Origin of the sequence: Streptomyces vastus (assembly GCF_039532825.1) — a bacterium.
Lineage (GTDB): Bacteria > Actinomycetota > Actinomycetes > Streptomycetales > Streptomycetaceae > Streptomyces > Streptomyces vastus.
Genome location: NZ_BAAASJ010000115.1, coordinates 8506 through 239191, shown reverse-complemented (window position 1 = coordinate 239191; position 230686 = coordinate 8506). Strand labels below are relative to the sequence as shown.

The following is a 230686-nucleotide window of genomic DNA, read 5'->3' as shown; positions in this document are numbered from 1 at the left end:
CGGTGACCGCCTCAGTGAGGGCGCTGCCCAACTGGAGTACGCGGTAGAGGTCACCCAGCCGGGGGGCCGCGGGTGACAGGGAGAGGGGCGGTCCCTCCTCCGCGACGGCCGTCCCGGGCCCGGCCCCGGCCGGAACCGGCTGCCTCACGGGTGCCGCCCATCCCGTCATGCCCTGCGCGCCCGGGTGGAGGGAGAACACGAGCCACTCGTCGGGCGGTCGGCGGACCAGGAAGGAGACCGGTTGCTGGGAGACCACGGCGGCCCGGTAGCGGTCCTCGTAGACGGGATCGGCCAGCCAGGGCAGGACATCCCACGGGCGTCGGCCGAGCAGTTCGTCCTGGCGGGCCCGCAGCAGCTCCTCCAGGCTGTGGTTGGCATAGGTGAGACGCCCGTCCGGAGAGAGCGCGAAGAAGCCGTCTGCGAGTCGCTCGATCGCCGCCACGGCGGCCATACCGCTACCGGAGTCGAGCACGGCGCCGACCAGATGGGACGACGCCTGCGAATTGCCCGGGTTCTCGGGCACCCGCCCCCACAGCTCGACCGTGCGGTCACCCCCGCCGCCGTCGCGGATGCGCAGGCAGTGCGCGAGCACGCGCCCCTCCTGGAGCGCGGCACGGGCGGCGGACCGAAGGCCGGGCAGATCCGCGGGCTCGATCCTGGTCGCCAGGGTGGCCGCACGTCCGTCGAACTCGCGGGGAGGGATCCCGAAGATCGCGCACAGCTCGTCGTCGGCTGTAAGGGCGCCGGTGTCGAGGTTCCAGTCGAACAGGCCCACGCGTGTCACCGGAGCGGACGGTGGGGGAACCACCACCGGCTCGGTCCGCTCGTCGCACTCGCCGAGCGCCTGGCGGCCGCCCAGCCCGGCGAGTGCGGTGCCCAGACGGTCGGCCGCGGAGCGCAGCTGCCGACGCTGCGCTCTCGACAGCCCGGCCCTGTCCGGCTCGGGCGTCCACAGCACGGCCATCGCTCCGAAAGTCCGCTCGCCCGCTCGCACGGGTACTGAGGCGGAGCCGAAGGGGTAGGGCATGGCGACCGAGAGCTGGGGGAAGCGCCGCATCGTCTCCTCGGCGTCGGCCAGGTGGACGATGTGCCCGGAGCGGTATGCCTCCGCCACCGGGATACGGCTGTTCACCGGGATCCGGCGCCACCCGCCCAGCAGGGACGGCGGTGTCCCGCACGCCGCCGTCAGTACGAGCGAGCGATGGTCGCCGGACAGCAGGAACACACTTCCGGCATGCGCTCCGGTCACCTTCATGGCACTGATGAGGGCAGTGACCAGGGCGTCGTCGCGTTCGAGCGCTTCGCCGGCACTCGCGGCGCCGAACGGGTACGAACTCGATGCCTCACCGCTGGCCGACACGCTACCTCGATCATTTTTAGAGCATTTGTTCCAGTTTAGGGCGAGTTTCAGCTTTTGATGGCCATAGAGCTGGGCCGGAAGCCCCCTCCGGCTGCTGCGGTTCTGTTTCTCGCAGGGGGAGCCGGGCACTCGAATCTGGCTTCGTCCGAACCGGATGGGGACGTGAGTACCGTGCCGGGACAGCAGGAACTGCCGTCTACTCTGGACCGGTCGTCCAAGGACGCGCAGCGCACCTGGGTCAAGGCCCATGACTCCGCCGTCGAGCAGTACGGTGAGGGCGAACGGGCGCACCGGGTGGCCTATTCAGCGCTCAAGCACAAGTACGAGAAGGTCGGCGATCACTGGGAGCGCAAGGAGCACCGGCGTAAAGCGAGTGTGGTTCAGTTGCGCGCTTTGCGGGTCTCGGAACGATTTGCCTTGCGTACCGCATCCAGCAACTCGGACTTCGTCATACGGGACCGTCCCTCCACCCCGAGTCGCTTGGCCACGTCGTACAGATGCTGCTTGGAGGCCTGCTCGTCCACGCCTTCGCCGCTGCGTCCGCCCTGCTGCCGTGGCCGTGCCGCATGGGGGTCCCCCCGCTCGAGCGAAGCCGAGAGTGGGGGAGGATCGGACGGAGCACAGCTCGACGCTGATCACGTCTGCTCACCGCGCGGCAGCGTCAGCCGAACCGGGCCGCGAGACGCCGGTACAGGGCCGGTGCCGCGCCGTGCAGCCGGCTGGGCATGTGGAGCCAGCCAGGTACGTACACCTCGTCGCGGTTGCGGGTGATGGCCTGCCAGACGGCTTCGGCGACTCGTTCGGCCGGTACCGGTCTGGGGCGCGAGCGCAGGTACGGAGCGCCGCGTCGTTCGAAGAACGGGGTGTCCACGACCCCTGGCATGACATGGCTGATGCCCACGCCCGTGCCGCGCAACTCGTAGCGGAGCGCCTCGGCGAAGGTGCCGAGGGCGGCCTTGGCGGCGGAGTAGACGGCCTCGTCACGGACCCCGAGGCTGCCGGCGACGGAGCCGATGAGCACCACCCGGCCGGTGCCCTGGCTGACCATGCCCGGCAGCAGGAGCCGTACCAGATGCACCGGCGCCAGTACGTCGACGGAGAACACCTCGTCGATGGCCCCCGGAGGCATGGTGTCGAACGGCCCCGCCCAGCCGATGCCGGCCCCGGCCACCAGCAGATCGACCCGGCCGGCGGAGTCCAGGACGTACTCGGCGAGCCGTCGGTCCGCTCCCGGCTCGGCCAGATCCGTGGGGAAGGCGTCGGCCGAGGTGTCGTTGGCGCTCTGGTCGAGGTCCTGGGCGACTCGCTCGAGCCGCGTCCGGTCGCGCCCGTTGAGTACGAGGTGCCAGTTGCCCTCCGCCGCCAGGCGCCGTGCGACGGCGGCGCCGATTCCCGAGGAGGCGCCCGTCACCAGGGCCACGCTCGTTCTGGGTGCCGACGCATCGGCCGGGTGTGGGTGGGTGCCCGTGTCCGTCCCGGCCGCGGTGCCGACGGGCGCGGTGGCTTCGGAGCCGGTGGGGGAAGCGTTGTGGGGCACGGTAGTCGTCCTCTGCAACCGGTGAAGCCACATGTCGGTTGGTGACGGGGTACTCCGGGCCCAGTGTACGAAGAGACTGCCCTGTCCGCCCGGCCCGTGCGCGGGCAGTCGTACGTCGCCGCTCGCGCCCACCTGCCCCAATCCCTGGTAGGAAGCGCAGGCCGACGGGTACTACGAGTGCCATGGGCGATTCACTTTCCGGGCTTTCGGAACCTTCCGGACTTTCCCTCGCCGAGGCGTACGACCTTCCGGGTACCGGCCGGGCGCACCACCCTGTCCCGTCCGTCGCTGTCCTCGTGGAACTGCTCAGGAACGGTGCGTCCGGCGGTCACGTCAAGTGCTGGGAGCACTTCGCCCAAGCCGCGGCCCGGCACACCGGGCCCGGCGCCGGTATCGACCTGACCGTGTACGTCCTCGGCGAGCGGGAGAGCGTGGAGCCGCTGTCGCCCCGCGTGCGGTTCGTCAGCCTGCGGCCGGTGCTCAGCACGGCGGCCCTGATGCCCGCGGTCGGCGGAGTCGACATCGTCGATCTGGCGCCCTTCCACCCCGGGCTGTCCAGGCTGCTTCCGCGTCACGACGTCTGGCACCTCACGCACACCTTCGCCTTCGCCTCCACGGCGGCCCTTCTGGTCCGACGCGCGGACCGGGGCAGGACAGCCGAACGACCGGGTGTGGTGGGTTCGCTCCACACGGACGTCCCGGCCCTGGCGTCCGTGTACCTGAAGCAGATGCTCGGCAGGACCCCGGCCCTGGCCTGGATGGACGGGCGGTTCCCCGGCGGGGGCGCGCCGGGCGCGGTCGCCCGGCTGGCCCGGCGGCGGCGCGACCGGCTGATCCGGATGTGCGACCGGGTGCTCGTCGCCTCGCCGAACGATCGCGCCGAGATCACCGCGCTGACGGACCCCGACCGGGTCTCGCAGCTGCGGCGAGGCATCGACCGTGAGCGGTTCCGGCCCGATCCCTGGGCCCGCGGCGCCCTCGCCCGGGCCCACGGCGTGCCCGTGGACCGGCCGCTCATCCTGTTCGTGGGCCGCGTGGACGCCTCCAAGCGTGCCCTGCTGCTCGCCGAGGCGGTGGACCGGATGAGGCGGCAGGGGCATGCCGTACATCTGCTGATGGTCGGCACGGGTGCCGACCGGGGCCGGGTCGCGGAACTGCTCGGCCCCGACGTGACGCTGCTCGGGCCGCAGCCCCAGGAGTGGCTGGCCCGGGTGTACGCCGGATGCGATGTGTTCGCCTTCCCGTCCCGGACGGAGACCGTCGGCAACGTCGTCGCCGAGGCGATGGCCTGCCGCCTCCCCGTGGTGCTGCCCGCGGGTGCCCGGACCACGCAGTGGCTGGCCGGGCCGGAGCGGGACGGCCTGGTCGTACGGCACGACGACGCGGCGGGGTGGGCGCAGGTGCTGACCGAACTGGTGACGCGACCGGAGCTGCGCCGTGTGGTGGGGGAGCGGGCGGTCGCCACGGCCCGGCACCGGCACCCCACCTGGGCTCAGGTGTTCGCCGACGACCTGTTGCCGGTCTGGCAGGAAGCGGCGGCGGTCGCATCGGCCTCCGGCGGATCCGCCACACGCCGCATGTGAGCGCGACCTGAGGCTGCCGATGGGCACTACGACCAGAAGTCCGTCGTGCGCTCGGCAGCCGCTCGTCTGCCGCCGGGACCGTCAGCAACCGAGGAATGGTGCGTCTCGCGCGGGTGCAGCGCGGCGATCAAGGGCGACGAGTTCAGCCGTACGATCCCGAAGACCGTGAGGCACACACCCAGGACCGTAAAAGCTGAGGTGGGCCAGCCGTGGTGCAGTGACTCCCCGAACAACGTCGTGCCGGTCGCGATGGCCACGGCCGGTTCCGTCGCGTCCATCACCGTCATCGTGGCGGCCAGCGGCCCCGCCTGGAACGCGCTCTGGATCAGCAGCAGCCCGGCGAAACTGGCGATGACCAGCAGATACGTCTGCCAGGCCGTGAACAGCGCGAGCAGGCCCCGTTCCACGTGCGCGACGGTGATGGTCAGCAGCACGGACTGGAAACCCATCACCGCTCCGCCGGCCAGGGCCACGAGAGACGCCCGCCACGTACCGCTCACGAACCGGCGCGCCACCAGCGCGCCGAGCGTCACCCCGCAGACCGAGCCCAGCGTCATCAGCCAGGGCCCGAGATCCGCGTCCGTCGAGCTGCCGCCGTGCGGCCGTGCGGTGGACAGGGCGAGCGCCAGACCGGCCGCCACCGCGAAGGTGCCGATCCACTCCCGAACACCCAGCCGCTTGCGGCTGAGCCGCGCGGACAGCGGCACCGCGAAGATCAGCTCGCAGACGATCAGCGGCTGCACCAGGCTGAGCGGTGCGGAAGCAAGGGCCAGGGCCTGGAACCCGTAGGCGATGAAGGCGAAGGCGATCCCGGACAGCCACAGCGGCATCCGGACCAGATGGCTGAGCAGGGTCCAGGAGAGCGCTTCCTCGGCGGGCCGGGCGCTGGCCGCCCGCTGCTGGAGCACTCCTGCCAGGGCGAAGCAGGCGCCCGCGGCGAGTGAGGCGAGGACGGCGACCGGCATACCGGGCCCTGTTCCGGGGCTCGCGGCCGGTCAGTGCTGCGGCCCGGGCGGCTTGGCGTGGGCGGCAGGCCGGGTGTGGACGTACAGCTCGCGGCGGTCGCCGAGGTCGGTGTGCGGGGGCAGGGGCAGTTCGTAGCGGACCGGGCGGGCGTGGTCGGCGAGTTGTCGCTGCGGGTTGTACACACGGTTGAACTTCCACAGCATGCGGGCGAAGTTCGTCTGACCGTGGGCGAGATTGCGGCCGAGGACGCGTGCCGCGCCGAAGGCGGTGCGCAGACCGAGGTGCTTCTTGTGCAGGACGGCCTGGGTGCGGACCAGCTCCCGGTAGAAGACGTCGAGCGGCAGGGCCGTGGGCACGACGGCGTGCTGGATGTCGAAGAGCCGGTAGTCGCGGGTGGTCAGCCGGCGCGACTCGGTGTGCCAGATCTCCGTACCCGGATACGGCGTCATCACGGTGAGGTGGACGATCTCCGGTACGGACAGCGCGAACTCGCGGACGACCCGGAAGCGTTCCTCGTCCCAGGCCGGGTCCACGATCAGGTTGATGGCGACGTTGATGCCGAGCTTGCGGGCCGTCTCCAGGGCGTGAAAATTTTCGTCCGGGCTGACCCGTTTGCGGTACAGCTCGAGGCCCTCCTCGTCGAGCGCCTCCATGCCGAGGAACATGTAGCTCAGCCCCAGCCTGGCCCAGCGCTCGAAGACCTCCGTGTGGCGCAGCAGTACGTCGCTGCGGGTCTCCAGGTAGTAGCGCTTGCGGATCCCCCGGCGTTCCACCTGCGCGGCGATGGCGTCGCCGTGCTCCGGGCGGATGAACGCGACGTCGTCGACGATGAACACGTTCGGCTCCTGGATGGAGGCGAGCTCGTCGGCCGCCGCTTCCGGGGACGCCTTGCGGTAGCTGCGGCCGTAGAAGGTCCACGCCGAGCAGAACGAGCAGTCCCAGGGGCAGCCGCGGGTGAACTCGATGGAGGCGCACGGGTCGAGTTCCCCGATGAAGTACCGGCGGCGGTGACGCATGAGGTCGCGGGCCGGTCGCGGCGAGTCGATGCCGTGCAGCAGCCGCGGGGCGGGCCCGTGGCCGTCCGCGGTGACCACGCCCGGGACGCCGTCCACACCACCGTCACGGACCGCTTCGAGCAGCGGGCCCACGGCCGGTTCGCCCTCGCCGCGGACCACCGCGTCGACAGCTCCCTCCGCCTGGGCGAGCACGTCCTCGGCGACGAAGGAGACGCTGTGGCCGCCGAAGAAGACGAAACAGCCGGGCACGGTCCGTTTCGTCCACTCGGCGATCTCGATGGCCTCCGGAATGTTGGCGAGGTAGTTCAGCGAGATGCCGAGCGCTTCCGGCTGGAAGGACGCGAGTTCCGAACGCAGATCCGCGTGGTCGAGCACCTGGAGGTCCACCACTCGTACCTGATGACCTGCGTCGCGGGCGGCGCCGGCCACTCGTTCAAGACCGAGTGGTTCCAGCCTCAGGAAGATCTCCGAGTACAGCAGGGCGCTGGGGTGGACGAGCAGTAGGCGCATGGATCACCTCGGGACGGAGACGGCTGCCGCTGTTCAAACAATGCCAGCGCCTCCGGCTTTCGGCTCCTTGGGCGGGTTGCCTCCGGCGGTTGAGCGGGGTGCCTACAGGGGCGGTGGATTGCGGTTCGTTTGCGGGTGCGGGTTCGTCGTGGCTTGTCGCGCAGTTCCCCGCGCCCCTAAAAACCTGCGCCTTGCCCACAACCCCGCCCACGACGCACCTAAGGGGCGCGGGGCGTGACGCTATGCGGCTCCGCCGCGTGGGCGCGAGTAACCACAATGCACCCGCACCCGACAACGAACCCACCCGCTCAACCGCCGGAGGCAGGGAGTACGAGGCCGGACTGGTAGGCGATGACGACCAGTTGGGCGCGGTCGCGGGCATCGAGCTTCGTCATGGCGCGCTGCACGTGGGTGCGGACGGTCAGCGGGCTGAGGAAAAGGACGTCGGCGATCTCCGCGTTCGACTTGCCCTCGGCGGCCAGGGCCATCACCTCGCGTTCGCGGGCGGTCAGCGCGGCGAGGCGTTCGGCCGGGGCCAGATGGGGGCCGGCCTCCGGAGAACACCGCGATCGTGATCAGCGCGGCGGCCACGACCACACGGGCGCTGTAGCGGAATCCGGAGACGACCGCCTGCGCGGGCCGGTCCCCGTGGACGTACGCCTCACGCATCCGGGAGACCAGGAAGACCTCGTAGTCCATGGCGAGACCGAAGACGATGCCCACCAGGAAGATCGGCATGAGGCTCATGATCGGACCCCTCTCGGTGACCCCGAGGAGCTCGGCACCCCAGCCCCACTGGAAGACGGCGACGACCGCGCCGAGGGCCGCGAGCACCGACAGCAGGAAGCCCACGGCCGCCTTGAGGGGCACCAGGATGGACCGGAAGACCACCAGCAGCAGCACGATCGCCAGGCCCACCACGACCACGAGGTACGCGATCAGCGCGTCCTGCACCTTCTGGGCGACGTCGATGTTCACCGCGGTGGTGCCGGTGACCTGGAAGGAAGCCCCGTTCGTCGCGGCCTCGACACCGGGGCGCCCGTCGCGCAGCGACTGGACGAGATCCTTGGTCGCCTCGTCGCTGGGCCCGGTGCCCGGGACGGCGGAGAACACCGCGGTGTCGCCCGCGGGGTTGAACTGGGCCGGCGAGACGGAGACGACCCCCTTTGTGGCACCGACCTGCTCGGAGATCGTCGTCACCGCGGCCTTGGGGTCGTCGGCCTCATCGGCGTCCACGACGAAGGTCAGCGGCCCGTTGAAGCCGGGACCGAAGCCGTCGGCGAGGGCGTCATAGGCGCGGCGCTCGGTGGTCGACGTGGACTTGACCTCGGCTCCGGGCATACCCAGCTGCAGCGGCGCCGGCCCCAGCTACATGTCGCATTCTCGCCAGCCACCGCCATGACCATGGCCGATGCTGGAGGCATGCAGAACGGGACGTACAAGCAGAACGGGACGTACAACGGGACACGGAACGCCATGCACACCGACACCGAACGCTGCGTTCGGGCCGTCCAGTCGAAGGACGCCCGCTTCGACGGCTGGTTCTACACCGCGGTGCTGACGACCCGGATCTACTGCCGGCCCAGCTGCCCGGTCGTGCCGCCGAAGCCGGAGAACATGACGTTCTACCCGAGCGCGGCAGCCTGCCAGCAGGCAGGATTCCGGGCCTGCAAGCGCTGCCGCCCCGACACCAGCCCCGGCTCGCCCGAATGGAACCAGCGCGCCGACCTGGTCGCCCGCGCGATGCGGCTGATCGGCGACGGAGTCGTGGACCGCGAGGGCGTCACCGGTCTCGCGACACGGCTCGGCTACAGCACCCGGCAGATCGAACGCCAGCTCTTGGCCGAACTGGGCGCAGGCCCGCTCGCCCTCGCCCGAGCCCAGCGCGCCCACACCGCCCGCCTCCTCATCGAGACGACCCCGGTCCCGATGGCCGAGATCGCCTTCGCGGCGGGCTTCTCCTCCATCCGCACCTTCAACGACACGGTCCGCGAGGTCTTCGCCCTCGCCCCGAGCGAACTACGCGCCCGGGTACCCAAGAACCGCGCCAACTCGCCCGGTACGCCAGGGGTATTGGCGCTACGCCTCCCCTTCCGGGCCCCGCTCAACCCCGACAACCTCTTCGGTCATCTCGCCGCCACGGCCGTACCCGGCGTCGAGGAATGGCGCGACGGCGCATACCGCCGCACCCTGCGCCTGCCCTACGGTCACGGCGTCGTCGCACTCACCCCGAAGTCCGACCACATCGGCTGCCGGCTCAGCCTCAGCGACATGCGCGACCTGACCGTCGCCATCAGCCGCTGCCGCCGCATGCTCGACCTCGACGCCGACCCGGTCGCGGTCGACGACCAGTTGCGTACGGATCCACTGCTCGCCCCGCTCGTCGACAAGGCGCCGGGCCGCCGGGTGCCGCGTACCGTCGACGAGGCCGAGTTCGCGATGCGCGCGGTGCTCGGCCAGCAGGTGTCCACGGCCGCCGCCCGTACGCACACCGCACGCCTGGTCACGGCGCACGGCGAGACGGTCGACGACCCCGAAGGCGGCCTCACCCACCTCTTCCCCTCCGCCCAGGCGCTGGCCGCGCTCGACCCCGCCTCGCTCGCGATGCCGGCCACACGACGCACCACCTTCACCACGCTCGTACGCCAACTCGCTGACGAATCCCTCCATTTGGGTGTCGAGAGCGACTGGGAGGAGACCCGCGCCCGGCTGCTCACACTGCCCGGCTTCGGCCCGTGGACCGTCGACGTCATCGCGATGCGCGCCCTCGGCGATCCCGACGCCTTCCTGCCCACCGACCTCGGGGTCCGGCGCGCCGCCGGGGAGTTGGGCCTGCCGTCCACGCCCGCCGCGCTCACGGCCCGTGCCGCGGCCTGGCAGCCCTGGCGGGCGTACGCCGTCCAGTATCTCTGGGCGACCGGCGACCATCCCGTCAACTTCCTTCCCGTATAAGCCAGTACAGACCAGCAGAAGCCACTGCAAGCCTGCACAAGTCACCGAAGGACATTCAGTGAAACAGCACACCGTGATCGACAGCCCCTACGGCCCCCTCACCCTCGTCGCCACCGACGGCGTCCTGTCCGGCCTCTATATGACCGACCAGCGCCACCGCCCACCGGAGGAGACCTTCGGCGCACCCGACGACACGCCCTTCGGCGAGACGATCGACCAGCTGAAGGCCTACTTCGCGGGCGAGTTGAAGGAGTTCGACCTGCCCCTGCGCCTCGACGGCACACCGTTCCAGCGCACGGTCTGGGAACAGCTCCGCCGCATCCCCTACGGCGAGACCCGCTCGTACGGCGAACTCGCCGACGCTCTCGGCAACCCCAAGGCCTCCCGCGCCGTGGGCCTCGCCAACGGCAGGAACCCTGTCGGCATCATCGTGCCCTGCCACCGGGTCGTGGGCGCGAACGGCAGCCTCACAGGCTACGGCGGCGGCCTGGACCGCAAGAAGCGACTGCTGGACTTCGAACGGGGCGCCGGGCTCTTCTAGTCGGCCGGCCGCTTCGGGAGCTTCGTCAGGTTCGTCAATGGCAGCGGGGTGACGTTCCGTTTGCGCGTGACGTGACCTGGGTCGCCCAACTGTCCACCTGTTGTGGGCTCTTACGGCGGATCCCGGACTGGGACCAAGTGGCGTGAGCTGGCCTCCAGTTGAAGCAGCAGGAGCTGTACGCCGCGGACCGCGCGCCGGCGCCGGAAACGGAACCGGAGCTGCCGCGAACAGCTCCCCATGGAGCAAGGAACCCTGGACCTGCGATCCTTGCCCGCCATGACAGAGCTGGAATCGCGGGACTACCGCCGCATGCGCCGGCAACCGGCTCACCACCGTGCTGGTCGCCCGCGAAGCGGCATTGGTCTGACGGGCGATCAACCGGCCGTCACGCGGCGATCTTGCGCAGCAGTTCCGGCAGGGCCGTCCCGATCGGCTCCCGTACGACCTCGTCGGCCTGGTCGTCGTACGGAGTCGGCTCGGCGTTCACGATGATCAGTCGCGCCCCGTGCTCGGCGGCGAGCCCCGCGAGCCCCGCCGCGGGCTGCACCTGGAGGCTGGTGCCGACAGCGATGAACACCTGGCAGGCCTTGGTGATGGCGACGGCCTCACCGAGGACCGAGGGGTCGAGCCGCTCGCCGAACATCACCGTCGCCGACTTCAGGATTCCCCCGCACTCCAGGCACGGCGGATCCTCCTCACCCGCCGCGATCCGGGCCAGGGCATCCTCCATCGGGGCCTTCGCCTGACAGCCCGTGCACACCACGGTCCGCGCCGTCCCGTGCAGCTCGAGCACCTTCCGGGCCGGCATCCCGGCGAGCTGATGCAACCCGTCCACGTTCTGCGTGATCACCCGCACCGGCACCCCGGCCCGCTCCAGCTCGGCCACCGCCCGGTGTGCGGCGTTCGGCTCGGCCTGGAGTGTCCGGTTCTTCCGCCGCATCTGCCACGACCGCCGCCGGATCTCCGGATCCCCCATGTAGTACTCGTACGTCACGAGCTTCTGAGCCTCCGGGTCCCGCTGCCACAGCCCGTTCGGGCCGCGGTAGTCGGGGATGCCGGAGTCGGTGGAGATACCGGCCCCGCTGAGAATCGCGACGAGAGGTTTGTCCATGAGCCGAGGGTAGGCAGCCCCGTCCGAGCGGAGCCAACGGATATCGCCGTGGCGCCGTCAGGCAGTCGGCACGCCGTACGTCCGGTCGTAATGGTGGGCAACCAGGAGCCCGGCGCCGTCGCAGGCGAGCTGCCAGTCGTGGACGCCGGTCTCCACGCCGTCGGTGAAGTTCCACAGGAGCGTGCCCCGAGCGGCGTCGATCGCGTAGAAGCCGTTGCCGTTGCGGAAAGCCGGGACGTAGACCTCCCGGGGGCCCGCGACGACCGGATGGTCGGTGTTGAGGCGCGGGGTCGGGCAGAACCAGCGCTTGGAGCCGTTCGCCGCGTTGAAGGCGTACACCCCGGAGGGAGCCGTACCGGTGGCGTAGACCGTGTTGCCGGCGACGCCGAGGGAGGCGAACTGGCCACGTTCCGCCCGCACATTCCAGCGGGTCCGCCCGGTGGCGAGGTGCAGCGCCATGAGTTCCCGGCCGACGGCGAAGACCGTTTTGCCCAGCACCGCCAGACCCGGCCGGAGTTCGTAGCCGACGGGATGCCTCCACCGAACACCGCTGTCGTCGGTGTTCCGGGCCGTCACATTGCGAAATCCGTCGGCGTAGATGAAATTGCCGGGGAAGACGACCGGTTCCAGCGGGATACCGACGTCCTCGGGGCTGATGGGCGTGATGTCGGCCCGGCCGGCCTTGAGGTCGATGCCGAAGACCGTGTTCGTGGACGTCGCGACGCCCTGCCCACCGGACTGGCGCTGGAGTCGCAGACCGATGACGGTGACGACACGGTCACTGACCTTGTCGAACATCGTGTCGAACCGGAAATCCGCTCCGAAGTCGTACGTGAAACGCTCCGTGCCCTTGTCCGGATCGACACCGATCACCGTCGCACCCTCGCCCAGCGCGACCGCGGCGCCGAGGACCTTGACGACCGGAGTGGGTGACTGGCTGATGCCCCGGTAGACCCACTTGGGCCGCGTTCCGTCCTTGAGATCGAGGGCGACCAGGTTGCCCGGGCGGGTCTTCACCAGGGCCGTCCCGCCCTGGAACACGGCCGGTGCCTGAAGCAGCGGATCGCTGCGATACGTCCAGAGCGGCCGCGGCGCCGGGCCGAGCGGTTCAGCGGTCTGCTTGTCCGCCTTGTCTCCCCGGGTGAGCAGCAGAGCGGTGCTGACGACGGCGGCGGTGGTGCCCGCCGACGCGGCGAGAATCGCGCGCCGGGAGAGGCGGCGTCGCGCAGGGGTCTGGCGATGGGCGGGGTAGGCGGCGGGCTCTGGTTCCCGGGGCCGGGGGATGGCGGGAGCCTCGGCCACGTGGCCGGAGCCGTAGGAGTGGTGTGGAGGCGGGGTGGAGGACGCCCCATACCGGTCGTACGCGCGCGGCGCATGGCCGTTGTGGTGGGCGGAGACCGGGATCCGGTTGCGCGATGGAGTGCGCGACGGGGTGTCGAGAGCCCTCAAGGCTGCCGTACGCCGGGCGATCGACGACGCCACCGGCGAGGGCAGCCACCCGCGCCCCACTGTCTGCTCCACTCCGCCGGGCGCACAGGCCGCGTACAGCTGGTCGGCAGTGATCCGGTGACGTGGATCTTTGGCGAGACACAGGCTGATGATCTCGTCCAGTGGCTTGGGTACGCCCGTCAGGTCGGGCGCGTCGTGCACCACCTGGTAGAGAAGGGTGGCCGCCGCGGAGCCGATGAACGGGGCGTGACCGGACGCGGCGTACGTGAGCACCGATCCGAGGGAGAAGATGTCCCCGGCCGGCCCGGTCGGAGCACCGGTGGCCTGCTCGGGACACATGTACTCGAGGGACCCGAAAATGGTTCCGGCGCTGGTGAGGTCATAGCCGTCGTTCGCCCGGACGATGCCGAAGTCGATGACGCGCGGACCGTCGGCAGCAAGCAGCACGTTGGACGGCTTGAGGTCGCGGTGCACAAGTCCCGCCGAGTGCACGTCGAGCAGTGCCTCCGCGGCGCAGGCTCCCAGCGCGAGCACCGATGGCACCGGCAACGGCCCGTGCTCGGCGACCGCCTCTTCGAGGGTCGGCCCGGGTATGTAGGGGGTGGCCAGCCAGGGAGTCGCGGCATCCGGATCGGCGTCCACCAAGGGCACCGTGTATCTGCCGCCGACTGCCTGCGCGGCCGCCACCTCACGACGGAAACGGATACGGAAGGTCCGGTCCGCAAGCTTCTCGGGGCGGATGACCTTGACCGCGACCGCGCGCCCGTACGAAGACGTGGCCAGATAGACCTGTCCCATGCCCCCCGCGCCGAGCCGCGCCAGAAGGCGGTAGGGGCCTAGCTCCTCGGGATCGTCTGGGCCCAGTGGATCCATCGGTCTCCTCGTGTGGCGGAATCGCTACCCTGGGTTGTGGTATTTTCCTTTCGTCCCGCAAGGGATCGGTTCGGGCTGGACCGCAACCTTTGGGTTGGAAGCCCCCCTCCTTCAGGTGGGGGAGCGGAGTCACGACCTCAGCTGCCTGTTGGCAATGCGCTGAGGTGCCCCAGTTCTGGGACGAGGTGTGTGGCGGGCAGGATCGCCCGCACACACTTGAAAGTTAGAATAGGTGCCTGAGTGACAACTGGGGACCATTTTCAGGAAGTTGTTTGGCCGAAACGGTCAACACCCGTCGTCAGGCCACCCGGTGGCCGTTCTCCAGCTCGGCCGTCCCCGATCCGTCCGCGAGTGCGTCGAGGGCGGCCAGTACCCGCCGCCCCGTGGCGCTCGGCAGGAACTCGGCGACTTGGTCGCGCGCCACGAGACGCCAGGACAGCAGCTCCTCCTCCTGCAGGCGGATCGCCTTGAACTGGTCCTCGCGCAGAACACCGCCGTCATACAGATACGCGACGATCGGCGGACGCCCGGCACCCGGCACCCAGTCCACCGCGAGCAGCCGGCCGATCTCCAGATCCAGGCCGATCTCCTCCGCGGTCTCCCGGCGGGCGCCCTGCCGAGGGGTCTCCCCGTCGTCGGACTCGACGGTTCCGCCGGGCAGCGCCCACCCCTCGCGGTAGTTGGGCTCCACGAGCAGCACACGGCCCTCGGCGTCGCGGATGAGTGCGGCGGCACCGGCGAGGACACGGGGGAGACCGGCGATGTACGTGGCGTAGTCAGGAGGAAGGGTCATTGGGGCAGCGTAACGAGGTGTTCACGTGCCCAGCTCCGCCAACCGCACCGTCCGCTCGGCCAGTTCACTGATCCGTACGCCGTCGAAGCCGAACACCGCGCTGCGGACCCTGTTCTCGAGGGGGTCCTTCCACTGCGGGGGGATCGCGGTGGCGCCGTTGAGGACACCCGCGACGGAACCCGCCGTGGCGCCGGTCGAGTCGGTGTCGAGGCCGCCTCGCACGGTCAGGGTGATCGTGCGGGTGAAGTCGCCGTCTCCGTACAGGAGTCCGGCGGTCAGCACCGCGGCGTTCGGGATGGTGTGGATCCAGCCGAGGCCGGAGGTCTCCTCGGCGAGGGTGGTGAGCGTGTCCTCCCAGGGCAGCCGGGACTCGTGGAGCGAGAGCACGCGGCGTACGGTCCGGGACAGGCGGCTGCTCGCCGGGATCACCGCCAGCGCGGTGTCCAGGGCCGACCGTGCGGTCGGCGCGGTGAACGCGGCGGCCACCAGCGCCGCCGCCCACATTGCGCCGTACACACCGTTGGCGGTGTGCGACAGGACGGCGTCCCGGCGGGCGAGGGAGGCCGCGCGTCGAGGGTCGCCCGGGCTGGTCCAGCCGTAGATGTCGGCGCGGATGAGGGCGCCGATCCACTCCTGGTAGGGGTTGTCGTGCGTCGCCGTCAGCGGCGGTTTCAGACCGTCGGCGAGGTTCCGGTACGCGACGCGCTCCGCCGTGAACGTCTGCAGATACGGCAGCCGCAGCAGCCACAGCTCGCCGACCTGCTCCGTGCTGAAGCCGAAGCCGTACGTCTCGAGGAGATCGAGGCCGAGGATCGCGTAGTCGATGTCGTCGTCCCGGCAGCTGCCATGGATCCGGCCGCGTACGCACTCACGCCACTCGGGGCGCAGCTCCAGTTCGACGCCCGGCTCGACGGGCTCGGGCAGATAGTCGGTGAGCGGCAGGGCGGCGGCCTGCCGCAGATAGCGGTCGATGCGGTCCCGCGTCCAGTGGTCGCCCTGCTCGACCGGTTTGCCGAGCATGTTGCCCGCGATCCGGCCCAGCCAGCCCCCGAGAACGCGGTCCGCGACGTCAACACCGACAGGGGTCATACGTCCGGTGTACCGAATTCCCGCCCGTCCTGCCTGGTTTATGCCGATCCCGTCTCGCGCCACATGAGGGTCTCGTCGGGTTTTATTCGTATTGCGGGTTTGGAGATCCATGCGTTCCGTGCGTTCCGTTCAGTCCCTGCGTTCCGCGCAGGCGAAGAGCCGTACGACCGTCCTGGCGGTCGCTGCCGCTGTCGCCGCCCTGTCCGCCACCGCGGCGGCCCCTGCCCATGCCGCGCCCGGCGATCCGCTGGTCACGACGGGGAACGTCGGCAACGTCCGGATGGGCGACACCGACACCCTGGAGGACGTGCTGGAGCACATCAGCGAGCCGTTCGGCGGCAGCGGGACGCTGACGCACCAGATGTACGACTCCCCGGGCGCCGCGACGGCCGAGTGACCTGTGTTCACCAAGGCGCTGTCCGGGGTGCGGGATTCGGCCTGGGCAGCGCCGCCTGAGCCGGTTAGGGTCACAGCGGCGCGACTGCCTTGACATGTCTCAAGGCCCGGAGAACAAGGGGAGTACAAGGTGGCGGACGCTGCAGTGAACCGGACCCGGGGGCGTACCCAGCGGGTGCTGATCGCCGCGGACAAGTTCAAGGGCTCGCTTACGGCCGTGGAGGTCGCGCAGCGGGTGACGGCGGGGCTGCACCGGGTCGCGCCGCGTGTCGAGGTCGAGGCCCTGCCGGTGGCCGACGGTGGCGACGGCACGGTCGACGCCGCGGTCGCGGCCGGGTTCGAGCGGCGTGAGGTACGGGTCGCCGGGCCGCTCGGGGACGAGGTCACCGCCGCGTACGCCCTGCGCGGCGACACGGCGGTCGTGGAGATGGCCGAGGCCAGCGGCTTGCAGCGGCTGCCTCTCGGCGTCCTCGCTCCGCTCACCGCGTCCACGTACGGGTCCGGAGAGCTGCTCCGGGCCGCCCTGGACGCCGGGGCACGGACGATCGTCTTCGGGGTCGGCGGCAGCGCCACGACGGACGGGGGCGCGGGGATGCTGGCCGCGCTCGGAGCTCGCTTCCTGGACGAGAACGGGGAGCCGCTGCCTCCCGGCGGCGGGCCCCTGCGGGAGCTCGCCACGGCAGATCTGTCCGGTCTTGATCCCCGTCTCGCCTCGGTCGACGTGGTGCTCGCGAGCGACGTGGACAATCCGCTGACCGGGCCCAAGGGGGCGCCCGCGGTGTACGGCCCGCAGAAGGGGGCCTCTCCGGATGACGTGGCGGCCCTCGATGCCTCCCTCGCGCATTTCGCCGCGGTTCTGGAGAAGGCGATCGGGGACAGGGCCGCGGAGTACGCTGTCGCGCCCGGTGCGGGGGCCGCCGGCGGTATCGGATACGGGGCTCTTGTGGGCCTCGGGGCGAGCTTCCGGCCCGGGATCGAAGTGATGCTCGACGTTCTCGGCTTCGCGCCCGCGCTGGAACGGGCCACGCTCGTCATCACCGGCGAGGGTTCCCTCGACGAGCAGACCCTCCACGGCAAGGCTCCCGCCGGGGTCGCCGCTGCCGCTCGCGCCGCCGGCAAGGAGGTCATCGCGGTCTGCGGCCGGCTCGCCCTTCCTCCGGAGGCCCTCGGCCGGGCGGGCATCCGCCGGGCGTACCCCCTGACGGACGTGGAGCCCGACGTGGCGCGCTGCATCGCCGAGGCGGGGCCGCTTCTGGAGGACGTGGGGGAGCAGATCGCGCGGGACTTCTTGGTCTGAGGGTTTCTTCGCCCCCGCCTGAAGTCTGGCACGTCGCCTTCGCCTGACGCCCGGCACGCCGTCCCGGGCCTGACGTTCGGCACGCCGTCCCGGCACCTGTAGAGGGCCCGAACCGTTTGGTCCGGGCCCTCCACGGCATCGCTCCCATGGATCACTTGGTCGCGGTGATTACCAGGTTGAAGCCGGTGTCGGCGGCCAGCACCGGGTTGCGGAAGCCCGCCTCGGAGAGCAGCTCGATGCGCTTCGAGGGCCCGCCCTGGGTGCCCAGCCCGTACCCGCCGGGCTGCGCCAGCGACGTCGGCGTGCACACCGATGTGGAGGCGGAGTAGTCGATCCGCACCGACGGGTTGCCGATGCCTTCCTCCAGCCGGTCAAGTGACCACGGTTCGACGGCGACCACGACGCCGCCCTCGGAGAGCACCTCACGGGCGCGGCGCAGGGCCGCGGGGGGATCCCCGAGGTCGTGCAGAGCGTCGAAGAAGACCACCACGTCGTACGGGCCGGGGCCGAAACCGGCGGCATCGCTCATGCGGAACGAGACATTGCCGGGACTGCCCGCCTCGATCGCCTTCGCACGGGCCTTGGTGATCGACGGCTCGTGGGCGTCGAAGCCGGTGACCGTGGACGCGGGCCAGGTCCGGCCGATGAGCAGGCTCGCCACACCGTGCCCGCAGCCCACGTCGGCCACCCGGGCGCCGCGCTCCAGCCGCTTGACGAGCCCTGGCACGGCAGGGAACCAGCTCGAGGTGAGCTCGTGCACGTACGCGGTGCGGAAGAACCGCTCTATGCCGCTGAACACACACGTGGGCAGCGCGCTGTAGTGCCGACGGCACCCCGCGGGGGCTCTTCACCCCAGAGCGCGTCGATCAGGTCGGCCACCGGCACGACCTTCTGCGGGGAGAGGGCGAGTCGGGCCAGCAGTACCCTCTGGGGCAGGCTCGACAGCGGCAGCACCTCACCGCCGACGCTCACCTGAATCGGGCCCAGCAGCCCGATCTCGACCGGCGGTACGCCCACGGCAGCCATTGTGGCCGAACACCGGGCCACCGGCTCCTCGGGTACGTGACAGAGGGCCCGAACCTTCCGGTTCGGGCCCTCTGTCACGTACGTAGGACAACGAGCTAAGGCAACTGCGCCGCCCGCGCCTCACGTCGGTTGTCGCGGAAGTTGTTCACCCTGCGCGCCGTGGCGAAGAGGGGGATCACCGCGCCCGTGACCAGCTGGAGTGCGCAGCCCGTCTGGAGGAGGAGCTGGCCGCCGGGGGCGTCGAAGGCCCACGACGTCAGCAGGCCCATGCTGAGGACGATCCAGGAGAGCATCGCCACCGCGAGGCGGCCCCGCGGCTTCGGGTACTCGACGCGGCTCACCATCAGCCAGGCCGTGCCCAGGATCGCCATGAGCGTGGCGACGAAGGGCAGCTCAAGGAGCACGATGGACACCACGGTCAGCGCGCCGAAGGGTGACGGCATGCCCTGGAAGGTGCCGTCCTTCACTGTCACGCACGAGAATCTGGCGAGCCGCAGTACGACCGCCAGCAGGACCACGATGGCCCCCACCGCCGCCACTCGCTGCTGTGCGTCGTCCGCGACCATGCCGTAGACGAGGACGAAGTACGCGGGTGCCAGACCGAAGCTGATCAGGTCCGAGAGGTTGTCGAGCTCCGCGCCCATGGGGGAGGAGCGCAGTTTGCGGGCCACCAGGCCGTCGAAGAGGTCGAAGACCGCCGCGCACAGCATCAGGATCACGGCCGTGGCCGCGCTGTTCCGGGCCATACCCGACTCCTGGCTGCCCGTGAGGTGCGGGATCAGGATGCCGGTGGTGGTGAAGTACACGGCCATGAAGCCGCAGGTGGCGTTGCCGAGGGTCAGGGTGTCCGCTATTGAGAGGCGGAGTGACAGCGGCATCTCCTCCGCGTCGTCCACCTCGTCGGCATCCGGCACCCAGCCGGTGCCGGGCTGAGTCTCCGGATCAATCACGGTCAACGCGAGTCACCCCAGCCACCGTCTTCTGACCGACCTCCACCGCGACCTCGACGCCCTCGGGGAGGTAGATGTCGACGCGCGAGCCGAAGCGGATCAGACCGATGCGGTCCCCCTGCTCGACCTTGGTGCCCTGCGGAACGTACGGCACGATGCGTCGCGCGACCGCACCGGCGATCTGGATCATCTCGATGTCGCCGAGCTCGGTGTCGAAGTGCCAGACGACGCGCTCGTTGTTCTCGCTCTCCTTGTTGAACGCCGGAACGAAGCCGCCGGGGATGTGCTCGACCGACGTGACCGTGCCGGAGAGCGGGGCGCGGTTCACATGGACGTTCAGCGGGCTCATGAAGATCGCGACGCGGGTGCGGCCGTCCTTCCACGGCATGATGCTCTGCACCACTCCGTCGGCGGGCGAGATGACCCGGCCCGAGGTGATCTCGCGCTCGGGGTCGCGGAAGAACCACAGCATGCCCGCCGCGAGCGCGGTGGCGGGTACGGCCACTGCCTTGGCGGCGCCGGACTTGCGCGCGCGTACCAGGCTGAGGGCTGCGGTGGCGACGGTCGGGAGGAGCCACGGCGATGCTCCGCGCGCGAGGCGTGCGCCGACCAGGCTGTCGCGAGGTGCAGAGATTGGGCTGTGGGGCATGGATGACCTTCGTAGCGGATGATGCCGCGCTGCAGGAGGGGGACGGCGGCTTCCTGGGATCGTACCGGTCGCGGGCCACAACTGGGCAAGCCAGGAAGCCGAGTCAACGGCCGAAGAGTCTTGACGGGGTGTGATGTTCACCTCGAGCAAAACACCCCAATCGGCACGTCTAACCCTGGAATCGATACTCTTCGAGCAGCCGGCGCCCGATGATCATTTTCTGGATCTCGGCCGTACCTTCGCCGATCAGCAGCATCGGAGCCTCACGGTAGAGGCGCTCGATCTCGTACTCCTTCGAGAAGCCGTAGCCGCCATGGATTCGGAACGCGTCCTCCACGACTTCCTTGCAGTATTCGGAGGCGAGGTACTTCGCCATCCCTGCCTCGAGGTCGTTTCGCTCCCCTGAGTCCTTTTTGCGAGCTGCGTTCACCATCATCGCATGGGCGGCCTCGACCTTGGTGGCCATCTCGGCCAGCTTGAACTGAATGGCCTGGTGCTGGGCGATCGCCTTGCCGAAAGTGTGACGCTGCTGGGCATAGGAGACGCCGAGCTCAAACGCGCGCTGAGCGACGCCACAGCCACGCGCCGCCACATTGACTCGGCCGACCTCGACACCGTCCATCATTTGGTAAAAGCCGCGGCCGGTGACTCCGCCGAGCACGCGATTGGCCGGAATGCGCAGGCCATCCATGATCAGCTCAGTGGTGTCCACGCCCTTGTAGCCCATCTTGTCGATCTTCCCGGGGATGGTGAGGCCGGGCCGGACCTCGCCGAAGCCGGGCTCCTTCTCGACCAGGAAGGTCGTCATCGACTTGTGGGGCGCGGTGCCCTCAGGGTGTCCTTCGTCACTTTTCACGAGGACGGCCACGAGCGTCGACGTACCGCCGTTGGTCAGCCACATCTTCTGACCGTTCAGGACGTACTCCTCGCCGTCCTTGACCGCCTTCGAGGTGATCGCCGACACGTCCGAGCCGAGCGCCGGCTCCGACATGGAGAACGCACCGCGCACCTCGCCCGCCGCCATACGCGGCAGGAAGTACTCCTTCTGCTCCTCCGTGCCGTGCTGCTTGAGCATGTACGCCACGATGAAGTGCGTGTTGATGATGCCGGACACCGACATCCAGCCGCGCGCGATCTCCTCGACGCAGAGGGCGTACGTCAGGAGCGACTCGCCCAGGCCCCCGTACTCCTCGGGGATCATCAGCCCGAAGAGGCCCAACTCCTTGAGGCCGTCGACGATCTGCTGCGGGTACTCGTCGCGGTGCTCCAGCTCGGTCGCGACCGGGATGATCTCCTTGTCCACGAAGTCCCGGACGGTGGACAGGATCTCCTGCTGGATGTCGGTCAGACCGGCGGTCTGGGCGAGTCGGGCCATGGCTACTTCTCCTGCTCCTTGAGCTGGGGCCGGCCGGGCTGCTCGCCGCCGCGCTCCTTGATGTACGTCTCGGTGGGAACCATCACCTTGCGGCGGAACACGCAGACCAGTGTGCCGTCCTGCTTGTAACCCTTTGTCTCGACGTAAACGATTCCGCGGTCGTTCTTCGACTTGGAGGGCGTCTTGTCGAGGACAGTCGTCTCGCCGTAGATCGTGTCGCCGTGGAAGGTCGGCGCGACGTGACGGAGGGACTCGATCTCCAGGTTCGCGATCGCCTTCCCGGACACGTCCGGCACGGACATGCCGAGCAGCAGGGAGTAGATGTAGTTCCCCACGACGACGTTCTTCCCGAAGTCCGTCGTGTTCTCCGCATAGTTGGTGTCCATGTGGAGGGGGTGGTGATTCATCGTCAGGAGACAGAAGAGGTGGTCGTCGTACTCCGTGACCGTCTTCCCGGGCCAGTGCTTGTAGACGTCCCCGACGGTGAACTCTTCGTAGGTGCGGCCGAACTGCATGGTGTCTTACGCCTCCGGGGCCTCGAACTTGGACGTACGGGTCATGCCGGCCGCCCGGCCCTTGCCCGAGATGACGAGCGCCATCTTGCGGCTGGCCTCGTCGATCATCTCGTCGCCGAGCATCGCGGAGCCCTTCTTGCCGCCCGCCTCTGACGTGTAGTAGTCGTACGCGTCCAGGATCAGCTCGGCGTGGTCGAAGTCCTCCTGGGAGGGCGAGAAGATCTCGTTGGACGCCTCGACCTGACCCGGGTGCAGGACCCACTTGCCGTCGAAACCGAGGGCGGCGGCCCGCCCGGCGACCTCGCGGTAGCCGTCGATGTTGCGGATCTGCAGGTAGGGGCCGTCGATCGCCTGGAGGTTGTTGGCGCGGGCGGCCATCAGGATCTTCATCAGGATGTAGTGGTAGGCGTCCGCCGGGTAGCCGGGCGGCTGCTCACCGACGACGAGCGACTTCATGTTGATCGACGCCATGAAGTCGGCCGGGCCGAAGATGATCGTCTCGACACGCGGGGAGGCCTGCGCGATCTCGTTGACGTTGTTCAGGCCCTGGGCGTTCTCGATCTGCGCCTCGATACCGATCTTGCCGACCTCGAAGCCCATCGTCTTCTCGATCTGCGTCAGCAGGAGGTCCAGCGCCACGATCTGCTGGGCGTCCTGAACCTTCGGCAGCATGATGCAGTCGAGGTTCGGTCCCGCGCCCTCGACCACCGTGACGACATCGCGGTACGTCCACTCCGTCGTCCAGTCGTTGACGCGCACGACCCGCGTCTTGCCCGTCCAGTCGCCCTCGTTGAGGAACTTGACGATGGTGTGCCGCGCCTCGGGCTTGGCGAGCGGCGCACACGCGTCCTCCAGGTCCAGGAAGACCTGATCGGCCGGGAGGCCCTGTGCCTTCTCCAGGAAGCGGGGGTTGCTTCCCGGCACCGCGAGGCAGGAGCGCCGCGGGCGAAGGCGGTTGACCTGGGGAACAGGGCTGGTCATGCGGGGACCTCCAGGGGGTCGAGCTTGTTCGCGGTCCGGATCTCGTCGACGATGCGGCCGATGATTCCGGTGATGTCGAAGTCCTTCGGGGTGAAGACCGCGGCCACTCCGGCGGCACGCAGTTGATCGGCGTCACCGTTCGGGATGATGCCACCTGCGATCACCGGGATGTCTGTGGCTCCTGCCACACGCAGCCGCTCCAGCACGTCCGGCACGAGCTGCGCGTGCGAGCCGGACAGGATGGACAGACCGACCGCGTGCACGTCTTCGGCGAGGGCCGCGGCCACGATCTCCTCGGGCGTGAGCCGGATGCCCTGGTAGACCACCTCGAACCCGGCGTCGCGGGCCCGTACGGCGATCTGCTCGGCACCGTTGGAATGCCCGTCCAGGCCCGGCTTGCCCACCAGGAAGCGCAGCTTTCCGACGCCCATTTCACGGGCGGTCACGTCGACCTTGCGGCGCACCTGAGCCAGCGCCGTGCCCTCCTGCGCGGCGACCGCGACGGGCGCCGACGAGACGCCGGTGGGCGCCCGGAACTCGCCGAACACCTCCCGCAGGGCTCCTGCCCACTCGCCGGTGGTGACCCCCGCACGGGCGCACTCCAGCGTGGCCTCCATCAGGTTGCCCGTCCCGGCGGCTGTCTCCTTCAGCCGCTCCAGCGCCGCTCCCGCGCGCGCGTGATCGCGTGCGTCACGCCATTCACCGAGGGCCCGTACGACGCGCTCCTCGACCGTCGGGTCGGCCGTGTGGATCGCCGTGTCCAGGTCGGCCGTCAGCGGGTTCGGCTCGGTCGTCTCGAAGACATTGACGCCCACGATCTTCTCTCGACCGGACTCGATACGGGCCCTGCGCTCGGCATGCGAGGAGACGAGCTGCGACTTCAGGTAACCGGACTCGACGGCCGCCATCGCGCCGCCCAGCTCCTGGATGTGGTCGATCTCGGCGAGCGACTCCTCGACGAGCTTGCTGACCTTCGCCTCGATGACGTGCGAGCCCTCGAAGATGTCCTCGTACTCGAGCAGGTCGCTCTCGTAGGCGAGTACCTGCTGCATGCGCAGCGACCACTGCTGGTCCCAGGGGCGGGGGAGGCCCAGGGCCTCGTTCCAGGCGGGGAGCTGCACGGCACGCGCGCGTGCGTCCTTCGAGAGCGTCACGGCCAGCATCTCGAGCACGATCCGCTGGACGTTGTTCTCCGGCTGGGCCTCGGTCAGACCGAGGGAATTGACCTGGACCCCGTACCGGAAGCGCCGGTGCTTGGGGTTCTCGATCCCGTACCGCTCGCGTGTGATCCGGTCCCAGATGCGGCCGAACGCCCGCATCTTGCACATCTCCTCGATGAAGCGGACGCCCGCGTTCACGAAGAAGGAGATGCGCGCGACGACGTCACCCATGCGCTCCTGCGGCACCTGGCCGGAGTCGCGCACCGCGTCCAGTACCGCGATGGCCGTCGACATCGCGTACGCGATCTCCTGAACCGGAGTGGCTCCGGCCTCCTGGAGGTGGTAGCTGCAGATGTTGATGGGGTTCCACTTGGGGATGTGGGAGACCGTGTACGCGATCATGTCCGTCGTCAGACGGAGCGAGGGCACCGGCGGGAACACATGCGTGCCCCGCGACAGGTACTCCTTCACGATGTCGTTCTGCGTCGTCCCCTGGAGCTTGGTGATGGCCTCCTTGTCGAGGCCTTGCTCCTCGGCGACGACCTGGTAGAGCGCCAGCAGCCACATGGCCGTGGCGTTGATCGTCATCGAGGTGTTCATCTGCTCCAGCGGGATGTCCTGGAACAGCCGGCGCATGTCACCGACGTGCGAGACGGGGACCCCGACCCGGCCGACCTCGCCGCGGGCGAGGATGTGGTCGGGGTCGTAGCCGGTCTGCGTCGGCAGGTCGAACGCCACCGAAAGGCCGGTCTGGCCCTTGGCGAGGTTGCGCCGGTACAGCTCGTTGGACGCCTCGGCCGTGGAGTGACCGGCGTAGGTCCGCATCAACCACGGCCGGTCCCGTTCCTTTTGCGCCTGCGGCGCGGGCGGCGCGCCCTGTGCCGCAGGTGCGGTCTGACGCTCACTCATGTACGGACCTCAGATGTTCCGGAAGCGGTTGATGGCGTCGATGTGCTTGGCGCGCTTCTCCTCGTCGCGCACGCCCAGGCCCTCGCGGGGTGCCAGTGCCAGCACGCCCACCTTGCCCTGGTGGAGGTTGCGGTGCACGTCGTACGCGGCCTGCCCGGTCTCCTCCAGTGGGTACACCCTGGAGAGCGTCGGGTGGATCTTGCCCTTCGCGATGAGCCGGTTGGCCTCCCAGGCCTCGCGGTAGTTGGCGAAGTGCGATCCGATGATGCGCTTCAGGGACATCCACAGGTAGCGGTTGTCGTACTCGTGGTTGTAGCCCGAGGTCGAGGCGCAGGTGACGATCGTGCCGCCCTTGCGCGTGACGTAAACGCTTGCGCCGAAGGTCTCGCGGCCGGGGTGCTCGAAGACGATGTCCACGTCCTCGCCGCCGGTGAGCTCCCGGATGCGCTTGCCGAAGCGCTTCCACTCGCGCGGGTCCTGGTTGTGCTCGTCCTTCCAGAACTTGTAGTCCTCGGCGGTGCGGTCGATGATCGCCTCGGCGCCCATCGAACGGCAGATCTCCGCCTTCTGGGGCGAGGACACGACACAGATGGGGTTGGCGCCGCCCGCGAGCGCGAACTGCGTGGCGTACGAGCCGAGTCCACCGCTCGCGCCCCAGATCAGGACGTTGTCGCCCTGCTTCATGTCGGCGCCGTTGCGGGACACCAGCTGCCGGTACGCGGTGGAGTTGACCAGTCCGGGAGCGGCGGCCTCCTCCCAGCTGAGGTGATCCGGCTTCGGCATCAGCTGGTTGGACTTGACGAGGGCGATCTCGGCGAGACCGCCGAAGTTCGTCTCGAAGCCCCAGATGCGCTGCTCGGGGTCGAGCATCGTGTCGTTGTGGCCGTCGGATGACTCCAGCTCGACCGACAGGCAGTGCGCGACGACCTCGTCACCGGGCCGCCAGGCGTTCACGCCAGGGCCGGTGCGCAGGACGACGCCCGCGAGGTCGGAGCCGATGATGTGGTACGGCAGGTCGTGGCGCTTGGTGAGCTCGCTGAGCTTGCCGTAGCGCTCCAGGAACCCGAAGGTCGCCATCGGTTCGAAGATCGAGGTCCACACCGAGTTGTAGTTGACCGAGGAGGCCATCACGGCCACCAGGGCCTCGCCGGGTCCGAGTTCGGGCACCGGCACCTCGTCCAGGTGCAGCGACTTGCGGGGGTCCTTGTCGCGGGTGGTGAGGTCCGCGAACATCTCCGTCTCGTCCTTGTGCACGGTGACCGCGCGGTACGAGTCGGGCAGCGGCAGTGCGGCGAAGTCGGCGGAGGTGGACTCCGGCGACTGAATCGCGTCCAGGATTTCCTTCACGGTGTTGCCTCCGGCGAAGCGAGCGCCCGGGGGAGCGCTTGAGGGTTACGTCGGGGTGGTTGCTGCTGATGTGAGGCGTGCCGTCGGTTCGGCGAAGGTGGAGCTGGCAGCGCTTTGTGGCGCGGAAGGTTGCCTGTGACGCAGGCGTCCGGGCGCGCAGGCCATACAGCTTGCGGGGACAGCCGGCGTACGAAGGTGCTCTGCACGCCGGCCGCCCGGACTACTCCAACGTATGGCACCGCGTGTCACGTCGCAAGGCACGCAGTGCCAACAATTTCTCTCAGATGCAATCTCGCCGTAACAGATGAGCGATGATCGATCAAAGGCCCCGCTGCGGGGGCGTTCGGCGGGCCGAGCCGGCCACTCGGTCAGCGGTTCTTCAGGGCCTGCTCGATCGTCTTCATGACCTCGTCGAGCGGTGCGTCCGTCCTGGCCACCGTCACCAGCACCTCGCCCTGCGAGGCGACCGAGGCCGCCGCTGAGCGAGGCGCGGTCTCACGCCCCACGCCGATTCCCGTACCGAAGGTCTTCTGGACTATGGCGAACGCGTGGTCCAGCTGCGCCTCCACGTCGCCCTGCCCGCCGGCCCGCAGCCATCGCCGCAGTACGTGGTTGTGCGCCGTGACCACGGCCGAGGCGGCGACCTCCGCGAGCAGCGGATCGTCGTTCGCGTCGTCGTCGTGCGCGTGCTCGTCGAAGTGCCCCAGCAGATAGCGCGTGAACAGCCGCTCGTACCGCGCCACGGAGGCGATCTCCGCCTCCCGCAGCGTCGGCACCTCGCGCGTGAGCTTGTAGCGCGACACCGAGATCTCCGGCCGGGCCGCGTACATCTTCATGACTTCCTTGATGCCGCGGCACACGGTGTCGAGCGGATGCTCGTGCGCCGGCGCGGCATTGAGTACTGCCTCGGCCCGGATCAGGGTGTCGTCGTGATCGGGGAAGATCGCCTCTTCCTTGGAGCGGAAATGCCGGAAGAAGGTCCGCCGGGCGACTCCGGCCGCCGCGGCGATCTCGTCGACGGTCGTCGCCTCGTAGCCCTTGGTCGCGAACAATTCCATGGCCGCGGCCGCCAGCTCCCGGCGCATCTTGAGCCGTTGGGCGGCGGCGCGACTGCCCGCGGCACTCTCCGGAGCGTCGGGCGTGGCTGGTGTACGAGAGGACTTGACCGGCTGGGACATGCCCCGAACGTACTGCATTCGTGGAGCGGGACGCTCAAGATCCGGTCTCCCCCCGCCCTGGGCGGGGGGAGAGGCACCGGCCGGGTCGAGCAGTCCGCCCCAGTCCGCGCGGTCCGTGAACCAGTCGCCGGGCCGTCGCTCAGCGCCGTGCATATTCGCGGAAGCCGCGGCCGGTCTTACGGCCGAGGCAGCCCGCGGCCACCAGGTGCTCGAGCAGCGGCGCCGGGGCAAGGCCCGGGTCGCGGAACTCGCGGTGCAGGACCTTCTCGATGGCCAGCGAGACATCGAGACCGACCACGTCGAGGAGCTCGAAGGGGCCCATCGGGTAGCCGCCGCCGAGCTTCATCGCGGCGTCGATGTCGTCGAGCGAGGCGTAGTGCTCCTGGACCATCTTGATCGCGTTGTTCAGATACGGGAACAGCAGCGCGTTCACGATGAAGCCCGCTCGGTCGCCGCAGTCCACCGGGTGCTTCTTGATCTTCGTGCACAGCTCGCGGACCGTGGCATGCACATCGTCCGCGGTCAGAACGGTCCGGACGACCTCGACCAGCTTCATCGCCGGGGCCGGGTTGAAGAAGTGCATGCCGATCACGTCCTGCGGGCGCGAGGTGGCGCGGGCGCAGGCGACCACGGGCAGCGAGGAGGTCGTGGTGGCCAGGATCGCGCCCGGCTTGCAGACCTTGTCGAACACGGCGAACAACTGCTGCTTGATCTCCAGGTCCTCGGCGACGGCCTCCAGCGCCAGATCGACCTCGGCGAAGGCGTCGTACGAACCCGCCGGCGTGATCCGCTCCAGAGTCTCGGCGGCGGCCTCGGCGGTCATCCGCCCCTTGTCGACAGAGCGCGAAAGCGACTTGCCGATACGGGCCTTCGCGGACTGCGCCTTCTCCTCGCTGCGCGCGGCGAGCACGACCTCGTACCCGGCCTTCGCGAAGACCTCGGCTATACCGGACGCCATGGTGCCGGAGCCCGCGACACCGACCGAACGGATGTGACGGCCAGGGGTTCCGGGGCCCGAGGAGAGCGGCGTCAGCGCGTCCCGCACGACGGTCCCGCTGCCCGGAGCGTCGTACGTGTAGAAGCCGCGGCCCGACTTGCGGCCGGTCAGGCCCGCCTCGCTGAGCTGCCTGAGGATGGGCGCGGGCGCGTGCAGCCGGTCGTGCGAGGCGGCGTACATGGCTTCCAGGACCGTACGCGCGGTGTCGACGCCGATGAGGTCGAGCAGTTCGAGCGGGCCCATGGGCAGTCCGCAGCCCAGCCTCATCGCGGCGTCGATGTCCTCGCGGCTCGCGTACTTCGCCTCGTACATCGCGGCCGCCTGGTTGAGGTAGCCGAACAGCAGACCGTCGGCGACGAAGCCGGGGCGGTCGCCGACGGCGACGGGCTCCTTGCCGAGTTCGAGGGCGAGATCCGTGACGGCGGTGACGGCGCCGGGCGCGGTCAGCACGGACGAGACGACCTCGACCAGCTTCATCGCGGGCGCCGGGTTGAAGAAGTGCAGCCCGAGAACACGCTCGGGACGGGCCGAGTCGGCGGCGAGCCGGGTGACCGAGAGGGCGTTGGTGCCGGTCGCCAGGACCGTCTCCGGGCGCACGATGCCGTCGAGCTCGCGGAAGATCTGCCGCTTGATCTCGTACGACTCCGGGGCCACCTCGATCACCAGGTCGGCGTCGGCCGCCGCGCGCAGATCGGTGGAGGTGCGGAAGCGGCCGAGGAGCTCCTCGCGCTCCTGCTCGGTGAGCCGCTCGCGCCGAACGGCACGGGCGGTCGCGGCCTCGAGCACGGTGTGGGCCCGGGCGACGGCGGACTCGCTGATGTCGATGCCGATGACCTCGCGGCCGGCCCGGGCGAGGACCTCGGCGATGCCGGTGCCCATCGTGCCGAGGCCGACCACGGCGACGGTCCTGAGCGGGGACAGAGGGGTGTCGGACAGGGGAGTGGCCATCGCGGGACTCCAGGGATGAGTGACGACTGAGGGACGCATCCGGATACGCCGACAGGCGCACACAGTGCGGAAGTTTGTGCGGGTGTGGGGCCGGGCTACGAAGCGCACACGCCCGGTGCCGTCCGCGGGCGAGACACGCAGGCCCGCGAGGCGGTGAAGACCGACCGGCCCTGTCCCGGAGCCGAGTCGTACTGAGGTACTTGAAGTACCGAACCGACCGACACTCACGGTGGCTGCGTCACCAGGCCACCGCAAGCAGGTGTGCGAGTGGGTAACTCGCTCGATTGAGCTTAACTCGCGGGTAACGAGCGCGCCAGTGTGCGGAAGAGTCGAGGTTATGTGACGTACGTCGCGGATAGGCTCGCGCCATGGACGAAGAGTTGCGGTCGCTCACTGGGCGCTTACGGCTTGAGGCGGGTGCTGGGGAGGCATTCGCGTACGAACGCCTGGTCTCCACCGGTGATCTCGATGAGCTGGCCGGTGTGCTAACCGCGCCCCAGCAGCCGCTGTGGGCGCGGGAGTTGGCGGCATTTCGGCTCGGGCTTGCGGGGGATCGGCGGGCTTTTGAGACGCTGGTTCTGTTGCTCAATCATCGGGATCCGCAGCGGTGCGCTTCCGCTGCGTATGCGCTGGCGCGGCTGGGGGATCCGCGTACCGCCCGGGCGGCGGCTGCGCTTGCCACCAATGAGTTGCGGGTTGCTTATGCGCTACATCCGGTGCGGTTGTTGGTGGAGCTGCGGGCTCCTGAGGCTGTGCCTGCGCTGATTACTACGCTGGCGCGGCGGTTTCGGGCGCATGATCCGTATCGGCGGGTGGCGCTTGCGTGTGTGGAGGGGCTGGGGGTGTTGGGGGACGAGCGGGCGCGCGCCATCTTGAACGAGGCGCTTGCGCATCCTTCGCTGGCGCAGGCTGCGGCGGGGGCGCTCAAGCGGTTGCCCGCTCAGCGGGCTCCTCGGTAGCGCGGTAGCGCTGGGTGGGGTTTTCGCCCCCGCCGCCCCTACCCATTCCCATCCACGCTGGGGCTCCGCCCAAGCCCCGGCGCGCCCGGGGTGGGTGGGCGGATTGTGTGCACTGGGGGTGCGTCGTGGCTGGGCGCGCAGTTCCCCGCGCCCCTTCGGGGGCGCTGGTCGAGCCGCACAGTGGTATAGCCCCGGGTCACTTACGGGGCTGCCGCCAGCGGGCCGGAGTAGCGCACCTCGGGTACCGCGACCCCTGCCACGTCCCAGGACTCCTCGGTGCCGTCCGGAGTGAAGCCGGCCCGTTCGTAGAAGCGGCGGGCCTGTGCGTTCTCCTTGAGTACCCACAGCAGCATCCGGGCGTTGCCTGCTGTGGCGCAGCGGGCCGTGGACTCCCTTAGCAGGGCTTGGCCCACGCCTTGGGAGAGGTGGTCCGGGTGGACGTAGATCGCGTACAACTCCGCGTCCTTCGTGGGGAGTTCGCCGCCTCGGTAAGGGCCGTGGCAGGACCAGCCGACTACCTTGCCGGACGACTCCGCTACCAGGTTCAGCACGCCCTCGCCTGCCTGCTCGAAGTGGGCCCGGCGGCGCGATATCTCGTCCGCGAGGTCGAGGCCGTCGAGGTAGGACTGGGGGATCAGGCCCGCGTAGGCGCTCTGCCAGCCGCGTATCCGGATCTCGGCCACGCGCTCGCAGTCGGCGAAGGTCATTTCACGGATGTGGATCACTCGGGCAGTATCGCGTACGCCTCGATCTCCATCAGGAACTCCGGGCGTACCAGGCCGGCGACCTGTACGGCTGTGGACGCCGGGAGGCGGTCGGGGGATATGCAGGCGTCGCGGGCCGCGCGGACGGCTGGGATGTGGGCCATGTCCGTGACGTAGTAGGTCAGTTTGATCACGTCGTCGAACGTTGCCCCGGCGGCGGCCAGGCAGCGGCGGAGGTTCTCGAAGGTCTGGCGGGCCTGGGCCGCGGGGTCGTTCTCGCCGACCAGCTTGCCGTCTTCGTCCAGTGCCACCTGGCCCGAGATCGCCACGAAGCGGCCGGTGCCCATGACGACATGGGTGTATCCGGTGGCGGGGGCGACCCCGTCGGGGGCGGGAATGCGGGTCAGTTCGGTCATGGGTCCATCGTGGACCATGGCACTGACAACGCCCCCGACGGGCAGCCGCAGCTCACTGATCACATACCGAGCTCAGCCTCGGAATCCCAGCAGGCCGTGCAGTGTCGCGCCGCGCGAGGCGGAGGCGTCCTGTGCGGTCAGCGGCTCGGGATCCGGCAGTGTCTCGCACACCGCGTCGGCCTCTCCGTCGCTGCGCGGGACCTTGCCGGTGGACAGGTACGTCGCCAGGTGCTCGTCCAGGCAGGTGTTCCCGGCCAGAGTGATGCCGTGGTTCCCGCCGTCCTGCTCGACTACCAGGCTTGAGCCGCGCAGCAGGTGATGGACCGTGACACCGCCCTCGTACGGGGTGGCCGCGTCGTCGGTCGCCTGGAACAGCAGCGCCGGCGGCAGCGAGTCGTTGGCGACGTCGACCGGGTCGAGTGAATCCGTCGGCCAGAACGCGCACGGCGCGTTGTACCAGGCGTTGCTCCAGGTCATGAACGGCGCCTTCTTGTGCACCTTCCAGTTGTCGTGGCGCCACTGGTTCCAGTCCCGCGGCCAGGACGCGTCACGGCACTCCACCGCGGTGTAGATGCTGTAGCCGTTGTCACCCGCCGCGTCGACTGCGGCGAAGTTCTCGTACGCCTCGACCAGCGGGTCGTCGTTCTTGTCGTTCACGTAGGCCGCGAACGCCTCGGCGAGATAGGGCCAGTAGCCGTTGTAGTAGCCGCCGGGGACGAACGTGTCCTCCAGTTCGGAGGCGCCCACCGTGTCGTCCGCGGGCTTCTTCGCCAGCGCGGCCCGCATCGCATACCACTTGGCCTCGATCTTCGCCGGATCGGTGCCGAGCTCGTAGGTCGCGTCGTACTTGGCGACCCATGCCATGAAGGCCTTGTGGCGGCTGTCGAAGGCGTAGTCCTGATCGATGTTGTCGTCGTACCAGACACCGGTGGGGTCGACGATGGAGTCGAGCACCAGGCGCCGTACGCGCTCCGGGTAGAGCTTCGCGTACACGGCGCCCAGGTAGGTGCCGTACGAGTAACCGAAGTAGTTGATCTTCTTGGCGCCGAGTGCCTGCCGGATGACGTCCATGTCATGGACCGCGCTCACCGTGTCGATGTACGGCAGCACGTCCGCGTACTTCTTGCCGCACTCCTCGGCGAAGGCCTGTACCCGGGCGAGGTTGGCCTTCTCCAGGGCAGGGGTGCTCGGCACGGAGTCGGGGCGTACCGGGGCGAAGTGCCCAGGCCGGCAGTCCAGTGCGGGCTTGCCGGCGCCGACGCCGCGCGGGTCGAAGCCGATGACGTCGTACTGCGCCGCCACCTCCTTCGGCAGCGAGGACGCGACGAACCCGGCGAGCGTGAGACCGCTGCCGCCCGGACCGCCCGGGTTGACGAGAAGTGGTCCCTGGTACGTCTTCGAGGTGTGGGGGATCCGCGACAGCGCGAGCGTGATGCGCTCGCTGTACGGGTTCGAGTGATCGAGCGGCACTTTGAGGGACGCGCACTGGAGCGTCGGATAGTCCTCGGTGCCGCACTTCTTCCAGGTGAGCTTTGCCGCGGGGGCGGATTGGCTGGTGCGCGGTGTGGTCGCGGCGCCCGCGTTCGCGTCGGCCGGAACCGCGGTCATCAACCCGGCCAGCACGGCGGCGGCACCGCACAGAGCGGTTGCTCTTTTCTTCATCAAGGCCTCCCAGGACGGAGGAATTTGAACCGTGCACATCACGGCCCGCCCCGCATCGTCTCGGAAATGACCCTCAGGAAGGACAGGTTCTGCGAAGAGTTGACACTATTGGGCAGCGCGATGCCGCCGGATGCCTGGCAAAGGCGCTGGCCGGAGCAGGGAAACGTTCGTCAGAGCAGAGTGAGTTGAGTGGGCCCCGGTACGGCCGGCTCCGGCTCCGGTTGGGGGATCCGGCGAGGCATCCCCGCGTGCGTGGGACCGATGCCGTACTCCTGGGCCAGTTCGTGCACCTGACGGGTGATCCGGCGCTGGTACCACTTCGGGGCGTACGCGCCTTCCGCGTACAGCCGCTCGTAACGGCGTACCAGATGCGGGTGATGGTGCTCGAGCCAGCTCATGAACCACTCGCGCGCGCCCGGCCGCAGATGCAGCACGAGCGGGGTGACCGAGGTCGCTCCGGAAGCCGCGATCGCCCGTACGGTCGCGCGCAGTTGGGAGGGGTGATCGCTCAGGAAGGGGATCACCGGGGCCATCAGTACGCCACAGCCGATGCCGTTCTCGTTGAGCGTCCGCACGACGTCCAGGCGGCGCTCCGGGGCGGGTGTGCCCGGTTCGACGGTCCGCCACAGCTCGTGGTCGGTGAAGCCCACGGAGACGGATATCCCGACCTCGGTGACGGCGGCGGCCTGCTTCAGGAGGTCCAGGTCGCGCAGGATCAGGGTGCCCTTCGTCAGGATCGAGAAGGGGTTCGCGTGGTCGTGCAGGGCGGCGATGATGCCGGGCATCAACTGGTAGCGCCCCTCGGCGCGTTGGTAGCAGTCGACGTTCGTGCCCATCGCGATGTGCTCCCCCTGCCAGCGCCGTGAGCCCAGCTGACGGCGCAACAGCTCCGGTGCGTTCACCTTCACCACGATCTGGCTGTCGAAGCCGAGGCCCGTGTCGAGGTCCAGGTAGCTGTGGCTCTTGCGGGCGAAACAGTAGACACACGCGTGTGAGCAGCCGCGGTACGGGTTGACCGTCCACTCGAAGGGCATGCGTGAGGCTCCCGGCACCCGGTTCACGATCGAGCGGGCCCGGATCTCGTGGAAGGTGATCCCGCGGAACTCCGGCGTGTCGAAGGTACGGGTGGTCACCGCGTCCGCGCCGAACAGCGCGGGGTTCTCCGGCGGATTGCCGCCGGACTCCACTGTGAGGTTCTCCCAGCGCATGAGGCCTCCTCGGTAGCACTGACCAGAGAATAGAACATTTGTTCCCTTGATCGTGCGAGACGCGCGTCAAACTTTCTGACAGGGGGTTAGCGTGTGGCCTTTGGCGGAGCCGCTACGTGACCGGGAGGTCCTGACATGGCCAGTAAGTTCACCGAGTTTGCGATCGACTGTGCCGATCCCCGCGGTCTCGCCAGGTTCTGGTGCTCGGTCCTTGACTACGAGGTGCAGGACGAAGACGAAGGCGACGGAATCGTCATCATCGGCTCCCCTGCGGTTCCTGAAGGCAAGGACCGCCTGGGCCCGGTGCCACCCGCGTTGACCTTCGCGCGCGTGCCCGAGGGCAAGACCGTCAAGAACAGGCTCCACATCGACGTCAACCCGACCGACCGCGAGCAGGACGAAGAGGTCCGCCGCCTGCTCGACTTGGGGGCCCGGCACGCCGACGTCGGCCAAACCGGCGATGAGAGCTGGGTGACACTCGCCGACCCCGAGGGGAACGAGTTCTGCGTCCTCGCGGGCCGCCGCCCCTGATTGGAGGCCGCACACCGCACCGGTTCCACCGCCCCTTTCTGCACCCCTTGGGGGACCCCGATTTGGGCGGCTCGGCCGCCTGGTGGTTGGCTGACCGTGAACCCCCGAGTTTCCAAGTGCTGGAGGAACCAATGGCGCAGGTCGAGGCCACCACGGAGCGAGTCGTAGCGGCTCAGCCGGACGACGTTTTCGACGCCCTGGCCGACTACAGCGGCACGCGCGGGAAGATCCTGTCCGAGCACTTCAGCGAGTACGAGGTCCGCGAGGGCGGTGACGGCGAAGGCACCCTCGTCCACTGGAAGCTCCAGGCCACCAGCAAGCGCATCCGTGACTGCCTGCTCGAGGTGAGCGAGCCCACCGACGGCGAACTCGTCGAGAAGGACCGCAACTCCTCGATGGTCACCACCTGGCGGGTCACCCCGGCCGGCGAAGGCGCGGCACGCGTCGTCGTGACCACCGTGTGGAACGGCGCCGGCGGCATCGGCGGCTTCTTCGAGAAGACCTTCGCGCCCAAGGGCCTCGCTCGGATCTACGACACAGTGCTCGCGAAGCTCGCCGCCGAGGTCGAGAAGTAGCCCAAGAAGCCCAACAAGAAGCCCAAGAGGTCTCTGTGCAGGGCGCGTTGAACGCGCCCTGCGCTGACGCGCTCTGTCGCGTGTTCCCGATGTTTCCGCCGGTGGCGCTCCGTCGCGTACGCCGGAGCAATTCCCGGATTGCCACACATGGCAACCGTACGCACCCGTACCGTGGTGGGTGCGGCACAGATCTTGCGGGACCGTGGGAGAAGGGGCCTTGGCCATGGACCGTGGCACCGATGGGGGCGCGGCTTCAGGCGGCGGAGCCGGGAACGGCACTGTGGTGGAGAGCGTCGCGGCCGCCCGCATTCCGCTGGCCGTGGTCGTCGTCGACCGCGAAGGACTGGTCTCCCACTGGAGCCGGGGCGCCCGGCGGCTGTTCGGGACCCCCAAGGAGGAGGCGGTGGGCCGCCCCGCCGTCGATCTTCTCCCCGTGTCCGGCGCTCTGACCGAGGACGACGAGATCACGCCGTACGGAGCGTATGCCGCCTACGACGGACTCGGCCCCGACCTCGAATCGTCCCTCGACGGGCGGCTGTCCTACCCGGCGGCGGGCCGCGCCCGGCTCTCGGTGCCGGCCTCCGACCGGGTCGACGTCCTGTGGTGGGCGTATCCCCTGGTGGGCCCCGGCCGGGAACGGCTGCTCGTGCTGGCCGCCGACGCGGACGGGGCGCGCCGCGACGACGCAGGCGCTGTCGTTGACACAGGGGCGAGCGAGCCCGTCGAGCGCATCGCGCCCGGCTTCGCGCTGCACACCGACTTCCCCGGCGCCGAAGACCTCGCCCGCCGACTGCCCGAGATCCTGCCCAGCATGAGTGTCGGCGAGAGCGCCCGCATCGTCGGGCAGGTTCTCGAGCTGGGCTATCCCGTCCTGGAGTTCAGCCAGAACGAACGGGTGCCCGTCACCCCGGACTGGGGTGTGCCGCGGCGTATCGAGCGGAAGGCACGCCAGGAGCGTGCGGCCCGGGCGGCGGCGTCCGGTGAGCCCCTGCCCGCGGAACACGAGGACGACACGGAGGACCTCGAGTACGCCGCGGTGCGCGAGCGTCTGGAGTTCCTGAACGAGGTCAGCGGGCGCATCGGCAGCTCGCTCGACCTGTCCCGCACCATCATCGAGGTCAGCAAGGCCGTGGTGCCGCGGTTCACCGACGTCGCCGGGACGTACCTGCGCGAACAGGTCGTCGCCGGTGAGGGCTTCCCCGACGGTGTGCCCGACACGACCACCATGTGGCACCGCGTCGCCGTGGAGCACACCGACGAGCCGGGCCGCTGGGACGACGTCGTACCGGTCGGCGAAGCCATGCCGTTCCCGGTGCACACGCCGTTCTTCCAGTGCATGACCACCGGCGAACCCGTTCTCGTGCCGCGCATCAGCGAGCAGATGGGCCACATGATCGCCGCGCAGTTCGAGAAGCGCGACATCCGGCCCCTGATCACCGGCCGCTCCATGCTGGTCGTACCGCTCAAGGCCCGCAATGTGGTCCTAGGGTTCATGATCCTGCTGCGCCACCCGGAGCGCGTCGAGTTCAACGACATGGACCGGGTGACGGGTGCCGAACTCGCCGCCCGCGCCGGGCTCGTGCTCGACAACGCCCGCATGTACACGTACCAGGAGAGCGTCGCCGAGACCCTCCAGGACAGCATGCTGCCGCACATCGCACCCCGTATGTCGGGCTGCGACATCGCCACCCGCTATCTGCCGGGTACGTTGCTGGGGCGGGTCGGCGGCGACTGGTTCGACTCGGTGAAGCTGCCCGGCTCACGGACCGCGCTCGTCGTCGGCGATGTGATGGGACACGGGCTCAACTCGGCCGCGATGATGGGCCAGTTGCGCACCGCCGTACAGACCATGGCGGGCCTCGACCTGCCGCCCGCCCAACTCCTGCGAAACCTCGACGACTTGGCGCAGCGGCTCGGTGAGCACTATCTCGCGACCAGTCTGTACGCGGTGTACGACCCGATCGCGAGCGAGCTCCAGATCGCCAACGCGGGCCATATTCCGCCGGTGTTGGTCCGAGCCGAGGACGGCCGCAGTGAACTGCTCGACCTGCCGACGGGGGCGCCCATCGGGGTCGGCGGAGTGCCCTTCGAGACCGTACGGGTGCGGGTGTCGCCCGGCGACCGGCTGGTGATGTGCACGGATGGACTGGTGGAGGTGCGCGGCGAGGACATCGGCGTCGGGCTCGCCACGCTGTGCGAGTCCGCCGCGCATCCGGCGGCGTCCATGGACGACGCCTGCGACACCATCATCCGGTCCCTCGCCGAGACGTTTTCGAAAGCGGGGCGCGGCGGGCGCAAGGACGATGTGGCGTTGCTGATGGCTCGGCTCGGGGGCATCGAGCCTGAGGATGTCGCCACGTGGGGCCTCGCGGCTGAGCCGATCGAGGTGAGCCGTGCGCGGGACGTGGTTCGTGAGCAGTTGTACGAATGGGGGCTCGACTCGCTTTCCGGCCAGGCTGAGTTGATGGTTGGTGAGCTCGTCACCAATGCCGTACGGCATGCCCGGAGCCGGCGGATCGAGCTGCGGGTTGTTCGTGGGGACACGCTGCTGTGCGAGGTGGATGACGACGATCCCACGTTGCCGACGATGCTCAGTACGGGGCCGTATGACGAGTTCGGTCGCGGCTTGCGTGTGGTCAGCAGGCTGGCCCGCGAGTGGGGCACCAGCCGTACGGCTTCCGGCAAGACCGTGTGGTTCGAGATGACGCTGCCTCGTCGGTAGAGCCTGTCCGCCGGGGGCGCGCCGCGGCGTACGTGTGTCGAATGAGTCGTGAAACCTATGAAAGGTGTGCGCCGTGCGCTTGTCGCCGCACTCCGGGCGCGGTAGACCGATCTGGCCCGCCCGTTTTGGCGGGCGCCGTCGCATCCTGGGGAGCGGGCATGAGCGTGACTACTCGGTACAGGGACGCGTGGGAGGGGTTCTGGCGGGAGGCTTCCGATGAACCGGGGGCCGTCCTCTGGGACGCGGAGCCCGGGCTCACCGTGGGGGTTCATCTACCGCTGCTCGAACTGCACTTGGCCGCTCCGGGGCTGCCGTTTGTGGATCTCGGGTGTGGTAACGGGACCCAGACGCGGTTTCTTGCCGATCGGTACCCGCACGTTGTCGGGGCCGATCTCTCGGCTGCTGCCCTTGATCATGCTCGGCGGGCGGATCGGGCGGGGCAGGCGTCGTACCGCCTGATCGATGCCGCAGAGAAGAGCGAGGCGGAGACGCTGCACGCCGAACTTGGCGACGCCAACGTCTACATGCGGGGAGTGCTTCACCAGTGTGAGCCCGACGATCGGCAGCCGCTTGTGGATGGCGTTGCCGCGCTGGTGGGGGAGCGGGGGCGTGCCTTTCTCGTCGAGCTTGCCGAGGCTGCCGGGGTTGTGCTGCGTGGGCTCGCCCAGCGCCCGGAGGGGCCGCCGGCCAAGCTTGCGCCTGTCTTTCGGCATGGCATCGCGCCTGGTGAAGTGAGCGATGATGCGGTGCTGGAGTATCTGCGGGCTGCCGGCCTCGCCGTCTTTGCCAGTGGTGAGCTGCCTCTCGTCACCACGGAGTACCAGGGGGACGGTACGCGGATTGAGTTGCCGTCCAAGTGGGTGGTGGCGGGGCGGGGTTGAGGGTGGGGGCGGGTGGGGGTTTTCCGTTTCGTACCTCGCTGCGGATTCGTTGTGGCTGGTCGCGCAGTTCCCCGCGCCCCTGATGGGGCGCTCCCCCGCCCCCGGACGAGAGCTGCACCCTTGGCTTAGATAGAGACATGTGACATTGTACTGATGTGAATGCGCTGCTGACCTGCGATGTTGTTGTCGTTGGGGCCGGGATGGTGGGGGCCGCCTGTGCTCTGTATGCGGCTCGGGCGGGACTTGATGTCGTTCTCGTGGACCGTGGGGCGGTGGCCGGGGGGACTACCGGGGCGGGTGAGGGGAATCTGCTCGTGTCCGACAAGGAGCCCGGGCCTGAGCTTGAACTTGCTCTGTTGTCCGGCAGGTTGTGGGCCGACATCGCCGCCGAGCCCGGCATCGCAAAGGCGGTCGAGTACGACCTCAAGGGCGGTCTTGTCGTCGCCTCCGGGACGGACGGGCTTGCGGGTCTGGAGGTGCTTGCCGGCGGGCAGCGGGCGGCCGGAGTTGAGGCTGTGGCGGTCGGTGCTGACCAACTTCGGGAGTTGGAACCGAAGTTGGCGGAAGGGCTCGCGGGTGGGGTGCTGTATCCGCAGGACGCCCAGGTCATGCCTACCCTCGCCGCTGCGCATGTCGTACGGCTTGCCAGGGCTGTGGGGGCCTCATTGAGGACGGGGTGGACGGTCATGGAAGTGCTGCGTACGGGGGCGGGGGCCGTGCGGGGAGTGCGTACCTCTGGGGGTGAGATTCATGCTCCGGCCGTCGTGAACGCTGCCGGTACCTGGGGCGGGGAGCTGGCCGCGCTCGCCGGTGCATCCCTGCCCGTGCTGCCTCGGCGCGGTTTCGTCCTCGTCACCGAGCCGTTGCCGCCGCGTACGGTGCGGCACAAGGTGTACGCCGCGGACTATGTGGCCGACGTGGCCAGTGACTCGGCGGCGTTGCAGACCTCGCCGGTGGTGGAGGGGACGGCCGCCGGGCCGGTGCTGATCGGGGCCAGCCGGGAACGGGTCGGGTTCGACCGGGCCTTCTCGCTGCCGGTCGCGCGGGCGCTGGCGGCGGGGGCCACGCGGTTGTTTCCGTTCCTGGAGGGGGTGCGGGCGATGCGCGCGTACCTCGGCTTCCGTCCGTACATGCCCGACCATCTGCCCGCGATCGGGCCGGACGCACGGGTGCCCGGGCTCTTCCACGCGTGCGGCCACGAGGGGGCGGGGATCGGACTCGCCACGGGTACGGGGCACTTGATCGCCCAGGTGCTGAGCGAGAAGAGCCCGGATCTCGACCTCACCCCGTTCCGTCCTGATCGATTCCTCGAGGAGGGCCTGTGAGGGGTAGGAGATCTCCAGTGGAGCTGGTGGGGGCCCGGCCCGCCCCCGCCTTCACTGTCACCTTCGACGGCCGTTCCATCGCCGTCCTGCCGGGACAGACGATCGCCGCCGCGCTCTGGGCGGCGGGCATCACGTCGTGGCGTACGACGCGCGGGAGCGGTGAACCGCGCGGTGTCTTCTGCGGGATCGGGGTCTGCTTCGACTGTCTGGTGACCGTCAACGGGCGGGCGAACCAACGCGCTTGTCTGGTGCGGGCGGAGGCCGGCGATGTGATCCGTACGCAGGAAGGGACGGGGAGCGATGGGCAGCAGCATGGCTGAGGGGGCGCCGCACGTCGCGGTGGTCGGTGCGGGCCCCGCCGGGCTTGCGGCCGCGGTTGCCGCTGCCGCGCGTGGTGTACGCGTGACCCTGATCGACTCCGCGGCGGAGGCGGGCGGTCAGTTCTACCGTCAGCCCGCCGCAGGGCTCGGCGCCCGCCGCCCTCAGGCCTTGCACCACCAGTGGCGTACCTGGGAACGGCTGCGTGATGGGCTTGCGGCGCACAGCGCGGGGGGCCGCATCACGCATCTGACGGACCACCATGTGTGGTTCGTGGAGCGCGGGCTGCAGTCCGACGGTTTCACCGTGCACGCCCTCCTCGGCCCCGAGCAGGAGCAGCCCGTCGCCGTTCATGCCGATGCCGTGCTGCTTGCCACCGGGGGGTACGAGAAGGTCCTGCCGTTCCCCGGGTGGACGCTTCCGGGAGTGGTCACCGCGGGCGGGGCGCAGGCCATGCTCAAGAGTGGGCTGGTGTTGCCCGGGCGGGTGGTTGTGGTGGCCGGGACCGGACCGTTGCTCATGCCGGTGGCGGTCGGGCTCGCGGCGGCCGGGGCGGAGGTTGCCGCGCTCGTCGAGGCCGCGGATCCCAAGGTCTTCGTGCGGCACGCGAGAGCGCTGGCCGGCCATCCCGCCAAGCTTGCCGAAGGCGCCCGGTACGCCGCCGAGTTGGCCCGGCACCGGGTGCGGGTCAGGGTCCACCACACCGTCGTCGCGGCGCACGGCAGCGACCGGGTCGAGGCCGTGACCGTCGCCGCTCTCGACGGCGACGGGTGCGTCCGGCCCGGCAGCGAGCGGCGCATTCCGTGCGACACCCTCGCCGTCGGGCACGGCATGCTGCCGCACACCGACCTCGCCGAGGCGCTCGGCTGCCGGCTGGATGGGCCGGGCGTCGCCGTCGACGACGAGCAGCGCACCGATGTGCCCGGTGTCTGGGCGGCGGGGGAGACCACCGGGATCGGCGGCGCAGTACTGTCGCTCGCCGAGGGGAGAATCGCCGGGCTTTCGATCGCGGCCCGGCTCAACTCCCGTACGCCCGACGCGCGTTCGTACGAGGCCGCCGCCAAGGCCCGTACCGGACTGCGGGAGTTCTTCGCCGTCCTCGGCACCGTCTACGACCCGCCGGCCCACTGGACCGAGCAGGTAACCGACGACACCGTCGTCTGCCGCTGCGAGGAGGTGCCCGCCTCCGCGATCCGGCAGGCCGCGGGCGAGCTCGGCGCCGGTGACGTACGCACCGTGAAGCTGCTGACCCGGGCCGGGATGGGCTGGTGCCAGGGCCGGATGTGCGGACCGGCGGTGGCAGGGCTCGCGGGGTGCGAGTTCCAGCCCTCGCGACGGCCGTTCGCCCGGCCCGTACCGCTCGGCGTGCTCGCCGGGACCAACTTCGACCGGCACCACACGGACTCCACCGACTCCACGGACCCCACCGAGGAAGGATCCTCATGACCGACCACCGCCCCTGGCGCGGCGTCCTCGTCGCCACCGCCCTCCCGCTGCGCGACGATCTCTCCGTCGACTACGACCAGTTCGCCGAGCACTGCGCCTGGCTCGTCGAGAACGGCTGCGACGGCGTCGTTCCGAACGGCTCCCTCGGCGAGTACCAGGTGCTCACTCCCGAGGAGCGCGCCAGGGTCGTCGAGACGGCCGTCGCCGCGATCGGCGGGGAGCGCGTGATGCCCGGGGTCGCCGCCTACGGGTCCGCCGAGTCCCGCCGCTGGGCCGAGCAGGCGCGCGACGCCGGCTGCCGTGCGGTGATGCTGCTGCCGCCCAACGCCTACCGCGCCGACGAACGCTCGGTCCTCGCCCACTACGCCGAAGTCGCGAGGGCGGGGCTGCCCGTCGTGGCGTACAACAACCCCGTCGACACCAAGGTGGACCTCGTACCCGAACTGCTCGCGAGGCTGCACGGCGAGGGGTACATCCAGGGTGTCAAGGAGTTCTCGGGCGATGTCCGGCGCGCCTACCGGCTGGCCGAACTCGTCCCGGAACTCGACCTGTTGATCGGCGCCGACGACGTGCTGCTCGAGCTGGCGATCGCGGGCGCCAAGGGCTGGGTGGCGGGCTATCCGAACGCGCTGCCCAAAGCCTCCGTCGAGCTCTACCAGGCTGCGGTCGAGGGCGACCTCACCACCGCGCTGCCGCTGTACCGGCAGCTGCATCCGCTGCTGCGCTGGGACTCGAAGGTCGAGTTCGTGCAGGCCATCAAGCTGTCCATGGACATCGCCGGGCGGCACGGCGGACCCGTACGCCCGCCGCGCGTCCCGCTCCTGCCGGAGCAGGAGGCCGCCGTGCGCGCGGCCACCGAGAAGGCCCTAGGGGGCTTCTGATGGACCTCGCGGCGTCGCGGCGCCCAGCACGCACGCTCGCCGCACGCACCGGACGCCGCTCCTTCTTCCACGGAGATCCATCAGAAGCCCCCTACCCGCCGGACTCGCGTAACGGAGGATCGACACACATGCGCAGCAAACTCGTCCTGCACGCCGTCGACTCGCACACCGAGGGCATGCCGACCCGGGTGATCACCGGCGGCATCGGCACCATCCCGGGCTCCACCATGAACGAGCGGCGCCTGTACTTCCGCGAACACCGCGACCACATCAGGCAGTTGCTGATGAACGAGCCGCGCGGGCACTCGGCGATGAGCGGTGCCATCCTGCAGCCGCCCACTCGCCCCGACTGCGACTACGGGGTCGTCTACATCGAGGTCTCCGGCTATCTGCCCATGTGCGGGCACGGCACGATCGGCGTGGCGACCGTGCTCGTGGAGACGGGCATGGTGGAGGTCGTCGAGCCGGTCACCACCATCCGGCTCGACACCCCGGCCGGACTCGTCGTCGCCGAAGTCGCAGTGGAGGGCGGGGCCGCCGAGGCCGTCACCCTCCAGAACGTGCCGTCGTACTCCGTCGGCCTCGACCGCAAGGTCACCCTCGCCGACGGGCGGACAGTGACCTACGACCTCGCGTACGGCGGGAACTTCTACGCGATCCTGCCGATCGACCAGCTCGGGCTGCCCTTCGACCGGGCAAGCAAGGACGACATCCTCGCCGCCGGTCTCTCCCTGATGGACGCCATCAACGCGGAAGCAGAGCCCGTCCACCCCGAGGACCCCTCCATCCGCGGCTGTCACCATGTGCACTTCGTCGCCGTGGGCTCCGACGCCCGGCACTCGCGGCACGCGATGGCGATCCACCCCGGCTGGTTCGACCGCTCCCCCTGCGGTACGGGGACCAGCGCGCGCATGGCGCAGTTGCACGCGCGTGGTGAACTCCCGCTGCACACCGAGTTCGTGAACGAGTCCTTCATCGGGACACGGTTCACCGGTCGGCTCCTCGGGACCACCGAGGTCGCCGGGATCCCGGCCGTGCTGCCCAGCTTCACCGGGCGTGCCTGGGTGACCGGGACCGCCCAGTACCTGCTCGATCCGTCCGATCCGTTCCCGGCCGGGTTCGTCCTGTGAGTCCTGCCGCTGAGCCCGTACGTCGTAAGCCGCAAGGAGACATCCGATGCCCGCCCAGCGCACCAGCGCCCCCGCCCTGCCCACCCTGGGGGGACAGAAGCGCAACTACCGCGAGCGCGTCGCCGACGCCCTGCGCGCCGCGCTGATCGCGGGCGAGCTGCGCCCCGGCGAGGTGTACTCCGCGCCGACCCTCGCCGCCCGTTTCGGTGTCTCGGCGACGCCGGTACGGGAGGCCATGCTCGACCTCGTCAAGGAGGGCCTGGTCGACACCGTGCCGAACAAGGGCTTCCGGGTCACCGCAGTCTCCGAGAGACAGCTCGACGAGTACACCCACATCCGCTCGCTCATAGAGATCCCCACGACCGCCGGGCTTGCCACCACGGCCGACCCCGTCGCCCTGGAGGCGCTGCGCCCCGCCGCCGAGGAGATCGTCACGGCCGCCGCGGCGGGCGACCTCATCGCGCACGTCGAGGCGGACACCCGCTTCCACCTCGGCCTGCTCGCGCTCGCCGGCAACGAGCATCTGGTCGAGGTGGTGCGCGACCTCCGCAAGCGCTCCCGGCTCTACGGCCTGCAGGCGCTGGTCGAGGCGGGGCGCCTGGAGGACTCCGCGCAGGAGCACCTGGAGATCCTCGACGCGCTCGTCGCCCGCGACGAGGAAGCGGTACGCGCCGTGATGACACGGCATCTCGGGCACGTACGGGGCCAGTGGGCAGCCGGATGATCGCGGGATCAGCGGGATCAGCGGGATCAGCGGGATCACTGGGATCAGCGGGATGAGAGAGATGAGCGGGATGAGACCGCACCGGGCAGAGGCGTCCGCGGAAGCCTGCCCGAGGCACCGCTCTGGCCTGCGCTTACACTGAGTCACAAGGGATGTCCGTAACATACCGGAACCGTCGTGCGCTATCAGCGGATGCTCGCACCGGCCTTCGCCCTGGTCCTCGTGATGGTGTCCGCGATCTCCGCGCGGGCCCAGGGTGAGGCAGTCCCGCGCGGCCCCACGTTCGGCGCACGCGCCCTGCAGGCGCTGATCGACGGTATCCAGTTCGGGGTCATCATCGCGATCACGTCGGTCGGACTCTCGCTGATCTTCGGCGCCATCCACTTGATCAACTTCGCACACGGCGAGTTCGTCACGATCGGAGCCACCTCCGCGTTCTTCCTCAACGTCTCCGCGGCCGGTCCGGGCTGGCACCTGATCCCCGCCGCCATCGCCGCGGTGGTCTTCGGCACCCTGCTGGGCGGAGCCGTCGAGCGTGGCATCTGGCGCCCGCTGCGGGCCCGGGGCACCGGGCTGATCAACCTGTTCATCGTCACCATCGGGCTCTCCCTGCTGCTGCGGCACGTCGTGCTCGTGCTGTACGGGACCAGGCCCGCCTCCTACGCGCAGTACGACATCCAGAGCACGATCGACCTGGGGCCGGCCGGCATCACCCCACGGGACCTCACGGTCACCCTGCTCGCCGTGCTGGTGCTGCTCGGCATTGCCGCGCTCCTGCAGAAGACCCGGATCGGTACGGCCGTACGAGCCGTCTCCGCCAACCGGGACCTCGCGGAGGCGTCGGGCATCGACGTGCAGCGGGTGGTGCTGTTCGTGTGGATGCTCGCCGGCGGACTGGCCGCACTCGGCGGGGTCTTCTTCGGCCTGGTCGAGATAGTCACCTGGGACATGGGCTTCAAGCTCCTGCTGCTCATGTTCGCGGGGGTCATCCTGGGTGGCCTCGGCTCCGCCTACGGTGCGATGGTCGGCAGCCTCGTCGTCGGCATCGTCGCCCAGATGTCCACCCTGTGGTTCCCGGTCGACCTGCAGTACGCGTGGGCGCTGCTCGTCCTCATCGTCGTCCTCCTCGTCCGGCCGCAGGGCATCCTCGGCCGGGCGGAACGCGTCGGGTGAGGGGTGCGCCATGGACTTCTCGGCCATCGTCTCCGACGCCCTGCGCTCCGGCATCGGCCCCATCGCGGCCATCTACGCGCTCGCCGCGATGGGCCTGAACCTGCACTTCGGTTACACGGGGCTGCTGAACTTCGGCCAGGTCGGATTCATGCTGGTCGGCGGCTACGGGCTCGCCATCACGGTGGCGACGTACAACGGCCCCATGTGGCTCGGTGTCCTGGGCGGCATCGCCTGCGCGATCGTGCTGGCCCTGCTGCTCGGCCTGCCCACTCTGCGGCTGCGCGCCGACTACCTCGCGATCACCACGATCGCGGCGGGGGAGACGCTGCGGCTCTTCTACCGGTCCAGCTGGGCCGAGCCGGTCACCGGTGGGGTGTTCGGGCTGCAGAGGTTCGCGAACGACTTCTACGCGCTCAACCCGATAGGGCCCGGCACCTACGGCCTGTGGCTGGTGAAGTTCAGCTCCCGCGACCTCTGGGTGATGATCATCGGATGGGCGCTGGTGCTCGTGGTCGGACTGTTGCTCGCCCTGCTGATCCACAGCCCATGGGGCCGTGTCATCCGGTCGATCCGTGAGGACGAGGTCGCCGCGCGGAGCCTCGGCAAGAACGTCTACGCGTACAAGATGCAGAGCCTCGTGCTGGGCGGCGTCATTGGCGCGGTCGCGGGCATGATGCAGGCGATCCAGGTCCAGTCCGTGAACCCGGACAACTACGATCCGGTCGTCACGTTCTTCCTGTACACGCTGCTCGTCCTCGGAGGCGCCGGGCGGATCCTCGGGCCGGTCGTCGGCTCGATCCTGTTCTGGTTCGTCCTCAGCTTCCTCGACAGCGCGCTGCGCCAGGCCATCAGCGCCGAGTACATCTCGCCGGACCTCATCAGCACGTCGGAGGTCGGCGCGGTGCGCTTCGCCCTGGTCGGGGTCGCCCTGATCCTGCTGGTCGCATTCCGGCCGCAGGGCATTCTCGGCAGCCGGAAGGAGATGCTGCTCAGTGGCCGCTGACCCAGTCGTGTCCCACGCCGGCCGGCTCTCCGCGACCGATCCCGAGCCGGGGGTACGCAAGCCCGATCCTCTGCTGGTCATGGACCAGGTGACCCGCGCCTTCGGCGGCCTCGTCGCCGTGCGGGTCGAGCATCTGGAGGTGCAGCGCGGGGCCATCACGGCGCTCATCGGGCCCAACGGCGCCGGCAAGACCACGTTGTTCAACGTGGTGAGCGGGTTCGACCGGGCCGACGGCGGCCGGTGGTCGTTCGACGGACGGCCGCTCACCGGCGCCCCGGCGCACCGGGTGGCGCGGCGAGGACTGGTCCGTACGTTCCAGCTCACCAGGACGCTCGCCCGGCTCACCGTGCTGGAGAACATGCTGCTCGCCGCGCCCGGGCAACGCGGCGAGCGGGCGCTGCCCGCGCTGCTGCGACCGCTTTGGCACGGGCAGGAGCGGGAGTTCGAGCGACGGGCCGACGAACTGCTGGACCGGTTCCGGCTCGGGCCCCTGCGCGACGACCATGCCGGCACGCTCTCCGGCGGTCAGCGCAAGCTGCTGGAACTGGCCCGCGCGCTGATGGCCCGGCCGGTCATGCTCCTGCTCGACGAACCGATGGCCGGGGTGAACCCCGCACTGGCCCAGTCGCTGCTCGGACACATCACCCAGCTGCGCGACGAGGGACTGACCGTGTGCTTCGTCGAGCACGACATGGACGTGGTGATGGGCATCAGCGACTGGGTGGCCGTCATGGCCGACGGCCGCCTTGTGGCCGAGGGCCCACCGCACACGATCAGCCGGAACGCCGCCGTCGTGGACGCCTACCTGGGCAAACGGCACGACGAACCGCAGGCGACCGAAGAGAAGGAGAGCGGGAAGGAGAAGGGGAGCGGGAACGACAAGGCGAAAGGGGAGGACAAGGAGGAGTAGCGATGTCCGCCGAAGAGCAGACACCAGTGCTGGCGGCCGACGACATCGTCGCCGGCTATGTCCCCGGTGTCGACGTGCTGCGCGGATGCAGCATCGAGGTGCGGCCGGGCGAGGTGGTCGGAGTGATCGGCCCCAACGGCGCCGGCAAGTCGACGCTCGTCAAGGCCGTCTTCGGGCTGTTGCGGGCGCGCGGCGGGACCGTGCGACTGCGCGGCGAGGACGTCACCAACCGGCCCGCGCACGAACTGGTCCGGCGGGGCGTGGGCTACGTCCCGCAGCTGCAGAACGTGTTCCCCACGCTGACCGTCGAGGAGAATCTGCGGATGGGCGTCTATCTGCGGCCCAGGAACTTCGCGCGCCGGACCGAGGCGGTGGAGGAGCTCTTCCCCGTGCTGGCCGACCGCCGGAAGCAGAAGGCCGGGGCGATGTCCGGCGGCGAACGGCAGATGCTCGCGATGGCGCGCGCGCTGATGATGGAGCCGCGTCTGCTGCTGCTCGACGAGCCGTCGGCCGGCCTGTCACCGCTCCATCAGGACCACGTCTTCGACCGGTGCAGAATGATCAACAATGCGGGCGTCGCCGTCCTCATGGTCGAGCAGAACGCCCGCAGGTGCCTGCAGCTCTGCGACCGCGGCTACGTCCTCGACCAGGGCCGCAACGCGTACACCGGTGCCGGTGCAGCGCTGCTGCACGACGAGAGGGTGATCGAGCTCTACCTCGGCACGCTCGCCCGCGCCCGTTGACTCCTGTCCCCGTTCCCTGTCGGTCCTGCCTGTCGCTCCTGTCGCTCTTCTTCCCGGTCAGTCCTGTGCCCTGCTGGTCTCGGTACGCAGGGTCTGCAGCTTTCCTTCGTCGTCGTAGCCGTACACCTCGATCGTCGCCTGGCCGGGCTCACCCTTGTCGGTGAAGTTGAGCGGACCGCTCACACCCTGGTAGTCGATGTCCTTGCCGTCGGCGATCAGCTCCTTGCAGGCGGCGAACGAGCTGCACTTCTCGCCGCCCTTGGTGACTCCGTTCATCTCCTTCACGTACTCGCCCGGATCGTCGGATCCCGCCTTCTCGGCGGCGAGCGCGATCGTCGTCACGCAGTCGAACGCCTGCGGTGCGAACTGAAGCTCCTTCAGCTCGGGCGCGAACTTCTTCAGGTCGTTCACGTACTGCTCGTTCTCCGCCGATGCCGGCGCGGTCCCCTTCATCCCGGAGAGCCGCTCCGGCCGGCCCGGGGAGACCAGTGAGGCCAGCTCCTCGCTGCGCAGTCCGTCGGCGCCGTAGACACCGATCCGGTCGGGCCCGAGTCCGGTCTCGATCATGCCTTGCAGGATCTGGGTGCCTTCCTCGAACGCGATCACCACGGCGGCGTCCGGCCTGGAGTTCTCCATCTGCTGGACGACCTGGTCGAAGTTGGTCGCCTTCGGGTCGTACGTCTCGGCCACCGTCACCGTCACACCGCGGTCCTCGAGCCTCTGCCGTGTGGCCTCCATCAGGCCGCGCCCGTAGTCGTCCGCCCGTGCGACCATGGCCACCCGGTCGTGGCCGTCCTCGCGGACGACGTCCGCCAGGATGGGCCCCTGCAAGACGTCGCTCGGGGCGGTACGGAAGTAGAACCCGTCGTCCTCGTAGTCGGTGAAGGTGGGCGCGGTGTTCGACGCGGAACACTGCACGACGCCCGCTCCGGTCACCCGGTCGATGAACGCCAGCGACATGCCGGAAGCCGCGGCGCCGACGATCGCGTCCACGCCTGCCGCGAGGACCCGGTCCGCCGACTGCGCGGCAACGGCCTCCTGGCCCGCCTCGTCACTGGAGACCACAGCCGGCACGGGTTTGCCCAGTACCCCGCCGGCGTCGTTGATCGTCTGTATCGCGAACTTCAACGATTCGATCTGCGGCGGGCCGAGGTAGGCCAGCTGTCCCGTCTCCGGCAGGACGTAGCCGAACTGGAGCTCACCATCGCCCGGGTCGGCCTGGGCGGTACCCGTCGTACCGCAGACGGCTATCACAAGAGCAGCCGCGCTTGCGAAGATCGCGGACCGCCGTATCGACGCTTTCATCTCCGCCTCCGCTCGTTACAGGCGGCGGTGGTCGGCAGGCCGGCCATCGCCCGCCAGCTGTACACGAGAGTAGAACTCATTACTGAGGTCTGATAAGTGCAAATTGTCAGGGTTTGCGAGTGGGTCGGCAACTGGAGCTGAGCGCCTCCTCATTCCTGGCCGGTTTCCTGTCCGACGCGTAACGTGACGCAGCATGAAGATCCTCATCAGCGCCGACATGGAGGGAGCCACCGGCGTGACCTGGCCGGCCGATGTGCTGCCGGGAACACCGGAGTGGGAGCGCTGCCGGTCGATGTTCACCTCGGACGTGAACGCCGCCGTGCTCGGCTTTTTCGACGGGGGCGCCGACGACGTCCTCATCAATGAGGCGCACTGGACCATGCGCAATCTGCTGCTCGAGCGGCTCGACGAGCGAGCGCAGATGCTGACCGGGCGGCACAAGTCGCTGTCCATGGTGGAAGGCGTACAGCACGGGGACGTCGACGGCATCGCGTTCGTCGGCTATCACGCCGGGGCGGGCATGGAGGGGGTGCTCGCCCACACCTACCTCGCCAACTCGATCACCGGCGTGTGGGTCAATGACGTGCGCGCCAGTGAGGGCCTGCTCAACGCGCATGTCGTCGCCGAGTACGGCGTCCCCGTCGTCCTCGTCACCGGCGACGACGTGGCCTGCGAGGACGCGCTCGGCTATGCGCCCGAGGCACTGAAGGTCGCCGTCAAGGACCATGTCTCGCGCTACGCGGCGGTGTGCCGGACGCCCGCGCGGACCGCGTCCGACATCCGCGCGGCGGCGAAGGAGGCGGTCGCACTCGCCGTGCGGCACGAGCCGGTGCGGGGCGATCCGTTCACAGTGGCGATCGAGTTCGATGCCGAGCACCTGGCCCTGGCGGCCACGGTCGTGCCGGGTGTGGACCGGATCGGGGAGCGGAAGGTCGCGTACACGAGCGCGACCATGTACGAGGGCATCCGTACCTTCAAGGCGGTCACCACGATCGTCTCGGCCGCCGTGGAGGAGCAGTATGGCTGACCAGCAGGCTCTGGACGAGGTCGTGGAGTTCACCTCCGACCTGATCCGTATCGACACGACCAACCGCGGGGGCGGGGACTGTCAGGAGCGGCCCGCCGCCGAGTACGCCGCCGCGCGGCTCGCCGAGGCGGGCCTGGAGCCGACGCTGCTGGAGCGCACGAAGGGGCGTACGAACGTCGTCGCACGCCTCGAAGGCAGCGACCCGCTGGCCGACGCGCTGCTCGTCCACGGTCATCTGGACGTGGTCCCCGCGCAGGCCGAGGACTGGAGCGTGCACCCGTTCTCCGGGGAGATCCGTGACGGGGTCGTCTGGGGCCGGGGCGCGGTCGACATGAAAAACATGGACGCGATGATCCTCGCGGTCGTACGCCAGTGGGCGCGCGACGGCGTACGCCCACGCCGTGACCTCGTCATCGCCTTCACCGCCGACGAGGAGGCGAGCGCCGAGGACGGCTCGGGCTTCCTCGCGGACCGGCATCGCGAGCTTTTCGACGGCTGCACCGAGGGCATCAGCGAGTCCGGGGCGTTCACCTTCCACGACGGCACCGGGCGGGAGCTGTATCCCCTCGCGGCCGGTGAGCGCGGCACCGGCTGGCTGAAGCTCACCGCGCGGGGCCGGGCCGGGCACGGCTCCAAGGTCAACCGGGAGAACGCGGTCACCCGTCTCGCCGCCGCCATCACACGGATCGGCGCGTACGAGTGGCCGCCGCGGCTGACGCCGACCGTCCGCGCGGCCCTCGTCGAACTCGCCGCGCTGTACGGCATCGAGCCTGAACCGGACTACCTCAACGATGTCGACGGGCTGCTGGACAAGATCGGCCCGGCGGCGAAGCTGGTGGAGGCCACCGTCCGCAACAGCGCCAACCCGACCATGCTGAACGCCGGTTACAAGGTCAACGTGATCCCCGGGGAGGCCGTCGCGTACGTCGACGGACGCTATCTCCCCGGCCACGAGGACGAGTTCCGCGCGACGCTCGACGAACTCACCGGGCCGGACGTGGAATGGGAGTTCCATCACCACGAGGTGGCCCTCCAGGCGCCGCTGGACTCACCGACGTACGCGAGGATGCGCGCCGCCGTCGAGGAGTTCGCACCCGAGGGACACGTCGTGCCGTACTGCATGTCGGGCGGCACGGACGCCAAGCAGTTCTCGCGTCTGGGCATCACCGGATACGGGTTCTCTCCGCTGAAGCTCCCCGCGGGCTTCGACTACCAGGCCATGTTCCACGGCGTCGACGAGCGCGTACCGATCGAGGCGCTCCACTTCGGCGTCCGCGTACTCGACCGCTTTCTGCGCGCGGCCTGAACAGGAAAATGGGGGACATCGTGCAGACCCTGGCCTACGGTTCCTGGCCCTCGCCCATCGACGCGTCGCTCGCCGCGGCGCACGACGGGCACCCCGAGTACGTCGGCTTCGTCGGCGATGAGGCGTGGTGGACGGAGCCCCGGCCCAACGAGGCGGGCCGCCGCACGCTGGTGCGCCGTCGTGCCGACGGCACCGAGGAGTCGCTGCTGCCCGCTCCGTGGAACGTGCGCAGCCGTGTCATCGAGTACGGCGGACACCCCTGGACCGGCACGATGCTCGACACCGGCCCGCTGGCCGTCTTCGTCAACTTCGCCGACCAGCGGCTGTACGCGTACGAGCCCGCCGCCCCCGGCAGCGAGCCGCGTCCCCTCACGCCCGTGTCGCTCGTGGGCGGCGGACTGCGCTGGGTCGACCCGCAGTTGGACCTGGAGCGGGGCGAAGTCTGGTGCGTACTGGAAGAGTTCACCGGCGACGGGCCCACCGACGTACGCCGCGTCGTGGCCGCCGTGCCGCTGGACGGCTCGGCGGAGCAGGACCGGGACGCCGTACGCGAACTCACCGGCGACCGGCACCAGTTCGTCACCGGCCCACGGGTCTCGCCCGACGGACAGCGGGCCGCCTGGCTCGCCTGGGACCACCCGCGGATGCCGTGGGACGGTACGGAACTGATGCTCGCCGACCTGGCCGGCGACGGGACCCTCCAGGGCGCCCGGCGGGCCGCGGGCGGGCCCGACGAGTCGATCGCCCAGGTCGACTGGGCCGCCGACGGGTCCCTGCTGTACTCCAGCGACCGCACCGGCTGGTGGAACCTCTACCGCGACGGCGAGCCCCTCTGCCCGCGCGAGGAGGAGTTCGGCGGACCGCTGTGGAAGATCGGCCGGAGCTGGTTCGCGCCCCTCGCGGACGGGCTGATCGCCGTCGTACACGGGCGCGGCGCCACCGCGCTCGGCATCCTCGACCCGGAGACCGGCGAGGTCGTCGACACGGCCGGACCCTGGACCGAATTCGCGTCGAATCTCGCGGCGAACGGCAGCCGCGTCCTCGGCATCGCGGCCAGCCCGCGCAGCGCGTACGAGGTCGTCGAACTCGACGCCGGCACCCGCCAGGCCCACGTCATCGGCGACGCCCACGACGACCCCGTGGACCCCACCTACTACCCCGAGCCGCAGATCCGCACCTTCACCGGACCCGCCGGACGCGAGATCCACGCCCACATCTACCCGCCACACCACCCCGCCTGCGTCGCCCCCGGCGACGAACTCCCGCCCTACGTCGTCTGGGCCCACGGCGGCCCCACCGACCGGGCCCCGCTCGTCCTCGACCTGCAGATCGCCTACTTCACCTCGCGCGGCATCGGTGTGGCCGAGGTCAACTACGGCGGCTCCACCGGCCATGGCCGCGCGTACCGCAACCGGCTGCGCGAGCAGTGGGGTGTGGTCGACGTCGAGGACTGCGCGGCCGTCGCGCTCGCACTCGCTGACGAGGGCACCGCGGACCCCGACCGGCTCGCCATCCGGGGCGGCAGCGCGGGCGGCTGGACCACGGCCGCGTCCCTGACGAGCACCGACGTCTACGCCTGCGGAACCGTCCTCTACCCGATCCTCGACCTCGCGGGCTGGAGCGCCGACGAGACGCACGACTTCGAGTCCCAGTACCTGGAAACCCTCGTCGGACCGTACGCCGACGTACCGGGCCGGTACGCCGAGCGGTCGCCCACCGAGCACGCCGACCGCATCACCGCACCCTTCCTCCTGCTACAGGGCCTCGACGACGTCGTCTGCCCTCCCGCACAGTGCGAACGGTTCCTGGCCCGGATGGAGGGACGGAACGTGCCGCACGCGTACATCGCCTTCGAGGGCGAGGGCCACGGCTTCCGGCGCGCGGACACGATGGTGCGCGTCCTGGAGTCCGAACTCTCCCTGTACGCCCAGGTCTTCGGCCTCAACCCACCCGGCATCCCCACCCTGGAGCTGACCAAGTGAAGCCCCTAGTACGCCCGCGCCGACTGACCCCCGGCGCCCGCGTCGCCGTCGTGGCGCCCAGCGGTCCGGTGCCCGAGGAGCGGCTTGAGGCAGGCCTGGACATCCTGCGCGGCTGGGACCTGGACCCGGTCGTGGCACCCCATGTCCTCGACCGCCACCCGGAGTTCGCCTACCTCGCCGGCACGGACGCCGACCGCGCCGCCGATCTCCAGGCCGCCTGGTGCGATCCGGCCGTGGACGCCGTGCTGTGCGCCCGCGGCGGCTACGGCGCCCAACGCATGGTCGACCTCCTGGACTGGGACGCGCTGCGCGCCGCCGGCCCCAAGGTGTTCCTCGGCTACAGCGACATCACCGCACTGCACGAGGCGTTCGCGACCCGCATGGGCCTCGTGACGCTGCACGGCCCGATGGTCGCGTCCGTCGACTTCCTGAAGAACGCGCGGGCACAGGAACACTTGCGGTCGACGCTGTTCGACCCGGAGTCGGTGCGGACGATCACCTCGTCGGGCCGGTCCCTGACGCCGGGCCGAGCACGGGGCGTCCTCCTCGGCGGCTGCCTCTCGCTCCTCGCGGCCGACCTGGGCACGCCGTGGGCCCGCCCTTCGGCGCGAGGCGGCCTGCTCTGCCTGGAGGACGTGGGCGAGGAGACGTACCGCCTGGACCGCTACCTCACCCAACTCCTGCGCGCGGGTTGGTTCGACGGGGTAGCTGGGGTGCTGCTCGGCTCCTGGGAGGAGTGCTCCCCGTACGACGAGGTACGAGGCCTGCTCCGCGACCGGCTCGGCGGGCTGGGGGTCCCGATCACGGAGGAGTTCGGCTTCGGCCACGGCGAGGGATCGCTGACGATTCCGTTCGGGGTGGGGGCGGAACTGGACGCCGAGGCGACGAGCCTGACACTGGACGTACCCGCGCTTCGATAGCACTCGGACTTACCTGCGCCGGCGCTTGACGTCCCTGCACATCTACAGCGCGCGCTCAGCACAAGTAGGGGCGCGGGGAACTGCGCGATCAACCACGACGAACCCGCAGCCGCAAAATCCCAGAACCCCCCGAGCTCTACGAACCGCACAACCAGCGGAGCGTTACCGTGGAGAAGTGCCAGAACCGAACCGCTTTCTAGCCGAAGGCACCCGCGTAGGCATACGTCACTACAGCTACGACGACGCCACCGAGTTCACCGCCCGCGCGCGCGAAAGCAAAGACCTGCACCACCCCTGGCTGTTCCCACCCACCGGCCCTGCCGCCTACAACGCGTACGCGAAACGCCTCCTCGAAGATCCCACGAAGACCGGCTTCCTGGTCTGCGAAAAGAGCGGCAGCGAAATCGGCGGCAGCGACATCGCAGGGTTCATCAACATCAACAACATCGTCGAGGGCGCGTTCCTCAACGGAGCCCTGGGATACGGCGCCTTCGCCCACGCCGCAGGCCGCGGCCTGATGACCGAGGGCCTCGACCTGGTCGTACGGTACGCGTTCGGCAGACTCGGCCTGCACCGGCTGGAGATCAACGTCCAGCCGGACAACGCCGCCTCGATCGCCCTCGCCCGCCGCTGCGGCTTCCGCCTCGAGGGCTTCTCGCCGGACTTCCTCTTCATAGACGGCGACTGGCGGGACCACGAACGCTGGGCCCTCACCGCGGATATGGTGCGAAGGTGAGCCCGCTACGCAACCTCGTCGTCCTGGACGCCCCCTCCAACCTGGGCCTGCGCCCACCGGCCCCGGGAACGGTCCCCGGCTGCTACAAGCTCGCCGGCGCCCTGCGCGAGCAGCGGATCGTGCAGCGGCTGGGAGCGCTGGAGGGCGGGGTCGTCGTACCGCCGCGTTACGACCGGGGTGGCTGGCAGGAGGGCGACGGTGTCTTCAACGCCGCCGCGCTCGCCGCGTACACCCGTAAGCTCGCCGATCGCATCGAGCACCATGTCCGCGCCGGGGACCTGCCGGTCGTCCTCGGCGGTGACTGCTCGATCCAGCTCGGCGCCTCGCTCGCGCTGCGCCGCGTCGGACGGTTCGGGCTCGCGGCCGTTGACGCTTCCGCGGACTTCCGGCACCCCGGCAACTCCGAGCGGGTGGGTGCCGCCGGGGGAGAGGAACTCGCGCTCGCCACCGGGCGCGGCCAGAAGAACCTGACCGACCTGGAGGGCCTCAAGCCCTACCTCAAGGACGAGGACGTACGGCTCTTCGGTATCCGCGACTACGACGAGGAGCGTGCCGAACTCGCCGCGCTGAAGATCCCCACGGTGACCGTCGGTGATCTGCGCGAGTGGGGTGCCGATGCCCTGGCGCGGGCCGCGGTCCAGTCGTTCGAAGCGCCGGACGTGGGCGGATTCTGGGTGCACCTCGATGCCGACGTACTCGATCCATCCGTCATGCCCGCCGTCGACAGTCCCGATCCCGACGGGCTGCTGCCCGACGAACTCGTCGCGCTGCTGCGCCCGTTGGTGAACTCGCCGCACTGCGTCGGCTTCAACGTCACCATCTACGACCCCGACCTGGACCCCGAGGGCACGGCGGGCGCGCTGCTGGCCGACATCGTGGCCGCCGCCTTCACGGACACTCCGCTCTGACTCCCGTGTGAACCCCGCGGCCCATGGGAACCCGGTGATCCCGCACATCGGGAAGGAGGCGGATCCCATGAACACCAGGCCGCACGATCCCGGGGCCGACCCCGAGGACGAGGGCATGCCGGATCTGCAGGACGGTACGCCCGAGCAGCAGGAGGCGAGTGATCCGCAGCAGCTGCCCGTGGCCGGTGACGAGCCGACGATCGCCGAGGAGCGGGACACCACCGTGAACGAGGTGATCGAACGGGAAACGCTCGACGAGCGGATCGCAGACGAGGAGCCCGAGGTCGACGCCGAGGGCGAACCGGGTCCGCCCGAGGAGCAGGCGGGGTTGCTCTACGACGAGCCGGACCCCGATCTGCCGCGCAACCAGGACGTGTACGCGCAGGAGGGCGCGACCCGCGGGCTTTCGGCCGAGGAGGACGCGGTGCGGATCAGGGACGAGGAGGACTTCGGGGAGGACGAGCTGACCTGAGAGCAGCCTGCTACGCCGTTGCGCGCCGGTCCGCGTACTCGTACACCGTGCCGTCCGGGTGCAACGCGATCAGGTTGCGGCCCGCCGGGGTGGCCACGGGCCCTGCGAGGACCTGTGCGCCCGAGTCGGTGAGGACCTGACGGGCTTCGTCGACGTCCTTCACGGCGATCGTCGCCGAGACCTTCCGGAGGACCTCCAGCTCGGCCTCCGGTCCGCTCATCAGCAGGAAGCAGCCGATCGCGGCGACCGAGACACCGCCGCGCTCGAAGCGCATCGCTCTGCCGCCCGCCAGCTTCTCGTAGAAGGGGACCGTAGCGTCCAGGTCTTCGACGCAGATGCGCAGCGTGGCTCCCAGAATCTCCATGCCGACGAGCCTAGTTGCGGCACGCCGGGAACGAGATCGTTTCGGCCGGATCCCGGCCGGCGTGCCGGATCCCGGACGGCGTTACGGGTGCGGGGGCGCGGGTACCCGGCCGCCATGGACCGCATCGATCACCTGGAACACCTGGACAAGAACCTGGTCGACGAACTGGCGCAGGTGGCCCGGGACGCCGTACGCGACGAACTGCGGGAGCAGACCCGCAAACAGCGCCGCGCGGCCGCCCTGTACGCCGCGTCCGGCGCCGTCGCCCTCTATGCGGGCGCCGCCCTGGCCCTGACGCTCGGGCTGCTGCTCGCGCTCGGCCTGCCCGACTGGGCGGCCGCCCTGATCACCGCCGCCGTGCTCGGGGTGGTGGCGTATCTGCTGCGGGGCGCGGCCCGGCCCTCGGCCTCCCGGCCCTCCGCCGCTCAGCCCATCCCGGAGCAGGCCACCGCCGCCCACGACGAGCGTGGGGTCGTCGGCGGTACGCCGTCGGCTGGGCCCGGCTCGTCCGCGTACCCGCCGATGCCGCCCGTCGCGCCCGGCGGCGTGGGCGGAGCGACCGGCGCACCCGGTGCGGGAGCGCCGCCGCCCACGCCCACGCAGGGCGGGCCCGCGGATCCCGAAGCACCGCACCACCGGGCCCGGTGAGCCGTGGCGCGCCGCAGAGCAGTCGTGGTGACCGGGGCCAGCGGCGGCGTGGGCCGGGCCACGGCCCGGGCCTTCGCCGCCCGCGGCGACCGGGTGGCGCTGCTCGCCCGGGGCCGCGAAGGGCTGGCTGCCGCCGCGGACGAGGTGACGCAGGCCGGCGGTGAGGCGCTCGTCGTCTCCGTCGACGTCGCCGACGCCAAGGCTGTGGAGGACGCCGCCCAGCAGGTCGTCGACGCCTTCGGGAAGATCGACGTCTGGGTCAACAACGCCTTCGCCGGGGTCTACGCGCCGTTCACCGGGATCACGCCCGACGAGTTCCGCCGGGTCACCGAAGTGACGTACCTGGGCTATGTGTTCGGTACCCGGGCCGCTCTGCGGCACATGCTGCCGCACGACCGGGGCGCGATCGTGCAGGTCGGTTCGGCGCTCGCGTATCGCGGGATTCCGCTGCAGTCGGCGTACTGCGGGGCCAAGCACGCCATCCAGGGCTTCAACGAGTCGGTGCGCTGCGAGCTGCTGCACGAGGGCTCGCGGGTGCGTACGACCATGGTGCAGCTGCCCGCGGTCAACACCCCTCAGTTCGACTGGGTGTTGAGCCGTATGCAGAGCCGGGTCCGTCCTGTCGCGCCCATCTACCAGCCGGAGGTCGCCGCCCGGGCCATCGTGCACGCGGCTGCGCATCCGCGGCGCCGCGAGTACTGGGTGGGCGGCTCCACGGTCGCCACGCTGGTGGCCAACGCCGTGGCCCCCGGGCTCCTCGACCGCTATCTGGCCCGCACGGGGTTCGACGCCCAGCAGGAAGCAGGACGAGAACGAGAAGAGGCGGCCCGTTACGCCCGTTACGACGGTCACGGCAACCTGTGGTCCCCGGCCGACGGGCCGCACGGTCACGACTACGGGGCGCACGGGCGCTTCGACGGTGAGTCGTTGCCGCGGAGTCCGCAGGAGTGGGTTTCGCGGAACCGGGGGCGGATGGGGGCGGGGTTGGCGGTGGGAACTGCTCTCGCGCTTGCCGCGCGGCTCAGGCGTAAACACTGAGTCGAGCACTGAGAGGTCACGGTCACGCCACCCGGTACTCCTCCGCTTCCTCCGTCCGCAGTGTCAGCCCGTGGCCGACGCCTCCGTCCGGATCCGGGTGGACCTCGCCGCCCGTGGGATCCAGGGCGCCGTCGAAGAACATGGACTCGATGCGGGCGTGGTCGTGGAACCACTCGATGTGGCGGAGGTTGGGGATGGCGGCGGCGGCCGCCGCGTGCGCGTGCGGGGCGCAGTGCGCGGAGATCTCCAGGCCGTGGGACTGGGCGAGGGCGGCGGCGCGGAGGAACTCGGTGAGGCCGCCGATGGGGGTACCCCCACGCCGTTTTAGGCAGTGGGGGAGGGTGGCGTCGACCTGGAGGCAGTCGACCGCGCCGGCGGCGATCATGCGGGCGAAGTACGGCAGGTCGTAGCCGTACTCGCCCGCCGCGACGTCGCACAGCAGCGCGTCCCGCACGAGCCGCAGACCCGTCAGGTCGTCCGAGGACACCGGTTCCTCGAACCAGCCCACGCCGTACTCGGCGAGCGCGCCCCCGATGCGTACGGCCTGCTTGCGCGTGTAGGCGCCGTTCGCGTCGACGTACAACTCGGTCTCCGGGCCGATGACTTGACGCGCGGTGCGCACCCGGTGCAGATCCCGGGCGACCTCCCGCCCCCAGCTCTCACCGATCTTGATCTTGACGCGAGGGATGTGCTGACCGTGCACCCAGTGGTTCAACTGGGCCGCCAGACGCGTGTCGTGGTACGTCGTGAAGCCCCCGCTGCCGTACACGGGAACGGACTCGCGGGCGGCGCCGAGGAGGCGAGTGAGGGGCAGCTCGAGAAGGCGGGCCTTCAGGTCCCACAGGGCGATGTCGAGCGCGGAGATCGCACAGGCCGCGACGCCGGGCCTGCCCGCGGTGCGCACCGTGCGGCACAGCACGTCGTGGACGGCCGGGATGTCGAACGCGTCGAGTCCGGTGACGACCGGAGCGAGCTGTTCACGCAGCAGATCCCCGACGGCGGCCGGGCCGTAGGTCCAGCCGGTACCGGTCGCGTCGCCCGCGGCCACCTCGACGATCACCATGGTCGTGCTGTCCCAGGCGAATGTTCCGTCCGCCTCCGGCGCGTCGGTAGGCACGGTGTACGTGGAAACGACGGGAGCCCGAAGCTCCACGTGAACGTTCACGGCAAACCGCGCCCCGTCAGGGGTGCGGGGAACTGCGCGACCAGCCACGACGCACCCGCAGTGTAGAACTGCCCTTCCCGCGGAGCGCCCGGCTCGGTCCGGACGGCCGGGAGAGGAGACGCCGTCCGGACCGAGAACCCGCGGGGCATCAACGAACCCCTTGCTGCAGCTGCGGCAGCACCTTCGTGCGGTAGAAGTCGAAGAAGGCGCGCTGGTCGGGGCCGATCTGATTGACGTAGACGCGGTCGAAGCCGGCGTCCGCGAACGCGGCGAGCGCGGCGACGTGTTCGTCCACGTCGTCCCCGCACACCACGTTCTGGCTCACCATGTCCTCGGTGATCAGCGGCTCGAGCTGCTCGAAATGGCGCGGCGAGGGCAGGACCTGGCCCATCTCGCCGGGCAGCAGCTGGTTGGACCAGAGCCGGTGGACGGTGCGTACGCACTCGTCGCGGTCCTGGCCGTAACAGACCTTCGTGCCGCCGCTGACCGGTTTGCCGCCACCGCCGCCCTTGCGGAACTGCTCCACCATCGACTCGTCGGGCATCATCGTGATGTAGCCGTCGCCGACGCGGGCCGCGAGGGCCGTCGCCTGGGGGCCGAAGCCGGAGATGTCGATCGGGATGGGCTCTTCGGGGACGGTGTAGAGGCGGGCGTTCTGGACCGTGTAGTGGGGTCCGGAGTGGTTGATCTCCTTGCCGGTGAAGAGCTGGCGCATCACCTGGATCGACTCCTCCAGCATCTCCAGGCGGACATGCGCGGGCGGCCAGGCGTCACCGAAGATGTGCTCGTTCAGGGCCTCGCCGCTGCCGACGCCGAGGCGGAAGTGGCCGTTGGTCATCACCGCGCTGGTCGCCGCGGCCTGTGCGACCACCGCCGGGTGCATCCGTACGGTCGGGCAGGTGACCGCCGTGCCGATCGGGAGGGACACGGCCTCGGACAGGGCGCCGATCACGGACCACACGAAGGGGCTCTGGCCCTGCTCGTCGTTCCACGGGTGGAAGTGGTCCGAGATCCACAGTGACTGGAAACCGGCCTGTTCGGCCATCCTCGCCTGCTCGACCAGATCGGTGGGACCGAATTCCTCGGTGGACAGGAAACAGCCGTACTCGACCATGGGGGCACCTCCGCGGCGGGGCGGGTCGTGGTCCTCGTCCGGGTATCCCCGGGGTGCGGCGCGAAACGCCGCTGCCCAGGGCAGGAGACGTTTGGGTGCCCGGGCCGGGGGGACGCGGAAAGCCCGTACGAGCGACCCCTGTGAGCGACCCCTATGAACGACCCGCCGGAGGCGAACATGAGTCGACCCCGCGTCGTGATCGTCGGAGCCGGCTTCGCCGGGTACCAGACGGCACGCACCCTGTCCCGGATCACCCGGGGCAAGGCCGAGATCACTCTCCTGAACCCGACGGACTACTTTCTGTATCTGCCCCTGCTGCCCCAGGTCGCCGCCGGGGTGCTCGAACCGCGCCGGGTCACCGTCTCGCTCGCCGGCACCCTGCCGCGCGTACGGCTGGTGCTCGGGGAGGCCGACGGGATCGACCTCGATGGGCACTCCGTGCACTACACGGATCCCGAGGGCGACGGCGGCACGCTCGCGTACGACCGTCTTGTGCTGGCCGTCGGCAGCGTCAACAAGCTGCTGCCCGTGCCCGGTGTCGCCGAGCACGCGCACGGGTTCCGGGGGCTGCCGGAGGCGTTGTATCTGCGCGATCACGTGACGCGGCAGGTGGAGCTCGCGGCGGCCTCCGACGATCCCAAGAGCTGTGCGTCCCGGTGCACCTTCGTGGTGGTCGGCGCCGGCTATACGGGGACCGAAGTCGCCGCGCAGGGACAGATGTTCACCGACGCGCTGGTGCGCAAGCAGCCGCTGCGGCAGGGCATACGGCCGCGCTGGCTGCTGCTCGACATCGCTCCGCGTGTGCTGCCGGAGCTCGACGAACGCCTCTCGCGTACCGCCGACCGTGTGCTGCGGGGACGCGGGGTCGAGGTCCGCACGGGGACCTCGGTGGAGGAGGCCACCCCCACCGGTGTGCGGCTCAGCGACGGGGAGTTCATCGACACGCGCACCCTTGTGTGGTGTGTCGGGGTACGGCCCGATCCGCTGGTCGAGGGGCTCGGGCGACCGCTGGAGCGCGGCCGGCTGCTCGTCGACCCGTACCTCCAAGTGCCGGGCCACCCCGAGGTGTTCGCGTGCGGGGACGCTGCCGCTGTGCCGGATCTGGAGAAGCCCGGCCAGTACACGCCGATGACCGCCCAGCACGCCTGGCGGCACGGCAAGGTCGCGGGCCGCAACGTCGCCGCCTCGCTCGGCGTCGGCGACCGCCGCGTCTACCGTCACCGCGACATTGGCTTCACCGTCGACCTGGGCGGCGCGAAGGCCGCCGCGAATCCGCTGGGCGTGCCGTTGTCGGGTCCGCTCGCCGGAGCCGTCACCCGCGGCTACCATCTCGCCGCCATGCCCGGCAACCGCATCCGCGTGGCCGCCGACTGGTTCCTGGACGCCGTACTCCCGCGCCAGGCCGTCCAGTTGGGCCTGGTCCGCTCCTGGTCGGTCCCCCTGGAATCGGCCTCCCCCGAACTGGCCCGAGTGGCCGGCGGCCCACCACCGCAGAGCCGCCCCGCTCCAGTCGCACACGGGGCGCCCGCCGCGACGCAGGGCCCCGACACCCACGCGGTCCCGGACCCCGGCAGGCCGGGGGCGACGGCGCCGAGAAAGTCGGCGGTGCTGGACCCCGGGAGGCCCGGGTCGCCCGGTGACGATCAGCCCGGCCATGCTGACGCGACGAAAACGGGCCGCGGCGGCACCGGAGCCGACGGTTCCGGTCCTGCTGACTCCGCCACCCCAGGCGGGCCCACGACGCCGGACGCCGAGGAGCCTGCCTCCGGCAGGTCTGCGGCGTCTGGTCCGGGTGAGTCCACCGCGTACAAGCCCATGGCGTCCGGTTCCGGCGGGCAGGCGGCGTCCGGTTCCGACGGGTCTGCCTCTGCCGCGCGGGAGGCATTCGGTCCCGGCGGACCCGGTTCCGGCGAGCCGGAGGCGTCCGGTCCCGGTAGGCCCGGCTCCGCCGCGCCGGAAGCTTCCGGTTCCGGCGAGCCGGAGGCGTCCGGTCCCGACAAGCCTGCCCCCGCCGCGCCGGAGGCGTCTGGCGCCGGCAACCCCCGTCCCGCCCGGCCGGCAGGACCCCGCACAGAGGGAGAGTCATGAAGAGCCGTCAACTTGTCGATCTTGGGCAGCAGTTGCGGGTGGACAGTGTGCGGGCTGCGGCTGCGGCCGGGTCCGGGCATCCGACGTCCTCGATGTCTGCTGCTGATTTGATGGCGGTGCTGCTTGCCCGTCATCTGCGGTATGACTTCGAGAGGCCCGCTCATCCCGCGAACGACCGGTTCGTCCTGTCCAAGGGACATGCCTCGCCTCTGCTGTACGCCGCGTACAAGGCGGCCGGGGCCATCAACGAGACCGAGTTGATGACCTTCCGGCGGCTGGGGAGCCGGCTCGAGGGGCATCCGACGCCGCGGCGGCTGCCGTGGGTGGAGACGGCCACCGGCTCGCTCGGGCAGGGACTGCCCGTCGGCGTCGGCATCGCGCTGTCCGGGAAGCGGCTCGACAGGGTCGGCTACCGGGTCTGGGTGCTGTGCGGCGACAGCGAACTGGCCGAGGGCTCCATATGGGAGGCGGCCGAGCACGCCGCGTACGAGCATCTCGACAACCTCACCGCCATCGTCGACGTCAACCGGCTCGGCCAGCGCGGCCCAACGCGGCACGGCCACGACCTCGACGCGTACGCCCGCCGCTTCCAGGCCTTCGGCTGGCACACCATCGAGGTCGACGGACATGACGTGGACGCCGTCGACCGCGCGTACGGCGAGGCCCTCTCCACCGTCGGACAGCCGACCGTGATCCTCGCCCGCACCCTCAAGGGCAAGGGCGTCGAAGCCGCCCAGGACCGCGAGGGACTGCACGGCAAGCCGCTCAAGGACGCCGACGAGGCGATCGAGGAACTCGGCGGTGTGCACGACGTCCGCGTCGAGGTCCAGCCCCCGCCCGCCGCCCGGATGCTGCACGCCGTACGCACCGGACACCTGGACCTGCCGCGCTACGAACTCGGCGACCAGGTCGCCACCCGCGACGCCTTCGGCCAGGCGCTCGCCGCGCTCGGCACGGCACGCGGCGACATCGTCGCCCTCGACGGCGAGGTGAGCGACTCCACGCGCTCCGAGTACTTCGCGAAGGAACACCCCGACCGGTTCTTCGAGTGCTACATCGCCGAGCAGCAGCTCGTCGCCGCCGCCGTGGGACTCGCCGCGCGAGGCTGGGTGCCGTACGTGTCGACCTTCGCCGCGTTCCTCACCCGGGCCCACGATTTCGTCCGCATGGCGTCGATCAGCGGCAGCGGCATCAACCTGATCGGCTCGCACGCAGGCGTCGCGATCGGCCAGGACGGACCCTCGCAGATGGGCCTGGAGGACCTGGCGATGTTCCGCGCGCTGCACGACTCGACCGTCCTCTACCCGTGCGACGCCAACCAGGCGGCGAAGCTCGTCGCCGCGATGGCGGGCTGTGAGGGCATCCGCTATCTGCGGACCTCGCGCGGCGCCTCGCCCGTCCTCTACGGACCGAACGAGGACTTCCCGATCGGCGGCAGCAAGGTGCTGCGCGTCTCCGCCCAGGACCGGCTCACCCTCGTCGCCGCCGGAGCGACGGTGCACGAGGCCCTGACCGCCGCGGACCAGCTCGCGGCGGACGGCATTCCCGTCCAGGTCATCGACCTCTACTCCGTCAAGCCCGTCGACCGCCGCACCCTGCGCGAGGCCGCCGAACACACCGGCTGCCTGATCACCGTCGAGGACCACCGCGAGGAGGGCGGCCTCGGCGACGCGATCCTCGACGCCTTCCTCGACGGCCGTCCGATGCCCCGCCTGGTCCGCCTCGCCGTGCGCAGCATGCCCGGCTCGGCCTCGCCCGCCGAGCAGCTGCACGCCGCGGGCATCGACGCCGAGGCGATCGCGGCTTCGGCAAAGCTGCTGGTCGAGCATGCGGTCGTGCGATGAGAGGCCATGCCTCGAGAGCCGGATGACAGCCATCGCTGTACGCGTACGGAGGGAATGACCATGGGCGGCACACGGACCGTACGGGCCGGTCGGCGCACCGTGGAGGTGCACCGGCCCGACAAAGTGCTGTTCCCTGGCGAGGGGCGGGCCGAGGAGTACACCAAGGACGACCTCGTCTCCTACTACCGGGAGGTCGCGCCCTTCATGCTGCCGCATCTGCGCGGCCGGCCACTGATGCTGGAGCGGCACCCGGACGGTCTCGACGGCCCCCGGTTCATGCAGAAGAACCTCCAGCCACACGATCCGGACTGGATCAACCGCATCGAGGTGCCCAAGGAGGGCGGCACCGTCTGCCACCCCGTGTGCGACGACACCGCCACCCTGCTCTACCTCGCCGACCAGGCGTGTCTGACCCTGCACCGCTGGCTGGCCCGCGTCGACGGGATCGACCGTCCCGACCTGCTGGTCTTCGACCTCGACCCGGCAGGCGACGACTTCGGCTCCGTACGCCGGGCGGCCCGGCAGCTCGGCGAACTCCTCGACCGGATCGAGCTGCCGTCCGCGCTGATGACCACCGGCTCACGCGGCCTGCACGTCGTCGTGCCGCTCAACGGACACCACGACTTCGACGAAGCGCGCGGGTTCGCCAGGGCTGTCGCCGGCACACTCGCCGGGGCGCACCCCGACGACCTCACGACGGCCGCCCGCAAGCAGGACCGCGGGGACCGGCTCTACGTCGACATACAGCGCAATGCGTACGCCCAGACCGCGGTCGTCCCCTTCACGGTGCGCGCCCGGGCCGGCGCTCCGGTGGCCACCCCCATCAGCTGGGACCAGCTGGACGATCCGGACCTGGGCCCCCGCCGCTGGACCATCGACAACGCCGTCGACCAGGCCCGTACCGACCCCTGGTCCGCCCTGCCGCGCCGCGGGCGGGCGCTGGGGCCCGCGCGGCGCAAGCTCGACGCCCTGCGCTAGAGGCCCTGGACAAGATGTTTGGCCAATGGCCCAGGGGCACTCGGAGGACGAGGTGACCATGTCGAACAGATCGAACACATCCAAGACGTCCAGTAAGCCAAGTTCACAAGATTCTGCGCAATCACGGAAAGGCCGGCAGAGCGGCCCGGCGGACGCGATGCCGAGCCGCATGGGGGTGCTGCGCCACGCGCGCGACCAGCTCGCGGAGCTCACCGGCATGGCGGTCGAGTCGGTGTCGTCCTTCGAGCGCACCGAGGACGGCTGGAGGCTGGAGATCGAGGTCCTGGAACTCACCAGGGTCCCCGACACGATGAGCCTGCTCGCGAGCTACGAGGTGACCCTCGACCCTCATGGCGAGCTCACCGGCTACCGGCGCGTTCGCCGTTACGAACGCGGAAGGGCGCCTGGCGGCCGGTAGGCCGCCGACCCGCGCACACGGACACACTCGCAACCAACAAGGAGGAACCGTCGGTATGACCGTCGTCCCAGCCCAGACCGGCGGCGGAGGCGGCTCCAGTGGTCTCTACGACGTGCTGGAGCTCGTCCTCGACCGAGGGCTCGTCATCGACGCCTTCGTCCGGGTGTCCCTCGTCGGTATCGAGATACTGAAGATCGACATCCGTGTCGTCGTCGCCAGCGTCGACACCTATCTGCGCTTCGCTGAGGCGTGCAACCGGCTCGACCTGGAGGCGGGCCCGCGCAAGAGTCCCGGTCTGCCCGACATCGTCGGCGAGATCACCGAGTCCGGCGCGCGCGGCAAGTCCAAGGGAGCGCTGTCGGGCGCTGCCGAGACCATCTCCGACGCCTTCAAGCAGGCCCGTGAGGAGGGTCAGGGCGAACGCCAGGGTGAACGCCAGGCCGAGTCCAGGCCGCGCGCCCGCAAGTCAACGGCGACGCGGGCGACGCGCAAGAGGGAGGAGGAGCAGGAGTGAGCACGTACGTCTACGGCATCACCGCTGACTCGCATCCTTCGCTTCCCGAAGGCATGGACGGCGTCGGCGAGCCGGCGTGCCCGGTGCGCGTCATCAAGGAGAGCGGTCTCGCCGCCGTCGTCAGCGACGCCCCCGAAGGGCTGCGGCCCAAGCGCAAGGACCTGCTGGCCCACCAGAACGTGCTGGCCGAGGTCGGCGCGGGCGGCCCGGTGCTGCCCATGCGGTTCGGCAGCATCGCGACGGACGACGCGACCGTCGCCGGGGTGCTGGCCGAACGCGCGGACCACTACAAGGAACGCCTCGACGCGCTGGACGGCAAGGTCGAGTACAACGTCAAGGCCAGCCACGAGGAAGAGGCCGTACTGCACCGCGTGATGTCCGAGAACCCGGAGGTCCGTGCGCTCACCGAGGCCAACCGGCAGGCGGGAGGCGGCGATTACCAGCAGAAGCTGCGGCTCGGCGAGATGGTGGTGGCCGCGGTGAAGTCCCGTGAGGCGGAGGATGCCGCCGAGCTCCAGCACGCACTGGAGCCGGTCGCCGACGCCGTGAGCGCGGGCCCCGAGTCCAGCGGATGGCTGGCCAACCTGTCGTTCCTGGTGGCCCGCGACTCGGCGGAGATGTTCCTCACCGCCGTCGAGCAGGTCCGCAAGAGCCATCCGCACCTTGATGTGCGGGTCAACGGACCGCTTCCGCCGTACAGCTTCGTCGAGCCGGGCCCCTCCGAGCCGGCGGACACCACGATCGGCTCGGACGCTGGAACGGACGCCGAAGCGGAGCGAATTCAGGAACGGATGCAAGAGCGGATCCAGGAGTGAACCCATGGGACTGATCGGTGAAGTGCTGCTGCTGCCGTTCGCCCCGGTGCGAGGCAGCGCATGGGTCATCAGACAGGCGCTGAACGAAGCGGAACGGATCTACTACGACCCGGCCACTGTCCGAGCCGAACTCGCCCAACTCGAGGAGCGGCTCGAGTCGGGCGAGATCGATGAGGAGGAGTTCGACCGACAGGAGGACGAGCTTCTCGACCGGCTGGAGATCGGCATGCGCGGCAGCGCAGGAACAGATGAGTGGACGACAAGATGAACCGAATGGGACTGGGCCTCGCGGTAGGGGCCGGATACGTCCTCGGACGTACGAAGAAGATGAAGGCGGCGGTCGCAGTCGGCACCCTGGTGGCCGGCAAGCGGATGCATCTGAGCCCGCGGGCGCTCGCGAATCTGGTGAATCAGCAGCTGCAGAACAACCCGCAGTTCAAGGAGATCGGCGACCAGCTGCGCGAGGACCTGCATGGAGTCGGAAAGGCGGCGTCCGGTGCGCTGGTCGAGCGGCGGATCGAGGCGCTGGCGGACCGGCTGCACGGCCGGACCGAGCAGGTCCGCGGACAGCTCGCGGGGGTCACACCGGACGTGCCGGGGCTCCGGGACGAGGAGGAGCCCGAGGACGAACGCGAGGAATCCGAAGAACCGGAATCCGAAGAACCGGATGAGGCTGCTGAGGGCGAGGCCGAGGCGGAGGACGAGTCCGAAGAGCCGGAGGCGGAGGAACGCGAGCAGGCCGAGCCCGAGGAGCCGCAGAAGGGCGCCGCCAAGAAGGCGGCGAAGAAGGCACCGGGCAAGAAGTCTGCTTCGAGGGGGCCGGCGAAGAAGGCCCCCGCCAAGAACACGGCGGGCAAGAAGACGGCGGCGAAGTCCACCAAGAAGGCGCCCGCGAAGAAGACGGCGGCACCCGGCCGAGCTGCCGAGGGGAGGCAGGAACGATGACGGACACCCTCGGGACGGCGACGGGCCGGGCCAAGAACGGCCTCGGCACGGCGACGGAACAGACGAAGGAGACGACGGGCGGCGGACTCGGCGGTCTGGGAGGCGTCGCAGGCGTCGCGCAGAGCGAGGCCGCCGACCGGCTCAAGGCGGAGCTCCAGGAATACCTCGCGGCTCAGGTCCAGCGCCTGCTGATGGGCTTCGGCCGCAAACTCGGCGAGACGACCGGCAAGCTCAACGACATCGCCGAGGGCAACAGCCCCGGCTTCGCCCGCCTCGCCCTGGCCACCGGCCGCAAACTCGCCAAGGGCAAGCGGCCGTTGCGCACCGCTGTCGAAGTCGGGGCCTCCCGCGCCAAGGAGAAGGTGCTCGAGCCGCTCAAGAACCTGGGCGGCGGCGAGAGCAAGAGCAAGGGCCGCTCGGGGCAGAAGCCCACCGCCATCATGGAGTACGTCGACGTCGGGGTGCCGTTGCGCACCGCGTACGACCAGTGGACCCAGTACCAGGAGTTCAGCACTTTCGCGCAGGGCGTGCAGAGCGCGAACCGCGACGACGAAGACGACACGACCTCCGACTGGCAGCTCAAGATCCTCTGGTTCAGCCGCAGTTGGAAGGCCCACATCACCGAACAGCGGCCCGACGACCGGATCTCCTGGACGTCGGAGGGTACGAAGGGCACCACGAAGGGCGTCGTCTCCTTCCACCGGCTCGACGAGAACCTCACCCGGGTCCTGCTGGTCATGGAGTACTACCCCACGGGCCTGTTCGAGCACACGGGCAACATCTGTCGCGCCCAGGGCCGCAGGGCACGACTCGACCTCAAGCACTTCGCGCGCTACGTCACTCTGCGCGGCGAGGCCACCGACGGCTGGCGCGGCGAGATCAGCGACGGCGAGGTGGTCCGCAGCCACGAGGACGCGCTCGCCGAGGAGGGCGAGGAGCCCGAGGAAGCTGAGGAGGAAGAGGGCGCGTACGAGGAGGAGGAAGAGGAGGCGGAAGAAGAGCCTGAGGCCGAGTACGAGGACGAAGAGGTGCCTGAGGGCGAGGAGGAAGAAGAGGAGCCTGAGGGCGAGTACGAGGAAGAGGACGAGTACGAGACCGCAGAGGGCGGGAGCCGCCGATGACCACCCCCAGCCGGCTCCCCGAACCGTACGGGCGCGACAGCAGCGCCAATCTCGCCGACATCCTTGAGCGCGTGCTCGACAAGGGCATCGTGATCGCGGGCGACATCCGGATCAATCTGCTCGACATCGAACTGCTCACGATCAAGCTGCGGCTGATTGTCGCCTCCGTCGACAAGGCGAAGGAGATGGGGATCGACTGGTGGGAGGACGACCCGGCGCTGTCCACGCGTGCGCGCCGCGACGGACTGGCCCGTGAGAACGCCGAGTTGCGTGCACACGTCGCCGAACTGGAGCGCGGGAAAGTCGAGCGCGGGAAAGTCGAGCGCCGGCGTGCCCGTACGGAGGAGGAGGCCCCATGAGCGGTCTGCGTTATGTCTATGCCATCTGCCGCCCTTATGGCTCCACCCTTCCCTCCCAGCTGACGGGCGTCGCGGGCGTGCCGCCCAAGCAGCTGACCCATCACGGACTGGTCGCCATCGTCAGTGCCGTACCGGAGGAGGACTTCTCCGAGGAGCCGCTGAAGGCCCACCTGGAGGACCTGGACTGGCTCAGTGCGACCGCGCGGGCCCACCAGAGCGTGATCGACGCGCTCACCGTGGTCACCTCGCCCCTGCCGCTGCGGCTCGCCACCGTCTTCCGGGACGACAGCGGCGTACGCACGATGATGGAGGCCGAGGAGGAGACCTTCCGGCGCACGCTCGACCGGATCGAAGGGCGCGTGGAATGGGGGGTAAAGGTCTACGCGGAATTCGCGGAGTCCTCCCAGCCCTCCCAGTCTTCCCCGTCCTCTCATCCCTCCCCCTCCACCCAAGTTTCTGAGGAGCCTGGCGCGAAAATCGCGAAAGGCGGCTCGGGGCGCGACTATCTGCGGCAGCGGCGACAGCAGCGCAGAGCTCACGAAGAGAAATGGGAGCAGGCCGAGGAATTCGCGCGCAGGCTGCACGACACTCTTTCCCGGTTCGCTGAGGACGCCCGTATCCACGCGCCGCAGAACCCGGCGCTGTCCCGCGCCTCCGGCCGCAATGTGCTCAACGCCGCCTATCTCGTACCGCGTGCGGAATCCGAGGAATTCGTGGAACTTGTGGACCGCACGAAAGGCGAGGAGCAGCCGGGCCTTCGGGTGGAACTCACCGGCCCCTGGGCCGCGTACTCCTTCAGCGGCCCGGCGGGACAGGAGGGCGCATGACCGTCGTCGAACGCCGGGAGATCGCCCTCGTCGACCTGCTCGACCGGCTGCTCGCGGGCGGGGTCGTCATCACCGGTGACCTGACCCTGCGGATCGCGGACGTCGATCTCGTACGCATCGACCTGAACGCGCTCATCAGCTCGGTGAACGAACAGGTCCCCTCGCCCTGGCAGGAGCCGCTGTGACTGACCGTGTGACCGACCGGAGGAACCGTCTCGACCTCGATCCGGACACCGTGGAACGGGATCTGGTCAAGCTCGTGCTGACCGTCGTCGAGCTGCTGCGGCAGCTGATGGAGCGGCAGGCGATCCGGCGTTTCGACACCGGGGAGCTGACGGAGGACCAGGAGGAGCGGATCGGGCTGACGCTGATGCTCCTCGAGGACCGGATGGCCGAACTGCGCGATCGCTACGGACTGCGGCCCGAGGACCTCAATCTGGACCTCGGGCCGCTCGGACCACTGCTCCCGAAGGAATAGCGGAACAGCGCACTTCCGCAGGGAAGTGGCCTACCAGCGATACCAACGGGACCTGGTGCCGGTCGTGGTGGTGCTGCGCATCAGGAATCCGAGCAGCCACACGACAAGAACCGCCACGGCAATCCACCAGAGCACCTTCACCGCGAATCCGGCACCGAACAGAACCAGCGCCAGAAGCAGTACCAGCAGGATGGGAACCATAATCTTCAACCTCCTCCTGCTGTCCGGGTTTCCCGAACCGGGGGAATCAGGCCGACTCAGACCGGCTTTCGGCAGAGAATTTCTCCGTGCAGGCAGGAGAACCACGCGTCCTCCTGTCGCCCCCATTCCCGCCACGCCTCGGACACCGCCCGCAGTTGACCCTCCGTCGCATGGCCGCCCTGCGTGGCGCGTTCCGCGTACGCCGAGGCGAGGGTGCGGTCCGCCCACAGGCCGCTCCACCAGGCACGCTCCTCGGCGGTGGCGAAGCACCAATTGCTGGAGGAGGCGGTGATGTCGCTGAAACCGGCCTGCAGCGCCCAGGACTTGAGGCGGCGCCCGGCGTCCGGCTCACCGCCGTTGGCGCGGGCCACGCGCAGATACAGGTCGAGCCAGTCGTCCATGCCGGGCGTACGCGGGTACCAGACCATCCCCGAGTAGTCCCCGTCGCGCGCCGCGACGAGGCCGCCGGGCTTGGCGACCCGGTACATCTCGCGCAGCGCCTGCACCGGATCCCCCACGTGTTGCAGCACTTGATGCGCGTGGACGACATCGAAGGTGTGGTCGGGGTAGTCGAGCGCGTGGACGTCCGCAACCGCGAACTCGACATTCTTCAGGCCCCGTTCGGCAGCCGTGGCCCGCGCCTGGTCCAGGATGCCCGGCGCCTGGTCGACGCCGGTGACCCGGCCGTCCGGGACCAGTTGCGCCAGGTCGGCGGTGATGGTGCCCGGCCCGCAGCCGATGTCCAGGATCGTCATACGGGGTTTCAGCGAACCGAGGAGGTACGCCGCCGAGTTGGCGGCGGTGCGCCAGGTGTGCGAGCGCAGCACGGACTCGTGGTGCCCGTGGGTGTAGACGGCGGTCTCCTTCGACATGGCGTCCCCTTCCGTGACGGTACCCGTGAGGTCACCGTACGCCGCCATGTCGAATAATGAGACCAACGTCTTGCGATACGGACAATCTTCCCCCTCCGGAGGCCGCCGCCCGGGGATCAGTGGCGGGCCAGCGGCCGGTAGACCGTCAGCGCCTCGGGCAGCTTCTCCAGCGTCAACTCGCCCTCCACTTCGGTCACTTCACCGTCGTACGCCAGGAGCGTGCCGGGTGCCACGCCGTCCACGTGGAGTCCGCCGACCCGTACCGCCGCATGGACGGGGGAGCGGGTCAGCGGTCCCGCGACGGCCGCGGCGAGCAGCCGGACGGCGGGTTTGCGGCCCCCGTGCACGACCCGTACGTCCAGCCGGCCGTCCGCGAGGTCGTAGCGGCGGCCGGGGATCGGGCCCATGCGGTGGTACATGCCGTTGCCGGCGAACAGCAGCCACAACGGCCGTTCCGTACCGCCGATCTCGGCCCGCAGTGGATGCCGGTCGGCCCGCAGCACACGAAGCGCCGCGAGCACCCCGGCGGGCCAGCCGCCGATCCGCCGCGACCAGCGGTCCCGCTCCCGCACCAGCTCGGGATAGACGCCCAGGCTGCAGGTGTTGAGGAAGCAGCCGTCGACGTCGCCGGCCTTGAAGTAGCCCACGTCCACGCGTACCGCGTCGCCGTGCCGGACGGCCTGGCACAGATCGCGTACGTCCTCCACGCCCAGGTCGTGCGCGAAGTGGTTGAGCGTTCCGCCGGGCAGCACCGCGAGCGGCAGGCCATGGCGCACGGCCACCTCCGCTGCCGCGTTCACGGTGCCGTCGCCGCCGCACACGCCGAGCACCACGGCCCGCTCCGCCGCCTTCTCCAACTCCGCCCGCAGGTCGGCCGCCTCGCACTCGACGACCTCGGCACGCGGCAGCACGTCGCGCAGCACACGTACGCGGTCCGGGGTGCCCGCCCCCTGATTGGCGACGAACACCAGGCCCTCGCCCTCGGGGAGCGCGGGCGCGTCCACGCGCGGGCGGCCCGGCGGCGGCAGCTGGTCACGGGTCGGCACGAGGCCGCGTACGGCGTAGGCGGCGCCCGCGCCGAGTGCCGCGCCCGCGAGGACGTCGCTCGGGAAGTGGACGCCCGTGTAGACCCGGGAGAGGGCCACCGCGGCGGCGGCCGGGGCGACGGCCGCGCCCAGCGGCCGGGACTCCAGGGCGACGCCCGTCGCGAAGGCCGCCGCCGACGCCGAGTGCCCCGAGGGGAACGAGGTGGTGATCGGCTGCCGCTCCAGCTGACGGATCAGCGGTACCGCGTGCAGCAGCGGGCGCGGTCGGCGCACGGTGCGCTTGCCGAGCGTGTTGATGGTCGCCGAGGCCAGGGCCAGCGAGGCGACACCCCGGGCGGCGGCGCGACGAGCCTTCGGCGAGCGAGTCGCGGCGAGGGCGGTCGCCGTGGCGAACCACAGCACGCCGTGGTCGGCGCTGCGGCTGAGCCTCGGCAGGACGCGGTCGGCGCCCGGCCAGTGCCGGGCCGCCACGGCGTCGAAGAGCCGGCAGTCCAGGGCCAACAGCCGGTCACGCAGGCCGTGGCCGGGTTCCGGGACGGTGAGGTCTACATCTGCGCTCATGAGCTGCGGGTACCCCGCAGACGCCGGACCGCGCATAACCGTTTGCCGCCCGCTCCCGCCGCCCGGACAATGCCAGACCATGGGACATCTGGAAGCGGCGCACCTGGAGTACTACCTGCCCGACGGGAGGGCGCTCCTCGGCGATGTGTCCTTCCGGGTGGGCGAAGGGGCCGCGGTCGCGCTGGTCGGCCCCAACGGCGCCGGGAAGACGACCCTGTTGCGGCTGATCTCGGGGGAGCTGAAGCCGCACGGCGGCACCGTCACCGTCAGCGGCGGGCTCGGGGTGATGCGCCAGTTCGTGGGGTCCGTACGCGACGAGACCACCGTGCGCGAACTGCTCGTCTCCGTCGCGCCGCCCCGGATCCGCGAGGCGGCGCAGGCCGTCGACGCGGCCGAGCACGCCATCATGACCGTCGACGACGAGGCCGCCCAGCTCCAGTACGCGCAGGCGCTCGCCGACTGGGCGGAGGTCCAGGGGTACGAGGCCGAGACGCTGTGGGACATCTGCACGATGGCCGCGCTCGGCGTGCCGTACGAGAAGGCGCAGTTCCGCGAGGTGCGCACGCTCTCCGGCGGCGAGCAGAAGCGGCTCGTGCTGGAGGCGCTGCTGCGCGGCGGTGACGAGGTACTGCTCCTCGACGAGCCGGACAACTACCTCGACGTGCCCGGCAAGCGCTGGCTGGAGGAGCGGCTGCGGGAGACACGCAAGACCGTCCTGTTCGTCTCCCACGACCGGGAACTGCTGGCCCGCGCCGCCGAGAAGATCGTGAGCGTGGAGCCGGGCCCCGCGGGTGCCGACGCCTGGGTGCACGGCGGCGGCTTCGCCACGTACCACGAGGCGCGGCGTGAACGCTTCGCTCGCTTCGAGGAGTTGCGCAGGCGTTGGGACGAGAAGCACGCCCAGCTGAAGAAGCTGGTGCTGAATCTGCGCCAGGCCGCCTCGATCAGCCATGAGCTGGCCTCGCGCTATCAGGCCGCGCAGACCAGGCTGCGCAAGTTCGAGGAGGCGGGCCCGCCGCCGGAGCCGCCGCGCGAGCAGGACATCACGATGCGCCTGCACGGCGGGCGTACCGGCGTAAGGGCCGTCACTTGCAAGGGACTTGAGCTCTCCGGCCTGATGAAGCCCTTCGACCTGGAGGTCTTCTACGGCGAGCGGGTCGCCGTGCTGGGCTCGAACGGCTCCGGCAAGTCGCACTTCCTGCGGCTGCTCGCGGGCGGCGACGTCGCGCACTCGGGGGAGTGGAAGCTCGGCGCGCGCGTCGTCCCCGGCCACTTCGCGCAGACCCACGCCCACCCCGAACTGGAAGGGCGCACGCTCCTCGACATTCTGTGGACCGAGCATGCCCAGGACCGCGGCGCCGCCATGTCCCGGCTGCGGCGCTACGAGCTGACCGCCCAGGCCGAGCAGCGCTTCGACCGGCTGTCCGGCGGTCAGCAGGCACGCTTCCAGATCCTCCTGCTGGAGCTGGAGGGGTCCACGGCCCTGCTCCTCGACGAGCCCACCGACAACCTCGACCTCGAGTCGGCCGAGGCCCTGCAGGAAGGGCTGGAGGCGTACCAGGGCACGGTCCTGGCCGTCACCCACGACCGCTGGTTCGCCCGTTCCTTCGACCGCTACCTGGTGTTCGGCAGCGACGGGAAGGTGCGCGAGACGACGGAGCCGGTGTGGGACGAGCGGCGCGTGGAGCGCGCCCGGTAGCCGACCGGGGCGTACCTGCTGGGCCGTATCTACCGGGCCGTATCTATCGAGGCTACGACCTTGTCTGCGGGGGCTCGGTCCAGCGGAGCAGCGCGCCCAGGCCGCCCACCGGAGCCGTCTGGGGCCCGGCCTCGGGCACGGCGGGCGTCAGCGACAGCGCCGCGGCGCCCGACGCGATGACGGACCGCAGCAGTGCGTCGTCCGCGCGCGCCGACCAGGGGCGCGGTTCGCCCAGCGTCTTCGTGTCCGTGCGCCGCACCGCCAGCTGGTCGGGGGCCTCGCCGACCCACACCTCGCGGTGGGTGTCGGGCCCCTCCGGGATGATCAGCAACTCGTCGATCCGGTGTTCCCGGGCGGCCTCGATCACCGCCGGTACGCCCTCGACGGCGCCGACGTTGCCGTCCGCGTCCGGTGCACGGGCCGCCATGAACCGCTCGAGGTCCTCGGCCGCCCTGCGCCGTACATGCTCCGCTCGGATCCGCTCCACGTCCTCGTCGAGCAGCCTGCTGCCGGCGCCGTGCGACGCCTCCATCGTGCGGTCGTGCAGCCGCTGCGGCAGCCGCTCGTGCACGGCCCGCCGCTCGCGGTCGTCGCCGACGAGAATCAGCAGGTCGGCCTGGGTCTCCTCCTGGCACACGGCGAGCGCGTCGGCGATCTCCGCGGCGTTGTGCTCCCAGGTGTTCTCCACCCTGAGCTGGAAGTGCCGCTCCGACCAGTCGACGGTGCTCGTACGGTGCAGGGGCCACCGCCGCCCGGTCACCGAGCCCGCGTCCCGGCTGCCCAGCGCGGAGCGCAGCTCGAAGTCGGCGCCACGCCGGTCGACGTAGGCCACCACACAGACCGGGTCCTCACCGAGCAGATCGAGCAGCGGGGCGGTGTGCGGGAGCGCCGACCAGGTGACGGACAGTCCGCCCTGCGGGGGCGCGGCCAGCGCGGGGTCGAGGACGACCTCGCCGCCGGTGGCGAACAGGGCCCGGCCGTGCGGTTCGGTGGAGTGCCGCAGCTCCTCGAGTGCGGACTCCACCGCCTGGCACGTGCGCTCGTCCGCGCCTTGGTCCGCGAGCTGCCTGGATGCCGCCTGTGCCGTCAGTGACCGCTCGTGAGGGGTGCTCTCCGTGTGCTGGGAGGTGCCGACGTACACGGAGGCCCAGGGTCCCGGATGTTCGTACAGTGGACGCAGAAAGGCGAGATCCATGGCTTCCTCCCGGATGCCGTTCGGGATATTGCTTGCCGGGCGGGTACCCGGACGCTTCGAAGGAACACGACGATCGGGGTGCCACCATGACCGGAGTCGACCCGGGTCTTCTGGACGACCAGCAGCTGATGAAAGAGCTGGAGACGATTCACCGCACACGCCACGACACGCTGTTGCACGGTTCGAACGACGCGCTGCGCATTCACAACGAGCGGATGGCGCAGCTGGAGGGCGAGTATCTGCGCCGGAATCCGCGCCGCCCTGTGGCCCCGGGCCGGACACGGGAAGGCGCGCGGGAACGGGAACGGCAGCCGGGCGGGGCGTGAGCAGCGCCCCGCGCTCGGCTGCCAGGTCGGTAGGTCGGTAGGTTAGCGGCGCTTGGCGAACTCCTCCAGGAACGCCTCGCAGAACACCTTCAGGTCGTCCGGCTTGCGGCTGGTGACCAGCGTGGACGGCGCGGCCTCACAGACCTGGACCTGCTCGTCGACCCAGGTGGCGCCCGCGTTGCGGATGTCGGTGCGCAGACTCGGCCACGAGGTCAGGGTGCGACCGCGGACCACGTCCGCCTCGACGAGCGTCCACGGGGCATGGCAGATCGCGGCGACCGGACGGCCCTGCTCGAAGAAGTCCCGTACGAACGACACGGCCTGCCCGTCCATGCGCAGCGCGTCCGGGTTTGCCACGCCGCCCGGCAGCACCAGGCCGTCGAAGGAGCCCGCGGACGTCTCGGACACGACCTCCTGCACGGGGAACACATCGGCCTTGTCGAGATGGTGGAACGCCTGGATCTGACCGGGCTTCGTGGACACCAGGACGGGTTCGTGACCCGAGTCGATCACGGCCTGCCAGGGGTCGGTGAGTTCGATCTGCTCGACGCCCTCCGGCGCCATCAGAAACGCGATACGCATCAGTTCTCCACGTCCTCTCCAGACAGGTCCTCTGGAGACAGGCCCACTCTCGACCCCGTCCTCGACCCGTCCTCTCGGCACGTCCTTTCCTAGCGGCTCGCCCTTCCCGGCACGGGCCGCCGTTCCTCCCGCTGGTTCAGCGGATCATGCTGCCCGGTGAGTCGTCCGGCGCGGCGCGGCTGATCTCCGCCAGAGCCGAGCCGGGGTCCTCGGACACCGCGAGGTCGCCCAGGCTGACCATGCCGACCGGGTGGCCGTCCTCGACGACGGGCAGACGGCGTATGGCGTGCTCGCGCATCAGCTCGACCGCGGCCGAGACCGCGTCGTCCGGACCGATCACCACAGGGTGCGGCGTGCACACGGCCTGGGCGCTCACCGTCAGCGGGTCGACGCCGTCCGCGACCGCGCGCAGCGCGATGTCACGGTCCGTCAGAACGCCGAGGAGGCTGCGATCCCCGGCCACCAGGACATCGCCGATGTCCTGGGCGCGCATCAGTTGCGCCGCTTCGACGAGCGAGGCATCCGGACGCACCGCGACGACGCCTGGCGTCATGACTTCCCTCACGAACTGGGCCATGGCTGTGGGCCTTCCTGCATTCCCCGGTACGGGGGTGGGGCACTGCTACTGGTACGACGGCGTGATGTCGCCCGCAGTACCCCTGCGGGGGCGGCCTATGCCTCCGTCGCAGATTCGCCGCGGTTTCCTCAAGCGCTGCTCACCTCTCACCGGTTCTCGCCGGACTCGCCGCTCGCGGCCCGTACGACCGCTTCGGCCAGCTCCTGGGCGTTGTGGTAGACCGCCTTCCTCGGCAGCCGCTCCAGCGGTTCGATGAGCCCGTCGGGTGCGTACCTGCTCCGCAGGAGACGGATCAGTTCACGAGGGGCCGCGGGGAAGGCCGTACGGCCCAGCAGTCGCGCCAGTTCGTAACGCACCGCCTCCTCGGAGCTCCGGCCGGCGTCCGGCCTGACCGGTCCGCCCGCGACCCACAGGTCGTCGTCGGCGGTCGGCTCCGGGTCGTGCCACTCCTCGGTCCTGGTCGGATGGCCCGACCGGAGCAGGCCCTGCAGTTCATGCTTCATCTCGTCGTCCTTGTGGACGTTGAGCCGGTCGCTGCCTCGCTGCATGTCTCCCTCCAGACACTCGGGGGTGGACCCCCGTGTACCCGCGCCCCCGATATCGACACGAAGGGTTTGTCCACCCGTGGCCTGGAGACCCGATTTGCGCCCCTCATCGCAATTCTCCCGGGGAAGGACAAGGCCATGGCGGTATTCGCTGTGATCATGCCGGTCCTGATGCTCGGCGTCGTCCTGGCGCTCGGCCGATACGAGGAGTGGCTCCTCCCGCCGGCCCGGCACCCCGACGAACCCGAAAGGCGCGCACTGCCCCACTGATCAGTGACCGAGCCGGACGGCATCGGCCCCCGGCGCCGGCCGCACCTCCTTCGCCATCGGCTTGGGGTGCGGCACTTCTTTGGGGAAGTGCCGCACCCAGCCCCGCCCCGGCCCAAGTCGGCCTGTAGTGCGTAGGCACCAGGACACGTGACTAGCTGGTCCGGGGGCACCAGGGGGAGACGGCGGCTGGGGACGATGCCCGGCGGGGCGCCGGAGGCAAGTGTTGGAGGCGCGTGAATCTCACGCATTCCCCTTGCCTAGCGGTGTCTGGAGTGATCAGAAGGTGGCGACATTTCTTTACCGGATCGGACGGTGGGCCTTCCGGCGGCGCCGGCTTGTAGGCGGTCTGTGGCTGGCTGTCCTGGTGCTGGCCCTCGCCGCCGCGGCCATGGCGCCGGCCGGGGAGGAAGAGGACCTCTCCATGCCCGGCACGGAGTCGCAGAAGGCGTTCGATCTGCTGGACGAGCGCTTCCCCCAGAGCAACTCCCAGGGTGCCGAGGCCCGTTTGGTGTTCCAGGCCCCGGACGGGCAGCGGGTGACGGCCCGGGAGCACAAGGCGGCCGTCGAGGACACGCTCGGCTCGCTGGACGGCGGAGATCAGGTCGCGTCGACCACCGACCCCTATGAGACCGGCGCTGTCAGCGAGGACGGCACCATCGCCTACTCCACGGTCACCTACAGCGCGGACGCCGTCGACCTGACCGAGCCGACGAAGAGCGCCCTCGAGGACGCCGCGAGCCGTGCCCGGGACGCGGGGCTGACCGTGGAGATCGGCGGCTCGGCCCTGGACTCGGAAGAGGAACCGGGCGGTACGACGGAGATCATCGGCGTGGCGGTGGCGGCGGTGGTGCTGGTCCTCGCCCTCGGGTCGCTGGTCGCGGCCGGATTGTCGCTGCTGACCGCCATCGTGGGCGTGGCCATCGCCTTCGGCCTGGTCTCCGCGCTGGCCGTCCCGCTGGGCCTGACGTCCACCGTCGCCATCCTGGCGCTGATGCTGGGGCTGGCGGTCGGCATCGACTACGCACTCTTCATCACCTCCCGCTTCCGCGACGAGCACGCCCGGGGCAGCGAGCCTGAGGAGGCCGCCGGCCGGGCGGTGGGCACGGCCGGATCCGCCGTCGTCTTCGCCGGCGCGACCGTCTTCATCGCCCTGGTCGGGCTGGGGGTCGTCGGAATCCCCGAACTCACCAAGATGGGCATGGGCGGCGCGGGCGCCGTGGCCCTTGCCGTACTCGTCGCACTGACCCTGGTCCCCGCGCTGTTCGGCTTCTTCGGCCGGCGGGTGCTGTCCCGCCGTGTCCGCAAGGCCACCCGGCCGGGAAACGAGCGCCCGCACCCGGTGCCCACCGAGGCCGGCCGGCCCGGGCTCGGCACCCGCTGGGCGCGGTTCGTGCTGCGCCGGCCGGTGGCCGTGCTGTTGGTCTCCGTACTCGGTCTCGGGGCCGTCGCCCTACCGGCGCTGAGCCTCGAACTCGGGCTGCCCGGAGACGAGTCCAAGTCGGTGGATACCACCCAGCGCCGTGCCTACGACCTGCTGTCGGAAGGCTTCGGCCCCGGCTTCAACGGCCCGTTGACCGTGGTCGTGGACATGCCGGAGTCCGCGGACACCCGGGCCACCACGGACCTGGTCGTCAAGACCGTACGGGGAGTGGACGGGGTCGCGTCGGTCGGTGATCCGGTTCTCAGCCGGACCAAGGACACGGCCGTCCTCACCGCCGTCCCGCAGACCGCGCCGAACAGCGGCGAGACCAAGGACCTGGTGCACGCGATCCGGGGCGCGGTCTCCGGCGTCGAGGCCGGCACGGGCGCCGCCGTCCTGGTGACCGGCACCACCGCGATGAACATCGACATTTCCGAAGCCATGTCCGACGCCCTCATCCCCTATCTGACCGTGGTCATCGGCCTGGCGGTGCTCCTGCTGATGGTGGTCTTCCGCTCGGTCCTGGTCCCGGTCAAGGCCGCGCTCGGCTTCCTGCTGTCGGTGGGTGCCGCCTTCGGCGTCCTCGTCGCCGTCTTCCAGTGGGGCTGGGCGGCAGACCTGCTCGGCATCGAACAGACCGGACCGGTCATGTCGCTGATGCCGATTCTCATCATCGGCATAGTGTTCGGCCTCGCCATGGACTACGAGGTCTTCCTCCTCACGCGGATGCGGGAGGCCTACGTCCATGGCGCGTCCCCCGGCGAGGCAATCGTCAACGGGTTCCGGCACAGCGGACGTGTGGTGGCCGCGGCGGCGATCATCATGATCAGCGTGTTCGCGGGATTCATCGGGATGAGCAGCCCGACCATCCAGACGATGGGCGTCGGTCTGGCCGCCGCCGTCGCCTTCGACGCCTTCGTGGTCCGGATGGCGATCGCACCCGCGGTCCTGGCACTGCTCGGCCACCGGGCCTGGTGGCTGCCTCGTATCCTGAACCGCGTGCTGCCGAATGTCGATATCGAGGGTGAGGCACTGAGCAGGCATGCCCCGGCCTCCGCGACCGGGCCCGACGCAGCGGTGCGGCGGCTCCCCGTCGGACGGTACTGAGCCGGCCATGACGAACACGGGTGGCGGTGGCCCGCGACAACGCGGCACGTGGTGGCGGGAGTTGGCGATCACGGCGACGGCGTTCGCGCTCTGTCTGCTCGGCGGCGTGGTGCAGGTCGACGACACGCTGTCCCCGCCGCCCGCCGCCGCCTACTTCATCGCCGTGGTGTCCTGTGCCGTGCTGCCGGTGCGGCACCGGGCGCCCCTGGCCGCCCTGGCGGCCACGACCGCGGTCGGCGTGCTGGTGCAGCCCTTGGGCCTCCTGCTGAGCCCGCTCATCGTGGCGCCCGTTGTGATCAGCGCCTACTCCTACTCGCTCGTCGCGCGCACCGAACGGCGCGCGGCGAGCGCGGTGTCAGTCACTTCCGCAGCGCTGGTCGCGGCCATCCCTTTGTTCGGGGACTTCTCGTGGAAGGACGCGAGCAGGATGGGAGCGGTGGCGGCGTTCCCGCTGGTGGCCGGCGTACTCGGTCACTCGGTGCGGAACCGACGGGCCTACCTGGCGGCCGTGGAGGAGCGGGCCCGGCGGGCCGAGGAGAGCCGGGACAGGGAGGCTCGCCGGAGAGTGGCCGAGGAACGGGTGCGCATCGCCCGGGAACTGCACGACCTGGTGGCCCATCAGATCACCCTGGCCAACGCGCAGGCCACAGTCGCCGCCCACCTCTTCGACGCCCGCCCGGAGCAGACTCGCAAGAGCCTCAAGGAGCTCGTCGAGACCACCGGCCACGCGCTCGACGAACTGCGGGCCACGGTCGGTCTGCTGCGTCAGTCCGGGGACGCGGGCGGGCCAGTTGAACCGGCGCCCGGCCTTTCCCGGCTTCCCACGCTCCTCGAGTCCTTCCGCCGCGCGGGTCTGGAGGTGTCGGTGCACCAGGAGGGCACGGCCAGGCCGCTGCCGCCGGGAGTGGACCTCACCGCCTACCGCATCGTCCAGGAGGCCCTGACCAACGTGACCAAGCACGCCGGTACTGGCAGCGCCCGGGTGCGCCTCGCCTTCAACCGCGATCGCGTGACCATCACCGTCGCCGACGACGGAGGAGGCGCCCGTACGGTGTCGACCGCATCCACGGGACCGAGTGGGTCCACGGCGTTGGACCGTCCGCCCGGTTACGGTCTGATCGGGATGCGTGAACGTGCCACCGCGGTCGGGGGACGCCTCTGGGCGGGCAGGCGCCCGGAGGGCGGCTTCCTCGTCTCCACCCAACTGCCCCTCCCGCCCGCCAAGGACACGACACGGAGCACTGACGGAGCAACAACCACCTTGGAGGGGCGGATGGCCGACGGAGCGTCAGGCGACGGACCGACGGGCGACGGAGAGGCCGGGGATGCGCCGTGACGCTCAGGGTGCTGCTCGCCGACGATCAGGCCCTGCTGCGCGGTGCCTTCCGGATGCTTCTCGACAGCGCCGACGACATCACCGTGGTCGGCGAGGCCGGCGACGGCAGGGAGGCGGTGAGACTCACCCGGGAGCTGCGCCCGGACGTGGTGATCATGGACATCCGTATGCCCGAGGTGGACGGTCTCACCGCCACATCGCAGATCTGCGCGGACCCGGAACTGCGTGCCAGCCGCATCCTGATCCTCACCACGTACGAGACGGACGAATACGTCGCTCAGGCGCTGCGCGCGGGGGCCGGCGGCTTCATCGGCAAGGGCATCGGAGCCGAGGACCTGGCGGACGCCGTCCGTACGATCGCCGACGGCGACACTCTTCTGTCCCCCGCCGCGACCCGCTCCCTGGTCGCCCGTTTCCTGGCCACACCGGACAACGCCCCGCCGCGCCACGCCGAACAGCTCGCCGTGCTCACCCCGCGCGAACGCGAGATGGTGGCCCAGGTCGCGACCGGCCTGTCCAACCAGGAGATCGCCGAGCGGATGTTCCTCAGCCCCTTCACCGTCCGCGCCCACGTGCAGCGCGCCATGACCAAGCTGCAGGCCCGCGACCGGGCACAACTCGTCGTCATCGCCTACCGGACGGGCCTGGCCCACGCCGCCCCCGAAGGCGGCTAGTCAGGGCCATCAGTGGCGGTCGCGCCCCGGCAGGAACTCCTGGATCTTGGCCTTGAACCCCTGCCGGACCATGGACGTGCGGTCGAAGTCGCCCTTCAGGATGGCGGCGGCGGTGGCCTCCATCTGCTCCCAGGTGGCGTGCGGCGGGACCGGCGGTACGGCAGGGTCCGTCAGGAATTCGATCACCGCGGGACCGTCCGCCTCCAGGCCCGCACGCCAGCCCGCCTCGACATCCTCCGGCTTCTCCACGCGGATACCGGTCAGCCCGAGGGAGCGTGCGAAGGCGGCGTACTGCACGTCCGGGATCTCCTGCGAGGGCAGGAACGACGGGGCGCCCTCCATCGCGCGCATCTCCCAGGTCACCTGGTTGAGGTCATGGTTGTTCCAGACACCCACGACGAGCCGCGGATCCTCCCAGCGGTCGCGGTACTTCGCGGCCGTGATCAGCTCTGCGAGCCCGTTCATCTGCATCGCCCCGTCCCCGACGAGCGCGATCGCGGGCCGGTCCGGATGCGCGAACTTCGCACCGATCGCGTACGGCACCCCGCAGCCCATCGTGGCGAGGGTCCCCGACAGCGAGGAGCGCATCCCGGACCGGTGCGTCAGGTGGCGCGCGTACCAGTTCGCAGGCGATCCCGAGTCGGACGTGACGATCGCGTTGCCGGGCAGCAGCGGATCCAGCGCCCGGGCCACGTACTCCGGGTTGATCGGATCCGCGGACAGCTGGGCCCGGCGCTCCATCACCTCGCGCCAGCGCGTCACGTTCGCGCACACCGTGTCGTACCACTCGCGCCCGCGGTCCGCGTCCAGCAGCGGGATCAGCCGCTCCAGGGTCGCCTTCGCGTCTCCCACGAGATTCACCTCGTACGGATAGCGCATCCCGACCATGTGCGGATCGATGTCGATCTGCACGCCCCTCGCCTTGCCGAACTCCGGCATGAACTGGGTGTACGGGAAGGAGGAGCCGATGGTCAGCAGGGTGTCGCAGTCGCGCATCAGCTCGTACGAGGGCCGGGTGCCGAGCAGACCGATCGCGCCCGTGACGTAAGGGAGTTCGTCGCTCAGCGCGTCCTTGCCGAGCAGCGCCTTGGCGACGCCCGCGCCGAGCAGTTCGGCGATCCGCTCCACCTCGGGCTGGGCCCCGGCAGCGCCCTGGCCGATCAGAATGGCCACCTTGTCACCGGAGTTGAGGACTTCGGCCGCCCGCTCCAGCGACTCCTGCGAAGGAATCGCGGTCCACTCGCTGCGGCCCAGGCTGGAGGGGACCATCTTGAACTCGTGGGTGGGGGCGGAGTAGTCGAGGTCCTGGACGTCTCCGGGGATGATCACGGCGGTCGGGGCGCGGCGCGCGTAGGCGGTGCGGATCGCCCGGTCCAGGACGTTCGGCAGCTGCTCGGGCACCATCACCGTCTCGACGAAGTCGGAGGCCACGTCCTTGAACAGCGTGTGCAGATCGACCTCCTGCTGGTACGAGCCGCCCATCGCCGTACGGTGCGTCTGGCCGACGATCGCCAGCACCGGCACATGGTCGAGCTTGGCGTCGTACAGGCCGTTGAGCAGATGAATCGCGCCGGGTCCCGAGGTCGCCGTGCACACTCCGAGCCGGCCCCCGAACTTCGCGTAGCCGACCGCTTCGAACGCGGACATCTCCTCGTGCCGCGACTGGATGAACGTGGGGTGGTCCTCGGCCCGGCCCCAGGCGGCGAGGAGACCGTTGATGCCATCCCCTGGATAACCAAACACGTGTTCTACGCCCCATTCGCGCAGGCGCTGCAGGACATGGTCGGCGACCTTGGTGCTCATGCGGGACCTCCCGGAGGTGACGGCTGTACCGCCCCGAGTCACCCGCGCGCCGCCGGAAAAACCTGCGGGTGTTTGCCGCCCGCGCAGTGGGGCAAGCGAATGTCAGTGCTTCGGACAGGAGGCACATTCCGTGGGAGCGGCGAAGTCCTGCCACGGGTGTGCCTGTCGGCTCTAGGCGCGCTCCCACGGTGACTGTCCAATCCAAGGCATCACTCAAGGGAGTTGCGACGCACCATGCAGACTCACGCGAGCGCCAAGCACCACCCGCACGACGACGCCCCCGACACCTCGGAGGCGTTCCGCGCCCTCGCCAAGCTTCCTCCCGGACAGCAGCGCGACACCCTGCGGGCGGAGATCGTCGAAGCCTGGCTTCCTATGGCGGAGCGGCTCGCGGGACGATTCCGCAGCCGCGGCGAGAGCTTCGAGGACCTGCGCCAGGTCGCGGCGCTCGGTCTCGTCAAGGCCGTCGACCGGTACGACCCCGAGCGCGGCAACGCCTTCGAGAGTTACGCCGTGCCGACCGTCACCGGTGAGATCAAGCGGCACTTCCGCGACCACATGTGGACTCTGCACGTGCCCCGTCGGGTCCAGGACCTGCGCAACCGGGTCCGTTTCGCGAGCCAGGACCTGTCCCAGACGATCTCCGGCCGGCAACCCACGGTCGCCGAGATCGCCGAGCACGCGCAGATGAGCGAGGAGGACGTACGCGTCGGACTTGAGGCGCTGGAGAGTTTCACCGCCCTCTCGCTCGACGCCGAACTCCCGGGCAGCGAGGACGGATACTCCCTGAGTGACGCGCTCGGCTCCTCCGACCCGTCCCTGGACGTCGTCGTCGACCGCGAGGCGGTCAAGCCCCGGCTGCAGGCGCTGCCCGAACGCGAACGGGCCATTCTCTACATGCGGTTCTTCGGCGACATGACGCAGAGCCGGATCGCCGAACAGCTCGGCATCTCCCAGATGCACGTGTCCCGGCTGATCAGCCGCTGTTGCGGCAAGCTGCGGGACCAGGTCATGCAGGACGCGGCGTAGCTCCGCTGGTTGGGCCGGTTTGAAGCTGCGGGTTTGCTGTGGCTGTTCGCTCTCCCACTCCCGGCTCCTCCCCCCCTCTCGGCTTGGCGCGAGAGGGGGGACCCCCATCGCGGCGGAGCCGCAAATTGATACAGCCCCGCGCCCCTGAAAAGGAAGGCCTGCGGCCTCCTTCAGGGGTGCGGGACCGCACTTAGCGGCGGTCCAAGTTCCTCACTGCCAGGGCTATATGACGGGACATCATGTCCAGTATCTGTGCCTCGGCCATCGAGAACGCGAGCCGGGCGCCGCAGCGGAACAGGGTGAGGACGGCCTGCACGGCGCCGTTCACGGTCAGCGGGACGCACAGCAGCGATGTGACGTTCGCGCTGACCAGGACGGGGGCGCCCGAGGCGTCCTTGCCGAAGGCGCCGGGGTCCTCCGGGCGGACCTGGAGTGCCGTGGACCCGCCGCGTGCCGCCTCGACGACGAGCGGGCACGAGGCGGGATCCTGCGCCTGGAGGTCCTCGACCTGCGTGCCGGGCCGGTCCGTCGGCCCGAGGACGGTCATACGGCACAGCCGCGCGGCCCCCTCGTCGGCGATCACCCAGTCCGCGAACCGTCCGTGCAGCACTCGGGCCGCCTGCTCCAGCACGGCGGCCCGGGTCTTCGCGGGCTCGGCCAGCAAGGCCGTGGACATGGCGTCCACCAGGTCCAGCTGGGCCGCGTGCCGAGTCGTCTCGGCGAGGTCCGGCAGCGGACCGGGGACGCCATCGCCCGCAGGCATCCGCGTCCCCGAGGGCTGCAGCACCATGAGTACGGAGCTACGCGGCTCGCCGCTCGTCCGCACCGCGGTGAGCGTCGCGCGCACGGAAGCGGAAGGGCGTTGCTGAAGGTGAACGGTGAGACTGCGGTCGCCCTCACCCCGCGCCACCGCCGCGACCTGGGAACGGAACGCGGCCCGGTCCGCGTGCGCGAGGAAACCGGTCAGCGGCCGGCCCGTCGCATAGCCCGACCGTATCCCGGTGAACTCGGCCGCTGCGTGGTTGAGTCTGCGGACCACCGTCTCGCGGTCCATCAGTGCGACGGGCAGGGGGAGGCGCTGGAAAATCGCCCGCAACAGCTGCTGCTCCTGGCGGTCGGTGGAGGGCCCATTGGGTGTGCCGCCCGAGCTCAGCCGCTCGTACCACGGCCACAACTGGCCGGCCACATGGTCAAGTTCAAAAAGTGCCGCGTCGAGCACTGTCTGAAGGTCGCCGCTCGGTACCGACCGCGCCGCCTTCAACTCCGCGACACGGCGCACGAAATCCTCAAGTTCTTCGCCGAACTCATCCGTCTGCGCCATGCACCGAACGTATCCCGTCCCCGGTCACTGCGGGGCGGCCAGAGTGGAACCTCTCATTTTCGTTTTCCCCGAGAGTGTGTGGGCAGGCCACAAGGCAAGGAGGTGAAACCATGCCGGACACCGAGCACAACGGCCATCTGGGCACGGAGTCCCCGGAGTCCGCACTTCCTGCTCGTCGGCTGTCGGAACTCGCCGAGCAGGCCGTGCGCTGCACCAGCGACTGCTGCGGCGCGAGCACCACGTTTTCCAACGGTGGTACGGAGCGGCCGGCCGCTGTGACCCACCCCGATCTGGCGGGCCTCGTCTCGGTCCAGCTCCGCTCCGGCGAGGGGCCGATCCCCGTCGCCGTGGACGGCGGTGAAACCGTCGAGACGGGTGACCTCCTGCGTGCGGAGCGCTGGCCGCAGTACCGGGCCGTGGCGCTCGACGCGGGCGTACGCTCCTGCGTCACGATGCCCTTCCGGCGCGCGGGACTGACAGTGACCCTCAGCCTGTACAGCTTCCGCCCGGACGCCCTCGAGGACGCCTCGCACGGTCCCGCCCGGGCCCTCGGCGACCTCGCCGCGAGCAGTCTCGTACGCGACCGCTCCTACCGCGCCGCGCTGACCGAACTCGACCAGCTGGGCGCCGCGTTGCGTACCCGGCCGGTCGTCGACCAGGCCTGCGGCATCATCATGCACGTACTGGCCTGCGACGCGGACGAGGCCTTCGCGGTCCTGCGCCGCGTCTCACAGGGCACCAACCGCAAACTGTCCGACGTCGCCTCGTCCCTGGTCGAGACCAGGGGGCGCGGCTTGGAGCAGGAACTGGTGTCGCTGGCGTAAGCGCTCCGCTTGGGGTGCGGTTTGAAGGTGCGGGTGTGTGGGTGGCTGGTCGCGCCCCGCGGCGGAGCCGCTGATGTCACAGCCCCGCGCCCCTGGGGTGGGTGGTGGGTGCGGGGCCGTGGGCCGGTGGGAAGCTGCGGATAGTTGGGGGTACGGGCTTGCTCGGGGCGCCGGGAGTCGCAGGCTTTGGTTTTTCAGGGGCGCGGGGAACTGCGCGACCAGCCACGACGCCCCCGCAGCCGCGACACGCAGTGTCACACCCCACCCCCTGGTGGGGGGCCTGGGGGCACAGCCCCCAGTTTCGGGAAGGGGCGGGGCTGGGGAAAGAAAAACCCCAACCCGCACCCGCCCAGGGACGGCATCGCGCCGCACGCCGTCACCCACTCGGCCGCCCCCGTGGCACGAATGGTGCCCGGCCGCGCGCGCCCCGGCGACGGCCGGGCTCTGATGGGCTACGGGGCACGAAGGCTGTGCCCCTCCTCCGCCGCCCCTCGGGGGGCGCGGAAGGCCCCCGCCTTCGGCCGAAGGAGCCCAGTCCATGCGCCGCACAGTCCGCGCTCTGTCCACCGCAGTCGCCACCACCACCGCCGTCGTCGCCGTCGGCCTGGGCACCGCCGCGTCGGCTGCAGTCCCGGTCGAGGAACGGGCCAGGGTTCCGGGCCAGGAGCAGGCCACCGGTCCGGCCGACGAGTCGGCGGGCGTTCCCGCCGATGAGTCGGCCACAGGCCCGGCCTGGGTTCCGGAGGAGGAGCCGACGGACGCGCCCCCGATTCCGGACGAAGAGCCGTCCGACGAGTTGGCGGAGGATTCGGCCGACCTGTGGGCCGATGAATCGGGCGGTGTGCCGGCGGAGGATGCGGCCGGGCAGCCGACCGAGGATTCGGCCGGTGCGTCGCCCGGGATGCCGGCCGACGACTGGGCCGGGACACCGCCCGATTCATCGGCCGGGGTGTCGCCCGGGGTGTCGGCCGGAGCCTCGGCAACGCACCCGGTCGCCGAGGTCAGCCCTCGCACCGTCGCCCCCGGCGGCACCGTCACCGTCTCCGTGTCCTGCGGAGTGCTCGGCGGGACCGCGCCCAAGAGCATCGACGCCCACTCGCAGGCCTTCGAGCACGGCACCGCCAAGCTGCACCTGGCCAAGGGCAAGGGCAAGGGCGAGGCGGCGGGCCCCGCCTACAGCGGCACCGCCCGGATCGCGCCCGCCGCGAACTTCGAGAAGGGCGGAGCCCACAAGGCCGGCACCTCCGAGTGGAGCGTCGACGGTGCCTGCCCGGCGCCGCCCGGCGGCAAGGAGGCGGAGTGGAGCGCGACGTTCACGGTGTCGCGAGACGGTTCCCACCACCCGCACGGGGTGCGCGCGGGCGCGGGCGGCGCGTTCACCGACTCCCCGGCCGCCCTAGCCGCCGGCGGCGTCCTCGTCGCGGGCGCGCTCGGCGCCGCCGTACACAAGCTGCTGCGCAGGGAGTCATCCGCGAACCGTTGAGTTGATGACGCGTGACGGTGGGTACTCACTGCTCAGAGACACAACCGGCACCGTAGGAACCACGGATCACTGCGCGGAGGCGACCATGCGGCGGACGGATCCGGAAGGGCACGGCCCCGTCCGCTACGGCCCACCGCTTCCCGGCCAGGGGCTGCCGGTCCCACCGGGACTCACCGCCGCCGCGGCCGGTGCGCACACCGAACCCACCGGCGGCGGCCCCCGGCTCCTGGACGCGGCCTGCGCGTACTGGGACCGGCGCGGACTGCCCGCAGAGCGCCACCGCACGGCCGCGGCCCCCGGTGCCCCGGCCCTGCTCCTCGCGCTGACCGCCGCACTCGGCGGCGACGTCCTGGTGCCGCGCCCCTGCGCCGCCTGGTGGCGGCCCACGGCCCGGCTGCTCGGCACCTCCGTGTTCCATGTGGCGACATCCGCCGAGTGCGGCGGGGTCCCCGATCCCTACGCCCTCCTGGAGACCGTGCGCCGGGTGCGCGCCGAGGGCGGCGACCCACGGCTGCTGGTGCTCTCCGTCGCCGACGACCCCACCGCCACCGTCGCCCCGCCCGAAGTGGTCCACGAGACCGTGGAGGCCGCCGCGGGGGAGGGGCTGCACCTGATCAGCGACGAGACCTGGCGCGACACCCTGCACGAGCCGCACGACACGGTCCTGCTGAGCCCCGCCGAGATGCTTCCCGGCCAGGTCACGGTGATGACCGATCTGGCCGGCCCGTTCCTGCCGCCCGGCTGGCCGGCCGCCCTGGCCCGTTTCCCCGACAACGACCTCGGCGTCCGGCTGCGCGACCGTGTCCTCGACGTCCTGACCGCGCTCGGCGCCCGCCTCGCGACACCGGTCGCCGAAGCCGCCGCGTACGCACTCGGCGAGCCCGAGGACATCAGCCTGCGGCTCACCGCGTCCGTACGGCTGCATGCCCGCGTGGCCGCCGCCGCGCACCATGCCGTGGTGACAGGGGGTGCCCTCGCCCGGCCCCCGCAGGCCGGGCGCCATCTGTACGCGGACCTGGGCCCGCTGCGCCCCGCGCTCACCGAGTATGGCGTGGGCGACGCACAGGAACTGGAGGACTTCCTCACCGCCCGCCTCGGCATGCCCGCCCCCGGCGGCCACCGCTTCGGCGACGACCTCGGCGCCCTGCGCGTCCGCCTGACCACCGGCCCGCTCCTCGGAGCAACGGACGAGGAGCGGATGGCGTCTCTCACGTCACCGGAACCTCTGGAATTGCCGCATGTGGAAAGCGCGTTGACTCTGCTGGGATCGGTATTCGACGATCTCCGCGACGACGCCCGGCGATGGGAGTCCCCTCGATGACGCAGCAGTCCGAGTCGACCTCGACGACCACCACGTCCGTGTCTATGGCGGCCTCCTCCTCGTCCACGGGTGCCGATGAGCCGGTGTCCTCCTCCGTGCCCGGTGCCGGAACGGAAACACCACTCGCCCCGCCCCGCCCGCCCGGCGAGCGCCGCCGCTGGCCGCGGTCCTTCGCCGACCGGCTGACGGATCCGCTGCCGGGCCTCAGGGGCTTCGCACGCTTCGCCCGCGAGGGCGCTCTGCGGCCGACACCCGAAGGCCTCGCCGACATCCCCCGGCTGCCGTACGAGCCGGCCCCGCTGCCGCGCGTGGACGCGCAGACCGTCGCCGTCTCCTGGGCCGGGCACGCGAGCTGGGTGATCCGGATCGGCGGGCTCACCGTCCTCACCGACCCGGTCTGGTCCCGCAAAATCCTCGGAACTCCCGCCCGGGTCACGCCCGTTGGCGTGCCCTGGAGCGAACTGCCGCGCGTCGACGCGGTCGTCATCAGCCACAACCACTATGACCACCTGGACGCCCCGACCCTGCGCAGGCTCCCGCGGGACACCCCCGTCTTCGTCCCGGCCGCGCTCGGCGGCTGGTTCCGGCGCCGCCGCTTCACCCGCGTCACCGAACTCGACTGGTGGGAAACGGCGGAACTGCATCCGAGGGGCGGCGCCGCAGGCGCCTCGGCTGAGGGTGGGGGTGGGAGACGGGCGGGCGGAGTCCGCTTCGACTTCGTCCCCGCCCACCACTGGTCCAAGCGCAGCCTCCACGACACCTGCCGCACCCTGTGGGGAGGCTGGATCCTCACGGCACCCGACGGCAGACGCGTCTACTTCGCGGGCGACACGGGCTACGGCCACTGGTTCACCCGCATCGGAGACCGCTACCCCGGCATCGACCTGGCCCTCCTCCCGATCGGCGCATACGAGCCCCGCTGGTGGCTCAGCGACGTCCACTGCGATCCCGAGGAGGCGGTCCGCGCGGCCCAGGACCTCGGGGCCAGACGGATGGCACCGATGCACTGGGCCACGTTCGTACTGTCGGCGGAGCCGGTGCTCGAACCGCTGACACGGGTCCGTGCGGCCTGGGACCAGGCGGGCCTGGCCCGTGAGGACCTGTGGGACCTGCCGGTGGGGGGATCCCGGATCCTGACATGAACAGACGGCACGTGAACGAAGCGTTCAGGCCACGGACTTACGCCATGGACTTACGAAACCTGCGCCACACACTCGGCGCGCCACTGATCACCAGCGTGAGCACCACCGCTGCCACCACACCCTGCCAGGGCTCCTTGAACAGCGAGCCCCCCAGGATCCCGATGAGCTGATACGTCACCGCCCACGCAAGGCAGGCCGGCACATCCCCCCGTACGAACTGCCGCATCGGCATCCGGGCCATCAGACACGCCAGCATCACCGGAATCCGCCCCGCCGGAACCAGCCGCGACACCACCAGCACGGTCACCCCGTGCGCATCGAGCCGCTCCTGTGCCTGTGCGAGCCGGTCCTCCGGGGCGCGATCACGCAGTGCCTGCAGCCACCGTGAGCCGTTCTTCGAGCCCATCCCGCGCTTCCCGAGCCAGTACAGCGCGATGTCACCGAGGAAGGCCGCGACCGACGCCACCGCGAACACCATCAGCAGCGAGAACGGCGCCGTCTGATGGAAGGCCACCACCGCGGCCGAGCTCACCAGCGCGCCCGTGGGCACCACCGGCACCAGCGCCCCGATCAGCACCAGCAGGAACAACGACGGATAGCCGACCGCCTGCTGGGTCGCCTCCGGCGACGTGGCCGCCGCGGACAGGATCACCGCGCGACCTCCGGCCGTACGCTCTCGCCGTGCCCCAATAGATGCACCGCCACCTCGGGCGCCCTCTCGCGCGCCAGGCGCATGAACTCCGGGCCCGGCGCGTGGAATTCATGGGGGCGCACGGCGTCCATGCCGATCGGCCAGTACGTGCCGTAGTGCACCGGGACCGCGCTGCCCGGCAGCAGCCGGACCAGCGCCTCGGCGGCCCGTCCGGCGTCCAGATGCCCCTCCCCGAGATACGGCCCCCAGCCACCGACCGGCAGCAGCGCCACGTCGACGGGACCGACCTCCTTGGCCATCGCCTCGAACAGGCCGGTGTCCCCGGCGAAGTACGTCCGCCCCTCGCCCTCGACGACATAGCCGAGGGCGGGCGCACGATGCGGCCCGAGCGGCAGCCGCCGCCCGTCGTGCCGCGCCGGCACGGCCCGTACGACCAGGTCACCGACCCGCGTCTCATCGCCCGGCGCGACCTCCGTGAGCCGTAGATGGCCGAGCCTGCGCAGCCCGGGCACGGCGCGTGCGGCGCCCCTCGGCACCAGCACCCGGGTGCCCGCGGCGAGCCGCCCCAGGGAGGGAACGTGCAGATGATCGGCGTGCAGATGCGAGACCAGGACCGCGTCCGCGAGCGCCGCCTCGGGCGGGGGCGCGGCCCCGCGGCGCCGGCGTAGATGAGCGAGCCGACGCGCGAACAACGGGTCGGTCAGCAGGCGCACGCCCGAGTCCTCGACCGTGCAGGTCGCGTGACCCCACCAGGTGATCTCCACCGGCACCCCCTTTGCTCCCTTCGCGCGACTCCCCCAGAGCCTACGGGCAGGGGTAGGGTCAGCGGCGAAACCGGAGGTGAGGGGGACACCATGGGAGACACGCGCAGCGCCTCCGGCCTGCTTCGCGTCACGGCCATCGCCAGTCTGACGCCGCTCGAGGAGCTGGACGCGGATCCCTTCCTGGTGGACTCACGCAGCCAGCACGCCATGTGCGCGCGCTGGGCCGCCGAGCGTGGGTACGTCATCACCCGGGAACTCCTTGTACGCGGACTGCGCCCCGACCACTGCGCGCTCTGGGAGGACGTCGAGGCGGGGCGCGTCGATCTGTTCGTCGCGCCCAGCCGCCGGGTGCTGGAGCGGGCGCTCGCCTCGGTCGACGAGTTCACCGCCGAGTGCGCCCGGCGAGGCGTACGCATCGAGACGGTCGGGCACGCGGAACCGGCGTACGACGCGCAGATGAAGGCGCACGTCCATCGCCGGCTGTCGATGCCGACGGCGGGGTACGACGGGCGCTGATCCGCGGGCGTTCACTCCCTGTCCGCAACCGCCCGTGCGCCCTCACCCGTTGTGACAATGTGGGGGACGGACTTCGTCAGCGGGAGCCGGTGGGAGGCAGCGGGAGGTGGGCGTGGGCGACGGGCGATGGCGACGGGTGGGCAGCGCCGTCTTGCGGAGTATCACGGTGTGGGCCGTTTCCACGGTCACCATGCTGGTGCTTGCCGGGATCCTGCCGGACTTCCGGATCCAGTCGGCCGACGGAGAGAGCGCCACCCGTATCACCGTCGCCGCCGCGGTCGGCGCCGGAGGCTTCGGTCTGCTCTCGGCCCTGGTGTGGCCCCTTCTCGTCCGCGCCCTGCTCCTCGTGCCCGCCCTCGTCCTCGGACTGCTCGTCTTCTTCCTCAACGGTTCGCTGCTCCTCGTCGTCCTGCGCTTCAATCCCTCGGGACGGGGTGAGGTCGCCCCGGAGACCGCCGTCGTGGTGGCCGCGGTGATGTCCGCGGTCGCCTCCGCCACCGGCGCGGCCCTCGCGGTCCGGGACGACGACGCGTACCGGAGGAGGCTGTACCGCCTGGCGGACCGCCGTCGCACGGAGGAGTTGGGAGAGGGCGAGCCGTCGACTCCCGGCACCGTCTTCCTCCAGCTCGACGGTGTGGGACATGACGTACTGCTGGACGCGGTCGGCCGGGGCCTGATGCCCACGGTCGCCGCCTGGCTCGGCGGGAGCGCAGGCGAGGACGAGGGCGGGCGCGACAGTGAGCGCGACGGCGAGCGCACAGCCGGGCGCCCCACCCACCGCCTCACCCTCTGGCGCACCGACTGGTCCAGCCAGACCGGTGCCAGCCAGCTCGGCATCCTGCACGGCTCCAACCACGACATCCCCGCCTTCCGCTGGTACGAGAAGGAGAGCGGGGAGGTGATGGTCTGCAACCGGCCCACCAGCGCCGCCGAACTCCAGCGCCGGGCCATTGAGCGCACCGGCGACGGCGGACTGCTCACCCTGGACGGCGCCAGCCGCGGCAACCTCTTCAGCGGCGGCGCCGACCAGCTCGCCCTGGTGCTGTCCGTGGCGGCTCGGCGGGGCAAGGAGAACCGTTCGCGGGCGGGCTACTTCGCGTACTTCAGCGACCCCGCCAACGCCGTCCGTACCGCCATGTCGTTCGTCGCCGACGTCGGCCGCGAGATCGGCGAGTCCACCCGCGCCCGCCTCAGCAGACAGCGCCCCCGCGTCAAACGCGGCGGCCTGTACCCCTTCATCCGCGCCTTCGCGACCGTCGTCGAGCGGGACGTCGTCGTCGCCGCCGTGATCGGCGACATGCTCGCCGGACGCGCCGCGGTCTACGCGGACCTGGTGGCGTACGACGAAGTGGCCCACCACTCGGGCCCGTACAGCCGCGACGCCGAGAAGGTCCTGGGCCGCCTCGACCGCTCGCTGGCCCTGATCGCGAAGGTCGCCGAGCACGCCCCGCGCGCGTACCGCATCGTCGTCCTGTCCGACCACGGCCAGAGCCCCGGCGAGACCTTCCGCGCCCGCTACGGACTCGCCCTCGGCGAACTCGTCAGGGCCGGTTGCGGACTGCCCGTGCCCCGCAAGGCGCAGCGCACGCACAGCGGTGCCGAGGCCAGGGCCGCCGTACGGGCCGCGCTGCACCGGCCCGTCGAGGAGGGCGGCGAACAGCACCGCCCGTCCGGCCGCCGCTCGGAGCCCATCGTGCTGGCGTCCGGCAACCTGGGCCTGGTGTCCTTCCCGGACGTACCGCACCGGATGAGCCGCGAGGAGATCGACGAGCGTCACCCGGCACTGCTGTCCACACTCGCCAACCACCCCGGCATCGGGTTCGTCCTCGTCAGCAGCGAGCGGCACGGCGGCCTCGTCCTCGGCGCGCACGGCGCGGAGATCCCCGTGGATGAGCTGGCGGAAAACCCGGGCCCGCTCGCCGACTTCGGCCCCGCCGCGGCAGCCGCCGTACGCCGCACGCACTCCTTCCCGCACACCGCCGACATCATGGTCAACTCCGCCTACGAGCCCCAGGACGGCGAAGTCCTCGCCTTCGAGGAGCAGATCGGCTCCCACGGCGGACTCGGCGGCGCGCAGGGCGAGGCGTTTCTGATGTCGCCCATCGAGCTCTCGCCTCCCGTCGAGGAGGGGGCGGAACTCGTCGGGGCCGAGCAGGTGCACCGTGTCCTGCGGAGCTGGCTGCGGGAGGCCGCGGGCCCGCAGATTCCGCTGCCGGCCCGCCGCGATCAGCGGGCGGCCTGACGGAAGTCGGGCGGTCCCGCCGGGTGCTTCCCTGCCGTTCAACCGCTCTTGTCCCGATCCTCCGACTGCACCGAGCGCGGATGTGATCGGATGGGCCGGACGGAACCGATCCAGGGACCCATCGAACTCGTTGAACTCATCGAGCTTCGCACTCGTCGAAAGGAAGCATCGTGGCAACCACGCGTACCGCACACACCGTCTGGGAGGGCGAACTGCTCAAGGGCAGCGGCACCGTCACCTTCGACTCCTCGGGCATCGGTTCGCAGCCGGTGTCGTGGCCGTCGCGGGCCGAGGCCGCGAACGGAAAGACCAGCCCGGAGGAGCTGATCGCCGCCGCCCACTCCAGCTGCTTCTCCATGGCCCTGTCGCACAGCCTGAACGGCGCCGGCACTCCGCCCACCCGCCTCGAGACCAGGGCCGACGTCACTTTCCAGCCGGGCGAGGGCATCACCGGCATCCACCTCACCGTGGTGGGCGAGGTGCCGGGCCTGGACGAGGACGGCTTCGCCGCGGCGGCCGAGGACGCCAAGAAGAACTGCCCGGTGAGCCAGGCCCTCACCGGAACCACGATCACGCTGAGGGCCGGGCTGGCCTGACCGCCTGCCCGACCCTCTTACGCACTCTGTACGCACGTTCGTAAGCACTCAGTACGCACCTCGATGCCGCGCCTCCCGAAGGGCGCGGCATCGTCGTTTCCGGGCGCCGCTCCAGGTGCGGCGTACGCGTTTCCGGGGTACCTGGTGTTGACAAGAGCGCACTCAAGTTTTGTGCTGGAGGGCGGGAAGCGCCCGGGTGGAAGGGGACGAAGATGGCACGAGCGGTCGGGATCGATCTCGGTACCACGAACTCCGTGGTGGCCGTCCTGGAGGGCGGTGAGCCCACGGTCGTAGCCAACGCCGAGGGCGCGCGGACGACGCCGTCCGTCGTGGCCTTCGCCAAGAACGGGGAGGTCCTCGTCGGGGAGGTCGCCAAGCGGCAGGCCGTGACGAACGTCGAGCGCACCGCGCGCTCCGTGAAGCGGCACATGGGCGACGCGAGCTGGCGCTTCCCGGAGAAGGGAGACATCGACGGGACCCGTTACCGCGCGCAGGAGCTGTCGGCCCGTGTGCTGCAGAAGCTGAAGCGGGACGCCGAGGCGTATCTCGGCGAGGACGTCACGGACGCCGTGATCACGGTGCCCGCCTATTTCGACGACGCACAGCGGCAGGCCACCAAGGAAGCCGGCGAGATCGCGGGCCTGAAGGTACTGCGGATCATCAACGAGCCGACAGCCGCGGCCCTCGCATACGGGCTCGACCGCGGCGAGGAGCAGACGGTTCTCGTCTTCGACCTGGGCGGCGGCACCTTCGACGTCTCGCTCCTGGAGATCGGCGAGGGCGTCATCGAGGTCAAGGCCACCAACGGCGACACCCATCTCGGCGGCGACGACTGGGACCAGCGGATCGTCGACCACCTCATCAAGCGTTTCAAGGGTTCGTACGGCATCGACCTCGGCAACGACAAGATGGCGATCCAGCGGCTGCGCGAGGGCGCCGAGAAAGCCAAGATCGAGCTGTCCTCCTCCACCGAGACGACCATCAACCTGCCCTACATCACCGCCTCCGCCGAAGGCCCGCTGCACCTCGACGAGAAGCTGACGCGCGCCCAGTTCCAGGAAATGACAAGCGACCTCCTCGACCGCTGCAAGACGCCCTTCGACCAGGCGGTCAAGGACGCGGGCATCAAGCTCTCCGCCGTCGACCACGTCATCCTCGTCGGCGGCTCCACCCGGATGCCCGCGGTGACCGAACTCGTCAAGGAACTCACCGGCAAGGACCCGCACAAGGGCGTCAACCCCGACGAGGTCGTGGCACTCGGCGCCGCCCTCCAGGCGGGCGTCATCCGCGGCGACGTGAAGGACGTGCTGCTCCTCGACGTCACCCCGCTGTCCCTGGGCATCGAGACCAAGGGCGGCATCATGACGAAGCTGATCGAACGCAACACCACGATTCCCACCCGGCGTTCGGAGATCTTCACCACCGCCACGGACAACCAGCCCTCGGTCGGCATCCAGGTCTTCCAGGGCGAGCGCGAGATCGCCGCCTACAACAAGAAGCTCGGCGTCTTCGACCTCACGGGCCTGCCGCCCGCGCCGCGCGGGGTGCCGCAGATCGAGGTCGCGTTCGACATCGACGCCAACGGAATCATGCACGTCTCGGCGAAGGACCTCGCGACGGGCCGCGAGCAGAAGATGACGGTGACCGGCGGCTCGGCCCTCCCCAAGGACGACATCGACCGCATGATGCGCGAGGCGGAACAGTACGCCGACGAGGACCGCAGGCGCCGCGAGGCCGCCGAGACCCGCAACCAGGCCGAGCAACTCGTCTACCAGACCGAGCGTTTCCTCCGCGACAACGAGGAACGGATCCCGGCCGACACCAAGGCGGAGGTGGAGTCCGCGATCACCGAACTCAAGACCCTCCTGGAGGAACGCGAGGGCGCCGACACGGCCGCCCTCCGCTCCGGAGTCGAGAAACTGGCCTCGGTCAGCCAGAAGATGGGCCAGGCCATGTACGCCCAGACCCAGCAGACTCCTCCGCAGGACCAGCAGCCCGGAACCGAACAGCCCACGGCGACGGCCTCGGACGAGGAGGGCGTGGTCGACGCGGAGATCGTGGACGACGAGAGGGAGGGCGGGGACAAGAAGGGCGGCGCCGCATAGATGAATGAGTCCAAGGGATGGCCTGCGGACATACCCCAGGTCCGGGGTCAGAGCCACATGCCTTCGGATCCGGGCAGGACGCGGGCTGTGACGCGCCAGCTCTCGGAGCGTGCGAAGCTGCGTCCGCGTCGGACGGCAGGGCCATGATTCTTCGTCCGGGAGTCGGGCCAGGAGGACGCCGCCGGGGCCCGCGCGGAGGTGAGCGAGGAGCGATGCGACCTCTTGCAGGGTCGGGTCGTCCGCGGGACGTTGGTCGTGTCGGGACAGGGCGACTGTGGTGAACGGCAGATCACGTGCCACCAGTTGCGCGGTGTTGTCCGTCACTCCACCGATCTCGGCGCTGAAAGCAGACGCTGTTCGTCGCCCGGGGAGAGGCTTCGCGGCAGCGGTGCGCGGCCTCGCGCATGCGCGTCGCCCGCAAGGTAGTCGGCGAACGAGTCGTGGAGCGGAACGACGGTCTGATCCCACCACGTCAGGCTGATCAGGCCCCTGTCGTGTGCCGCACCGTGGTGCATGGCGGGGGCCGGGGGCCGGGGGCGAGAAAAGCCGGTGCCCGAGCCCGCCGCCTCAGAAGTCGTCGCGGCGCTTCTCTATGAGCTCTTTGGTGCGCTGGGCCGAGGCCGCGCGGGCCGTCATGTGGTCGAGGACCTCCAGATGCGCGGCCACCTCCCTGCGTGAGTCGAGGTAAAGGGCGCCGGTCAGATACTCGCTGTACACCATGTCGGGCAGCTCCGGCTCCGCGAAGCGGAACAGCGTGAACGGCGCGTACGTCCCCGGATGCGGCCCATCCGCGAACTCCGCGATCTGCAAGGTGATGTGATCGTTCTCGGCGACCACCAGAAGCCGCTCCAGTTGCTCCCGCATCACCTCGCCCCGCATGCACACCGGCCGGAGCAGGACCGTTTGGTCCATGATCACCCACAGTCGGGGCGGATGCTCGCGGGTCAGCAGCTTCTGCCGCTCCAGCCGCAACGACACATGCCGTTCGATCTCGGCGGGCCGGGTCTGCCCCACCGTGCCCGCCTCCAGGACGGCACGCGCGTACTCCTCGGTCTGCAGGAGCCCCGGCACGAAGTGCGGCTCGTACGACCGGATCAGCGAGGCCGCGCCCTCCAGGCTCACATGCAGGCTGAACCAGTCCGGCAGCACGTCGTGGAAACGCTGCCACCAGCCCGGCTGGTTCGCCTCCTCGGCCAGCGCGACGAACGCCGCGATCTCGTCGTCGGGGACCCCGTACGTCGACAGCAGCACCTGTGCGTACGGGATCTTCAGCGCGACCTCGGCCATCTCCATCCGCCGTACGGTCGCGGCCGTGACACGCAGAATCTGGGCCGCCTCGTCCCGCCGCAGCCCGCATTCCTCGCGCAGTTCCTGAAGTCTTCTTCCCAGCACCACCTGACCCACGGTCGGCGCCGGACGCCGTTCACTCACGCCACGCCTCCCCACGCGCCGAGCAACGCAAGAAGTCTGCCACGTCGGCGGGAAACCATCACTGGATCGGGCGCCCGTTCATTACCTCGCGCGTAATCGACCACCGTCCACAGGCCCGGCATGGTGGTCATACCGGGTCCCGGGCCGGCGCACTCCGGCCCGGGACCCGGGTCCACCGGCCCGGCCGGCCCCTGCCCCACCTCACCTCGTCCCGACCTCGACGGAGGCTGATCCGCCATGTCCGCAATCCAGCTCGCCGCCCTGGCCCGCACCCCCGAACCGCACACCATGCTGCGCCGCTTCCTGGCATTCGACGCGGCGGGGACCGGCGCGAACGGCATCGCCTACCTCATCGCACCGGCCCCGCTGGGACGGCTGCTCGGCGTCGACTCGGGTCTGCTGTTCACCCTTGGCCTGTTCCTCACGGCGTACGCAGCGGGCGTCGGCCTCCTCGCCTCGCGACCCCAGCCCCCAGCCCTCCCGGTCCGAGCGGTGATCGAACTCAACCTCGCCTGGACTGCCCTGAGTTCCATCGCACTCGCCGCCTGGCTGTCGCCGACCACCACGGGGGCGGTGTACATACCGGTACAGGCGCTGGTCGTGGCGGGGTTCGCGGGCTTGCAGTACGCGGCACTGCGAGCCGTCCAGAAGAGCTGACCGCGCTGGGTGTGCTGAATGTGCTGAGTGTGCGTCAGGACATCAGCGACTGAAGGTACGTGCCCGTCGCCGGGTCGGCCGGGAGAAGCGTCTCGATGGCCAGCTCGGCGACCGTCACGTCCATCGGCGTGTTGAACGTCGAGATGGACGAGATGAAGGACAGTACGCGCCCGTCGTGCTCGATCTGCATCGGCAGCGCGAAGGCGAACGGCTCCCCAGGCCCCTCGCCGCTCTCCGGGGAGGGGTCTCCCTCTGGGGATGCGTCTGCCTCAGGGGTGGGGTGCGGATACGCCGCCACCTCCTCGTACAGCGCACGCAGCGCATTCGAGCGGCGCAGAGCGATGTCCCGTTCCATCTGGGCCAGCAGGTGGCCGCGCCACGCGCGCAGGTTGCGGATCCTCGGTGCCAGGCCTTCCGGGTGCAGCGTCAGCCGTAGCGCGTTCAGTGGAGGCGCGAGAAGGTGCTCGGGGAGGCCGTCGAACAGCATCGCGATGCCCTGGTTGGCGGCGACGACGTTGTACGTGGCGTCCACGACGAACGCCGGGTAGGGCTCGTAGCCCTGGATCAGCCGCTCCAGGCCCTCCCGCAGCGCGTCCATCGCCGGGTCGTCCAGCGGAGTCTCCGGATAGTGGGGTGCGTAACCGGCGGCCAGGAGAAGGGAGTTGCGCTCCCGTACGGGCACGTCGAGGTGCTCGGCGAGGCGCAGTACCATCTCCTCGCTCGGGCGGGAGCGGCCCGTCTCGATGAAGCTGATGTGCCGCGCCGAGGAACCGGCACGCAGCGCCAGCTCCAGCTGACTCACCCGGCGCTGCTCGCGCCAGCCGCGCAACAGCGGCCCGATCCCACGGTCGGCCGAAGCGGAGGCAGAGGCAGCGGAAGCGGTCGGGGCAGTGGCCATACGAAGACCGTAGACGACGTTGGTCCGGCCGGCCCCGGGCGGCCGTCGAAGTGACGCCAGGGAATGGAGAGGCGGGCGACGCAGGACGCCGGCCCGAACCCGGTCCCGCGGCCGAATCCATCCGCCGCCCGCCCCCTGGGCACCCCCTGACCAGCCCCGGAACCCTCCGCCTGTGGCACGCTGAGAGAACCGGACGTTACGGGACGACGGAACGGAGCACAGCCATGCCCCTCGAACCGCTCTCGCAGAAGGACATCGAGGAACGGCTCGCCGAGTTGCCGGGCTGGTCGCTCGACGGGGACCGGATCGCCCGCTCGTACCGGCTCGGCTCGCACTTCGCGGCGGCCGCGCTGGTGGTGCACATCGCCCGGGTGCAGGACGAGCTGGACCACCACTCCGACCTCACTCTCGGCTACCACTCCGTCTCGCTCACCGTGAACACGCACAGTGTGGGCGGCGCGGTCACCGAGAAGGACTTCGAGCTGGCGCGCCGGGTCGAGGAGCTCGCCTCCGGGCACGGTGCCAGTTGAGCAACCTGGTGTTCGACTACAACGAGGAGGCCGAGCGGTACGACGCCTCCCGTGGCGGCGAGCCCCGTGCCGCCGAGGCCGCGAGCGCCGTACTCGGACTGTTCCCCGAGGGCACCCGCAGCCTCCTCGACCTCGCCTGCGGCACCGGCACGGTGACCCGGCGCCTGGCGGCGGCCGGCCTCGACGTGACGGGAGTCGACGCCGCGAACGGAATGCTGAGCCGGGCCGCCGCTCAGGTGCCCGGCCGCCTCGTACGCGCCGACTGCCGCCAACTCCCTTTCCCCGGCGCCTCGTTCGACGCCGTCTCGGCGATCTGGCTGCTGCATCTGCTGGACGACGCGGCCCTCGTGGTAGCCGAGGCGGCCCGTGTCCTGCGGCCGGGCGGCGTCTTCGTCACCACCGTCGACAAGGCGGCTGCTCACGACGTGGGCAGCGACATCGACGCCGTCATGGCCCCCCGCCCCCGCCGCGCCGCCCGCGACGAGCCCGGCCTGGTGTCGCGCTTCGCCGCCGACAGCGGCCTGATCCCGGCGGCCCGCTCGACCTTCCGGGGCCGCGGCCAGGGCCGCACCCCGGCCCAGGCCGCCGCCGACGTACGCCGCGGCTGGTACACCCTCCTCCGCCCCGGCGCCCCTCTCACCGAACGACTCGCCTCCCGCCTGGAGGAACTCCCACACCAGCATGTCCCGCGCCCGGAACCGGAGTTCAAGCTCAGCTCGTTCCGGAAGCCGGGGCCGCGCGACGTGTGAAGTCCATGACCCAGTTCGTGATCCACGTCCTCTCGCTGTCCACCGAGAATGCCTGCTCCCAGCGGGCGGTGGTCTCAGAGATCCCCGACCACACGAACCGCACCCGCACGTCCTTGCTGATGGGGGAGCATGTCGTCCCCGAAGAACTCGCCCCGATCGTCGGTGAAGTGACCGATCAGCGGCGGGAACAGCTTGCCCGTGCGGCTGGATGACCAGTTCAGCGACCACTCCTTGGTCTCCTGGTCGAACAGTCGCAGCGTCAGCCCCTTCCAGCCCTGGCTCGGCACCGCCATCTCGTCGATGTTGGCGGCCCCGTCGAACAGACTCCAGCAGCGGTGCGTGACGGCGAACTCCTGCCACCCGCTGACCGGGTCGAGGAAGTCCGCCAGTCGGCGATTCCAGACGTCCCACGCGCCGTGGAAGAAGTCGAAGTCGTGCGCGCTGCTCATGAGAGGTCTCCAGTCGTGCCCTCGGGCAGTGAGTCCACGAGGTATCCGTCCAGGTCAGGGGTATCGGGCATGAGCACGTGGCGTACCCAGGCATCGCGTTCGTGCAGGATCGGTGGCAGTTCCCAGACGCAGCCGATCCACGGCAGATCGGGGGTGATGAAGTGCGTCGGGTCGCGGTCCGGGCAGCCGAGGACCGGCTGGCCCGCCGAGGCGCCCCGGAAGTGCAGCACGTTGTCCCACACCCAGCTGTACGCGTTGAGGTACGCGCCATCGTCGCCGCCCCGGTGCAGCACGACGAACGTCGCGGGCGGTGTGCCGTCCGGCTCCGGAAGCAGCTTCGGCAGGATCGCGTACGCCGCCTCCTCGACGTCGGGCGCGATGCCCGCCGGGTCCGCGGTGACGTGGTAACGCTTGATTCGTCGCCCCGCCACCTCGATGGGCGGCGGCACGGTCAGGAGTTTCTCCGCGAAGGCCACAGAAGATGTCATGGCAGGAAGCTAGGCCCGCTCCACTGACACCTTCTGTCAGTGGAGTCTGAGATCGTGACCGGGTGAAATCGGCCCGGCTCGTCTCCATCCTCCTGCTCGTCCAGACGCGCGGACGGCTCACCGCCGCCCAGCTCGCCGAGGAGCTGGAGGTTTCGGTGCGCACGATCTACCGGGACGTCGAGGCGCTGAGCGCCGCCGGTGTCCCGCTCTACGGCGAATCCGGCCACGCGGGCGGATACCAACTCCTCGACGGCTACCGCACCCGCCTCACCGGACTCACCACCGAAGAAGCCGAGGCTCTGTTCCTCGTCGGCGTCCCCGGCCCCGCCGCCGAACTCGGGCTCGGCTCGGTCCTCGCCGCCGCCCAGCTGAAGGTCCGTGCGGCCCTCCCGCACGAACTGCGCGAGCACGCCGACCGCATCAGCGGCCGCTTCCACCTCGACGCGCCCGGCTGGTACGCGGAGGACGACGAAGCCCCGTACCTCCCCGCCGTCGCCGACGCCGTCTGGAACAGCCGCGTCCTGCACGTCCGCTACCGCCGCTGGCGCGAGCCCACCGACGTGGAGCGCCGCCTCGAACCGTACGGACTCGTCCTCAAGGCGGGCCGCTGGTACGTGGTCGCCGGCCCGAGACCGCGTACGTACCGCGTCGACCAGATACTCGAACTGGCCGTATCCGGCGAGGAGTTCTGCCGCCCCGAGGGCTTCGACCTCGCCGCGTACTGGACGGCGTACCAAAGGGGCTTCCACGACCGGCTGCAACGTGGTGAAGCGGTGGTCCGGCTGGCTCCGGGAGTGCGGCTCACCGGCGCCGCGGGCCGTGCCGTCGAGGCCACCGGCTGTACCGACGAGAACGGCTGGACCCGTGCCACCCTCCCCATCGAGTCGATCGCCCGCGCCCACGACGAGTTCCTGCACCTCGGAACGGACATCGAGGTCCTCGAACCGGCCGAGCTGCGCGAATGTATCGCGCGGACGGTCACGGCACTGGCCCGCATGTACACGTAGACAGCACTCGGCCGAAGGCGGCAACTCCCGTACTCCCGGCGGCGACAGAGGAAGTGGAACCGTTCCTGAAGTCTGAGTGGGAGTGAGTCCTGGTGCCAGAACTCATGCTCAGCCGCGTGCCCCGAACGGTGCTGGGCACGCTGGTCGCCCGCGTTCGCTCCACGACCGGGCGGCGCGCATCCGGTGCGCGGTCCGGGCAGGTGAGGGCGGGGTTCCTCACGCCTTCGGGTCTCCGGTCGGGCCTGGACGGTCCGATGCCCACCACGATCACTCCGGTCGGGGTGGGGCGGTGTCGTCCTCCCCCAGCTACCGCAGGGAGGTGCCCCCAGCCGGATCGGATGCCCGAGGGCGCGTCGCCCGGCAGCGATGCTCGCCGCATCGTGCCGGGACATCTCACGTCGTGGGGTGGTCAGTCGCGCGCCAGCCCCTCCCCCTTGCTGGCCTTGGCACCCAGTGGCCTGGCCAGCCGCGCCTCGATGGCAGCGATCTGCCCCCGCAGCCACACCATGCGGGCGGCCTGCCCGCGCCGGGCCAGCGCCCACTGGTCGTGGGTGGCCTTGGTGATGCTGCCCGCCCAGCGCGCCGACGACCTGCCGGTCAGCTCCCGCTTGCGCACCGCCCACGACGCGGCATCGTGCGCCACACCCTCCCGGGAGCGCTCCGCGAGATCACCCGCCGCCAGCGAACCCAGGAACATCCCGACTTCGGCCAGCACGGCCGCATCCGTGTGCGATACCCGCAGCCGGTCCCGGATAGCCACCCCGGCGGGGCCGGGCACCACATACGACGCCGCCAACTCCCGCAACCCGCCCACCCGTTCACCCTCGCCCGGTCGAAGATCCCCGTCATGGCAGTCAACGAGCGCCACCCGCAAAGGTCACCCATTCGACCCCAGAACTCGCGTTCTCTCCCCGGAGAGCGGAGACCGAGAACGCATCCCGTGGAAAGGAAGACCGTCCCGGCACAAGTGCCGAACGCCAGCCAACCGCATCTGGCCCCAGCAACTCACGCTCACCAGAAGTCACTCCCGCTCAGTACACGGCAGAGTTTCCCAACCCTCTGCCCCCACCCAGGAGGTACGTCACCGTGCGGCACCCGCATCGCAGACGCAAGAAGATCCGCCTGCTGCTCACCACCGTCGTCACCGGGGCCCTGGCCGCCACCGGGATCACCGCATTCAACGTGAGTTCGGCCGAGGCCGCGGTCGCCCGGCAGGTCGAAGGACTCGACCGGGGCGTCGTCAGCGTCCACACCGGCAGCGGAAACCTGGTCAGCTGGCGCTGGCTGGGCACCGACCCGGGCAACGTGTCGTTCAACGTCTACCGTGGCGGTACGAAGGTCAACTCGACGCCGATCACCGGCTCCACGAACTACTTCCACTCCGGCGCCCCCAACTCCGCCGACTACACGGTCCGCGCGATCGTGAACGGGGAGGAGCAGGGCGAGTCCGTGCACGCCATCCAGTTCCGCAGCGGATACAAGGACGTGCCGATCACGCCCCCGGCGGGCGGCTCCGGCTACACCTACGAGGCCAACGACGCCTCCGTCGGCGACCTGGACGGCGACGGCGCCCTCGACTTCGTACTGAAGTGGCAGCCGACCAACGCCAAGGACAACTCGCAGTCCGGTGTCACCGGCAACACCGTCGTCGACGGCATCAAGATGGACGGCACCCGCCTGTGGCGCATCGACCTGGGCCGCAACATCCGCTCGGGGGCGCACTACACACAGTTCCAGGTGTACGACTACGACGGCGACGGCAAGGCCGAGGTCGCCATGAAGACCGCGGACGGCACACGGGACGGCACCGGCGCGGTCATCGGCAGCGCGTCCGCCGACCACCGCAACTCCGGCGGGTACGTGCTGTCGGGGCCCGAGTTCCTCACCATGTTCAACGGCCAGACCGGCAAGGCGATGCAGTCGGTCGACTACGTCCCGGCGCGCGGCAACGTCGCCTCGTGGGGCGACTCGTACGGCAACCGCGTAGACCGCTTCCTCGCCGGCACGGCCTACCTGGACGGCGAGCGGCCCTCGCTGATCATGGCCCGCGGTTACTACACGCGCTCGGTGATCACGGCCTGGGACTGGCGCAACGGCCAGTTCACGCGCCGCTGGACCTTCGACACCAACTCCTCGACCAACACCGGCAAAGGCTACGACGGCCAGGGCAACCACAGTCTGTCCATCGCGGACGTGGACGCCGACGGCAAGGACGAGATCGTGTACGGCGCGATGACCGTGGACGACAACGGACACGGCCTGTGGACGACCAAACTCGGCCACGGGGACGCCGGCCATGTCGGCGACCTCAACCCGTCCCGCTCGGGACTCGAGTACTTCAAGGTGTCCGAGGACAGTTCCAAGCCCGGTTCCTGGATGGCCGACGCGCGCACCGGACAGATCCTGTGGCAGACCGCCTCCGGCTCCGACAACGGCCGCGGCGTCTCCGCCGACATCCACGCGGGCTCGGCAGGCGCTGAGTCCTGGTCCGCCGCGGACACCACGCTCCGCTCGGCCGGCGGAGCCTCGCTCGGCCGCGAGCCGTCCAGCATCAACTTCGTGAACTGGTGGGACGGCGACACCACCCGCGAACTCCTCGACGGCACGCGCATCGACAAGTACGGCACGAGCGGTGACACCCGGCTGCTGACCGGCGCCTCCGTCGCCTCCAACAACGGCACCAAGGCGACCCCGGCGCTCTCCGGCGACATCCTCGGCGACTGGCGCGAGGAGGTCGTCTGGCGCACCGCGGACAACACGGCGCTGCGGATCTACTCGACCCCGCACGAGACCAGCACGAAGATCACCACCCTGCTGCACGACCCGATGTACCGCGTCGCGCTGGCCTGGCAGAACACGGCCTACAACCAGCCGCCGCACCCCAGCTTCCACATCGGCAGCGGCATGGTGACGGCTCCTCGCCCGACCGTCTACACGCCCTGACCTGCGAGAGGCGACTGGCCCAGAGGCTGGAAAGGGAAACGCGGCGCCCCTGCCCGGAGTCGACCGGGCGGGGGCGCCGTCGCGCGTGCATTCAACCGCACCAGCAGGTGTCCATTTTCACGCGACAAGTTCCCTGACGTACTGAGCTGGTGGGCACCACCCGAAAATACCCACCAGCTCATCTCCACCTGCCCAAACTGCTGGATCAGCCTAGAACTGGTCGACCAGCCAGAGGACGAGTGCACTAAGGAGACGGCAGAGCGCTTCAGGGAAGTTTGAGACCAACTCTTCCAAGGTCACCGGTTCATCGAGGGAGTGATTGCGGCTCTTGCGTGGCATTCTTGAGACCCCTTTGGTGGTGGGCGATGTTGCCTGGACATCACCATCCGAGCTGATGAGGGTGTTGCGGGAGCTCGCACGCGTTGCGGACCTCTGCAACGCGGCAAGGTACCGATGGGGGAGCGGTCAATGGACACTGGCGCTGAACGGTCCGAAGGCCATAGCCAGGGGGAACTGGTGTCCGAACAGTTGGAAGCAGGGGAAGCAGTAAGTGGTGCGAGCGGTCTTAAGCCGATTCCTGCCCATGTCGGCCCTGAGTGCAGGGAGTTGGCCAAAGCGCTGCGCAGTCTCTTTGGCGCCATTCAGATTTCAGTGCGCCGCTATGCGGTTCGTCAGCACTATGACCCCGGCACGGTATCGCGATACCTCAATGGCACGGCCGTCGCCCCCGCCGAGTTCGTGGACCGGCTGCTCGTCGATGCGGCTGAGGCACTTGGACGACCCATTTCGGTTGAGGTTGCCCAGCGTGTGACATCGTTGCAACGCACCGCGCTGCAAGTCACCAACAAGACCGGATACCAGTTGCAGGTGCTCCGGGACCAGCTGGCGGAGGCAGACCGGCGATTGCGAGCAGCCGAGGCGAACGTCGAGGCATTGACCGAGGCGCTCATGCAAAAGAGAAGAAACATTGCACAGATGCGTTCGAACGAGCAGCGCAGGATGATTCCCGCGTCGAACCCCTTGGAGATCGACGCAGCGGACTATCTCACACTGCAAGCTGAGCGTGATCTTCTTCTGGAAGAGATCTCACATCTTCAAGCGGCACTGGGCCATGCGCAGCGGCAGGCGGTAGAAGCGGAGAGGCGCTGCGAGATTCTGGAGCGCCAGATGCTGGCAGCAGAAGAATCTGCTTCAGTGGAGCCACAACAGGATGTAATTCCAGGTCGATTCATCTTGAGCTACGCCGGACCGGATCGCCCTTGGGCCGTATGGATCAGGCACCGCCTGGAAGCCATGGGACACGATGCGATAATTCAACGCTGGAACCCAGCGGCCACCGCAACTCTCCAAGAGAGCATAGAGTCGCTTCTGCTCGTCGAGGGCATACATATTGTGCTCTTCAGTAGGGATTTCCTGTTTGCCGGATCCCATACCGAGGAAGAGTGGGACCAGCTGATCAGGCGGTCCGCCCGCACGGAGCAGAGTCGGCGACTGGTAGTTTTCACTCTCGATGATGAAAGCCTTACGGAACTTGCTGACACTCTCCCGTGTGTCGGCAGCCTGGGCAATGGTGCAGAAGAAGATGAGCGTGAAATTCTGACCCATCTCGCCATGGAACTGGATTATCGCGCCTTAAAGACTGGTATCAGTGCTTCGCGCTATCCCGAGAAGCGTCCTCCAGTCTGGGGGAATGTCCCTGCGCGAAACCCTCACTTCACCGGACGCGACAAGGAGCTCGCCAAGTTACGTCATGCACTGGATGAAGCGCCGGCCGGTGCCGCAGTATTTGCTCTGGTAGGGATGCCGGCGATTGGGAAGACCCAGTTGGCCGTGGAGTATGCGCATCGTTTTGCCACCCAATACGACATGGTCTGGTGGGTTGATTCAGAAACATCTGAAACCGTACGTATGTGTCTCGTAGAGCTGGCCCGTCGTCTCGCACGCACAGATGCCGACGAGTCGCCAGAGGCCGCGCTTTCTGCATTGCGTCGCGGCTCCCCGTACGCACGCTGGCTCCTCATATTCGACCGTGCCGACGAGCAGACGAATATCGCGGAGATAATTCCGGACGGACCCGGGCACGTACTGATCACCTCGCAGAACAGCGACTGGTCGGAGCGCGGGGTGGAAACCGTGATCGTCCATCCTTTGGAGCGTGCAGAAAGCATTTCACTCATAAGGCGCAGGGCGCCAAGAGTGAAAGCTCGGCAGGCTCAGGAGCTGGCGAGCGATCTCGGAGATCACCCGCTTGCGCTTGCGCAGGCCGTGGCTTATCTCGAAGACACGCCGATCGCCGTCTCGGAGTACCTGGACCGTTTGAGTAATACATCTTGGGACAGGGCTCCTCTCCATGCGACCGGAGACTACCCGACAACTTTTTCCAGCGCCTTGATGGAGGTTGTCAGTCGACTGCGTGAGTCATCCCCAGAGGTTGTCGACCTGATCAACGTCTGTGTGCTTTTTGCCGTTGACGGGGCTCCCTTGAATCTTTTGCGGTTGAGTCTTCCGGAGCCTTTACGAGGCCAATCTCTGGACGTTTCGGGATGGCAGAAGATAGTCGGCACGATGAGGGCTCACTCGCTGGTGGCAATGGATCCGGATGAGGACAGAAGCGACGCGCACGGCCAAACAAGCCCAACACTTCGGATCCATCCTCTGGTTCGCCGGGTGATACGTGACAGCATGGCTGGCGGCTACCGGTCCACTCTCTTGCAGAGAGTTCGCCATGCCCTGGCAACAGGGGACCCGTGTGACCCCACAAACATCCGCGTATGGCCTCAGTATGCACAGATCGTCCCGCATCTGGAGTCGGCCGGAATTCCAGGAGAGGTCACAGCGGAGGGGTTGGACCTCATTCTCAACTGCGTCCGATATCTGACTCTGTCAGGCGACCCTCAGTTCGCCATGCGGCTCATGGAGCGGATCGAACGGGCCTGGCGCAGCCAGGTACATGTAGACCTCTCAAAAGAATATGCTCTCAGTGTCCACCGCAGCGAGGTCCTGAGGGCTCTGGGGCGCTACGAGCAGGCACTGCACGCCGACCTCGAGCAACAAACCAAGGGCGGAATCGAGAACGGTGGAACATCTGAATTCAGTATGAGGCATGCCATAGCAGTGGACCTTCGTGGGCTTGGGCGCTACGAGGAGTCCCTCGTCGTGGCACGCCATGAATTTGAGCACCAGCAGACTGCTTACGGTCCTGGCCACCCATCCACCTTGGAGGCCGCGTGCTCCCTTACGGATTCTCTACGCCTTCTTGGGCAGTATTCAGAGGCTCTGAACCAGGATCGCCAGACGGTGATCCATTATTTGGAACTTACCGAACCCCAGGATCTGGGAAGGCTCAAGGCGGAAGGACGGCACGCCGTGGACCTTCGTTTGCTGGGACGTTACGACAGTGCGCTTGCCCAACAACTCCAGACCACTCAAGCCCATCGAGAGCTCTTGGGGTACGAGAACCTGTTCACGCTGAGCGCCGAACACAACCTCGCGCTGTGCGAGTTACGCAATGATTCGGTGGGCGAGGGGCTTGTCAGGCTCCGGGAAGTGAGGGAAGTGGCCGAAAATCTGGTCGGGCCCAATTCTCCGCTCGCTCTGGCCGCAAGGATAAGCCTGGCGGCAGCCGAGAGGTCGCACGGCGACCTGGAGGAAGGAACCGCTCAATGCGAGGAGGTGCTGAACACGTGCAGTGAGTTGCTGGGCCCCCGTCACCCCTGCACCGCAGGAACAATGGCGAATTTGGCGGTGGCCTACCGGCTCAAAAACTCCCTCTCGCAGGCGCGTGAACTAAACGAAAAATCCCGAGCTGCCCTGATCGACTCTCTGGGGAAAAATCACCCCTGGACGCTTGGCGTCACTTACAACCTCGCCATTGATCTGCGAATTAGTGATCTTCCGCAAGAATCCTCTGCCTTGCTGGACGACACCGCGGAACGTGCAGTACTCACTCTGGGTGAGCGTCACCCCATGACGCTGCTGTCGCAGGTGGCGTCGACCCTGGAACGCGATTCCTTGCACGGAAGGTCGCATACCCGGGCCGCGCGAGACGAAATTCTGTCAATGCTGGCGCAGACTCTGGGTGCACAGCACCGCCTGACGCTTACGGCCCACGCGGGACGTTGCTCTGTCTGGACTTTCGATCCGCTGCCCATCTGACCGGCGTACTGAAGAACCTGTGCGGTGGGCGTCGTCGTTGATGCGCGAGCTGGGCTCCGGCGCTCATAGCCTGACATCGGCACGCCGAGCACCGATGATTTCCTCCGGCTCCCGCTGTCTAAGTGACAACTGAACGTCACCGACTACCACCGACTGCCTCCTCGGAAGGAACATCATGAGGAAGATCACCGCAGGCCTGTTCATCTCGCTCGACGGCGTCGTGGAGGCCCCCGACCAGTGGCACTTCCCGTACTTCGACGACGACATGGGGGCCGCCGTCGGCTCGCTGTTCGACGGCGTCGACACCATCCTGTTCGGCCGCAAGACCTACGACAGCTTTGCCGGGGCGTGGCCCGAGCGTGAGGCGGAGGGCGGGGAGGACGCCGGTTTCGCCAAGATCCTCGGCGACGTACGCAAGATCGTGGCCTCGCACCAGAAGCTCGAGTTCACCTGGCGTAACTCCGAGCAGCTCCAGGGCGACCTCATCGAAACCGTCACCGCGCTGAAGAACGAGCCGGGCGGGGTCATCTCCCTGAGCGGCTCGATCTCCGTCGTCCGCCAACTGCTGGCCGCCGGCCTCCTGGACGAGCTGCACCTGCTGGTACACCCGATCGCGGTACGCCACGGAATGCGGCTCTTCGACGAGGCCGAGACCACGATCCCGCTGCGCCTGCTCTCCTCGAAGACCTTCGGGTCGGGTGTACTGCACCTGGTCTACACCCGGGCCGAGTCCACCGGCGAAGCCGGCTACGACGAGGCCAAGGCGCACCTGTCCCAGTCCGGGCAGTGAGACACCACCGGCTCACGGCCCGGCCCGGCCCGCGCACACCGCGCAGGCCAGGCCGAGTCGGGACGGGTCGTTTACGGGGCCACTATCCCGCCGTGTCCCCGTAAACGACCCCGCGCCCGTTCGTCGACACGTACACCCGCCCGAAGACCCGCGGATCCCCGGTGATGGCCGCACCCGTCCAACCCCACTGGTGGGCATCGTCGTTGATACGCATCCAGGTCGAACCCTGGTCCGTGGAGCGGAAGATGCCGCGTGCGCCGTCGATCTTGGCGCTGGTGTAGAGCGTCTGGTACGAGGCGCCGGCCGCGGCCTTGCCGAAGCCGATGGTGTCGGCCTGCTCGACGCCCGACAGCTTGGTGAAGCTCGCGCCGCCGTCCGTCGAGTGCCACAGCCCGTACGCGCCGTCGCTCGCACCGCCCGCCAGCCAGATGTCGCCCTTCGTGCCGGGCAGCGCCTTGAATCGCACGCTGTCGCCGCTCGGCAGACCGGTCGCGGCGGAAGCCGTGAAGGTCGCGCCGCCGTCCGAACTGACGTAGAACTTCCCGGACTTGAAGCCGTAGAAGGTCTTCGGATCGACCCGGTCGGACTCCACGATCGCGTCCGCCGGGATCCCGCTCGACGCGGACCATGACGACCCGAACCCGGTCGCGTAGTGCACGCCCGCACCCTCCGGACTCCACACGAAGCGGCTGCCGTCGGAGGCCGCGGCGACCGTGCCGCCGCCCGAGACGCCCGAAGGATCCGTCCCCGCGAACCAGTTGGCGCCGTTGTCGGTGGAGAAGGCGATATGCGGACCCGAGTCGAGATTCCCGGCCCGCACGACGGTTCCGGGATTCCTCTCGGCGAAGTCGAGGCTCGTGGTCGTGGTGAAGTTCGGCGAAGTGAACATCATCGACGGCACTTTGGTGAGGTCCGTGTGCCGGAAGCCGCCGACGTCTCCGAGCGCGCTGAAGAGCTGCGCCCCGCCGGACGGGGGAGCGGCGAGGTCGTTGACGGCCGTCTCCTCCAGGCCCTGCACCATCGGCTTGATGGTGAACCGGCCCCCGCTGTCCCACTTCGACAGATCCTCGGTGCCGTAGATCGTGGCGCCCGTCCCGTACATCATCCGGTCCGAGTCGAACGGGTCGATCTCCAACGCCTCGGTCATCCAGCCGAGTTTGGGGCTCTGCTCGGGCGGTGAGGGGTTCGCGCCCCAGGTCAGCCAGGGCGAGGACGAGACGTCCATCGTGTAGCGGTTCGAGCGGGTGGGGTACGAGGTGTAGTCCCAGACCTTCGTCCAGGTGCCGCCGCTGTCCGTGGAGCGGAAGATCTGGGTGTCCGGCCACCAGGAGCTGTACGCGGTCGCCATCACCGTGCCCGGGTTCTGCCGGTCCACGGTCAGTCCGCTGAAACCGTAGTACGTGTCGGCCTCGGCCACCGGGCTGATGTCCGTCCAGGTCCCGGACCCGGTCGCGTACCGCCACAGCTGTCCCTTGCCGCCGTCGTACGGGCCACCCTTGTCGCTGTACGCGAGATAGAGGTAGCCGTTCTCGGCGTCCAGCACGCCCTTGTGGGCCAGGTGGCCGGTGGGCTGGCCGGGCAGCCGGGACCAGGTGGCGCCCGCGTCGGTCGAGCGGTAGACGGAGTTCTCCTTGTCGGCGACCCCGACATAGATCGTCTGCGTGGCGTTCGTACCGGTGCCCGTCGACTCGTCGAAGGTGACCCAGACGATGCCCTGGTTGTCGGAGGCGTAGCCGCTGGTGTCGCTCGGGTCCTGCACGTAGTTGCCGACGTTGGGGAAGTTCGTCACCTGCGACCAGGAGGCGCCCGAGTCCGTGGACCGCCACAGGCCCTTGCCGCTCGGGGCGCCCAGATACAGCACGCTGTTCTTGTGCGGGTCCACGGCGAGCCGCTCGCCCATGCCGCGCCCGGGCATGTTGCCGCCCAGCTTGAACGGCAGGCCTGCCTTCTGCCAGCTCGCGCCCCGGTCGGCGGACCTGAGCACGGCACCGTTCTTCGGGTCCCAGCTGTTCGTGTACGTGCCGACGGCCGCGTACACCTTGTCCGGGTCGACCGAGTCCGAGGCGAGGCTGACGACGCCGGTGTGGCCCCAGTCGTCCCAGCCGATGGAGTCGAGCAGAGGGGTCCAGGTCTTCGACGACTCCTGCCAGCGGTAGGCGCCGCCGATGTCGGTGCGGGCGTAGGCGAGGTCCTGCTCACTCCGGTTGAAGACGATGCCGGGCACGAAGCCCCCGCCGTCGATCCGGGCGTTCTTCCAGGTGTACGGGTCGGCGGCGACGCTCATCGCCCTCTCGACGGGCTGGGCCGCCATCGCGGACGGACTGCCCGCGAGGAGACCGGCCGCGAGCGCGAGTACGGCCGTGAGAACGCGGCCCCTTCTGACGGTTCTTCGCACGGTGGGGGTCCTCTCCTGGAGCGGGGGACGGAGGAAAGGCGCGGCGAGCCGGGCGGACCCCCAGGAGGAGGGGGTCCGCCCGGCCGTGGGCCCCGTCGGTAGGGCCCTGTACACGGAGCGACGGGGGCTATTCGAGGAGCTCCGCGTACGAGCCCATGGCGAGGGCTATGTCCGCCTGGGCCCAGAACCGGTGGTACGTGAACGTGGGCGCGGCGCCGCCCGCGAGATAGCTCTCGATCTTCGACCACGCCGGGTCGTCTTCGTAGAAGGAGCGGATGGAGTCGAAGGTGGACGAGGAGTTGATCGCGTCGCCGTTCGGCATCGTGCCGGTCCAGCCGCTGGGGATGTACACGCCGTCGTCGAAGCGGTTGTAGTCGGCGCGGGTCTCCGGGACCGCGATGCCCAGTGCGTCCTGGTTGTTCGCCCACATGCCGTCGAGCAGTGCCTTGGCGGTCGACGCGGCCTCGGTGTCCCCGGACTTGTCGGCGTAGTACGTCAGGGTCTTGGCGTACGCGGCCGCCACACCGACATCGTTCGTGTAGTCGGCCACCGTGACGTGAAGTCCGCTGTTGGAACCGGGACTTGACGCGTTCCAGGTGTCGGGCGCACCCGACCACTGGAGCGTGTTCGGGATGCGGAAGCTGCCGTCCGGGTTGACCGTGGTCTTGGACAGCGCCCAGTCGACCCACTTGTCGAGCACGACCTTGGCGTCCGCGTCACCCGTCTGCTGGTAGTACTCGGCGACCCGCTCCATGGACCACGCCTGGAAGCCGAACCACTGGTTGGACGGCGGGTCGTGGTACACCGGCTTCTCGTCGTAGTACATGCCGTAGAAGGTCGGCGTCCCGGCCGGCGGGGTCGCGTAGTGGCCCTTCCAGCTGTTGGTGGCACCGCCTGCGATGGCGCCCTCGTCCGACTGGAGCCAGCGGTAGAACTCCAGTTGCCGGTCGAGCGACTTGGCCCAATCTGCTTGTCCCGTGGCCGACTTGGGCTTCAGATCGGCGTACGAGCTGAGTGCGTACGCGGCCAGGGGGTTCTGGTAGCCGCCGTGGGCGTGGCTGGAGCCGATGCGCCAGGCCCAGCCCGCCGCGGTGTCGGTGGCGCCGCCCCAGGCGTAGTACCAGTTGAGCAGGTAGTGCGAGGCGTCCTTGCCGGTGCCGGGTGAACACGTCGACGGGCCCACGCAGTTGCCGATTTTCTTGAAGTACTTGTCGTACATGGCGTAGCGCAGGTAGTCGCCCATCTTCGCGGCCTTGCCGAGCGTCGCCGAGACCTCGGAGCCCTTGCCCTGCTCCTCGGCCCAGACATCGGCCCAGTACGCGGCCTGCACGGCACGCGCATCCGCGTCCGGCGCGTTGGTGAACTTCCACTGCTTGGCATACGAGGCGTCACCGGTGAACAGGTCCAAGTACCCGTTCTTGCCCCCGTACTTGAAGGCGTCGCAGGTCGGCTGCGGCACCGTCTCCCACACCGACTCCTGCGAGCCGCGCTGGAAGGTGTTGATGTACGAAGGGCCGGTGTCGCTCGGGCCCGCCTCGCACTTGCCCGGCGAGTTGCCGTAGCCGTAGACGTTGTCGACGTCCTGCAGCCAGTGCATGCCGTAGATGTCGTCCGTGCCGTACGCGCTCTTCAGCTCAGAGGCGATCGGGTCGGAGCCGACCGAGACACCGGGGTCGAGCTTCGCCGGGTACTCGTTCGGGGTGTCCAGCTCGGGCGCGTACGTGCCGGGCTTGGAGGCGTTGTAGAAGGAGTTCGTCGGCTGGTCGGCGTGCGTGGGGATCATGAACTTCTCCATGGTCTCCCACGCGGCGTTGAACCTGGTCCAGTCGCCGGTGACCTTGCCGTACATGGCCTGGAGCCAGATCAGATAGCTGTACGCCTCCGACGTCGTCTCATGGCCGTGATCGGGCGCCTCGACGATCAGCGTCTCGACCGAGTGGTACGGGATGCCCTCCGGGGAGAAGTAGCCGTTCGCCGGGTCGGTGATCTTGCCGTAGAGCTCCAGGAAGCGGGCGTCGTACGCCTTGGTCGCGGCGAGCTGGGTGGCGGTGACCGTGGCCTTGGCGTGTCCGGTGGCGGTCGACTCGAACGTCGCGGATCCGGTACCGGAGTTGTCGGCGGTGAGGGTCACCTTCTGGGCCGTGTTCCAGTTCGACGATGTGAAGGTGAGCGATGAGCCGCCGGTGACCGACAGGCCCGCATTGCCGTCCGTGCGGGCGGTGGAGACCGTCACGTTCGCGCTCGGCTGCGTCGACAGCTTCACGTCGAATGAGCCCGTCTTCCCTTGCTGGACGCCGAGTTGGGCGGGTGTGGCCACCACGGCGGGACCCGAGGCGACCGTGATGCCGACCGGGGTGGAGTCCGCCGAGGCCCCCAGGCTGTCGTACGCCTTCGCCACCAAGGAATGACCGCCCACGGTCAATCCAGTGACCGACAGCGTGTACGGCGACGTGGTGTCCGTACCGAGCAACTTCGTGTCGTCGTAGAACTCGACCTTGCTGATCGTCGCGTCATCGGCCGCCGCGGCCGTGGCCGCCAGCGGGACCGCGTCGCCCTGCGTGTAGACGGCGCCCGCGGCGGGGCTTGTCAGGACGGTGATCGGCGGCTGATGCGCGCCGGCGCACGTAGTGCCGTTCACGGCGAAGCTGGTCGGTGCCGCGTTCGTGCCGCTGTACGTGAACTGCGCCCCGGTGCTGACGGCGGCTCCGGCGGCGATCTTCGCGTTGAAGGAGGCGCTCTTCACCGTGACCGTCTTGCCGGACTGCGACCAGGCGCCGCTCCACCCGTTGCCGAGCTTCTGGTTGCCCGCGTAGTCGTACGTCAGCGTCCAGTCGTCGATGGCCTCGGATCCGCGGTTGGTGAGGGTCAGCTCCGCGGTGAAACCGGAGCCCCAGTCATTGGTCTTGTAGTCCACGCTGCACTGAACTGCCGCCGCGTGCGCGGGAGTCGAGCCCGTCGCCAGCGTGGTGAGGGGGAGCGCGAGGGCCGCCACGACAGCGGTCCACAATCGCCGCGCACGGCGTCTCTTTCTGCCTGCCATGTCTGGTTCCTCTCCTTGCGGCTCGGAGATGTGGGGAGGAGCAACAAGCCTTGAACCAGTGGGAGCGCTCCCAGCTTGGGGAGGGGGGTGTCAGGGGTCAAGGCGTTTGAAGAGTCGAAAAGATTCGATACGTACATCTGTAGGAAACATGTCAACGCCTCTGTTCTTTACCATCACTTGGCGCTACCTTCTTCCGCACCAGTGGGAGCGATTCCATCAGTCGATGCGTCCGTGACGGCGTGTCAGAGCTGTGAGGAGTCGCTCATGCGACACCCCCCGCGTTTATGTCTTTTAGTGGCCGGTGCGGCACTCGTGCTTGCGGCGAGCGCCATCGCACCGGTCGGCACGGCTTCCGCAGCGGCGCCCGCTTGCACGGTGGAGTACTCCGTCACCGGCCAGTGGGACACCGACTTCCAGGGCGCCGTGGAGATCACCAACAACACCGCCGCGCTGAGCAGTTGGAGTCTCTCCTTCGACCTGGCCGGCGGACAGCAGGTCAGCCAGGGCTGGAACGCCAAGTGGTCCCAGTCCGGCAGGACCGTCACCGCGGCCAACGAGAACTGGAACGGAGCGCTGGGCTCGGGAGCGAGCGTCAGCGCCGGGTTCCTGGCCTCGGGGCCGGGGAACACCGCCGCGCCCGTGTCCTTCAAGCTCAACGGGACGACGTGCAATGTGGACGCCGAGTCCCCGCCCGACCCGCCGGATCCGCCGACGCCCACGGACGGCCCGCCCGTGCTGAAGGTCTCCGGCAACAAGCTCGTCGACGAGTCCGGCGCCACCCGGCGGCTGCTCGGCGTCAACCGCTCCGGCGGCGAGTTCGCGTGCGTGCAGGGCTACGGCATCTGGGACGGACCGGTGGACGACGCCTCGGTCAGGGCGATCGCCGACTGGAACGTCAACACGGTCCGCATTCCGCTGAACGAGGAGTGCTGGCTCGGCCTGTCCAACATCAGGCCCGAGTACGCCGGCGCCAACTACATCGCCGCCGTCAAGGACCTGGTGACCAAGGTCAAGGCGCACGGCATGACGCCGATGCTCGAACTGCACTGGTCGCATGGCCAGTACACGGGCAACTCGGCGGGCTGCGCCGACGTGCACGCCAGCTGCCAGAAGCCGATGCCCAACATGCAGTACACGCCGTCCTTCTGGGCCTCGGTCGCGAACACCTTCAAGGACGACCCGACCGTCGTCTTCGACCTGTTCAACGAGCCCTACCCGGACCGCGCGACCTCCACCGCCGCCCAGGCGTGGACCTGTTGGCGGGACGGCGGCACCTGCCCCGGCATCGGCTACGAGGTCGCCGGGATGCAGGACCTGATCGACACGATCCGCGACACCGGCGCCACGAACGTGATCCTGGCGGGCGGGCTCGCGTACTCGAACGACCTGAGCCAGTGGCTGACGTACAAGCCGAGTGATCCGGCGGGCAATCTCGCCGCGGCCTGGCACGTCTACAACTTCAACACCTGCTCCAACGAGAGCTGCTGGGACTCCACGCTCGCCCCGGTCGCCGCCCAAGTGCCGCTTGTGGCGGGCGAGATCGGCGAGAACACCTGCGCGCACTCCTTCATCGACCGCGTCATGACGTGGTTCGACGAGCGCGAACAGTCCTACCTCGGCTGGACCTGGAACACCTGGAACTGCAACTCGGGTCCGGCCCTGATCTCCAACTACGACGGCACACCGACGTCGTTCGGTATCGGGCTGCGCGATCACCTGCGCTCCCTCGACGGATAGGAACCCGCACACCATGAGCCGTACCAGAACCGCGTTACTGGCAGCGTTCGCGCTGCTCGCCTCAGGAACGGGCACCGCAGTCGCGGCGATGCCCCCGGACGCCGGCCCCGCCGCCGTCCCCTGCACCGTCGACTACAAGGTGCAGAACCAGTGGGACACCGGCTTCACCGCCGCGGTCACGGTCACCAACAACAGTGCGGCCAAGTCGAGTTGGGCCGTGAAGTGGTCGTACGCCGGAAACCAGAAGATCACCAACGGCTGGAACGCCAACCTCAGCCAGAGCGGCAACGCCGTGACCGCCGCCAACGAGAGCTACAACGGGACGCTGTCCACGGGCAGTTCGATCAGCTTCGGCTTCAACGCCTCGTACAGCGGCACCAACGCGATGCCCACCACCTTCACGCTCGACGGCGTGACCTGCAACGTCGACGGTGGCGGCGGCCCCACCGATCCGCCCGACCCGACGGGCCCCAAGGTCGACAACCCGTACTCGGGCGCCAAGGTGTATGTGAACCCGGAGTGGTCCGCTAACGCCCGCGCCGAAACCGGCGGCAGCCGCATCGCCAACCAGCCCACCGGTGTGTGGCTGGACCGGACCGCCGCCATCAACGGCGCGAACGGCAAGATGGGTCTGCGCGCCCACCTCGACGAGGCGCTGGAGCAGAAGGGCTCGGACGAACTGGTCGTCCAGCTCGTCATCTACAACCTGCCCGGCCGTGACTGCGCGGCCCTCGCCTCCAACGGCGAACTCGGCCCGACGGAGATCGACAAGTACAAGACGCAGTACATCGACCCGATCGCCGCGATCCTCGCCGACCCCAAGTACGCCGACCTGCGCATCGTCACCACGGTCGAGGTCGACTCGCTGCCGAACCTCGTCACCAACGCCGGAAGCCGTCCCACGGCCACGCCCGAGTGTGACGTGATGAAGGCCAACGGCAACTACGTCAAGGGTGTCGGCTACGCGCTGAACAAGCTCGGCGACGTCGCGAACGTCTACAACTACGTGGACGCCGGGCACCACGGCTGGATCGGCTGGGACGACAACTTCGGCCCGTCGGCGGACGTGTTCAAACAGGCGGCGACCGCCGAGGGCGCCTCGGTGAACGACGTCCACGGCTTCATCACCAACACCGCCAACTTCAGCGCGCTGAAGGAGGACCACTTCACGATCAACGACACCGTGGCCGGCAAATCGGTCCGTGAGTCGAAGTGGATCGACTGGAACCGCTACGTCGACGAGCAGTCCTTCGCCCAGGCCTTCCGCGACAAGCTGGTCTCGGTCGGCTTCAACTCCGACATCGGCATGCTGATCGACACGTCCCGCAACGGCTGGGGCGGCGCTTCCCGGCCCACCGGCCCTGGCGCGACGACCAGTGTGGACACCTACGTCGACGGCGGCCGTTACGACCGTCGCCTCAACACGGGCAACTGGTGCAACCAGTCCGGCGCCGGCCTCGGCGAGCGCCCGCAGGCCGCGCCGGCCTCAGGCATCGACGCCTATGTGTGGATGAAGCCGCCGGGTGAGTCCGACGGGGCCAGCAAGGAGATCCCGAACGACGAGGGTAAGGGCTTCGACCGGATGTGCGACCCGACGTACGAGGGCAATCCTCGTAACAACTTCAACATGTCGGGGGCACTGCCGGACGCTCCGCTGTCGGGGCACTGGTTCTCGGCTCAGTTCCAGGAGCTGATGAGGAACGCGTACCCGGCGCTGTAGCTATAGCCGGTTGGGCGGTTGGGGATCTGCGGGCCGGCTGTGGCTGGGCTCGCAGATCCCCGCGGGTGCCTCCGGCGGTTGGGCGGGTGCGTTGTGGTCGCTCGCGCCCACGCGGCGGAGCCGCTGTCCGTGGCGGCACGGCGCGGTGTGTGGACCGGGTACCGGGCCGCGGCGGGCGTGTTCATCGGCGAGACCCTGCTGATGCTGCTCACCGCCGCGGGGCTCTCTTCGCTGCTGCGCGCCAACGAACTCGTCTTCTCCGTCATCAAGTACGCGGGGGCCGGCTATCTGGCCTGGATCGCGTTCGGGATGATCCGCGGGGCATGGGAGATGTGGCGCACCCGCAAGGTGGAAGCACCGGCCCAGGGCCCAGAGAGCGCCCAGGACGGCGAGCGGCCGTTTCGCCGGTCGCTGCTGATCACTCTGCTCAACCCGAAGGCGATCCTGTTCTTCATCTCCTTCTTCGTACAGTTCGTCGACCCGTCCTATCCGCACCCGGTGCTGTCCTTCGGGCTGCTCGCGCTGATCTACCAGGTGATCAGCATCAGTTACGTGACTCTGCTGATCCTCGGCGGCACGTACCTCTCGGCCCAGTTCCGCCGTCGGCGGCGCCTGTCGGCGGGGCTGACCAGCGGAGCCGGCGCCCTCTTCCTCGGGTTCGCGGCAAAGCTCGCCACCACGGGCAACTGACGTACCGGGGAGCGACCGCACAACGCGGGACGGAGCCAACTGCTGCTGGATGGCATGCGGTAACGATTGACCAGCTCGAGACGGGGTCGGTCCCGGCTTGCTGTTTCGGCAATATGAGTGGCCGCTTTAGGGATTTGCGGAGCACTCTGGACGCAAGCCGAATGAGAGGTCAGGAATCATGGCGCATCAGCACGATCACACACAGATCGACTTCGCAGAGTGGCTGCCCATGCTGGAACAGGAGGCCGAGCTGTTCGCTCCGGTGTACCGGCAGGCGGCGGGCTGGTTGCGGGAGTGGAAGCCCGAGCCGGAGCTGATCGCGGACGTGGGCAGTGGGCCCGGTGTCATCTCGTGTCTCCTCGCGGACGCGTTCCCGCAGGCGCGGGTCGTCGCAGTGGACGGGGCCGCGCCCCTCCTGGAAGCCGCTCGGTCGCGCGCCGCCGAGCACGGGATCGCTGACCGGTTCAGCACGCTGGAGGCCGAACTGGCTGATGGAATCGGCGAGTTGGAGTATCCCGCCGACCTCCTCTGGTCCAGCAGGGCCCTGCACCACGTCGGCGACCAGCGCGCCGCCCTCACCGAATTCGTCCGCCGTCTCGCACCCGGCGGCGCCCTCGCCCTGCTGGAGGGCGGCCTGCCCTCGCGCTACCTTCCGCGCGACATCGGCATCGGCCGCCCCGGCCTGCAGTCCCGTCTCGACGCGGTGCAGGAGGACTGGTTCAGCAAGATGCGGGCCGAACTCCCAGGCTCGGTGGAGGAGACCGAGGACTGGCCGGCCCTGCTGACCGCCGCCGGGCTCCGCCACACCGCGACCCGCACCTTCCTCCTCGACCTGCCCGCCCCCATCTCCGAGGAGGCCCGCGCCTTCGTCGCCACCACCCTCACCCACCGCCGGGAGGGCCTGGCAGAGGGTCTCGACGCCGACGACCTGGCCACCCTCGACCGACTCCTCGACCCGGACGACAAGGCGAGCGTCCACCACCGCCCGGACGTGTTCCTCCTGACGGCCCTGACGGTGTACGTCGGGGTGAAGCCCACCTGACCCGTGCCCGGTCAGCAGGCGCCCGGCCGGCGCGTACACGGTGACCCGGAGGTTTCAGTTGGCCCTGAGGAACCGTTTCGCCAGTGACTCGCCGAGGGAAACCGCCGCGCTGCGGCTCTCGATGGGGGAGACGCGGGAGTTCGTGAACAGGATGTAGGTGACTCCCGAGGCGGTGCCGCCGGTCGCCGGGTCCGGGTTGATGCCCAGGGCCTCGGCAGTGGCGTACGAGGCCTCGCCGATGATGTTGGTGGGACCGGTGTCGCCGACCACGGCGTACTGGACCTGGCCGTCGTGGATGACGGCGGCCACGCTGCCGCCTTTGATGCCGGAGTTCGCGTAGTTCCAGATACCGCTGGGTTCGGGCACGACGACGTACGGCAGCGTCTGGGCGTTCAGCGGTCTGCCGTCGGACTTGGGGAAGGCCGTGCCGGGATGGAACCACGGGTCGGTGCGCCTGTTGCAGCGTGTGGTGACCTGGCCGTCGCACGCGATGTCCATGTCGGCCTTCCAGTACACCGCGCCCTTCTTGCCGCAGACGGGGACGGAGGGCGAGGTCCCCTCATCGGTGCTGTACCGGCTGTCCGAGATCCGCGAGCAGGACTCCACCTTGGCCAGCAGCTCGGCCGCACCGACCGTGCCCTCCCGGGCCTCGGTGATCGTGCCCTCCTGCGCCTCGATGGGGCCGTCGGACACGGCGACCGTGCCCTCCCGGGCCTCGGTGATCGTGCCCTCCTGCGCCTCGATGGGGCCGTCGGACACGGCGACCGTGCCCTCCCGGGCCTCGGTGACCATGCCCTCCTGCGCCTCGATCGGGCTGTCGGACACGTCGGCCGGGAGTGCCCCGGCGGCGAGGACTGCGGCTGGGGCGGCAACGGCGAGGGTCATAGTTCGCATACGCACTGTGGAGCCCTTCTGTCCGGAACGTCGGCCTTTGGACGACCCTGACTGACCCTGATCCCTGTGGCGTGGAGGCAGCGCCCGGTCTTAGGCCGCTCGGCGGAGCGTCACTTGTCGGTGCCGAACCGGCGTGAGACCTCGTCGATGGTGAATCGTGCGCGGAGTTTGCAGGCGGAATTCTGGTTGGCGAACAGGCCCGGGACCCAGAACGCCTGCTCCTGGGGAACGGTCGCCTCCCACTCGACCGGCACGATCCACTCGCGGGAGTCCCCGTCCCCGGCGGTCGCCGCGGGGCGCAGGTAACTCCCCCTCAAATCAAGCGACTTCATCTCCCGCTGCTCCCCGTCCACGGCCAGCCGCGCCTCTTCGAAGGGCTGCGCCTCGCCGGTGACGGTGCCGACACCCACGTACCCCCTGGACGGGATGTGCGTGAAGATCCGGGCGCCCTGGGGGAGTCCGCGCAGGGTGCGGGAGTACCACTCGCCGCCGCCGGCGGAGATGAAGCCGTACTTCCTGGCGTCGTCCCAGTTGCGGTCGCCCGCGTCCTGGTGGCCGAACGCCACGTACCAGTCCTGCCCGTTCCACGGCTCTTGCTTCCCTCGGGCCGTCGCGACGCGTGCCGGTGTGGCGGTCGTGTCGTCGACCAGGGCGGTCCGGGCGAGGTAGGAGCGGCCGTCGTCCTCGAAGTAGCGGAAGAACAGCACGTTCAGCGGCACGCCGTACCCCGTGGACAGATATGTGACGATCCGTTCCGTCGCCGGATCGACCTCACTCGCCACCACGGTGAGCGAGTGTGCGCTGTTGAGTTCCTCCGGCGGGCTGGCCCCGAACCGGGCGGCGAACGCCTGGTCGAAGGCCTTCGCGTCGTGGCGGCGGGCGGCGTACTCCGCGTGGATGTCGCGGACTTCATCGTTCGTGAGCCCTTGGATCCATGACCCGTAGTCGAGGATCTGCGCCACCACGTCCCGGGGCGTGCGGTCGCGCTTGAGCTCCAGCACATGAAGGTTGCCGTCCGTGTCGATCCCCAGCAGATCCAGGAACTTCCCGTACGGCGTCGGCACCTGCCTGCCGATCAGAAGCAACGGCGTACCCAGAATGGCCGGATCCGCCTCGATCAGCTCCTCGAGCCGCGACTCCAGCGCCATGCGCCGAGTCGTCACCCGCACAGGTGCCCCGTCCACGCGCCACAGCCCGACCTCGAGCGGCATCCAGACCTCCCCCGGCCGACTCAATCGATACGGCTCCATCGAGTACGGCTGAGTCGATATTGCTCCATCGATACGACGACCCCAGTCAAGCACGTGGGGTACGGCCGGGCGGAGGCAGCGAAGCCGCCGCCCGAGTGGTCTGCGGGCGGCGGCTTTCAGTGGGGCAAGGAGTGTGCGGTCAGGTCACGTGGAGCGTCGCCGGGTCCGGGCCGATGCGGCGGTCCTCGTTGAGGGCGCTGATCGCGGCGATGTCCTCGGTGTCCAGGGAGAAGTCGAAGACCTCGATGTTCTCCTTGATCCGGGACGGGGTCACGGACTTGGGGATCACCACGTTGCCGAGCTGGATGTGCCAGCGCAGGACGATCTGCGCGGGCGTACGTCCGTGCTTCTGGGCGATGGCCACGATCGCCGGGACCTCCAGGAGGCCCTTGCCCTGGCCGAGCGGTGACCAGGCCTCGGTGGCGATGCCCTGCTCCGCGTGGTACTCACGCGAGGCGAGCTGCTGCAAGTGCGGGTGCAGCTCGATCTGGTTGACGGCCGGGATGACGGACGTCGCCTCGATCAGCCGGTCCAGGTGCTCCGGAAGGAAGTTGGAGACCCCGATCGACTTGACGCGGCCGTCGGCCAGCAGCTTCTCGAACGCCTTGTACGTGTCCACGTACGTGCCGTTGTCCGGCATCGGCCAGTGGATCAGATACAGATCCACGTAGTCGAGACCGAGCTTGGCCAGGGACGTGTCGAAGGCGCGCAGCGTCGAGTCGTAGCCGTGGTCGGCGTTCCAGAGCTTTGTGGTGACGAAGAGGTCCTCACGGGCGATGCCGGAGGCGCCCAGAGCCTTGCCCGTGCCCTCTTCGTTGCCGTAGATGGCGGCGGTGTCGATGCTGCGGTACCCGGCCTCCAGAGCGGTGGTGACCGCCTGCTCCGCCTCGACGTCCGGGATCTGCCAGACACCGAAACCCAGCTGCGGCATCTCGACGCCGTTGTTCAGGATGATCGGGGGGACCTTGCTCACGAGCTCTCGATCCTTCAGTCGTCGGTTGTTAATCCCATCATCAATGATCACGGGCCGTCATGACGTTCCTGTCGCCCTCGTGTGACGGGAACTACGCCCGGTACAGGGCCTCGACCTCCGACACGTAGGCCTTCTCGATCGCCTTCCGCTTCAGCTTCAGCGACGGCGTCAACAGCCCGTGCTCCTCGGTGAACTGGTGGGCGAGTATCCGGAATGTGCGGATCGATTCGGCCTGCGACACCAGTGTGTTCGCCGCCACCACCGCCCGGCGCACCTCGGTTTCCAGATCCGGGTCGCGCACCAACTCGGCCGGGGTCGGCTTCGGCTTGCCGCGCATCTGGAGCCAGTGCTCGACGGCCTCCCCGTCCAGCGTGACGAGCGCCGCGATGTACGGCCGGTCATTGCCGACGAGGATGCACTGCGCGACCAGCGGATGGTCCCGCACCCGCTCCTCCAGCTGAGCGGGTGAGACGCTCTTGCCGCCGGACGTCACCAGGATCTCCTTCTTGCGCCCGGTGATGGTGAGATAGCCGTCCTCGTCGAGCGAGCCCAGGTCACCGGTGGCCAGCCAGCCGTCGTGCAGGGCCGCGTCGGTGGACTTGGGATCGTTGAGGTAGCCCTGGAAGATGTTGGGGCCGTGCAGCCAGATCTCGCCGTCGTCCGCGATGTGCACGGTGGTGCCGGGGAACGGCTGTCCCACGGTGCCGTACCGGGTGCGCTCGGGCGGGTTGGCGGTCGCCGCGGCGGTGGACTCGGTGAGGCCGTACCCCTCGTAGATCTGGACGCCCGCGCCGGCGAAGAACAGCCCGAGCCGCCGGTCCATCGCCGAGCCGCCGGACATGGCGTGCTTCATCCGCCCGCCCATCGCCTCGCGGATCTTGGAGTAGACGAGCTTGTCGAAGAGCTGGTGCTGCACCCGCAGGGCCGCCGAGGGGCCGGGCCCGATGCCCCAGGCCTTGGCCTCCACGGCGTCCGCGTACCGCACGGCGACCTCGACGGCCTTCTCGAACGGGCCCGTCTTGCCCTCCCTTTCGGCCTTCCTGCGCGCCGCGTTGAAGACCTTCTCGAAGATGTACGGCACCGCGAGGAAGAACGTCGGCTGGAAGGCTGCCAGATCCGGCAGCAGGGCTGCCGCGTTGAGCTGCGGCTGGTGTCCGAACTTGACCTTTCCCCGGATCGCGGCGACCTGCACCATCCGCCCGAAGACATGCGCCAGCGGCAGGAACAGCAGGGTGGCCGCCTCATCGCCCTTCTTCGAGTGGAACAGCGGCTCCCAGCGCTCGATGGCCGTGTCCGCCTCGAACATGAAGTTGCCGTGCGTGATGACACAGCCCTTGGGGCGGCCGGTGGTTCCGGAGGTGTAGATGATCGTCGCGATCGACTCGGGCGTGACCGCGCGCCGGTGCCGGTGCACCACCTCGTCTTCGAGGTGTGCACCCGCCTCGTACAGCTCGTGCACTGCGCCCACGTCCAGCTGCCAGAGCCGTCGCAGTGTCGGCAGCCGGTCGATGACCGTGGCGATCGTCATCGCGTGGTCCTCGTGCTCCACCATCGCGGCCGACACCTGCGAGTCGTGCAGCGTCCAGAAGACCTGCTCGGCCGAGCTCGTGGGGTAGATCGGCACGACCTGGGCGCCGATGGACCACAGGGCGTAGTCGAAGAGGGTCCACTCATAGCGCGTACGGGACATGATCGCGACCCGGTCGCCGAACCGGATGCCCTGGGCAAGCAAACCCTTGGCAAGAGCCAGCACTTCGTCGCGGAACTCCGCCGACGTCACATTGCGCCACTCGCCGTGCTCGTCCTTGCGGCCGAGCGCGGGGTAGAGCGGGTCCTCCAGGGCATAGTCGTAGACGGCATCGGCCAGGCCGCCCACCGGCGGCGCCGACGCCAACGGAGGGTTGGTGAACTCGCGCAATCCCCGCTCCTTGTGGCGCTCCGCACAGCGCCGTGAAAGCTACCCCACGTGGCGCTGTCGCGGGAGTAGCGGTGGCTTGTGCGGTCGTTGTGTTATACGTGCTGGTCAGGGCCTTATTTGTGGCTTCAACGGCGTGGGTCGGGACATAATTCTTACGGGTGCGTAGGTTTCCGGTTCGTAATCTCCACGGAATCTGTACGAATACGGTCCGCTTGGTGCGCGTGGGGCGGGTGCCCTTTGGGGCGGTGGGCTCGTGCGGGTTGTTTGTGGCTGGTCGCGCCCACGCGGCGGAGCCGCAAATTGACACAGCCCCGCGCCCCTGAAGGGGCGCTTCCCCGGCTTCCGCTATGCGGGCTGAACCCGCCTCAGCGGCCGGTGTGGAGGCTGACGCCGCCCTGAAGGATTCTGTTCGCCAGGGCGTTTGCGGCGCCCTGCGACTGGGTGCGGCGGGTGGCTTGGGTTACGACGAAGTCGACTCTGCCCAGTTCGGGGAGGCCTGCTCGGGGTGGGACTCGGACCAGGCCCGGAGGGATCAGGCCCTGGGAGTGGGCCATCACGCCGAGGCCCGCCCGTGCGGCCGCGATGAGACCGTTCAGGCTGCCGCTCGTGCAGGCGATGCGCCAGGGGCGGCCCTGGCGTTCCAGGGCCTCCAGCGCCAGAGCCCGGGTGATCCCCGGTGGCGGATAGACGATCAACGGCACCGGACGCGCGGCATCCAGCCGGAGGCGTTCCGCGCCGATCCAGACCAGGCGGTCGTGCCAGACGAGTTCGCCGTGGGGGTCCTCGGGGCGGCGTTTGGCCAGGACCAAGTCGAGTTTTCCGTCGGCCAGTTGCTCGTGCAACGTGCCCGAGAGTTCGACCGTCAGCTCCAGGTCGACCTCGGGGTGGTCGTGCCGGAAGCCCTCCAGGATCTCGGGGAGGCGGGTCAGTACGAAGTCCTCGGAGGCGCCGAAGCGCAGCCGGCCGCGCAGCCGCGTCCCCGTGAAGAACGCCGCCGCCTGGTCGTGTGCCTCAAGGATGCGGCGCGCGAAGCCGAGCATGGCCTCGCCGTCCTCCGTCAGTTCCACGGAGTGGGTGTCCCGCGAGAACAGCTGCCGCCCCGCCGTGCTCTCCAGCCGGCGCACATGCTGGCTGACCGTCGACTGACGCAGCCCGAGGCGCCGGGCGGCCTGGGTGAAGCTCAGCGTCTGGGCCACGGCCAGGAACGTACGCAGGTGTGAAGGGTCGTACACGCTCCCCAGGCTATCGCGATCCGTGATGACAGTCAGAGGTGTATGCCGGATTCCCGATCACGCTCCGAGGGGGGACCATGGAGAGGGCACGATCCTGTGTCCAGAGCGACAGACCGGCGTACAAGAACCGACTCAGCAACGGAGCACCGTGAAACGCCTGACGTGGCCGTCCTGGCTGCCGATCGACCCGTACATCCTGCTCCTGCTCGGGACGGTGGGTCTCGCGGCGCTGCTGCCCGCCCGGGGGGCGGCGGCCGATGTCGCGTCCGGGGTGTCGACGGGCGCGATCGCACTTCTCTTCTTCCTGTACGGGGCACGCCTGTCGACCCGCGAGGCCCTGGACGGGCTGCGCCACTGGCGGCTCCATGTCACCGTCCTGGCCTGCACGTTCGTGGTGTTCCCGCTGCTCGGTCTGGCGGCCCGCGGCCTTGAACCGGTGTTCCTGACGCACTCGCTCTACATCGGACTGCTCTTCCTGACGCTGGTTCCGTCGACGGTCCAGTCGTCGATCGCGTTCACGTCCATCGCGCGCGGCAATGTTCCCGCCGCGATCTGCGCGGGCTCCTTCTCCTCCCTCGCGGGCATCGTGATCACCCCGTTGCTCGCGGCGACGCTCCTCGGCAGCACCGGCGGCGGCTTCTCCGCGGACTCGATCCTCAAGATCGTGCTGCAACTGCTCGTACCGTTCGTGGCGGGGCAGGTGCTGCGGCGCTGGATCGGGGAGTTCATCGCACGTCACAAGCGGATCACCGGACTCGTCGACCGCGGTTCGATACTCCTGGTCGTCTACGCCGCGTTCAGCGAAGGCATGGTCCAGGGCATCTGGCACCAGGTCAGCCCGCTGCGGCTGGCCGGGCTGCTCGCGGTCGAGGCGGTGCTGCTCGCCGTGATGCTCACGCTCACCTGGTACGGCTCGAAGGCGCTGCGCTTCAGCCGTGAGGACCGGATCGCCATCCAGTTCGCCGGGTCGAAGAAGTCCCTGGCTGCCGGACTGCCCATGGCGAGCGTGCTGTTCGGGGCGCAGGCCTCGCTGGCCGTGCTGCCGCTGATGCTCTTCCACCAGATGCAGCTCATGGTCTGCGCGGTGATCGCCAAGCGCCGCTCCCGCGACCCCGAACCGGACCTCAGCCCGAGCCCAGCTTCAGCGTCACGAATCGCGGTCGGTACAGGGACACGTTCCGACTGAGATTCGACTGCGCCGCGGTCCCCGTCGCGTCCAGCCAGTTGACGTCGTAACTGAGCACGAGCCGCCCGCCGAGCGCCGGGTGCACCTGCGGGTTGTAGGCCGCGACTGACGACCTCTGCTCGGGCAGCGGCGGGCTGAAGCCCTTGGTGGGCCCGCGCCAGGGACCGGTGGGCGAACACGCCCAGTACGAGGTGACGGTCGTCAGCCCCTCGGCGCCCGCCGCCATCGTGAACAGCACCCACGTGCCGCGGTCCCGCACGACCGTGAACGCGCTGCCCACGCCCTTGCGCTGCCCGTCACCGAGCACGGGCTTCATCCGCGACGAGATGGCGGACCACCGCCCGCCGTCCCAGTACTCCCACGCGTCCGGTTCCGACAGCCGGTCGCGGGGCACGCGCGCCACGTATGCCTTCGAGGCCGGCCGGGAGGCGGCCTGCCCGTCGTCCCCGCCGAAAACATAGGTCCAGTCCTCGTCACCGGTCGCCGCCGTCGTCCCGAACAGCACCCGCCGCTCCGGATCCCGCACCTGCTGCTGGTCGAGGACCTTGACGATGCCCTCGACCCTCAGATCGGGCAGCGAGAGCGTGGCCACCTCCGTGGCGGTGGGGACGCCGTAGATCCAGGGGTACGTGCCGTTCGTACGGGTCCACAGCAGGACGCGTACGACCTTGTCCGAGGACCCGGGGGAGCGGGCCTCGACCTTGGCCGCGACCGGCCAGCGCCACTGACCGGGGGCCGGGTCCGGGAACAGCGGCGCGGACAGGGTGCTCTGGAGGCGGCCGTCCGACATGACCACGGCCGAGTTGCGCACCAGGGGCGCGTTCTGGTCCCGCCAGGCGAACGACTCGCCCACCGGGTTCGGCGGGCCGTACACCTGGCCGAGATACGTGTCCGAGAACAGCCACAGCACCCGGCCGTCCGGCAGCCGCACGGAGTGGGTGCCGTCGCCGCCGGTCCAGTCGTCGGCCCGCGAGGCGTCGTCGCCGTACCGCGCGAACTCGGCGGTGAGGCCCCCCTCCGCCGCCCAGGACGAGACCGTACGAGGCGTGCAGGCGCCCTCCCGGCCGTCTTCTTCCTCCGGGAGGGCGGTGAGCAGCACCGCCCCGAGGACCAGGGCAAGGAACAGTCCAAGCCCGGCCCCCGTACGGTGTCGTACTCGTGAGTCGTCGGGCACGGCACGGGACGTTAGTTGCTGCCGCGCACCCGGTCCATGGGCAGCCACAGGACGGTGTCCCGCGTCACAGAGCTCGAACCGCCCGTGCTGCCCGCGCTGCCGACTCCGGTCAACTCCGTGTCGCTGAGCGCCCGGTCGTAGACGCGCACATCATCGATCGCGCCCGCGAAGTGCGCCCGGCTGTCCGGCTTCTGGCCGATGTGCGCGCCGAACGGCGAGTTACGGCTCACGGAACCCGGCACGTCCGCCGTGCTGATCGGCGTGCCGTCGATGAACAGCGTGAGCTCCCCTCCGCCGCGCCGCAGCGCCAGGTGGTGCCACTGCCCGTCGTTGTACGCGCCACTTGTGCGGACCGAGGCGGACTGCGGGGCACTCGCGCCGTCCCGGACCGTGATCAGGCCCTGAATACGATCAGAAGCGGGCTCACCGCGCAGCCACACCTGCGGCTGTGTGGTGCCGACCCCGCCCATCCAGAGCAGCGGCTGCTCACCGCTGGTGGCCGTGTAGCGGAACCACAGCGACGCGGTGAAGTCCTTCGTCCCCAGCGGCAGTTCACTGTGATACGGCAGCCGTACGGCGTCGTCGGCGCCGTCGAACTCCATCGCCCGGCCGAACACACCGTCCGTCGGGCGCGCGCCGCCGAGGACCGCCGCGGGACGCGTGGGAGACACCAGATCGGTGGTCTTGGGGTCGGGGCCGCGACGCGGTTGCAGCCAGTCCTCCGTGAACCGTGCGAAACGGATCTCGTCGCGCGCGTCCACGGCCCCGCCCTCGTACATCAGGCCGACCGTGTCACCGCTGATGCCCACCATGTCCGAGTAGCCGGACCAGTCCGTCGTGACGACCGTGCCACGGTCCACGCTGTCCCAGGTGCGCCCCCCGTCGTACGAGGAGCGGACCATCATCGTCCGGCGCCGGTCCGGATCGGCGGGGCAGGCGAGCAGGAGCCGGTCGCCCAACCGCAGGGTGGAACCCTGGACTTGGGGCGTGTAGAGGTCCGGCTGGGTACGGAAGGGCGAGGTGAAGCTGTTGCCGCCGTCGCGGCTGAACGTCTGCGTGCGGTGGCCGAGATCGGTGCCGTCCTGCTCACGGCCGCTGATCAGGATCACCCCGTCGGCGCGCTCGGTCATGGTGATCTCGGACGGCTTCTGGCGGAACGTACCGCCTGCCGGTATCGGATAGGAGTCCGTCGCCCCGATCCGCCAGCTGTCGCCGCCGTCGTCGCTGACGATCAGCGCGGCATGATTGGCGGAGACCCTCCCCCAGCCTCCGGCCGGGGGGACCCCCATCTCGCTTCGCTCGCCGTTCCACGTCTCGGTGTTGACACCGAAGACGAGCCGCCCCGCGTGCCGGCCACGGCTCAGCTGGATGCCGTGCACGGGCCCGGTCGCGTACCAGGAGTTCCAGTGGTCGGGCAGGATCTCGTCGCTGAGGTCGCGCGGCTCGGACCAGGTGAGCCCGTCGTCGTCGCTGTGCTGCATATGGGGAGTGCGGTCGCACGGCACGTCGCAGTTGCGACCGTCCGTACGGCCCGTGTTGTACGTCTCCGCCAGCACGATGCGCCCGGTCTCGCGGTCCACGATCGGGGCGGGATTGCCGTGGGTGTCGCCCCCGCCCTCGTTGACGACCTGGAGGGGACTCCAGGTGCGCCCGCCGTCCGTGGAGCGCTTGAGCACGATGTCTATGTCGCCGGCGTCACTGCAGTCGTTCACCCGGCCTTCGGCGAACGCCAGCAGCGTGCCTTGCGTCGTTTTCACGACGGCGGGGATCCGAAAGCACGCGTATCCGGGATCCTGAGAGGCTTTGAAGAGGACCTGCTGCTCGAACCCGGTGGTTTCTGCGGCCGGTTGGACCCGGTCTGGAGCTGGTTGCGGCGACAGCGCGAGTAACGCGGCGGTGGTGACGCTTGCGATGGCGGTGGTTCTGAGACGTGCGCGAACACTTGACGGCATGGTGCGACCTGCCCCTTCATCCGTCCGGACATCTGGACATCCCACGTCCAACGTGCGCGCCACAGACGCTACTTGGGCTCTCAGTGGGCTCACAAGAAGCGTGCAGCGGTCGTTCCGTCCGTTCCGTGATCACGAATGCCCGTGCGGCGACTGTGATTCGTCCGGGGCCACGGATGGGGGAGGTCAGGTGCTGTGGGTGGAGGAGTTCATTCTGACGGAGCAACAGATGATCGCTCAGCCTTCTTGCGGCCCTTGAGGACGATGCCGCGGCTGAACTTTGTGGCTCCGGTCGGCATAGATCAGCCCGTCCGGCGTTTGAGGACGAGGCCGAAGGCCGATACGGGGGTCTGGGGGCGGAGCCCCCAGGAGCGGCGTGACTGAGGCGGAGCCCCATCGCGGCGCAGGGGGCGCTCCCCGCCGGTCGGGGCCCCGCCGCCGTGTCGCGGGGAGCCGGTCAGCCGTGGGCGGCCGCGGTCCGCAGGGCGATCCGGTGTTCGCCCGCGTACACGTTCATGGAGGCGCCCCTGAGGAAGCCGACGAGGGTCAGATCGGACTCCGCCGCCAGGTCCACCGCGAGGGACGAGGGCGCCGAAACCGCGGCCAGGACGGGTATGCCCGCCATCACCGCCTTCTGGGCGAGCTCGAAGGAGGCCCGGCCCGAGACCAGCAGGATCGTGCGGGAGAGCGGAAGCGCGCCGTTCTGGAGGGCGCGGCCGACCAGCTTGTCGACCGCGTTGTGCCGGCCCACGTCCTCGCGGATGTCGAGCAGCTCGCCGTCCTCCGTGAACAGGGCCGCCGCGTGCAGACCCCCGGTCCGGTCGAAGACCCGCTGGGATGCGCGCAGCCGGTCGGGGAGGCTCGCGAGCAGCTCGGGTTGGAGCCGGACCGGAGCGGCTTCGCCGTCGTCGATGGCCCACCGTGCCGTCGTACGGACGGCATCGAGGCTCGCCTTGCCGCACAGGCCGCAGGAGGAGGTCGTGTAGACGTTGCGCTCGAGTGTGATGTCGGGGATCACGACGCCGGGCGCGGTCTTCACGTCGACGATGTTGTACGTATTGGAGCCTCCCCCACTCTCGGCTCCGCTCGAGCGGGAGGTGCCCCCACCGGTCGCGCCCGCGCAGTACACGATGTTCTGCAGTTCATGGGCCTCGCCCAGTACGCCCTCACTGACGAGGAACCCCGCCGCCAGCGCGAAGTCGTCCCCCGGAGTACGCATCGTGATCGCGAGCGGCTTGCCGTTCAGCCGGATCTCCAGGGGTTCCTCGGCGACGAGCGTGTCGGGGCGGGTGGAGATGACCCCGTCCCGGATACGGATCACCTTGCGTCGTTCCGTGACTCGTCCCATGTTCTGATCAGCCCCGGTTCTGTACGTGCTGGTAGCCGAAACGGCCCTTGATGCAGAGGTTGCCGTGGGTCACCGGGTTGTCGTGCGGCGAGGTGACCTTCACGATTTCATTGTCCTGCACGTGCAGGGTCAGATTGCAGCCCACTCCGCAGTACGCGCATACCGTGGTCGTCTCGCTCTGCGCCGACTCGTCCCACGTACCCGCCGCCCGCATGTCGAACTCCGATTTGAAGCTGAGCGCTCCCGTCGGGCACACCTCGATGCAGTTGCCGCAGTACACGCAGGCGGAGTCGGTGAGCGGGGCGTCGTGCTCGACCGCGATACGGGCGTCGAAGCCGCGCCCGGCGACGGAGATCGCGAAGGTGTTCTGCCACTGGTCGCCGCAGGCGTCGACGCACTTGTAGCAGAGGATGCACTTGTCGTAGTCGCGGACGTAGAGGTCATTGTCGATCTTTGGCTGTTCATTCAGCCGGGCCGCTTCCGGGCCGAAACGGTCCGGCTTGGCCTCGTACTCCTTGAGCCACTCGGCGACCTGGGGTGTGGTCGACAAGTCGACCGAGGAGGCGAGGAGTTCGAGGACGATCTTGCGGCTGTGGCGGGCGCGTTCGGTGTCGGTCCGCACCTCCATACCGGGCTCGGCCCTGCGGGAACAGGCCGGGACCAGCGTGCGGGAACCCTCCACCTCCACGACGCAGACGCGGCAGGCGTTCTTGGGGGTGAGGGTGTCGCCCTGGCAGAGAGTCGGGATGTCCTTCCCGGCGGCCCGGCAGGCGTCGAGGATGGTGGAGCCCTCCGGGACCCTGGCCTCCTCGCCGTCGATGGTGAACTCCAGCAGACGACGCGGAATCCCCAGTGGCGTCACGGTCATACGGCGGCTCCTGTGCTGCGGCAGGTCGCGGTCATTCGTACGCCCCCAAGCGGTCGATGGCGGATTCCACGGCGTTCCACGCGGTCTGCCCGAGACCGCAGATCGAGGCGTCCCGCATGGCGCGGCCGACCTCCCGGAGCAAGGCGATGTCGCCGGCCGCGTCCGGGCCCGTGCGCTCGGCGATGCGGTGCAGAGCCTCCTCCTGGCGTACGGTCCCGACCCGGCACGGCACGCACTGGCCGCACGACTCGTCGCGGAAGAACTCGGCGATACGGAGTAGCAGGCGGGGGAGGGGAACGGTGTCGTCGAAAGCCATCACGACCCCCGAGCCGAGCGTCGTGCCCGCCTCCCTCGTGCCCTCGAAGGTGAGCGGGATGTCCAGCTCGTCGGGGCGTACGAAGCCGCCGGCCGCGCCGCCGAGGAGGACGGCGCGCAATTGTTTACGTACGCCTGCCAAGTCCAGCAGTTCGCCCAGTGTCGCGCCGAACGGGAGCTCGTAGATACCGGGACGGTCCACGCTTCCCGATACGCAGAACAGCTTGGGACCGGTGGATTTCCCGGTGCCGATCGCCGCATACGCCTCGGCCCCTATCGTGAGGATCGGCAGCACGTTGACCAGTGTCTCGACGTTGTTCTCGGCAGTGGGTTTGCCGAACAAACCCTTCTCTACGGGGAAGGGCGGTTTCGAGCGGGGCTCTCCTCTGTAGCCCTCGATGGAGTTGAAAAGGGCGGTCTCCTCACCGCAGATGTAAGCGCCCGCGCCACGGCGGATCTCGATGTCGAAGGCGTAGCCCTGGCCGAGGATGTCGTCGCCGAGCAGGCCACGCGCGCGTGCCTGACCGATGGCGTGCTCCATGCGCTCGAGAGCGCGGGGGTACTCGCCGCGCAGGTACAGGTAGCCCTTGTGCGCGCCGATCGCGTACGCCGCGATCGTCATCGCCTCCACGAGGGAGTACGGGTCGCCCTCCATGATCACGCGGTCCTTGAAGGTGCCCGGCTCGGATTCGTCGGCGTTGCAGACGAGGTAGTGAGGGTGGTCGGGCTGGGAGGCCGTGGCCTGCCATTTGCGGCCGGTGGGGAATGCGGCGCCGCCTCGGCCGACGAGGCCCGCGTCGGTGACCTCGCGGATGACGCCGGCGGGGCCGAGGGTGAAGGCCCGCCGCAGGGCCGTGTAGCCGTTGTGGGCTCGGTAGTCGTCGAGGGAGGCGGGGTCGGCGGCTTCGATGCGGTGGAGGAGGAGCAGTGCCGGGTCACCGGACTGGGGGACGGCTGTCGACGCGGGGGGCTCGTCAGGTGCGGCGCCGGGGGAGGTGGCCGCGAGGACGGTGGACTCGACGGTGGCGGGGGCGGCGACGGCGGTGGCCCTTGGGCCCGCGGCGGAGCCGCTAATGGATGCAGCGCTCCCGCCACCCCTTCCCATACCCGACCCTGGGGCTTCGCCCCTGGACCCCATCGGCCTGGCGGCCTCGTCCTCAAACGCCGGACGGGCTGATTGATGCGGGCCTGCGCTGACAAAGTTCGGCAGCGCAAAATCAGCCCCTCCGGCGTTTGAGGAGCGGGGGCCCGGGGGCAGCGCCCCCGGCGGGGTCTGGGGCGGAGCCCCGGCGGGGCTCTGGGGCGCAGCCCCAGTTTCGGGAAGGGGCGGGGTGGGGAAAGAGCCTGCCGCAGGCGCCCCCGCCCGCACCACCAACGCCGCCGGCGCCCGCTCACACAACCCCAGACACGGACTCCGCTCCACGGAAACCCCGCTCCCGACCCCCAGCCGCGCCTCGACCCCCGCGCACAACTCCGCCGCCCCCGCCCCCACACACGCGAGATCGGTGCACACGTGCAGCACCGTCGCGGGCCGCGGCTTCACCGAGAACATGGCGTAGAACGTGGCCACCCCGTACGCCTCCGCCGGCGGCACAGTCAACCGTCGGCACAGGTAGTCCAGCGCACCCTCGCTGATCCACCCCACGCGATCGTTGATCGCGTGCAACCCCGGCAACAGCAGGTCACGACGATCCCGCGCCGCACGGCCCCCACGTGCCCACCTCAGGTCGGCGTCGGACCGGTCCGCGCCCTCCCACGACGACTCCGGAGGCCCGAGCAGCGCATCGACCGCCGCCCGTTCCTCGTCCGTGGGCTTGCTGTCACCGAAGTGCAGATCCACCAGATCACCTCACCTGAGTCGCAACCGGAAGCTTCTCGATCCGGATCGCCGACGCCTTGAACTCCGCCGTCCCCGCGATCGGGCAGTTCGCCTCGATCGTCAGCTGGTTGGTGTCCACCTCGTCGGGAAAGTGCATGGTCATGAACGCGAGCCCGGGCCGTAGCGCCGGATCGACCCACACCGGCGCCACCACCGCACCGCGTCGGGACGACACCTGGACCTCTTCGCCCACCACGACCCCGTAACGCTCCGCATCCTCCGGACACAGTTCGACGTACTCCCCGCGCCGCAGCGGCGACGCGAAACCGCCGCTCTGCACACCGGTGTTGTACGAGTCGAGCCGCCGCCCGGTGGTCAGACGGATCGGGTACTCCTCGTCCGTCAGATCGACGGGCGGATCGTGCTGGACGAGCCCGAAGGGCGCGAGACGGCCGCGACGGGCCGGATCCGCATCCCACAACCGTCCGTGCAGGTACGTCGGTTCCAGCCGATCCGTGTCCGGGCACGGCCACTGGATGCCCTGGTGCTCCTCCAGGCGCTCGTACGTCATCCCGTAGTGGTCCGGCGACACCGAACGCAGCTCGTTCCATACGGTTTCGGAGTCCGCGTACTTCCACTCGTGGCCGAGCCGGGCGGCCAGCTCGCAGATGATGTCGATGTCCTCGCGGGCCTCACCGGGTGGAGTCACGGCCGCCCGTACGCGCTGAACTCGCCGCTCGCTGTTGGTCGTTGTGCCGTCCGTCTCGGCCCACCCCGCGGTTGCGGGCAGCACCACGTCCGCCAGCTCGGCGGTCTTCGTGAGGAAGATGTCCTGCACGACGAGGAAGTCGAGGGCCTTCAGACGCCGTACCGCCTGCTCGCTGTCGGCCTCGGACTGGGCGGGGTTCTCGCCGATGCAGTAGACGGCCTTGAGCGTGCCCTCCTCCATCGCCTCGAACATCTCCGTCAGGTTCAGCCCGTAGTGCGGCTGGATGACGGTGTCCCAGGCGGACTCGAACTTCAGCCGTGTGTCCGGGTCCAGGATGTCCTGGAAGCCGGGCAGCCGGTTCGGAATCGCCCCCATGTCACCGCCGCCCTGCACGTTGTTCTGGCCGCGCAGGGGCTGCAACCCCGAGCCGTAACGCCCCACATGACCCGTCAGCAGGGACAGGTTGATGAGCGCGCGTACGTTGTCCGTGCCGTTGTGGTGCTCGGTGATGCCGAGGGTCCAGCACAGCTGGGCGCGCTCGGCGCGGGCGTACGCGTGCGCCAACTCCCGTATCGCGGTGGCCGGTACGCCCGTCACCTTCTCGGCGAGCGAGAGCGTCCAGGGCTCGACGAGTTGCCTGTACTCCTCGAAACCGGTGGTCGCCCGCTCGATGAAGGCCTCGTTCGCCAGCCCCGCGTGGATGATCTCGCGGCCGATCGCGTGCGCCATCGGGATGTCCGTACCGACGTTCAGGCCGAGCCAGCTCTCGGCCCACTCGGCCGTGGAGGTACGGCGCGGATCGACGGCGTACATACGGGCGCCGTTCCTGATCCCCTTCAGCACGTGCTGGAAGAAGATCGGGTGCGCGAAACGGGCGTTGGAGCCCCACATCACGATGAGGTCGGTGTGCTCGACCTCCCCGTACGAGGACGTCCCGCCGCCCGAGCCGAACGCGGCCGACAGGCCCGCGACGCTCGGAGCGTGGCAGGTGCGGTTGCAGGAGTCGACGTTGTTGGTGCCCATGACGACGCGCGCGAACTTCTGTGCCACGTAGTTCATTTCGTTGGTCGCGCGGGCGCAGGAGAACATCCCGAACGCACCACGGGCGGCGGAGAGCCCGCGGGCGGCGCGGTCCAGCGCCTCGTCCCAGCCGGCGCGCCGGAAGGGCTCGTCGCGCGAGTCACGGACGAGTGGGTGCGTGAGTCGGGTGTACGTCTTGGGAGTTCGGTCGCGTTTGTTCGTACGGTTCATACGGCTCATGCGGCGGTCCTCAATGCGAGCAGATCCGAGATGGCGTGGACGGTGCGGAGCGTCGGCACCTCGACCCCGGTGATCTCCGCCAACTCGACGACGGCGGCGAGGAGTACGTCGAGCTCGAGCGGTTTGCCGCGCTCCAGGTCCTGAAGGGTCGAGGTGCGGTGATCGCCGACGCGCTCGGCGCCGGCCAGCCGTCGTTCGATGGAGATCCCGACCTCGCAGCCCAGTGCCCGGGCGACCGCGAGCGTCTCGGTCATCATGATCTCGATGACCTTGCGGGTGCCGCCGTGCAGGCACATCTGCCGCATGGTCGCGCGGGCGAGGGCGCTGATCGGGTTGAAGGAGATGTTGCCGAGCAGTTTGAGCCAGACGTCGTTGCGCAGGTCGGGCTCGATCGGGCACTTGAGCCCGCCCGCCCGCATGGCCTCGCTGAACGCGGTGCACCGCGCCGACACCGAGCGGTCGGGCTCGCCTATGGAGAACCGGGTGCCTTCGAGATGGCGTACAACTCCTGGTCCCGCCAGCTCCGTTGCGGCATACACCACGCACCCGACGGCCCGTTCGGGCGCGAGCACCGCACTGACCGCGCCGTCCGGGTCCACGCTCTCCACACGATGGCCGTCGTACGGGCCGCCGTGCCGGTGGAAGTACCACCAGGGGATGCCGTTCTGCGCGGCGACCACCGCCGTCGTGTCATGAAGCAGCGGCTCGATCAGCGGCCCGCACGCCGCGTACGAGTTGGCCTTCAGCCCAAGGAAGACGAAGTCGGCCGGGCCGACCTCGGCCGGGTCGTCGGTGACGTGCGCTCGGGCGGTGAAGTCCCCGCGCGGGCTGAGCACTTGCACTCCGTGCTGCCTCATGGCCGCCAGATGCGGTCCACGGGCGATGAGATGCACGTCGGCGCCCGCGCGATGCAGCGCGGCTCCGACGTAGGCGCCGATCGCACCGGCGCCGAGGACTGCCACTTTCACTGGAGGGTCTCCGTTCGGTCGAGGGATACCGCGGAGGTGACTGTGGTGTCGAAATCTGTCGACCGAATATTGTCTACAGTATGGAGGTTGGGCCAGCAAGGGGTCGCGCAGCAGCTGGGACAGCCTTGTGTGACTTTGAACGCTGTTTGGCGGGGCTCGGAGAACGAGCCGCAGGTCGTAGCCGGGCTTTGATTCGAAGTTGGCGGTTCCGTGGATCGGCAGTTGGCGGGTGGACGCAACCTGGTCACTAGGTATGACGGCTTCGCCCGGCAGCGGTCAGGGGCCCGACCAGCGCAATTCTCATGCAGGCGATCAGGTAGGAGATGGTCGCGACGAGTGGGACGGATGCGCGCGTGAGTTCGTCCGCTTTGGATTCCGTCGTTTACGCCGCGCTTTCGGTCGGTCGGCGCGTGATGCGGCGGCCGGGTTACGGTCGCGGTGTGGTGAGTGAGGTGGATGTGCGGTGGCTGCTGGTGTCGGTGACGACCGCCGGTGCGGCGGCGTCGTTGCGGATGCAGGTGTGGCGGAAGCTGAAGGGGTTGGGGGCGCTGTATCTGCAGCAGTCGGTGTGTCTGCTGCCCGACCGGCCCCCGGTTGCTGCCGTAGTAGCGGAGCTGGGTGAGCGGGTGCGGGCCGACGGCGGGCGGATGCGGGTGATGCACATCGAGGTTGCCGACGAAGACGAGCGGCGTGAGCTCGCCGGGGAGATGACCGCCGCAGTCGACCGCGAGTACGTGGAGGTGCTGGAGCGGCTGCCGTCGTTCTTCGCGGAGTTGAAGATGGAGTCCGGGCGCGGGCGGGCGGGCTTCGCGGAGGTGGAGGAGTCGGAGGCTGACCTGGAGCGGTTTTGCTCGTGGGTGGGGAAGATCGAGGCACGGGACTACTTCGCCGCCCCGCAGGGCGAACTGGTGCGGGCCGAGCTGGCGCGGGCCGGTGAGGCGCTGGCCGCGTTCGAGACGGCGGCGCTGGCCGGTGAGGACGCGGACGGCCCGAACCCGTCCTCGTAGCACGGCATCGAATGTGCCGCTCAGAGCCCGGCCAGAAACAGCAGTCCGGAGATGACCAGTCCGGCCTCGACGAGACGGACGAACAACTGGTCGCTGATCCGCGTGACGAGGCGTTTGCCGGCCCAGGCGCCGGCCAGGGTGGCGGGCGTGAGCGCCGCGCCGAGCAGCAGGACCCGTACGGAGAGCAGGTCGCCCGTGCAGTACGCGGCGGTCTTGGTGAGGTGCAGGGTCAGGGCGCCGGCGGCCTCGGTACCGATGTAGGCGCCACCAGTGAGCCCCTTGGCGAGGAAGAACGGGGCGGTCATCGCGCCGACCGAGCCGAGCAGGGGGAGCCCAGGCCGGAGGCGGCCCCGATGGCGGTGAACGTGGTGTCGGACGGCGGTGTGGGGTGCGGGTTGCGGCGCCGCCAGATGACGACCGCGATGAGGAAGGCGCCGAGCAGTCGCTTCAGCGGCGCGAGGGGCGCGTGCGCGAGGAGCAGCGCCCCGCCGACGGCCAGCGGGACCGCACCCAGGGCGAAGCGGCCGATCAGCGGCCACTGCAGGTCCCGGCGGTTGAGCACGGTGCGGCTGGCGTTGGTGGCGATCTGCCCGAGGATGAGGACCAGAATCGCCACGCGCAGCCCGAACAGGGCGGTGAACACGGGCAGGAGCAGCACACCGCCGCCGAACCCGGCCACCGCCGAGACCAGGGCGAGGGCGAAGGCGGCGGCCGAGGCGACGAGGAGGGTGAGGACCACGCGCGGCTACTGCTGGGAAGCGGCGGCTGGGAGGCCGACGAGGCGGCGGACGACACCCAGTCCGTCGTCGGTTCCCGGCCAGTGCCGGGTGAGAGCGTCAGCTCCGGCCTGGCGGATGACGGAGCGCAGCACGAGGGCAATGGCCAGGGCGTCGTCGGCGTAGCCGAGGACCGGGATGAAGTCGGGCACCAGGTCGATGGGCAGCGCCAGGTAGCCGGCCAGCACCCACAGCAACGCGCGGGTGCGGCGGGGCAGTTCACGGTCACGCGCGAGGCGGGAGACCAGGCGCAGCAGGTCGGGCAGGAGGCGGACGGCCTCGGTGAGCAGATTGCCCTTGGGCCGGGCGAGAGCGAGGGCGGCCAGCAGGATCAGCCAGCACGCCAGCAGGCCGACGGCGATGCCGATCAGGATCTGCCACACGTCGTTCATCGCTCACTCCGGCGGTCGCTGTCCGAGCGGGCACGACGCCCACCTCCAGGCGCCATGTTACGGGTGTAACATCCCCAGTGGCTGCGGGGCCGCTCCCCCGTAGGTCCCGCAGCCGCCCTCCTACGCCGCATTCGAGGCTCCTGCACGGCACGGCGCGGACGATTCGGCGTGACCTTGCTGGGACTTCCTGACGGCCGGCATTGGCCCCTGTTCGTCCGCCTTTGATCGCGCTGGTCAGCGTGTTGTCGTTGCTGCCCGTGCTGATCGAGACGAGCCGTTCGCGGCACGCTGCGGCGCGCTGAACCCGTGTGCCGGTGGGGCGGGTTGGAGGCGGACGCGGGCGTCCAGTCCGCCGCCGGGGGCCGGGTGGAGGGTGATCTCTCCGCCGGAGGCGCGGACCAGGTGGCGGACGATGGGCAGGCCGAGGCCGGTGCCGTCGTGGTGGGAGTCCGAGGCGCGCCAGAACCGGTCGAAGGCCCGTTCCCGGTCCGCCCACGGCATGCCGGGGCCCTGGTCGATGACGTGGAGTGCGGCGCCGGGGGCGCGGTTGAGGGTGAGTGTGGTGCCGGGCGGGGAGACGCGGAGCGCGTTGGCGATCAGGTTGTCGATGACCTGCTCCAGGGCGCCGGGGATCGCCCATACCCGGCCCGTCGTCGTTCCGGTGACGGCAAGGGTGACGTGCTGTTCGGCGGCGAGCGACTCCCACATCGCGGCGCGGTCGGCCAGGACGGCGTCGAGGTCGGCGGGCTCCGGTGTGGTGGCCGAGTTCTCCAGGCGGGCCAGGGCGAGCAGTCCGTGCACCATGCGGCCCAGCCGCTCGACTTCGCCGACGGCCTCTTCCAGGCTGTCATGGGCACGCGGGTCGAGGTAGGGCTCGAAGTTCTCCAGCCGCAGACGCAGCGCGGTCAGTGGCGTCTTGAGCTGGTGGGAGGCTTCGCCGGCGAACGCCTGCTGAGCGTCCAGCAGTTGTTGCAGGCGGCTGGCGGTGTGCGTGAATGAGGCGGCCAGCTCGCGCAGTTCGGGCGGGCCGGTGGTGGCGTCGGGCGGGTTGGTCAGGTGGCCGTCGGCGAGCTGGGTGGTGGCGCGGTGCAGGGTGCGCAGCGGGCGGGTGATCCAGCGGGCCAGAGTGAAGGCGACCAGCGCGACCGCGGCCAGAACGGAGGCTCCGGCCAGGGCCAGGGCGAGCCAGATCCGCTGCACCCGCTCGGTGACCATCGTCATCGGATACGTCAGCCGCAGCGCACCGCGGATCGTGGTGCCGGAGGAGCCCGGCTGGGTGGCATACAGGACCTCGCCGCCGTCGGCGCCGGTGCGGGTGCCGGTGGCCGGACGGTTACGCAGGGCGGTGGCGATGTCCGGCTCGGCGGACAGGTTCGTGCCCGAGCGCACGGCGGCTCCGGAGGCGGCCAGCACGATCCCAGCGCGGTCGACCACGACGACCTGGCCACGGGTGCGGGCGGTGTAGTCGCCGATCAGCCTGGGCAGTTCCGCGAGGTTGCCCTCTTCGATGGTCTCCTCGGTGACCTCGGCGAGCATCGTCGCGTCGCGCTCGACGGTCTGGGAGAAGCGGGAGGTCTCGCCGCGGGCGTAGAGATAGCCGAGTGGGATCTCCAGGCCGGCCAGCACAAGCAGGGCCAGGCCGAGATAGCTGTACAGCAGGCGCCGGGTCATCGGGCGGCCTCGGGCGGTGAATCCCCGGGCACCGTCAGGCGGAAGCCGACACCGCGCGCGGTCGTGATCCAGGCCGGGTCGCCGAGCTTGCGGCGCAGCGCGGCGACGTGGGCGTCGAGGGTTTTGGTGGGGCCGAAGAAATGCGGATCCCACACCGCGTCCATGATCTGCTGGCGGGAGTGCACAGCGCCGGGATCCTGGGCGAGAAAGACAAGCAGGTCGAACTCCCTCGGGGACAGAGCGACGTCGCGGCCGTCGAGGCGGACCTGGCGGGTGCGCCGATCGAGGTGCAGCGGGCCGAGCTGCTGCGGCGCGGACGCCGCCACAGGCGCGCTGGGCATCGCGTCCGGTCCCGGCGGGACGGCGGGCAGAGCGCCGGTGCGGCGGGTGACGGCGCGGATGCGGGCCACCAACTCCCGTACGCCAAAGGGCTTGGCCATGTAGTCGTCCGCGCCGAGTTCCAGGCCCGCCACCCGGTCGGCCTCCTCACCCCGGGCGGTGATCATGATGATCGGGATGGGCGAGCGGGCCCGCAGGCTGCGGCACACGTCCAGGCCGTCCATGTCCGGCAGCCCGAGGTCGAGCAGGACCAGATCGGGCGCGGCGGCGGCATCGGCCAGTCCGGCGGCGCCGGTGCGCACCCGGTCCACGGTGTAGCCGTAGCGGCCCAGCCCTTCGGTGAGTGGCCCGGCGATCCGGTCGTCGTCTTCGATCAACAGCAGCCGCATGGCGACAGGCTCGCACAGCTGTGCCACGGGAGTTGGGGTGTTCACGAGAACCCGCCTGGGACCTGGGGAATCGGATGATGCGTCACGACTGCGACAGCAACGCAGGGTGAGCCGCCCGGCCGGTCGAGCGGGAGCGAGGGACCAGCCGGGCGGCAGTAGCGGGGCAGCGACAGCGCCGGACGCCGAGGGGAGTCAGTCGTCGTCGGCGCGGTCGCCGTCCTCGCGTCCGCCGTCCTCCCCATGCTCGTCGTCGCCCTGTTCGCCGGTACTGGGAAGGAGGCCGGTCGGGCTCGGCGCGACAGACGCACCGTCTCCGCCGGCTCCACCAGCGGCAGGGGGCGAGACGGAGGCCGTGGCATCCGGAGGAAGAGACGACTCGGGGGGCGACTTCGGCGCGGACACCGGTGCGGTACCGCCGGAGCCGCTGGGCACCGAATCGGAGGAGACCGTGTCACTCACCATCGACAGGGCCACACCGAAGCCACTCATGACCACCAGTGCGGCGGCGACCACCAGGGCCGGCCTGCGCCAGGCGGCCACCTGCTGCCACCGGCCCGCCGGGCGCGAGCGGTCTCCGTCCGCGCGCCGCTGCCCCACGTCCGCGCTCTCCGACTCCTCAGCGGCACCCACAGCCGACGCGAAGCCGGGCGGCAGTTCGCCCGCCGACCAGGACTGCGCCGGCGCGGGCGAGGGGTGGTCGGGGTAGTCGAAAGAGTCCTCCGCGTAGCGGTCTCCGTAGCCGCCATCCGCCGAGTCGAAGGTATCGGCGGCGAGCACCGCCGTTGCATCCGGGTCCGGCTGCTGGGCCGGTGCGGGGTGTGCGGGGCCGGTGAGCATGGCGCTCCTCTATCCGGGCCGGCCAGGCATCAACTGCCGGCTTCTTCGGCCTCCTCGTCCTTGGTCTTGACGACCTTGTACGTCGCGGGGTCGAGGTAGACCTCGACCTCACTGCCGTCCGCCTTCTTGATCTCCACGGCGTACATGCCGGGGTTCTCCGCGTCCTCCTCGGACTTGACCACCGTGCCCGGGTAGGCCGCCAGCGCCGCCGCCTCGGCCTTCTGCTTCGCCTCGCCGGTCAGTGGCGTCTCCACCGCATCGCCGCCTTCCGCCTCCTCATTCGCGGCGCCGTCCTGGGTGGGAGCGGCAGCCTGCGTATCGCTCGCGCCAGCTGCGGAATCACCAGAGTCGGAACCGCCGCCACAGGCGACCAGGGCGAACATCAGAATGGCGGCGGGAACGGCGGCCAGGGCACGACGGGGCATTGCACGCATCAGGTGTCTCCAGAGCGGTAGGGGTGCTGAGTGAGTCCGGGAGCCGGACTTCCGGGGGAACGTCAACGACCCTAGAAACACGCCTTCTAGAGCAAGCCCAGAGAAGTGACAGCAGCAGACCAGCAAGCGACCAATCTTTCGCCACCGCCGCTGTCATCGGGGCCGCCGCTGGGATGGCTGACCCCTTGCTCGCCAACTGCGGATCAAATCCGCCAACCACCGATCAACGTCGCACGTGCTGTGACTTTGATCGATAGTTGGCGGGTGCCGCAGCCGAACCTGCTCGTCGCGTGGCGTCTTTGATCTCTGGTTGGCGGGTTCTTTGATTGATGGTTCGCGGCTCAGAGACCCCGGTCAGTCACTCAACGTGAGGAGGGTCTCCGCCCACCGACGTGGATCAGAAGTGCGTTGCGATGCCGAAGGCCCGGCGGAGTTGTGCCATGTCGTGACGATCGCGTTCCGATGGCTCGTAGCCCTGGTGGAAGCAGACCTGCTGTTCGGCGGACAAGCACGGGACTGATGTCCCGTGGATGGTACCCGTCACGAAGCATGAGGATGATCCGGGCGGCCAGCCGTTCCAGCGTGCGCTCGCTCATGCAGGAGAGGCCCAGCATGGCGGCCTCCGCCCGTCCCAGGGCGGCGAGTTCGCTGGCCTTGGCCCGGCGCGCCTGACTTCGGCTGGACCGCCTACACCCCGCTCAGCAGGGAGGAGCGCACCCCTCAGGTGGGCGGTGACTTGCTGGCGTGCCTGCTCGCCCGCTGACAGTTGGATCCGTACACGCGGAAACCCGCCGACGGTCCCTGGCTCCCGCCCATCCCTATGGACCGCCGAGGCCGGCGGTCCATAGGAGGCGTCAGTCGTCGGACGCGTGTCGCCGGAGCCGCGCTTGGGTCCCCGCCCGTTGCCGGGTGAGCGGGGCGCAGGGGTCGCCTGATGAAGCCAAGCGGGCTCCGGCAGGCCTCTAGGCAGCCGGCATGCCGCGGTTTCGGCCAGTTGACCGACGTGAGTCGGCTTGGCGGGCGGCGGCGCTGGCTGCCAGCCCCAGCAGCAGAGCGACGCCACCCACGATGACGTTGCTGACGATGGACCTCGTAGAGGTGACGTCACCTGCCACGACCCAGGGGGCGACGATGGTCCACACGCCCAGGGCGCAGGCCGCCCACGCCATGCTGTGCGTCCGCTCGTAGGCACGTCCGAAACCACCGCTCATCAGAACCGCATAGGCGATGCCGACGATCAGGTTGGTGACGGCCAGTGTCGTGAGGCCGTTGAACCCCGCGATCCACGGCGACGCCGCCAGGTACAGGCCCGTGAGGAGAGCCATCGTCTCCACGGTCTGCGCCTGGGGGGTGGTCGCCGCGCGCTCGGCCATCTCGTGGCGCGTGCGCATGTCGAGGATGTCGGGATGGGTTTCCATGGATGATCGAGGAGAGGTTGTCATTCCTGTCACCTCCGAGGTTGCGTGATCTCCGGATGCGCATCAACGAGTACCCACATTCCAGCTCCCTCCATCGAGGGCCAAAAGGCGCTGACGTGCCAATACAGCGGTAACTCACCGTGGCCGTCCGTACCACTGAGGCGAGCCGCGCGTTTGCTCCTGTGTCTCTTCTGCCAATTGCTGCCCGGATGCTCTCCCCTGCACGGCGACCTGGCCGGCTAGCCCACGGGCCTGCTCGCCGGTGGCTTCGGCGGCCCCGGTGGCGGTCTCGGGCGGTCGGCAGACCGGCGCCGAAGGCGATCAGAGCGGCGGCCAGCGGGTTGGACAGACGCAGCCTCGAGGCAGAGGTTGACTGACTCAGCCGGGGCACTCGGTGAACGTCGACAGCTTCGAGACCCTGAGAGAAATCATGAACGTGACAGCACGAGGTACCGGCGACGGTCAGACCCGGCAGAGAAGACTGGACATCTATCTCAATGACTACCTTGCCGGGGCGACGGCCGGTGTTGAGCTGGCCCGGAGCATGGCCCAGGAGCACGGAGATTCGCCATACGGCGACGACCTGAAGAACCTGCGGCGGAGATCTCGCAGGACCGGCAGGCCCTGCTGCGACTCCTGGCAGACCTCGACGTTCCCGTAAAGCACTACAAGGTCTACGGGGCATGGCTTGGCGAGAAGACCGGGCGTGTGAAGCCCAACGGGCGCCTGCCGCGTCGCTCGGCCTCACCGTGCTGATTGAACTCGAAGCACTGCGGCTGGGGACGCAGGGCAAGGCGTTGCTCTGGCGCGCCCTGCTCTCCGTATCGGCACAGGACTCACGCCTGGACTCCGACCGCCTGGAGCAACTGCTGCAAAGGGCGGGGCAGCAGAGCGAGAGGTTGGATTCCCTGCACGGCAGAGCCGCAACGGAGCTGCTGTCCCCCACCCCACTGCTGGCAGCGACATCACAAGCCACCACCGGGAAGGACGCACCCTCGTAATCACTCCTGACACGGTATGCCGCCCGTCGGCCCCCGACGACCGTTCGTCGCGCCCGGGATACCGTTCATCGCATACCGTCGGCCTGTTCGGGCCGGCCGACTTCCCAACTGGGCGCCAAATTCCTATCGTTCGGGATCATGAGTCCCCCCATAGCCCCACCCGGCTGGAGTCGCTGGCTGGTTCCGCCGGCCGCCCTTTCCGTCCATCTCTCCATCGGTCAGGCTTACGCCTGGTCCGTGTTCAAGCCGCCCCTGGAGTCCGCGCTCGACCTCAGCGGTACGCAGAGCGCGCTGCCGTTCCAACTGGGCATCGTGATGCTCGGATTGTCCGCGGCGTTCGGCGGCACGCTCGTCGAGCGGAACGGGCCGCGCTGGGCGATGACCGTGGCCCTGTGCTGCTTCTCGTCCGGCTTCCTGCTGTCGGCGCTGGGGGCCGCCACCGAGCAGTACTGGCTGATCGTCTTCGGCTATGGCTTCGTCGGCGGGATCGGTCTCGGCATCGGGTACATCTCGCCCGTCTCGACGCTCATCAAGTGGTTCCCGGACAGGCCCGGCATGGCCACCGGCATCGCCATCATGGGCTTCGGCGGCGGTGCGCTGATCGCCTCGCCCTGGTCCGCGCAGATGCTGGAGTCGTTCGGCTCCGACAGCTCCGGTATCGCGCTCGCCTTCCTCGTACACGGGCTGACGTACGCCGTCTTCATGCTGCTCGGCGTCCTCCTGGTGCGCGTGCCGCGCACAGAGAAGCCGGTGGCCTCCGGGCCGAGTGCCTACGAGGGCGTGCAGGTGTCGGCGCGCAACGCCGTGCGCACGCCGCAGTTCTGGTGCCTGTGGATCATCCTCTGCATGAACGTCACCGCGGGCATCGGCATCCTCGAGAAGGCCGCCCCGATGATCACGGACTTCTTCGCGGACACCTCGACGCCGGTCTCGGCATCGGCGGCAGCCGGCTTCGTCGCGCTGCTCTCGGCGGCCAACATGGCGGGCCGTATCGTCTGGTCGTCGACGTCCGACCTGGTCGGGCGCAAGAACATCTACCGCCTGTATCTGGGCGCGGGCGCCCTGATGTACGCGCTGATCGCGTGGGTGGGGGACTCTTCGAAGCCGCTGTTCATCGTCTGCGCGCTGGTGATCCTCTCCTTCTACGGAGGCGGCTTCGCGACCATCCCCGCCTACCTCAAGGACCTCTTCGGCACCTACCAGGTCGGCGCGATCCACGGCCGGCTGCTCACAGCCTGGTCGACCGCCGGAGTCCTCGGACCGCTGATCGTCAACTGGATCGCCGACCGGCAGGAAGAGGCGGGCAAGTCCGGTGAGGCGCTGTACGGCCTGTCGCTGATCATCATGATCGGGCTGCTGGCCGTCGGCTTCGTCGCCAACGAACTCGTACGCCCCGTCCACGCCCGCCACCACATCCCCGCCCCGAAGGAGGCCGCCGATGTCCACGAGCGACAGCAGTCCGCCTAGCACACCGGCCTCCAGTCCGCCCGGCCGCCGGGGACTGATCGCCTTCTCCTGGCTGTGGGTGGGGGCGCCGCTCGCCTACGGTCTGTACGAACTGGTGCGGAAGGCGACGCAGCTGTTCACCGGGTAAGTGCTCGGGTGTCCGAGCGTTCAACAAAAGCCGACAAGGCTGACGCCGCTTTCCTGTGGCTTCACCTGTCCTCGTACCCGTGAGTACCCGAACAGACTGGTGGGTCCTACACCCAGGCAACGAGGGGGACCGCCCATGATCGGCTCACGCATCGCCGCCGTCGGCCACTATCAGCCCGCCAAGGTACTCACCAACGAGGACCTGGCGGGTCTGGTCGACACCAGCGACGAGTGGATCAGGAGCCGGGTGGGCATCCGCACACGGCACATCGCCGGACCTGACGAACCGGTCGACGAGCTGGCCGCGCACGCCGCCGCCAAGGCCCTCGCGGCGGCGGGACTCGCACCCGACGACATCGATCTGGTCCTGGTGGCGACCTCCACCGCGGTCGACCGCTCGCCGAACATGGCCGCGCGGGTCGCCGCCCGGATCGGCATCCCGTCCCCGGCCGTGATGGACCTCAATGTCGTGTGTGCGGGCTTCACGCATGCGCTGGCCACCGCCGACCACGCCGTACGCGCCGGGGGCGCGAGCCGGGTGCTCGTCATCGGCGCCGACAAGATGTCCGACGTAGCGGACTGGACGGACCGTACGACCTGCGTGCTCGTCGGGGACGGGGCGGGGGCCGCGGTCGTCGAGGCCTCGGAGGAGGCCGGTATCGGGCCGGTTCTGTGGGGTTCCGTGCCCGAGATGGGGCACGCGGTACGGATCGAGGGCACGCCTTCGCGGTTCGCGCAGGAGGGGCAGAGCGTCTACCGGTGGGCCACCACCCAGCTCCCGCCCATCGCGCGCAAGGCTTGCGAGCGGGCCGGCCTGGACCCCGAGGACCTCGCCGCGGTCGTCCTGCACCAGGCGAACCTGCGCATCATCGAGCCGCTCGCCGAGAAGATCGGCGCCGTGAACGCCGTCGTCGCGCGCGATGTCGCCGAGTCCGGCAACACGTCCGCCGCGAGCATCCCGCTCGCCTTCTCGAAGCTTGTCGAACACGGGGAGATCTCCACCGGCGACTCGGTGCTGCTCTTCGGCTTCGGCGGCAACCTGTCGTACGCGGGACAGGTGGTCCGCTGCCCATGACGTGCGAGTTCGCGGTGGTGTGACGCGTCCAACTCCCCCTCGCCCTGGTCGTTGTGCGCCGTAGACTGTAGACGAAAGACAATTGATACTGGCCGCACCGGCTTTCCGGCTGCCACGCTGCCGTTGCCCAGGAGGGGGACCGCGATGTTGTCGACAGGACTGCCGCAGGGGGCGGTGCCCAAGCTCGAACGGCCGGGGCCGCTCAGGGACCGTGTTTACGAGGCGCTCCTCGAACTCATCACGACGCGCGCCCTGCAGCCCGGCCAGCACCTGGTCGAGAGCGAGCTCGCCGGGCATCTCGGGGTCTCCCGGCAGCCGGTGCGCGAGGCCCTGCAGCGCCTGAACACCGAGGGCTGGGTCGATCTGCGGCCCGCGCAGGGCGCGTTCGTGCACGAGCCGACGGAGGAGGAGGCGGACCAGCTCCTCACGGTCCGTACGCTCCTCGAGGCCGAGGCGGCCCGGCTCGCCGCGGCCGCTGCGGGCAGTGCCGGCATCAGCGCCCTTGAGGAGCTGTGCGCAGAGGGCGAGCGGGCGGTGGACGCCGACGACGTGGACGGCGCGGTCGCGATGAACGCCCGCTTCCACGCGAAGGTCATGGAGCTGGCGGGCAACGCGGTCCTCGCGGAGCTGGCGGCGCAGGTCGACCGCCGGGTCCGCTGGTACTACACGCCGGTCGCCCGCCGGCGCGGCCACCAGTCCTGGATCGAACACCGCGAACTCATCGCGGCGATCTCGGCCCGCGACGAACAGCGCGCGACGGAGGTCATGCGCGCTCACACGGAGCACACGCGTAGGACGTATCACGCGCGGCAGCGGGCGTAGCGCCCCCCCGCCTCAGCCTCCCCGCACTGCCTGCGTCTGTGTCGTCTGTCCCACCGGCCGGCCCTCCGCGTCGTACAGATCCGTCTGGACGACGATGAACGAGCGGCCCACATGCAGTGGCCGGGACTCGGCGCGGGCGTGGCCGGAGCGGACGGCGCGGAAGAAGTTGGTCTTGGACTCGACGGTCGACGTGGCGGCGTCCGGCGGCAGGTTGAGGAACGCACACACGGCGCCGGCCGTGTCGGCGAGCGTCATCAGCGCTCCGCCGTGCAGCACGTCACCAGCCGTGCACAGGTCCGGTGACCACGGCAGTGTGCCGATGACGCGGTCCGGCTCGGCCTCCTCCAGAAGGATGCCGAGCCGGCTGCCGAACGGCACGGCGGCGAGCAGGTCGTCGGGGGCCGGGGACGGCTTCTCGGGCATGGCGGGATCCCTTCGGGGAAGACGGCATCAGGCAGTACGCCGCCAGCCTGGCCGGGCACTGAGCGAGCGTCGATTACCCCCGAGGTAACGGGCCCGGGGACCGTGAGCACTCAGCAAGAGGCGGTACCGAGGGGGGTTTCGCCCCCGCCGCCCCTACCCCCTGGGGCTCCGCCCCTGGACCCCGCCCTGGGGTCCGCCCTGGGGTCCGCCCTGGACCCCGCCCTGGGGTCCGCCCTGGGGTCCGCCCTGGGGTCCGCCCTGGGGTCCGCCCTGGGGTCCGCCCTGGACCCCGCCCTGGGGTCCGCCCTGGACCCCGCCCTGGGGTCCGCCCTGGACCCCGCCCTGGACCCCGCCCTGGGCTCCGCCCCTGGGGTCCGCCCCTGGCCCCCGAAAACGGGGTCCAGGGGCGAAGCCCCGAAGGGGGGACTGGGGCACCACCCCAGGTGACGGGAATGGGTAGGGGCGGCGGGGCGAAAACACCGTGGAGCACCCCGGCAGCCAAGTTCCCCGTGACCTCGCCACCAGAGTCGCCGCTCTTTGTCCTGTGAGTGGAAAAAGTCGGTACGAATTCCTGCGCAACTTCTTCCCAGCCCCGGCAACCGCTGCTACGTTCCCCTCGAAAGCACGACGAAGCTGTGCCGATGAGGCGGGGAGGGGCTCGTGAGACGTATGACGGCGCGACCCGCGAACGCCCACCAGGCGCGGCTGCTCAGGCTGTTGCGTGACGACGGGCCCAACTCCCGTGCCCAGCTGGGCGATCGGGTCGATCTGTCGCGGTCCAAGCTTGCCGTGGAGGTCGAGCGGCTCCTGGAGACGGGGCTCGTGGTCGCCGACGGACTCGCCGCCTCGCGCGGTGGCCGCCGGTCCCACAACATCCGGCTCGCGCCCGCTCTGCGCTTCCTCGGCGTGGACATCGGCGCGACGTCGATCGATGTGGCCGTCACCAACGCCGAGCTGGAAGTGCTGGGACACATCAATCAGCCCATGGACGTACGCGAGGGCCCGGTCGCGGTCTTCGAGCAAGTCCTGTCCATGGCAGCGAAGTTGAGGGCCTCAGGGCTCGCGGAGGGTTTCGACGGCGCCGGTATCGGCGTACCAGGACCCGTCCGTTTCCCCGAGGGTGTCCCGGTCGCCCCGCCGATCATGCCGGGCTGGGACGGGTTCCCGGTGCGCGAGGCGCTGAGCCAGGACCTCGGCTGCCCCGTCATGGTCGACAACGACGTGAACCTGATGGCCATGGGGGAGCAGCACGCGGGCGTCGCACGCTCCGTGGGCGACTTCCTCTGCGTCAAGATCGGCACCGGTATCGGCTGCGGCATCGTCGTCGGCGGTGAGGTCTACCGCGGTACGACGGGCAGTGCCGGCGACATCGGCCACATCCTCGCGGTACCGGACGGCCGCCAGTGCGCCTGCGGCAACCGGGGCTGCCTGGAAGCCCACTTCAGCGGCGCCGCACTCGCGCGCGACGCCACGGAAGCCGCCCAGCAGGGGCTGTCGCCGGAACTGTCGAGCCGCCTGGAGACGAACGGCAGCCTCAGCGCCGTCGACGTCGCCGCCGCGGCCGTCGCGGGCGACACCACCGCGCTCGATCTGATCCGCGAGGGCGGCTTCCGCACCGGCCAGGTCATCGCCGGACTCGTCAGCTTCTTCAACCCCGGCCTGGTGGTGATCGGCGGTGGGGTGACCGGCCTCGGCCACACCCTTCTCGCCGCGATCCGCACCCAGGTCTACCGCCAGTCGCTGCCCCTCGCGACCGGCAACCTCCCGATCGTCCTAGGGGAGTTGGGGCCCACCGCCGGAGTCATCGGCGCGGCCCGGCTCATCAGCGACCATCTGTTCTCACCTGCTTGACGCAGCACGTCACGCTCCACCAGGGCCGCACGTAAAGCCACCAGCGCAGCACCCGCACCGCTCCGACACGGCACTCTGCATCACCACTCCAGCACAGCACCCTGCATCACTCCAGCTCAGCACCCCGCACCGCCCCTGCCCTACCCCGCCCTGCCCTGAACCGGCCCGCACGCCCGCCAAGGGGAACCGTCATGGCATCCGAACCACCGCTGCTCACCATGTCCGGGATCACCAAGTCGTTCCCCGGCGTCCGCGCGCTCGACGGCGTCGACCTCGACGTCCAGCCCGGCGAGGTGCACTGTCTGCTCGGCCAGAACGGCGCCGGGAAGTCCACCCTCATCAAGGTCCTGGCCGGCGCCCACCAGCCCGACAACGGCACCATCAGCTGGCGCGGCGACCCCGTCACCCTCCGCTCGCCGATCGCCGCCATGCGCCTCGGTATCGCCACCATCTACCAGGAACTCGACCTGGTGGAGGGCCTGTCGGTGGCCGAGAACGTCTACCTGGGCCATGAGCCGACGGCCGCCGGTTTCGTCGTACGGCGCAAGGGCGCGCGCTCCTCAACTGCCGCCCTGCTCAAGCGACTTGGCCACCCCGAGATCGATCCGGCCCGGCTCGTCGGCGACCTGTCCGCCGCCCAGCAGCAGATCGTCTCCATGGCGCGGGCGCTCTCCCACGACGTACGCCTCATCGTCATGGACGAGCCGTCCGCCGCACTCGACCCCGACGAGGTCGACAACCTCTTCCGCATCGTCGGCGACCTCACCGCCGACGGCGTCGCCGTCGTCTACATCTCGCACCGCCTGGAGGAGATCCGCCGCATCGGCGACCGCGTGACCGTACTGAAGGACGGGCGAGCGGTGGCCGGCGGGCTGCCCGCGAAGTCGACGCCGACGAGCGAGGTCGTGGCGCTGATGACGGGGCGGAACGTGGAGTACGTCTTTCCGGAGCGGCCCGTGCACGACGCGCTCCCGGAACCCGTACTCGAGGTCAAAGGCCTTGCCCGCGAAGGGGAGTTCGCGCCGCTCGACCTGAGCCTCCGGCCGGGCGAGATCGTCGGCCTCGCCGGACTCGTCGGCTCCGGACGCTCCGAGATCCTGGAGACCATCTACGGCGCGCGCAAGCCGTCTGCGGGTCAAGTCCTTGTCGGGGGAAGGCGGTTGAAGCCGGGCAGCGTACGGGATGCCGTCCGCGCCGGGCTCGGGCTCGCCCCCGAGGAGCGCAAGGCGCAGGCCCTGCTGATGCTGGAGTCCGTCACGCGGAACGTGTCCGTGTCCTCCATGTCCCGCTTCTCGTACGGGGGTTGGCTGGACCGGAGTGGCGAGCGGGAAGCGGCCCTCAAGGCCACGCGCGAGCTGTCGTTGCGCCCCGACAACCCCTCCGTACCCGTGCGCACCCTCTCCGGCGGTAACCAGCAGAAGGCCGTACTGGCCCGCTGGCTGCTGCGCGGCTGCCGGGTGCTGCTGCTCGACGAGCCCACCCGCGGCGTCGACGTCGGCGCCCGCGCCGAGCTGTACGCCGTCATCCGCCGCCTCGCCGACGAAGGCCTGGCCGTGCTCCTGGTCTCCAGCGAAGTCCCCGAGGTCCTCGGGCTCGCCGACCGCGTCCTAGTGCTCCGCGAGGGCCACGTCGTACACACGGCGCCGGCCCGGGAGCTCGACGAACCCCGCGTACTCGACCTCGTCATGGAAGGAACTCCGGCGTCATGACGCAGCACGCATCACCGCCCCGGGATGACACCCCGAAAATGTCGCCGGTGGAGGGACCCAGCCCCTGGCGGGCGCTCACGGCCCGCGCCGACGTCCGCACCCTCTCGCTGCTCGGCGTACTCGCCGCCCTGATCGTCATCGGCGGCATCACCAAGCCCGACCAGTTCCTCGACACCCGCAACCTCCAACTCGTCCTCACCCAGGCCTCGGTCATCGGTGTCGTCACCGTGGGCATGACCTTCGTCATCGTCTCCGGCGGCATCGACCTGTCCGTCGGCGCGATCGTCGCGCTCGCCTCCGTATGGGCCACGACCGTGGCCACCCAGGAATACGGCTTCATCGGCATCCTCTTCACCTCGGTGATCGTCGGCGTGGGCTGCGGCCTGGTGAACGGCATGCTGATCGCGTACGGCGCCATGGTCCCGTTCATCGCGACGCTCGCCATGCTCGCCTCGGCCCGCGGGCTCGCCCTGCAGATCACCGACGGAAACACCCAGGTCGTCACGGTCCAGAGCGTGCTGGACCTCGGCGGACGCGACGCCTACATCCTGGGCATCCCGCCGCTGGTCATGGTCTTCGCGGTGGTCACCGTCATCGGCTGGCTTCTGCTCAACCGCACCACCTTCGGGCGGCGGACGGTCGCCGTCGGCGGCAACGCGGAGGCGGCCCGGCTCGCGGGCATCGACGTACGCCGGCAGCGGCTGTACCTGTATCTGCTCTCCGGGCTGTGCTGCGGCATCGCCGCCTTCCTGCTGGTCGTGCTGTCCGGTTCGGGCCAGAACACCAACGGCAACCTGTACGAACTCGACGCCATCGCGGCCGCGATCATCGGCGGCACGCTGCTCAGCGGCGGGCGCGGCACCATCGTCGGCTCGGTGCTCGGCGTCCTGATCTTCACCACGATCACCAACATCTTCGCCTTGAACAACCTGCAGAGCGACGTCCAGCAGATCGCCAAGGGCGCGATCATCGTCGCCGCCGTGCTCGTCCAGCGCCGTACCGCACACACGACTTGACGCCCTACCGCACACACGACTTGACGCCGTATCACAAGCACGACTTGAGGCCGTAGCGCCATCACGACTTGAGCCGTTTCGCACGTCCTTCACGGAAGGGTCCACCGCCATGCCAGAGTTCACCAGCCGCAGAGGACTGCTCTTCGGCACCGCCGCCGTCGGGGCCGGTGCGCTCCTCACCGGTTGCACGAGTAACGAGTCCAGCGACGAGCCGGCCTCCGACGACCAGCCTGCCGCCGACGACAAGCCCGGCAAGCAGGTCACCATCGGCTTCGCGGGCCCGCAGGCCGACCACGGATGGCTGAACGCCATCAACGACAACGCCAAGAACCGGGCCAAGAAGTACAAGGACGTCACGCTGGAGATCACCGAGGGCTCCAACGACACCGCCCAGCAGATCGGCCAGATCGAGACCCTGATCAACAAGAAGGTCGACGTCCTGGTGGTCCTGCCCGCCGACGGCAAGGCCCTCACCCAGGTCGGGCTCCAGGCCATGCGCGCCGGCATCCCCGTCGTCAACCTCGACCGGATCTTCAACTCCCCGCAGGCGTACCGCTGCTGGATCGGCGGCGACAACTACGGCATGGGCCTGAACGCCGGTCACTACATCGGCGAGAAGCTCAAGAACAAGAAGAACGCCCGCGTCATCGAACTCGCCGGTCTCGACAACTTGGAGCTGACCAAGCAGCGCACGCAGGGTTTCGACGCGGCCCTCAAGAACTACCCGAACATCAAGAAGGTCGCCCGGCAGGCCGCCGACTTCACCGTCGAGTCGGGGCAGGCCAAGATGTCCCAACTCCTGCAGGCCCAATCGAACTTCGACGCCCTGTGGAACCACGACGACGACCAGGGCGTGGGCGCCCTGCGCGCCATCGACCAGGCCGGGCGCGACGACTTCCTGATGGTCGGCGGCGCGGGCGCACTGTCCGCCTTCCAGGCCATCAAGGCGGACGACGGCGTCCTCAAGGCCACCGTCCTCTACCCGCCGACCATGGCCGCGTCCGCGATCGACCTCGCCCGCGCCCTCGGCCAGGGTAAGGGCGTGGGCGGCCTCGCCGAGTTCGAGATCCCGGCGTCCCTGACGCTCTACTCGGCAGTCGTCGACAAGGAGAACGTCGACCAGTACATGCCCACGGGCTTCAAGTGAGGCGAGCGCTCCTCTAGGGGCGCAGGGCCGTGAAGCAGACGGCTCGACCAGCGCCGCTCAGGGGCGCGGGGAACTGCGCGACCAGCCACAACGGACATGCAGTTCTCCGACCACACATGCGCCCCGCTCATCCCCCCCACCGCGCCACGACATGAGGAGGACTCCCGCATGGGACAGCCGCACCAGCCCGACGAGGCAGCGGTCGAGAAGCCCGACGGTGCAAGGCCGCCGCTAGGCATCGGCATGGTCGGATACGCGTTCATGGGCGCAGCCCACTCCCAGGGCTGGCGCACCGTGGGCCGCGTCTTCGACCTGCCCCATCGCCCCGTCCTCGCCGCCGTCTGCGGCCGCGACGGACAGGCCGTACGCGCGGCGGCCGACCGGCTCGGCTGGGCGGCGGCCGAGACCGACTGGCGGGCGCTGATCGCCCGGGACGACGTCGACCTCGTCGACATCTGCACGCCCGGCGACAGCCACGCCGAGATCGCGCTCGCCGCGCTGGCCGCGGGCAAGCACGTGCTGTGCGAGAAGCCCCTCGCCAACACGGTGGAGGAGGCCGAGGCGATGACCGAGGCCGCCGAAGCCGCTGCTGCGCGCGGCCAGGTGGCGATGGTCGGCTTCAACTACCGCCGGGTGCCTGCCACTTCGCTCGCCCGGAAGATGGTCGCCGAGGGACGGTTGGGTGCCCTGCGCCACGTACGGGTGACGTACCTTCAGGACTGGCTGGTGGACCCGCAGTTCCCGCTGACGTGGCGGCTGCGCAAGGAGACGGCGGGCTCGGGCGCGCTCGGCGACCTGGGCGCGCACATCGTCGACCTCGCGCAGTACCTCGTGGGCGAACCGGTCGTGGGAGTGTCCGCGCTCACCGAGACCTTCGTACGGGAGAGGCCGCTGCCCGGCGGACCCACCAGCGGACTGTCCGCCGTCTCGGCCAACGGAGCCGGCCAGGTCACCGTGGACGACGCCGCCCTGTTCACCGGCAGGTTCGCCTCGGGCGCCCTCGCCTCCTTCGAGGCCACCCGGTACGCCACCGGCCGCAAGAACGCCCTGCGCATCGAACTCAACGGTGAACAAGGCTCGTTGGCCTTCGACCTGGAACGGCTCAACGAACTCGAGTACCACGACCACCGCGAGCCCGGCACCCACGCCGGCTTCCGCCGCATCCTCGTCACCGAGCCCGATCACCCCTACCTGGAGGCCTGGTGGCCGCCGGGCCACGGCCTCGGCTACGAGCACACCTTCGTCCACCAGGCCCGCGACCTGGTGACCGCCATCGCCGAGGGCAGCGCACCGGTGCCCTCCTTCGCCGACGGACTGCAGGTGCAGCGCGTACTCGCGGCGGTCGAGGAGAGCGCCGCGAAGAACTCCGTATACACCCCCATCCCGAGTTGAGGAGGGCCGTTCCATGCCGCGCAACTTCACGCTCTTCACCGGCCAGTGGGCCGACCTGCCACTGGAGGAGGTCTGCCGGCTCGCCCGCGACTTCGGCTACGACGGACTCGAACTCGCCTGCTGGGGCGACCACTTCGAGGTCGACAAGGCGCTCGCCGACTCCTCGTACCTCGACTCCCGGCACCAACTGCTCGACAAGTACGGCCTGAAGTGCTGGGCCATCTCCAACCACCTGGTCGGCCAGGCGGTCTGCGACGCCATCATCGACGAACGCCACCAGGCGATCCTCCCGGCTCGTATCTGGGGCGACGGCGAGGCGGAAGGCGTACGACAGCGGGCGGCGTCCGAGATCGCCGACACCGCACGCGCGGCGGCGGCCTTCGGCGTCGACACCGTCATCGGCTTCACGGGGTCCGCGATCTGGCATCTGGTCGCGATGTTCCCGCCCGCCCCCGAATCGATGATCGAGCGCGGCTACGAGGACTTCGCCCTGCGCTGGAACCCGATCCTCGATGTCTTCGACCACGAGGGCGTGCGGTTCGCCCACGAGGTCCACCCCAGCGAGATCGCGTACGACTACTGGACAACTCAGCGCGCGCTGGAGGCAGTTGACCACCGTCCGGCCTTCGGGCTGAACTTCGACCCCTCGCACTTCGTCTGGCAGGACCTCGACCCGGTCGGCTTCCTGTGGGACTTCCGGGACCGGATCTACCACGTCGACTGCAAAGAAGCACGCAAGCGCCTCGACGGACGCAACGGCCGCCTCGGCTCGCATCTGCCCTGGGGCGACCCGCGCCGAGGCTGGGACTTCGTGTCCGCGGGCCACGGGGACGTTCCCTGGGAGGACGTGTTCCGGATGCTGCGCTCCATCGACTACAAGGGCCCCATCTCGGTCGAGTGGGAGGACGCGGGCATGGACCGCCTCCAGGGCGCACCCGAGGCACTCACCCGGCTCAAGGCGTACGACTTCGAGCCGCCGACGGCGTCCTTCGACGCGGCGTTCGGCGGCAACGACTGATCTCTCCGACGCACCTCCGGGGTGACGGCGCACCCCGGCGACACGCACACACCCGTACGACCAGCCCCATCGTGGAGGCATTCGTGCACCCGTACGTCAGAAACAGGAACACCAGAAGCCACACCAAACGCCCGAGACTTCGTGGGGCCCTCGCGTTGCTGAGCGGGCTGCTGCTCGCGGGCGCCTCACTCGGCCTCACCGCCCCCGCGGCCGGCGCAGCCGTTGCCGACCCGGGCGGCGCCCCGGCGGCTGCCGAGCCCGCGGCCGAGGACTTCCAGCAGGTCACCCTCGCCAAGGGCGAACCCGAGACCGGCGAGCCCATGTCGCTCGCCGTGCTCCCGGACCGCTCGGTCCTGCACACCTCGCGCGACGGCGAACTGCGCCTCACCGACGCCGCGGGCAACACGAAACTCGCGGGCAAGCTCGACGTGTACGCGCACGACGAGGAAGGTCTGCAGGGCATCGGCGTCGACCCCGGCTTCGCCGACAACCGCTTCATCTACCTCTACTACGCCCCGCCGATGAACACCCCGGCGGGCGACGCCCCGGAGACGGGCACCGCCGCCGACTTCGCGCCGTTCGACGGCGTCAACCGGCTCTCGCGCTTCGTCCTGAAGGCCGACGGCACCCTCGACAAGGCCAGTGAGACGAAGATCCTCGACGTCCCGGCATCCCGTGGCATCTGCTGCCACGTCGGCGGCGACATCGACTTCGACGCGGCGGGGAACCTGTACCTGTCGACCGGTGACGACTCCAACCCGTTCCAGTCGGACGGCTTCACCCCCATCGACGAGCGCGCGAACCGCAACCCGGCCTTCGACGCCCAGCGCACGGCCGGCAACACCAACGACCTGCGCGGCAAGATCCTGCGCATCAAGGTGAACGCCGACGGCTCGTACGCCATCCCCGACGGCAACCTCTTCGCGCCCGGCACGGACAAGACGCGCCCCGAGATCTACGCGATGGGCCTGCGCAACCCGTTCCGCTTCAGCGTCGACAAGGAGACGGGGATTCTGTACGTGGGTGAGTACGGCCCCGACGCAGGAGCCGCCGACCCGGCCCGTGGCCCTGCAGGCCAGGTCGAGTTCGCCCGCATCACCAAGCCCGGCAACTTCGGCTGGCCGTACTGCACCGGCGACAACGACGCCTACGTCGACTACGACTTCGCAACCGGCGCTTCCGGTGGGGCATTCGACTGCGCCGCCCCCAAGAACACCTCGCCGAACAACACCGGCCTGACCGACCTGCCTCCTGCGCAGCCCGCCTGGATCCCGTACGACGGCGCGTCCGTCCCGGAGTTCGGCGACGGCTCCGAGTCCCCGATGGGCGGCCCGGTCTACCACTACGACCCGAACCTCGACTCGCCGGTCAAGTTCCCCGAGGCGTACGACGGCGACTTCTTCGCCGGGGAGTTCGGCCGCCGCTGGATCAAGCGGATCAGTTCGGACGCCGACGGCACGGTGCAGTCCATCAACGACATCCCGTGGACCGGCACCCAGGTGATGGACATGGCCTTCGGCCCGGACGGTGCGCTGTATGTCCTCGACTACGGCCTGGCGTGGTTCGGCGGCGACGAGAACTCCGCTCTGTACCGGATCGAGAACGCGACCGACGGACACTCGCCGGTGGCGCAGGCCGCGGCCGACCGTACGTCCGGACAGGCACCGCTGCGGGTGAAGTTCTCCTCCGCCGGCACCAGTGACGCCGACGGCGACTCCCTCACCTACAGCTGGGACTTCGGCGACGGCGGCAAGTCGACGTCGGCGAACCCCAAGCACAAGTACACGAAGAACGGGACGTACACGGCGACGCTGACGGCCAAGGACCCCGGCGGCCGTACCGGCAGCTCCAGCGTGCAGATCGTCGTGGGCAACACGGCACCGACGGTGACCCTTGAACTGCCGCGTGACGGGCAGCTGTTCAGCTTCGGCGACGCTGTGCCGTTCAAGGTGAAGGTCACCGACCCGGAGGATGGGACCATCGACTGCGCCAAGGTCAAGGTCACGTTCATCCTCGGCCACGACAGCCACGGTCACCCGGTGACCTCGGCGAACGGCTGCACCGGCACCATCCAGACCAGCGCCGACGGCGGCCATGACGAGAACGCGAACATCTTCGGCGTCATCGACGCGGAGTACACCGACGGCGGTGGCGGCGGCCAGGAGGCGCTCACCAGCCACGACCAGGCGGTCGCGCAGCCCAGGCACCGGCAGGCCGAGCACTTCGGGAAGACCTCGGGCACCACGGTGCAGTCGCGTACCACCGCGCACGGCGCCAAGACCGTCGGCGACATCAACAGCGGCGACTGGATCTCCTTCGAGCCCTACGTCCTGAGCAACGCCACGAAGATCACGGCGCGGGTCGCCTCCGCCGGCGCGGGCGGCAAGCTCGAGATCCGTGCGGGCTCGCCCACGGGGACTCTCCTCGGCACCGGCACGGTCCCGGTGACCGGCGGCTGGGAGAACTATCAGGACGTCAGCGCGTCCCTGACGAAGGCACCCCGCGGGACGACCAAGCTCTACCTGGTCTTCAAGGGACGCGGTGCCGGAGCCCTGTACGAGGTGGACGACTTCACCTTCACGACTCGCTGAGGGGATGGGCTGTCATGCGCGCAAAAGGCAGAACGGTGACCGCCGTGCTGGGCGCCGCCCTGCTCATCGGGTGTGTGTCGGGGCCGGCCGCGTCGAAAGGGCCTGAGTCCAAGTCTAAGGAGGCTGACGTCCAGGGCCGTGCGGACGGCCGGGTGCTGGTGTTCTCCAAGACCGCCGGGTTCCGGCACGACTCGATCCCGGACGGGATCGCCGCGGTGAAGGACCTCGGCGCCGAGGGCGGATTTACGGTGGACGCGACAGAGGACGGGGGAGCTTTCACCTCGCGCAACCTCGCCAAGTACGACGCCGTCGTGTTCCTGTCCACCACCGGCGATGTGCTCAACGAGGCCCAACAGAGCGCCTTCGAGGGCTACATCCGGCGCGGCGGCGGTTACGTGGGCATCCACGCCGCCGCCGACACCGAGTACGACTGGGCCTTCTACGGCGGCCTCGCGGGCGCCTACTTCCAGTCGCACCCGGCGATCCAGCCCGCACGGATCGACGTCGAGGACCATGCGCATCCGGCCACCTCGCACCTGGGCGAGGCCTGGGACCGTACGGACGAGTGGTACAACTACCGCTCCAATCCCCGGGACCGGGCCCATATCCTGGCTTCGCTCGACGAGTCGTCGTACACCGGCGGCACGATGAACGGCGACCATCCGATCGCCTGGTGCCAGAACTACCAGGGCGGCCGTGCCTTCTACACCGGGATCGGCCACACCAAGGAGTCGTACGCCGATCCCGCCGCCCGGCGGCACCTGCTGGGCGGGGTCCGCTGGGCGATCGGGGCCGCGGAGGCCGACTGCCGCCCGGAGAACGGCTATCGGCCGCTCTTCGACGGCACGGCTCAGTCACTGTCCGCCTGGAAGCAGGCGGGGCCGGGCTCGTTCACCCTCGGCGACGACGGCACGCTCACGTCGTCGGGTGGCCTGGGCATGCTCTGGTACGGCGCCTCGGCGTTCCGTTCGTACTCGCTGAAGCTCGACTGGAAGATGGCGAGCGCCTCCGGTGACGACAACTCCGGTGTCTTCGTGGGCTTCCCGGCCTCCGACGATCCCTGGTCGGCGGTCAACAACGGGTACGAGATCCAGATCGACGCCACGGACACACCCGACCGCACCACCGGGTCCGTCTACAGCTTCCAGTCCGCCGACATCAAAAAGCGCGACCGTGCGCTGAACCCGCCGGGGGAGTGGAACACGTACGAGATCCGCGTGGAGGGCGAACGGCTCCGCGTCTATCTCAACGGCGTGAAGATCAACGATTTCACCAACACCGACCCCGCGCGAAGCCTGCGCGACGGTCATATCGGCATCCAGAACCACGGAGCCGACGACCAGGTGTCCTTCCGCGACATCCGGATCAAGGAACTGCCCGGGAAGGCGTCGACACGGTCGGCTCCACCGGGTGACTGAGCGACGGCGGGCGGGGGACGCCGGACTCCCGCCCGCCGTCTCACCTCGTCTTTCCTCCGGTTTCTGCACGGCTCGCTGGTTCTGCACGGCTGCTTTCCGTACGGCCGTCTGCTGTGCGTACGGCCCTGTTGGTTCGCGTACGACAAGGAGGCTGACCATGTCCGCCGAACCGTTCCCTTCCGAGTCCCGGATGTCCGAGTCCCGGGTGCCCGAGTCACGGGTGCCCGCGTCACGGGTGGGCGTGTGGCTGATCGGAGCGCGCGGTTCCGTCGCCACCACCGTCGTCGCGGGCTGCGCGGCCATGACCGCGGGCCTGCACCCTCCGACGGGCATGGTCACCGAGACCGACCTCTTCTCCGGCTCCGGACTGCCGCCGTTGTCGTCCCTCGTCTTCGGCGGCCACGACACGGAGGACTGCCCACTGCCCAAGCGCGCGGAAGTCCTGGCCGCCGGGGGAGTCATGCCGCACGGGCTCCCGACGGCCGTGGGCGCCGAACTCGCCGCCGCGGACCGGGAGATCAGGCCGGGCGGGCCCCTCCCCGGGGACACCCGGGACACGGAGGAACTGGTGGCCGCCTTCGCCGCGGACATGCGTGACTTCGTACGCCGCCACGGTCTGGCTCGGGCGGTGGTCGTGAACGTCGCGTCCACGGAACCCGCTCCGGCCGGGACCGAGCTGCCCCCGAGCTCGCTCTACGCGGCGGCGGCGTTGCGGGCCGGCTGCCCATACGTCAACTTCACGCCGTCCACGGGTCTGCACCACCCTGCGCTGGCATCAGCCGCCGCCTCCTCCGGGCTGCCGTACGCCGGTCGTGACGGCAAGACCGGCCAGACCCTGCTGCGGTCCGTGCTGGGCCCGATGTTCGCGCAGCGGGCGCTGGCGGTCCGCGCCTGGTCCGGCACGAACCTGCTGGGCGGCGGCGACGGCGCGGCCCTGTCCGACCCGGCTGCCGCGGCGGCGAAGAACGCCGGCAAGGAACGCGTCCTCGCCGACACCCTCGCCGCGGTCCCCGAGGGTGAGGTCCACATCGACGACGTACCTGCGCTCGGCGACTGGAAGACCGCCTGGGACCACATCGCCTTCGACGGCTTCCTCGGCACACGCATGGTCCTCCAGACCACCTGGCAGGGCTGCGACTCCGCCCTCGCCGCACCCCTGGTCCTGGACTTGGCCCGCCTGGTGGCACGGGCCCACGAGACGGGTCTGTCGGGTCCGCTGCGCGAACTCGGCTTCTACTTCAAGGACCCGGTGGGCGACGGGCCTTCGGCGCTCGCGGAGCAGTACGCGGAACTGGCGGAGTTCGCGGGGCGGTTGGCGGCTTCGGGAGGGCGGGAGCCGCGGGAGTCGCGGGGGCTGTCGGAGGAGAGGCGATGACGGGGCCGGGGCCCGAGGTGACGAAGGACGCTCCGGCGGATGAGTACGCGCGGCGGCGACCGGGCCTGCTCAGTGGGGGAGAGTCCACGTCGAGCGGAAGCACCGGCTCGACGGCAACCGGCGCTCTCGATCACCCCCTCCGCTACGGCTACGGCACCAACGGCCTCACCGACCTCCGCCTGGACGACGCCTTCTCCCTCCTCGCCGACCTCGGCTACGACGGCATAGGCCTGACCCTCGACCACATGCACCTGGACCCGCTCGCCCCGGACCTCGCGGCCCGCACCCGTCGAGTCGCCCGCAGGCTGGGCGAACTCGGACTGGGCGTCACCATCGAGACCGGCGCCCGCTATGTCCTCGACCCGTGGCGCAAGCACGGTCCGTCGCTGCTCGACCCGGATCCGGATCAACGGGCCCGACGCGTCGACCTGTTGATCCGGGCAGTGCAGGTAGCCGGCGACCTGGGCGCCCACGCGGTGCACTGCTTCAGCGGCGTCACCCCCGAGGACACGGACGAGGACACCGCCTGGAAACGCCTCGGCGAAACACTCGCCCCCGTCCTGGACGCCGCCACCACCGCCAGCATCCCACTCGCCATCGAACCCGAACCTGGTCACCTCCTCGCCACCCTCACCGACTTCCACCGTCTCCGCCGGACCCTCGGCAGCCCGGACGCCCTCGGCCTCACCCTCGACATCGGCCACTGCCAGTGCCTCGAACCCCTCTCACCCGCGGAGTGCATACGCGCCGCCGCCCCCTGGCTCCGCCACGTCCAGATCGAGGACATGCGGCGCGGCCTCCATGAACATCTCCCCTTCGGTGACGGAGAGATCGACTTCCCGCCCGTACTCGAAGCCCTGGCCACCACCTCCTATCAGGGCCTGGTCGTCGTAGAACTGCCCCGCCACTCCCACGCCGGCCCGCAACTCGCCGAGCAATCCATCCAGTTCCTGCACCATGCGGCCGCTGGTCTCACGGCTCCAGAACCCGGCAGCTCCCAAGCCTCCGACAACTCCCATGTCGCCGACGGCCGCCAAGACCATGAGGGATTCCACGATCCCGACGGCTCCCAAGACCTGGACAGCTCCCAAGTCCCCGACAAGACCCTGATCCCCGGCGAGGGCCCCGCCGACTCCGAAGGGAGAACCCCGTGAACCACCTCCACAACGCCGCCGCTCCTTCTCCCACCGCCGCTTCTCCCGCCACGCCGTCGGAAGCCGTCGCCACCCTGCACGCCCGCCTGAACTCCCAGCTGGACGCCACCGCCCGCGCCTGGCTGGACAAGGCGCTTGACGAAGCGGAGGCCCACCCGGGCGCTCACGGGCCCATCTCCGTCTGGGAGTTGCGCATCGCCGAGGCGGGTCGCCGTTGCGGGCCCGAGCACGCTGACGCCGCCCGCGTTCTCCTTCTGCACACGGCCCGGGCCGACGCCGACACCCTGGCCCGCGTCTACCGCCAGGGCACCGCCGCCGAACGCCGCGCCGTCCTGCACGCCTTGCCCCACCTCGTACCGGGCCCCGACGCCCTGCCGATCGTCGAGGACGCCCTGCGCACCAACGACACCCGGCTCCTGGCCGCCGCTGTCGGCCCGTACGCCGCCCGGCATCTGGACGCCCACAACTGGCGGCACGCGGTCCTGAAGTGCCTGTTCACCGGCGTCCCCATCGACGCGGTGGCCGAACTGCCCCGCCGCGCCCATGCCGACTTCGAACTGGCCCGCATGCTCGGCGACTACGCCGACGAACGCTCCGCCGCGGGCCGTCCCGTGCCCGAGGACCTGTACCGCGTCCTGGCCCTGACCGAGCCCGGGAGCGACGTGCCGACCGCTTCGGCACCGTCGGACCACCCCGGCACCCCGTCCGGCAAGGAGTCCTGATGCGCATCTTCGACCCCCACATCCATATGACGTCACGGACCACCGACGACTACGAGGCCATGTACGCGAACGGCGTCCGAGCCGTCGTCGAACCCTCGTTCTGGCTCGGCCAGCCCCGCACCTCACCCGCCTCGTTCCTCGACTACTTCGATTCGCTTCTGGGCTGGGAACCCTTCCGTGCCGCCCAGTACGGCATCGCCCACCACTGCACGCTCGCCCTCAACCCCAAGGAGGCGAACGACCCGCGCTGCGTGCCTGTCCTGGACGAGTTGCCCAGGTATCTCGTCAAGGACCAGGTCGTGGCCGTCGGCGAGATCGGCTACGACTCGATGACCCCCGCCGAGGACAACGCACTGGCTCTCCAGCTCCAGCTCGCCGCCGACCATGAGCTGCCCGCCCTCGTCCACACCCCGCACCGGGACAAGCTGGCGGGCCTGCGCCGCACCCTCGACGTCGTCCGGGAGTCTGCGCTGCCCCCGGACCGAGTACTGGTCGACCACCTCAACGAGACCACGGTCAAGGAAGCCAAGGACGGCGGCTGCTGGCTCGGGTTCTCCGTGTATCCGGACACCAAGATGGACGAAGAGCGGATGGTCGCGGTGCTGCGCGAGTACGGGCCCGAGCAGGTCCTGGTCAACTCCGCAGCCGACTGGGGCAGAAGCGACCCGCTCAAGACCCGTAAGGTCGGCGACGCCATGCTCGAGGCAGGGTTCACCGAGGACGACATCGACCAGGTGCTGTGGCGCAACCCCGTCGCCTTCTACGGACTCAGCGGCCGGCTCTCCCTCGACGTCGCCGCCACGGACGCCACCCATGAGGGCAACTCCATCCTCCGCGGCACCCCGGTAACCGACGCGGCAACCCCGGAGGCGTAACCCATGCGCTTCCGACACCCCGACGGCTCGACCGTCCACCTCGCCTATTGCACCAACGTCCACCCGGCCGAGACGTTCGACGGCGTCCTCGCCCAACTCCGCGACCACTGCGAACCCGTACGCCGTCGCCTCGGCCGCGACCGCCTCGGTATCGGCCTGTGGCTGGCCAAGGACGCCGCCCACGCCCTTGTGAGCGACCCGTCCGCTCTGCGCCGGCTGCGCACCGAGCTCGATGCCCGAGGCCTTGAGGTCGTCACCCTCAACGGCTTCCCGTACGAAGGCTTCGGCGCCGAAGAGGTCAAGTACCGCGTGTACAAGCCGGACTGGGCCGACGTCGAACGCCTCGACCACACCACCGCCCTGGCCCGTGTCCTCGCCGGCCTGCTCCCCGACGACGTCACCGAAGGCAGCATCTCCACCCTGCCGCTCGCCTGGCGCACCGCCTATGACGACACGCGTGCCGCCGAGGCCCACACGGCGCTCGCCACCTTGGCCGAACGCCTCGACGTCCTTGAGGAGTTGACCGGACGCTCCATCCGTATCGGCCTGGAGCCGGAGCCCGGCTGCATCGTCGAAACGACCGCCGATGCCATCGCCCCGCTGACCGCGATCAGTCACGACCGCATCGGCCTCTGCCTCGACACCTGTCACCTCGCCACCTCCTTCGAAGATCCGCACATCGCCCTGGACGCGCTGACCACGGCCCGCGTCCCCGTCGTCAAGTCCCAGCTCTCAGCCGCCCTGCACGCCGAACACCCCCACCTTCCCGGAGTACGCGAGGCCCTGGCCGCCTTCGACGAGCCCCGCTTCCTGCACCAGACCCGCACCAGTGCCACCGCAGCCGGCCTGGCCGGCACCGACGACCTCGGCGAAGCCCTCAAGGGCGACGCCCTGCCGGACACGTCCCCGTGGCGCGCCCACTTCCACGTCCCGCTGCACGCGGCCCCGGCCGCGCCCCTCACTTCCACGCTGCCCGTACTCAAGGACGCACTGACCCGGCTGGTGGGCGGCCCGCACCCGCTCACCCGGCATCTGGAGGTCGAGACCTACACCTGGCAGGCCCTCCCGACCGAGCTGCGCCCACGCGGCCGCGCCCAGCTAGCGGACGGCATCGCCGCCGAACTCACCCTCGCCCGCGACCTGTTGACGGACCTCGGCCTGAAGGAACTGCCGTGACCCAGGCCCGTGCACACGCCGGTGAACCAGTCCCGGCGCTATCGCGCGGCGGTCGTGCCCAGCGACCCGTCACCTATTCGCGCCAGCCACGGCCGCATCCCCACGAGCGACGACGAACGTCCGCTCCCCATCTGCTCCACCCCCCGCGCAGTCGACGACCGCCACGCGGTCACCGACGTGAAATCGCTCCTGCTTCATCTGGCCGGTCTCGACTGACCGGCGCCGACGGGCACGCCATGGCCCGCGGTCCCACCCGACCGTTCTCTTCCGACTGGTCACAAGTGAAGCACTCACCACTGACAACGCCCTTCGACACCGAGGAGTTCCAGGCATGAGCCGCTCCAGCCGCACCGCCTTCACGGCCGTCACCAGCAAGAACGACGACCCCGAACTCGCCCACCGCCTCAGCAGAAGAGGCATGCTCGGCGTGGCTGCGGGCGCCACCGCCGCCGCCCTGCTCGGCACCGCCGCCACCCCGGCCGCGGCAGCCGAAGCGGGCCGGAGCCGCCCCGTCCTGCCGCCCGGCCGGCTGGGCATCCAGCTCTACAGCCTCCGCGACAAGGTCTCCACGCTCGGCTTCGCCCCCGTCTTCGCCGAGTTGGAGAAGTACGGATACGACGAGGTCGAGTTCGCCGGATACACCCAGGGCTCGGCGGGCTCCATCACGCTCGCGCAGCTCAAGCGGCTGGCCCGCGACCACGGACTGAACCCCATCGGCAGCCACGTCGGCTACTACTCCGACGACCCGAACGCGTACACCTTCGCCCAGAACCTCACCAAGGTCCTCGACGATGCCCAGGCCCTCGGCCTCAAGCACATCGGCACGGCCTCGGGCCCGTTCCGCTACGGCTCGACGGTCGACGCGTGGAAGCGTGCGGCCGAGGAGTTCAACACCTACGGCGCGGCGGCGAAGGCGCGCGGCATGAAGTTCTACCAGCACAACCACTCCGAGGAGTTCTCCTTCGCCACCGACAAGCCGAACGTCCGCCTCTACGACGTGCTGCTCGCAGAGACCGACCCGAAGCTCGTGTACCTGGAGATGGACATCTTCTGGGCGTACTCGGGCCAGTTCCGCTTCTCCAAGCGGGTCGACGGCACGCCCGCGCCCTTCGAGCCCCTCGACTACGTGCTCAAGCAGCCCGACCGCTACCCGCTCTTCCACGTGAAGGACGGTGTGAGCGACCCCTCGAACACCTACGGCTACCGCATGACGGACGTCGGCGACGGAGACATCGACTACCAGCGCTTCATCTCGGGCGTCACACGCCTGAAAGGCCACCGCCTCGCCCACCACTGGCAGGCCGAACACGACAACCCCACCGAGTCGTTCACCTTCGCCCGCCGCTCCAGCGAGCACCTGCACTCCCTGCGTGAGAAGTGCTGACGGCTCCCACAGCGCGCGCCCTCCCTTCGGCAGCCTGGTGTGCCGAAGGGAGGGCGTGCGCTGTGGGCCCCGCCCGTCATCTCAGGCCATCTCCTCACCGAGCGGGTGCGGGTTGGGCTCGATGCGCTGCTTGCGGGGCCGCCCGGGCGGGTGCAGGAACAGGGCCACGAAGCCGGCGAACAACGAGATGGAACCGGCGAGGATGAAGGCGCCCGCGTAGTCCCAGGCGCCCACGACCACGGCGCCCATGCCGGAGCCCAGCAGGCCGGACACCAGCTTGGAGCTGTAGACGAGGCCGTAGTTGGAGGCGTTGTTGTTCTCGCCGAAGTAGTCCGCGGTCATCGCCGCGAACATCGGGAAGATCGCGCCGCCGCCAAATCCGGAGATGCTGGAGAACACCAGGAACAGCGGCAGGTTGCCGATGTTTCCGGACCAGAGGATGCCGTACTGCGACAGACCCAGCACAATGCAGACGAAGATCAGGCACTGCTTACGGCCGTACCGGTCGGACAGCCAGCCGATGACGCCGCGGCCGGTGCCGTTCACGATCGCCTTCATGGACATGGCGGTCGCCACGATCCCGCCCGCGAAGCCGACGTCATTGCCGAACGGCACCTGGAAGGCGATGCCGAAGATGTTGACGCCCGAGGTGCACAACAGGCAGAACCACATGAGACCCACCCGGCCCGTCCGCCATGCCTCGATCGGCGTGTACTGCTTCACGGCGGGCGGGTTCTTCTCCAGTGCGCGCCGCGCGCGCGGGTCGTCCGGTTTCCGCAGCGGGTCCACCTCGGCGGGCCACCAGTTCTTCGGCGGATCCTGGAAGAAGTAACCGGCCACGGCGACGACCGCCGCCAGGAAGACGCCGACGGAGACGAGGACCCAGCGGAAGTTCGAGAGATCCATGAAGCCGGTGAAGATGAACACGAAGGGCACTGAGCCGTAGGCGAAGCCGCCGTTGACGAAGCCGGTCTTGCCGCCCTTGCGCTCCGGATACCACTTGCCGACCATGTTCACGCAGGTCGCGTACACCATGCCGGCGCCCATACCGCTGAACATGCCGAAGCCCACGTACGCGACGATCACATGCGGTGCGTACGCGAGTGACAGATAACCCAGGAGAGTGCCGACCGCGCCCAGCATCATCGCCCAGCGGGCGGGCAGCTTCCCGCTCTCGCGGAGCTTTCCGGCCGGGAAGGCCACAGCCGCCTGGAAGAACACCCACACGCCGAGCATCCAGAAGATGTGCCCGTTGCTCCAGTGGTGTGCCGTGTGCAGAGTCTCCTCGGCGGAGGCGAACGCGTACTCCGCCGAGCTGATGCCCATCATGCCCACCCAGGGCAGGATGACCATCCACTTGCGTTTGCGGCCCATGATGTCGATGTCGGATTCACCGATCCGGTACATCCGGCCGTTGGCGTCCGTCACCTCCCTGTAGGGGACGGATGTGGAGATGTCAGTTGTCGCCATGTCGATCGAACCCTTCGCGTGGAAGAAGTCTGGCCAGCGCCCCCTGTCCGTTCTCTTCGCGCAGGGGCCCGCGGCGAGCGGTCACCGCAGGCCCCGTGGTTCGGGCCGTCGCTCAGTTCATCGACCGCCCCCCAACAATCCCGCCCGTCTCCCGCCACCGCCCTACCGGAGGGCCTTCGGCCCGCAGCCTCTCTGCCGCGCGAGCCCACCGGTACTTCGCACCCAGCACCGCCACCGGCTTCTCGGTCGTGTACGGGTACGCCACGACGCCCCGCTCGAAGAGGTACTGGCACGCCTCCTCGACCTCGACATCACCCGCGAGCGACGCCACCACCGGCTTCTCGATGCCGCGCTCCCGGAATTCGGCCACCACGCGCGCGGTGAGCTCGGCGAAGACCATGGGAGGGGTCACGATGGTGTGCCAGTAGCCGAGGACGAGCGAGTGGATCCGCGGGTCCTCAAGGCCCAGCCTGATCGTCGCCTCGTACGTCGACGGGGGCTCGCCGCCGGTGATGTCCACCGGGTTGCCGGCCGCTCCGAAGGGCGGGATGAACTTCCTGAAGGACTCGTCCAGGTCCGGCGGAATCTCCATCAAGGAGAGGCCGTTGTCTGTCACCGCGTCGGACAGCAGTACGCCACTGCCACCGGCGCCCGTGATGATCACGACGTTGTCGCCCTGAGGGGCCGGAAGCACCGGCAACGCGCGCGCGTACTCCAGCATGTCGTTCAGGCCGGGGGCCCGGATGACACCGGCCTGCTTCAGGATGTCGTCGTACACGGCGTCGTCGCCCGCGAGAGCGCCCGTGTGCGAGCCCGCGGCCTTGGCACCGGCCGCCGTACGGCCCGCCTTCAGGACGACCACCGGCTTCTTGGGGACGGTCGCCCGCGCCGCCTCCACGAAGGCCCGCCCGTCCTTGAGGTCCTCCAAATGCATGGCGATGCACTGGGTGTTGGGGTCCTCCCCGAACCAGGTCAGCAGATCGTCCTCGTCCAGGTCCGACTTGTTGCCGAGCCCCACGATCGCCGAAACACCCGTCTTCGTAGTGCGCGCGAAGCCCAGAATGGCCATCCCTATGCCACCGGACTGCGAGGTGAGCGCGACGCCGCCCTTGACGTCGTACGGCGTGCAGAAAGTGGCGCACAGGTCCTGCCACGTCGAGTAGTAGCCGTAGATGTTCGGCCCGAGCAGCCGGACGCCGTAGCGCTCGCCGATGGCCACGATCTCGTCCTGGAGCTGCTGCTCACCGGTTTCCGCGAACCCGGAGGGGATCAGTACGGCGTTGGGGATCCCCTTGCGGCCCACCTCCTCCAGGGCCGAGGCCACGAACTTGGCGGGGATCGCGAAGACCGCCACATCCACCTCACCGGGAACGTCGGTGACACTCTTGTACGCCTTGCGGCCCAAGATGTCATCGGCCTTGGGGTTCACCGGGTGGATCTCTCCGGAGAAGCCGCCGTCGACGAGGTTGCGCATCACCGAGTTGCCGATCTTGCCCTGCTCGTTGGAGGCACCGATCACGGCGACCGAGGAGGGCTGCATCAGGCGGCGCATGGAGGTGAGGATCTCCTCGCGCGTGTACCTGCGACGCTCCTTCGGGACCGACTCCGCGAGAATCACGCGAATGTCTGCCGCGACCGCCCCCTCCGGAGTGGCGATCACCGGATTGAGGTCCACCTCGGCGATCTCCGGGAAGTCCGCGACGAGTTCGGAGACCCGGCGGATCTGCTCGGCGATCGCCCACCGGTCCACGGCCGGCGCGCCGCGCACCCCGTGCAGGATCTCCGCCGAGCGGATGGAGTCCAGCATCGACAGCGCTTCGTCGGCGTCCACGGGGGCGAGGCGGAAAGTGACGTCCTTAAGGACCTCCACCAGCACCCCGCCGAGCCCGAAGGCGACGACTTTCCCGAACGTCGGATCGGTCACCGCTCCGACGATGACCTCCTGCCCCTGGGGCAGCAGCTCCTGCACCTGTACGCCCTCGATACGGGCACCGGGCGCGTACGCGCGCGCGTTGTCGATGATGGTGCGGAAGGCGGCCCTGACATCGGTCGCCCCTTCCACGCCGACGATCACGCCGCCCGCGTCGGTCTTGTGCAGGATGTCCGGGGAGACGATCTTCATCACGACAGGCCCGCCGAACCGCGCCGCGTACGCGACCGCCTCCTCGACGTCCGTCGCCAACTCCTCGCCGGGGACGGCGATCGCGTACGCGTCGGCGATCACCTTGCCCTCGGGCGCGGTCAGCGCGGTCCGGCCCTCGGCCCGTACGGCTTCGAGGAGCGTACGCACCCTCAGCACTCGGTCTTCGGCCATCAATCAGATCACTCCGTTCGACTTGAGCAGGCGCAGCTCCTCGTCGCCGAGGCCGAGCTCGCCGACGTACACCTCTTCGTTGTGCTCGCCGAGCAGCGGCGAACCGGTCACGTCCACGGGGGAGTCGGAGAGCTTCAGCGGACTGCCCACGGTCACGAACTCGCCCCGTTCGGGGTGCGGCACCTTCACGACCATCTCGTTGGCGACCAGCGACGGATCCTCGATGATCTCCTTGGTCGACAGGATCGGCCCGCACGGGATGTTGTGGGCGTTGAGCCTCTCCAGGACCTCCCACTTGGGGAGCGTGGCCGACCACTCCTCGATCAGCTGGAACATCTTGTTGAGCTGCGGCAGGCGCGCCTCCGGCGTCGCCCACTCGGGGTCGTCCGCCAGTTCCGGCCGTCCGATGAGTTCGGTGATCGGCTTCCAGCCGACGGGCTGCACGATGACGTACACGTAGTCGTTGGGCCCGCCCGGCGCGCACTTGACGGCCCAGCCGGGCTGGCCGCCACCGGACGCGTTGCCGGACCGGGGAACTTCGTCGCCGAAATCGTCGTTCGGATATTCAGCGAGCGGGCCGTGTGCCAGGCGCTGCTGATCGCGCAGCTTCACCCGGCAGAGGTTGAGCACAGCGTGCTGCATGGCCACGTTGACCCGCTGACCGCGCCCGGTGTTCTCCCGCTGAAGCAGCGCCGCGAGAATCCCCGCCACGGCGTGGATGCCCGTGCCCGAGTCACCGATCTGGGCCCCCGTCGCCAGCGGCGGCCCGTCCTCGAAACCGGTGGTCGACATCGACCCGCCCATGGCCTGAGCGACGACCTCGTACGCCTTGAAGTTGGTGTACGGGCCGTCCCCGAACCCCTTGATGGAGGCATAGACGATACGCGGATTGATCTCCTGGATACGGCCCCAGGTGAAGCCCATGCGGTCGATCGCGCCCGGTCCGAAGTTCTCGACCATGACATCCGAGCGCCGGATCAGCTCGGTGAGGATCTCCTTGCCGCGCTCGGTCTTGGTGTTGAGGGTGATGCTCCGCTTGTTGCAGTTGAGCATCGTGAAGTAGAGGGAGTCGACGTCCGGGAGGTCACGCAGCTGCTTGCGCGTGATGTCACCGGTCGGCGCCTCCAGCTTGACCACGTCCGCCCCGAGCCAGGCCAGCAACTGGGTTGCGGAGGGGCCCGACTGGACGTGCGTCATGTCGAGGACACGGATGCCTTCGAGAGCCTTGGGCGCGGTGTTCGGTGCTTCGTTCGTCGCGGTGTGTGTCGCGGTGCTGGTCATGGCGGGCACCTCACTTGTACATCGTCTGGTTCATGGTTCCGGGGGCGTACGCGTCCGGGTCGACCCAGACGTTGATCAGCGAGGGCTTGCCCGACTCGCGGGCGCGCCTCAGGGCGGGGCCGATGTCGGCGGGGTCGCGGACCTCCTCGCCGTAACCGCCGAGCATCTGGGCGAACTTGTCGTAGTGGACGTCGCCGAGGGTGTTGCCGACGCGCTCGCGTGCCTCGCCGTACTTGGCCTTCTGGCCGTAACGGATCTGGTTCATCGAGGAGTTGTTGCCGACGATGCCGACGAAGGGGAGGTTGTAGCGGACGAGGGTCTCGAAGTCCCAGCCGGTGAGCGAGAAGGCGCCGTCTCCGAAGAGGGCCACCACTTCCTTGTCGGGCCGCGCCTGCTTGGCTGCGAGCACGAACGGGACGCCGACGCCGAGGGTGCCGAGCGGACCCGGGTCCATCCAGTGCCCGGGTGACTTGGGCTGTACGACCTGACCGGAGAAGGTGACGATGTCGCCGCCGTCGCCGATGTAGATCGAGTCCTCGCCGAGGAAGTCGTTGATCTCGCTGACCAGACGGTACGGATGGATGGGCGAGGTGTCGGACTTCAGGCTGGGGAGCCGCTTCTCGATCGCCGTCTGCTCGGCCGCGCGCAGCTCGTCGAGCCACTCCTTGCGCTTCGACGAGCCCCCGTTCAGGCGTCCCGAGGCGGCCTCGGTCACCGACTTCAGGATGAGGCCCGCGTCGCCGACGATCCCGAGGTCGATGTCCCGGTTCTTGCCGACGGTCCGGTAGTCGAGGTCGATCTGCACCACGGTCGCGTCCGGCGACAGCCGCTTTCCGTAACCCATACGGAAGTCGAAGGGCGTGCCGACGATGACGATGACATCGGCGTTGGAGAAGGCGTACCGGCGGGAGAGCTGGAAGTGGTGCGGGTCCCCGGGCGGCAGCGTGCCGCGTCCCGCGCCGTTCATATAGGCGGGGATGTTGAGGGCGCGTACGAGATCGATGGCGTCCTCGGTGCCGCGGGTCGTCCACACCTGGCTGCCCAGCAGGATCGCGGGCTTCTCGGCATGCACGAGGAGGTCGGCAAGCTTCTCGATCGCCTCGGGGTCGCCGACCGAGCGGGTCGAGGCACGGTAGTGGCCGGCGGCGGGGACCCGGGCCTTCTCGGCCGGCACTTTGGCGTCGAGCACATCGCGCGGGATCTCCAGGAAGGAGGGCCCGGGCGCGCCGTGGTAGCACTCGCGGAACGCCATGGACACCATGTCGGCGGCGCGTGCGGTGTCCGGCACGGTCGCCGCGAACTTCGTGATCGGCGTCATCATGTCGACGTGCGGCAGGTCCTGAAGGGACCCCATCTTGTGCTGCGTGTGCGCCCCTTGGCCGCCGATCAGCAGCATGGGGGACTCCGCACGGAAGGCGTTGGCGACGCCCGTCACGGCGTCGGTCGTGCCGGGACCCGCGGTGACGACCGCGCAGCCGGGCTTGCCGGTGATGCGCGCATAGCCGTCGGCGGCGTGGGCGGCGACCTGTTCGTGGCGTACGTCGACGACCTCTATGCCTTCGTCGACGCAGCCGTCGTAGATATCGATGATGTGGCCGCCGCACAGGGTGTAAATGACCTCCACACCCTCGGCTTTGAGTGCCTTGGCGACCAAGTGCCCACCGGAGATGAGGTTCTGGCTGTTGTCGTCGGGCATGGCGAAGTCCTGTCCCTTCGTAGGGGATCGGGCACGCGAACCTGCACTTCGGACACGGTTCGCGCACTGCTCATGGCTGCCGTCGCGGTTGATTGCATACAGTCGACGAATACTGTATGAAACTTGTTATCCCGCATCCGGTGGGTGGTGTCCAGGGGGCGTGCGGCACTTTTGAGGCAGGAGCCGGAATGGACCTGTACGAACATCAGGCAAGGCAACTTTTTGAGGAACACGGCATCTTGGTGCCGCGGGCCGAGGTCACCGACTCGTCCAAGGAGGCGCGTGAGATCGCCCGCAGGCTTGGCGGGCGCGTCGTCGTCAAGGCGCAGGTGAAGACCGGCGGACGCGGCAAGGCGGGCGGGGTGAAACTCGCCGCCGACCCGGCCGCCGCCGAACTGACGGCACGCCAGATCCTCGGCATGGACATCAAGGGCCACGCCGTCGGCAAGGTGATGCTGGCCCAACCGGTGGACATCGAGAGCGAGTTCTACGTCAGTTACGTACTCGACCGTGCCGCCGGCCGCTTCCTGGCGATCGCCTCGGCCGAGGGCGGCATGGAGATCGAGGAAGTGGCCGCGACCAGGCCGGAAGCCGTGGCGCGCATCCCCATCGAACCGGCGGAGGGCGTCACCGCGGCGAAGGCGGCACACATCGCCGACACGGCAGGCCTGCCCCCGCAGACCGTCGACGTCCTCGTAAGGCTCTGGGAGGTGCTGACCCGCGAGGACGCCGTACTCGTCGAGGTCAACCCCCTCGTGCGTACGACTCAAGGGCAGATCCTCGCCCTCGACGGCAAGGTCACTCTCGACGACAACGCCCGCTTCCGGCAGGCCCGCTGGGGCGAACACGAGTCGGCGCACGACGACCCGCTCGAGGCGGCGGCAGCCGCGAAGGGCCTGAACTACGTGAAGCTGGACGGCGAGGTCGGCATCATCGGCAACGGCGCGGGCCTCGTCATGTCGACCCTCGACGTGGTCGCCGGCTGCGGTGCCCGCCCCGCCAACTTCCTCGACATCGGCGGCGGGGCCAGCGCACAGATCATGGCCGACGGCTTCTTCGTCATCCTCTCCGACCCGGTCGTCAAGTCCGTCTTCGTCAACGTCTTCGGCGGCATCACCGCCTGCGACGCGGTCGCCGACGGCATCGTGCAGGCCCTGGAGGCCGTCCAGTTGACCAAGCCACTGGTCGTACGCCTCGACGGAAACAACGCTGGACGCGGTCGCGCGATCCTCGACGGCCGCGCGCACCCGCTGGTCCAGCAGGCCACCACCATGGACGGCGCCGCGCGCCGCGCCGCCGAACTCGCCAACGCCGGCTGAAGGAGCGGGACATGGCCATCTACCTCACCAAGGAAAGCAAGGTCCTCGTCCAGGGCATGACCGGCGGCGAGGGCATGAAGCACACCCGGCGCATGCTCGCGGCCGGCACCGACGTCGTCGGCGGCGTCAACCCGCGCAAGGCCGGGCAGACCGTCGACTTCGACGACAGGGCCGTACCCGTCTACGGCTCCGTACGCGAAGGGATCGAGGCGACCGGCGCCGACGTCACCGTCGTCTTCGTCCCACCCGCCTTCACCAAAGCGGCAGTTGTGGAGGCCGCCGACGCGGGCATCGGACTCGCCGTGGTCATCACGGAGGGCATCCCCGTCCACGACTCGGTCGCCTTCACCGCGTACGCGACGACGAAAGGCACCCGGATCATCGGCCCCAACTGCCCCGGTCTGATCACCCCCGGACAGTCCAACGCGGGCATCATCCCCGCCGACATCACCAAGTCCGGCCGCATCGGCCTGGTATCCAAGTCGGGCACGCTCACCTACCAACTCATGTACGAACTCCGCGACATCGGCTTCTCGACCTGCGTGGGCATCGGCGGTGATCCCGTCGTGGGCACCACTCACATCGACTGCCTGGCGGCTTTCGAAGCGGACCCCGAGACAGAAGTCGTCGTGCTGATCGGGGAGATCGGCGGCGACGCCGAGGAACGAGCGGCCGCGTACATCCGCGACCACGTCACCAAGCCCGTCATCGGCTACATCGCGGGCTTCACCGCGCCGGAGGGCAAGACGATGGGACACGCGGGCGCCATCGTGTCCGGTTCGTCAGGCACGGCACAGGCGAAGAAGGAGGCACTGGAGTCGGCCGGGGTCCGCGTGGGTGGTACGCCGACTGAGACGGCGCAACTGGTACTCGGCGTACTGGCCGCGGAGGCGTGACGTCACTCATAGTTGAGAAGAGGTGACGTTCCGAAGTCGCGTCGCCTCACCCCGTTATGTCCCCCGCCCCCGACTGTGCACCGAGAGCGGAGCAATCGCATGGCATCCACCCTCACCCTCAAATCAGGCACGTCCTGGACCGACGCCTGGCAACGTTGCCTGGCCGTCGCCCCCGAGGCGTTCCGGGACGACCGTGTCCTCAACCTCTGGAACGCCGCCTGGCAGGCGGACGGCCGGGCCCTGTCCGCCACCAGCCCCGTCGACGGCACCCCGATCGCCGGCCCGCCACGCCTCGACGCCGCCACCGCACGGCAGGCCGTACGCGCCTGTCTCGACCAGCATCGCGCCTGGCGCCACGTACCCCTGGACGAACGCCGCGCCCGCGTCGCGGCCACCCTCGACGCCCTCACCCAGCACCGCGAACTCCTCGCCCTCCTCCTGGTCTGGGAGATCGGCAAGCCCTGGCGGCTGGCGCAGGCGGACGTCGACCGGGCCATCGACGGCGTCCGCTGGTACGTCGACGGCATCGAGCCCATGCTCGAGGACCGGACTCCGCTCGACGGGCCCGTGTCCAACATCGCGAGCTGGAACTACCCGATGAGCGTGCTCGTTCACGCAGTACTGGTACAGGCATTGGCAGGGAACGCGGTCATCGCCAAGACCCCGACCGACGGCGGCGTCGCGTGTCTCACCCTGGCCTGCGCACTCGCCGCGCGCGAAGGGATTCCCGTCACCCTCGTCAGCGGCAGCGGAGGCGAGCTGTCGGAGGCGCTCGTGCGCGCGCCCGAGATCGGCTGCGTCTCCTTCGTCGGCGGCCGCGACACCGGCGCCGCGGTGGCCACGGCCGTCGCCGACCTCGGCAAGCGACACGTACTCGAACAGGAAGGACTCAACACCTGGGGCATCTGGAACTACACGGACTGGGACGCGCTCACGGCAGTCGTCCCGAAGCTCTTCGACTACGGCAAGCAGCGCTGCACGGCGTACCCCCGCTTCGTCGTCCAGCGTTCGCTGTTCGACGAGTTCCTCGCCGCGTACCTGCCGGCCGTACGCACCTTGCGGATCGGCCACCCGCTCGCGGTGGAGCAGCCCGACGACCCGTATCCGCAGCTGGACTTCGGACCGGTGATCAACGCGGCCAAGGCGAAGGAGCTTCACGACCAGGTCGCCGAGGCCATCGACCGGGGTGCCGTCCCGCTGCACCGCGGCAAGCTGACCGACGCGCGCTTCCTGCCCGGCCAGGACACGGCGGCGTACGTTCAGCCCGTCACACTGCTGAACCCGCCACCGTCCTCACCGCTGCACCACGCGGAGCCCTTCGGCCCGGTCGACACGATCGTCCTGGTCGACACCGAGGCCGAACTGCTGGCTGCCATGAACGCGTCGAACGGCGCCCTGGTCGCCACCCTCTCGACCGACGACCCGGCCACGTACGAGCGGCTGGCTCCGCAGATCCGGGCGTTCAAGGTCGGCCACGGGAAACCACGCTCCCGCGGCGACCGGGACGAGTTGTTCGGCGGCTTCGGAGCGTCCTGGCGCGGCGCGTTCGTGGGCGGCGAGCTGCTCGTGCGCGCCGCGACGCAGGGCCCGGCGGGGGAACGGCTGCCCGGCAATTTCCCCGACTACCACCTGATGCCCTGAGCCACACGGCGTGATCACGTAACCACGTGACCGGGGGAGTCCGCACGTCGTCGGCCTGCTGCGACTGCTCGTCGCTGTGCCCGCCCGACTACTCGCGGTGCCTCCCCCGGCTTGCCCTCCCGCCCCCTGCGCGGCCCGGATACGCAGGTGAAACGACGTCCCAAACCTTGGTATTGTTGTCCCTGTCGCCGCGCGGAACACTCCCCGCAAGGCGGCAGACACCTGGTCCGGGTGGCGGAATGGCAGACGCGCTAGCTTGAGGTGCTAGTGCCCTTTATCGGGCGTGGGGGTTCAAGTCCCCCCTCGGACACTCGCTATAACGATACGGAAGCGAGGGCCTCGACGTTACGGTCGCGGTCCTCGATGCGTGTTCGTAGCTGATGGTGATGCCGAGGGCTTCGTAGAGTGGGCCTTTCTTCTCGATGTCGACGGCTTGGATGCGCTGTGCGATGTCTTGGATCCTCTCGGTAATCGCGTGGATCCGCTCGGCGGTGAGCTGCGGCTCTCTCTTCTGGGTGACGGTGGGTAGCGCGTCGAGCTTCCGCTGCGCCGCTTCCTTGTCTCTCTGAGCCTCGTTGATCCACTGGGTGACGACGGTTGGGTCGGCTCCGGCTTCGAGAGCGGCTTGATAACGGGCGAGGCGCCGCTCACACTCCTTGATTGCCTGGCGGGCTTGGGTCTGCTCTGGGGTCTGCGTCTGTGCGGTGCTCGCCGCGATGCTTGCTTGGCTGAGTGCTGTGACGGTGGCGGTGAGCCGGTCCGCTGCGAAGGCACGTGCGATCCACGAATCCAGCGCCCGGCACGCGACGTCTTCGCGCAGGTTGACGGTCCGCGGGTGGGCGAGGTCGGCGTGGAGCGCGGCCTCCTGCTCCTTGAACTCGCAGCGGTAGTAGACACGGTCGCGGATGGCGGCGGGCTGCATCTTCCGTCCGCACAGCGCGCACCGCACCCGCCCCCGCAGGGCGTAGGTCCGTCGCCCGCCTTGCCTGCCCGGGCGTTCTTGCCGCTGGTGTGCACGGGCGCGCTGCCTGCGGGTCGTCTGAACGGCTTCGAAGAGTTGCGTGGTGATGATCGCGTCGTGCGCGGGTTCGTTGGACCAGACCCACTCTTCGGCGGGGTTGTGGGTCATGCTGGTGCGGTGGCCGAGGGTGACGTCGTCGATGTCGAGGAGGCGTTCTTCCTTGCGTTGCTTGTTCCAGATCTCGTAGCCGGTGTAGCGGGGGTTGATGAGGATCGCTCTCACCGCACCGGCCTGCCAGGCGGTCTTCTTGCGGTGCGGATTGCGGGAGGCGTCGTGGGCGGAGGGGCAGGGGATGCCTTCGCGGGTGAGCTGGGCGGCGATGGCCTTGTCGCTCATGCCGTCGACGTACATGGTGAACAGGCGCTGCACGATGGGTGCGGCGGCGGGGTCGGGCTGGAGTTTGTGGATGCGCTGGCCGGCGGCGGCTTTCGAAGGGTTGGGGTGGGGTCCGGAGTCGGCGATCTGGTAGCCGTAGGGTGGTCGGCCGCCGAGGTAGCGGCCCTGGAGCTGGGCCTGTGAGCTCATGGCGGTCCGCACCCGGATCTTGATGCGGTTGCGCTCTCCTTTGCTCATGCCGCCGAAGACGGACATGACGAGGTCGTGGGCCTCGTTGTCCGGGTCGATCGGCCCGCCGACCTCCGGCACCCACAGCGGGATGCGGAAGTGCACGAAGACGGGGAAGGTGTTGCCGAACTGGTTGCCGTAGAAGGTGCGTTGCGGCTCCCCGATCACGACCGCGTCGAACCCGCGGTTCGGGTCGCGGAGTGCCTGCAGGAGTGCGTTGGCGCGGGGGCGGCGTTGCCAGGGCAGGGAGCGGCTGTGGCCGACGTCGAAGTATTCGGTGACGATCTGGCCGTCGGCGGGCTCGATTAGGGCTCGGGCGCGGGTGAGCTGCCAGGTTCTGGAGGCTTCGGGGTCTTGAAGGTCCTCGGTGGAGCAGCGTCCGGCGAAGGCGAAACGGATCACGTGCGGTGAACACTCCTAGTGCGTACGTGTGTTGTGGGGCGTGTTGCGGCTGGTGTGTGGCGATCTGTCATACCTCGAAGGGTGGAGAAGAGCCAGCGGCCGCCCGCCCTTCCTGGTGGTCTCCGGTCTTGGGACACGGCGGGCTCGGATCGGCAGCCAGGGTACGAAGGAGGTGTAGGAGGGCGGCAGCGACGGGCTCGGTCACTTCGGGTGGTTCCTCGGGGAGGATCACGTGTACCCCCCGGGGGGGGCGACCGGGCTCGAGCCCTGCAGGGATGGCGGATAGGGCATGTGTTGCGGGGCGCCGTGGCCCAGAGATCTCTTCGGAGCTGACACATCCCTTATAGGGATGTCACACGGCAGATTTGTCGTCCGCCAACGGCCCGGAGCCAACTGCGGTGGTCATGGCTGAGCGATGCATACCCGAGGATCGGGTGGAGGCTGGCTGCCTCGGTGGCCGAACTACCGTCCGGCCAAGGCGTGGGTGCAGGGCCAGGGCTACGTGATGACGAACGGAGATGTCGTGGAGTTCCGCTTCAACGTTTGACGGCTTCCCTAGCATCGAATATTCGATCTGGCAAACATGCAGGTCAGGTGGGTCCAGTCCCTTCGCGGGCTGGCCCCGTCGCCGTTCCCTATGCTGGATCCGTACTGGATCATCTGACACATCGTCACCTGTCATCATTCCTGGTTATCCGTACCGCTGCTGGATTGGCGCTGCATCCGCCTGACGGCTCGTCAGTAGGATGGGATGCTGTCCGGCCGCGGAATCCGTAGCCGACGGGCCTGCTGCGGGGCGTCCGGGGCCGGTGGTGGGGCGGTGGCGCATCCGCCCCGGACCGTCGGTCCGGGGCGGCGTGCGGCCCGTCGAGGCGGGTGGGTCGGTGGCTCGGGGGCGAGCGCTGAACCCCGAGCGGGTGTTGGCCGCAGGTTCGAGCCCTTGGCGGGAGCCACAAAACATGGCCGGTCGTGCGCAAGCCGCTGACCTGCATGTTTGCGCCACGTTGATGATGGAGGGGCGATCTCGGCTCGTTCCGGTCGACCCGGGAGTGGGTCGGTGAGTGGTCCAAGCCTTTACGGGCGCTGTCACGTTGGTGGAGTCCACTCTGTACCTATGAGGTGGCTCGGCTGTTGGCCGCAGATTCGAGTCCTGGGCCGAAGCAGCAACCAAGGGCTGGTCGTTCCGCATCCCCTGTGACCTGTGGAGATTCGCTAGTTGTGATGGCGTCGGCACGTCTGCCCAAGACCTGTATGGGGTGATCTCAGGGGAGGAAAGCGGCCGCGTGGGCCATGGACGTGATGCGCAAGCGCCTGGAGGCCCCACCGGGCGGACGGATCCCTGGCCCGGTCAGCACTCCGTGGTCGGGGCACTCCTGTCCGCCACGCGGTACGGCTGCGCGGACGCGCCGTTCGTCTGATGCCGCCACGGCGCGCCCCGCACTACGCGCGGCAGAATGGGAGATCAAGGGCTACCCGAACGGCTACCGGCTGGAGGAACTGGGCACCCGCCCGGTCGATGGCGTACGCGGCTGCCCCGTCCGGCACGGGGAGCGGCCCGTCGCCGACTGAACTGTCAGTCCTCGCGGACAGCCAGCGCCAGGAACTGCGCGTCCGCGTGGACGTACGGCGCCATACACCGGCCCGAAACGGTCGGCAGCGGGCGGAGGTCGGGCTTCGTCCGCAGGTGGTCCGGGATGGACGGCCGTGTAGACGTCCTCAAATTTCGCGATCGCTACGTTCCGCGAGGCCGTAGCTGGAAGCAATCGGGTTCCACAACTCTACAAATGCTTCTTTGCTCTCGGTGGCCAACTCGTCAGTGAACTGTGCGGCTCGGTGAGCTTCGGTACGCGGCGCTGGCCCACCACGCGGACACCCTTCGTCCTGTGCTTCTCGTGCCCAGTCCGCGTAATTGCGGTCGGAATCTGCTGACGCGTCCCATGCGTCTTCCAGGTCAACCCTCAAAGTTTCATTGTTCGGTAGATCGGATAGATCTGTTTGATTGAGTTCGTCCACGAGATCCTCCCGGTCGGCCGCTACATCCAGGAGGCTCTGACGGGCTCCAGCAAGGCTCTCGCATCGGTCGATCTGCCCAGTGGCAGTAGCGGCCCGCTCCCGCTGCAGGGCGCTACGGTCGAGGAGTTCGTCGAGCGTCGTTGCCTGCTGTCGTGGCTGGTGGGGGATAGCCGACGAGCCTTCGATCCGTGTCATGGCGAGCGTGTCCGTGGTCGCCTGCAGATTGCCTGATGATGCTGCGGAGACGGCCGCGCTGCCAGCAAGGGCGAGGGGGACAACTATGGCCGCAACGGTAAGTTGACGTCGCATGATCGAGCCCTCCAGAAGAGACCTGTCTTTCTATCCACGATGCTCTTCAGCTTTGCCAATTGCATCTCAGCGCAACGACAGGTTCATAGTTGCTGAGCAGCATGTTCCATAGCTGGAAGCCGTGAAAAAGGGTTGTAGAATCAGCGACTTTCTCTGGGGTGCTCCGATGCCACACCCGGCGTTCCGTCCCGCCCTGGGGACGGCCAACTGCCAGGAGCGGCTACGCCCTGGTGACGGCCTCTCGCTCCCATGTCCGCCAGCGCCAGCGCGACCACAGACAGTGGTCAAGAGGCCTCACACCGAGGGAAACGCGACAGCCGATTATGCGAGGTCGCCAGTTTCATTCTCCCGACGCGACGACTCTCGACGACGGCCGAACGCTGACCCTCTGACGACTGACAACGCTTCTGTGACTCTGGTCAACTCACGCGGGCGCCCGGGGCGAGGGCACCCGGGGAGGCGCTGACACGGCGGTCTCAATCGCTGCCGCAGGGCAGGGGAACAGCGAACTCCTCTTCCCCGGCTATGAAGCGGTCTACCTCACCGTTGTCGTCCATGGCAAAGGTGATGACCTTTCCTTGGAACTGTGCTCCGCTCGGGGTGAAGACGAGTTCGTCCGTGGATGGCTCCTGGATTTCACCGGCGTATGTCGCCAGTATCTCGGCTCGTGTGCTGCCCCGATGGATTCCCGATGCGGTCGAGATTGACGAGGGTGAGAGGACATAGACCGCGACGAGGCGGTCGTCGTTGCTGAAACGCAGCAGCAGTCCGTCCGGACCGCCTTCGATGGACAGGTCCTTGCAGTCTGGGCCGCCCGGACCTTCGGGGATGCGGGCTCCGATCGCCTGCTCGGCCTCACTGCGGCTCATGCCCAACCGCAGCGGGCCAATTCCGTTGACGGTAACGCGATGTGTGCTCAGATCGGTCCGCTTGGGCTTCCCGGCGTCGATCTCGGACTGCTTGACGAACTGGCTGCCATCCCAGCGCCAGGTGACGTGTCGGAGTATCGACGGGCCGGTGGCATGGGTGTCGCCCGATCCGTAGAACTTGACGTCTGTGAGGAGGAGTCCGCGGATGATCCTCACGGTGTCTGGTTGGTATTGCGGGGGAAGTTCGGCGACCTGGAACGTTGGTGTGCGGCCGACTTCCCTGCCGTCGGTCGTGCGGTAGACGCGCAGCTCTTGGAGGCTGAAGTTGCTCGGCTGGGGGCTGCAAGAGAACAGCACGGCGGTCACATCACCAAGGCGCGGCACGGTGCCCCGGGTGATTCGCTGAATCTGCACCTGCCAGCGCTCATAGTCCCCGATACCGCTGCCTCTCGCGGTGCCTTTGCCGTTGCGCACTGTGACAGGCGCCGCCTTGCTGACGATGTCGTCACAGGTCAAATGGTAAGTGCGGTTGTTCCAGTCGGTGTTGACTCTGGAGGCCAGGAACTGCCCGCCCTGCGTGGTGGACTGGCCGGAGTAACAGTGGGGGGAGCCGGGGCACTTCACGTTCAGCGCATCCACGGTCCGGCGCGTGAGGTCCAGTGTCCCGGCGCGGTATCCGGTCCCGCAGATGGGATCCCGCTTCGGTTGGTCCGCCTTCGCGGCGACCGCGGACTCGAACGTCTTCCAGGTCGCGTTGATGGGCGGAGAGTGCAGATCGCTCTCCTCATTCAAGCCGTGCAGACCAAGGAAGTGCACCGGGCATGTCGCTGCGACGGCAGCTGCGGACGGCAGGCTCACGGAAAGCCCGGCAGGCACCACCAGAGCCGCGGCGAGGGCGATGCTTCGGCAGACGCTCCGTGTCATGTCCAGTGGCTCCGTATGTGCGGCGGCCCACCCCGAGCTGGACCCTCGGACTCTTCCAGAACACCACAGTGCTCGGCGTCGTGCACCCGGACCGCACTCCCTGCTGAAAGGCGGCCCCTGCCATCTACTCCGAGCTGCCCGCAGTCGGCGCTGTCGGAACGCTCAGGGCCGTCGCCCGGCGAGCGTTTTCCACAGGCGTTCGAACTTCGCTGTAGTCGGTCTCTGCCGCAACCCCGGTGTGTCGAGCCTCCTCTTTCCTTCGGACAGGGCCGGCTCGAACCTCGCGGTACCTCACGGGCGCGGCCGTGATGAAGGAGATCGCGGAATGCATCGCGGTGGACGCGGGCGCGCCGCCCGTGCGAGCCGGTCGGCTGATCGAGGAAACGATCCGGACGGCCGAGCAGTGCCTCGTGGATTCGGTGCGCGACCTGGGGATAGGGCGGCCCCACGTTTCGGAACCGCAGGTGGTGGGCCAGCGGTCCGGGGTGCGATATGCGGCTGCTGCGGCAGCGGTGCGAGGCCGGCATGGTCGCTCGCAGCCTGAAAACCGACCCCGCCCACCATGGGGCAGCAACTGGAGTACGAACGAACTCGGTCATCGGTCGGCTGAGGTACGAGGCGTATTTCCTGGCGGTCGCCCAGTCGCATCGTGGCGGCTGCGCGACCAAGCGTCCAGGTCTGGGCCCGTTATGTCTGCTTCAGGTGCTGGGTGAGATGTTGGAGAGTGCTCCAGGTGCGGGGGTCGATGCCGTCGCCGAGTAGGTAGTGGAGGGCGGGTGCGGCTGCGGCGCCGAGTTGGACGGGTGTGAGGTTGAGGGGTGGGCGGCGGGCGTGGGCGAGGCCGATGTCGCTGACCGCGTCCGAGCCCAGCGTGAACGAGACGGGGACAGGCGGGGTCTCGAAATGCGGGGGGATGGTCAGGTCGCGGTGGGCGGTCCGGAGCGAGGTCAGCATGGTGGTGAGGCCGTGCTGGGCGGTGAGGGTCTCGGCGAGCGGTGCGATCGTGTCCAGGGGGGCGGTCTCGTCCTTGCCGTAGCCGAGAGTGAGGGTGATGTCCTCCTCGACTCCGGCGGGGGTGCGGGTGATGCGGAGGGTGGCGAGGGCGGGGCGGTCGGGGTGGCCGACGGTGATCAGCCAGGTGGGCTGGGGTGCGCGGCTGCGGGCGAGGTCGGTCAGCTGGCGGGTGTTCCAGGGGAGGTTGACGGGTTCGGCGGTGCTCCAGCCGACGGGCGGGGTGCCGGTGAGGTGCTGCCAGGCGGTTTCCAGGGCGCGGCCGAGGGTGAGGTCTTGGTCGGCGGGGTGCCGGGTGCGCAGGGAGAGGATCAACTGGCGTTCGCCGCTGTCGGACGCCGGGGCGAAGGCCTTGGCGATGGAGGCAGCGCCGTTCTCGTCGCGGGTGGGGGCGAAGGCGCCGCCTTGCCAGTGGAGTTGGGCGCCGGAGAGACCGTCGTAGTAGCCGTGGTCGGGGTCTTGGATGACCCAGCGGTTGGGATGGCCGTGCAGGGCCGTGCGGGCGGGGAGGGTGAGGCAGGTCGTCGGTGGGGTGACGATCTGCAGGGCTCGGTCCTCGGCGGTCGCGGTGCGCAGGGCATCGGCCAGCCAGCTGGTCATGGCGATGAAGGGGCGGTCCTGGATGACGACCGCGGCCTTGTCGGTGAGGACGTCGACGGCCGGGGGTGCCGCGTCGGGTGCGGGGGCGGCGGTGGCGGTTTCGGGGGTGAGGGGGACGACGTCGGTGTGGGCGGCCTGCGGGGGCCAGACGGTGCCTCCCAGGACGGCGGCCAGGCGTCCGGCGAAGGAGCCGGCGAGTTGTTCGCCTTCTTCGACGGCGGTGGAGGCGCGGGCTTCCGTCCACCAGAACGGGCCCTCGGGAAGGGAGACTTCGTTGCCGAGCAGACGGGCGGCCTCGCCGGGGACCTGGACCAGAAGGGGTGCTTCGACGGAGAGCAGGGGGCGTCCGCCCGGGGCGCAGAGCTGGACGACGGCTCCCTCGGCGAGGGTGTTGATGCCCAGGTCGGGGCCGCCTGCGAGGAGCCCGGCGAGCACGGTGTGGATGTCGGGCATCTTCGGGGTGAGGGCGATGACGTCCTTGGTCACGGGTGCTCGTTTTCTGCGGTGGCCGCGGTGTCTTCGGCCTCGGTGGCGAGGGCGGTCTGGATGAGCTGGTGGCGCCGTCCCCGGCGGATGAGGGTGCCGCGTCCGGCTGGCTGGGTGGAGGCATACACGCCGGGGAAGAGCTGGCCCTCGGTGCGGTCGCCGGTCATGAGCAGGGCGGTGGTGCCGGTTTCGCGCAGGGTGGTCAGCAGGGGTTCGTACAGGGCGCGGGAGGATCCGGCGACCCGGCGGGTGAGGATGAAGTGCAGGCCGATGTCCTGGGCGGAGGAGACGTAGGGCAGGAACGGGGCCAGGGGCTGTTGGCCTGCGGTGGTGAGGATGTCGTAGTCGTCGACGAGGATGACGATCCGCGGTCCGGTGAAGGCCGGCCCGTCGGCGATCGCGTCGGGGTCGGCGCTCTCCGGCAGGCGTTTGTCCAGTTCGCCGGCGATGCCGGTGGCCAGTGCGGCGGCGAGTTTGGCGTTGTGGGCGTAGCCGCCGCGGTAGGGCTCGGGGATGACGCCGCGCAGGCCGCGCCGTGGGTCGAAGACGCCGAAGACCAGTTCCTGGTCGCTGTAGCGGTCGATGAGTTGCTGGCTGATCAGTTTGAGCAGGTTGGTCTTGCCGCATTCGTTGTCGCCGAGGACGAGGAGGTGCTGGTCGGTGTCGAACAGATCGAGGTGGGCCGGGGCGAGGGCATCCTGGTCGACGCCGAGCGGGATGCGGGTGGGCTCGGCGGCCGGTGAGGGCAGTTTGGCGGCGGGTAGGGCGGTGGGCAGTACCCGTACGGGGGCGGCGAGTTCGCCGTGCCAGCTGGCCCGCACGGTACGCGCGGCGCGTTCCAGGGCGGCGGCGAGGTCGTCGGTGTGGGGGAGGTTGTCGATGCGGGGCAGCGCCACCTGGGCGAAGAGTTTCCCGTCGGTCAGGACCCGGCCCGGGGTGTCCGGGGAGAGGGTTTCGGAGAGCTTGCGGTCGATGCTGGAGTCGGCCGGGTCGTTGAGCCGCAGTTCGATGCGGGTGCCGAACATGGACTGGGTGGCGATGCGGACGTCGTTCCAGCGGAGCATGCCCGCGACGATGTGGATGCCGTAGCCGCTGCCGCGTTTGAGGAGGTCGGCGATGGTGTCGTCGAGGTCGTCGAACTCGTCGCGCAGGGCGCCGAAGCCGTCGATGAGCAGCACGATGTCGGTGGAGCCCAGCTCGGACAACTGGCCCTTGGCGCGCAGGTGGCGCAGCTGGTCGACGGAGTCGATGCCGTGCTCGCGGAAGAGCTCTTCGCGGACGGCGAGCTGGGCGCGGACCTCGGCCACGGTGCGGGCGGCGCGTTCGTGGTCGGCGCGGCCAGCGATGCCGCCCACGTGCGGCAGCCCGGCCAGCGCGGACAGGCCGCCGCCGACCAGGTCCAGGCCGTAGACGGCGACGTCGTGGGGGGTGTGGGTGAGGGCCAGGGAGAGGGCGAGGGTGCGCAGCAAGGTGGTCTTGCCGGACTGCGGGCCGCCGATCACCGCGGCGTGACCGCCGGCGACCGTCAGGTCCAGCATCCACTGGCCCTGCCATTGCCGGGCCGGGTCGTCGAGCACGCCGAGCGGCACCCGCATCGCGCCCGCGCGCCCGGACAGGTGCAGTCCGTGCTCGGAGACCTGGACCGGCCCGGCGGCCGCGTCGAGGGTGACGGCGTCCGGCAGTGGCGGCAGCCAGATGCGGCGGGCCGGGGGTGCGGCGTCGGCGAGTTGGTCGACCATGGTCGACATGACGGTCGGGCCGGTCTCCCGCTTGCTGGGTGCGGGCTCCTCCGCGGCCTGGTTCTCGGGGCTGTCGAGGGTGTTGTACGTGGGGTAGGGCCAGGCGAGCGGTTCGTTGTCCTGCTCCTTGCGCAGGGTCGGGCCGCGGTAGGCGCCGGAGACGTAACCCGCTTTGAAGCGTTCGTACGTGGAGGTGTCGACCTTCAGGTAGCCGAAACCGGGCAGCGGCGGCAGGTGGAAGGCGTCCGTGGTGTCCAGCACGGTGCGGGACTCGTCGGCGGAGAAGGTGCGCAGCCCCAGCCGGTAGGAGAGGTAGGTGTCCAGGCCCTTGAGTTTGCCGCCCTCGATGCGCTGGCTGGACAGCAGCAGGTGCACGCCGATGGAGCGGCCGATGCGGCCGATGGACAGGAACAAGTCGATGAAGTCCGGCTTGGCGGTGATCAGTTCGCCGAACTCGTCGATGACGACGAACAGGTGCGGAAGCGGCTCCAGGTCCGGGCGGTCGGTGGCGCGGAGGGCGGCGTAGTGGCCGATGTCGGCGACGTTGCCAGCGTCCTTGAGGACCTGCTGGCGGCGTTTGACCTCGCCGGCCAGGCTGGTGTGGACGCGCTCGACGAGGCCGGCCTGGTTCTCCAGATTGGTGATCACTCCGGCGACGTGCGGGAGTTCGGTGAAGGGGGCGAAGGTGGCGCCGCCCTTGTAGTCGACCAGAACGAGGGCCAGGTCCTCGGGGGAGTGGGTGGCGGTCAGGGCGAGGACGAGGGTGCGCAGCAGTTCGCTCTTGCCGGAGCCGGTGGCGCCGACGCACAGGCCGTGCGGGCCCATGCCGAGCTCGGCGGACTCCTTCAGGTCCAGCAGCACCGGCTCGTGACGGTCGGTCAATCCGATGGGGACGCGCAGGAAGTCCCGCTCGCCGCGGGGCGCCCACAGCCAGGATACATCCAGGGCGGCCGGGTCCTCGATGCCCAGCAGGGCGGGGAAGTTCACCGGGCCGGAGACCGGGGTGCCCTCGGCCGCGGACTCCGCCGACAGCCGCAGCGGTGCCAGCATGCGGGCCAGCCCCTCCGCGCCCGCGGTACTCACCGCGTCCGACGTCCCGTACACGACAGGGCTGTTGGGTGTACGCAGGTCTTCGACGGTGACCTGGTCGCCGTGGACGGTGATACGGACGCTCACCTGGTCCGGTTCGTGGACCTGCTGCTCGAGCAGGTGCAGCACGGTGACGCCCATGTCGTGCAGGCCGATCGCGGCATCGGAGCGGGGCAGTTCGACGGCCGTCTCGCCGTACTCGTCGCTGACGACCAGCAGCCGGTCGGTCATGCGCAGTGCGTTCTTGTCCGAGAGGCCGCGGCGTACTTCGGCGGCGTAGGAGGCGCGGCGTCGCAGGTCGGGTGCGCACAGCTGGGCCAGTTGGGGCAGGCTCGGGGCGATCCGGCGGGCGGCCAGGGGACCGTCCTGCTCCTGCGTATCGAGGACGTGGGGCAGCCACTTGGCCCACTCCCACTGCGTCAGCCGGTCTCCGGGTACGCCAAGGGCGATGGCCACGTCGTCCGGGGCGTGGGTGACCGCGGTCTGGATCAGCAGGGCGCGGGCCACTTGCAGGACGCCGTCGCGGTCGCCGACGATGCTGACGTTGCCCGCCCGGTCCAGCGGCACGGTGAGCGGGAAGTCGCTGCTGGTGGCGTAGCGGGCCAGCAGCGCCCGCGCCTCGTTGAGCATGAACGGGTCCGGTGGGGTGAGGACACCGCTGCCGGCGTTCTCGCCGATCGCCAGCTGCTGCACGGGGACGTCGCCCGCGCCGACCCGCACGCGCAGAAAGTCCGCGTCCAGGCGGCGCCGCTCCCACAGCCGGGCCGGGTCGCGCACCAGGTCGTACAGCGCCTCCGGCGGCGGATCGATCACCCGTGCCTGCGTGCGGCGCTCCCGCTCGCTCGCGTTGAACTCGTCGCGGAACTCCTCCAGATACTCCAGGTAGCGCTCGCGCTGGGTGCGCCGGGTGCGCTGCGCCTTGCCCCGCTGGGACAGGAACAGGGCCACCGCGCCCAGCAGGGCGAAGACCAGCACGATCGCGCCGAGGGCGGCGAACTGGCTGGAGCGGATGACGGTCATCATGATGACCGAACCCATCACGCCGGCCATCGGCAGCAGCGCGGTGGCCGCGTTGCCCATCTTGCCCTCGGGCAGATTCGGCGGCGGTTCGATCGTGCGCGGAGCGCCCGGGGTGAGGGGCCGGGTGGAGCGGGCGGGCCGGTGGATCAGCTGCCGGCTCATCGCACCGTCACCGCCCGCCGCATCGCCTCGGCGGCCAGCCGGATGGCGGCATCCCGGGTGGCCTGACCCAGCAGGGCGGTGTGAATGGGGCCTCCCGCGGCCAGATGGCGGTCGTAGGGCAGGGGCACGACCGTGACTCCTGTCTCCCGCAGATGCGCGGCAGCGTCCTTTGAATCCAGCGTCATATCGGGGGAGTTGGCGCTCAGGGCGACGACGGTGGTGGCCAGTGCGGAGTGTGGCAGCCGGCCCAGCCAGTCCAGCACGATGCGGGTGCCGTTGACGCCTTCCGCCGTCATCGGCGCGACCACCACCCGGGCGTGCGCGGTGTCCATCGCGGTACGGGCCACCTCGCCCGGCAGGGTCTCGCAGTCCACCACGGTCACCGCGAAGTAGCGGCGCAGCGCCAGGGTGACCGTGCGGTAGGTGCGTACATCCAGAGGCGCGCCGACCCGTCCCTGGCTGGCGGGCAGCAGCCAGCCGCCGTCGGCCACCGGAACCAGGTAGCCGGTGACGTCGGTCAACTGCATGGCAGGGCTGAGGATGTGGGCGAGATCCGCGCACGACCAGCGCACCGACTCCGCTCCCATCCGCACCGGCAGGGTGCCCAGCGCGGCATCCGCCTCCAGAGTCAGGACCGGGTCGTGCCGGTAGTGGTTGAACGTCCGCCCGAGCAGCGCGGAGACCGTCGACTTGCCCACGCCACCCCTGATCGACGTCACCGCGATCACGCGCCCGGTGGTGACCGGCTGCTGCAACTCCCGGGCGATCCACGTCTCTTCGGCCACGTCCCGGGCGGCCGACGACGTGAGGTTACGCAGCGTGCGTCCGGTGCGGCGGGCCACCGAGTCCCCGTGCTGGGGGCGGCCCAGGGCGTGCGCGAGCCGCGGGTCGATCGTCGGCACGGACTCCGGAGTGTGCGCGGGAAGACGGGGATCACGGGACGGCCGGACGGCGGGTTGTGACGGCGGGGCCTGGGCCGGGTTCGGGTGCTGAGGCTGCGGGGAGTCCGGGGAGGCAGCGGGATCTGGCTGAGCGGGCGGCTCGTGTGGCTCTCGCGGCTCCGGAGCGGAGTGCGCCAGGCGGAGCCGCGCGGTGGGCTCCGGCGACCCGGCGGCGGGCCTGGCCGCTTCGTCCGGCGCAGCTTGCTGCTGCCCCAACTGCCGCAGCACATCCCGCTGCCAGTTGCCTCCCTGAGTCATGACGTACCCCTACGCGAAGGTGTCGAGCAGACGCCCGTACACACCGAACGCCCCGATGACCAGCGGGAACAGGGCGATGACGCCCACCGACTCCACTACGTCGCCGAAGCGCCGCAGCCGTACTCGCACATGCTCGGCGGGCTGCACGACCAGCACCACCAGCGGCAGGACGGCCAACGTGACCAGTACGGAAAGCGGCCCCGCAGGCCCGGAGTGTTCCAGCCACACCCACACGAGCCGGACGGCAACCACGGCGCCGGCCCCGAACAGCACCACGACCTCCGCGACCAGCGGGAAGGCCCGCGCCCGCAGCACCAGCACGACCGTGACGGCCGCCGCGAGCAGCACCGTCCACGTCGAGGGCGCGCGCAACACGAAAAGCCCCGCCGCCATCGCCGACACCGCCAGAACCACGGTCGCGAGCACCAGGCCACGATGCGTGGCACTCAGCGCGGCACTCACCTGATACCGGCTGACGGACGTGCCGCCGGAACGCCGGTCATCCAGGCCGGAGAGTCCGGACGCCATCAGCGCCAGCCGCGGCAGCACCCCCAGGACGACGACCGAGACGACTGCCAGCAGGGCGCCCACCCGGGCCTGCTCCACGGACGTGCCGGCGCCGGACTGCATGGCCACCGCCGCCTGCCAGCACACCACGCACCCCGCCACCGCGGCGGCACCCAGCAGCCCACCGCGCCCGAGCGCCGTGAACCAGCCCAGCAGAAGCAGCGCCACCACGACGGCGCCCGCCACGCCGGCCAGCCGCAGCCCACCGGACCAACCATGGGCGTCGGCCAGCGTCCACGCCCCGAACACCCCGAGCACGCCACCGGCCACCAGCAGCGTGGTGGCCAGCCCGCGCTGCCCGGCCCGCCCGAACAGCGCCCCGGCCAGTGCCGCCACCGCGGCGACCGCCAGCAGGGCACTGCCCACCGCCGACAGCGCGAACGCACCGCGGGCCAGGACCCCCGCCACCACAGCCCAGCCGACCGCCGCGACTCCCGCGACCACGCGCCGGGCCGCCGGGTTCCATCGCCAGCCGCGTACGTCCAGATCGTCGGCGACCTCATCGGTGACGTCATGCACCACGGGCGCCGCGGGGGCATCCTCCAGCCGCACCAGCCGCAAAACGGCCCCGTCCGGAACCCCGGCCGACTCCAGCGTGCTGTCGTGCGCGAGCGCCGAACCGTCCGCGGTCACCAGATGCCGCAACTCGGGTCGGGCCGACACCCGGTCGTCCAGCAGCCGCATCACCTCGGGCAGCAACAGCCCGACCGGTTCCTGAGAGGGGAGTACGAGATCGACGCGCCGCCGCTCGCCGACCAGAGTGACCCGGCTCAGAGCGATCCGGCTCGACGGCGTCGAACGGCTCAGGGACCCCGCAGATATCACGCGTTCGAACCTATCATCGAGTCATCGGGCGGCAGTTGGGGGCGTCGAGACGGAAGGCGAAGGCGAGGGAACCGAGTTGCCGTACGGGCTCTTCCCCATCACCCGATGCGAAACGAACGACCACCCCACACACCCGGCACACAACACCGCCGCCACCACGATCCCGGCGAACACCTTCCCCAACCGCTCGTCCACCGACCGCCGTTGCCGCTGCGCCCCGAACAACACGGCATCCCGCAGCCGCCGGCGCCGAACCGACACCGACTCCAGCAGTTGGCTGTCGTAATCCTGGGCTGCCACAGATATCAGTTGTCCGTTCCGTCTGCTCGGGTGTCCCGCTGCTCAGGTGTCGTACTCGCCCACCCAGCTGCGCTTCAGCAGGTGCTTGGGCAGGTACTCCGACTCGACCTCGATCGGAATGTCGGCGTCATAGGCCATGCAGGCAATGGCCAACGGGCCGAGGGCGACGAGACCCTCGCCGCTCAGGGACCGTGCTTCGTCGGCGGTCCAGTACTGCTTGTGCCAGGTGAGAGCGTCGACCAGGGCCGCGTTGAACTGCTCAGCGTCTTGCCGTTGGTAGCGGTGGAACAGCTCGAGGGGCGGGTAGAGGATCTTCAGCATCAGCTCGGTGCTGGCGATCTGTGTGGTCTCGGGGTCGGTACCGTTGATCGCGGTGACCAGGGTGTCCCAGGTTTCCCGCCGACGGAACCAGGCGTTCTGCAGGGTCTCCACCCATGCGTAGATGTACTCGTCGAATTCCGCGCCGGACGCGCGGAGGAACGAGATGGGCACCCGGGCCAACCGGTCGAGGCGCTCGTTTTCGCGGCAGATCGCTGCCAAGTAGTAGGAGGTGAGCCAGTCTCCCGCGTGCAGATACTCCTGAGGTCCCGTCGCGGGAAGGTTCTTCACCTCGCCCCTGCTGCCGATACGGCACGACACGGGCCCTTCGGCCGCAGTGCCCGCGGTGAACAGCGCGGAGCCGACTTGCATGGCCGTGACCCAGGCCTCCCATGTCGGAAACTCCGATGCCGTGGGGTCCGTCAGGCAGTACCACTTCGCTGTGGTCAGCGAGTAGTCAAGGGCATCGAAGCGGTCGAACTCCGACGTTTCGAGTTCGTCGAGCACCTCCTCGGTGCTCTTGATGATCGGTGCCATGGCTTCGGCCGCGTTGTCCGTGCGGAAGTCGTGGCGGGGGATGCGCGTGACCACTTGCCCTCCTCTCACTTGATCTTCAAATGCTCCAGCACGGCACCAGCGTAGGCGGAGCCGTCGGGGTCTTTCGCCTTCACCAGGACGTACTGCAGCTTGCCCTCCTTCAGCGCGTCACGGAGCTTCGTTGCGATCTCGGCGTCCCTCCCACCGCGTTTCGTCATCTCGCCAAGGAGCGTGCGGATGTACAGCCTGGTGCCCTGCTTGACCCTCAGGCCCTGGGCCCCGCCGTCATCGCCGAGGTGTGGCTTCGCAGGGTTCGGAGGATCGGCACGCCCATGGCGCCAATCGAGGTTCCCCGCCGGTGCCTTTGCTTCGACGATGAGGTATCCGTCATCGAGCTTGTACACCTGGTCGAACATGTTGGCACCCGTGGGTGTCTTCGGCAGTTGAACTAGCTCAGCCGTCGGGAACTCGTGGGGCACCACGTGCAACGCGGCAGCCTTCTCGCCGAGCGCCTCGGCGATCTTGCTGTTGTTGGGCAAGTCGCCGAGCTGCTTGGCGTACGCCTTCTGCGCCTTCGTGAGAGCTTCCGTTGCCTCGGCGGTGGGTGTTTCCTTGACCGCCGCTGCCGCGTTGGTGAGCTCTATGGACGCCTTGCGGTTCGCCGCTGCCTTGTCGAGTTCCGGCAGATTCCCCTCAGGGACCGTGTCCGTATCGAGCGGCTTCGACCCGAACTTGGCCTCCGACGGCCCGCTCGGCAGGTTGTGCTTGGCGACCAGCTTGCCCTCAGCGTTCAGGGCCAGCTCGGGAAGCTCGACGCCGTCCACTACTGTGGCGACGCTCTTGCGGCGGTAGATGGAGTCGTAGTGCTCCTCACGCCATGCAGGGTCCTCGTTCGCCTTCCGAACGAGCTCGTCCTCGATCTGCTTCCGCTCTGCAGCGGTGAGCTCCCGTTCACCGCCGTTCCCGGCGCCCTCGTCCGCCTGGTTCGCGGGCGGGGGCGGCTCATCGCCTGCGCGACCCGCATTGCCCACGGCGTTGTCGCCGGTCCGGCCGAGGCCGTCCGGGCCGCTGCCGCTGCCGCTGCTTCCGCGGCCGCTGCCGGTTGCCGCCCCTCCTGCCGGTATCTCGCGCGACCCTCGCGGTGTATCACCACCACCGCCTCCGGCAGGAGTGTCGTGGCTGGCCTGTGGCGGAAGGTTCTCGCCGGCGTGGGCGGTGGCCTCGGGCACCCGGGGGCCGGCGCCGACCAGGGCCGGTTCCCGCTGGGACGGCGCTTCCTCGGGGGCCGTCCGCTCGGCGGCAGACTTCTCGGGCGGGGCGGTCTCATTGATGCGGTTGCCCTCGGCGTCGACCCGGATGAACTCGCCGTCCTCGACGCGGGCCTTGAAGCCGCCGTCGAGCTCGATCACGCTGTGCACACGCTGCACATCGGCCGTGGCGCCGGCGCCGGTCCGGATCTGCGCCGTGAGCTCGGCGACGGTCGGCAGCTTGCTGATCGCCTTGCCGCCCACCGTGAGTCCGGCCGAGAGCGGGTCGGCGTATGTGCCGATCTTCGCTCCGATGCCGGCGGCCTTGGCCCCCGCCCCGGGCTTGCTGCCCTTGGCGACGACTCCCAGGGGCCCGGCGCCCAGCGTAAGGAAGTTGAAGGTGGTGGTCCCGGCGGCCTGGACCGGGTTCTCTCCCCACTGGTCCCAGGCGACAAGGGACTTGGCGAACTCGCCGGCGGCCTTCTTCTGCCGCTGCTCGGTGGCGCTCTCCTCGTCCGGGCCGATCGTATGGTCCATGACCCAGTCGTAGGGGGTCATCGTGTACTGGCCGATGCCACTGACGACGTCGCCGAGGTTGCCCCAGGCGTCCTTGGCCGAGCCTCCGATGCCGAAAAGATGGCCCAGACCCTGGAGGGCGTGCAGACCGCCGTCGATGACGAAGCCGTCCCACACGAAGTGCTTGACGTGCTGGTGGACCTCCCACGCGTGGTAGGACTCGCTGACCGGGCTGCCCCAGGGCGTCTCCTTGGCCTGCTTGAGGAGCTCGGCGTCATAGCCGTACATCACGGTCTTGCCGGTCGACTTGTGACTGCCGTCGTCCTCTATGAACTTCGGGCCGCCCACGATCGCCGAAATCGTGGTGGCGGCCCGGCGCTCTGCCTCCCGGAAGGCACTCTCCGCCTCGGCCACACCATTCATGAGCCCTTGGTGACGGCTGATCTTGTCCCCGTCGTAGGTCCACTCGTCGTCGCCCTCGACACTGTCGACGAACGCGATGGCCTCCACCTTCAGCTGCTCCAGCCGCTTCGCGAGCGGACGGGCCTCGATGGAGAAGGTGTCCAGAGCGTCGGCCACCGTCTCCAGGTCCGCGGCGAAGGTGTCGGCCCTGTCCATCACCGGCTGGGTGCTGGCGAACAGGTCGTCGGCCTCCGGCGCGGTGTAGTACGCCCCCAGCATCTGAAAGCGGGAGTGCACGTCCCCGCCGCCGTTACGGATCCCGACGGCGTCGCTGCGCAGCCCGGAGACGGCCTTGTCCAACTCTTCGAAGTCGCCGGTGAACTGCGGTATGCCCGCCGGATCGATCATCTTCACTTGTGAGTGCTCTCCTTGCGGGCCGCTTCCAGGAGGGCCTTCACATCAGGTGCCTTCTCCGCCTGGCGCTGGGCATTCGCGGCCTGTTCCAGCGACCCGGCCAGATAATGGTTGGTCGCCTCGATCGCCCCGTTCACCGACTTGGCGGCCCGAGCCCCGAGGAAGAGCACATCACCGGCGGTCCTCTCCACGAACAGCGACAGAGCCGCGCCGATCGGACCGACGGGTGCGCACCCGCTGTCCGCCGTGCTGATGGTTCCGGCCCAAGTGGCCGCGCTCTCCACATCGGTCCCGTACGCCTTGACGTCCTTGGCCACATCGTCCATCGCGAGCCCCACCAGCGACGTCACCGAATCCACCCCGGACGGCGAGATGTCCCACGCAGGCATGCCAAACCCCCTACCAATCCCCGTAGTTCCGCCCCTGCTGCTCCGCGAAGCCGGTCAGCCGATGTTGTCCACCGCGGCCCGTGCCTTGGCCAGCGTCGACTGGGCGGTGCCGTCGTTCTGCTCCAGCGTGGTGCGCACCAGCCGGATGATCTCGCGGACCTCGTTGGCGGCGGTGTTCCAGCGCATTTCCTTGCCGTGGTACTCATCCGAGACGCCGTCAGCCTGGTAGTCGGCCATCGCGGCCTTCACCGCCCGGTCCCGGTCACCGAGCACCCGCTCCAGATTCCCGATCACGGTCTGCAGGCTGCCCTGTACGTCGCTGGAGGCGCCGGTGTCGTACGAACGGCGGTCCTGGTTCTGCCCCATCGCGAAACGTTTCCCCTCGTTCTCGTCCGGTGCCGGTCAGCGTCCGCCGAAGCGGGCGGCGTCGAAATTGGCCAGGCCCATGTTCTGGTTGGCGTTGTCGCCCTGCTCCAGATCGCCGGTGCCGAACGCCTCGTCCATGCCGGACTGGCCGCCCAGGATCGCGCCGAGCGAACCGTTCAACGCCGCGGTGATCTCATCCGCGCGCATCTTGAACGAGTCGAACGCCACCTTGCCGGAGCCGTTGAACTTGCCCTCCAGCGGCTCCGCCGCCTGGATCAGCCACGTGATCAGCGTGCCCAGGTCATCACTGGAGCCGACCGTGCTCTTGCCGAGGTCGGACAGGGTCGTAGACCCCATGTCGAACTTCATGCACCCACCCCCGTAAGTCTCGTGTGCGCCGCGGCCCTCGAATCGCCACAGCGTCCTCGCGCGTCACGCACGTATCACCGTACATCGAACACCCTCTCCCACAACTCGTTGCAGACGCAACGCAGTTGGGGCGAAGTGGCGTGATCTATCCCATGGCACTCCCGCGCTCATAGGCAGGCAAGCCGGGTATCAGGCGATGGGATCCAGGGAACGCAGCACTTCCAGCAAGCCGCGAACCGGGGCGAGTTCGCTCTCCGGGAGTGGATCCGGGCTGAAATGCATCAGTCTGTTGCGGAAGTCCGCGCATTCTCTGAGCGAGCCGAGGACGAGGTCTTGGTCGGCGTCCCAGTCCAGGGCCTGGTAGTGCTCTTCCGGAGCGAGAACGAAGCGGTACTCGCCCAAGGTGAGATCGTCAGCCGTACGGACTCTGTTGCGGCGGTGCGGCCGCAGTTGGGAGTGGAGCATCTCCGGCGTGAGCCCGCCGTGGTCCATGGCCCGGTTGAGGAGGCGTCGCAGCCGTTGCTCGAGCTCTTCAAGGAGGATGAACGGTTCGATACGGATGCCGAACTGAGCGGTGAGATCCGACGCGGTAACGATGCCGGTGATGGTGTGCTGGTCGTCGCGGACGAAGGCGTACCCATTCTGCTGGATCTGGGGAATCAGCGGGAGGAGCTCGGCTTGGCCGTGCAGGTCAAGCGGAGAAGACGTGGTGACATCGGCAAGCGTGAGGGGTGTACCGGACATGCGGGCTCGGCCGATCGACTCCCAGGTGACGGCTCCGCACAGCCGCCCGTGCTCATCCAGCACGGGCAGCTGCGAGAAGTCGTGGTAGACCATCGCAGTGATGGCCCTGCGCAGCGTGTCACGGGGGCTCACGGACACCACGCCGCCGGTCGCTGAGGCCAGATGGCTGATCCGGTACGTGAGCGGTGCCTGCTCCACCTCGTCATCGGGGACATCCTCCACAGTCAGGAGGGGCTGGTCCGGGCCGGGTTCGGCACCGGTACGCAGCAGCGTGACGGTGTTGTCGATACTTCCCGTGGTGATCGGAGGGGTAGCCGTCAGTCCCTTGTCCGCCAGATCCGATTCGATTTGATCGACGATCGCGGAGCCTCGGCGCGAGGCACCCCAAGCCTCCAGGAGGTTGCGGATCGTGATGACCAACGGTTGATCCGCTGGAGTTGTCGTAGCTGCGTCGAGGAGCTTGGCCGAGGAGGCGAAGGTGGGGCTGTCCGGTGCGGCGTCCCCGCCCCCGGGATCCTCGCCGGTTTCGAGCAGGGCAGCAATGCGGTGGGCGGCGTTAAACCGGCGCAACTCGAAGACCGTCAACAGCGACCCCATGCTGTCGAGCAGATCCTGCCGTATGGCTGCACGCTCCAGGTCGGTACGTATCCATTCCACCTGCCGGGTGTGCTGTAGCCCTGGCTCCACCCCTGGGCGGAAGACGTAGTTGCCGGTGACTCGACCGAGCGCCAGCTCCCTCGATCGCCGCGGCAGCACCACCAGGTCGCCGACGCTCATCTCGTGGCGGAAGCGCCACAGCTGCCCCACCCAGTTGCCGATCACCCGCGGGCTGTAACCCGGATATGTCGTCTCCAATATGGTGCGCAGATCCTCACGATTCTCGGCATCAGTGATGTCGTCGGTGACTTCCGGCCACCCGGCAGCGACGATGCCCCCGGACAACACGGGTTCCTCGCGCTCGCCGTTACTGCCGGCCCTGACCATCCACGCACGCATCCTGCGTCCCCCTCGTCCGCATCCGTCAATGTGGGTGATCCTAGTGAACTGAACTGTGCTTCCTAGGAGCGGAGTTGAGTGCCTCAAGTGCAGCCGACGACAGTGGCGTTGGCCAACGCGATGCGCTCGATCCGGTCAATGGGTTGTGCACGTCCTCGGCCGTGATCGGCGCCGCGTAGGGCACCTTCCAGATGCGCGCGGTACAGGTCGGTGCCGACGATCTTGGTGTCACGGAGGACGGTCTCTGTCAGGAGTGCCATTGCGAGGCCCGCCCCTGACAGGTCTGCCTGGGACAGGTCGAGCTTTGAGACGTCCAGAGGAGCGTCCGTCTGCTCGATGATCGAATTGACGCCGTCGCCCATCACTCGCGTCCGGAGAGGTCTTGCAGGTTCTCCAACGTTGGCGCTGCTCGCTGTGAGCCTTGCACGACGGTCCCCGACTGTGAATCGCCGGTCCATGACGCCAGTTCACGCAGTGCTTGGGACGGCGACAAACCGCGCTTCCGTGTGTCGCTCAGACGGGTCAGCCACGCTGCACCGGCATCGAGCGCTACATCGCCGGCAGGAGTACGCGGCTCATAACCTGCAGCATGGTCGCTGTCGGCTGCCCAGACATAACCGACGACGTTGCCTTCAAGCGCCACTTCCACAAATTCGACTGGCGAGTCGGTCTCTGTCTCAAACTGCACGGCATCTGACGGGAGTTGCTCCCGAAGCCTCTCGGATCGGTGCGGGGCCTCGAACCTGTACCAGGAATCCAGCAGGTCCGGATCCTCGTCCGGCAGGTCTTCAAACCCATCAACCGTCGGGATGCCATACGAAGTGGGGTCTCCGGGAATGATTTCAGCCTCGGTCAACCGCGTGATGCTCGAAAGGGCAGAACTGAGCCGCGGGGCGTTTTCTTCTTGAACCTCAGGCTGCTTGTGCCCCCGCAAGTCGTGGGACATCCAAGCGTCCGAGAATGTGTGAAGGGTCACCGTCCCCGCGCCGCTGGCCCACGCATCGACCGAGATCATGAACAGCTTCCCGACAGGGCGCGGCTCGCCCCTACGCCGGCAGACTCCGGGCACGGAGAGGTCAATGGTGATCACGCCGGCACGCTCGACGTGGTCCACCGACTGCAGGGTGCGGCACAGTCCACTGTCCGCGACAACGCCAGGTACCCGCACACCAACCCTCTTCAGGGTGATCAAGGCGCTGCTGTCCTTGGCACTGATGACGTTGTCGGCCTGTGCGTGCCCAGTGGCGATGTCGACGGTCTGCAGAACCCCCCATACATCGAGCGCCCTCTGTGCGCACCGCACCGCAAGGTCATCGCTGGAGATCTGTGTTCTGGTCTCCCAGGACCAACAGCCAACTGGAACCGTCGTGATCACAGAACACCTCACGGGTCGACCTTGGAGCCTGGCGGAATCAGTGTGTTTCTCAGGTGGAGAATTCGCCCAGCCAGCTGTGCTGGAGAAGACGCTTGGGCAGGTAGTCGGATTCGACCTCCGTGGCGGTGAGCTTCTCCACCAGCCCCGGTCGCCGCAGCCAGTACGTCTGCAGGTGTCCACCCAGTGGTAGATTCCGCGTGCTGCTCGGCCTCGGGCCCCGTCTGCAGTTCATACCGGGCATGGTCATTGCCGTTCTCGCAGGCGCCGGGCCGTACCGACACCGACTCCAGCAAGTGGTTGTCGTACTCCTTCGCCATCACCAGCGCTTAAGGCTGGCGGGCGTGGGATCCGCCACCTTGTCGGAGAGCTTGCGTCACCATGTGACGTACCTGCTCGTCACCAATCGAGGTCAGGTAACCACCGAGCTGTTGCACTTCTGGAGATTGCGAGCGGTGAAGAAGCGAGATTGCGTGCACCAGCGTGCGATGCGACGGCGCAACACTCAGTACGTCCATGACCAGCTTTGCGGCAACGCGTCCGTCGACGAGCGCCACCGCACATGCCAAGTCAACAAGTTGAGTCGCGACGTCGAACCTTTGGAGTTTCTGAACGGCGAGGGATGCGACTCCTCTTTCCACCGTCTCAGCGATGTCGCCAAGGAGCGTGCTCACTGAGGTGCGGTCGATGATCTGCGAGAGCGGCGACGAGGAGGAGGCCGCGCCCGTGGCAGTCGTCGGCTGCGGCACGCCAGTCCCGAGTTCGGCTTCAAGGCAAAGGAAGGGAAGGCGATCCAGCAGTGCCGGGACCGGATCACCGGTCTCGGAGGTCATCAAGCACGAGAACTGGCGAAACCAGCATCCCCACGGGCGCGTTGTCGCTCACGTCGCCCGAGGGCGATGTCCTCGAGATCGCACAGCTTCGCCGACAAGGTCGCCACGGTCGCCGAGGCACTGACCACGTACGCGGTCGAGGTCACGCCGATCATCGCCCGGCTCAAGCGGCTGCAGGCCGAGGCGGCCACCTTCGTGGCCGGCCTGAAGACCGACTCGCAGTACGAGCACGCGTGGAAGCGCATGGACGCGCTGAAGGACCTGATCAGCAAGGAGCAGCCCCAGGTCGCGTGCATAGAGGTGGGCGAGCAGTCGGCGGAAGCTGAGCGAACAGGTCGAGTCGCTCTGAGGCCGCCACGTCGCGCGGCTCGCGGTGACCGAGGAGATGGCCGATGCGCTGCTCGCCCACGAGGTCGCGGGCCGCGGACACGCGGAGGTACTCGTCGTCGACCTTGGTCTGCGTTCCGCCGTGGCGGAGTGCCCGATCTGGTGGGCCCGCGACAACGGCCTCGCGAGCTCGGCGACCGGAGTGCGACGCCGCGCATCTTCGCCCTCCGGCATCGTGCCCGACGGCATCGACGACCTGGTCACCGACGACATCGACTGGGCCGGAGACAGCACGATCCTCCTCTCCTATATCAAGGGCCGCACGGCAGCCGAGAGCCTGAACCTGCCGCGCCGGGCCGTGCGCCTGCTGGAGCAGTGGCTGGCGCACTCCGCTCTACTGAGAAGCTTCTGCACACCAGTTGACCAGCGACGTCTGTGGCTGGCCCTCAGCCGGCCGGGACACTTCGCGGTCACCGCCGGGACCGGTGCGCGCGTCACCGTCCAGCGGTGGGTCGTGCGCCACCAGATCCTCGGCGAGGACGGGCGCCCCTTGAAGATCCACCGCTCCCGGATCCGCACCACCCACCAGGCGATGCGGGACAAGACCGCCTGGACCGGCAGCGGCCGGGCGACGATCGACCCGAACCACACCCCGGCGGTCGAAGGCGACCACTACCTGACCGCCGTCACCCCCGCTCAGCAAGGCGCCGTCGAGACCATCATCGAGGACGCCCAGCACGACATGCTGCGACGCTCTCATCCTCCCACCGTGATCACAGAAGAGGACGCGGCCGTACTGGCCGAGGACTATCCGCAGCTGATCGCGGCCATGGACCTGGACGACACGGCGATCGCCGAACTGGTCGGCGGGCAGCGCGATGTGTTCACCGCTGCATGCGGCGACCAGCTCTCCGGGCTGCACGGTCCGAAGGGAAAGCCCTGCCCGGCCCGCCCGTGGGTCTGCCTGCTCTGCCCACTGGCGGTCTTCGCCCCACGGCACGCGGTCAACCTGCTGCGACTGAAGGCGTTCTTCTCCCGGCAGTGGCAGCAGATGCCCGCCGCCCAGTTCATGGCCGTCTTCGGCCCCTATGCCGCCCGCATCCAGCAGGTCCTGGACCGTTTCGCCCCCGGCGTCCTCGCCGCGGCCGCCGCTGGTGTCGCCGACCGGGATGACGAACTGCCCCTGCGTCCAGAGGAGCTCACCGCATGACCACCCCCGCTGCCGTCTCCTCCTTCGACGGCCATTCCGCGGTCTTCGCCGGCACCGACGTCTGCCGCGAGGCCGGCCTTGCCCTGCCCGGCGAGGCGAACCGCCCGCGCTTCGAGGACGACATCTGGGACTTCACCCACGTCATCGGTCTGCCGGCTCAGATGGCCCGATGCACGCGGCGCTTCGACTTCGCGGCCATCACCGATGCACGCTGGCGGCTGGTCGCCAAGGAACTCGTGCTGGCGATGCTCACCCCCAGACACGCGTCGGTTATCCCTCTGCCCCGCGCCTATCGCACCGCCCTGCACCTGAACACCTGCGCGGGCCGACTGGGTGAACTCACCCGATTCTTCGCCTGGTTGGGAGACCAGAAAGTGCCCGGCCTGGAACAGCTCGACACCCGGCTCTGCGAGGCTTACCTGGCCCACCGCCGCTACGTGCTCGACGAGCACGGGGCCGCCGTCGGCGAACAGAGCCCCGCAACCAGACGCTCGGCCGCGCAGATCGTCGTCGACCTCGTCAATTACCGCGAACTGTTCACCGCCGACCGTGTCCCTGCGGATCTGCGGCCGTGGGGTGGTGCCACGGCCTCAGCGGTCGCCGAGATGCCCTGCGGGCGGTCCCAGAACAAGACCGCACCGGTTGAGGACAGCGTCCTGCAGCCGATGCTCGCCGCCGCGCTCTATCTGGTCTCCGCCCTCGGCCCCCACGCCGTTGAACTCGCCCGGGAAGTACAGGAAACCGACCGCACCTCGTCCTGCAAGGCGAAGGGGCTCCGCCCGGCCGGTCCCGCACCGGTGGCCGAGTTCACGAACCTACTGGCCGAGTACGAGCGAGCGTGCACACCCCTGCCGATGCTGGCCGAACACCACATCGCCGACCGGCTCGCTGACGGCTGGGATCCCGATGATCGGCTGCTGCCGGTGGCCACAGGTGTTCTGGCCCGGCAGGCCGGAGCCAGCCAGTTCTGGTCACGATGGCTCCCGGCTCTTCGCGGACCACTGGAGGCAACCCTCGCCGTGGTGGGAGTGGAGAAGGTCTTCGGCCGTGAAGTGGCCAAGGTCAGGGCAGCAGACGGGGCATCCTCGCTGGCCTGGACACTTCCCCTGCACCGGCTGGAGGCTGTTGCCTTGGTCGGAATCGTCCGCACCGCCGCGATCACCACGCTGGCTGCGGTCTCAGGAATGCGCGCGAGTGAACTGATGGAGCTGCGGATCGGCTGCCGCCGCCCGCCCGAGGAGCCCGTTCCCGGCCTCACCCGGTTCAGGATCGCCAGCAAGGTCGTCAAAGGCCAGCCACTCGGCGGGACCGAGGACGAATGGGTCGTCGTCGAGCCGGTCTATCGCGCCGTCGAACTCGCCGAGCAACTGCACGGCAGCCCGCAGGACGGGGCCTTGCTGTTCGGCCGGTTCGCTTTCGACGTCCGTTACCGATGGTTCAGGAACTGGGTCAACTCCCGCTCCGGGCAACGGCTTGGGCTTGCGTCCATCCCTGACGGGCCCGTGAATCTGAGGATGCTGAGGCGGACCCTGGCTCTGGAAATGGCCTACCGGCCGGGCGGAGTCCTGGCCTCCAAGATCCACCTCAAGCACATTGCCGTGGCCACGACGGAAGGCTATGCCTCTCGCCCCGGCGGGGCCCAGGCCGAGCTTCTCGCCGAGGTCAACAAGCACGAGAGCGACCGCAACCTCGGCCTCATCCTCGCGGAGTTCCGAAACTACCAGCAAGGCATCCTCCCAGCGGGCCCCGGCGCCCGCAGCCTTACCGAGTTCTTCGCGCACATCGACGCCAAACTCGACGCGACCGCCGCGAAGGCGCCGAAGACCCAGCGCAGTGACCGCGACGTGCTCAACCTGCTGACCAAACGCGCCAAGGTCCTCCACCTCGGCCCGGCGAACTACTGCTGGTTCACCGACCCGTCCCGGGCGCTCTGCCTCAAACTGGCCGGCACCCCGACAGCAGACCATCCACTGGTCGGGATGTGTGACTCAGCCCGCTGCCCGCAGGCCACCCATCACCCCTGTCACCGCCCTGTCTGGGCCGAGCACGCCGAACGCACCGAGATCTTCCTCGGCCAACTCGGCACCACACGCAAGACCGAACGCAACCGGCTCCAAGCCGACCACGACCGGGCCCTCCGCGTCGTCGCCGAAATCGACGCCGCCAGCACCACGGACGAGGAATCCGCATGAGAATCTCCGCAGCCCAGCGGACCGAGAACGAGAACCGCATCCGGGCCGCCATGGACCGGCTCCTCCGAGGCGAAATGCCGCCCGGCGGAAAGTGCGACATCAAGACTCTCGCCAACGAGGCCGCCGTCGACCGCACCGCGTTCTATGGCACCCGCCCTTACGCCCGCCTCCGCGTCGAGTTCGAACGACGGGTCCAGGCACTTCAAGACGCCGGCGAGATCCCCGACCCTCGCGAGGCCCAGATCACCCGGCTCAAGGCAGAAATCACCAAGCTCCGGGAACGGCTGGCCCAGTCAGAGCAGACGATCGAAGAACTCACCGACTTCCGCGGCCAGGCCCTGGCCCGGCTCGCCGCCCAGCACGAAGAAATCATCCGGCTCCGCGAAGCCGTCGTCGGCACAACCCAGGTCAGCCACCTGCCGCCACCCCGAACCACCGTCATCGGGACATGCAGCTGATGCCGCATACCCGACCGGATGCTGGCTCTCACATGGTGCGAGTTGGACCTCACCAGCGATCAGATCGACGCCTCGTCGGTCAGCGAAGGCATGGCGCACGGACGCAGGATCATGAGCGAGTTTTCCAAGGTCGCCACCATGGCAAAGGGGAAGCGGTCCAGCTCAAGACAGAGTGCGACGTCATCAGGATGGACTCCTTGACGCACACCCTCCGTCAGCTCGGCGGCGGCGCGGGACTCGGCAGCGCGGCGGAGGAACTCAGCAGCATCTGTCCCAGCCTCGGTGGCTCTCCGAGCGATGTATTGAGCGCACGCCAGGTCTTCATCGGCCTGCCCATCTTCGCCAGTGACCACGAACGTGACACTGTCACTCTTGCGTGTCCGCAAGAGCCGAGCCGTTGCCTCCGCCACCACGAAGCCGGCGCACAGCACCAGCGACGCCTCCTTGACCGCAAGGGCACCGACCGTCCCTGCCGTGGTCTTCTGCACGACGGTCCGTCCGCCAAGGTCAACAGACCGCAGCAGGCCCGGCGAGTTGACCAAGTCGAACCCGGGCGCGGGCGGCCCGTCTTTGAGCGCCGCCCAATCCGGATGAGAAGCCTTGAGCGCCAGGGCTTCGTCCAGCGACTCAGCAAGAACGATCTTTTCCGCCCCCTGAGCAAAGGCCCAGGCAGCCACGGTGAAAGCACGCATGACGTCGACTACGACCGCCACGGACGGGACTTCGACCAGCTCAGCGATGCCAACGAAACGAGAGTCCATTCTGATCATGATCGCTCACGCCCGACCCGAAGCACCCGCAGAGTGATCCGCATCACATCAACGATCTCGGAATGCAACACCTCCGGCTGCCTGCGTCGCGAAAGTGGTCCGCGACGACACGCCTGCTCAATCGCCACACGGGGTCACCCGCACACGGCCTCTGCGGACACAAGAAGGTCGTACGTGACCCACCTGATCGAGGACGGCTGGGACGCCCGGTTCGTCCAGGAACAGGTCGGCCACGACTACGCGTCCACGACCGCGATCTACACCTGCGTATCCTCCGACTTCCGCACCCGCACCCTGCGCAGAGCGCTGGATGCGACGATGGAGGCCGCCCTGCGGCCGGCAAGGAGAGCTTGATGAAACGCCAGGTCAGTTACCAGTGGCGGCTGCGCGAGGTGATGGCGACGCGCGGGATCTTCGTCGCCTCCGACCTGTCCCCGCTGCTGGCCGACCGCGGCATCGAGCTGTCCTCGGTCCAGGTCTGGCGACTGGTCACCCAGACCCCCGAGCGGCTGTCCCTGCCCGTCCTCGCCGCTCTCTGCGACATCCTTGATGTCACCCCCGCCGAGTTGATCGCCACCAAGGCGGAGAACGCGGCCCCGCGCCGCACCGCCGCCTCCGGCGGCGCCGACGTGGTCGACCTCGCGGCCACCGTCCGTCCCAAGCGGGCACGGGTCCGCCCGGAGAAATGAGCCGCACCAGAGTCCGGCCCGAGGACCTGTTCTGCGCACGCTGCCATCGCACCGTCCGCCTTGGAGCAGCCCACTGGCCCGAGGGCTACCTGTGCTCCGCTTGCTACGACCATGCACTGGAGACCTACGGGCAGTGCGTCGGCTGCGGCGTCGACCGTCTCACCCCGGGCATCGCACCAGACGGCGGCCGGTGGTGCACCAACTGCGCAGGCGGCCTGGGTGAGTTCCACTGCGAACGCTGTGGCCGCGAGGCCCGCCGCTACCTGCGCGGAGTATGCGGGAACTGCGTCCTGGCCGAACGCCTGGAAGAGCTCCTTGACGACGGCACCGGCCGCGTTCGGCCCGAACTTGTTCCCTTCTTCGACGAGGTCAGGTCAGTGCCTCGTCCCAAGGCAACGCTGACCTGGGTCGGCAAGCCGCACGTCCAGCAGATCCTGCGCGCACTCGCCCTCGGCGAAGTACCGCTCACCCACGACGGCTTGAGCGCTCTGTCGCCCTGGCGGTCGGTCGCCCACGTCCGTGATCTGCTCATGCATTCCGGCGTGTTGCCGCACCGTGACCGGCACCTGCTGCTGTTCGAACGTCGGCTGCCCGAATGGCTCGACACCGTTGAGGACGTGGAACACCGCCAGCTCCTGAACCGCTTCGCCACCTGGCACCTGTTGCGCAAGCTCCGGGCCACCGGAGCCAAGCGTCCCCTCGGCTCCGGGGCCGTCACCTCCGCCCGTGCCCGGCTCATCCAGGCAGCCGCCTTCCTCACCTGGCTCGCCGAGCGGGACCGCGCCATCAGCGAGTGCACCCAGGCCGACCTCGACGCCTGGTTCGCCGAGGACGCCACCGCCCGCCGCGTCGTCCAAGCATTCCTGCGCTGGAGCATGGACCACCAGGTCATGCCCCGCTTGAAGGTCCCCACAATTCGCACCGAGAATCCGGCCCCGATCAGCCAGCACAACCGCATCGCCCTGATCCGCAAAGTCATGACCAGCGACAATCTCTCGCTCATGGAACGAGTCGCGGCCGCCCACACCAGTCCCCGAGCCCTTCGCCGGCGTGCTCCTCGAATACATACGCACCGCACGGCCGAACCGGCCAGGCGGCACCCTTCCCGCCAGCGACTGGCTCTTCCCCGGGCGCCGGGCCGGACAGCCCATGGACCCCGCCACCCTCGGCAAGCGACTCACCACCGCGGGCATCCCCACCCTCCACGGCCGGACCGCCACCCTGCGGCAGCTCGTCCTTCAGGCGCCGCCCTCGGTCATTGCGGGAATGCTCGGCTACCACGCCGTCCACACCGAGGCCGTCGCCGCCCAAGCCGGAGGCACCTGGAAGAAGTACGCCCCCGGCGGCCACGCGCGTTGAAGCAGTCATCTCCTTAGAACTACGCGTCAGGCGAACGGCCCCTCCTCCAAGGAGACCTCATCCCACAGTGATGACCATGCTGAACCGAGTAGCCGTCCTGTCCGACATTCACGGAGTCCTGCCCGCCCTGGAGGCCGTGCTCGCCGATCCAGAGGTGAGCGCCGCCGATCGCATCGTGCTCACCGGCGACATCACCGCCGGCCCGCAACCGACCCAGGTTCTCGACCTGTTGACCTCACTCGGCGACCGCGTCGTCTGGATCAGCGGCAACGCCGACCGTGAACTCCTCGAATACCGCCGCGGCCAACGCGACTCGATCCCCGATCCGATCGCTCCCTGGGCCGCCGAACAACTACGCGAAGACCACATCGACCTTCTCGGCCAGCTACCGCAATCACTCTCCCTGCCAGTACACGGCCTGGGGAAGGTGCTGTTCTGCCACGCCACCCCCCCGGGACGATGAAGAGGTCGTCCTGGTCGACTCACGCCTCGACCGCTGGCGAGAAGTCCTCAGCGGACTCGACACCGATATCCGCACGGTGGTCTGCGGGCACACGCACATGCCGTTCGTCCGCCTCGCCCACGGCCGACTCGTGATCAACCCCGGCAGCATCGGCATGCCCTACGGACGGGCCGGGGCCCACTGGGCGCTCCTGGGCCCCGGCATCGAACTACGCTCCACAACCTTCGACGTCGAGGCAGCCATCACCCAGGTCACCCAGGACTCCTCTTACCCTGAAATCGCCGAGTGGGCCGACTACTTCCTCCACACGCGAGCAACCGACGCAGACGCTCTCGAAGCCTTCGCCCCTCGGGACGGACGCAGCCACGCACCGTGACATCGTGCGCCCATCAAAGGCCGCACACCTCAGAATTCCGACTACTCGATCAACGACTCCTACCAGTACCCGCACTACGACCAGGACCACTACGCCCGCACCCGGGCCGAAGCCCGCCGCGCAGCGCTCGAAGCTTCCGGACAGCTCACGTTCGAGACGTAGAGAACTCGCTGATCAAGCCCATGATCGTTCTCACCGGGATTTCCTGTACCTCAACTACTCAGACCCGGAGAGCCCCGCGAGCGGGAGGGTGTCTTGCCCCGCCGGGGGCCGTGGGGACGGCACGGCGTCCAGGCCGCCGTCCAGGACCTCGATGCGCTGTCCGGGCCGGGCCTGTGCGGCGATACGCCGCCGCTCCCCTTCGGAGGCGGCGAACACCACCAACTGCGCGAGGCGGTCCCGGGCGGCGGCGACCCGACGGGCCACCGGGCAGATGACTCCGTACGGGGTCAGCCCGACGTACACCGGCACGCCCATGGCGAACTCGGCGGCGCCGCCGTCCTCTACGAACGGGTGGACGCCGGTCTCCCGGCGCACGAACTCGAAGGCCGGCTTCTCCAGGGCCGCCTGCCGTTCGAGCAGGTCGTGAATGGCCGCCTCGTGATCACCGCGCGCTCTGGCCCGCTCCCGGTCTTCCCGTCGCAGGCGCTCTTGGTACTGCTCCCACCGGACCCGCTCTTCCTCCTGAAGGCGGCGCTGCTCCTCCTGTTCCAGGCGTTTGCGCCGCTCCTCCGCCTCCAGGTGGGTGGCCTCCTGCTGGGCGTACTGCGGGGCCGTCCACACCGTGCGCCGAGCCGACAGCGGGCTGCGTACGGGAGCCCGACGCCGATGCGACACCACCCGCCCACCCAGCGCAGGAACTCCGCGAGCGGCACCTGCGGGCCCGCCTCCCACTGCCCACCGGAGAACTTCGCCAGGCCCTCCACCACGACCAGGCCGCCGCCTTCGACGCCCTTCACCCGTACCGACGGCACCCGCTCGAACCACGGCGGCCGGTACCGGTCGCTAAACCACACCGAGGGCACGCCGTCCGCCTGCATCCGCTCCGTGCGGGCAGCGATGTCGTCCGGCGTGATGGGCGAGAGCTGTGCCTCCAGGGCCATCCGCCAGGCTCCGGCCGGATCGCTCGCCAGCACATCGGCCCGCGGGCCTCCAGCTCGGCGTGCGCCCCGGCGTCCCGCGCGGCAGCTGCCAGCTCCAGCTTCAGCAGGTGGTGCGCCAGTGTCTCCCCAGCGAGCGCGCATTCCGGGGCCCCCGGGGCGTGGGCGAAGAACCGCAGGCCGCTGGGGGACCGCTTGGCGTGCATCGGGTGTTGGCACTCGTCGCAGGTCAGCGGCGCGGGCGGCCTCACCCTCCAGACCTGGTCCCACGAGCGCCCGCAGCCTAGATCGGGTAAGTGCGCGAAGACGGTCCCCCACTGCGCGTGTACGGCCCGGAACGCCATCGGCCCCCTGCTTCATCGGCGAGAAGGCCAGTGTGGCGTGGGCCACTGACAATGCATCAGACCGCGATCCGGTCGTACGGGATCACCAGCGGGGGTCGGCACGGTGGCCGCCCATCTCTTCCAGCCGCTCAAGCAGCAGTCCAGGAGCGCACCGGCGCCGAACTCCACTGGCGGATCACCGCCGCCTGCTGAATCGCCCGCGAGCAAGGGCTGGTGTAGCCGCTCACCTAACCAAGATCATCCTGTATTCCCTTTCGGGCTTATCTCGGCGATCCCCCAGGAGGGCCGCCCGCCCTGGAGCTGCCGGTCGCCCTCGACATGCCGGGCAAGGTCGCCGACTACCTCCGCACCACCGAGCTGGAGGGCGCCGAGCGCGCCGCGCTCGACCAGGGGATGACCGTACGGCGCGGCCAGGGCTACACCCTGCGCGTCAGCGCCGTCCCCGCCGTACACCGCCGGCTTCTCGCCCGCTGCCAGCCGCTCGACGGCGGCCAGGGCCTTCCCGCAGTGCCGGCCCAGCACAAGGCCCGCCGCGAGTACGAGAACAGGGTCAGCGCACTCGCGCCCTGACCATGATTGTTCTCACCGATAACCGCTGTACCGATGTTCCCCGGGGCCGTACGCACCCCGGAAGAGCGCGGCGCCGGGACACATGGCGGTAGGCGTCGTCCGTCATGGGGCGGCGACGGGTACGTCAGGCTGTGAGATGCCGGCTTTCTACTCCCAGGTAGCCTGCCGCCCATGACGCGTACACAGCGCACCGGAGCACAGCCGACCCCACAACGGGCCACGGACGAGGATGGCGTACGCCTGCCACGGCTGCGCTTCAAGGACGTCGTGGTGCGAGGAGCAGTGCAGGGGATCGCCGCCGTCGCCCTGCTCTTTGTGGGCACACTCTTCGTCGCCGACCATCATGACCGCGAGACGTTCCTTGCCGTGGTGGCAGGGTTCTCCATGATCCTCGCCGGGATGGGGATCGTGGTCGGAGTCTGGTTCTGGACGGCGTGCTCGGGCGACATCAGACGCTTGCGGTACTGGCACACCATCACCAGCCAGTCCGAAAGCGCCACCATCGTGGCGCCGGTTTTCGTACGCGCGGGAGTCCTCGCCCTTGTGCTCTTCCCCGCCGCGCTCGGGCTCTACCACCTCGTCGACAACGCCGCGTACGACAGCTGGCTGTACGGGAGTTGAGCACCATTCCGTCGGTGATGGCGCGTCACCGTGACCGGAGACGCGCTGCACACCCAGCGCGAGCACGCCCGCTTCCTCGTCGACGTCAAGAACGCGCACTACGCCTTCACTGTGAAGCGGAACCAGAAGAACCTCTACGAGCAGATGCGGGCCCTGCCCTGGGAGCACGCGACGGCGAAGTTCTACGACCGCACTACGGGCCACGGACGTAAGGAGACCAGGGTTGTGCAGGCCCTGACCGTCACCGACCTCGGCGTCGACTTCCCTCACGCCGCCCAGGTCGCCAAGGTCGTACGCCACCGCACCGACACCAAGACCGGCAAGCAGAGCCGGGAAACGGTCTACGTGATCACTGACCTGACCAGCCGTCAGGCGTCGCCCGAACGGATCGCAATGATCTTGACGGCGCACTGGTGATCGAAAACAGGCTCCACTTCGTCCGGGACACCGCCTTCCGCGAGGACGCCTCCAAGATCGGCACCGGCCACAGCCCGGAGAACGTGGCCACCCTCCGCAGCTTCGCCATCAACCAACTCCGCGACGCCGGCCACACCAACATCGCCGCCGGACTCCGCACCACAGCCCTCCGCCCCTACGAGCGGCCACTGGCCCTCCTCGGCCTCAACTGACCTGCGCCGACGCGCGATCAAAAGACTTTGCAATCGCCCTGGGTCTGGATTCGGTGCTCGGGTGTGGTGAAGCGGTGTTGGACAGTCAGCCGCGCCGCAGCAGGAACCAGACACGCTCGACCGCGTTGGGGTCGGGCGCGCAGGACGGCAGATGGTAGGCGGTGAGGCAATCTCGGCCAGCGACGAACTTCCGCATCCAGTAGGAATCGTTTGATCTCCGCGCTGATGATTTCTTTCCGGGGCAGCGACCAGAGGACGGTCTCGGATCCCGGAACCTTCTCACCGCCGCCCCAAGCGAGGAACGACTGCCCCGTGCGGTGTCCTCGTACGATGTGATGCGCACGAGCCCATCGGGCTCGGCCAGTTCGATCTCGGTCACCGTTCCCCAGGACCGCCGGGAGGGGTCGAGCTGCCAGGGCAGCGTACGAGCCGTCTGGCATTCGATGAGGCGAAATGAGTGGACGCCGATGGCAGCGCGGCGGTGGGTCCTACACAGAAGCATCAGCACGAAGACGCCGGAACCGCTGCGGCGGAACCTTGGACGTCGTCGCCGGGGACGGGCCGGGTGAAGCGATAGCACTGGTCGACTGCTTTCTCCGAGCTGGAGACGAGGATGGTGACGATCACCGTGTCTCCCCTGCGCACCACGCTTTTGACGTCGTAGGAACGCAGCCGTCCGGTGGGATCGAGGGCCTTCTGCACTCCGGCTCGCGTCAAGTCCTCGGCGTACATGCCCGAGATGCGTGTCCGTGTGAGCCGCACCAGACCGGAGAGCTCGGTGCCCGGACGGCACACTTCGTCGTCCCTCTCGGAAACTCTCGATGTCCATGCCTGGCCGGGGCGGTGGGTGTAGGTGAAGACGAAACACCGGGTCACCTTGATGGGCCCGCCACCGGGGACGACGACCTTGTTGTCATACAGGGCGGATTTCGCGGCCGTGGCGGTGAACTCGCGGCGGGACGCGTCGTAGGTGATCACGGGAGCTTCTGTGTGCCGCCAGATCACCTCGGTGAGGGCGTCGGCGTCGGTGGCGCCGCTCGTGTCGAGTGCGCGGGCCGTGTCGTCCGCTGCGTCACGGGCCAGCTCCCGGATCGACGCGAGTGTCCTCGCCCTGCGCTCACTGTTGACGTTCCCGTCATGCCAGTGCCGGTACCACAGCCAGGAGACGAGGACGCCGAGAACGCTGATCAGCGCGATCAGGAAGGTCAGGCAGCCGGTGGTCACGAGACGGTTCGCCTGCCCCGTGACCACCGCGCTGCCGGTTTCGTCAGTTTCCACTAACTGCCCTTGTACCCCATGTCAGCCAATGCCTGGTCCATGACTCGGGCGTAGCCCGTTGTACCGGCATTCTTCGGGTGGAACGACTCGAGGCTGGCACAGACATTCTGCCCGGGCCAGGGCAGGCAGGGAGCCTGGTTGGCCGGGTCCCCGTCGTGGAAGTCACCGTCCCCGTTCGGCCCCGCCACGATGCGGTTGATCCACTCGTCGCCGTCACAGATTCCGTGTCCCCGGAACGCGGGAATCGGATCGGCGAAGGCTACCTTGCGCCCCGCCTTGCGCAGTTCCTCCACCTTGGCCTTCTGCTTGTCCCGTACGTATTCGGCCAACTGATTCAGGGCTTGGTTCCCGGCTGTCACGCACACCTCGTCATTGACCAGGCGAGGGTAGCCCATGAGGACGATCTGCGCGTTCGGCGCGGCGGCCGCGATCTGGCCAATGACTGTCCCGGTGTCCTCGACCGCCTGGTCGACCTTGCCCGTGTAGTCGGCCGCGTCGCACACCCCGAGGATGACGTAGCAGTTCGTGACGGCGTTGGTGAAGTTGTCCCCGTCGTTTCCGCCGATGGTCAGCATGACCAGTGTGGTGTCCGGGCTGAGGACACCGGAGTCGATCGGGCTCTTCTCGCGGTAGTTGCCGATCTTCCCCCATGGTGTGGGGTTGCCGGTGGTCAGCTGCCAGGTGTGCGCGCCGGAGCAACTGACGTCCAGGAAGTCGGCGGTGGCGCTCCTGTTGTCCGACAGTTTGCCGAGGCTGGTGCTCTGACCGGGCAACAGGACCTTGCGCGGCCAGGAGTTGTCGCTGCGGCGGCAGGCGTTCCAGGTGCTCTTCCCGTGGCCCCTGTTGGACTCGGGTGAGTAGGCACCGGCACCTTCACCGGAGGTGTAGGAGTCGCCCATGGCGACGACCATGTGCTTCGGTTTGCCCGCCAGTGGCTGGAAGGCGACGGCGTCCCAGGCGACGTCCTCGTCCGCGGTGCCGTCGGCGGTAGTGTTCGTCAGCTCCACCCGCGGGGTGCCGGTGAAGCGGTAGACGCCGAGTTCGACCCAGGTGTTCTTACTGAAGCGAGTGTTGACATAGCGGTGACGGTCACCGCCCGCGACTCCCTTGATCACATAGTGGGCCTGCTGGGTGTGCGCCCCGGTGTCCGGCATGTGAGCGAAGACGCGGGCCCATTCGACGCTGCGGCCGAGGGTCCAGGTGCCGTCGATGGTCATCCGGCCGCCGGGGCCGCCGAGATGAGCGGTGTCACGGGTGTGCGTGTACCAGAAGTGGCCACCGTGCCCACCGCCGATCTGGTGCAGGTCTCCCTTGGCCTCGAACGGGCCCAGACCCGGCCCGGTGGCCGCCGGGTTGGGATGGAACGTGAACTGGAAGTTCCCGGCATCAGTGCCCGACGATCCGCAGGAACTGTAGGTGTCGACATTGTCCGGGATCGACTCCACGATCAGCGCCCCCGCGGGGGCGGCGCCGCACTCCGGCGTGCCGTACTTCAGCCGAGTGCCGCGGCCCGGTTCCTCACGCAGTGTGACGTACTTGATGCTCTCGTTGCCGCAGTCGGCGTCGCAGTTCGGCTTCCACGTCACGTTCGATCCGCGCCACCAGTATTTCTCGTAGCACTTGGCGTCGGGACAGTCCGGCGGGCTGGCGGAGTTGCAGTTGTTGGTGGCGTTGCAGAACGCGTCCAGTGGCGGCTTGACCCGGTCGCGCTGCCCCGGGTTGATCCACCAGGCGGGCCGGAAACCGGCGCTGGAGAACCCGGACTCGCCGGGCCAGTCCTGCCGCCCGTCGGAGCCGTAGGAGTAGCCGGTGTCCATGGACCAGGCGGACCAGCCCATCACCTTTTCCTGGTACGGCCAGTTCTGGGGCTTCGCGGCGTCACGCGGGTTGGACATGAACGGGTGCCGTGAGGCCGGGTAGGACGGGTTCGCGGGGTTGTTGTACCAACCCAGGCCCCACGGCTTGCCGTCGCCCTTGTTCTCGTTGAAGCCGAGGTTGTAGTTCCACAGCGCGGCGAACCAGTTCTCCGGCTTCGACGGGTCGTCGTTGTTGACGGTGATGGTCTGCCCCGCGGTGTGCACCTGGTTCCACTTGTCCGCGAGGATGTACATCGACGCGGCGATGTTGACCGCGTAGTCCAGAGCGACGGCCTTCTGCTTCGCCGGAGACAGAGAGGTCTCGCCGGGCTTCTCGAGGCCGGCGAGGCGCATACCGTCGGTGACCTGACCGACGCCGTAGCCGCAGTCCGACTGGTGCCAGTTGATCCTCCAGTACGCCTCGGACGTCTCCCCCTTGTGCCCGTAGAAGCCCGCGATCGCCGCCTGCGGGTTGCCCATCTGGCCGGGGATGGCGCCGCCTTCGGCCTGCCACAGGTTGGACTCCTGGGCGAGTACGCCCAGCAGCACCTGGGCGGGGATGCGCCCGCCGCCCTTCAGAGCGGGGGCCGGGAACAGCCCTTGCGGGTCGACGGTGCCCAGGCCTGAGCGCCAGCCGCCCTGCTTGATCCACCTGGAGCGCAGCTCGCCGCGGATCGCCATATTGACGGCCCACTCGACCTGGTTGGGAGTCGGCTGCAGCGCGAGCGCCTTGACGTCGTTACGCGGGATGGAGCACCAGCGGTCCGTGTCGACCGGATTGTTCGGGTCGGCCGCCTGCGCGGCCCGCCCGCTCTTGCCGGCCGCGCCCAGGGCGGGCGAGAAGGACTCCTTGCCCGTGCCGCTGGTCGTATCGGCGACCGTCTGGGTGATCTTCTTGCCGGTCGCGGACGCGACACTGGTCACGGTCGGCGGCACCGGATCCCCGTCGGTTGGGTCCTGGGACGTGCGCGCCCGCGACGAGGGTTCGGCCTTGGCGAAACCCTTCCCCGCGTTCCCGATCCGGTCCAGGCCCGCACGCACGCCGGGCATGAGCACGGGGTCGACGGCCAGTCGGCCGTGGCTGGACACATCCGTATCCGCCGGAACGTCCAGGCGGGCCACCGCCGTACCCGTGAGCTTCGCGTCCGTGGTGTCGCCGGTGAGGAAGGCCCGGCCCCCGGTGCCCTGTTCGAGGGCCAGGTCTCCGAACTTCCCCGAGGCGAGCGTCGACGGCGTGCCCCCGCCCTTCCACAGCTTGGCGCGAGCCGTGTCGCCACTGCGGTCGAGGAAGGCGATCCCCTTGCTGGTGGGGCGGATGTCGAACGGCACACTGTCCGCGGCAGCCAGCTTCCGGAGGTTCTTGTCCGCGGGGTCGACGTGGACCAGGTGGCGGCCGTGGGCGGCGACGAGGCCGTCCTTCACGGGGACGGCCGAGGTCACCTGCCCGGTGACAGTGGTGTCGGTAGTCGTCCTGCCGCTGGTGTCGACCGTGAGGAGCCGGGTCTTGCTGTCGCGGGACGCGGTGAACGCCGCCGTGCGCGTCTCGGGGTTGCACGACGGGTCGAAGTAGGCCAGCGAGCCGGTGAACGGCAGCTTCGTGACCCGGCCGGACTTCAGGTCGACGACCGCGGTGAATGCCCCGCCCTGCATCAGGTCCGGCTTGTTCGTGAACGTACGCGGCGCGTACACGACCGCAGCGTGATCACGGTCCATGACGCAGGAGTTACCGATCCACGTGTCCGCCGGCATGCCGGGCTCCGCCAGCGAGGCGACGGTCCGCCACCGGTAGGCGTCCTCGCTGTCCGCCACAAGGACCTTGACGCCGCCGCTGTCCGCCGCGGTGGTCACGGCCCGGTCCGCCGATGTCTTCCAGCCCTTCCCGAGCCTCTTACCGGGATCCGGCACACGCGTCGGCGGATCAGACGAAGGACTGCCGGACGGCTTCGGATCGGGAGGGCTGGTGTCGGCGAACGCCGGCGCGGCTTGTATGAGCCCGGTCAGGACCGCGGTGACCGCAAGGCCCGCGATCCCGGCACGGGCCGGTCTACGAACTCTCAACTGCTCTCCTCCAATGGGAGTTTTCGGGCATGGACGAGAAACCGACGCCCCCTTGAGGGAGACAGGGAACTGCGACGGTCGACTGTGGTTATGTCCTCCCGGCCCTCAAGACCGGGACTTCCTGGCTGGAAACCAGGTGAGAGATTGGTTATTGGTGGAGGCGTCGGCGAGGACCGCCCGCGCCCTCTCCGCTATGAAGATCGAGCCCGGCGGTGGCGCAGCTCTGCCTCTAAGGCCGAGCCGGAGAGGAGCCTCCGCACGACACGAGGGTTGATGCGATCGATGGGGGGGATGGGACCGCTCCCGAAGAGAAGGCAAACAGGCCACTCGCACGCGTCGATGGCGGTGCGGTCCCTGACGCAGAGTGCGGTTTCTGCGTCAGGGACCGAGTCAGCGACCGTTGTTCTGCTCTGTCGGAAGATCAGCCAGGCTGTCTTCGGGCTGCTTCCGAGCAGCAACGCGTGCAACTCCTACACTGTCGCGGTGATCCGGCCGACGATGGTCCTCAGGCTCCGCTACGCGGAACAGCATCGGCTCGGTGCGATGCGCGGCGGGCTTGATGGCCCAAATGGCTCAGGCCGCAGCGCCGAAACCTTCGGCAGGCTTCAACCTCGGGTCTGCTCGAAGCTCACCAGCGTGGCTGCAGGATCATCCGGAACAGGCCGCTCGTCCTGGTCGATAAGCAGCCCGGCCTCGCGGCCCGTATCCCCTGGCAGAACGTGCGGGAAGTCCCGCCTCATCTGCACCTCATAGCCGGACGGGCCCGTCACCCGCACGGTGATGGAGAATGACGCAGGCTCTTTCGACGTGTTGGCCACATGGATCGCGGTGTAGACGCCCAACTCGTTCGCTGTCAGCCGGACCGCGATGTCGCCGAACGCGTACACCTTGGTATCCCCGGCCATGGACGGCTCCGCGGCCGGAGTGGTCGCCACAGGGGGAGACGGCATAAGGAGCGTCGCAGATGGCTCCAGGGAGCGGGACGGCGTGGCCTGTGCGGGCGTCTGATCGGATACAGAGCCACCGCTCTCGGACGGTGGAACCGTGAGGAGAGGCGGCGAGGCGGTATTGGCCTGTGAACTGCTGCATCCTGAGAGAATCAGGGACGCCACCGTGAGAACGACGGCAACTGCCGTCGCATGGCGCGCTCTCACTAGTTGCACGCCCCGACCGTGTGGACGCGGTCGACGACGACCCTGCCGTTCGAGCCCTTCATGTAGGAGTAGACCGTCCCGCAGTAGCCCCGGTTCTGATACACGGGGCCCGCGTAGGTGCTGTAGTTGCCGAAGTCTTGCTTGGGTGCGTCGGCGGTGTAGTTGGAGCTCAGGCGTACGCCCATTGACCGAGTGGCTCCGGTGTCGTTGAAGAACACGCCGCAGATCGGCTTGTCGTTGTACGAGGATCCGGTGGTCCTTCCGTTGGTCCATGTGTAGGTGGTGCCGTAAGTTCCCTCGCGCCACGCGCCGGTGGAGATGGTGTAGCCGGTTCCGCACACGTTCGCGGCTGCTGCTGCAGCACCCACGTCGGCTCTGATGATCTGTCTGGTCTCGGCAGATGCCTCCTTGTCCACCTTGACACCGCTGATGGTGACGATCTCGATCGCCTCAGCGGGCTTCGAACCTGGATCCTCCGCCCCTGCCGCCGAAGCTGACGGCGCAGCGGCGAGTAGAGCGGCGAGCGCCGCGGATATGGTGGCCGCTGCGCAGGCGGTCTTGGTTAAACGCATGATCTGCCTCTTTCGACGTGGTGAGATTGGGAGGAGCGACCGGCTAGTCAGTCAGGTGTCTGCTGGACGTTGAGGGCGCGGGCGCCTTGGAACATGGCCGGTGTCACGCGCCGCGGACCTGCCCGGCCAAGACGGATCCGGCCACGGCGAGCGCTGTTGGCGCGAGTGCTACCAAGTTGACCGCCAGGCGCGACTACCGAGTTCGGGCGAGCTTGGCGGCCTTGGCCGCCTGCGCCTGGTTCCCAGTACGGATGTCGTCCAGGGCGTCCTGATTCTTGGCGATGGCCGCCTGCTGGAGTTTCACCTCGGCACCGAACCAGACCTGGGCCACCGGATACTGGTCACGGCACGAGATGTCTGCCTTCGCCGTAGCGATCTCGTCCGGGGTGATGTTCTCGGGGTCCGTGAACTGCGGGTCTTCCTGTACATCTGGAGGCGTGGCGTAGGCGTAGCCCTTGTCCTTCATGCAGGCCGACCACTTGGCGAACACGTCCACGACCGCGGGATCCGTCAAGGACGCCTCATAGCCTTCGATGTCGATCTGCTCGACCAGCGGATTCCTCTGCGCGGCGGTCACATTCGTGTCGGCTTCTTGAGCGCACTGGCGCACCTGGTCCTCGTCGGCACCTGACTCGTCGACCGCCCCCTCGGTCATCGCATCGGTGTAGGCCTTCATCAACTCCGGGTCGCGGTGATAACCGTACTTGGCGGCCTGCTCAGCGTCGGAAATTCCGTAGCGCCCGTCCGTGAAGCTCGCACCGTCGATATTGGGAAGGTCGGGGGCAGGCTTCCAGCCGTCGAAGCCCGCTTTGCTCATACACGCATCCATCACGTCGTCCCGAACGTTCGTGATGGTCCGTGCGGCGGACGGGGCCGGCATGTAGGCCTCGATGGGCAGCCGCCAGGTGGCTGGATCATCCGGGTCCCCAACCGTCGCCTTGGCCGGCGCCAGCGGGGCCGGCTTCCCGTCAGCGGCCTTCGCCTCGCTGTCAGGTGAGTCGTTGCCAGGCATGGCGATCACAGCCACGGTGCACACGGCCGCAGCAGCCGCCAATGGCAGCACGACCTTGAGAGAGTTCCCCTTGCGATTCACTGCAGTGTCTCCTTCCGCTCGCAGGCCTACGGCGCGATCCAGGCAAACGACGCGTTCTCGTTGTAGACCGTCGTGAACCTAGAGATGTGCTGATACGCACCCATCGTCTGATAGGGCTTCTTGTAGCCGCTGTAGTAATAGACCCGCGCCATGTACTTGGAGTGGGTGTTCTCTCCGGAGGCCGCGTTGTTCTTGATGTTCTGGCCCGAGCCGGGCCAAGGCGCGCTTGCTCCAAATCTGCAGAACTTCAGCGGATGAGCGCCCCCGTCGCCGGGGCGCAGCGCGTTGAAGTCGTACACGCTGTAGCCGATGTTGCGGTGCGAGCCATTTTGTCCCGAGTTGTACCAAAGGTGCATCTTGAACTTGGACGCCTCCCAGTTCTCCTGACAGGCCGCCATTTCAAGGAGATTCCGACCGGCAGCGTCTTCGGACGTGATGGCATGAGCCGGAGTACTCAACCCCACTCCGAGCACCCCCGCCGCCAAGAACGTCATCAGGGTGTTCCTCTTGCGCATCCCGCTCCCCCCTCTGGAGCGCACCGCTGAGTAGCCACTACGCCACTCCGCTCGCGCCCCCTCAGTGAACGGCGCTTGAGCAGCCACGCGGACCGCGCGCCGGACCAGACCATATGCAGAACAAGCGTTCGATGGGTACGCAGCGATCACCGTTGGCTACTTCTCGTTAGCGACTGCGGCGTCAGGCTGGTGCGAAAAAACCGCGGGTAACCTGTGGGGATTCTGTGACCGTTGTTTTGCGGCTTGGCGAACTTCAGGACCGGAATGGCCGATTCTCGGTACATGATGGGCCGGGTTCAGGAGGGTGGCTGGAGTGATGTGCGACAGCTGCAGGACCGGGCACAGTCGGCCGACCGTGTCGCTCCGTCCGGGACTTCCAGGTCCAGGCCACCCGCATGATGATGTTGAGGCGGGACCCTGGCGGTACACCGTTTGATCATCTTTGGGTTCTGTGGCAGTGCCGAAGACTCGTCCTGGTCCAACCCCGTGAAAGCTTCCTGGCTTGGGCTGTGGAAAACCGACGACGGCTGAGCGCGGGAAACGGCCCACTCACGCATGCATATGGGGTGTCTGACCAGTTCACTTCCGTCGCTGCCAGGCTGGTTCTGGACGGCGTGCTCGGGCGACATCAGACGCTGGCGCGACTGGCGCACGATCACCGGCCAGACCGAAGGCGTCACCATCATGGCGCCGGTTCTCGTGCGGGCAGGAGTCCTCGCCCTTGTACTCTTCACCGGCGCGCTCGGGCTCTACCACCTGGTCGACAACGCCGCGTATGACAGCTGGCTGTACGGGAGTTGAGCAGCGTCACATCGGCGACGTCGACGCCAGCCTTGACGACGTCAACGACGAGGAACTCGCCCGCCTGCGCCCTGTCGATCGGGACGACGACGAACAGCCGGCCGCCCCTGCTCCCGTTGCGAAGGCGACCTCCTGCTGCACTGGCACTGCCCGCTGGTGACTGCTGTGTGTGGATGGAGCGCTGCCCAGCCTGCGACACGCACCGCCCCGAAGCCCGCGCCTTCATCCACCGGCAGCGCGATCCCACCGCCGTGACCGCCCTGCACGGACTCAATACCCGCGACGACGCCGCAGCCGCAACGTTCAGCGCGCCCCTGCTCCCCGCATCACCCACGCGTGCTGCCCGACCGGACTGCGGACACGCTTAAAGCCGCAGCTCACTGCCCCTGCGTGCTCATCGCGCGGCGTGGCCGGCCCGATGGCGTTTGCCCCGTCGCATCCGGTGTCGTATCCGCCGTCGCTTCCGCGTGCGCGCTTGGATACGACACCCCGACCGGCCCGTCGGCGCAGGCCAGGGGCCCTGCGAGCCACCGGCGGGCGAGCGCGACTGTATATCGGTGCAGCAATGCATCCCGATCTACTGACAGCCGGCGCCCAGCCCTACACATCCCGCGCTGATGCCCGCGCCCCGGCCACACCCCAATTCATCCTGTGTGACTCTTCCATTTCACCAACTCGGCTTCCAGCCAGCCCTGTACAGCCCTGGCCCAGGAGCAGCTCAAGTCCCCACGCGTGCGCAGCACGGCGGCGCCCAGGCGTAGCCGAGGGTGCCGCCGTGCCGGGTGCCGCCGTGCCGGGTGCCGCCGTGCCGGGTGCCGCCGTGCCGGGTGCCGCCGTGCCGGGTGCCGCCGTGCCGGGTGCCGCCGTGCCGGGTGCCGCGCATTCGCGCGTGTACTCGAATCGACGGGGGTGCCGGCGTGTGTGGGCGCCTGGGAATCGGTCGTGTGGGCCGCCGCACACGACGCCTTGCGTCGTGCCTCCGGGAATTACCCTGAATTCGCGTCGTGAATTCACGAGAATTCCAGCATTATCAAGCCGGAATGTGGCTTCAGGTGGGGTGCGGGTCGAGCTATATTTGAATTGTTCCCGGGAGGGCCGGGAATGTAAAACCCGCCAATGGGGTCCGCCCGAAAACGGATGACGGGTGGAGTGTGCCCAAAAAGAGCGTCCGCCTCTGAATTCGGAATGCGGCAACGCCTCGGTTAATCAGTGAAAGGGCCTGAGTGATGACCAGTACCGCCACACCCGCCTCCCCGCCTCCCGGCCCCGCGCCGCAGCCGACCGCCCCGGCGGCGCCCCCGAGTTCACCGCCCGGCGCGGGCGCGAAGGCGCGTCCGGGGGAACTGCGCGCGAGGATCGCGCAGGTTCTGGCGGCGCACGCGGGCGCACAGTTCAGTGTCACGGAGCTGGCGAGAATGCTCGGGCACTCGGGCGGGGCGGTCGGCAACGCGTGCGAGACGCTGGTGTGCCGGGGCGAGGCGGAACTGGTCGGCTCCAAACCCCGTATGTACCAGGCGACTTCGACCACGGCCGCCGCCGCGCAGCGTGCCGTACCGGGCCAGCCCACGCCGGGCGGCCCGCCCCGGGTGCCGCGACCGGCCGCCCCGCAGGCTCCTGCGGCCGGGCCACCTGGCGGGCGGCCGGTGCCGATCACCCGGCCGAACGGGCAGCAGTATCACCCGAGGGCGCTGGCGCAGCTGCCGGATGTGGAGGCGTTGCGGCGGCTGCGCGAGGCGGGTGTGGCGGTGTTGCTGTACGGGCCGCCGGGCACCGGGAAGACCTCGCTGATCGAGGCGGCCTTCCCGGACCTGATCACGGTCGCCGGGGACGGGGACACCACGGTCGGCGACTTGATCGGCGAGTACACCCAGGACGCGAACGGCGGCTACGAGTTCATCTACGGGCCACTCGTGACCGCCATGACCGAAGGCCGCGCCCTCCTCCTGGACGACGCCACGCTGATCTCCCCGAAGGTGCTGGCCGCCCTGTACCCGGCCATGGACGGGCGCAGGCAGATCCAGGTCAAGGCGCACAAAGGCGAG

Annotated in this window: 202 protein-coding genes, 1 tRNA gene and 9 pseudogenes (1 of these 212 cut by a window edge); 110 read left to right on the top strand and 102 right to left on the bottom strand. The window is 69.4% G+C overall.

Translation table 11 applies throughout. The features are described 5' to 3' along the window. On the bottom strand, positions 1-1360 hold the 5' portion of the coding sequence (locus ABD357_RS37360; RefSeq protein WP_344395752.1) for a SpoIIE family protein phosphatase. 1184 nt of this gene lie to the left of the window's left edge; the window shows 1360 of its 2544 coding nt (coding positions 1-1360); the start codon lies at positions 1358-1360; its stop codon lies off the left edge, out of view. A gap of 171 nt (positions 1361-1531) precedes the next feature. Between ABD357_RS37360 and ABD357_RS37355 the strand changes: the two are divergent. Then, positions 1532-1729: pseudogene (locus ABD357_RS37355) on the top strand (ChaB family protein); the annotation flags it as partial. A gap of 11 nt (positions 1730-1740) precedes the next feature. On the opposite strand, the pseudogene ABD357_RS37350 reads toward ABD357_RS37355, so the two are convergent. Both ABD357_RS37350 and ABD357_RS37345 read right to left on the bottom strand, forming a co-directional pair. Further along, positions 1741-1935 (bottom strand): annotated as a pseudogene (locus ABD357_RS37350) (Rho termination factor N-terminal domain-containing protein); the annotation flags it as partial. Between the two features lie 86 nt (positions 1936-2021). Next, positions 2022-2897 carry an SDR family NAD(P)-dependent oxidoreductase gene (locus ABD357_RS37345; protein ID WP_344395751.1) on the bottom strand — a complete coding sequence of 292 codons (876 nt, stop codon included), beginning with the start codon at positions 2895-2897 and terminating at the stop codon, positions 2022-2024. A gap of 182 nt (positions 2898-3079) precedes the next feature. On the opposite strand from ABD357_RS37345, the gene ABD357_RS37340 reads away from it, so the two are divergent. Then, positions 3080-4480, top strand: a complete 1401-nt coding sequence (locus ABD357_RS37340; protein WP_344395750.1) for a glycosyltransferase — start codon at positions 3080-3082, stop codon at positions 4478-4480. 26 nt (positions 4481-4506) lie between these two features. Here ABD357_RS37340 and ABD357_RS37335 read toward each other — a convergent pair whose 3' ends face one another. The 4 genes and pseudogenes from ABD357_RS37335 to ABD357_RS37320 form a co-directional block, all read right to left on the bottom strand. Continuing rightward, the gene (locus tag ABD357_RS37335) at positions 4507-5445 is read right to left on the bottom strand and encodes a DMT family transporter (protein WP_344395749.1); all 939 of its coding nucleotides are present in this window, start codon (positions 5443-5445) and stop codon (positions 4507-4509) included. A gap of 30 nt (positions 5446-5475) precedes the next feature. Next, on the bottom strand, positions 5476-6972 hold the full coding sequence (hpnR, locus tag ABD357_RS37330; protein ID WP_344395747.1) for a hopanoid C-3 methylase HpnR: 1497 nt from the start codon (positions 6970-6972) through the stop codon (positions 5476-5478). A gap of 308 nt (positions 6973-7280) precedes the next feature. Continuing rightward, positions 7281-7523 (bottom strand): annotated as a pseudogene (locus ABD357_RS37325) (response regulator transcription factor); the annotation flags it as partial. 1 nt (position 7524) lies between these two features. Further along, a pseudogene (locus tag ABD357_RS37320) lies at positions 7525-8325 on the bottom strand (MMPL family transporter); the annotation flags it as partial. Positions 8326-8448: 123 nt separating this feature from the next. On the opposite strand from ABD357_RS37320, the gene ABD357_RS37315 reads away from it, so the two are divergent. Then, entirely contained in the window at positions 8449-9924 is a 1476-nt protein-coding gene (locus ABD357_RS37315; RefSeq protein ID WP_344395792.1) for an AlkA N-terminal domain-containing protein, read from the top strand. Between the two features lie 58 nt (positions 9925-9982). Further along, on the top strand, positions 9983-10465 hold the full coding sequence (locus tag ABD357_RS37310) for a methylated-DNA--[protein]-cysteine S-methyltransferase (protein ID WP_344395746.1): 483 nt from the start codon (positions 9983-9985) through the stop codon (positions 10463-10465). A gap of 385 nt (positions 10466-10850) precedes the next feature. Here ABD357_RS37310 and ABD357_RS37305 read toward each other — a convergent pair whose 3' ends face one another. The 4 genes from ABD357_RS37305 to ABD357_RS37290 all read right to left on the bottom strand — a co-directional run bounded on the left by ABD357_RS37305 (position 10851) and on the right by ABD357_RS37290 (position 15780). After that, on the bottom strand, positions 10851-11576 hold the full coding sequence (locus ABD357_RS37305; RefSeq protein WP_344395745.1) for an SIR2 family NAD-dependent protein deacylase: 726 nt from the start codon (positions 11574-11576) through the stop codon (positions 10851-10853). Between the two features lie 57 nt (positions 11577-11633). Then, positions 11634-13898 carry a protein kinase domain-containing protein gene (locus ABD357_RS37300; protein WP_344395744.1) on the bottom strand — a complete coding sequence of 755 codons (2265 nt, stop codon included), beginning with the start codon at positions 13896-13898 and terminating at the stop codon, positions 11634-11636. A 298-nt stretch (positions 13899-14196) separates the two neighbouring features. Continuing rightward, on the bottom strand, positions 14197-14691 hold the full coding sequence (locus tag ABD357_RS37295) for an NUDIX domain-containing protein (RefSeq protein WP_344395742.1): 495 nt from the start codon (positions 14689-14691) through the stop codon (positions 14197-14199). A 21-nt stretch (positions 14692-14712) separates the two neighbouring features. Next, positions 14713-15780, bottom strand: a complete 1068-nt coding sequence (locus ABD357_RS37290) for an ADP-ribosylglycohydrolase family protein (protein ID WP_344395740.1) — start codon at positions 15778-15780, stop codon at positions 14713-14715. A gap of 109 nt (positions 15781-15889) precedes the next feature. On the opposite strand from ABD357_RS37290, the gene ABD357_RS37285 reads away from it, so the two are divergent. Together ABD357_RS37285 and ABD357_RS37280 are read left to right on the top strand one after the other, a co-directional pair. Further along, positions 15890-16177, top strand: a complete 288-nt coding sequence (locus tag ABD357_RS37285; RefSeq protein WP_344395738.1) for a hypothetical protein — start codon at positions 15890-15892, stop codon at positions 16175-16177. A gap of 129 nt (positions 16178-16306) precedes the next feature. Continuing rightward, a complete protein-coding gene (locus tag ABD357_RS37280; RefSeq protein ID WP_344395736.1) occupies positions 16307-17473 on the top strand; it encodes a glycerate kinase in 1167 nt (388 codons plus the stop codon). Positions 17474-17624: 151 nt separating this feature from the next. On the opposite strand, the gene ABD357_RS37275 is transcribed toward ABD357_RS37280, so the two are convergent. The 11 genes from ABD357_RS37275 to ABD357_RS37225 form a co-directional block, all read right to left on the bottom strand. Beyond that, a complete protein-coding gene (locus ABD357_RS37275; RefSeq protein ID WP_344395734.1) occupies positions 17625-18272 on the bottom strand; it encodes a class I SAM-dependent methyltransferase in 648 nt (215 codons plus the stop codon). Further along, on the bottom strand, positions 18257-18490 hold the full coding sequence (locus tag ABD357_RS37270) for an AfsR/SARP family transcriptional regulator (RefSeq protein ID WP_344395732.1): 234 nt from the start codon (positions 18488-18490) through the stop codon (positions 18257-18259). The genes ABD357_RS37275 and ABD357_RS37270 overlap by 16 nt, the downstream gene beginning before the upstream one ends. A gap of 104 nt (positions 18491-18594) precedes the next feature. Continuing rightward, positions 18595-19413, bottom strand: a complete 819-nt coding sequence (gene pssA, locus ABD357_RS37265; protein ID WP_344395791.1) for a CDP-diacylglycerol--serine O-phosphatidyltransferase — start codon at positions 19411-19413, stop codon at positions 18595-18597. 28 nt (positions 19414-19441) lie between these two features. After that, complete coding sequence (locus ABD357_RS37260) at positions 19442-20098, bottom strand: phosphatidylserine decarboxylase (RefSeq protein WP_344395730.1); 657 nt, start codon at positions 20096-20098, stop codon at positions 19442-19444. Between the two features lie 169 nt (positions 20099-20267). Continuing rightward, complete coding sequence (locus tag ABD357_RS37255) at positions 20268-21473, bottom strand: acyl-CoA dehydrogenase family protein (RefSeq protein WP_344395729.1); 1206 nt, start codon at positions 21471-21473, stop codon at positions 20268-20270. A 2-nt stretch (positions 21474-21475) separates the two neighbouring features. Further along, positions 21476-21988: a MaoC family dehydratase gene (locus ABD357_RS37250; protein WP_165343636.1), complete on the bottom strand. Its 513-nt coding sequence runs from the start codon at positions 21986-21988 to the stop codon at positions 21476-21478. A 6-nt stretch (positions 21989-21994) separates the two neighbouring features. Further along, complete coding sequence (locus tag ABD357_RS37245) at positions 21995-22969, bottom strand: HpcH/HpaI aldolase/citrate lyase family protein (RefSeq protein ID WP_328767629.1); 975 nt, start codon at positions 22967-22969, stop codon at positions 21995-21997. Next, positions 22966-25038 carry a protein meaA gene (locus tag ABD357_RS37240; protein ID WP_344395728.1) on the bottom strand — a complete coding sequence of 691 codons (2073 nt, stop codon included), beginning with the start codon at positions 25036-25038 and terminating at the stop codon, positions 22966-22968. The genes ABD357_RS37245 and ABD357_RS37240 overlap by 4 nt, the downstream gene beginning before the upstream one ends. Positions 25039-25047: 9 nt before the next feature. Then, positions 25048-26385, bottom strand: coding sequence for a crotonyl-CoA carboxylase/reductase (ccrA, locus tag ABD357_RS37235; protein ID WP_344395727.1), 1338 nt, complete (start codon positions 26383-26385; stop codon positions 25048-25050). Between the two features lie 368 nt (positions 26386-26753). After that, positions 26754-27563 (bottom strand): TetR family transcriptional regulator, encoded by an 810-nt coding sequence (locus ABD357_RS37230; protein WP_344395726.1) that lies wholly within the window; start codon positions 27561-27563, stop codon positions 26754-26756. Positions 27564-27702: 139 nt separating this feature from the next. Continuing rightward, positions 27703-29508 (bottom strand): 3-hydroxyacyl-CoA dehydrogenase family protein, encoded by a 1806-nt coding sequence (locus ABD357_RS37225; protein WP_344395725.1) that lies wholly within the window; start codon positions 29506-29508, stop codon positions 27703-27705. Positions 29509-29876: 368 nt separating this feature from the next. On the opposite strand from ABD357_RS37225, the gene ABD357_RS37220 reads away from it, so the two are divergent. Further along, the gene (locus tag ABD357_RS37220) at positions 29877-30467 is read left to right on the top strand and encodes an adenylosuccinate lyase (RefSeq protein WP_344395724.1); all 591 of its coding nucleotides are present in this window, start codon (positions 29877-29879) and stop codon (positions 30465-30467) included. 200 nt (positions 30468-30667) lie between these two features. Here the strand turns inward: ABD357_RS37220 and ABD357_RS37215 are convergent, their stop codons facing one another. The 4 genes from ABD357_RS37215 to ABD357_RS37200 all read right to left on the bottom strand — a co-directional run bounded on the left by ABD357_RS37215 (position 30668) and on the right by ABD357_RS37200 (position 34457). Further along, positions 30668-31174: a GNAT family N-acetyltransferase gene (locus ABD357_RS37215; protein ID WP_344395790.1), complete on the bottom strand. Its 507-nt coding sequence runs from the start codon at positions 31172-31174 to the stop codon at positions 30668-30670. Between the two features lie 14 nt (positions 31175-31188). Then, positions 31189-31587, bottom strand: coding sequence for a RidA family protein (locus tag ABD357_RS37210; RefSeq protein WP_344395723.1), 399 nt, complete (start codon positions 31585-31587; stop codon positions 31189-31191). A gap of 72 nt (positions 31588-31659) precedes the next feature. Beyond that, positions 31660-33249, bottom strand: coding sequence for an alpha/beta hydrolase (locus ABD357_RS37205; protein ID WP_344395722.1), 1590 nt, complete (start codon positions 33247-33249; stop codon positions 31660-31662). 170 nt (positions 33250-33419) lie between these two features. Further along, positions 33420-34457 carry an Rv2578c family radical SAM protein gene (locus ABD357_RS37200; RefSeq protein ID WP_344395721.1) on the bottom strand — a complete coding sequence of 346 codons (1038 nt, stop codon included), beginning with the start codon at positions 34455-34457 and terminating at the stop codon, positions 33420-33422. Between the two features lie 135 nt (positions 34458-34592). Between ABD357_RS37200 and ABD357_RS37195 the strand changes: the two genes are divergently transcribed. The 14 genes from ABD357_RS37195 (at position 34593) to ABD357_RS37130 (ending at position 48819) form a co-directional block, all read left to right on the top strand. After that, positions 34593-34988 carry a VOC family protein gene (locus ABD357_RS37195; protein WP_344395720.1) on the top strand — a complete coding sequence of 132 codons (396 nt, stop codon included), beginning with the start codon at positions 34593-34595 and terminating at the stop codon, positions 34986-34988. Between the two features lie 131 nt (positions 34989-35119). Then, positions 35120-35563 carry an SRPBCC family protein gene (locus ABD357_RS37190; protein ID WP_165339862.1) on the top strand — a complete coding sequence of 148 codons (444 nt, stop codon included), beginning with the start codon at positions 35120-35122 and terminating at the stop codon, positions 35561-35563. A 223-nt stretch (positions 35564-35786) separates the two neighbouring features. Further along, positions 35787-38285, top strand: coding sequence for an ATP-binding SpoIIE family protein phosphatase (locus tag ABD357_RS37185; RefSeq protein ID WP_344395719.1), 2499 nt, complete (start codon positions 35787-35789; stop codon positions 38283-38285). Between the two features lie 158 nt (positions 38286-38443). Continuing rightward, positions 38444-39166, top strand: coding sequence for a class I SAM-dependent methyltransferase (locus tag ABD357_RS37180; protein ID WP_344395718.1), 723 nt, complete (start codon positions 38444-38446; stop codon positions 39164-39166). Between the two features lie 155 nt (positions 39167-39321). Next, positions 39322-40491, top strand: a complete 1170-nt coding sequence (locus ABD357_RS37175) for an NAD(P)/FAD-dependent oxidoreductase (protein ID WP_344395717.1) — start codon at positions 39322-39324, stop codon at positions 40489-40491. A 17-nt stretch (positions 40492-40508) separates the two neighbouring features. Continuing rightward, on the top strand, positions 40509-40811 hold the full coding sequence (locus ABD357_RS37170) for a (2Fe-2S)-binding protein (protein ID WP_344395715.1): 303 nt from the start codon (positions 40509-40511) through the stop codon (positions 40809-40811). Further along, positions 40792-42255 (top strand): FAD-dependent oxidoreductase, encoded by a 1464-nt coding sequence (locus ABD357_RS37165; protein WP_425585172.1) that lies wholly within the window; start codon positions 40792-40794, stop codon positions 42253-42255. Before ABD357_RS37170 ends, ABD357_RS37165 begins: the two co-directional genes overlap by 20 nt. Beyond that, complete coding sequence (locus tag ABD357_RS37160) at positions 42252-43136, top strand: dihydrodipicolinate synthase family protein (protein WP_344395714.1); 885 nt, start codon at positions 42252-42254, stop codon at positions 43134-43136. The genes ABD357_RS37165 and ABD357_RS37160 overlap by 4 nt, the downstream gene beginning before the upstream one ends. 128 nt (positions 43137-43264) lie before the next feature. Further along, positions 43265-44266 (top strand): proline racemase family protein, encoded by a 1002-nt coding sequence (locus ABD357_RS37155; protein WP_344395713.1) that lies wholly within the window; start codon positions 43265-43267, stop codon positions 44264-44266. Positions 44267-44312: 46 nt separating this feature from the next. Further along, positions 44313-44990: a GntR family transcriptional regulator gene (locus ABD357_RS37150; protein ID WP_344395712.1), complete on the top strand. Its 678-nt coding sequence runs from the start codon at positions 44313-44315 to the stop codon at positions 44988-44990. 177 nt (positions 44991-45167) lie between these two features. Then, positions 45168-46163 (top strand): branched-chain amino acid ABC transporter permease, encoded by a 996-nt coding sequence (locus ABD357_RS37145; protein ID WP_344395711.1) that lies wholly within the window; start codon positions 45168-45170, stop codon positions 46161-46163. Between the two features lie 10 nt (positions 46164-46173). Then, a complete protein-coding gene (locus ABD357_RS37140; RefSeq protein ID WP_344395710.1) occupies positions 46174-47166 on the top strand; it encodes a branched-chain amino acid ABC transporter permease in 993 nt (330 codons plus the stop codon). Continuing rightward, entirely contained in the window at positions 47156-48076 is a 921-nt protein-coding gene (locus tag ABD357_RS37135; RefSeq protein WP_344395709.1) for an ABC transporter ATP-binding protein, read from the top strand. The genes ABD357_RS37140 and ABD357_RS37135 overlap by 11 nt, the downstream gene beginning before the upstream one ends. Before the next feature lie 2 nt (positions 48077-48078). Further along, the gene (locus tag ABD357_RS37130; RefSeq protein ID WP_344395708.1) at positions 48079-48819 is read left to right on the top strand and encodes an ABC transporter ATP-binding protein; all 741 of its coding nucleotides are present in this window, start codon (positions 48079-48081) and stop codon (positions 48817-48819) included. Between the two features lie 57 nt (positions 48820-48876). Here ABD357_RS37130 and ABD357_RS37125 read toward each other — a convergent pair whose 3' ends face one another. Next, a complete protein-coding gene (locus tag ABD357_RS37125; RefSeq protein WP_344395707.1) occupies positions 48877-50124 on the bottom strand; it encodes an ABC transporter substrate-binding protein in 1248 nt (415 codons plus the stop codon). 193 nt (positions 50125-50317) lie between these two features. On the opposite strand from ABD357_RS37125, the gene ABD357_RS37120 reads away from it, so the two are divergent. From ABD357_RS37120 to ABD357_RS37090, 7 genes are all read left to right on the top strand, one after another. Then, a complete protein-coding gene (locus ABD357_RS37120; RefSeq protein WP_344395706.1) occupies positions 50318-51151 on the top strand; it encodes a M55 family metallopeptidase in 834 nt (277 codons plus the stop codon). Further along, positions 51144-52457 (top strand): M20/M25/M40 family metallo-hydrolase, encoded by a 1314-nt coding sequence (locus tag ABD357_RS37115; protein WP_344395705.1) that lies wholly within the window; start codon positions 51144-51146, stop codon positions 52455-52457. Before ABD357_RS37120 ends, ABD357_RS37115 begins: the two co-directional genes overlap by 8 nt. An 8-nt stretch (positions 52458-52465) precedes the next feature. Further along, positions 52466-54439: a prolyl oligopeptidase family serine peptidase gene (locus tag ABD357_RS37110; protein ID WP_344395704.1), complete on the top strand. Its 1974-nt coding sequence runs from the start codon at positions 52466-52468 to the stop codon at positions 54437-54439. Next, on the top strand, positions 54436-55359 hold the full coding sequence (locus tag ABD357_RS37105) for a S66 peptidase family protein (protein ID WP_344395703.1): 924 nt from the start codon (positions 54436-54438) through the stop codon (positions 55357-55359). Before ABD357_RS37110 ends, ABD357_RS37105 begins: the two co-directional genes overlap by 4 nt. Before the next feature lie 175 nt (positions 55360-55534). Further along, positions 55535-56095, top strand: a complete 561-nt coding sequence (locus ABD357_RS37100; protein WP_344395702.1) for a GNAT family N-acetyltransferase — start codon at positions 55535-55537, stop codon at positions 56093-56095. After that, the gene (locus ABD357_RS37095; RefSeq protein WP_344395701.1) at positions 56092-57003 is read left to right on the top strand and encodes an arginase family protein; all 912 of its coding nucleotides are present in this window, start codon (positions 56092-56094) and stop codon (positions 57001-57003) included. The genes ABD357_RS37100 and ABD357_RS37095 overlap by 4 nt, the downstream gene beginning before the upstream one ends. Before the next feature lie 67 nt (positions 57004-57070). Next, positions 57071-57475, top strand: a complete 405-nt coding sequence (locus tag ABD357_RS37090; protein ID WP_344395700.1) for a DUF5709 domain-containing protein — start codon at positions 57071-57073, stop codon at positions 57473-57475. 10 nt (positions 57476-57485) lie between these two features. On the opposite strand, the gene ABD357_RS37085 is transcribed toward ABD357_RS37090, so the two are convergent. Next, complete coding sequence (locus tag ABD357_RS37085) at positions 57486-57839, bottom strand: VOC family protein (RefSeq protein WP_344395699.1); 354 nt, start codon at positions 57837-57839, stop codon at positions 57486-57488. Between the two features lie 114 nt (positions 57840-57953). Here ABD357_RS37085 and ABD357_RS37080 point away from each other — a divergent pair, with 114 nt between their 5' ends. Further along, complete coding sequence (locus ABD357_RS37080) at positions 57954-58487, top strand: phage holin family protein (RefSeq protein WP_344395698.1); 534 nt, start codon at positions 57954-57956, stop codon at positions 58485-58487. A 3-nt stretch (positions 58488-58490) separates the two neighbouring features. Further along, positions 58491-59525 carry an SDR family oxidoreductase gene (locus ABD357_RS37075; RefSeq protein ID WP_344395697.1) on the top strand — a complete coding sequence of 345 codons (1035 nt, stop codon included), beginning with the start codon at positions 58491-58493 and terminating at the stop codon, positions 59523-59525. A 22-nt stretch (positions 59526-59547) separates the two neighbouring features. Here ABD357_RS37075 and ABD357_RS37070 read toward each other — a convergent pair whose 3' ends face one another. Then, positions 59548-60678: an enolase C-terminal domain-like protein gene (locus ABD357_RS37070; RefSeq protein ID WP_344395788.1), complete on the bottom strand. Its 1131-nt coding sequence runs from the start codon at positions 60676-60678 to the stop codon at positions 59548-59550. 160 nt (positions 60679-60838) lie between these two features. Beyond that, the gene (locus ABD357_RS37065) at positions 60839-61804 is read right to left on the bottom strand and encodes a TIGR03557 family F420-dependent LLM class oxidoreductase (protein WP_344395696.1); all 966 of its coding nucleotides are present in this window, start codon (positions 61802-61804) and stop codon (positions 60839-60841) included. 177 nt (positions 61805-61981) lie between these two features. Here ABD357_RS37065 and ABD357_RS37060 point away from each other — a divergent pair, with 177 nt between their 5' ends. Genes ABD357_RS37060 through ABD357_RS37000 form a run of 13 tightly spaced genes read left to right on the top strand, consistent with a single transcriptional unit; the run spans position 61982 to position 72191 of the window. Continuing rightward, on the top strand, positions 61982-63892 hold the full coding sequence (locus ABD357_RS37060) for an FAD-dependent oxidoreductase (protein ID WP_344395695.1): 1911 nt from the start codon (positions 61982-61984) through the stop codon (positions 63890-63892). After that, on the top strand, positions 63889-65736 hold the full coding sequence (locus ABD357_RS37055) for a transketolase (RefSeq protein ID WP_344395694.1): 1848 nt from the start codon (positions 63889-63891) through the stop codon (positions 65734-65736). The genes ABD357_RS37060 and ABD357_RS37055 overlap by 4 nt, the downstream gene beginning before the upstream one ends. 54 nt (positions 65737-65790) lie before the next feature. Continuing rightward, a complete protein-coding gene (gene ligD, locus ABD357_RS37050) occupies positions 65791-66714 on the top strand; it encodes a non-homologous end-joining DNA ligase (protein WP_344395787.1) in 924 nt (307 codons plus the stop codon). A 58-nt stretch (positions 66715-66772) separates the two neighbouring features. Continuing rightward, positions 66773-67132: a gas vesicle protein GvpO gene (locus ABD357_RS37045; protein ID WP_344395692.1), complete on the top strand. Its 360-nt coding sequence runs from the start codon at positions 66773-66775 to the stop codon at positions 67130-67132. 55 nt (positions 67133-67187) lie between these two features. After that, complete coding sequence (locus ABD357_RS37040) at positions 67188-67646, top strand: gas vesicle structural protein GvpA (RefSeq protein ID WP_344395691.1); 459 nt, start codon at positions 67188-67190, stop codon at positions 67644-67646. Next, entirely contained in the window at positions 67643-68461 is an 819-nt protein-coding gene (locus tag ABD357_RS37035) for a GvpL/GvpF family gas vesicle protein (protein WP_344395690.1), read from the top strand. The genes ABD357_RS37040 and ABD357_RS37035 overlap by 4 nt, the downstream gene beginning before the upstream one ends. Positions 68462-68465: 4 nt before the next feature. Beyond that, complete coding sequence (locus ABD357_RS37030; protein ID WP_344395689.1) at positions 68466-68729, top strand: gas vesicle protein GvpG; 264 nt, start codon at positions 68466-68468, stop codon at positions 68727-68729. After that, positions 68726-69406 (top strand): DNA primase, encoded by a 681-nt coding sequence (locus ABD357_RS37025; RefSeq protein WP_344395687.1) that lies wholly within the window; start codon positions 68726-68728, stop codon positions 69404-69406. The genes ABD357_RS37030 and ABD357_RS37025 overlap by 4 nt, the downstream gene beginning before the upstream one ends. Then, a complete protein-coding gene (locus ABD357_RS37020) occupies positions 69403-70527 on the top strand; it encodes an SRPBCC family protein (RefSeq protein WP_344395686.1) in 1125 nt (374 codons plus the stop codon). The genes ABD357_RS37025 and ABD357_RS37020 overlap by 4 nt, the downstream gene beginning before the upstream one ends. Further along, positions 70524-70886, top strand: a complete 363-nt coding sequence (locus ABD357_RS37015; protein WP_344395685.1) for a gas vesicle protein — start codon at positions 70524-70526, stop codon at positions 70884-70886. Before ABD357_RS37020 ends, ABD357_RS37015 begins: the two co-directional genes overlap by 4 nt. Beyond that, positions 70883-71713, top strand: coding sequence for a GvpL/GvpF family gas vesicle protein (locus ABD357_RS37010; protein ID WP_344395684.1), 831 nt, complete (start codon positions 70883-70885; stop codon positions 71711-71713). Before ABD357_RS37015 ends, ABD357_RS37010 begins: the two co-directional genes overlap by 4 nt. Then, entirely contained in the window at positions 71710-71898 is a 189-nt protein-coding gene (locus ABD357_RS37005) for a gas vesicle protein (protein ID WP_165343174.1), read from the top strand. Before ABD357_RS37010 ends, ABD357_RS37005 begins: the two co-directional genes overlap by 4 nt. Positions 71899-71906: 8 nt before the next feature. After that, positions 71907-72191 (top strand): gas vesicle protein K, encoded by a 285-nt coding sequence (locus ABD357_RS37000; protein ID WP_033320243.1) that lies wholly within the window; start codon positions 71907-71909, stop codon positions 72189-72191. A 30-nt stretch (positions 72192-72221) separates the two neighbouring features. Here the strand turns inward: ABD357_RS37000 and ABD357_RS36995 are convergent, their stop codons facing one another. From ABD357_RS36995 to ABD357_RS36985, 3 genes are all read right to left on the bottom strand, one after another. After that, entirely contained in the window at positions 72222-72392 is a 171-nt protein-coding gene (locus tag ABD357_RS36995) for a hydrophobic protein (protein ID WP_344395682.1), read from the bottom strand. A gap of 56 nt (positions 72393-72448) precedes the next feature. Next, entirely contained in the window at positions 72449-73264 is an 816-nt protein-coding gene (locus ABD357_RS36990) for a class I SAM-dependent methyltransferase (protein WP_344395681.1), read from the bottom strand. 116 nt (positions 73265-73380) lie between these two features. Continuing rightward, a complete protein-coding gene (locus ABD357_RS36985) occupies positions 73381-74871 on the bottom strand; it encodes a bifunctional phosphatase PAP2/diacylglycerol kinase family protein (protein ID WP_344395679.1) in 1491 nt (496 codons plus the stop codon). Between the two features lie 79 nt (positions 74872-74950). Between ABD357_RS36985 and ABD357_RS36980 the strand changes: the two genes are divergently transcribed. After that, on the top strand, positions 74951-76570 hold the full coding sequence (locus ABD357_RS36980) for an ABC-F family ATP-binding cassette domain-containing protein (protein ID WP_344395678.1): 1620 nt from the start codon (positions 74951-74953) through the stop codon (positions 76568-76570). A 52-nt stretch (positions 76571-76622) separates the two neighbouring features. On the opposite strand, the gene ABD357_RS36975 is transcribed toward ABD357_RS36980, so the two are convergent. After that, positions 76623-77765: a baeRF2 domain-containing protein gene (locus ABD357_RS36975; RefSeq protein WP_344395676.1), complete on the bottom strand. Its 1143-nt coding sequence runs from the start codon at positions 77763-77765 to the stop codon at positions 76623-76625. 86 nt (positions 77766-77851) lie between these two features. On the opposite strand from ABD357_RS36975, the gene ABD357_RS36970 reads away from it, so the two are divergent. After that, positions 77852-78091, top strand: coding sequence for a DUF6158 family protein (locus tag ABD357_RS36970; protein WP_344395675.1), 240 nt, complete (start codon positions 77852-77854; stop codon positions 78089-78091). Between the two features lie 42 nt (positions 78092-78133). On the opposite strand, the gene ABD357_RS36965 is transcribed toward ABD357_RS36970, so the two are convergent. The 3 genes from ABD357_RS36965 to ABD357_RS36955 form a co-directional block, all read right to left on the bottom strand. Further along, entirely contained in the window at positions 78134-78673 is a 540-nt protein-coding gene (locus ABD357_RS36965) for a type 1 glutamine amidotransferase domain-containing protein (protein ID WP_344395674.1), read from the bottom strand. A 136-nt stretch (positions 78674-78809) separates the two neighbouring features. Continuing rightward, entirely contained in the window at positions 78810-79250 is a 441-nt protein-coding gene (locus ABD357_RS36960; RefSeq protein WP_344395673.1) for a CBS domain-containing protein, read from the bottom strand. 146 nt (positions 79251-79396) lie between these two features. Next, positions 79397-79798: a DUF2795 domain-containing protein gene (locus tag ABD357_RS36955; RefSeq protein ID WP_344395672.1), complete on the bottom strand. Its 402-nt coding sequence runs from the start codon at positions 79796-79798 to the stop codon at positions 79397-79399. A gap of 135 nt (positions 79799-79933) precedes the next feature. On the opposite strand from ABD357_RS36955, the gene ABD357_RS36950 reads away from it, so the two are divergent. The 4 genes from ABD357_RS36950 to ABD357_RS36935 all read left to right on the top strand — a co-directional run bounded on the left by ABD357_RS36950 (position 79934) and on the right by ABD357_RS36935 (position 84602). Beyond that, complete coding sequence (locus ABD357_RS36950; protein ID WP_344395671.1) at positions 79934-80065, top strand: hypothetical protein; 132 nt, start codon at positions 79934-79936, stop codon at positions 80063-80065. Positions 80066-80348: 283 nt separating this feature from the next. Then, the gene (locus tag ABD357_RS36945) at positions 80349-82592 is read left to right on the top strand and encodes an MMPL family transporter (RefSeq protein ID WP_344395670.1); all 2244 of its coding nucleotides are present in this window, start codon (positions 80349-80351) and stop codon (positions 82590-82592) included. Between the two features lie 7 nt (positions 82593-82599). Then, positions 82600-83928: a sensor histidine kinase gene (locus ABD357_RS36940; RefSeq protein WP_344395669.1), complete on the top strand. Its 1329-nt coding sequence runs from the start codon at positions 82600-82602 to the stop codon at positions 83926-83928. Further along, entirely contained in the window at positions 83925-84602 is a 678-nt protein-coding gene (locus ABD357_RS36935) for a response regulator transcription factor (protein ID WP_344395668.1), read from the top strand. Before ABD357_RS36940 ends, ABD357_RS36935 begins: the two co-directional genes overlap by 4 nt. A gap of 9 nt (positions 84603-84611) precedes the next feature. Here ABD357_RS36935 and ABD357_RS36930 read toward each other — a convergent pair whose 3' ends face one another. Then, positions 84612-86405: a thiamine pyrophosphate-requiring protein gene (locus ABD357_RS36930; protein WP_344395667.1), complete on the bottom strand. Its 1794-nt coding sequence runs from the start codon at positions 86403-86405 to the stop codon at positions 84612-84614. 234 nt (positions 86406-86639) lie between these two features. On the opposite strand from ABD357_RS36930, the gene ABD357_RS36925 reads away from it, so the two are divergent. Continuing rightward, complete coding sequence (locus ABD357_RS36925; protein ID WP_344395666.1) at positions 86640-87434, top strand: RNA polymerase sigma factor SigF; 795 nt, start codon at positions 86640-86642, stop codon at positions 87432-87434. Between the two features lie 190 nt (positions 87435-87624). Here the strand turns inward: ABD357_RS36925 and ABD357_RS36920 are convergent, their stop codons facing one another. After that, complete coding sequence (locus ABD357_RS36920; protein ID WP_344395665.1) at positions 87625-88755, bottom strand: PAS domain-containing protein; 1131 nt, start codon at positions 88753-88755, stop codon at positions 87625-87627. 110 nt (positions 88756-88865) lie between these two features. On the opposite strand from ABD357_RS36920, the gene ABD357_RS36915 reads away from it, so the two are divergent. The 4 genes from ABD357_RS36915 (at position 88866) to ABD357_RS36900 (ending at position 93525) form a co-directional block, all read left to right on the top strand. Further along, positions 88866-89579, top strand: a complete 714-nt coding sequence (locus ABD357_RS36915; RefSeq protein ID WP_344395664.1) for an ANTAR domain-containing response regulator — start codon at positions 88866-88868, stop codon at positions 89577-89579. Positions 89580-90117: 538 nt separating this feature from the next. Continuing rightward, entirely contained in the window at positions 90118-91062 is a 945-nt protein-coding gene (locus ABD357_RS36910) for a hypothetical protein (protein ID WP_344395663.1), read from the top strand. Positions 91063-91147: 85 nt separating this feature from the next. Next, entirely contained in the window at positions 91148-92383 is a 1236-nt protein-coding gene (locus tag ABD357_RS36905) for an aminotransferase class I/II-fold pyridoxal phosphate-dependent enzyme (RefSeq protein WP_344395662.1), read from the top strand. Beyond that, complete coding sequence (locus tag ABD357_RS36900; RefSeq protein ID WP_344395661.1) at positions 92380-93525, top strand: MBL fold metallo-hydrolase; 1146 nt, start codon at positions 92380-92382, stop codon at positions 93523-93525. The genes ABD357_RS36905 and ABD357_RS36900 overlap by 4 nt, the downstream gene beginning before the upstream one ends. Positions 93526-93562: 37 nt before the next feature. On the opposite strand, the gene ABD357_RS36895 is transcribed toward ABD357_RS36900, so the two are convergent. After that, positions 93563-94177 carry a DedA family protein gene (locus tag ABD357_RS36895; protein WP_344395660.1) on the bottom strand — a complete coding sequence of 205 codons (615 nt, stop codon included), beginning with the start codon at positions 94175-94177 and terminating at the stop codon, positions 93563-93565. Then, positions 94174-94947 carry an MBL fold metallo-hydrolase gene (locus ABD357_RS36890; RefSeq protein WP_344395659.1) on the bottom strand — a complete coding sequence of 258 codons (774 nt, stop codon included), beginning with the start codon at positions 94945-94947 and terminating at the stop codon, positions 94174-94176. Before ABD357_RS36890 ends, ABD357_RS36895 begins: the two co-directional genes overlap by 4 nt. A gap of 84 nt (positions 94948-95031) precedes the next feature. Between ABD357_RS36890 and ABD357_RS36885 the strand changes: the two genes are divergently transcribed. From ABD357_RS36885 to dnaK, 4 genes are all read left to right on the top strand, one after another. Continuing rightward, the gene (locus ABD357_RS36885; protein ID WP_344395658.1) at positions 95032-95457 is read left to right on the top strand and encodes a hypothetical protein; all 426 of its coding nucleotides are present in this window, start codon (positions 95032-95034) and stop codon (positions 95455-95457) included. 166 nt (positions 95458-95623) lie between these two features. Next, the gene (locus ABD357_RS36880) at positions 95624-97699 is read left to right on the top strand and encodes an alkaline phosphatase family protein (RefSeq protein ID WP_344395657.1); all 2076 of its coding nucleotides are present in this window, start codon (positions 95624-95626) and stop codon (positions 97697-97699) included. Positions 97700-97869: 170 nt separating this feature from the next. Next, positions 97870-98295, top strand: a complete 426-nt coding sequence (locus tag ABD357_RS36875; protein ID WP_344395655.1) for an OsmC family protein — start codon at positions 97870-97872, stop codon at positions 98293-98295. 212 nt (positions 98296-98507) lie between these two features. Beyond that, a complete protein-coding gene (dnaK, locus tag ABD357_RS36870; RefSeq protein ID WP_344395654.1) occupies positions 98508-100400 on the top strand; it encodes a molecular chaperone DnaK in 1893 nt (630 codons plus the stop codon). A 567-nt stretch (positions 100401-100967) separates the two neighbouring features. Here dnaK and ABD357_RS36865 read toward each other — a convergent pair. Further along, the gene (locus tag ABD357_RS36865; protein WP_344395653.1) at positions 100968-101831 is read right to left on the bottom strand and encodes a helix-turn-helix domain-containing protein; all 864 of its coding nucleotides are present in this window, start codon (positions 101829-101831) and stop codon (positions 100968-100970) included. 237 nt (positions 101832-102068) lie between these two features. Between ABD357_RS36865 and ABD357_RS36860 the strand changes: the two genes are divergently transcribed. Next, positions 102069-102488, top strand: a complete 420-nt coding sequence (locus tag ABD357_RS36860) for a hypothetical protein (RefSeq protein WP_344395652.1) — start codon at positions 102069-102071, stop codon at positions 102486-102488. Positions 102489-102522: 34 nt separating this feature from the next. Here ABD357_RS36860 and ABD357_RS36855 read toward each other — a convergent pair whose 3' ends face one another. Further along, positions 102523-103386, bottom strand: coding sequence for a helix-turn-helix domain-containing protein (locus ABD357_RS36855; protein ID WP_344395651.1), 864 nt, complete (start codon positions 103384-103386; stop codon positions 102523-102525). Between the two features lie 224 nt (positions 103387-103610). Between ABD357_RS36855 and ABD357_RS36850 the strand changes: the two genes are divergently transcribed. Further along, positions 103611-103916, top strand: coding sequence for a 4a-hydroxytetrahydrobiopterin dehydratase (locus tag ABD357_RS36850; RefSeq protein WP_344395650.1), 306 nt, complete (start codon positions 103611-103613; stop codon positions 103914-103916). A gap of 8 nt (positions 103917-103924) precedes the next feature. After that, the gene (locus ABD357_RS36845) at positions 103925-104665 is read left to right on the top strand and encodes a class I SAM-dependent methyltransferase (RefSeq protein WP_344395786.1); all 741 of its coding nucleotides are present in this window, start codon (positions 103925-103927) and stop codon (positions 104663-104665) included. Positions 104666-104739: 74 nt separating this feature from the next. Here the strand turns inward: ABD357_RS36845 and ABD357_RS36840 are convergent, their stop codons facing one another. Together ABD357_RS36840 and ABD357_RS36835 are read right to left on the bottom strand one after the other, a co-directional pair. Beyond that, a complete protein-coding gene (locus ABD357_RS36840) occupies positions 104740-105114 on the bottom strand; it encodes a hypothetical protein (protein ID WP_344395648.1) in 375 nt (124 codons plus the stop codon). Further along, positions 105111-105590, bottom strand: a complete 480-nt coding sequence (locus ABD357_RS36835) for a hypothetical protein (protein WP_344395785.1) — start codon at positions 105588-105590, stop codon at positions 105111-105113. The genes ABD357_RS36840 and ABD357_RS36835 overlap by 4 nt, the downstream gene beginning before the upstream one ends. A gap of 74 nt (positions 105591-105664) precedes the next feature. Here ABD357_RS36835 and ABD357_RS36830 point away from each other — a divergent pair, with 74 nt between their 5' ends. Beyond that, positions 105665-106609, top strand: a complete 945-nt coding sequence (locus tag ABD357_RS36830; RefSeq protein WP_344395646.1) for a helix-turn-helix transcriptional regulator — start codon at positions 105665-105667, stop codon at positions 106607-106609. Between the two features lie 430 nt (positions 106610-107039). On the opposite strand, the pseudogene ABD357_RS36825 reads toward ABD357_RS36830, so the two are convergent. Next, positions 107040-107423 (bottom strand): annotated as a pseudogene (locus ABD357_RS36825) (IS200/IS605 family accessory protein TnpB-related protein); the annotation flags it as partial. Between the two features lie 272 nt (positions 107424-107695). Here ABD357_RS36825 and ABD357_RS36820 point away from each other — a divergent pair. The 3 genes from ABD357_RS36820 (at position 107696) to ABD357_RS36810 (ending at position 114497) form a co-directional block, all read left to right on the top strand. Further along, the gene (locus ABD357_RS36820) at positions 107696-109552 is read left to right on the top strand and encodes a rhamnogalacturonan lyase (protein ID WP_344395644.1); all 1857 of its coding nucleotides are present in this window, start codon (positions 107696-107698) and stop codon (positions 109550-109552) included. Between the two features lie 468 nt (positions 109553-110020). Beyond that, on the top strand, positions 110021-113707 hold the full coding sequence (fxsT, locus tag ABD357_RS36815) for an FxSxx-COOH system tetratricopeptide repeat protein (protein WP_344395643.1): 3687 nt from the start codon (positions 110021-110023) through the stop codon (positions 113705-113707). Positions 113708-113882: 175 nt separating this feature from the next. Next, positions 113883-114497: a dihydrofolate reductase family protein gene (locus ABD357_RS36810; protein WP_344395642.1), complete on the top strand. Its 615-nt coding sequence runs from the start codon at positions 113883-113885 to the stop codon at positions 114495-114497. An 82-nt stretch (positions 114498-114579) separates the two neighbouring features. Here the strand turns inward: ABD357_RS36810 and ABD357_RS36805 are convergent, their stop codons facing one another. Together ABD357_RS36805 and ABD357_RS36800 are read right to left on the bottom strand one after the other, a co-directional pair. Further along, positions 114580-116892 carry a beta propeller repeat protein gene (locus ABD357_RS36805; protein ID WP_344395641.1) on the bottom strand — a complete coding sequence of 771 codons (2313 nt, stop codon included), beginning with the start codon at positions 116890-116892 and terminating at the stop codon, positions 114580-114582. A gap of 127 nt (positions 116893-117019) precedes the next feature. Beyond that, the gene (locus tag ABD357_RS36800; protein WP_344395640.1) at positions 117020-119932 is read right to left on the bottom strand and encodes a glycoside hydrolase family 48 protein; all 2913 of its coding nucleotides are present in this window, start codon (positions 119930-119932) and stop codon (positions 117020-117022) included. A gap of 264 nt (positions 119933-120196) precedes the next feature. Between ABD357_RS36800 and ABD357_RS36795 the strand changes: the two genes are divergently transcribed. From ABD357_RS36795 to ABD357_RS36780, 4 genes are all read left to right on the top strand, one after another. Continuing rightward, entirely contained in the window at positions 120197-121669 is a 1473-nt protein-coding gene (locus tag ABD357_RS36795) for a cellulase family glycosylhydrolase (protein ID WP_344395639.1), read from the top strand. A 13-nt stretch (positions 121670-121682) separates the two neighbouring features. Continuing rightward, on the top strand, positions 121683-123389 hold the full coding sequence (locus ABD357_RS36790; protein ID WP_344395638.1) for a glycoside hydrolase family 6 protein: 1707 nt from the start codon (positions 121683-121685) through the stop codon (positions 123387-123389). 78 nt (positions 123390-123467) lie between these two features. Next, positions 123468-124079, top strand: coding sequence for a leucine efflux protein LeuE (gene leuE, locus ABD357_RS36785; protein ID WP_425585171.1), 612 nt, complete (start codon positions 123468-123470; stop codon positions 124077-124079). A 178-nt stretch (positions 124080-124257) separates the two neighbouring features. Continuing rightward, positions 124258-125121 (top strand): class I SAM-dependent methyltransferase, encoded by an 864-nt coding sequence (locus ABD357_RS36780; RefSeq protein WP_344395637.1) that lies wholly within the window; start codon positions 124258-124260, stop codon positions 125119-125121. A 54-nt stretch (positions 125122-125175) separates the two neighbouring features. Here the strand turns inward: ABD357_RS36780 and ABD357_RS36775 are convergent, their stop codons facing one another. The 5 genes from ABD357_RS36775 to ABD357_RS36755 form a co-directional block, all read right to left on the bottom strand. Continuing rightward, positions 125176-126015 (bottom strand): glycoside hydrolase family 75 protein, encoded by an 840-nt coding sequence (locus ABD357_RS36775; RefSeq protein ID WP_344395636.1) that lies wholly within the window; start codon positions 126013-126015, stop codon positions 125176-125178. Between the two features lie 110 nt (positions 126016-126125). After that, positions 126126-127226 (bottom strand): endonuclease NucS domain-containing protein, encoded by a 1101-nt coding sequence (locus ABD357_RS36770; RefSeq protein WP_344395634.1) that lies wholly within the window; start codon positions 127224-127226, stop codon positions 126126-126128. Positions 127227-127404: 178 nt separating this feature from the next. Next, positions 127405-128196, bottom strand: coding sequence for an aldo/keto reductase (locus ABD357_RS36765; protein WP_344395784.1), 792 nt, complete (start codon positions 128194-128196; stop codon positions 127405-127407). 133 nt (positions 128197-128329) lie between these two features. Next, positions 128330-130156, bottom strand: a complete 1827-nt coding sequence (locus ABD357_RS36760) for an AMP-dependent synthetase/ligase (protein WP_344395631.1) — start codon at positions 130154-130156, stop codon at positions 128330-128332. A 365-nt stretch (positions 130157-130521) separates the two neighbouring features. Next, positions 130522-131388, bottom strand: coding sequence for a LysR substrate-binding domain-containing protein (locus ABD357_RS36755; protein ID WP_344395629.1), 867 nt, complete (start codon positions 131386-131388; stop codon positions 130522-130524). Positions 131389-131536: 148 nt separating this feature from the next. Between ABD357_RS36755 and ABD357_RS36750 the strand changes: the two genes are divergently transcribed. Next, positions 131537-132574, top strand: a complete 1038-nt coding sequence (locus ABD357_RS36750; protein ID WP_344395628.1) for a bile acid:sodium symporter family protein — start codon at positions 131537-131539, stop codon at positions 132572-132574. On the opposite strand, the gene ABD357_RS36745 is transcribed toward ABD357_RS36750, so the two are convergent. From ABD357_RS36745 to ABD357_RS36715, 7 genes are all read right to left on the bottom strand, one after another. Further along, on the bottom strand, positions 132513-133748 hold the full coding sequence (locus ABD357_RS36745; protein WP_344395626.1) for a DUF4185 domain-containing protein: 1236 nt from the start codon (positions 133746-133748) through the stop codon (positions 132513-132515). The two genes, ABD357_RS36750 and ABD357_RS36745, sit on opposite strands and share 62 nt — an antisense overlap. An 11-nt stretch (positions 133749-133759) precedes the next feature. Next, positions 133760-135700: an exo-alpha-sialidase gene (locus ABD357_RS36740; RefSeq protein WP_344395624.1), complete on the bottom strand. Its 1941-nt coding sequence runs from the start codon at positions 135698-135700 to the stop codon at positions 133760-133762. Positions 135701-136154: 454 nt separating this feature from the next. Next, positions 136155-137045: a formate dehydrogenase accessory sulfurtransferase FdhD gene (gene fdhD / locus ABD357_RS36735; protein WP_344395623.1), complete on the bottom strand. Its 891-nt coding sequence runs from the start codon at positions 137043-137045 to the stop codon at positions 136155-136157. A gap of 7 nt (positions 137046-137052) precedes the next feature. Then, positions 137053-137913: a 2Fe-2S iron-sulfur cluster-binding protein gene (locus ABD357_RS36730; RefSeq protein ID WP_344395622.1), complete on the bottom strand. Its 861-nt coding sequence runs from the start codon at positions 137911-137913 to the stop codon at positions 137053-137055. 31 nt (positions 137914-137944) lie between these two features. Further along, positions 137945-140068 (bottom strand): NAD(P)H-dependent oxidoreductase subunit E, encoded by a 2124-nt coding sequence (locus ABD357_RS36725; RefSeq protein WP_344395621.1) that lies wholly within the window; start codon positions 140066-140068, stop codon positions 137945-137947. A 4-nt stretch (positions 140069-140072) separates the two neighbouring features. Further along, a complete protein-coding gene (locus ABD357_RS36720) occupies positions 140073-142016 on the bottom strand; it encodes a molybdopterin oxidoreductase family protein (protein ID WP_344395620.1) in 1944 nt (647 codons plus the stop codon). Then, entirely contained in the window at positions 142013-142984 is a 972-nt protein-coding gene (locus ABD357_RS36715; RefSeq protein ID WP_344395619.1) for a 2-dehydropantoate 2-reductase, read from the bottom strand. Before ABD357_RS36715 ends, ABD357_RS36720 begins: the two co-directional genes overlap by 4 nt. A gap of 440 nt (positions 142985-143424) precedes the next feature. Here ABD357_RS36715 and ABD357_RS36710 point away from each other — a divergent pair, with 440 nt between their 5' ends. Beyond that, entirely contained in the window at positions 143425-143991 is a 567-nt protein-coding gene (locus ABD357_RS36710) for a Chromate resistance protein ChrB (RefSeq protein WP_344395616.1), read from the top strand. A 20-nt stretch (positions 143992-144011) separates the two neighbouring features. On the opposite strand, the gene ABD357_RS36705 is transcribed toward ABD357_RS36710, so the two are convergent. The 9 genes and pseudogenes from ABD357_RS36705 to ABD357_RS36665 form a co-directional block, all read right to left on the bottom strand. Beyond that, entirely contained in the window at positions 144012-144296 is a 285-nt protein-coding gene (locus tag ABD357_RS36705; RefSeq protein ID WP_344395615.1) for a hypothetical protein, read from the bottom strand. Next, on the bottom strand, positions 144293-144730 hold the full coding sequence (locus tag ABD357_RS36700) for a sulfite exporter TauE/SafE family protein (RefSeq protein ID WP_344395614.1): 438 nt from the start codon (positions 144728-144730) through the stop codon (positions 144293-144295). Before ABD357_RS36700 ends, ABD357_RS36705 begins: the two co-directional genes overlap by 4 nt. Before the next feature lie 6 nt (positions 144731-144736). After that, the gene (locus ABD357_RS36695) at positions 144737-145159 is read right to left on the bottom strand and encodes a YkvA family protein (protein ID WP_344395613.1); all 423 of its coding nucleotides are present in this window, start codon (positions 145157-145159) and stop codon (positions 144737-144739) included. 234 nt (positions 145160-145393) lie between these two features. After that, entirely contained in the window at positions 145394-146830 is a 1437-nt protein-coding gene (locus tag ABD357_RS36690; protein ID WP_344395612.1) for a sensor histidine kinase, read from the bottom strand. Next, positions 146827-147558 carry a response regulator transcription factor gene (locus tag ABD357_RS36685; protein WP_344395611.1) on the bottom strand — a complete coding sequence of 244 codons (732 nt, stop codon included), beginning with the start codon at positions 147556-147558 and terminating at the stop codon, positions 146827-146829. Before ABD357_RS36685 ends, ABD357_RS36690 begins: the two co-directional genes overlap by 4 nt. A gap of 192 nt (positions 147559-147750) precedes the next feature. Further along, positions 147751-148395 (bottom strand): hypothetical protein, encoded by a 645-nt coding sequence (locus ABD357_RS36680; RefSeq protein WP_344395609.1) that lies wholly within the window; start codon positions 148393-148395, stop codon positions 147751-147753. A 29-nt stretch (positions 148396-148424) separates the two neighbouring features. After that, complete coding sequence (locus ABD357_RS36675) at positions 148425-148829, bottom strand: PepSY domain-containing protein (RefSeq protein ID WP_344395607.1); 405 nt, start codon at positions 148827-148829, stop codon at positions 148425-148427. Positions 148830-149226: 397 nt separating this feature from the next. Beyond that, a pseudogene (locus ABD357_RS36670) lies at positions 149227-149394 on the bottom strand (nucleotidyltransferase domain-containing protein); the annotation flags it as partial. A 397-nt stretch (positions 149395-149791) separates the two neighbouring features. Continuing rightward, positions 149792-150271, bottom strand: coding sequence for an SPW repeat protein (locus ABD357_RS36665; RefSeq protein ID WP_344395606.1), 480 nt, complete (start codon positions 150269-150271; stop codon positions 149792-149794). A 370-nt stretch (positions 150272-150641) separates the two neighbouring features. Between ABD357_RS36665 and ABD357_RS36660 the strand changes: the two genes are divergently transcribed. The 6 genes from ABD357_RS36660 to ABD357_RS36635 all read left to right on the top strand — a co-directional run bounded on the left by ABD357_RS36660 (position 150642) and on the right by ABD357_RS36635 (position 154738). Beyond that, positions 150642-150908 (top strand): hypothetical protein, encoded by a 267-nt coding sequence (locus ABD357_RS36660; RefSeq protein WP_344395604.1) that lies wholly within the window; start codon positions 150642-150644, stop codon positions 150906-150908. A 22-nt stretch (positions 150909-150930) separates the two neighbouring features. Continuing rightward, positions 150931-151248, top strand: coding sequence for a hypothetical protein (locus ABD357_RS36655; RefSeq protein ID WP_344395603.1), 318 nt, complete (start codon positions 150931-150933; stop codon positions 151246-151248). A gap of 138 nt (positions 151249-151386) precedes the next feature. Beyond that, complete coding sequence (locus ABD357_RS36650; protein WP_344395602.1) at positions 151387-152715, top strand: OFA family MFS transporter; 1329 nt, start codon at positions 151387-151389, stop codon at positions 152713-152715. After that, entirely contained in the window at positions 152687-152842 is a 156-nt protein-coding gene (locus ABD357_RS36645; protein WP_344395601.1) for an MFS transporter small subunit, read from the top strand. Before ABD357_RS36650 ends, ABD357_RS36645 begins: the two co-directional genes overlap by 29 nt. Before the next feature lie 135 nt (positions 152843-152977). Beyond that, positions 152978-153916: a beta-ketoacyl-ACP synthase III gene (locus tag ABD357_RS36640; protein WP_344395600.1), complete on the top strand. Its 939-nt coding sequence runs from the start codon at positions 152978-152980 to the stop codon at positions 153914-153916. A gap of 144 nt (positions 153917-154060) precedes the next feature. Beyond that, positions 154061-154738, top strand: a complete 678-nt coding sequence (locus ABD357_RS36635; RefSeq protein WP_344395599.1) for a GntR family transcriptional regulator — start codon at positions 154061-154063, stop codon at positions 154736-154738. A 12-nt stretch (positions 154739-154750) separates the two neighbouring features. Here ABD357_RS36635 and ABD357_RS36630 read toward each other — a convergent pair whose 3' ends face one another. Further along, positions 154751-155161, bottom strand: a complete 411-nt coding sequence (locus ABD357_RS36630; RefSeq protein WP_344395597.1) for a PaaI family thioesterase — start codon at positions 155159-155161, stop codon at positions 154751-154753. A gap of 669 nt (positions 155162-155830) precedes the next feature. On the opposite strand from ABD357_RS36630, the gene ABD357_RS36625 reads away from it, so the two are divergent. From ABD357_RS36625 to ABD357_RS36555, 15 genes and pseudogenes are all read left to right on the top strand, one after another. Next, positions 155831-157012, top strand: a complete 1182-nt coding sequence (locus ABD357_RS36625; protein ID WP_189326998.1) for an ROK family transcriptional regulator — start codon at positions 155831-155833, stop codon at positions 157010-157012. Positions 157013-157203: 191 nt separating this feature from the next. Continuing rightward, the gene (locus tag ABD357_RS36620; RefSeq protein WP_344395596.1) at positions 157204-158721 is read left to right on the top strand and encodes a sugar ABC transporter ATP-binding protein; all 1518 of its coding nucleotides are present in this window, start codon (positions 157204-157206) and stop codon (positions 158719-158721) included. Next, a complete protein-coding gene (locus ABD357_RS36615) occupies positions 158718-159737 on the top strand; it encodes an ABC transporter permease (RefSeq protein WP_344395594.1) in 1020 nt (339 codons plus the stop codon). Before ABD357_RS36620 ends, ABD357_RS36615 begins: the two co-directional genes overlap by 4 nt. Positions 159738-159846: 109 nt before the next feature. Further along, the gene (locus ABD357_RS36610) at positions 159847-160884 is read left to right on the top strand and encodes a substrate-binding domain-containing protein (protein WP_344395593.1); all 1038 of its coding nucleotides are present in this window, start codon (positions 159847-159849) and stop codon (positions 160882-160884) included. A 168-nt stretch (positions 160885-161052) separates the two neighbouring features. After that, positions 161053-162276: a Gfo/Idh/MocA family protein gene (locus ABD357_RS36605; protein WP_344395592.1), complete on the top strand. Its 1224-nt coding sequence runs from the start codon at positions 161053-161055 to the stop codon at positions 162274-162276. A gap of 13 nt (positions 162277-162289) precedes the next feature. Next, on the top strand, positions 162290-163294 hold the full coding sequence (locus ABD357_RS36600; protein WP_328767522.1) for a sugar phosphate isomerase/epimerase family protein: 1005 nt from the start codon (positions 162290-162292) through the stop codon (positions 163292-163294). 83 nt (positions 163295-163377) lie between these two features. Continuing rightward, a complete protein-coding gene (locus ABD357_RS36595; protein WP_344395591.1) occupies positions 163378-165885 on the top strand; it encodes a PQQ-dependent sugar dehydrogenase in 2508 nt (835 codons plus the stop codon). Between the two features lie 14 nt (positions 165886-165899). Next, complete coding sequence (locus ABD357_RS36590) at positions 165900-167303, top strand: ThuA domain-containing protein (RefSeq protein WP_344395590.1); 1404 nt, start codon at positions 165900-165902, stop codon at positions 167301-167303. Between the two features lie 190 nt (positions 167304-167493). After that, positions 167494-168678 (top strand): inositol-3-phosphate synthase, encoded by a 1185-nt coding sequence (locus ABD357_RS36585; RefSeq protein WP_344395783.1) that lies wholly within the window; start codon positions 167494-167496, stop codon positions 168676-168678. After that, a complete protein-coding gene (locus tag ABD357_RS36580) occupies positions 168675-169832 on the top strand; it encodes a sugar phosphate isomerase/epimerase family protein (protein ID WP_344395589.1) in 1158 nt (385 codons plus the stop codon). The genes ABD357_RS36585 and ABD357_RS36580 overlap by 4 nt, the downstream gene beginning before the upstream one ends. Beyond that, positions 169829-170554, top strand: a complete 726-nt coding sequence (locus tag ABD357_RS36575) for an EboA domain-containing protein (RefSeq protein WP_344395588.1) — start codon at positions 169829-169831, stop codon at positions 170552-170554. Before ABD357_RS36580 ends, ABD357_RS36575 begins: the two co-directional genes overlap by 4 nt. After that, positions 170554-171429, top strand: a complete 876-nt coding sequence (locus ABD357_RS36570) for a TatD family hydrolase (protein WP_344395586.1) — start codon at positions 170554-170556, stop codon at positions 171427-171429. Before ABD357_RS36575 ends, ABD357_RS36570 begins: the two co-directional genes overlap by 1 nt. A gap of 3 nt (positions 171430-171432) precedes the next feature. After that, positions 171433-172605 (top strand): metabolite traffic protein EboE, encoded by a 1173-nt coding sequence (eboE, locus tag ABD357_RS36565; protein WP_344395584.1) that lies wholly within the window; start codon positions 171433-171435, stop codon positions 172603-172605. A gap of 36 nt (positions 172606-172641) precedes the next feature. Next, a pseudogene (locus ABD357_RS36560) lies at positions 172642-172821 on the top strand (alkaline phosphatase family protein); the annotation flags it as partial. 115 nt (positions 172822-172936) lie between these two features. Beyond that, on the top strand, positions 172937-173989 hold the full coding sequence (locus ABD357_RS36555; RefSeq protein WP_344395583.1) for a sugar phosphate isomerase/epimerase family protein: 1053 nt from the start codon (positions 172937-172939) through the stop codon (positions 173987-173989). Between the two features lie 81 nt (positions 173990-174070). On the opposite strand, the gene ABD357_RS36550 is transcribed toward ABD357_RS36555, so the two are convergent. From ABD357_RS36550 to ABD357_RS36535, 4 genes are all read right to left on the bottom strand, one after another. Then, the gene (locus ABD357_RS36550; RefSeq protein WP_344395582.1) at positions 174071-175459 is read right to left on the bottom strand and encodes an OFA family MFS transporter; all 1389 of its coding nucleotides are present in this window, start codon (positions 175457-175459) and stop codon (positions 174071-174073) included. 112 nt (positions 175460-175571) lie between these two features. Beyond that, the gene (locus ABD357_RS36545) at positions 175572-177773 is read right to left on the bottom strand and encodes an acetate--CoA ligase family protein (RefSeq protein ID WP_344395581.1); all 2202 of its coding nucleotides are present in this window, start codon (positions 177771-177773) and stop codon (positions 175572-175574) included. 3 nt (positions 177774-177776) lie between these two features. Further along, positions 177777-179054, bottom strand: a complete 1278-nt coding sequence (frc, locus tag ABD357_RS36540) for a formyl-CoA transferase (protein WP_344395580.1) — start codon at positions 179052-179054, stop codon at positions 177777-177779. Positions 179055-179064: 10 nt separating this feature from the next. Continuing rightward, entirely contained in the window at positions 179065-180750 is a 1686-nt protein-coding gene (locus ABD357_RS36535) for a thiamine pyrophosphate-binding protein (protein WP_344395579.1), read from the bottom strand. 188 nt (positions 180751-180938) lie between these two features. On the opposite strand from ABD357_RS36535, the gene sucC reads away from it, so the two are divergent. The 4 genes from sucC to ABD357_RS36515 all read left to right on the top strand — a co-directional run bounded on the left by sucC (position 180939) and on the right by ABD357_RS36515 (position 184916). Beyond that, positions 180939-182069: an ADP-forming succinate--CoA ligase subunit beta gene (sucC, locus tag ABD357_RS36530; RefSeq protein WP_344395578.1), complete on the top strand. Its 1131-nt coding sequence runs from the start codon at positions 180939-180941 to the stop codon at positions 182067-182069. Between the two features lie 11 nt (positions 182070-182080). Then, entirely contained in the window at positions 182081-182965 is an 885-nt protein-coding gene (sucD, locus tag ABD357_RS36525) for a succinate--CoA ligase subunit alpha (protein WP_344395577.1), read from the top strand. Positions 182966-183064: 99 nt separating this feature from the next. Continuing rightward, a complete protein-coding gene (locus ABD357_RS36520; protein ID WP_344395576.1) occupies positions 183065-184606 on the top strand; it encodes an aldehyde dehydrogenase family protein in 1542 nt (513 codons plus the stop codon). A 225-nt stretch (positions 184607-184831) separates the two neighbouring features. Beyond that, positions 184832-184916: transfer RNA gene (locus ABD357_RS36515), tRNA-Leu, on the top strand. Here ABD357_RS36515 and ABD357_RS36510 read toward each other — a convergent pair. Beyond that, positions 184881-186593 (bottom strand): recombinase family protein, encoded by a 1713-nt coding sequence (locus ABD357_RS36510; protein ID WP_344395575.1) that lies wholly within the window; start codon positions 186591-186593, stop codon positions 184881-184883. The two genes, ABD357_RS36515 and ABD357_RS36510, sit on opposite strands and share 36 nt — an antisense overlap. A gap of 1375 nt (positions 186594-187968) precedes the next feature. On the opposite strand from ABD357_RS36510, the pseudogene ABD357_RS36505 reads away from it, so the two are divergent. Further along, positions 187969-188162 (top strand): annotated as a pseudogene (locus tag ABD357_RS36505) (oxygenase MpaB family protein); the annotation flags it as partial. 147 nt (positions 188163-188309) lie between these two features. On the opposite strand, the gene ABD357_RS36495 reads toward ABD357_RS36505, so the two are convergent. From ABD357_RS36495 to ABD357_RS36415, 17 genes are all read right to left on the bottom strand, one after another. After that, a complete protein-coding gene (locus ABD357_RS36495) occupies positions 188310-188915 on the bottom strand; it encodes a hypothetical protein (RefSeq protein WP_344395574.1) in 606 nt (201 codons plus the stop codon). A 476-nt stretch (positions 188916-189391) separates the two neighbouring features. Further along, positions 189392-190642 carry a hypothetical protein gene (locus ABD357_RS36490; protein WP_344395573.1) on the bottom strand — a complete coding sequence of 417 codons (1251 nt, stop codon included), beginning with the start codon at positions 190640-190642 and terminating at the stop codon, positions 189392-189394. A gap of 753 nt (positions 190643-191395) precedes the next feature. Then, positions 191396-192805: a DUF6177 family protein gene (locus ABD357_RS36485; RefSeq protein ID WP_344395571.1), complete on the bottom strand. Its 1410-nt coding sequence runs from the start codon at positions 192803-192805 to the stop codon at positions 191396-191398. Then, positions 192802-196815 carry a type VII secretion protein EccCa gene (gene eccCa, locus ABD357_RS36480; RefSeq protein ID WP_344395570.1) on the bottom strand — a complete coding sequence of 1338 codons (4014 nt, stop codon included), beginning with the start codon at positions 196813-196815 and terminating at the stop codon, positions 192802-192804. Before eccCa ends, ABD357_RS36485 begins: the two co-directional genes overlap by 4 nt. Beyond that, on the bottom strand, positions 196812-198014 hold the full coding sequence (locus ABD357_RS36475; protein ID WP_344395569.1) for a CpaE/TadZ family protein: 1203 nt from the start codon (positions 198012-198014) through the stop codon (positions 196812-196814). Before ABD357_RS36475 ends, eccCa begins: the two co-directional genes overlap by 4 nt. A gap of 9 nt (positions 198015-198023) precedes the next feature. Continuing rightward, entirely contained in the window at positions 198024-199406 is a 1383-nt protein-coding gene (gene eccD / locus ABD357_RS36470; protein ID WP_425585165.1) for a type VII secretion integral membrane protein EccD, read from the bottom strand. 21 nt (positions 199407-199427) lie between these two features. After that, positions 199428-199706 (bottom strand): hypothetical protein, encoded by a 279-nt coding sequence (locus tag ABD357_RS36465; protein ID WP_344395568.1) that lies wholly within the window; start codon positions 199704-199706, stop codon positions 199428-199430. 42 nt (positions 199707-199748) lie between these two features. After that, complete coding sequence (locus ABD357_RS36460) at positions 199749-200615, bottom strand: immunity 49 family protein (RefSeq protein WP_344395567.1); 867 nt, start codon at positions 200613-200615, stop codon at positions 199749-199751. An 11-nt stretch (positions 200616-200626) separates the two neighbouring features. After that, positions 200627-203134 (bottom strand): hypothetical protein, encoded by a 2508-nt coding sequence (locus ABD357_RS36455; RefSeq protein WP_344395780.1) that lies wholly within the window; start codon positions 203132-203134, stop codon positions 200627-200629. A gap of 2 nt (positions 203135-203136) precedes the next feature. After that, complete coding sequence (locus ABD357_RS36450; RefSeq protein ID WP_344395566.1) at positions 203137-203529, bottom strand: DUF6507 family protein; 393 nt, start codon at positions 203527-203529, stop codon at positions 203137-203139. Between the two features lie 54 nt (positions 203530-203583). Beyond that, positions 203584-203895 (bottom strand): pore-forming ESAT-6 family protein, encoded by a 312-nt coding sequence (locus ABD357_RS36445; RefSeq protein ID WP_344395565.1) that lies wholly within the window; start codon positions 203893-203895, stop codon positions 203584-203586. A 36-nt stretch (positions 203896-203931) separates the two neighbouring features. Further along, positions 203932-204264 carry a hypothetical protein gene (locus tag ABD357_RS36440; protein WP_033326967.1) on the bottom strand — a complete coding sequence of 111 codons (333 nt, stop codon included), beginning with the start codon at positions 204262-204264 and terminating at the stop codon, positions 203932-203934. A gap of 189 nt (positions 204265-204453) precedes the next feature. Further along, positions 204454-206004: a CBS domain-containing protein gene (locus ABD357_RS36435; RefSeq protein WP_344395564.1), complete on the bottom strand. Its 1551-nt coding sequence runs from the start codon at positions 206002-206004 to the stop codon at positions 204454-204456. An 83-nt stretch (positions 206005-206087) separates the two neighbouring features. Further along, the gene (locus tag ABD357_RS36430; RefSeq protein WP_344395563.1) at positions 206088-206366 is read right to left on the bottom strand and encodes a pentapeptide repeat-containing protein; all 279 of its coding nucleotides are present in this window, start codon (positions 206364-206366) and stop codon (positions 206088-206090) included. Next, positions 206366-207379, bottom strand: coding sequence for a hypothetical protein (locus ABD357_RS36425; protein ID WP_344395562.1), 1014 nt, complete (start codon positions 207377-207379; stop codon positions 206366-206368). Before ABD357_RS36425 ends, ABD357_RS36430 begins: the two co-directional genes overlap by 1 nt. Before the next feature lie 49 nt (positions 207380-207428). Beyond that, positions 207429-207611: a hypothetical protein gene (locus tag ABD357_RS36420; RefSeq protein WP_344395561.1), complete on the bottom strand. Its 183-nt coding sequence runs from the start codon at positions 207609-207611 to the stop codon at positions 207429-207431. A 94-nt stretch (positions 207612-207705) separates the two neighbouring features. After that, complete coding sequence (locus tag ABD357_RS36415) at positions 207706-208209, bottom strand: hypothetical protein (protein ID WP_344395560.1); 504 nt, start codon at positions 208207-208209, stop codon at positions 207706-207708. 385 nt (positions 208210-208594) lie between these two features. Between ABD357_RS36415 and ABD357_RS36410 the strand changes: the two genes are divergently transcribed. Genes ABD357_RS36410 through ABD357_RS36400 form a run of 3 tightly spaced genes read left to right on the top strand, consistent with a single transcriptional unit; the run spans position 208595 to position 212396 of the window. Next, on the top strand, positions 208595-209746 hold the full coding sequence (locus ABD357_RS36410; protein ID WP_344395559.1) for a hypothetical protein: 1152 nt from the start codon (positions 208595-208597) through the stop codon (positions 209744-209746). Continuing rightward, positions 209743-211938 carry a site-specific integrase gene (locus ABD357_RS36405; protein ID WP_344395558.1) on the top strand — a complete coding sequence of 732 codons (2196 nt, stop codon included), beginning with the start codon at positions 209743-209745 and terminating at the stop codon, positions 211936-211938. Before ABD357_RS36410 ends, ABD357_RS36405 begins: the two co-directional genes overlap by 4 nt. Beyond that, entirely contained in the window at positions 211935-212396 is a 462-nt protein-coding gene (locus ABD357_RS36400) for a hypothetical protein (protein WP_344395557.1), read from the top strand. The genes ABD357_RS36405 and ABD357_RS36400 overlap by 4 nt, the downstream gene beginning before the upstream one ends. Before the next feature lie 59 nt (positions 212397-212455). Here the strand turns inward: ABD357_RS36400 and ABD357_RS36395 are convergent, their stop codons facing one another. Continuing rightward, positions 212456-213157 carry a 2-phosphosulfolactate phosphatase gene (locus ABD357_RS36395; RefSeq protein ID WP_344395778.1) on the bottom strand — a complete coding sequence of 234 codons (702 nt, stop codon included), beginning with the start codon at positions 213155-213157 and terminating at the stop codon, positions 212456-212458. Positions 213158-213340: 183 nt separating this feature from the next. Here ABD357_RS36395 and ABD357_RS36390 point away from each other — a divergent pair, with 183 nt between their 5' ends. Both ABD357_RS36390 and ABD357_RS36385 read left to right on the top strand, forming a co-directional pair. Further along, complete coding sequence (locus ABD357_RS36390; protein WP_425585164.1) at positions 213341-213520, top strand: tyrosine-type recombinase/integrase; 180 nt, start codon at positions 213341-213343, stop codon at positions 213518-213520. After that, positions 213520-213855, top strand: a complete 336-nt coding sequence (locus ABD357_RS36385) for a helix-turn-helix domain-containing protein (protein ID WP_307679748.1) — start codon at positions 213520-213522, stop codon at positions 213853-213855. Before ABD357_RS36390 ends, ABD357_RS36385 begins: the two co-directional genes overlap by 1 nt. A 374-nt stretch (positions 213856-214229) precedes the next feature. Here the strand turns inward: ABD357_RS36385 and ABD357_RS36380 are convergent, their stop codons facing one another. Further along, positions 214230-214880, bottom strand: coding sequence for a hypothetical protein (locus ABD357_RS36380; protein ID WP_344395556.1), 651 nt, complete (start codon positions 214878-214880; stop codon positions 214230-214232). Positions 214881-214905: 25 nt separating this feature from the next. Here ABD357_RS36380 and ABD357_RS36375 point away from each other — a divergent pair, with 25 nt between their 5' ends. Beyond that, positions 214906-215214, top strand: coding sequence for a hypothetical protein (locus ABD357_RS36375; RefSeq protein WP_344395555.1), 309 nt, complete (start codon positions 214906-214908; stop codon positions 215212-215214). A gap of 76 nt (positions 215215-215290) precedes the next feature. Then, a pseudogene (locus tag ABD357_RS36370) lies at positions 215291-216053 on the top strand (metallophosphoesterase family protein). A 216-nt stretch (positions 216054-216269) separates the two neighbouring features. Here ABD357_RS36370 and ABD357_RS36365 read toward each other — a convergent pair. Beyond that, positions 216270-216890, bottom strand: a complete 621-nt coding sequence (locus ABD357_RS36365) for a hypothetical protein (RefSeq protein WP_344395554.1) — start codon at positions 216888-216890, stop codon at positions 216270-216272. 925 nt (positions 216891-217815) lie between these two features. Here ABD357_RS36365 and ABD357_RS36360 point away from each other — a divergent pair. The 4 genes from ABD357_RS36360 (at position 217816) to ABD357_RS36345 (ending at position 219317) form a co-directional block, all read left to right on the top strand. Next, positions 217816-218067, top strand: a complete 252-nt coding sequence (locus ABD357_RS36360) for a hypothetical protein (protein WP_344395553.1) — start codon at positions 217816-217818, stop codon at positions 218065-218067. Positions 218068-218238: 171 nt separating this feature from the next. Next, positions 218239-218688 carry a DUF6336 family protein gene (locus tag ABD357_RS36355; protein WP_344395552.1) on the top strand — a complete coding sequence of 150 codons (450 nt, stop codon included), beginning with the start codon at positions 218239-218241 and terminating at the stop codon, positions 218686-218688. 30 nt (positions 218689-218718) lie between these two features. After that, positions 218719-219105 carry a hypothetical protein gene (locus tag ABD357_RS36350; RefSeq protein ID WP_344395550.1) on the top strand — a complete coding sequence of 129 codons (387 nt, stop codon included), beginning with the start codon at positions 218719-218721 and terminating at the stop codon, positions 219103-219105. Continuing rightward, positions 219102-219317, top strand: coding sequence for a hypothetical protein (locus ABD357_RS36345; protein WP_344395549.1), 216 nt, complete (start codon positions 219102-219104; stop codon positions 219315-219317). Before ABD357_RS36350 ends, ABD357_RS36345 begins: the two co-directional genes overlap by 4 nt. A gap of 501 nt (positions 219318-219818) precedes the next feature. On the opposite strand, the gene ABD357_RS36340 is transcribed toward ABD357_RS36345, so the two are convergent. The 6 genes from ABD357_RS36340 to ABD357_RS36315 all read right to left on the bottom strand — a co-directional run bounded on the left by ABD357_RS36340 (position 219819) and on the right by ABD357_RS36315 (position 227843). Further along, a complete protein-coding gene (locus ABD357_RS36340; RefSeq protein ID WP_344395548.1) occupies positions 219819-220595 on the bottom strand; it encodes a hypothetical protein in 777 nt (258 codons plus the stop codon). Continuing rightward, a complete protein-coding gene (locus ABD357_RS36335; RefSeq protein WP_344395547.1) occupies positions 220595-224509 on the bottom strand; it encodes a hypothetical protein in 3915 nt (1304 codons plus the stop codon). Before ABD357_RS36335 ends, ABD357_RS36340 begins: the two co-directional genes overlap by 1 nt. A gap of 605 nt (positions 224510-225114) precedes the next feature. Then, positions 225115-225414, bottom strand: coding sequence for a hypothetical protein (locus ABD357_RS36330; protein ID WP_344395546.1), 300 nt, complete (start codon positions 225412-225414; stop codon positions 225115-225117). Positions 225415-225662: 248 nt separating this feature from the next. Further along, complete coding sequence (locus tag ABD357_RS36325) at positions 225663-226235, bottom strand: hypothetical protein (RefSeq protein WP_344395544.1); 573 nt, start codon at positions 226233-226235, stop codon at positions 225663-225665. 193 nt (positions 226236-226428) lie between these two features. Further along, complete coding sequence (locus ABD357_RS36320; RefSeq protein WP_344395543.1) at positions 226429-227328, bottom strand: hypothetical protein; 900 nt, start codon at positions 227326-227328, stop codon at positions 226429-226431. Between the two features lie 26 nt (positions 227329-227354). Then, on the bottom strand, positions 227355-227843 hold the full coding sequence (locus tag ABD357_RS36315) for a hypothetical protein (protein WP_344395542.1): 489 nt from the start codon (positions 227841-227843) through the stop codon (positions 227355-227357). Positions 227844-228404: 561 nt separating this feature from the next. Here ABD357_RS36315 and ABD357_RS36310 point away from each other — a divergent pair. Then, on the top strand, positions 228405-228644 hold the full coding sequence (locus ABD357_RS36310; protein WP_344395541.1) for a DUF6336 family protein: 240 nt from the start codon (positions 228405-228407) through the stop codon (positions 228642-228644). A gap of 718 nt (positions 228645-229362) precedes the next feature. On the opposite strand, the gene ABD357_RS36305 is transcribed toward ABD357_RS36310, so the two are convergent. Next, the gene (locus ABD357_RS36305) at positions 229363-229527 is read right to left on the bottom strand and encodes a hypothetical protein (protein ID WP_344395540.1); all 165 of its coding nucleotides are present in this window, start codon (positions 229525-229527) and stop codon (positions 229363-229365) included. 472 nt (positions 229528-229999) lie between these two features. Between ABD357_RS36305 and ABD357_RS36300 the strand changes: the two genes are divergently transcribed. After that, positions 230000-230686: AAA family ATPase (locus ABD357_RS36300; protein ID WP_425585174.1), on the top strand; the 687-nt coding region annotated here is incomplete at its 3' end.

Excerpts from the sequence above, each read along its gene's own strand:
- ABD357_RS37340 (WP_344395750.1), top strand. The coding sequence starts at position 3,080 with ATGGGCGATTCACTTTCCGGGCTTTCGGAACCTTCCGGACTTTCCCTC.
- ABD357_RS37335 (WP_344395749.1), bottom strand. The coding sequence starts at position 5,445 with ATGCCGGTCGCCGTCCTCGCCTCACTCGCCGCGGGCGCCTGCTTCGCC.
- hpnR (WP_344395747.1), bottom strand. The coding sequence starts at position 6,972 with ATGCGCCTACTGCTCGTCCACCCCAGCGCCCTGCTGTACTCGGAGATC.
- ABD357_RS37315 (WP_344395792.1), top strand. The coding sequence starts at position 8,449 with ATGCACACCGACACCGAACGCTGCGTTCGGGCCGTCCAGTCGAAGGAC.
- ABD357_RS37305 (WP_344395745.1), bottom strand. The coding sequence starts at position 11,576 with ATGGACAAACCTCTCGTCGCGATTCTCAGCGGGGCCGGTATCTCCACC.
- ABD357_RS37300 (WP_344395744.1), bottom strand. The coding sequence starts at position 13,898 with ATGGATCCACTGGGCCCAGACGATCCCGAGGAGCTAGGCCCCTACCGC.
- ABD357_RS37295 (WP_344395742.1), bottom strand. The coding sequence starts at position 14,691 with ATGACCCTTCCTCCTGACTACGCCACGTACATCGCCGGTCTCCCCCGT.
- ABD357_RS37290 (WP_344395740.1), bottom strand. The coding sequence starts at position 15,780 with ATGACCCCTGTCGGTGTTGACGTCGCGGACCGCGTTCTCGGGGGCTGG.
- ABD357_RS37285 (WP_344395738.1), top strand. The coding sequence starts at position 15,890 with ATGCGTTCCGTGCGTTCCGTTCAGTCCCTGCGTTCCGCGCAGGCGAAG.
- ABD357_RS37260 (WP_344395730.1), bottom strand. The coding sequence starts at position 20,098 with ATGCCCCACAGCCCAATCTCTGCACCTCGCGACAGCCTGGTCGGCGCA.
- ABD357_RS37255 (WP_344395729.1), bottom strand. The coding sequence starts at position 21,473 with ATGGCCCGACTCGCCCAGACCGCCGGTCTGACCGACATCCAGCAGGAG.
- ABD357_RS37250 (WP_165343636.1), bottom strand. The coding sequence starts at position 21,988 with ATGCAGTTCGGCCGCACCTACGAAGAGTTCACCGTCGGGGACGTCTAC.
- ABD357_RS37245 (WP_328767629.1), bottom strand. The coding sequence starts at position 22,969 with ATGACCAGCCCTGTTCCCCAGGTCAACCGCCTTCGCCCGCGGCGCTCC.
- ABD357_RS37240 (WP_344395728.1), bottom strand. The coding sequence starts at position 25,038 with ATGAGTGAGCGTCAGACCGCACCTGCGGCACAGGGCGCGCCGCCCGCG.
- ABD357_RS37230 (WP_344395726.1), bottom strand. The coding sequence starts at position 27,563 with ATGTCCCAGCCGGTCAAGTCCTCTCGTACACCAGCCACGCCCGACGCT.
- ABD357_RS37225 (WP_344395725.1), bottom strand. The coding sequence starts at position 29,508 with ATGGCCACTCCCCTGTCCGACACCCCTCTGTCCCCGCTCAGGACCGTC.
- ABD357_RS37220 (WP_344395724.1), top strand. The coding sequence starts at position 29,877 with ATGGACGAAGAGTTGCGGTCGCTCACTGGGCGCTTACGGCTTGAGGCG.
- ABD357_RS37215 (WP_344395790.1), bottom strand. The coding sequence starts at position 31,174 with ATGACCTTCGCCGACTGCGAGCGCGTGGCCGAGATCCGGATACGCGGC.
- ABD357_RS37210 (WP_344395723.1), bottom strand. The coding sequence starts at position 31,587 with ATGACCGAACTGACCCGCATTCCCGCCCCCGACGGGGTCGCCCCCGCC.
- ABD357_RS37205 (WP_344395722.1), bottom strand. The coding sequence starts at position 33,249 with ATGAAGAAAAGAGCAACCGCTCTGTGCGGTGCCGCCGCCGTGCTGGCC.
- ABD357_RS37200 (WP_344395721.1), bottom strand. The coding sequence starts at position 34,457 with ATGCGCTGGGAGAACCTCACAGTGGAGTCCGGCGGCAATCCGCCGGAG.
- ABD357_RS37195 (WP_344395720.1), top strand. The coding sequence starts at position 34,593 with ATGGCCAGTAAGTTCACCGAGTTTGCGATCGACTGTGCCGATCCCCGC.
- ABD357_RS37190 (WP_165339862.1), top strand. The coding sequence starts at position 35,120 with ATGGCGCAGGTCGAGGCCACCACGGAGCGAGTCGTAGCGGCTCAGCCG.
- ABD357_RS37185 (WP_344395719.1), top strand. The coding sequence starts at position 35,787 with ATGGACCGTGGCACCGATGGGGGCGCGGCTTCAGGCGGCGGAGCCGGG.
- ABD357_RS37180 (WP_344395718.1), top strand. The coding sequence starts at position 38,444 with ATGAGCGTGACTACTCGGTACAGGGACGCGTGGGAGGGGTTCTGGCGG.
- ABD357_RS37165 (WP_425585172.1), top strand. The coding sequence starts at position 40,792 with ATGGGCAGCAGCATGGCTGAGGGGGCGCCGCACGTCGCGGTGGTCGGT.
- ABD357_RS37160 (WP_344395714.1), top strand. The coding sequence starts at position 42,252 with ATGACCGACCACCGCCCCTGGCGCGGCGTCCTCGTCGCCACCGCCCTC.
- ABD357_RS37155 (WP_344395713.1), top strand. The coding sequence starts at position 43,265 with ATGCGCAGCAAACTCGTCCTGCACGCCGTCGACTCGCACACCGAGGGC.
- ABD357_RS37150 (WP_344395712.1), top strand. The coding sequence starts at position 44,313 with ATGCCCGCCCAGCGCACCAGCGCCCCCGCCCTGCCCACCCTGGGGGGA.
- ABD357_RS37140 (WP_344395710.1), top strand. The coding sequence starts at position 46,174 with ATGGACTTCTCGGCCATCGTCTCCGACGCCCTGCGCTCCGGCATCGGC.
- ABD357_RS37130 (WP_344395708.1), top strand. The coding sequence starts at position 48,079 with ATGTCCGCCGAAGAGCAGACACCAGTGCTGGCGGCCGACGACATCGTC.
- ABD357_RS37125 (WP_344395707.1), bottom strand. The coding sequence starts at position 50,124 with ATGAAAGCGTCGATACGGCGGTCCGCGATCTTCGCAAGCGCGGCTGCT.
- ABD357_RS37120 (WP_344395706.1), top strand. The coding sequence starts at position 50,318 with ATGAAGATCCTCATCAGCGCCGACATGGAGGGAGCCACCGGCGTGACC.
- ABD357_RS37115 (WP_344395705.1), top strand. The coding sequence starts at position 51,144 with ATGGCTGACCAGCAGGCTCTGGACGAGGTCGTGGAGTTCACCTCCGAC.
- ABD357_RS37110 (WP_344395704.1), top strand. The coding sequence starts at position 52,466 with ATGGGGGACATCGTGCAGACCCTGGCCTACGGTTCCTGGCCCTCGCCC.
- ABD357_RS37090 (WP_344395700.1), top strand. The coding sequence starts at position 57,071 with ATGAACACCAGGCCGCACGATCCCGGGGCCGACCCCGAGGACGAGGGC.
- ABD357_RS37085 (WP_344395699.1), bottom strand. The coding sequence starts at position 57,839 with ATGGAGATTCTGGGAGCCACGCTGCGCATCTGCGTCGAAGACCTGGAC.
- ABD357_RS37080 (WP_344395698.1), top strand. The coding sequence starts at position 57,954 with ATGGACCGCATCGATCACCTGGAACACCTGGACAAGAACCTGGTCGAC.
- ABD357_RS37065 (WP_344395696.1), bottom strand. The coding sequence starts at position 61,804 with ATGGTCGAGTACGGCTGTTTCCTGTCCACCGAGGAATTCGGTCCCACC.
- ABD357_RS37060 (WP_344395695.1), top strand. The coding sequence starts at position 61,982 with ATGAGTCGACCCCGCGTCGTGATCGTCGGAGCCGGCTTCGCCGGGTAC.
- ABD357_RS37055 (WP_344395694.1), top strand. The coding sequence starts at position 63,889 with ATGAAGAGCCGTCAACTTGTCGATCTTGGGCAGCAGTTGCGGGTGGAC.
- ligD (WP_344395787.1), top strand. The coding sequence starts at position 65,791 with ATGACCATGGGCGGCACACGGACCGTACGGGCCGGTCGGCGCACCGTG.
- ABD357_RS37045 (WP_344395692.1), top strand. The coding sequence starts at position 66,773 with ATGTCGAACAGATCGAACACATCCAAGACGTCCAGTAAGCCAAGTTCA.
- ABD357_RS37040 (WP_344395691.1), top strand. The coding sequence starts at position 67,188 with ATGACCGTCGTCCCAGCCCAGACCGGCGGCGGAGGCGGCTCCAGTGGT.
- ABD357_RS37030 (WP_344395689.1), top strand. The coding sequence starts at position 68,466 with ATGGGACTGATCGGTGAAGTGCTGCTGCTGCCGTTCGCCCCGGTGCGA.
- ABD357_RS37025 (WP_344395687.1), top strand. The coding sequence starts at position 68,726 with ATGAACCGAATGGGACTGGGCCTCGCGGTAGGGGCCGGATACGTCCTC.
- ABD357_RS37020 (WP_344395686.1), top strand. The coding sequence starts at position 69,403 with ATGACGGACACCCTCGGGACGGCGACGGGCCGGGCCAAGAACGGCCTC.
- ABD357_RS37015 (WP_344395685.1), top strand. The coding sequence starts at position 70,524 with ATGACCACCCCCAGCCGGCTCCCCGAACCGTACGGGCGCGACAGCAGC.
- ABD357_RS37010 (WP_344395684.1), top strand. The coding sequence starts at position 70,883 with ATGAGCGGTCTGCGTTATGTCTATGCCATCTGCCGCCCTTATGGCTCC.
- ABD357_RS37005 (WP_165343174.1), top strand. The coding sequence starts at position 71,710 with ATGACCGTCGTCGAACGCCGGGAGATCGCCCTCGTCGACCTGCTCGAC.
- ABD357_RS36995 (WP_344395682.1), bottom strand. The coding sequence starts at position 72,392 with ATGGTTCCCATCCTGCTGGTACTGCTTCTGGCGCTGGTTCTGTTCGGT.
- ABD357_RS36990 (WP_344395681.1), bottom strand. The coding sequence starts at position 73,264 with ATGTCGAAGGAGACCGCCGTCTACACCCACGGGCACCACGAGTCCGTG.
- ABD357_RS36985 (WP_344395679.1), bottom strand. The coding sequence starts at position 74,871 with ATGAGCGCAGATGTAGACCTCACCGTCCCGGAACCCGGCCACGGCCTG.
- ABD357_RS36980 (WP_344395678.1), top strand. The coding sequence starts at position 74,951 with ATGGGACATCTGGAAGCGGCGCACCTGGAGTACTACCTGCCCGACGGG.
- ABD357_RS36975 (WP_344395676.1), bottom strand. The coding sequence starts at position 77,765 with ATGGATCTCGCCTTTCTGCGTCCACTGTACGAACATCCGGGACCCTGG.
- ABD357_RS36970 (WP_344395675.1), top strand. The coding sequence starts at position 77,852 with ATGACCGGAGTCGACCCGGGTCTTCTGGACGACCAGCAGCTGATGAAA.
- ABD357_RS36965 (WP_344395674.1), bottom strand. The coding sequence starts at position 78,673 with ATGCGTATCGCGTTTCTGATGGCGCCGGAGGGCGTCGAGCAGATCGAA.
- ABD357_RS36960 (WP_344395673.1), bottom strand. The coding sequence starts at position 79,250 with ATGGCCCAGTTCGTGAGGGAAGTCATGACGCCAGGCGTCGTCGCGGTG.
- ABD357_RS36955 (WP_344395672.1), bottom strand. The coding sequence starts at position 79,798 with ATGCAGCGAGGCAGCGACCGGCTCAACGTCCACAAGGACGACGAGATG.
- ABD357_RS36950 (WP_344395671.1), top strand. The coding sequence starts at position 79,934 with ATGGCGGTATTCGCTGTGATCATGCCGGTCCTGATGCTCGGCGTCGTC.
- ABD357_RS36940 (WP_344395669.1), top strand. The coding sequence starts at position 82,600 with ATGACGAACACGGGTGGCGGTGGCCCGCGACAACGCGGCACGTGGTGG.
- ABD357_RS36930 (WP_344395667.1), bottom strand. The coding sequence starts at position 86,405 with ATGAGCACCAAGGTCGCCGACCATGTCCTGCAGCGCCTGCGCGAATGG.
- ABD357_RS36925 (WP_344395666.1), top strand. The coding sequence starts at position 86,640 with ATGCAGACTCACGCGAGCGCCAAGCACCACCCGCACGACGACGCCCCC.
- ABD357_RS36920 (WP_344395665.1), bottom strand. The coding sequence starts at position 88,755 with ATGGCGCAGACGGATGAGTTCGGCGAAGAACTTGAGGATTTCGTGCGC.
- ABD357_RS36915 (WP_344395664.1), top strand. The coding sequence starts at position 88,866 with ATGCCGGACACCGAGCACAACGGCCATCTGGGCACGGAGTCCCCGGAG.
- ABD357_RS36910 (WP_344395663.1), top strand. The coding sequence starts at position 90,118 with ATGCGCCGCACAGTCCGCGCTCTGTCCACCGCAGTCGCCACCACCACC.
- ABD357_RS36905 (WP_344395662.1), top strand. The coding sequence starts at position 91,148 with ATGCGGCGGACGGATCCGGAAGGGCACGGCCCCGTCCGCTACGGCCCA.
- ABD357_RS36900 (WP_344395661.1), top strand. The coding sequence starts at position 92,380 with ATGACGCAGCAGTCCGAGTCGACCTCGACGACCACCACGTCCGTGTCT.
- ABD357_RS36885 (WP_344395658.1), top strand. The coding sequence starts at position 95,032 with ATGGGAGACACGCGCAGCGCCTCCGGCCTGCTTCGCGTCACGGCCATC.
- dnaK (WP_344395654.1), top strand. The coding sequence starts at position 98,508 with ATGGCACGAGCGGTCGGGATCGATCTCGGTACCACGAACTCCGTGGTG.
- ABD357_RS36860 (WP_344395652.1), top strand. The coding sequence starts at position 102,069 with ATGTCCGCAATCCAGCTCGCCGCCCTGGCCCGCACCCCCGAACCGCAC.
- ABD357_RS36855 (WP_344395651.1), bottom strand. The coding sequence starts at position 103,386 with ATGGCCACTGCCCCGACCGCTTCCGCTGCCTCTGCCTCCGCTTCGGCC.
- ABD357_RS36850 (WP_344395650.1), top strand. The coding sequence starts at position 103,611 with ATGCCCCTCGAACCGCTCTCGCAGAAGGACATCGAGGAACGGCTCGCC.
- ABD357_RS36840 (WP_344395648.1), bottom strand. The coding sequence starts at position 105,114 with ATGAGCAGCGCGCACGACTTCGACTTCTTCCACGGCGCGTGGGACGTC.
- fxsT (WP_344395643.1), top strand. The coding sequence starts at position 110,021 with ATGGACACTGGCGCTGAACGGTCCGAAGGCCATAGCCAGGGGGAACTG.
- ABD357_RS36810 (WP_344395642.1), top strand. The coding sequence starts at position 113,883 with ATGAGGAAGATCACCGCAGGCCTGTTCATCTCGCTCGACGGCGTCGTG.
- ABD357_RS36800 (WP_344395640.1), bottom strand. The coding sequence starts at position 119,932 with ATGGCAGGCAGAAAGAGACGCCGTGCGCGGCGATTGTGGACCGCTGTC.
- ABD357_RS36795 (WP_344395639.1), top strand. The coding sequence starts at position 120,197 with ATGCGACACCCCCCGCGTTTATGTCTTTTAGTGGCCGGTGCGGCACTC.
- ABD357_RS36790 (WP_344395638.1), top strand. The coding sequence starts at position 121,683 with ATGAGCCGTACCAGAACCGCGTTACTGGCAGCGTTCGCGCTGCTCGCC.
- ABD357_RS36780 (WP_344395637.1), top strand. The coding sequence starts at position 124,258 with ATGGCGCATCAGCACGATCACACACAGATCGACTTCGCAGAGTGGCTG.
- ABD357_RS36775 (WP_344395636.1), bottom strand. The coding sequence starts at position 126,015 with ATGCGAACTATGACCCTCGCCGTTGCCGCCCCAGCCGCAGTCCTCGCC.
- ABD357_RS36770 (WP_344395634.1), bottom strand. The coding sequence starts at position 127,226 with ATGCCGCTCGAGGTCGGGCTGTGGCGCGTGGACGGGGCACCTGTGCGG.
- ABD357_RS36765 (WP_344395784.1), bottom strand. The coding sequence starts at position 128,196 with ATGCCGCAGCTGGGTTTCGGTGTCTGGCAGATCCCGGACGTCGAGGCG.
- ABD357_RS36740 (WP_344395624.1), bottom strand. The coding sequence starts at position 135,700 with ATGCCGTCAAGTGTTCGCGCACGTCTCAGAACCACCGCCATCGCAAGC.
- fdhD (WP_344395623.1), bottom strand. The coding sequence starts at position 137,045 with ATGGGACGAGTCACGGAACGACGCAAGGTGATCCGTATCCGGGACGGG.
- ABD357_RS36730 (WP_344395622.1), bottom strand. The coding sequence starts at position 137,913 with ATGACCGTGACGCCACTGGGGATTCCGCGTCGTCTGCTGGAGTTCACC.
- ABD357_RS36720 (WP_344395620.1), bottom strand. The coding sequence starts at position 142,016 with ATGAGCCGTATGAACCGTACGAACAAACGCGACCGAACTCCCAAGACG.
- ABD357_RS36705 (WP_344395615.1), bottom strand. The coding sequence starts at position 144,296 with ATGACCGCCCCGTTCTTCCTCGCCAAGGGGCTCACTGGTGGCGCCTAC.
- ABD357_RS36695 (WP_344395613.1), bottom strand. The coding sequence starts at position 145,159 with ATGAACGACGTGTGGCAGATCCTGATCGGCATCGCCGTCGGCCTGCTG.
- ABD357_RS36690 (WP_344395612.1), bottom strand. The coding sequence starts at position 146,830 with ATGACCCGGCGCCTGCTGTACAGCTATCTCGGCCTGGCCCTGCTTGTG.
- ABD357_RS36685 (WP_344395611.1), bottom strand. The coding sequence starts at position 147,558 with ATGCGGCTGCTGTTGATCGAAGACGACGACCGGATCGCCGGGCCACTC.
- ABD357_RS36680 (WP_344395609.1), bottom strand. The coding sequence starts at position 148,395 with ATGCTCACCGGCCCCGCACACCCCGCACCGGCCCAGCAGCCGGACCCG.
- ABD357_RS36675 (WP_344395607.1), bottom strand. The coding sequence starts at position 148,829 with ATGCGTGCAATGCCCCGTCGTGCCCTGGCCGCCGTTCCCGCCGCCATT.
- ABD357_RS36665 (WP_344395606.1), bottom strand. The coding sequence starts at position 150,271 with ATGACAACCTCTCCTCGATCATCCATGGAAACCCATCCCGACATCCTC.
- ABD357_RS36655 (WP_344395603.1), top strand. The coding sequence starts at position 150,931 with ATGGCTTGGCGAGAAGACCGGGCGTGTGAAGCCCAACGGGCGCCTGCC.
- ABD357_RS36650 (WP_344395602.1), top strand. The coding sequence starts at position 151,387 with ATGAGTCCCCCCATAGCCCCACCCGGCTGGAGTCGCTGGCTGGTTCCG.
- ABD357_RS36645 (WP_344395601.1), top strand. The coding sequence starts at position 152,687 with ATGTCCACGAGCGACAGCAGTCCGCCTAGCACACCGGCCTCCAGTCCG.
- ABD357_RS36640 (WP_344395600.1), top strand. The coding sequence starts at position 152,978 with ATGATCGGCTCACGCATCGCCGCCGTCGGCCACTATCAGCCCGCCAAG.
- ABD357_RS36635 (WP_344395599.1), top strand. The coding sequence starts at position 154,061 with ATGTTGTCGACAGGACTGCCGCAGGGGGCGGTGCCCAAGCTCGAACGG.
- ABD357_RS36630 (WP_344395597.1), bottom strand. The coding sequence starts at position 155,161 with ATGCCCGAGAAGCCGTCCCCGGCCCCCGACGACCTGCTCGCCGCCGTG.
- ABD357_RS36625 (WP_189326998.1), top strand. The coding sequence starts at position 155,831 with ATGACGGCGCGACCCGCGAACGCCCACCAGGCGCGGCTGCTCAGGCTG.
- ABD357_RS36620 (WP_344395596.1), top strand. The coding sequence starts at position 157,204 with ATGGCATCCGAACCACCGCTGCTCACCATGTCCGGGATCACCAAGTCG.
- ABD357_RS36615 (WP_344395594.1), top strand. The coding sequence starts at position 158,718 with ATGACGCAGCACGCATCACCGCCCCGGGATGACACCCCGAAAATGTCG.
- ABD357_RS36610 (WP_344395593.1), top strand. The coding sequence starts at position 159,847 with ATGCCAGAGTTCACCAGCCGCAGAGGACTGCTCTTCGGCACCGCCGCC.
- ABD357_RS36605 (WP_344395592.1), top strand. The coding sequence starts at position 161,053 with ATGGGACAGCCGCACCAGCCCGACGAGGCAGCGGTCGAGAAGCCCGAC.
- ABD357_RS36600 (WP_328767522.1), top strand. The coding sequence starts at position 162,290 with ATGCCGCGCAACTTCACGCTCTTCACCGGCCAGTGGGCCGACCTGCCA.
- ABD357_RS36590 (WP_344395590.1), top strand. The coding sequence starts at position 165,900 with ATGCGCGCAAAAGGCAGAACGGTGACCGCCGTGCTGGGCGCCGCCCTG.
- ABD357_RS36585 (WP_344395783.1), top strand. The coding sequence starts at position 167,494 with ATGTCCGAGTCCCGGGTGCCCGAGTCACGGGTGCCCGCGTCACGGGTG.
- ABD357_RS36580 (WP_344395589.1), top strand. The coding sequence starts at position 168,675 with ATGACGGGGCCGGGGCCCGAGGTGACGAAGGACGCTCCGGCGGATGAG.
- ABD357_RS36570 (WP_344395586.1), top strand. The coding sequence starts at position 170,554 with ATGCGCATCTTCGACCCCCACATCCATATGACGTCACGGACCACCGAC.
- eboE (WP_344395584.1), top strand. The coding sequence starts at position 171,433 with ATGCGCTTCCGACACCCCGACGGCTCGACCGTCCACCTCGCCTATTGC.
- ABD357_RS36555 (WP_344395583.1), top strand. The coding sequence starts at position 172,937 with ATGAGCCGCTCCAGCCGCACCGCCTTCACGGCCGTCACCAGCAAGAAC.
- ABD357_RS36550 (WP_344395582.1), bottom strand. The coding sequence starts at position 175,459 with ATGGCGACAACTGACATCTCCACATCCGTCCCCTACAGGGAGGTGACG.
- ABD357_RS36545 (WP_344395581.1), bottom strand. The coding sequence starts at position 177,773 with ATGGCCGAAGACCGAGTGCTGAGGGTGCGTACGCTCCTCGAAGCCGTA.
- frc (WP_344395580.1), bottom strand. The coding sequence starts at position 179,054 with ATGACCAGCACCGCGACACACACCGCGACGAACGAAGCACCGAACACC.
- ABD357_RS36535 (WP_344395579.1), bottom strand. The coding sequence starts at position 180,750 with ATGCCCGACGACAACAGCCAGAACCTCATCTCCGGTGGGCACTTGGTC.
- sucC (WP_344395578.1), top strand. The coding sequence starts at position 180,939 with ATGGACCTGTACGAACATCAGGCAAGGCAACTTTTTGAGGAACACGGC.
- sucD (WP_344395577.1), top strand. The coding sequence starts at position 182,081 with ATGGCCATCTACCTCACCAAGGAAAGCAAGGTCCTCGTCCAGGGCATG.
- ABD357_RS36520 (WP_344395576.1), top strand. The coding sequence starts at position 183,065 with ATGGCATCCACCCTCACCCTCAAATCAGGCACGTCCTGGACCGACGCC.
- ABD357_RS36495 (WP_344395574.1), bottom strand. The coding sequence starts at position 188,915 with ATGCGACGTCAACTTACCGTTGCGGCCATAGTTGTCCCCCTCGCCCTT.
- eccCa (WP_344395570.1), bottom strand. The coding sequence starts at position 196,815 with ATGAGCCGGCAGCTGATCCACCGGCCCGCCCGCTCCACCCGGCCCCTC.
- ABD357_RS36475 (WP_344395569.1), bottom strand. The coding sequence starts at position 198,014 with ATGACTCAGGGAGGCAACTGGCAGCGGGATGTGCTGCGGCAGTTGGGG.
- ABD357_RS36455 (WP_344395780.1), bottom strand. The coding sequence starts at position 203,134 with ATGATCGATCCGGCGGGCATACCGCAGTTCACCGGCGACTTCGAAGAG.
- ABD357_RS36450 (WP_344395566.1), bottom strand. The coding sequence starts at position 203,529 with ATGCCTGCGTGGGACATCTCGCCGTCCGGGGTGGATTCGGTGACGTCG.
- ABD357_RS36445 (WP_344395565.1), bottom strand. The coding sequence starts at position 203,895 with ATGGGGCAGAACCAGGACCGCCGTTCGTACGACACCGGCGCCTCCAGC.
- ABD357_RS36440 (WP_033326967.1), bottom strand. The coding sequence starts at position 204,264 with ATGAAGTTCGACATGGGGTCTACGACCCTGTCCGACCTCGGCAAGAGC.
- ABD357_RS36435 (WP_344395564.1), bottom strand. The coding sequence starts at position 206,004 with ATGCGTGCGTGGATGGTCAGGGCCGGCAGTAACGGCGAGCGCGAGGAA.
- ABD357_RS36430 (WP_344395563.1), bottom strand. The coding sequence starts at position 206,366 with ATGGGCGACGGCGTCAATTCGATCATCGAGCAGACGGACGCTCCTCTG.
- ABD357_RS36420 (WP_344395561.1), bottom strand. The coding sequence starts at position 207,611 with ATGAACTGCAGACGGGGCCCGAGGCCGAGCAGCACGCGGAATCTACCA.
- ABD357_RS36415 (WP_344395560.1), bottom strand. The coding sequence starts at position 208,209 with ATGACCTCCGAGACCGGTGATCCGGTCCCGGCACTGCTGGATCGCCTT.
- ABD357_RS36410 (WP_344395559.1), top strand. The coding sequence starts at position 208,595 with ATGGCCGATGCGCTGCTCGCCCACGAGGTCGCGGGCCGCGGACACGCG.
- ABD357_RS36405 (WP_344395558.1), top strand. The coding sequence starts at position 209,743 with ATGACCACCCCCGCTGCCGTCTCCTCCTTCGACGGCCATTCCGCGGTC.
- ABD357_RS36400 (WP_344395557.1), top strand. The coding sequence starts at position 211,935 with ATGAGAATCTCCGCAGCCCAGCGGACCGAGAACGAGAACCGCATCCGG.
- ABD357_RS36395 (WP_344395778.1), bottom strand. The coding sequence starts at position 213,157 with ATGGACTCTCGTTTCGTTGGCATCGCTGAGCTGGTCGAAGTCCCGTCC.
- ABD357_RS36385 (WP_307679748.1), top strand. The coding sequence starts at position 213,520 with ATGAAACGCCAGGTCAGTTACCAGTGGCGGCTGCGCGAGGTGATGGCG.
- ABD357_RS36360 (WP_344395553.1), top strand. The coding sequence starts at position 217,816 with ATGCCGGGCAAGGTCGCCGACTACCTCCGCACCACCGAGCTGGAGGGC.
- ABD357_RS36355 (WP_344395552.1), top strand. The coding sequence starts at position 218,239 with ATGACGCGTACACAGCGCACCGGAGCACAGCCGACCCCACAACGGGCC.
- ABD357_RS36330 (WP_344395546.1), bottom strand. The coding sequence starts at position 225,414 with ATGGCCGGGGATACCAAGGTGTACGCGTTCGGCGACATCGCGGTCCGG.
- ABD357_RS36325 (WP_344395544.1), bottom strand. The coding sequence starts at position 226,235 with ATGCGTTTAACCAAGACCGCCTGCGCAGCGGCCACCATATCCGCGGCG.
- ABD357_RS36315 (WP_344395542.1), bottom strand. The coding sequence starts at position 227,843 with ATGCGCAAGAGGAACACCCTGATGACGTTCTTGGCGGCGGGGGTGCTC.
- ABD357_RS36310 (WP_344395541.1), top strand. The coding sequence starts at position 228,405 with ATGGGGTGTCTGACCAGTTCACTTCCGTCGCTGCCAGGCTGGTTCTGG.
- ABD357_RS36305 (WP_344395540.1), bottom strand. The coding sequence starts at position 229,527 with ATGCGCGGCACCCGGCACGGCGGCACCCGGCACGGCGGCACCCGGCAC.